Source organism: Bradyrhizobium sp. CCGB20 (assembly GCF_024199855.1).
GTDB lineage: Bacteria > Pseudomonadota > Alphaproteobacteria > Rhizobiales > Xanthobacteraceae > Bradyrhizobium.
Window position 1 is genome coordinate 5171540 of the sequence record NZ_JANADN010000001.1, and the last position, 223994, is coordinate 5395533.

224 protein-coding genes, 4 tRNA genes and 6 pseudogenes (1 of these 234 cut by a window edge) are annotated in these 223994 nt (G+C 63.0%); 75 read left to right on the forward strand and 159 right to left on the reverse strand.

Features of this window, described 5'->3' with window-relative positions:
- Positions 1-995: 995 nt before the first annotated feature.
- The 5 genes from NLM15_RS23910 to NLM15_RS23930 form a co-directional block, all read right to left on the reverse strand.
- Positions 996-1511 (reverse strand): copper uptake system-associated protein, encoded by a 516-nt coding sequence (locus NLM15_RS23910; RefSeq protein WP_254119910.1) that lies wholly within the window; start codon positions 1509-1511, stop codon positions 996-998.
- The gene (locus tag NLM15_RS23915) at positions 1505-3715 is read right to left on the reverse strand and encodes a TonB-dependent receptor domain-containing protein (RefSeq protein WP_254119911.1); all 2211 of its coding nucleotides are present in this window, start codon (positions 3713-3715) and stop codon (positions 1505-1507) included. The genes NLM15_RS23910 and NLM15_RS23915 overlap by 7 nt, the downstream gene beginning before the upstream one ends.
- A 54-nt stretch (positions 3716-3769) precedes the next feature.
- Entirely contained in the window at positions 3770-4153 is a 384-nt protein-coding gene (locus NLM15_RS23920) for a DUF2946 family protein (protein WP_254119912.1), read from the reverse strand.
- A gap of 298 nt (positions 4154-4451) precedes the next feature.
- Positions 4452-5240, reverse strand: coding sequence for a sulfite exporter TauE/SafE family protein (locus NLM15_RS23925; protein ID WP_254119913.1), 789 nt, complete (start codon positions 5238-5240; stop codon positions 4452-4454).
- 877 nt (positions 5241-6117) lie between these two features.
- The gene (locus NLM15_RS23930; RefSeq protein WP_254119914.1) at positions 6118-6336 is read right to left on the reverse strand and encodes a hypothetical protein; all 219 of its coding nucleotides are present in this window, start codon (positions 6334-6336) and stop codon (positions 6118-6120) included.
- 1261 nt (positions 6337-7597) lie between these two features.
- Here NLM15_RS23930 and NLM15_RS23935 point away from each other — a divergent pair.
- A complete protein-coding gene (locus NLM15_RS23935) occupies positions 7598-7801 on the forward strand; it encodes a hypothetical protein (protein ID WP_254119915.1) in 204 nt (67 codons plus the stop codon).
- 243 nt (positions 7802-8044) lie between these two features.
- On the opposite strand, the gene NLM15_RS23940 is transcribed toward NLM15_RS23935, so the two are convergent.
- Entirely contained in the window at positions 8045-8368 is a 324-nt protein-coding gene (locus tag NLM15_RS23940; protein WP_254117075.1) for a hypothetical protein, read from the reverse strand.
- 257 nt (positions 8369-8625) lie between these two features.
- Between NLM15_RS23940 and NLM15_RS23945 the strand changes: the two genes are divergently transcribed.
- On the forward strand, positions 8626-9273 hold the full coding sequence (locus NLM15_RS23945; RefSeq protein WP_254119916.1) for a hypothetical protein: 648 nt from the start codon (positions 8626-8628) through the stop codon (positions 9271-9273).
- A 146-nt stretch (positions 9274-9419) separates the two neighbouring features.
- Here the strand turns inward: NLM15_RS23945 and NLM15_RS23950 are convergent, their stop codons facing one another.
- Positions 9420-10013 (reverse strand): Fic family protein, encoded by a 594-nt coding sequence (locus NLM15_RS23950; protein WP_254119917.1) that lies wholly within the window; start codon positions 10011-10013, stop codon positions 9420-9422.
- A gap of 27 nt (positions 10014-10040) precedes the next feature.
- Positions 10041-10379 (reverse strand): annotated as a pseudogene (locus NLM15_RS44065) (DUF4172 domain-containing protein); the annotation flags it as partial.
- Positions 10380-10444: 65 nt separating this feature from the next.
- Between NLM15_RS44065 and NLM15_RS23955 the strand changes: the two are divergent.
- The 3 genes from NLM15_RS23955 to NLM15_RS23970 all read left to right on the forward strand — a co-directional run bounded on the left by NLM15_RS23955 (position 10445) and on the right by NLM15_RS23970 (position 14176).
- Positions 10445-12316, forward strand: coding sequence for a recombinase family protein (locus NLM15_RS23955; RefSeq protein WP_254119918.1), 1872 nt, complete (start codon positions 10445-10447; stop codon positions 12314-12316).
- Between the two features lie 462 nt (positions 12317-12778).
- A complete protein-coding gene (locus NLM15_RS23960) occupies positions 12779-13045 on the forward strand; it encodes a hypothetical protein (RefSeq protein WP_254119919.1) in 267 nt (88 codons plus the stop codon).
- A 927-nt stretch (positions 13046-13972) separates the two neighbouring features.
- On the forward strand, positions 13973-14176 hold the full coding sequence (locus tag NLM15_RS23970) for a hypothetical protein (RefSeq protein ID WP_254119920.1): 204 nt from the start codon (positions 13973-13975) through the stop codon (positions 14174-14176).
- Positions 14177-14985: 809 nt separating this feature from the next.
- Here NLM15_RS23970 and NLM15_RS23975 read toward each other — a convergent pair.
- Positions 14986-15171: a hypothetical protein gene (locus NLM15_RS23975; RefSeq protein ID WP_254119921.1), complete on the reverse strand. Its 186-nt coding sequence runs from the start codon at positions 15169-15171 to the stop codon at positions 14986-14988.
- A 265-nt stretch (positions 15172-15436) separates the two neighbouring features.
- Here NLM15_RS23975 and NLM15_RS23980 point away from each other — a divergent pair, with 265 nt between their 5' ends.
- The 5 genes and pseudogenes from NLM15_RS23980 (at position 15437) to NLM15_RS24000 (ending at position 19186) form a co-directional block, all read left to right on the forward strand.
- Positions 15437-15781 (forward strand): hypothetical protein, encoded by a 345-nt coding sequence (locus NLM15_RS23980; RefSeq protein WP_254117089.1) that lies wholly within the window; start codon positions 15437-15439, stop codon positions 15779-15781.
- Between the two features lie 2 nt (positions 15782-15783).
- Positions 15784-16704, forward strand: coding sequence for a non-homologous end-joining DNA ligase (ligD, locus tag NLM15_RS23985; RefSeq protein WP_254119922.1), 921 nt, complete (start codon positions 15784-15786; stop codon positions 16702-16704).
- 178 nt (positions 16705-16882) lie between these two features.
- A pseudogene (locus tag NLM15_RS23990) lies at positions 16883-17337 on the forward strand (Hsp20 family protein).
- A 70-nt stretch (positions 17338-17407) separates the two neighbouring features.
- Positions 17408-17725, forward strand: a pseudogene (locus tag NLM15_RS23995) (hypothetical protein); the annotation flags it as partial.
- A 291-nt stretch (positions 17726-18016) separates the two neighbouring features.
- On the forward strand, positions 18017-19186 hold the full coding sequence (locus NLM15_RS24000; RefSeq protein WP_254119923.1) for a sensor histidine kinase: 1170 nt from the start codon (positions 18017-18019) through the stop codon (positions 19184-19186).
- A gap of 67 nt (positions 19187-19253) precedes the next feature.
- Here NLM15_RS24000 and NLM15_RS44070 read toward each other — a convergent pair whose 3' ends face one another.
- The 3 genes from NLM15_RS44070 to NLM15_RS24010 all read right to left on the reverse strand — a co-directional run bounded on the left by NLM15_RS44070 (position 19254) and on the right by NLM15_RS24010 (position 20962).
- On the reverse strand, positions 19254-19355 hold the full coding sequence (locus NLM15_RS44070) for a hypothetical protein (RefSeq protein ID WP_375166858.1): 102 nt from the start codon (positions 19353-19355) through the stop codon (positions 19254-19256).
- Positions 19356-19659: 304 nt separating this feature from the next.
- A complete protein-coding gene (locus NLM15_RS24005) occupies positions 19660-20127 on the reverse strand; it encodes a ribonuclease HII (protein ID WP_254119924.1) in 468 nt (155 codons plus the stop codon).
- Positions 20128-20461: 334 nt separating this feature from the next.
- The gene (locus NLM15_RS24010; protein WP_254124383.1) at positions 20462-20962 is read right to left on the reverse strand and encodes a ferritin-like domain-containing protein; all 501 of its coding nucleotides are present in this window, start codon (positions 20960-20962) and stop codon (positions 20462-20464) included.
- Positions 20963-22018: 1056 nt separating this feature from the next.
- Between NLM15_RS24010 and NLM15_RS24015 the strand changes: the two genes are divergently transcribed.
- Positions 22019-22348: a PQ-loop repeat-containing protein gene (locus tag NLM15_RS24015; RefSeq protein ID WP_254119925.1), complete on the forward strand. Its 330-nt coding sequence runs from the start codon at positions 22019-22021 to the stop codon at positions 22346-22348.
- Positions 22349-22387: 39 nt separating this feature from the next.
- On the opposite strand, the gene NLM15_RS24020 is transcribed toward NLM15_RS24015, so the two are convergent.
- Complete coding sequence (locus tag NLM15_RS24020) at positions 22388-22597, reverse strand: PRC-barrel domain-containing protein (protein ID WP_254119926.1); 210 nt, start codon at positions 22595-22597, stop codon at positions 22388-22390.
- 193 nt (positions 22598-22790) lie between these two features.
- Here NLM15_RS24020 and NLM15_RS24025 point away from each other — a divergent pair, with 193 nt between their 5' ends.
- Positions 22791-22994, forward strand: coding sequence for a DUF6894 family protein (locus tag NLM15_RS24025; RefSeq protein ID WP_254119927.1), 204 nt, complete (start codon positions 22791-22793; stop codon positions 22992-22994).
- 834 nt (positions 22995-23828) lie between these two features.
- Here the strand turns inward: NLM15_RS24025 and NLM15_RS24030 are convergent.
- Both NLM15_RS24030 and NLM15_RS24035 read right to left on the reverse strand, forming a co-directional pair.
- A tRNA-Thr gene (locus NLM15_RS24030) sits at positions 23829-23900 on the reverse strand.
- A 25-nt stretch (positions 23901-23925) separates the two neighbouring features.
- Positions 23926-24234: a DUF3551 domain-containing protein gene (locus NLM15_RS24035; protein ID WP_309144936.1), complete on the reverse strand. Its 309-nt coding sequence runs from the start codon at positions 24232-24234 to the stop codon at positions 23926-23928.
- A 349-nt stretch (positions 24235-24583) separates the two neighbouring features.
- On the opposite strand from NLM15_RS24035, the gene NLM15_RS24040 reads away from it, so the two are divergent.
- Positions 24584-24997, forward strand: a complete 414-nt coding sequence (locus NLM15_RS24040) for a hypothetical protein (RefSeq protein ID WP_254119929.1) — start codon at positions 24584-24586, stop codon at positions 24995-24997.
- Between the two features lie 57 nt (positions 24998-25054).
- On the opposite strand, the gene NLM15_RS43540 is transcribed toward NLM15_RS24040, so the two are convergent.
- Positions 25055-25189, reverse strand: a complete 135-nt coding sequence (locus tag NLM15_RS43540) for a hypothetical protein (RefSeq protein ID WP_256565485.1) — start codon at positions 25187-25189, stop codon at positions 25055-25057.
- A 306-nt stretch (positions 25190-25495) separates the two neighbouring features.
- Here NLM15_RS43540 and NLM15_RS43765 point away from each other — a divergent pair, with 306 nt between their 5' ends.
- From NLM15_RS43765 to NLM15_RS24055, 5 genes are all read left to right on the forward strand, one after another.
- Positions 25496-25693, forward strand: a complete 198-nt coding sequence (locus NLM15_RS43765; protein WP_309144937.1) for a hypothetical protein — start codon at positions 25496-25498, stop codon at positions 25691-25693.
- Entirely contained in the window at positions 25690-25908 is a 219-nt protein-coding gene (locus tag NLM15_RS43770; RefSeq protein WP_309144967.1) for a recombinase family protein, read from the forward strand. The genes NLM15_RS43765 and NLM15_RS43770 overlap by 4 nt, the downstream gene beginning before the upstream one ends.
- Positions 25909-25929: 21 nt before the next feature.
- Complete coding sequence (locus NLM15_RS43775) at positions 25930-26160, forward strand: recombinase family protein (protein ID WP_309144938.1); 231 nt, start codon at positions 25930-25932, stop codon at positions 26158-26160.
- A complete protein-coding gene (locus NLM15_RS24050) occupies positions 26141-26380 on the forward strand; it encodes a hypothetical protein (protein WP_254119930.1) in 240 nt (79 codons plus the stop codon). Before NLM15_RS43775 ends, NLM15_RS24050 begins: the two co-directional genes overlap by 20 nt.
- A 508-nt stretch (positions 26381-26888) precedes the next feature.
- Positions 26889-27116 (forward strand): hypothetical protein, encoded by a 228-nt coding sequence (locus NLM15_RS24055; RefSeq protein ID WP_254119931.1) that lies wholly within the window; start codon positions 26889-26891, stop codon positions 27114-27116.
- 258 nt (positions 27117-27374) lie between these two features.
- Here NLM15_RS24055 and NLM15_RS24060 read toward each other — a convergent pair whose 3' ends face one another.
- On the reverse strand, positions 27375-27695 hold the full coding sequence (locus NLM15_RS24060) for a hypothetical protein (RefSeq protein WP_254119932.1): 321 nt from the start codon (positions 27693-27695) through the stop codon (positions 27375-27377).
- 164 nt (positions 27696-27859) lie between these two features.
- Entirely contained in the window at positions 27860-28834 is a 975-nt protein-coding gene (locus NLM15_RS24065) for a glycosyltransferase (RefSeq protein ID WP_254119933.1), read from the reverse strand.
- A gap of 446 nt (positions 28835-29280) precedes the next feature.
- Between NLM15_RS24065 and NLM15_RS24070 the strand changes: the two genes are divergently transcribed.
- Entirely contained in the window at positions 29281-29523 is a 243-nt protein-coding gene (locus NLM15_RS24070; protein ID WP_254119934.1) for a hypothetical protein, read from the forward strand.
- Between the two features lie 308 nt (positions 29524-29831).
- Here NLM15_RS24070 and NLM15_RS24075 read toward each other — a convergent pair whose 3' ends face one another.
- Positions 29832-30329: a YsnF/AvaK domain-containing protein gene (locus NLM15_RS24075; RefSeq protein WP_254119935.1), complete on the reverse strand. Its 498-nt coding sequence runs from the start codon at positions 30327-30329 to the stop codon at positions 29832-29834.
- Positions 30330-31159: 830 nt separating this feature from the next.
- Between NLM15_RS24075 and NLM15_RS24080 the strand changes: the two genes are divergently transcribed.
- Both NLM15_RS24080 and NLM15_RS24085 read left to right on the forward strand, forming a co-directional pair.
- Positions 31160-31573, forward strand: coding sequence for a hypothetical protein (locus tag NLM15_RS24080; protein ID WP_309144939.1), 414 nt, complete (start codon positions 31160-31162; stop codon positions 31571-31573).
- Between the two features lie 556 nt (positions 31574-32129).
- Positions 32130-32528, forward strand: a complete 399-nt coding sequence (locus NLM15_RS24085; RefSeq protein ID WP_254119936.1) for a hypothetical protein — start codon at positions 32130-32132, stop codon at positions 32526-32528.
- Between the two features lie 591 nt (positions 32529-33119).
- Here NLM15_RS24085 and NLM15_RS24090 read toward each other — a convergent pair.
- From NLM15_RS24090 to NLM15_RS24100, 3 genes are all read right to left on the reverse strand, one after another.
- On the reverse strand, positions 33120-33308 hold the full coding sequence (locus NLM15_RS24090) for a hypothetical protein (protein ID WP_254119937.1): 189 nt from the start codon (positions 33306-33308) through the stop codon (positions 33120-33122).
- A 456-nt stretch (positions 33309-33764) separates the two neighbouring features.
- Complete coding sequence (locus tag NLM15_RS24095) at positions 33765-34019, reverse strand: hypothetical protein (RefSeq protein ID WP_254119938.1); 255 nt, start codon at positions 34017-34019, stop codon at positions 33765-33767.
- Positions 34020-34058: 39 nt separating this feature from the next.
- Positions 34059-34181: an AlpA family phage regulatory protein gene (locus tag NLM15_RS24100; RefSeq protein WP_254119939.1), complete on the reverse strand. Its 123-nt coding sequence runs from the start codon at positions 34179-34181 to the stop codon at positions 34059-34061.
- Positions 34182-34872: 691 nt separating this feature from the next.
- Between NLM15_RS24100 and NLM15_RS24110 the strand changes: the two genes are divergently transcribed.
- Entirely contained in the window at positions 34873-35109 is a 237-nt protein-coding gene (locus tag NLM15_RS24110) for a hypothetical protein (protein ID WP_254124385.1), read from the forward strand.
- Here the strand turns inward: NLM15_RS24110 and NLM15_RS24115 are convergent.
- The 3 genes from NLM15_RS24115 to NLM15_RS24125 form a co-directional block, all read right to left on the reverse strand.
- Positions 35106-35354, reverse strand: a complete 249-nt coding sequence (locus tag NLM15_RS24115; protein WP_254119941.1) for a hypothetical protein — start codon at positions 35352-35354, stop codon at positions 35106-35108. The two genes, NLM15_RS24110 and NLM15_RS24115, sit on opposite strands and share 4 nt — an antisense overlap.
- A 107-nt stretch (positions 35355-35461) precedes the next feature.
- Entirely contained in the window at positions 35462-35719 is a 258-nt protein-coding gene (locus NLM15_RS24120) for a hypothetical protein (protein ID WP_254119942.1), read from the reverse strand.
- Positions 35720-36065: 346 nt separating this feature from the next.
- Positions 36066-36488, reverse strand: a complete 423-nt coding sequence (locus NLM15_RS24125; protein WP_254119943.1) for an excisionase — start codon at positions 36486-36488, stop codon at positions 36066-36068.
- A gap of 195 nt (positions 36489-36683) precedes the next feature.
- Between NLM15_RS24125 and NLM15_RS24130 the strand changes: the two genes are divergently transcribed.
- On the forward strand, positions 36684-36911 hold the full coding sequence (locus NLM15_RS24130) for a hypothetical protein (protein WP_254119944.1): 228 nt from the start codon (positions 36684-36686) through the stop codon (positions 36909-36911).
- A gap of 29 nt (positions 36912-36940) precedes the next feature.
- Positions 36941-37861 carry a three-Cys-motif partner protein TcmP gene (tcmP, locus tag NLM15_RS24135; protein ID WP_254119945.1) on the forward strand — a complete coding sequence of 307 codons (921 nt, stop codon included), beginning with the start codon at positions 36941-36943 and terminating at the stop codon, positions 37859-37861.
- On the opposite strand, the gene NLM15_RS24140 is transcribed toward tcmP, so the two are convergent.
- From NLM15_RS24140 to NLM15_RS24225, 18 genes and pseudogenes are all read right to left on the reverse strand, one after another.
- Positions 37831-38577 (reverse strand): DUF5131 family protein, encoded by a 747-nt coding sequence (locus NLM15_RS24140; RefSeq protein WP_254119946.1) that lies wholly within the window; start codon positions 38575-38577, stop codon positions 37831-37833. The genes tcmP and NLM15_RS24140 overlap by 31 nt on opposite strands.
- Before the next feature lie 159 nt (positions 38578-38736).
- Entirely contained in the window at positions 38737-38964 is a 228-nt protein-coding gene (locus NLM15_RS24145; RefSeq protein ID WP_254119947.1) for a DUF6894 family protein, read from the reverse strand.
- A 135-nt stretch (positions 38965-39099) separates the two neighbouring features.
- Positions 39100-39849 (reverse strand): hypothetical protein, encoded by a 750-nt coding sequence (locus NLM15_RS24150; protein WP_254119948.1) that lies wholly within the window; start codon positions 39847-39849, stop codon positions 39100-39102.
- The gene (locus NLM15_RS24155; RefSeq protein ID WP_254119949.1) at positions 39846-41120 is read right to left on the reverse strand and encodes a hypothetical protein; all 1275 of its coding nucleotides are present in this window, start codon (positions 41118-41120) and stop codon (positions 39846-39848) included. Before NLM15_RS24155 ends, NLM15_RS24150 begins: the two co-directional genes overlap by 4 nt.
- 829 nt (positions 41121-41949) lie before the next feature.
- Positions 41950-42105, reverse strand: coding sequence for a hypothetical protein (locus tag NLM15_RS24160; RefSeq protein ID WP_254119950.1), 156 nt, complete (start codon positions 42103-42105; stop codon positions 41950-41952).
- 111 nt (positions 42106-42216) lie between these two features.
- A pseudogene (locus tag NLM15_RS24165) lies at positions 42217-42324 on the reverse strand (cold-shock protein); the annotation flags it as partial.
- 10 nt (positions 42325-42334) lie between these two features.
- A complete protein-coding gene (locus tag NLM15_RS24170; protein WP_254119951.1) occupies positions 42335-44044 on the reverse strand; it encodes a hypothetical protein in 1710 nt (569 codons plus the stop codon).
- A gap of 447 nt (positions 44045-44491) precedes the next feature.
- The gene (locus NLM15_RS24175; RefSeq protein WP_254119952.1) at positions 44492-44755 is read right to left on the reverse strand and encodes a hypothetical protein; all 264 of its coding nucleotides are present in this window, start codon (positions 44753-44755) and stop codon (positions 44492-44494) included.
- Positions 44756-45085, reverse strand: a complete 330-nt coding sequence (locus NLM15_RS24180; RefSeq protein ID WP_254119953.1) for a P27 family phage terminase small subunit — start codon at positions 45083-45085, stop codon at positions 44756-44758.
- Positions 45086-45218: 133 nt separating this feature from the next.
- A complete protein-coding gene (locus NLM15_RS24185; RefSeq protein WP_254119954.1) occupies positions 45219-45524 on the reverse strand; it encodes an HNH endonuclease in 306 nt (101 codons plus the stop codon).
- Positions 45525-46215: 691 nt separating this feature from the next.
- Positions 46216-47169, reverse strand: coding sequence for a hypothetical protein (locus NLM15_RS24190; RefSeq protein ID WP_254119955.1), 954 nt, complete (start codon positions 47167-47169; stop codon positions 46216-46218).
- 104 nt (positions 47170-47273) lie between these two features.
- Entirely contained in the window at positions 47274-48803 is a 1530-nt protein-coding gene (locus NLM15_RS24195) for a hypothetical protein (RefSeq protein ID WP_254119956.1), read from the reverse strand.
- A complete protein-coding gene (locus NLM15_RS24200; protein WP_254119957.1) occupies positions 48790-49047 on the reverse strand; it encodes a hypothetical protein in 258 nt (85 codons plus the stop codon). Before NLM15_RS24200 ends, NLM15_RS24195 begins: the two co-directional genes overlap by 14 nt.
- Before the next feature lie 8 nt (positions 49048-49055).
- Positions 49056-49241 carry a hypothetical protein gene (locus NLM15_RS24205; protein ID WP_254119958.1) on the reverse strand — a complete coding sequence of 62 codons (186 nt, stop codon included), beginning with the start codon at positions 49239-49241 and terminating at the stop codon, positions 49056-49058.
- A gap of 469 nt (positions 49242-49710) precedes the next feature.
- Positions 49711-50931, reverse strand: a pseudogene (locus NLM15_RS24210) (ComEC/Rec2 family competence protein); the annotation flags it as partial.
- 94 nt (positions 50932-51025) lie between these two features.
- Positions 51026-51259: a DUF2171 domain-containing protein gene (locus NLM15_RS24215; RefSeq protein WP_254119959.1), complete on the reverse strand. Its 234-nt coding sequence runs from the start codon at positions 51257-51259 to the stop codon at positions 51026-51028.
- A gap of 84 nt (positions 51260-51343) precedes the next feature.
- Complete coding sequence (locus tag NLM15_RS24220; protein ID WP_254119960.1) at positions 51344-51730, reverse strand: nuclear transport factor 2 family protein; 387 nt, start codon at positions 51728-51730, stop codon at positions 51344-51346.
- A 15-nt stretch (positions 51731-51745) separates the two neighbouring features.
- On the reverse strand, positions 51746-53422 hold the full coding sequence (locus NLM15_RS24225; RefSeq protein WP_254119961.1) for a glutamine--tRNA ligase/YqeY domain fusion protein: 1677 nt from the start codon (positions 53420-53422) through the stop codon (positions 51746-51748).
- A 144-nt stretch (positions 53423-53566) separates the two neighbouring features.
- Between NLM15_RS24225 and gltX the strand changes: the two genes are divergently transcribed.
- The 9 genes from gltX to NLM15_RS24270 all read left to right on the forward strand — a co-directional run bounded on the left by gltX (position 53567) and on the right by NLM15_RS24270 (position 63320).
- Positions 53567-54994, forward strand: a complete 1428-nt coding sequence (gltX, locus tag NLM15_RS24230) for a glutamate--tRNA ligase (RefSeq protein WP_254119962.1) — start codon at positions 53567-53569, stop codon at positions 54992-54994.
- A 145-nt stretch (positions 54995-55139) separates the two neighbouring features.
- Entirely contained in the window at positions 55140-56444 is a 1305-nt protein-coding gene (gltA, locus tag NLM15_RS24235; protein WP_254119963.1) for a citrate synthase, read from the forward strand.
- 171 nt (positions 56445-56615) lie between these two features.
- Complete coding sequence (locus NLM15_RS24240) at positions 56616-57020, forward strand: GFA family protein (RefSeq protein ID WP_254119964.1); 405 nt, start codon at positions 56616-56618, stop codon at positions 57018-57020.
- A 122-nt stretch (positions 57021-57142) separates the two neighbouring features.
- On the forward strand, positions 57143-58321 hold the full coding sequence (locus NLM15_RS24245) for an ROK family transcriptional regulator (RefSeq protein ID WP_254119965.1): 1179 nt from the start codon (positions 57143-57145) through the stop codon (positions 58319-58321).
- Between the two features lie 58 nt (positions 58322-58379).
- Positions 58380-59663, forward strand: a complete 1284-nt coding sequence (locus NLM15_RS24250; protein WP_254119966.1) for an ABC transporter substrate-binding protein — start codon at positions 58380-58382, stop codon at positions 59661-59663.
- The gene (locus tag NLM15_RS24255; RefSeq protein WP_254119967.1) at positions 59660-60583 is read left to right on the forward strand and encodes a carbohydrate ABC transporter permease; all 924 of its coding nucleotides are present in this window, start codon (positions 59660-59662) and stop codon (positions 60581-60583) included. The genes NLM15_RS24250 and NLM15_RS24255 overlap by 4 nt, the downstream gene beginning before the upstream one ends.
- Positions 60576-61433, forward strand: a complete 858-nt coding sequence (locus tag NLM15_RS24260; RefSeq protein WP_254119968.1) for a carbohydrate ABC transporter permease — start codon at positions 60576-60578, stop codon at positions 61431-61433. Before NLM15_RS24255 ends, NLM15_RS24260 begins: the two co-directional genes overlap by 8 nt.
- 10 nt (positions 61434-61443) lie before the next feature.
- Positions 61444-62553, forward strand: a complete 1110-nt coding sequence (locus NLM15_RS24265; protein WP_254119969.1) for an ABC transporter ATP-binding protein — start codon at positions 61444-61446, stop codon at positions 62551-62553.
- Positions 62550-63320, forward strand: a complete 771-nt coding sequence (locus NLM15_RS24270; RefSeq protein ID WP_254119970.1) for an SDR family NAD(P)-dependent oxidoreductase — start codon at positions 62550-62552, stop codon at positions 63318-63320. Before NLM15_RS24265 ends, NLM15_RS24270 begins: the two co-directional genes overlap by 4 nt.
- Before the next feature lie 102 nt (positions 63321-63422).
- On the opposite strand, the gene lpxB is transcribed toward NLM15_RS24270, so the two are convergent.
- From lpxB to lpxA, 3 genes are read right to left on the reverse strand one after another with little or no spacing between them, the layout of a single operon-like run.
- A complete protein-coding gene (lpxB, locus tag NLM15_RS24275; protein ID WP_254119971.1) occupies positions 63423-64601 on the reverse strand; it encodes a lipid-A-disaccharide synthase in 1179 nt (392 codons plus the stop codon).
- On the reverse strand, positions 64598-65455 hold the full coding sequence (locus tag NLM15_RS24280; protein ID WP_254119972.1) for an LpxI family protein: 858 nt from the start codon (positions 65453-65455) through the stop codon (positions 64598-64600). The genes lpxB and NLM15_RS24280 overlap by 4 nt, the downstream gene beginning before the upstream one ends.
- Positions 65456-65474: 19 nt before the next feature.
- Entirely contained in the window at positions 65475-66269 is a 795-nt protein-coding gene (gene lpxA, locus NLM15_RS24285; RefSeq protein WP_254119973.1) for an acyl-ACP--UDP-N-acetylglucosamine O-acyltransferase, read from the reverse strand.
- Positions 66270-66445: 176 nt separating this feature from the next.
- Between lpxA and NLM15_RS24290 the strand changes: the two genes are divergently transcribed.
- Positions 66446-66790 (forward strand): KTSC domain-containing protein, encoded by a 345-nt coding sequence (locus tag NLM15_RS24290; RefSeq protein WP_254124387.1) that lies wholly within the window; start codon positions 66446-66448, stop codon positions 66788-66790.
- A gap of 6 nt (positions 66791-66796) precedes the next feature.
- Here NLM15_RS24290 and fabZ read toward each other — a convergent pair whose 3' ends face one another.
- The 16 genes from fabZ to NLM15_RS24370 all read right to left on the reverse strand — a co-directional run bounded on the left by fabZ (position 66797) and on the right by NLM15_RS24370 (position 87869).
- Entirely contained in the window at positions 66797-67258 is a 462-nt protein-coding gene (fabZ, locus tag NLM15_RS24295) for a 3-hydroxyacyl-ACP dehydratase FabZ (protein WP_254119974.1), read from the reverse strand.
- Positions 67255-68322: a UDP-3-O-(3-hydroxymyristoyl)glucosamine N-acyltransferase gene (gene lpxD / locus NLM15_RS24300; protein WP_254119975.1), complete on the reverse strand. Its 1068-nt coding sequence runs from the start codon at positions 68320-68322 to the stop codon at positions 67255-67257. The genes fabZ and lpxD overlap by 4 nt, the downstream gene beginning before the upstream one ends.
- Before the next feature lie 149 nt (positions 68323-68471).
- On the reverse strand, positions 68472-71009 hold the full coding sequence (bamA, locus tag NLM15_RS24305) for an outer membrane protein assembly factor BamA (RefSeq protein WP_254119976.1): 2538 nt from the start codon (positions 71007-71009) through the stop codon (positions 68472-68474).
- Positions 71010-71182: 173 nt separating this feature from the next.
- The gene (rseP, locus tag NLM15_RS24310) at positions 71183-72334 is read right to left on the reverse strand and encodes an RIP metalloprotease RseP (protein WP_254119977.1); all 1152 of its coding nucleotides are present in this window, start codon (positions 72332-72334) and stop codon (positions 71183-71185) included.
- A 44-nt stretch (positions 72335-72378) separates the two neighbouring features.
- Positions 72379-73602, reverse strand: coding sequence for a 1-deoxy-D-xylulose-5-phosphate reductoisomerase (gene dxr, locus NLM15_RS24315; RefSeq protein WP_254119978.1), 1224 nt, complete (start codon positions 73600-73602; stop codon positions 72379-72381).
- Positions 73603-73606: 4 nt separating this feature from the next.
- Positions 73607-74449: a phosphatidate cytidylyltransferase gene (locus NLM15_RS24320; RefSeq protein ID WP_254119979.1), complete on the reverse strand. Its 843-nt coding sequence runs from the start codon at positions 74447-74449 to the stop codon at positions 73607-73609.
- Complete coding sequence (locus NLM15_RS24325) at positions 74446-75204, reverse strand: isoprenyl transferase (protein ID WP_254119980.1); 759 nt, start codon at positions 75202-75204, stop codon at positions 74446-74448. Before NLM15_RS24325 ends, NLM15_RS24320 begins: the two co-directional genes overlap by 4 nt.
- Positions 75205-75306: 102 nt before the next feature.
- Positions 75307-75870, reverse strand: coding sequence for a ribosome recycling factor (gene frr, locus NLM15_RS24330; protein WP_254119981.1), 564 nt, complete (start codon positions 75868-75870; stop codon positions 75307-75309).
- 63 nt (positions 75871-75933) lie between these two features.
- Positions 75934-76650: a UMP kinase gene (gene pyrH / locus NLM15_RS24335; protein ID WP_254119982.1), complete on the reverse strand. Its 717-nt coding sequence runs from the start codon at positions 76648-76650 to the stop codon at positions 75934-75936.
- A 60-nt stretch (positions 76651-76710) separates the two neighbouring features.
- A complete protein-coding gene (gene tsf, locus NLM15_RS24340) occupies positions 76711-77634 on the reverse strand; it encodes a translation elongation factor Ts (protein WP_254119983.1) in 924 nt (307 codons plus the stop codon).
- Between the two features lie 134 nt (positions 77635-77768).
- Positions 77769-78764 carry a 30S ribosomal protein S2 gene (locus NLM15_RS24345; protein ID WP_254119984.1) on the reverse strand — a complete coding sequence of 332 codons (996 nt, stop codon included), beginning with the start codon at positions 78762-78764 and terminating at the stop codon, positions 77769-77771.
- Positions 78765-78975: 211 nt separating this feature from the next.
- Positions 78976-81519 carry a caspase family protein gene (locus tag NLM15_RS24350; RefSeq protein WP_254119985.1) on the reverse strand — a complete coding sequence of 848 codons (2544 nt, stop codon included), beginning with the start codon at positions 81517-81519 and terminating at the stop codon, positions 78976-78978.
- A 182-nt stretch (positions 81520-81701) separates the two neighbouring features.
- Positions 81702-82442, reverse strand: coding sequence for a carbonic anhydrase (locus tag NLM15_RS24355; protein WP_254119986.1), 741 nt, complete (start codon positions 82440-82442; stop codon positions 81702-81704).
- Between the two features lie 89 nt (positions 82443-82531).
- A complete protein-coding gene (locus tag NLM15_RS24360; protein WP_254119987.1) occupies positions 82532-83038 on the reverse strand; it encodes a DUF2846 domain-containing protein in 507 nt (168 codons plus the stop codon).
- A 131-nt stretch (positions 83039-83169) separates the two neighbouring features.
- Positions 83170-86673 carry a DNA polymerase III subunit alpha gene (gene dnaE, locus NLM15_RS24365; protein WP_254119988.1) on the reverse strand — a complete coding sequence of 1168 codons (3504 nt, stop codon included), beginning with the start codon at positions 86671-86673 and terminating at the stop codon, positions 83170-83172.
- Between the two features lie 476 nt (positions 86674-87149).
- Positions 87150-87869, reverse strand: coding sequence for an outer membrane protein (locus NLM15_RS24370; protein ID WP_254119989.1), 720 nt, complete (start codon positions 87867-87869; stop codon positions 87150-87152).
- Between the two features lie 254 nt (positions 87870-88123).
- On the opposite strand from NLM15_RS24370, the gene NLM15_RS24375 reads away from it, so the two are divergent.
- The 3 genes from NLM15_RS24375 (at position 88124) to NLM15_RS24385 (ending at position 90147) form a co-directional block, all read left to right on the forward strand.
- Positions 88124-88432: a DUF3551 domain-containing protein gene (locus NLM15_RS24375; protein ID WP_254124389.1), complete on the forward strand. Its 309-nt coding sequence runs from the start codon at positions 88124-88126 to the stop codon at positions 88430-88432.
- Between the two features lies 1 nt (position 88433).
- Positions 88434-88682 carry a DUF3551 domain-containing protein gene (locus tag NLM15_RS24380; protein WP_254119990.1) on the forward strand — a complete coding sequence of 83 codons (249 nt, stop codon included), beginning with the start codon at positions 88434-88436 and terminating at the stop codon, positions 88680-88682.
- A gap of 145 nt (positions 88683-88827) precedes the next feature.
- Positions 88828-90147, forward strand: coding sequence for an MFS transporter (locus NLM15_RS24385; RefSeq protein ID WP_254119991.1), 1320 nt, complete (start codon positions 88828-88830; stop codon positions 90145-90147).
- A gap of 7 nt (positions 90148-90154) precedes the next feature.
- On the opposite strand, the gene NLM15_RS24390 is transcribed toward NLM15_RS24385, so the two are convergent.
- Together NLM15_RS24390 and NLM15_RS24395 are read right to left on the reverse strand one after the other, a co-directional pair.
- On the reverse strand, positions 90155-90793 hold the full coding sequence (locus tag NLM15_RS24390; protein WP_254119992.1) for an HD domain-containing protein: 639 nt from the start codon (positions 90791-90793) through the stop codon (positions 90155-90157).
- A 50-nt stretch (positions 90794-90843) separates the two neighbouring features.
- Positions 90844-91305 carry a carboxymuconolactone decarboxylase family protein gene (locus tag NLM15_RS24395; protein ID WP_254124391.1) on the reverse strand — a complete coding sequence of 154 codons (462 nt, stop codon included), beginning with the start codon at positions 91303-91305 and terminating at the stop codon, positions 90844-90846.
- Between the two features lie 130 nt (positions 91306-91435).
- Here NLM15_RS24395 and NLM15_RS24400 point away from each other — a divergent pair, with 130 nt between their 5' ends.
- The 3 genes from NLM15_RS24400 to NLM15_RS24410 all read left to right on the forward strand — a co-directional run bounded on the left by NLM15_RS24400 (position 91436) and on the right by NLM15_RS24410 (position 94815).
- Positions 91436-92842: a PLP-dependent aminotransferase family protein gene (locus NLM15_RS24400; RefSeq protein WP_254119993.1), complete on the forward strand. Its 1407-nt coding sequence runs from the start codon at positions 91436-91438 to the stop codon at positions 92840-92842.
- Positions 92843-92966: 124 nt separating this feature from the next.
- Positions 92967-94229 (forward strand): hypothetical protein, encoded by a 1263-nt coding sequence (locus NLM15_RS24405; protein ID WP_254119994.1) that lies wholly within the window; start codon positions 92967-92969, stop codon positions 94227-94229.
- 181 nt (positions 94230-94410) lie between these two features.
- On the forward strand, positions 94411-94815 hold the full coding sequence (locus NLM15_RS24410; RefSeq protein ID WP_254119995.1) for a DUF2177 family protein: 405 nt from the start codon (positions 94411-94413) through the stop codon (positions 94813-94815).
- Between the two features lie 4 nt (positions 94816-94819).
- Here NLM15_RS24410 and NLM15_RS24415 read toward each other — a convergent pair whose 3' ends face one another.
- The 4 genes from NLM15_RS24415 to NLM15_RS24430 are packed head-to-tail and all read right to left on the reverse strand — an operon-like array spanning position 94820 to position 97865.
- Positions 94820-95854, reverse strand: a complete 1035-nt coding sequence (locus NLM15_RS24415) for a cyclopropane-fatty-acyl-phospholipid synthase family protein (RefSeq protein ID WP_254119996.1) — start codon at positions 95852-95854, stop codon at positions 94820-94822.
- A gap of 1 nt (position 95855) precedes the next feature.
- Entirely contained in the window at positions 95856-96662 is an 807-nt protein-coding gene (locus tag NLM15_RS24420) for a DUF1295 domain-containing protein (protein ID WP_254119997.1), read from the reverse strand.
- A gap of 4 nt (positions 96663-96666) precedes the next feature.
- Positions 96667-97299: a ChrR family anti-sigma-E factor gene (locus NLM15_RS24425; protein ID WP_254119998.1), complete on the reverse strand. Its 633-nt coding sequence runs from the start codon at positions 97297-97299 to the stop codon at positions 96667-96669.
- Complete coding sequence (locus NLM15_RS24430) at positions 97296-97865, reverse strand: sigma-70 family RNA polymerase sigma factor (RefSeq protein ID WP_254119999.1); 570 nt, start codon at positions 97863-97865, stop codon at positions 97296-97298. Before NLM15_RS24430 ends, NLM15_RS24425 begins: the two co-directional genes overlap by 4 nt.
- Before the next feature lie 225 nt (positions 97866-98090).
- Here NLM15_RS24430 and NLM15_RS24435 point away from each other — a divergent pair, with 225 nt between their 5' ends.
- A complete protein-coding gene (locus tag NLM15_RS24435) occupies positions 98091-99434 on the forward strand; it encodes an NAD(P)/FAD-dependent oxidoreductase (RefSeq protein WP_254120000.1) in 1344 nt (447 codons plus the stop codon).
- Positions 99431-100219 (forward strand): DUF1365 domain-containing protein, encoded by a 789-nt coding sequence (locus NLM15_RS24440; RefSeq protein WP_254120001.1) that lies wholly within the window; start codon positions 99431-99433, stop codon positions 100217-100219. The genes NLM15_RS24435 and NLM15_RS24440 overlap by 4 nt, the downstream gene beginning before the upstream one ends.
- A gap of 88 nt (positions 100220-100307) precedes the next feature.
- On the opposite strand, the gene NLM15_RS24445 is transcribed toward NLM15_RS24440, so the two are convergent.
- Positions 100308-101081, reverse strand: a complete 774-nt coding sequence (locus NLM15_RS24445; protein WP_254120002.1) for a helix-turn-helix transcriptional regulator — start codon at positions 101079-101081, stop codon at positions 100308-100310.
- A gap of 121 nt (positions 101082-101202) precedes the next feature.
- On the opposite strand from NLM15_RS24445, the gene NLM15_RS24450 reads away from it, so the two are divergent.
- Positions 101203-102282 (forward strand): zinc-binding alcohol dehydrogenase family protein, encoded by a 1080-nt coding sequence (locus tag NLM15_RS24450; RefSeq protein WP_254120003.1) that lies wholly within the window; start codon positions 101203-101205, stop codon positions 102280-102282.
- Positions 102283-102297: 15 nt separating this feature from the next.
- Here NLM15_RS24450 and NLM15_RS24455 read toward each other — a convergent pair whose 3' ends face one another.
- From NLM15_RS24455 to NLM15_RS24505, 11 genes and pseudogenes are all read right to left on the reverse strand, one after another.
- A complete protein-coding gene (locus NLM15_RS24455) occupies positions 102298-103002 on the reverse strand; it encodes an ABC transporter ATP-binding protein (RefSeq protein WP_254120004.1) in 705 nt (234 codons plus the stop codon).
- A 7-nt stretch (positions 103003-103009) separates the two neighbouring features.
- A complete protein-coding gene (locus tag NLM15_RS24460) occupies positions 103010-104290 on the reverse strand; it encodes a lipoprotein-releasing ABC transporter permease subunit (protein WP_254120005.1) in 1281 nt (426 codons plus the stop codon).
- Between the two features lie 73 nt (positions 104291-104363).
- Positions 104364-105683 carry a proline--tRNA ligase gene (proS, locus tag NLM15_RS24465; RefSeq protein ID WP_254120006.1) on the reverse strand — a complete coding sequence of 440 codons (1320 nt, stop codon included), beginning with the start codon at positions 105681-105683 and terminating at the stop codon, positions 104364-104366.
- Between the two features lie 151 nt (positions 105684-105834).
- Positions 105835-107397, reverse strand: coding sequence for a CopD family protein (locus NLM15_RS24470; protein ID WP_254120007.1), 1563 nt, complete (start codon positions 107395-107397; stop codon positions 105835-105837).
- Positions 107397-107915, reverse strand: a pseudogene (locus NLM15_RS24475) (YcnI family protein). The gene NLM15_RS24470 and the pseudogene NLM15_RS24475 overlap by 1 nt, the downstream one beginning before the upstream one ends.
- 20 nt (positions 107916-107935) lie before the next feature.
- Positions 107936-108370 (reverse strand): hypothetical protein, encoded by a 435-nt coding sequence (locus NLM15_RS24480; protein WP_254120008.1) that lies wholly within the window; start codon positions 108368-108370, stop codon positions 107936-107938.
- Positions 108370-108891 (reverse strand): copper chaperone PCu(A)C, encoded by a 522-nt coding sequence (locus NLM15_RS24485; RefSeq protein ID WP_254120009.1) that lies wholly within the window; start codon positions 108889-108891, stop codon positions 108370-108372. Before NLM15_RS24485 ends, NLM15_RS24480 begins: the two co-directional genes overlap by 1 nt.
- A 28-nt stretch (positions 108892-108919) precedes the next feature.
- On the reverse strand, positions 108920-109417 hold the full coding sequence (locus NLM15_RS24490) for a TlpA disulfide reductase family protein (RefSeq protein ID WP_254120010.1): 498 nt from the start codon (positions 109415-109417) through the stop codon (positions 108920-108922).
- Complete coding sequence (locus tag NLM15_RS24495; protein ID WP_254120011.1) at positions 109414-110625, reverse strand: sialidase family protein; 1212 nt, start codon at positions 110623-110625, stop codon at positions 109414-109416. Before NLM15_RS24495 ends, NLM15_RS24490 begins: the two co-directional genes overlap by 4 nt.
- Positions 110626-110651: 26 nt before the next feature.
- Entirely contained in the window at positions 110652-113060 is a 2409-nt protein-coding gene (locus tag NLM15_RS24500) for a TonB-dependent receptor (RefSeq protein ID WP_254120012.1), read from the reverse strand.
- An 84-nt stretch (positions 113061-113144) separates the two neighbouring features.
- Positions 113145-113519, reverse strand: a complete 375-nt coding sequence (locus NLM15_RS24505; RefSeq protein WP_254120013.1) for a DUF2946 family protein — start codon at positions 113517-113519, stop codon at positions 113145-113147.
- A 482-nt stretch (positions 113520-114001) separates the two neighbouring features.
- Between NLM15_RS24505 and NLM15_RS24510 the strand changes: the two genes are divergently transcribed.
- The 4 genes from NLM15_RS24510 to NLM15_RS24525 all read left to right on the forward strand — a co-directional run bounded on the left by NLM15_RS24510 (position 114002) and on the right by NLM15_RS24525 (position 118118).
- The gene (locus tag NLM15_RS24510) at positions 114002-114406 is read left to right on the forward strand and encodes a globin (RefSeq protein ID WP_254120014.1); all 405 of its coding nucleotides are present in this window, start codon (positions 114002-114004) and stop codon (positions 114404-114406) included.
- Between the two features lie 139 nt (positions 114407-114545).
- A complete protein-coding gene (locus tag NLM15_RS24515; RefSeq protein ID WP_254120015.1) occupies positions 114546-115568 on the forward strand; it encodes a sugar ABC transporter substrate-binding protein in 1023 nt (340 codons plus the stop codon).
- 6 nt (positions 115569-115574) lie between these two features.
- On the forward strand, positions 115575-117077 hold the full coding sequence (locus NLM15_RS24520) for a sugar ABC transporter ATP-binding protein (protein ID WP_254120016.1): 1503 nt from the start codon (positions 115575-115577) through the stop codon (positions 117075-117077).
- 12 nt (positions 117078-117089) lie between these two features.
- Entirely contained in the window at positions 117090-118118 is a 1029-nt protein-coding gene (locus tag NLM15_RS24525) for an ABC transporter permease (protein WP_254120017.1), read from the forward strand.
- 316 nt (positions 118119-118434) lie between these two features.
- Here the strand turns inward: NLM15_RS24525 and NLM15_RS24530 are convergent, their stop codons facing one another.
- Entirely contained in the window at positions 118435-119358 is a 924-nt protein-coding gene (locus NLM15_RS24530) for a LysR substrate-binding domain-containing protein (RefSeq protein ID WP_254120018.1), read from the reverse strand.
- 551 nt (positions 119359-119909) lie between these two features.
- Here NLM15_RS24530 and NLM15_RS24540 point away from each other — a divergent pair.
- Complete coding sequence (locus tag NLM15_RS24540) at positions 119910-120728, forward strand: alpha/beta fold hydrolase (RefSeq protein WP_247327519.1); 819 nt, start codon at positions 119910-119912, stop codon at positions 120726-120728.
- 329 nt (positions 120729-121057) lie between these two features.
- Here NLM15_RS24540 and NLM15_RS24545 read toward each other — a convergent pair whose 3' ends face one another.
- The 4 genes from NLM15_RS24545 to NLM15_RS24560 all read right to left on the reverse strand — a co-directional run bounded on the left by NLM15_RS24545 (position 121058) and on the right by NLM15_RS24560 (position 123963).
- Positions 121058-121471 (reverse strand): hypothetical protein, encoded by a 414-nt coding sequence (locus NLM15_RS24545; protein WP_254120019.1) that lies wholly within the window; start codon positions 121469-121471, stop codon positions 121058-121060.
- Positions 121472-121913: 442 nt separating this feature from the next.
- Entirely contained in the window at positions 121914-122603 is a 690-nt protein-coding gene (locus NLM15_RS24550) for an L-2-amino-thiazoline-4-carboxylic acid hydrolase (RefSeq protein WP_254120020.1), read from the reverse strand.
- 48 nt (positions 122604-122651) lie between these two features.
- The gene (locus NLM15_RS24555) at positions 122652-123038 is read right to left on the reverse strand and encodes a RidA family protein (protein ID WP_254120021.1); all 387 of its coding nucleotides are present in this window, start codon (positions 123036-123038) and stop codon (positions 122652-122654) included.
- Between the two features lies 1 nt (position 123039).
- Positions 123040-123963: a VOC family protein gene (locus tag NLM15_RS24560; protein WP_254120022.1), complete on the reverse strand. Its 924-nt coding sequence runs from the start codon at positions 123961-123963 to the stop codon at positions 123040-123042.
- 76 nt (positions 123964-124039) lie between these two features.
- Between NLM15_RS24560 and NLM15_RS24565 the strand changes: the two genes are divergently transcribed.
- Positions 124040-124663 carry a LysR family transcriptional regulator gene (locus NLM15_RS24565; RefSeq protein WP_254120023.1) on the forward strand — a complete coding sequence of 208 codons (624 nt, stop codon included), beginning with the start codon at positions 124040-124042 and terminating at the stop codon, positions 124661-124663.
- Between the two features lie 454 nt (positions 124664-125117).
- Here the strand turns inward: NLM15_RS24565 and NLM15_RS24570 are convergent, their stop codons facing one another.
- Complete coding sequence (locus NLM15_RS24570; RefSeq protein WP_254120024.1) at positions 125118-125336, reverse strand: antitoxin VapB family protein; 219 nt, start codon at positions 125334-125336, stop codon at positions 125118-125120.
- A 397-nt stretch (positions 125337-125733) separates the two neighbouring features.
- Between NLM15_RS24570 and NLM15_RS24575 the strand changes: the two genes are divergently transcribed.
- The 4 genes from NLM15_RS24575 (at position 125734) to NLM15_RS24590 (ending at position 128731) form a co-directional block, all read left to right on the forward strand.
- Positions 125734-125943, forward strand: coding sequence for a hypothetical protein (locus NLM15_RS24575; protein WP_254120025.1), 210 nt, complete (start codon positions 125734-125736; stop codon positions 125941-125943).
- A gap of 337 nt (positions 125944-126280) precedes the next feature.
- A complete protein-coding gene (locus tag NLM15_RS24580; protein WP_254120026.1) occupies positions 126281-126667 on the forward strand; it encodes a hypothetical protein in 387 nt (128 codons plus the stop codon).
- A gap of 105 nt (positions 126668-126772) precedes the next feature.
- The gene (locus NLM15_RS24585) at positions 126773-128029 is read left to right on the forward strand and encodes a transglycosylase SLT domain-containing protein (RefSeq protein WP_254120027.1); all 1257 of its coding nucleotides are present in this window, start codon (positions 126773-126775) and stop codon (positions 128027-128029) included.
- Between the two features lie 159 nt (positions 128030-128188).
- Positions 128189-128731 carry a 2'-5' RNA ligase family protein gene (locus tag NLM15_RS24590; protein ID WP_254120028.1) on the forward strand — a complete coding sequence of 181 codons (543 nt, stop codon included), beginning with the start codon at positions 128189-128191 and terminating at the stop codon, positions 128729-128731.
- A gap of 111 nt (positions 128732-128842) precedes the next feature.
- On the opposite strand, the gene NLM15_RS24595 is transcribed toward NLM15_RS24590, so the two are convergent.
- From NLM15_RS24595 to NLM15_RS24620, 6 genes are all read right to left on the reverse strand, one after another.
- Positions 128843-129061, reverse strand: a complete 219-nt coding sequence (locus NLM15_RS24595; protein WP_254120029.1) for a hypothetical protein — start codon at positions 129059-129061, stop codon at positions 128843-128845.
- 176 nt (positions 129062-129237) lie between these two features.
- On the reverse strand, positions 129238-130269 hold the full coding sequence (locus tag NLM15_RS24600; RefSeq protein WP_254120030.1) for an ABC transporter ATP-binding protein: 1032 nt from the start codon (positions 130267-130269) through the stop codon (positions 129238-129240).
- Positions 130262-131242: an ABC transporter ATP-binding protein gene (locus NLM15_RS24605; protein ID WP_254120031.1), complete on the reverse strand. Its 981-nt coding sequence runs from the start codon at positions 131240-131242 to the stop codon at positions 130262-130264. The genes NLM15_RS24600 and NLM15_RS24605 overlap by 8 nt, the downstream gene beginning before the upstream one ends.
- Entirely contained in the window at positions 131239-132060 is an 822-nt protein-coding gene (locus NLM15_RS24610; RefSeq protein WP_254120032.1) for an ABC transporter permease, read from the reverse strand. Before NLM15_RS24610 ends, NLM15_RS24605 begins: the two co-directional genes overlap by 4 nt.
- Entirely contained in the window at positions 132057-132980 is a 924-nt protein-coding gene (locus NLM15_RS24615; protein ID WP_254124393.1) for an ABC transporter permease, read from the reverse strand. Before NLM15_RS24615 ends, NLM15_RS24610 begins: the two co-directional genes overlap by 4 nt.
- Positions 132981-133040: 60 nt before the next feature.
- Entirely contained in the window at positions 133041-134630 is a 1590-nt protein-coding gene (locus tag NLM15_RS24620) for an ABC transporter substrate-binding protein (RefSeq protein ID WP_254120033.1), read from the reverse strand.
- A 327-nt stretch (positions 134631-134957) separates the two neighbouring features.
- On the opposite strand from NLM15_RS24620, the gene NLM15_RS24625 reads away from it, so the two are divergent.
- Entirely contained in the window at positions 134958-135779 is an 822-nt protein-coding gene (locus NLM15_RS24625; protein ID WP_254120034.1) for a hypothetical protein, read from the forward strand.
- Between the two features lie 148 nt (positions 135780-135927).
- Here the strand turns inward: NLM15_RS24625 and mtnK are convergent, their stop codons facing one another.
- The 26 genes from mtnK to NLM15_RS24755 form a co-directional block, all read right to left on the reverse strand.
- Positions 135928-137214, reverse strand: a complete 1287-nt coding sequence (gene mtnK, locus NLM15_RS24630; protein WP_254120035.1) for an S-methyl-5-thioribose kinase — start codon at positions 137212-137214, stop codon at positions 135928-135930.
- 35 nt (positions 137215-137249) lie between these two features.
- Positions 137250-137597, reverse strand: a complete 348-nt coding sequence (locus NLM15_RS24635; RefSeq protein WP_254120036.1) for a hypothetical protein — start codon at positions 137595-137597, stop codon at positions 137250-137252.
- A gap of 216 nt (positions 137598-137813) precedes the next feature.
- Positions 137814-138089, reverse strand: a complete 276-nt coding sequence (locus NLM15_RS24640; RefSeq protein WP_254120037.1) for a DUF1467 family protein — start codon at positions 138087-138089, stop codon at positions 137814-137816.
- Positions 138090-138098: 9 nt separating this feature from the next.
- A complete protein-coding gene (mce, locus tag NLM15_RS24645; RefSeq protein ID WP_254120038.1) occupies positions 138099-138503 on the reverse strand; it encodes a methylmalonyl-CoA epimerase in 405 nt (134 codons plus the stop codon).
- Between the two features lie 12 nt (positions 138504-138515).
- Positions 138516-140186: a ribonuclease J gene (locus NLM15_RS24650; protein WP_254120039.1), complete on the reverse strand. Its 1671-nt coding sequence runs from the start codon at positions 140184-140186 to the stop codon at positions 138516-138518.
- Positions 140186-140992: a biotin--[acetyl-CoA-carboxylase] ligase gene (locus NLM15_RS24655; RefSeq protein WP_254120040.1), complete on the reverse strand. Its 807-nt coding sequence runs from the start codon at positions 140990-140992 to the stop codon at positions 140186-140188. The genes NLM15_RS24650 and NLM15_RS24655 overlap by 1 nt, the downstream gene beginning before the upstream one ends.
- 1 nt (position 140993) lies before the next feature.
- The gene (gene nuoN, locus NLM15_RS24660) at positions 140994-142430 is read right to left on the reverse strand and encodes an NADH-quinone oxidoreductase subunit NuoN (protein WP_254120041.1); all 1437 of its coding nucleotides are present in this window, start codon (positions 142428-142430) and stop codon (positions 140994-140996) included.
- Positions 142431-142452: 22 nt separating this feature from the next.
- The gene (locus NLM15_RS24665) at positions 142453-143961 is read right to left on the reverse strand and encodes an NADH-quinone oxidoreductase subunit M (RefSeq protein ID WP_254120042.1); all 1509 of its coding nucleotides are present in this window, start codon (positions 143959-143961) and stop codon (positions 142453-142455) included.
- Complete coding sequence (gene nuoL / locus NLM15_RS24670) at positions 143962-146040, reverse strand: NADH-quinone oxidoreductase subunit L (RefSeq protein WP_254120043.1); 2079 nt, start codon at positions 146038-146040, stop codon at positions 143962-143964.
- Between the two features lie 8 nt (positions 146041-146048).
- Positions 146049-146357, reverse strand: a complete 309-nt coding sequence (gene nuoK, locus NLM15_RS24675) for an NADH-quinone oxidoreductase subunit NuoK (protein WP_008547737.1) — start codon at positions 146355-146357, stop codon at positions 146049-146051.
- The gene (locus NLM15_RS24680) at positions 146354-146992 is read right to left on the reverse strand and encodes an NADH-quinone oxidoreductase subunit J (RefSeq protein ID WP_254120044.1); all 639 of its coding nucleotides are present in this window, start codon (positions 146990-146992) and stop codon (positions 146354-146356) included. Before NLM15_RS24680 ends, nuoK begins: the two co-directional genes overlap by 4 nt.
- Before the next feature lie 9 nt (positions 146993-147001).
- A complete protein-coding gene (gene nuoI, locus NLM15_RS24685; RefSeq protein WP_014494864.1) occupies positions 147002-147496 on the reverse strand; it encodes an NADH-quinone oxidoreductase subunit NuoI in 495 nt (164 codons plus the stop codon).
- Between the two features lie 7 nt (positions 147497-147503).
- On the reverse strand, positions 147504-148571 hold the full coding sequence (nuoH, locus tag NLM15_RS24690) for an NADH-quinone oxidoreductase subunit NuoH (protein WP_254120045.1): 1068 nt from the start codon (positions 148569-148571) through the stop codon (positions 147504-147506).
- 4 nt (positions 148572-148575) lie between these two features.
- Positions 148576-150651, reverse strand: coding sequence for an NADH-quinone oxidoreductase subunit NuoG (gene nuoG / locus NLM15_RS24695; RefSeq protein WP_254120046.1), 2076 nt, complete (start codon positions 150649-150651; stop codon positions 148576-148578).
- A 5-nt stretch (positions 150652-150656) separates the two neighbouring features.
- Positions 150657-151982, reverse strand: a complete 1326-nt coding sequence (nuoF, locus tag NLM15_RS24700; protein ID WP_254120047.1) for an NADH-quinone oxidoreductase subunit NuoF — start codon at positions 151980-151982, stop codon at positions 150657-150659.
- Positions 151983-151997: 15 nt separating this feature from the next.
- A complete protein-coding gene (locus tag NLM15_RS24705) occupies positions 151998-152198 on the reverse strand; it encodes a hypothetical protein (protein ID WP_254120048.1) in 201 nt (66 codons plus the stop codon).
- Complete coding sequence (nuoE, locus tag NLM15_RS24710; protein ID WP_254120049.1) at positions 152198-152809, reverse strand: NADH-quinone oxidoreductase subunit NuoE; 612 nt, start codon at positions 152807-152809, stop codon at positions 152198-152200. Before nuoE ends, NLM15_RS24705 begins: the two co-directional genes overlap by 1 nt.
- 10 nt (positions 152810-152819) lie before the next feature.
- Positions 152820-153782: an FkbM family methyltransferase gene (locus NLM15_RS24715; RefSeq protein ID WP_254120050.1), complete on the reverse strand. Its 963-nt coding sequence runs from the start codon at positions 153780-153782 to the stop codon at positions 152820-152822.
- The gene (locus tag NLM15_RS24720; RefSeq protein WP_254120051.1) at positions 153782-154978 is read right to left on the reverse strand and encodes an NADH-quinone oxidoreductase subunit D; all 1197 of its coding nucleotides are present in this window, start codon (positions 154976-154978) and stop codon (positions 153782-153784) included. Before NLM15_RS24720 ends, NLM15_RS24715 begins: the two co-directional genes overlap by 1 nt.
- A gap of 2 nt (positions 154979-154980) precedes the next feature.
- A complete protein-coding gene (locus tag NLM15_RS24725; RefSeq protein WP_254120052.1) occupies positions 154981-155592 on the reverse strand; it encodes an NADH-quinone oxidoreductase subunit C in 612 nt (203 codons plus the stop codon).
- An 11-nt stretch (positions 155593-155603) separates the two neighbouring features.
- Positions 155604-156191, reverse strand: a complete 588-nt coding sequence (locus NLM15_RS24730) for an NADH-quinone oxidoreductase subunit B family protein (protein WP_254120053.1) — start codon at positions 156189-156191, stop codon at positions 155604-155606.
- Entirely contained in the window at positions 156182-156547 is a 366-nt protein-coding gene (locus NLM15_RS24735) for an NADH-quinone oxidoreductase subunit A (protein WP_008136158.1), read from the reverse strand. Before NLM15_RS24735 ends, NLM15_RS24730 begins: the two co-directional genes overlap by 10 nt.
- A gap of 248 nt (positions 156548-156795) precedes the next feature.
- The gene (locus NLM15_RS24740) at positions 156796-157029 is read right to left on the reverse strand and encodes a hypothetical protein (RefSeq protein ID WP_254120054.1); all 234 of its coding nucleotides are present in this window, start codon (positions 157027-157029) and stop codon (positions 156796-156798) included.
- The gene (locus tag NLM15_RS24745; RefSeq protein WP_254120055.1) at positions 157026-158162 is read right to left on the reverse strand and encodes a PepSY domain-containing protein; all 1137 of its coding nucleotides are present in this window, start codon (positions 158160-158162) and stop codon (positions 157026-157028) included. Before NLM15_RS24745 ends, NLM15_RS24740 begins: the two co-directional genes overlap by 4 nt.
- A gap of 22 nt (positions 158163-158184) precedes the next feature.
- The gene (locus tag NLM15_RS24750; RefSeq protein ID WP_254124400.1) at positions 158185-160437 is read right to left on the reverse strand and encodes a TonB-dependent siderophore receptor; all 2253 of its coding nucleotides are present in this window, start codon (positions 160435-160437) and stop codon (positions 158185-158187) included.
- Positions 160438-160609: 172 nt separating this feature from the next.
- Positions 160610-161125 (reverse strand): MarR family winged helix-turn-helix transcriptional regulator, encoded by a 516-nt coding sequence (locus NLM15_RS24755; protein WP_254120056.1) that lies wholly within the window; start codon positions 161123-161125, stop codon positions 160610-160612.
- Between the two features lie 184 nt (positions 161126-161309).
- On the opposite strand from NLM15_RS24755, the gene NLM15_RS24760 reads away from it, so the two are divergent.
- The 4 genes from NLM15_RS24760 to NLM15_RS24775 all read left to right on the forward strand — a co-directional run bounded on the left by NLM15_RS24760 (position 161310) and on the right by NLM15_RS24775 (position 164437).
- Positions 161310-162500: an aromatic ring-hydroxylating dioxygenase subunit alpha gene (locus tag NLM15_RS24760; RefSeq protein ID WP_254120057.1), complete on the forward strand. Its 1191-nt coding sequence runs from the start codon at positions 161310-161312 to the stop codon at positions 162498-162500.
- A gap of 61 nt (positions 162501-162561) precedes the next feature.
- On the forward strand, positions 162562-163854 hold the full coding sequence (locus NLM15_RS24765) for an MFS transporter (RefSeq protein WP_254120058.1): 1293 nt from the start codon (positions 162562-162564) through the stop codon (positions 163852-163854).
- 143 nt (positions 163855-163997) lie between these two features.
- The gene (locus tag NLM15_RS24770; RefSeq protein WP_254120059.1) at positions 163998-164201 is read left to right on the forward strand and encodes a hypothetical protein; all 204 of its coding nucleotides are present in this window, start codon (positions 163998-164000) and stop codon (positions 164199-164201) included.
- Between the two features lie 159 nt (positions 164202-164360).
- Positions 164361-164437: transfer RNA gene (locus NLM15_RS24775), tRNA-Asp, on the forward strand.
- A gap of 195 nt (positions 164438-164632) precedes the next feature.
- On the opposite strand, the gene NLM15_RS24780 is transcribed toward NLM15_RS24775, so the two are convergent.
- Positions 164633-166501, reverse strand: a complete 1869-nt coding sequence (locus tag NLM15_RS24780) for an acyltransferase family protein (RefSeq protein WP_254120060.1) — start codon at positions 166499-166501, stop codon at positions 164633-164635.
- A 159-nt stretch (positions 166502-166660) separates the two neighbouring features.
- A complete protein-coding gene (locus tag NLM15_RS24785) occupies positions 166661-166837 on the reverse strand; it encodes a hypothetical protein (protein WP_254120061.1) in 177 nt (58 codons plus the stop codon).
- A gap of 441 nt (positions 166838-167278) precedes the next feature.
- Between NLM15_RS24785 and NLM15_RS24790 the strand changes: the two genes are divergently transcribed.
- From NLM15_RS24790 to NLM15_RS24800, 3 genes are all read left to right on the forward strand, one after another.
- Complete coding sequence (locus NLM15_RS24790; protein ID WP_254120062.1) at positions 167279-167578, forward strand: HU family DNA-binding protein; 300 nt, start codon at positions 167279-167281, stop codon at positions 167576-167578.
- 138 nt (positions 167579-167716) lie between these two features.
- Positions 167717-168967, forward strand: a complete 1251-nt coding sequence (pepT, locus tag NLM15_RS24795) for a peptidase T (RefSeq protein ID WP_254120063.1) — start codon at positions 167717-167719, stop codon at positions 168965-168967.
- Positions 168968-168974: 7 nt separating this feature from the next.
- Positions 168975-169805, forward strand: a complete 831-nt coding sequence (locus NLM15_RS24800) for an alpha/beta fold hydrolase (protein WP_254120064.1) — start codon at positions 168975-168977, stop codon at positions 169803-169805.
- A gap of 2 nt (positions 169806-169807) precedes the next feature.
- Here the strand turns inward: NLM15_RS24800 and NLM15_RS24805 are convergent, their stop codons facing one another.
- Complete coding sequence (locus NLM15_RS24805) at positions 169808-170698, reverse strand: hypothetical protein (protein WP_254120065.1); 891 nt, start codon at positions 170696-170698, stop codon at positions 169808-169810.
- A 377-nt stretch (positions 170699-171075) separates the two neighbouring features.
- On the opposite strand from NLM15_RS24805, the gene NLM15_RS24810 reads away from it, so the two are divergent.
- From NLM15_RS24810 to NLM15_RS24830, 5 genes are all read left to right on the forward strand, one after another.
- Positions 171076-171288 carry a hypothetical protein gene (locus tag NLM15_RS24810; RefSeq protein WP_254120066.1) on the forward strand — a complete coding sequence of 71 codons (213 nt, stop codon included), beginning with the start codon at positions 171076-171078 and terminating at the stop codon, positions 171286-171288.
- 52 nt (positions 171289-171340) lie between these two features.
- Complete coding sequence (locus NLM15_RS24815; RefSeq protein WP_254120067.1) at positions 171341-171715, forward strand: hypothetical protein; 375 nt, start codon at positions 171341-171343, stop codon at positions 171713-171715.
- A gap of 132 nt (positions 171716-171847) precedes the next feature.
- Complete coding sequence (locus NLM15_RS24820) at positions 171848-172246, forward strand: FixH family protein (RefSeq protein WP_254120068.1); 399 nt, start codon at positions 171848-171850, stop codon at positions 172244-172246.
- Positions 172243-173685, forward strand: a complete 1443-nt coding sequence (locus tag NLM15_RS24825) for an efflux RND transporter periplasmic adaptor subunit (protein ID WP_254120069.1) — start codon at positions 172243-172245, stop codon at positions 173683-173685. The genes NLM15_RS24820 and NLM15_RS24825 overlap by 4 nt, the downstream gene beginning before the upstream one ends.
- Positions 173682-176873: an efflux RND transporter permease subunit gene (locus NLM15_RS24830; RefSeq protein ID WP_254120070.1), complete on the forward strand. Its 3192-nt coding sequence runs from the start codon at positions 173682-173684 to the stop codon at positions 176871-176873. Before NLM15_RS24825 ends, NLM15_RS24830 begins: the two co-directional genes overlap by 4 nt.
- A 28-nt stretch (positions 176874-176901) precedes the next feature.
- On the opposite strand, the gene NLM15_RS24835 is transcribed toward NLM15_RS24830, so the two are convergent.
- A complete protein-coding gene (locus tag NLM15_RS24835) occupies positions 176902-177531 on the reverse strand; it encodes a cation transporter (RefSeq protein WP_254120071.1) in 630 nt (209 codons plus the stop codon).
- A 150-nt stretch (positions 177532-177681) separates the two neighbouring features.
- Here NLM15_RS24835 and NLM15_RS24840 point away from each other — a divergent pair, with 150 nt between their 5' ends.
- From NLM15_RS24840 to NLM15_RS24860, 5 genes are read left to right on the forward strand one after another with little or no spacing between them, the layout of a single operon-like run.
- Positions 177682-178047 carry a hypothetical protein gene (locus NLM15_RS24840; protein ID WP_254120072.1) on the forward strand — a complete coding sequence of 122 codons (366 nt, stop codon included), beginning with the start codon at positions 177682-177684 and terminating at the stop codon, positions 178045-178047.
- A gap of 55 nt (positions 178048-178102) precedes the next feature.
- Positions 178103-179377, forward strand: coding sequence for a divalent metal ion exporter subunit IhpA (gene ihpA / locus NLM15_RS24845; RefSeq protein WP_254120073.1), 1275 nt, complete (start codon positions 178103-178105; stop codon positions 179375-179377).
- Positions 179374-180351: a divalent metal ion exporter adaptor subunit IhpB gene (ihpB, locus tag NLM15_RS24850; protein ID WP_254120074.1), complete on the forward strand. Its 978-nt coding sequence runs from the start codon at positions 179374-179376 to the stop codon at positions 180349-180351. Before ihpA ends, ihpB begins: the two co-directional genes overlap by 4 nt.
- Positions 180344-183562 carry an efflux RND transporter permease subunit gene (locus NLM15_RS24855; RefSeq protein WP_254120075.1) on the forward strand — a complete coding sequence of 1073 codons (3219 nt, stop codon included), beginning with the start codon at positions 180344-180346 and terminating at the stop codon, positions 183560-183562. The genes ihpB and NLM15_RS24855 overlap by 8 nt, the downstream gene beginning before the upstream one ends.
- 2 nt (positions 183563-183564) lie before the next feature.
- Positions 183565-184545: a cation diffusion facilitator family transporter gene (locus tag NLM15_RS24860; RefSeq protein ID WP_254120076.1), complete on the forward strand. Its 981-nt coding sequence runs from the start codon at positions 183565-183567 to the stop codon at positions 184543-184545.
- 124 nt (positions 184546-184669) lie between these two features.
- On the opposite strand, the gene NLM15_RS24865 is transcribed toward NLM15_RS24860, so the two are convergent.
- Together NLM15_RS24865 and NLM15_RS24870 are read right to left on the reverse strand one after the other, a co-directional pair.
- Positions 184670-185530 (reverse strand): class I SAM-dependent methyltransferase, encoded by an 861-nt coding sequence (locus NLM15_RS24865; protein WP_254120077.1) that lies wholly within the window; start codon positions 185528-185530, stop codon positions 184670-184672.
- Positions 185531-185703: 173 nt separating this feature from the next.
- Positions 185704-185895 carry a hypothetical protein gene (locus NLM15_RS24870; RefSeq protein ID WP_014494837.1) on the reverse strand — a complete coding sequence of 64 codons (192 nt, stop codon included), beginning with the start codon at positions 185893-185895 and terminating at the stop codon, positions 185704-185706.
- 280 nt (positions 185896-186175) lie between these two features.
- Between NLM15_RS24870 and NLM15_RS24875 the strand changes: the two genes are divergently transcribed.
- Positions 186176-186252 (forward strand) — tRNA-Val (locus tag NLM15_RS24875).
- A gap of 130 nt (positions 186253-186382) precedes the next feature.
- On the opposite strand, the gene NLM15_RS24880 is transcribed toward NLM15_RS24875, so the two are convergent.
- The 16 genes from NLM15_RS24880 to NLM15_RS24955 form a co-directional block, all read right to left on the reverse strand.
- The gene (locus NLM15_RS24880) at positions 186383-186787 is read right to left on the reverse strand and encodes a GFA family protein (RefSeq protein ID WP_254120078.1); all 405 of its coding nucleotides are present in this window, start codon (positions 186785-186787) and stop codon (positions 186383-186385) included.
- Positions 186788-186854: 67 nt separating this feature from the next.
- Positions 186855-189278, reverse strand: coding sequence for an endopeptidase La (gene lon, locus NLM15_RS24885; protein WP_254120079.1), 2424 nt, complete (start codon positions 189276-189278; stop codon positions 186855-186857).
- A 321-nt stretch (positions 189279-189599) separates the two neighbouring features.
- Positions 189600-190871: an ATP-dependent Clp protease ATP-binding subunit ClpX gene (gene clpX, locus NLM15_RS24890; RefSeq protein WP_014494834.1), complete on the reverse strand. Its 1272-nt coding sequence runs from the start codon at positions 190869-190871 to the stop codon at positions 189600-189602.
- A gap of 449 nt (positions 190872-191320) precedes the next feature.
- Positions 191321-191956 (reverse strand): ATP-dependent Clp protease proteolytic subunit, encoded by a 636-nt coding sequence (locus NLM15_RS24895; protein ID WP_254120080.1) that lies wholly within the window; start codon positions 191954-191956, stop codon positions 191321-191323.
- 303 nt (positions 191957-192259) lie between these two features.
- Positions 192260-193621, reverse strand: coding sequence for a trigger factor (gene tig, locus NLM15_RS24900; protein WP_254120081.1), 1362 nt, complete (start codon positions 193619-193621; stop codon positions 192260-192262).
- Between the two features lie 242 nt (positions 193622-193863).
- Positions 193864-193949: transfer RNA gene (locus NLM15_RS24905), tRNA-Leu, on the reverse strand.
- 80 nt (positions 193950-194029) lie between these two features.
- Positions 194030-195097: a site-specific integrase gene (locus tag NLM15_RS24910; protein WP_254120082.1), complete on the reverse strand. Its 1068-nt coding sequence runs from the start codon at positions 195095-195097 to the stop codon at positions 194030-194032.
- A gap of 35 nt (positions 195098-195132) precedes the next feature.
- On the reverse strand, positions 195133-195516 hold the full coding sequence (locus NLM15_RS24915; protein ID WP_254120083.1) for a helix-turn-helix domain-containing protein: 384 nt from the start codon (positions 195514-195516) through the stop codon (positions 195133-195135).
- A 165-nt stretch (positions 195517-195681) separates the two neighbouring features.
- Positions 195682-195996, reverse strand: a complete 315-nt coding sequence (locus tag NLM15_RS24920; protein WP_254120084.1) for a hypothetical protein — start codon at positions 195994-195996, stop codon at positions 195682-195684.
- Between the two features lie 389 nt (positions 195997-196385).
- Positions 196386-196577 carry a hypothetical protein gene (locus NLM15_RS24925; protein ID WP_254120085.1) on the reverse strand — a complete coding sequence of 64 codons (192 nt, stop codon included), beginning with the start codon at positions 196575-196577 and terminating at the stop codon, positions 196386-196388.
- A 28-nt stretch (positions 196578-196605) separates the two neighbouring features.
- Complete coding sequence (locus tag NLM15_RS24930; RefSeq protein WP_254120086.1) at positions 196606-197646, reverse strand: hypothetical protein; 1041 nt, start codon at positions 197644-197646, stop codon at positions 196606-196608.
- 82 nt (positions 197647-197728) lie between these two features.
- Entirely contained in the window at positions 197729-197923 is a 195-nt protein-coding gene (locus NLM15_RS24935) for a hypothetical protein (RefSeq protein ID WP_254120087.1), read from the reverse strand.
- On the reverse strand, positions 197923-198072 hold the full coding sequence (locus tag NLM15_RS24940; protein WP_254120088.1) for a hypothetical protein: 150 nt from the start codon (positions 198070-198072) through the stop codon (positions 197923-197925). Before NLM15_RS24940 ends, NLM15_RS24935 begins: the two co-directional genes overlap by 1 nt.
- A gap of 3 nt (positions 198073-198075) precedes the next feature.
- Positions 198076-198369 carry a DUF6525 family protein gene (locus NLM15_RS24945; RefSeq protein WP_254120089.1) on the reverse strand — a complete coding sequence of 98 codons (294 nt, stop codon included), beginning with the start codon at positions 198367-198369 and terminating at the stop codon, positions 198076-198078.
- 44 nt (positions 198370-198413) lie between these two features.
- A complete protein-coding gene (locus tag NLM15_RS24950; protein ID WP_254120090.1) occupies positions 198414-199199 on the reverse strand; it encodes a hypothetical protein in 786 nt (261 codons plus the stop codon).
- Between the two features lie 997 nt (positions 199200-200196).
- The gene (locus NLM15_RS24955) at positions 200197-200394 is read right to left on the reverse strand and encodes a hypothetical protein (protein ID WP_254120091.1); all 198 of its coding nucleotides are present in this window, start codon (positions 200392-200394) and stop codon (positions 200197-200199) included.
- A gap of 193 nt (positions 200395-200587) precedes the next feature.
- On the opposite strand from NLM15_RS24955, the gene NLM15_RS24960 reads away from it, so the two are divergent.
- A complete protein-coding gene (locus NLM15_RS24960; protein WP_254120092.1) occupies positions 200588-200812 on the forward strand; it encodes a hypothetical protein in 225 nt (74 codons plus the stop codon).
- A complete protein-coding gene (locus NLM15_RS24965; RefSeq protein ID WP_254120093.1) occupies positions 200809-201000 on the forward strand; it encodes a hypothetical protein in 192 nt (63 codons plus the stop codon). Before NLM15_RS24960 ends, NLM15_RS24965 begins: the two co-directional genes overlap by 4 nt.
- Positions 201001-201284: 284 nt before the next feature.
- Here NLM15_RS24965 and NLM15_RS24970 read toward each other — a convergent pair whose 3' ends face one another.
- A complete protein-coding gene (locus tag NLM15_RS24970) occupies positions 201285-201701 on the reverse strand; it encodes a very short patch repair endonuclease (RefSeq protein ID WP_254120094.1) in 417 nt (138 codons plus the stop codon).
- A 61-nt stretch (positions 201702-201762) separates the two neighbouring features.
- Between NLM15_RS24970 and NLM15_RS24975 the strand changes: the two genes are divergently transcribed.
- Positions 201763-202539, forward strand: a complete 777-nt coding sequence (locus NLM15_RS24975) for an HNH endonuclease (RefSeq protein WP_254120095.1) — start codon at positions 201763-201765, stop codon at positions 202537-202539.
- Here the strand turns inward: NLM15_RS24975 and NLM15_RS24980 are convergent.
- From NLM15_RS24980 to NLM15_RS25065, 18 genes are all read right to left on the reverse strand, one after another.
- On the reverse strand, positions 202536-203504 hold the full coding sequence (locus NLM15_RS24980) for a DNA cytosine methyltransferase (RefSeq protein ID WP_254120097.1): 969 nt from the start codon (positions 203502-203504) through the stop codon (positions 202536-202538). The two genes, NLM15_RS24975 and NLM15_RS24980, sit on opposite strands and share 4 nt — an antisense overlap.
- A 272-nt stretch (positions 203505-203776) precedes the next feature.
- Positions 203777-205528, reverse strand: a complete 1752-nt coding sequence (terL, locus tag NLM15_RS24985; protein ID WP_254120098.1) for a phage terminase large subunit — start codon at positions 205526-205528, stop codon at positions 203777-203779.
- A 12-nt stretch (positions 205529-205540) separates the two neighbouring features.
- The gene (locus tag NLM15_RS24990) at positions 205541-206848 is read right to left on the reverse strand and encodes an SGNH/GDSL hydrolase family protein (protein ID WP_254120100.1); all 1308 of its coding nucleotides are present in this window, start codon (positions 206846-206848) and stop codon (positions 205541-205543) included.
- On the reverse strand, positions 206845-207078 hold the full coding sequence (locus tag NLM15_RS24995; RefSeq protein ID WP_254120102.1) for a hypothetical protein: 234 nt from the start codon (positions 207076-207078) through the stop codon (positions 206845-206847). Before NLM15_RS24995 ends, NLM15_RS24990 begins: the two co-directional genes overlap by 4 nt.
- On the reverse strand, positions 207079-207504 hold the full coding sequence (locus NLM15_RS25000) for a GNAT family N-acetyltransferase (RefSeq protein WP_254120104.1): 426 nt from the start codon (positions 207502-207504) through the stop codon (positions 207079-207081). It abuts the gene before it with no gap.
- A 178-nt stretch (positions 207505-207682) separates the two neighbouring features.
- Positions 207683-208165, reverse strand: a complete 483-nt coding sequence (locus NLM15_RS25005; protein WP_254120105.1) for a hypothetical protein — start codon at positions 208163-208165, stop codon at positions 207683-207685.
- A gap of 20 nt (positions 208166-208185) precedes the next feature.
- On the reverse strand, positions 208186-208623 hold the full coding sequence (locus NLM15_RS25010) for a hypothetical protein (RefSeq protein ID WP_254120107.1): 438 nt from the start codon (positions 208621-208623) through the stop codon (positions 208186-208188).
- 158 nt (positions 208624-208781) lie between these two features.
- Positions 208782-210104 carry a phage tail fiber protein gene (locus NLM15_RS25015; RefSeq protein ID WP_254120108.1) on the reverse strand — a complete coding sequence of 441 codons (1323 nt, stop codon included), beginning with the start codon at positions 210102-210104 and terminating at the stop codon, positions 208782-208784.
- A gap of 46 nt (positions 210105-210150) precedes the next feature.
- Positions 210151-214611 (reverse strand): D-alanyl-D-alanine carboxypeptidase family protein, encoded by a 4461-nt coding sequence (locus tag NLM15_RS25020; RefSeq protein WP_254120109.1) that lies wholly within the window; start codon positions 214609-214611, stop codon positions 210151-210153.
- A 56-nt stretch (positions 214612-214667) separates the two neighbouring features.
- The gene (locus NLM15_RS25025) at positions 214668-216959 is read right to left on the reverse strand and encodes a hypothetical protein (RefSeq protein ID WP_254120110.1); all 2292 of its coding nucleotides are present in this window, start codon (positions 216957-216959) and stop codon (positions 214668-214670) included.
- The gene (locus NLM15_RS25030; RefSeq protein WP_254120111.1) at positions 216959-217483 is read right to left on the reverse strand and encodes a hypothetical protein; all 525 of its coding nucleotides are present in this window, start codon (positions 217481-217483) and stop codon (positions 216959-216961) included. Before NLM15_RS25030 ends, NLM15_RS25025 begins: the two co-directional genes overlap by 1 nt.
- A gap of 32 nt (positions 217484-217515) precedes the next feature.
- Positions 217516-217986: a hypothetical protein gene (locus tag NLM15_RS25035; protein WP_254120112.1), complete on the reverse strand. Its 471-nt coding sequence runs from the start codon at positions 217984-217986 to the stop codon at positions 217516-217518.
- Positions 217986-220370: a hypothetical protein gene (locus NLM15_RS25040; protein ID WP_254120113.1), complete on the reverse strand. Its 2385-nt coding sequence runs from the start codon at positions 220368-220370 to the stop codon at positions 217986-217988. The genes NLM15_RS25035 and NLM15_RS25040 overlap by 1 nt, the downstream gene beginning before the upstream one ends.
- Entirely contained in the window at positions 220371-220961 is a 591-nt protein-coding gene (locus tag NLM15_RS25045; protein ID WP_254120114.1) for a hypothetical protein, read from the reverse strand. It lies immediately after the preceding gene.
- Positions 220962-221022: 61 nt separating this feature from the next.
- Positions 221023-221961, reverse strand: a complete 939-nt coding sequence (locus tag NLM15_RS25050; protein ID WP_254120115.1) for a P22 phage major capsid protein family protein — start codon at positions 221959-221961, stop codon at positions 221023-221025.
- 244 nt (positions 221962-222205) lie between these two features.
- Positions 222206-222487 carry a hypothetical protein gene (locus tag NLM15_RS25055; RefSeq protein WP_254120116.1) on the reverse strand — a complete coding sequence of 94 codons (282 nt, stop codon included), beginning with the start codon at positions 222485-222487 and terminating at the stop codon, positions 222206-222208.
- A 334-nt stretch (positions 222488-222821) separates the two neighbouring features.
- The gene (locus tag NLM15_RS25060) at positions 222822-223550 is read right to left on the reverse strand and encodes a lysozyme (RefSeq protein ID WP_254120117.1); all 729 of its coding nucleotides are present in this window, start codon (positions 223548-223550) and stop codon (positions 222822-222824) included.
- Between the two features lie 6 nt (positions 223551-223556).
- Positions 223557-223994 carry the 3' portion of a hypothetical protein gene (locus NLM15_RS25065; protein ID WP_254120118.1) on the reverse strand. 417 nt of this gene lie beyond the right edge of the window, so the window shows 438 of its 855 coding nt (coding positions 418-855); the start codon falls outside the window, past its right edge; the stop codon is at positions 223557-223559.

A 223994-nucleotide genomic window follows, 5' to 3' on the forward strand; every position in this document is an offset into this window, starting at 1 on the left:
AGGCACGGCGCAGGCCAGCCTGCGCTCGGGGGCTCAATCCAGCTATCGACACGTCCTGTTGGGACGCATCCATCGCTAATCCCGGCGGAAAATCTGGCCACGCTCCGCCGCGAGCGCGAGTTCCGCCCATTCGCGTGCAAGCCTTTCCCAGCCCTCACGATCGACGGGGTTGAGGCTTCGAGCTGCCTCCTCGCGGCAGGCCGCCGCCTCTTTGTGGAATTGCTGAGCGGACGATGTCATCTGCGCATAGTGTAAGAACTCACCAGGTACTCGATCTTCATAGTTGCCTCGCGCGTTTTAGCGCTTGAGTGGGGCTGACCTTCGCGATCAGAACGCCAACCACGCCAGTACCGCGATGATCGGGACGATCGCGATGCCGAAAATAATCAACGGCGAAGGTTCATTTCCAGTACGGTCACTCATCGTAGGCTCCTTACAAGACAAGCCCCGCAGCGGCGGCGCCACGGGGCTCTCAGTACCGACACCTCAGGGGGCGGAGATGCCAGTACCTCAAGTCACCAACGGCTCGGTGTCAGCCTCGTTCCTACTCGAGGGTCAGTGCGGCTTTTGCGGCTGATCGCTTTGCGGCCTTACGGCCATATTGCTGTCCGGCATTTTGTCTCGCCCCTGATCGCCATTGTCATCCTTCCCGCCGGACGTAGACGTGCCGCTACCACTGCGCGAGCCAGGTGACATGCCAGTCGTGCTGCGCGGATCATTGCTCGGCGCCGTGGAGCTGGCCGCGGGATCACCGGTGACCGATCCTCGCCCACTCGGAGCGCCGCCTGTTTGCGCCGAGGCGCCGGCAGTCGAAAGGACGATCAAGCTTGCTGTCATCAACGGGACTATTTTCACGGCGAACCTCCAGAGTTGTTGCGCTCAACCGGCGCCTGTGTCGTCCGTTCCTATCGTCGCGCCTTCTTCTTTTATGGAATGCCCGCTTTGGGCCCATTAGCAAGGCGACTTGAGGCCGTTCATCACCGCCATTCGGCCGATCATTTCGGTGGATGCGAGTTGCCGTGTGGTTGATTGGAAGGACTGTCCATCGTCACCATTCCCTCGAACCGGGAAAACATGGCCACGCGTTGGGGATCGGCCTTGCTCTCCGCCGCCGCGAGATTGCGCTCCAGTGAAATCGCTTCCTGCTGCGGAACTCCCGCATGCCTTAGTGCTTCACGCGATCTGATGCCGTCACCGGCGCAGAGCGTGATCACCCAGGACGCTTGTTTGCGGTGAAGGAGAGCGCGGCCGCCCATTTCGCCTTGCGTCCAGTCGGCAATGGCGAAACCACCGGCAACCACGATTGGAGATACGTTGAGGACAGCGTCCGGCTTGTCGAACATGCCATGCAGTAGTCCTTCGATTTCGGCCTCGGCTCCCGCTTCCGTCGCTGGCACCGCAGCGCTGGCTAGCAGAACGAACACAAGCGAAAGCGCTCGAAGGCTCGCCGTGATCAATTCTCTGCCAGAAAAGAACACCGAAATGCGGCGCCGATCTCTTGTACTCACCATCGATACCTCACGCCGGCGTAGACCGCCCTGCCGTTGCCAGGTTCGAACAGAGGTGATGTCGGTGTTGCCCGGTCAATGATGCTTGCGCTCGCGATATAGGCCTTATTAGCGATGTTGCGCGCCTCGATGTAGCCCGTGACCGGACCGCCATTGTCGAAGCCGGCCTTGAGGCCCCAAATCGCGTAGGCCGAACTGATCAGCGTGTTGGCGCTGTCGACGAAGTAAGCCTGCGGCACCCATTCCAGATTGGGTCCGAAATAGAACCCAGTGGGATGCTTGTACAACAGCTCGGCCCGGATGAAGTGCCGTGGCGCCCCCGGCAAAACGTTGTTGCCAAAGGTCGGATCATTGTCGAAGTGAAAATCATTCAGCGTGTAAGCGAGATTCAACCAGATCTTGTCAGGCGCCGCTCCGCCGACGAAAATGTCGCGGAAAATTGCAGCACCGGCACCGGCTTCGATCCCCTGATGAATGGTTTGATCGGCGTTAGTAACATTGCAGTTGCCGAACGTGCTGAAGAGGCACTGCAGTTCGTTGCTGATGTTGGAACGATAGAGGGCAATCTCCCATGCGTAATCCGGCCGCTTCATGCGCGTTCCGACTTCGTAGGTTGTGGCGGTTTGCGGCTTGATCAGAAAGAACGGAATGGTAGGCAGTGTGGGACTTAGGAAGTTCGGGCTCACGCTCTCGCCAAAGCTAGGCACCTCAGCGCTACGCGAGATGTTGCCAAACACCTGCCAGGTTGGATCGACCTGCCATAGCAGGCCGACCTTGGGGCTCCACAGGCTAAAGGTGCTCCGACCGTTGACGTCGCCATTGGTCGAAAAGTTCACTTGCTGATCGCGTACCGCGAACAGGTATTGCGTGCCCGCCACGAATGCGACGTTCGGTACGAAGTAGAACGAATTCTCCGCATAGGCGGAGTAATTTTGCGGCTTCTGCAACAACGACGAGGTCGGCGTCCCCTTGAAGCCGCCCACATTGACGAATTGCTGCGCATCGATGGTGCCGTTCAGGATGTTGAAGCCGGCGACGAATCTGTTGCGGTATCCTCCGACGAAGCGATCATCCGTGACCTTTGCGAAGGCGCCATAGTCTTTGTATCGGTAGTCGAGCCATTGAAAGATCGGATGCATCAAGTGCCGATCGACCCCGAACGCCCCGAGCTCAACCTGGGTATCTTCCAAGCGAATAGTCGTCTTGTTTGCTAAACGCACGGTATCGATATTGCGCTGCCAGTCGTTGGCGACGTTGATCGGAGCCGCCGAGGTCGGCGAGGTCAGCGCGGTGGTTCTGTCCACGCTACCCGGAATGCGCTGGCGTACTTCGTTCGCGTTGAAATAGAACCGCGTTTCGACGTCTGGCGATATCTGATAACCGATATTGCCGTTGATCCGGTTGCTCGATCCGAAGCTGTGATCCCGAAAGCCGTCGGATGCCTGCGTCGAGGCAGTGACAAAGCCATCCCATGGGCCGTTCGCACCGCCGGCATTGGCTTGCAGCCGCTTGAAACCGAAGGCGCCAAGATCGAAGGACGCGCCGTTTGGAAGCGGATCGCGACCAGTTGGGATGACGAAATTGATGGCACCGCCCAGAGAGTTAGCCCCGTATTGCAGCGCGTTGCCGCCCTTGTAGACTGCTACGTATTTGTAGGCCGTCGGATCGATCTCTTGAAAATCACCGTAGCCATCTGCCGTGTTGATGGGAATGCCGTCCATGTAGAGCTGGACGCCGCGCAGATGGAAATTGCGCGACAGGCCGGAGCCGCGGATCGACAGGCGGGTGTCGTCACCCCATTTCGGCTGGGCGAATACGCCCGGGACGTAGTCGAGAATGTCCTTGATCGTGTTCGAGACTGTCGAGTTTCTGTAGGCCTCGGCGGGCACGATCGCCACACCGCCTGGTGTGTTGTTGATCTCTTTAAGGGCCTGCTGTGCAGAGAGAACGCCGAGCACTACGCGCGATGCGCCTATCTGATCGCCCGCCGATTGGACCGGTGCCTCCGGCGCTCGTCTGGCACGCGCAATGCGCGGTGAACGGGTCGCGTCCCGGGATGGACGGCTGGTCGCATCTCGCTTTTGCTGAGGTGCTTCAACGGTCACGGGCGGCAACTGCTTCTGCCCGCTTGTTTGCGCGTATACAGGTGAAGAAAGGATGGCGCTGGCGAGCGCACAGGCTCGTAGCCGCCTGACGGCGGATGACATGTGTCAAAACTCCCAATTGAACTGACGGTTATTGGCGCTGCTGTAGCGCTGCTGTCAGATCAGGAAAGGAGGTCCGCGAGATTGGTGATCGTGCGAGCGAAACGCCGCAACAAACCGTGCTTCAAACGCAACGGCGATGACCAACTCAACATATCGACGGTCAGCAAGGGCAGCTTGTGGTGACGGAAGCGCGGTCGGAGTGTGATGTCCGGCGCATGACGGACAGTGTATCGCGAGCTTCTTGCCGTTCTTATCTGTGCCAGTCCGGCCGGCATCTAAATTGCCACTGCTGCTACACAATTCGTGAGCCGCCGCGACAGCAGCGGGTGAAACGCCTGCAGCCAGGATACTGGAGAGGATGAGATTGAAAAGGAGTGCGTAGGCCGCAATGAATGCGGCCCCGCAGCCGATCCGCCGCTTGTAACCGAACCTCATCATCGCCTGATCCCCATAGCAGCGCTACCACAGGGCACGGGCGAGTCAAATGCGCGAGGAGTCGCATTCGGCTGATCGTGTGCTTAGTGTTGCACCACTACCACTAACCTAGGGCTTTGCGTTGCACACGCCACGCTGCCGGGGGGCCGGAAGGAACCGCGATTGTGTCCCAAGCAGTTCGCGTGACATTTGCGGGCACTAGCTTACCTCAGTGTAGCCCGTCCGGCACTTCCGCCCTGGGCCCAAGAGCAGAAGCCACCTCGCCTAACTGACGCGCCGGGAGCAAAACTACTGGGTGAATTTAGTGATGTTTCCAAACCTTCACGGCGGAAATTACCAAGAGGGCCGCCAACCCCGGCAGCAATATCGAGCTTGGCACCAGCCCTACCAATAGCCCGCCGATGAAGGTCCCGACGATTGATCCCAGCGCCATGACAAGCAGAAATCCCCGGTTAGCGCGCAGGACGCCAAAGCTCCGGTCCCGGCTATATCGCGCGAAGCCGACAAGCATGGTCGGTAGGCTCACCGCAAGCGACAGACTGCCAGCCAGCTTCACGTCCGCGCCAAACAGCAGCACCAGCGTCGGGATCAGAAATTCGCCGCCAGCCACCCCAAGCAGCGAAGCGATCACACCGATGACACCCCCGGCCACGACGCCAACCACGACCAGCGGCACGCCCGTGAACGCTGGCGCGTTCGCCGTGACGTCATGAGCAAAAAGCAGCACGCCTGAAATCACAACCAGCAGCGCCGCAATGATCTTATAGAGCGTTGCAGTCTTCAACCTAATTGCCCAGGCGGCACCAGCGTAAGCCCCGGCAAGGCTGCCCGCCAGCAGATTGATGATGACAGGCCAGTGCGCGGCGATCTCCGCAAGCGGCACGGTTCGCGCCCGGAACGGCAGCGCGCTTGCCACCACAATAAGACTAATGGCCTTATTCAGGATCACGGCTTCCAGCCCATGAAAGCGGAACAAGCTGATTAGCAGCGGTAGCCGAAACTCAGCTCCGCCAAGGCCAATAAGGCCGCCTAGCGCGCCAATGGTTGCGCCAGAACTAAAGGCGGCTACGCCGCAGCGATTTTCGGGCATGAGAGCACAACGGATATGCGTCTAAGCGCTCGTTCGACGTGCCCATGATCCGTCGTGGCGGGAAGCTTCACACCTGCTTACGGCAGGCCGTGGGGCATGCAGCGATCCTATTTCAGTTTTCCGGGGTCCACAACTGACATGAACGCGCGATCTAAGCCTTGAAGCGGCCTGCTCGGTCTCAGTCGACCTGTTGTTGCGCTTGAGACTGCCCAGAGGGTTTTCGGACGCTAATCAGCGCGATGTCTGAGATGGGGTCACAAGCAGCAATACTCTGGTTGACAAAAAATTTCTGCTTAGATCCCAAAACCCGACGTCGGCGCCCTTATAATCAGTCGCCCTGAGGCTCTGCCGAGCTCCGATTCGTCCATGCTTTTGGTGTCGGAGAACAGTCCATATATGCGGAACGAGCGCTAAGACGCGCTACCACTTAAGTCTACGCCGCCCATTGACTAAGCCGCCTAGGCCGCGCGCACGCCCCAGCGGCTGGCTCGGCAACCGAGTAGCGCCTATCTCCCCATGACTAATAACGTCCCCCTCGCCCGCCGCCGCGCCGAACGCTCATCGCGCGGCATGCGTCGTCACAATGTGGAGTAAGGGACGATCATCGCTCCCTACCCTCGTGTAATGTCAGGTAGCTGCACCCCTCCTCCAAGCCGGCCTTACTCGTTGGGGCTGCTCTTAATTCGCAGAACGTGCGCGGTGCAATTATTGGGTCTGACTTGGCGTGCCAGCCCTTCGACATTGCTACCTTGGCTATCAGAGCGATTTGTAGTTCCCAGCGCTCTTCCGCTGTGCGCACCATTCGGTCTATTACACCTAACCCGTAAAGTCCGCATTGGGAGATAGCCGTAGTACTACGCCGCCAACTGAGGCGGTCTTACTTTTCCAACTGCCGCAAGAGTCGATCCCGATGTTGAACGTGCTGCTGCTGAAGACCGTAAAAGTTTTCGAGCAGCTTCCGAGATTCCGTCGTGTCATGGCCATTTGCAGCCAGTTCCGTGATCCGATCTTCCTGCTCGGCAATGTGCCGCTCGCCTAGCGCAACGTGCCTCCTTGCTTCAGCCTGGCGATCCATCAGCATCTTGCGGTCGATCAAGAGGACCTCCGGTTACTTTCTGGCTCAGACTGTATGCTGGCAGAGTCCATTGGCTCTTGCTCGAAAGGGAACGGCTCTTGCGTTTTACGGTCGGCGAAGCCATCCGCAGATGAAGATGCTGCGAGCAGTTCCCGACTTCGCTGAATGAGATCGAGAGTTTGCCGCATGTGCAGCGCCTCGAACATAGAAGGAGCCCAATAAACGAGAAACTGAGCCATAGCTGTGCTCCTTGTTAGCAGGCGGGAGCACGACCGAACTCTCAGCCACCGACGCCTACGGACAGAGCCTTGGCCGGTGATGGAAAGACAATGCGCCGTCTAACCGTTGATTGCTAGTTGAATTCGGGGCATCGACCACCAAAAAGAGATCGCAGGGTAAAATGCCGGCGACACTGAAATTTGCGGGATGACGTGCCCAAAGGGAACGACAGCAGCATGCGGATCTTTGAGTCCTCGCCTGGCTCCCGAGTTGGCGGGAACAGTCCGGTCTATCCCCGCTCACTTCCCTTTTGGGCTGGTGCGGTCAGCGCGCATTGAACCTTAGCATGGCGCGTTCAGACACACCGGTATCGGGATTTTACGATCTCCCTCCCGGGGCTGGACGACCGCCGCCTGCGCTTCGTTTAAGCGGGCGGCGTTTTTGCTTTCTGAAGCCGCTTCGCTCATTTGTTAGACGCTGGCTTTCCGAGAGTGCCTATTCGAGCCGGTAGCTGCTCCTGCCCTATGAGGCAGCCTGTCCGAGGGACCAAGCATTATCAAGCCCTCGGCCGATGCTGGGGCCCAGCAGACGGTGTTCAGCCGGACCGACATCAATTCATTCTCGAAAATGTTTGAGCATCTGGAATCTAGGAACCCGCGGAAAACCATCGTGTTTCGCCAACGTCACGATTGGCAGCGTTGACTGGTCCCGGCGGAGACATTCTCACGTGATCCGCCGGGGCCACTTTTCTTCAGGGTACCTGATTAGGGGACAGGGCGAAGTTTCGGCGACGCGCGTCGTCGACTGACTTGTGTGTGCGGCGGGCTGCCTCAGTCCCACGAGGTAATGCTTGTCCGGAGGCCCCAGCATCATGAGGCCCCCGGCCGCCCAAGCAGGCGCTGGCCGCTTTCAGACCGAAATGCACTCAACCCTTAACATTTGGCAAGGAAATCGGGCTCTGCGCCTGTTAGTTGTAGAAGCATCACCGCGCGGCTCGTGGCATTTGTCGGTGATGAGAACGCCTTCACCGCGCTCCCGCCCAACGAAAACAGGGAGTAGCGCCATGACAAAGCAACGACGTCGGGTCAAGCAAACCCAGTCTTTGGAAGAACGTCTTGCCGGCGAAGCGATCCGCTTGCGCCAGAAGGCGAAGGATACCCCTCCGGGCATTGAACGCGATCAGCTACTGCGGCGGGCTCGCCAATGCGAGACCGGCTCGCACGTGAGCGACTGGCTGCGGTCTCCAGGATTGCAGCCACCGAAATAAGGCCATGATCCAAGAGCCTCAGGTCGATCCCTACTCAGTCCACGCGCGCGTTTGCCTTGGCATTGCCGCGGTCGGCTTCGTGATCTTCGTCGCCGGACTGCTTATGAGCGTTTTCTAGCAAGGCCGCCTCAGTTGGCGGCCTCTTTCTCATGGAGAGCACGATAAGAGTTGCTTCCAAGAAGCAGGGAGGCCCGCCAGCATCAGTTCTCCACTCCACGACCGGCAGTAGCTCGCGCGCTCGATTTATGTCTGGTCTTCGCCGTCATGGTTTCTTGTACCGGCCGCCTTCCGACGCTTCTTCGTCAGTCGCTTGATCTGATCAACGGCCTCGATCAGGGGCGGCGTCAATGAGAAGAATGCGCCTAGTGCAACGGCTATGATGGTGTGACGGATCGAAACTCGGTCATCGTCGGCGAAATGATGGCTGTTCTGATCAACTTGTACAGGAGAGAGACCTGCGGAGTTAGACCCCTCCGCTCTCCGCGGTTTCCGAGGCGGGGTCATCACAACGACAAACAGGACGTTGATCAGTAGCCAAATGCCGATGATGACAAAAAAAGCCTTCATATAACCGCGCGCAAAAATGCCAAAAGGTAAGCTAAGCCCGCTCTTTGAGGCCGCGCAAGCTTACTTCGCAGTCAACGCGCAATTCGGTTAAATCTTACCGACAGCCAGCATCCTACACGGAAGATAGACCGCAGAGTTGATTTCTGGCCTGAGGCTCGCACCTGTTACCGAGCATACGAAAACTGTAGTTCGCCGCCGCTCCAGTCGAACGCTACCCGCTAGCTCGCTCTACCAGCTATTCAGGAGGCACAACGCCGATGGTTTCGATTCCGCTAGGGAGCCACGGCGCCAAAGGCCAAAAAATATCAATGCAAGTTCAATTGGTTAAGAATGGCGAAGAATCGCTGTTACACAGTTTGTGTCACAGTCCGCCGCAATGTTTGTTCTCGCTGCGTTCACGTGCCATAAGCCGCCCCATGACAGAGCCCACCCTCACCCGCCGCCGCAGCGACAATCCACACCAGAAGGGGTGGCAGATCTACTTCGGTGACGTGCGTGTCGGCACGATCGGCACGCGCGCCGGCGTGCCTACAACCGTCAGTCAGTGGGCTTGGTCGTGCGGATTCTATCCTGGTCTGGAGCCCGGCCAGCACCGCAACGGAGCGGCCGAGAACTTCGAAGCCGCCCGGGAGGCCTTCGAGACGCATGGTCCGAGCTGTTGCCCACCATCCCCGACCGCGCCTTCGCCGAGTGGCGCCACGATCGTGATTGGCGGGCTTTCGTTGCGACCAAGCGCGCGCGGCGAGAAGCTCGACAGCGAGATCCCGAGCACGCTGATGCGCTGCGTCTGCGGTTCGGAGTTTGACAGCTGGAAGCCGCAAGAGAGCTACCCCTCACCGCCAGCACATCTTTGCTGCGCAAGCGGCCGAAAAAATCCCGAATCGTACAAGGGCGCATACTCATAAACGTCCGCCTACCAACACAAAGGGAAGTCTGCCACATTGAGCGTGATCGGCGGCTTGTGACCCATAGCGGGCTTTGTCTCAGCCACCTAACTTGGTTGGTCTGCTCAAGCAGACTTGCCTCACCAGTCACTGTCTTTCTACATTGGTTAGGCGATCGTCCGGTCAGCTCGCCTAATGGCCTGGCTTAGGCAGGCTAGAAACCACAGTATCCAAGCGGAGATATTGAGGTCTGACTTTTGCGCCTTTTCGAGCTCTTCGTAGTATCGTTGTCTCTGGGAGTAGATCTGAGCCGACATGGCATAGAATCGTAGCGACGTCCGATCGGATCGGGCTAGCAGCGTCTCGCTGATGGCGCGCCCAATGCGCCCATTCCCGTCCTCAAATGGGTGGACGGTCACGAACCAGAGGTGCGCCAGCGCCGCCCTGATAATCGGATCAAGCTCTGCGTCAGCACTACACCAATCGAGAAAGCGGCTCATTTCACCATCCAGCCTCTCAGCGGCCGGCGCTTCAAAGTGTACCCGCTCGCGTCCGTCAGCGTTTGAGACAATTAGCATCGTTCCTGCCGAGACGTCCCGCCAAGCTCCCACAATGATCTTCTTCCTGTTGTTGCGGCCGGTTGGAAAGAGTGATGCGTGCCAACTGAAGAGCCTCTCTGCGGTAAGTTCACCGTCGAACCTATGCGTGGCGTCCAGCATCATGTCGACCGCGCCTTCGACCTGACGGTCGGCCGGCGGCAAGGCATCCTCATATTTGCCAAGGCGCCAGGCCAGGAGGGAACGAACGTCATCTCGCCTAAGCGCTTCTCCTTCGATTGCGCTCGATGAGACAATTTCATCAGTCAGAGCCTGTAATAGGGTTTGTTCCCGTTGTGAGTTCGACAAGGCTTGCATTCGACTGTTCAGCTCGCTCCGCCGTGCTCGGACCTCCGTGAGCTGATCTGCAATGATATGTGGGTCCCACCGGAATCGGGGCCAATCAGGTCGCTGGTGTATGTAGAGCGGCATCACTGCCTCCCAGGTCAACGTCCGCGCGTTCAATCTCCGCAGATTGTGCGGCGAATGCAGTAATGAACGTCTGCTCGTGGGCGATTGGATTCTTGTCATTGGGGAGTATGATAGAAATGTAATAATCACATTTCTAAGGGATCGCTCTCGCTAGAGGAATGGCTGTGAATACGGTCAGCAACGGCGCCGCACTTATACGAGCAGTGCAGTACTTGCGCATGTCATCGGAAAATCAGCGATACTCCACAGAGAACCAGCAGAACGCGATTGCAGAGTATGCGACCCGGAACGGCTTCCATATCGTTGAGTCGTACATCGATGCTGCAAAGAGTGGGCTTTCTCTCAAAGGTAGGAAGGCGCTACAGAGGCTCCTCAGCGATACGCTCGCCCCGCAGCGCGACTTTGATGCCATTTTGGTTTTGGACGTCAGTCGTTGGGGACGATTCCAGAATCCAGATCAGGCCGGCTACTACGAGTTTCTGTGCAGGCAAGCCGGGGTGATGGTCGTCTATTGCGGTGAGCCATTTGGGGAAGAGATTGTTCCGATAAACACCATCGTGAAGCACCTCAAGCGCGTGATGGCGGGGGAATTCAGTCGCGAACTCTCGGAGAAGATGTCTCGCGCTCACCTCCAGCAAGCGCGGCTTGGTTTTCGCCAGGGCGGCTGCCTTCTTTACGGATTCAGACGCCTCCTCGTTGATGAGAATCGAAAGCCGCGACAGATCCTGAATCGAGGCGAACGGAAAGCAATCAGCAACGACAAGGTCCTTGTTGTCCCCGGTCCTCCCGAGGAGCTGGCTGTTATAAGGAGGATATTTCGTCTGTATGTGCGTGACGAGCTGTCCGCAGATAGGATTGCCGAGCGCTTAGCGAAAGAGGGCGTGAAGGGGTATGGTGACAAGCCTCTGAGCGGGCCAACCGTCTTGGAGATACTCCATAGCGGACTGTGCATCGGGCAGATGACGTACAATGTCACGACGAAAAAGATGCAAGCTTCGTCGCGTAGAAATCCTGAGCGTCTATGGACAAGATTTCGTGCCTTCGATCCCATAGTTCCGCCTGCTCTATTTTCTAAGGCGCAGGAACGATTGGCGCGCTTCCGAAGGCGCTGGACAACCGATGAAGTTAGAGCAGGTCTGGAGCGGCTGCTCATGAAAAAAGGACGCCTTTCGCAGGCGATCATCAATGAAGATAAGAATATTCCGTCTGCGAGCTTCATCGCCGAACGGTTCGGCTCGCTACGCGACGCTTATGCAGCGATTGGCTACGCGCCACCGAATGCGCTGCCATTCGGCATGAACGGAAAATGCTGGAGCAGCAAGGAAATTTTGATTGGACTTCAGAAGCTGCATCAATCCAAGGGTTACGTATCTCACCATCTCATCGATAAATGCCTGGACTTGCCAGCAAGCTATTCGATTCGAAAGCGCTTCGGCTCGATGCGCAACGCAATGGAGCGGGCCGGGCTGCCCGTGTTGTCCCGCAGCGAGGTGTCGCGGCGGATTTGGCAGCGCCGACGGGCAGCCGGCACCGATCAATGCTTCCTTGGTGTCCAATGGACGGACACTGCACTCTTGCGGGCTTTGCGCCAGCTCGAAAAGAAACACGGCTACGTGTCGCACAAACTGGTCGACCAAAATGGTGAAACGCCCAGCACATACTATTACACCAAACGGTTCGGTTCACTGACCAAGGCTAGAGAGCTCGCTGGTCTACCCAAGCGCACGCCTTCTGAGATTTTGCAGGCGGCTCTAAAGCGCAAAAGAGAAGGTAAGATGCTTACGCAAAGACGCCGCTTCCCAGAACAGCGCGCTCACCTGCGGTATCGTACAGATGACCTTTTGTTTGGATTGAAGAAGCTGGCGAGGCGCAAGGGAAGGATTTCGGCATTCTTGATCGATGAAGATCCTGGCCTGCCTTCGGCTTTGACGTTGATACGATATTTCGGATCACTCCATAAGGCTTACCAATTGGCCGGCCTTGTGCGGCTTGATGATAAATATCCCGTGCGGTTCGGTTGGCCGCCCGGAAAGTAGCAGTGGTCTGCTTGTGGCCCTTAGCGGACTAGCTGGTGCCAACTGGCGATGACCGGTTTTGAAGACTAAACGGACACGGGCCCTACCTCCGCGCCGGCTTATCGAATTTAAGAGTACACCCCATCGCACCCGCAAGGCTATCAAGACAGTCGATGCTGGCGGACTTCTCCTGGCTTCATTTGCAAGGCCGCCGCATCCTCGGCGCTCAACTCCCGCTGGACTAGGCTGGCCGTCCAGCCCTCGGGGATCGCATCGAGCACGTAGTCGACAGCGTTGTCGCGCTCCGTCGCTGCAAGCCAAATCTGGCGCTCGCCGCTGTCAGTTATCACCCGCACCAAATGAACCCTTTGCATGGGCCTATAAGCACAACAATGCGCGTTGGTTGCATGGCAACCCTAGCTGAATTAGGCAGAACTCCATATTTGGAGTTAGGAAGATTGGATCAGATATGGAAAGCCGCGCATGAAGCACGTTGAGGCCCTCCCCTACTCCGCCCCTGAAGCCGCGGCCCGAAAGCTCGTCGAACTCGCCGCCAGCATTGAGCCGGTGCAGGACGGTCGGATCTATATCGAGCGCATCAACGCGCCCTTCTTATTCACGCTGAAGGCCAGCGGCAGCGAGTTCGGCGCCGGGATTCGGTATGCCGTCGAACGCGGGTGGCTGATGCTTCACGAGAGCGGTACATATGTGAAGCTGCTCCCGTCTGGCGAGGAGCTCCTCGCCCGGTAGGAGGGCATCTCCGGCGGGAACGCGCTCCAACGGAGGCGGCGGGTGCCCCATTCGTCCCAAATTAGAACGCTGCCGGGCTCGAAATACGCGTCCCAGCAGCGTCTTATTCTCTAACTGAGCTCTGAAATCCCAGTTGGCTTCAACTTTGCAATGGGCGTGCCACAGGCTAGTGACCAAAGCAAAACGGCCTCAAGCAGGTCCGGGGCTGGCGCGGACGCTGAGGCCGTTCGGCGCAGCCCCCCACAAATAGGCGCGCGCTGCATATTTTCCCGTTCGCGGCCGGATTCGCAAGGAATACTTGGACTAATTGTACAATAATAGGCTCGAATGGAAGCGTCGCGAGCTGCTGCCCATCTAGGTTTGGACAACAGAGCGGTACTGTCCGTATTTGACCCCAAGTGTCCTAAGTTGATTTTGGCAGTGTCCTAATAGCCAAATCCGCCTTTTGAGCGGTTCCCGAAAAGTTCGAGCCGCGCGCAAAAATATAGTCCCCGGCTCGTTAACCTAAGTTGTCGTCGCGCGGTGCCGATATTGTACGGTTAGTCCATCACCGCACGGTCCGTGGCATTTATCGGTGATGAGAACGCCATCACGCGCTCCCGCCTTCCTCTCATGGAAAGGAGCGCGCCATGACCCCGCGTCGGCGTCGTTTCAAACAAATCGAAACATTGGAAACACGGCTAGCGGCAGAGGCCATGCGCTTGCGTGAGGAGGCAAGAAACGCCTCCCCAGGTATTGAGCGGGAGCGCCTTCTGAGGAAGGCCCGCCAGTGCGAGACCGGCTCGCATGTGAGCGAATGGCTCCGGTCGCCCGGACTGCAGCCACCGAAATAGCCAGCATTGTCTTGCTTCCGACCGCAGCGGTTTGAATTTGTAACTGGCCGTTTTTGACTTCTGGTCGCACGCTGGTTCCGGGTAGGAACTGGCAATGACGCTGGATCAAAGAATCGCTTTGGCGCAGCGCCACGTTGATCGTGGCAGGCTCATCATAGAGCGCCAACGAGCGCTTGTTGCCCAGGACGGGACACCAGCTTCAATCGGCCTTCTAAAACTGTTCGAGCAGACCCAGCACATGTTCGAGATGGACCTTGCCGACCTACTCAAGAGGAAAGCAGCCTGCGGACCTCCATAGGCACATTCTGTCTGCGTACGCATTGATCGCGATGAAGGAAGCTGATTTTGCGAGGTACGTGCAACAAGCGCAGAATTGCTTGGATGAAGCCGCGAGGGCCACAAACCAAGTCGACAAACAGGCTTGGTTAGAGCTTGCGGAAGAGTGGATGGCCACGGCGCGGAAGGCTCGTGGCGGCGGGCCATCGGAGCATTAAGCCAAGTTGCAACTTGGCGATCTTCGACCGTGAACTCAGAGGACGCGATTGATGGCGCCTATATCGGAAGGCCAACAGGCCTGATCGCCGAATCTTCCTAGACATCAGTAGGTCTTGGCGCCCCCTTAACCGCCAAGGCTCCCAACGGCCCCGGCATCTGGTTGTGCTGGGGCCGCTCTTTTCGCGCAGGTGAATGCAAAAAGGCCGCCCTGGGGCGGCCTCAGTTTTCAAGCGCTGATCTAAAGTTTGTCCTGAAATATGCCCGCCGCCAAGCTCAAGCTGCGAACTGTCCCGGGTACGCAATACATTCGAAATTTAAGAACCTGCCCGGCAAGGGAAGGCTATCGGGAGCCCTGCGACGCAGCACTAACTTATGCGAATCGGAACCGGGAAAACTTGGCAATTATTTTCCGAAACAGCATTCGCAATGTGCTCAAACGAACAGAAGCGCAGCTAGGACAGCGTAAGGTGAAACCGCTTGGCTTTTTGCCAAGGGCCAAGCATCCCCAAGGGCCCCGGCCTCACACCCTCAAAAGCCTCCGGCCGGGGCCGTCTTGCGGGCTAACGACCGACCGCCATCATCTTTTCGAAAACTGCCGCGGGTGTGTTATATTCACCCGTCGCTGCGCTTCATACCTTCCGCAATCGCATGCTCGACCTCGGCGGCGAGCACGCTCAGGTGATCTGCCAGTCGGGTAAATAGTTCTCGCTTCTTTGGGTCGGTCGCAGGATCTCGGATCAGCGCACACTCGGCTGCTTCCTCGCGGAGCTTTTCCAACTGAGCCCGCATATCTTTCATTGCAGCTACTCCAGTCCCGCCAACCGAACTCTATAGCCAATGTTCACGAGTGAACAGAACAGATTGCCAGTTTTTCCTAGGCTCGCGGCGCCTGACGATCCCCATACCGCCAAGGCCTCCCAGTCGCGCCAAAGGAACGACAGCGGCGCGCGGACAGTTGAATCGTCGCCAGCTCCCTGCAGAGCTGACGGAGCGGCCCCGGCCTTAACCCCAAGCCTCTGCGAGCCGGGGCCGTCTCTCCGCCGTTGCTGTATCGGAGTAGCCTATGCGTTCCTCGCCCTCAATCGTGCCGGCCGACCGCCTCGACCGCGACATCTATCTGGTGGCGGACGACTTCGGGCGCGCAGGGAGCGCTTGGCGCGAAACCGACATGGAATCGGCAGACCTCGAGACGGTCCTTCAAGATCTTCTCGCCGGCGAGTATCGACGGCCGAGCAGGGTTGCCTTCAACACGTCGGAGCGCTGGTCAGAAGACGTTTCCGAGGACGTTGCTCGCGAGATCCAGCATCAGTGCAATCTGCAGCTCACCGACATTCCTTCGAATCTCCAGGAATTCGTCGATCGCTACGCTGCCCAAGACACGCGGCAATACAGCTCGCGCTTGGTCTAGCCGTGGCATTTCAACGGAAAAAGCACGAAACGCTGGGCATCAAGGCGCCCTTTCCCGGCTTCATCGCGCCGGCCCTGGCAGCCTCGATCGATCGCGTGCCATCCGGCGAGCGCTGGTTTCATGAGATCAAGTTCGACGGGTATCGCGTCCAGGTGCATCTCGCTAACGAAGCCGTCACCGTATTCACCCGCCGGGGGCACGACTGGACCAAACGCTTCAAGAAGGTCGCCGACGACGCCTGGCACATTAAGGCGAGCTCGGCCATCATCGACGGCGAAGTCGTGGTACCGGCCGCCGATGGCAGCACCGATTTCTCCGTCCTGCAGAACGAGCTAAAGGGCCGCTCGACCAAGATCGTACTCGTCGCCTTCGACCTGCTCTACCTCAACGGCCGGGATCTACGGAAAGTCCCCCTGCTCCAGCGCAAGGCCGCGCTGAAGAAGATTATCGCCGGCAGCGACGTCCAATTTAGCGAGAGTTTTGAGATCGACGGGGGCGAGATGTTCGCCCATGCCTGCAAAGTCGGGCTGGAAGGCGTCGTCTCCAAGGTGCGCGACAGCGTCTACCCGGTCGGCCGCAGCAATAATTGGGTCAAGAAAACATGCTCCCAGCGCGAGACGCTCACCATCGCCGGCTTCGCCCTCGATGAGGGCAAATGGGACGGCATATATCTCGGTAGGCGCAAGGGCGAGGACCTAGTTTATGCCGGCAAGGTCGACCACGGCTTCGACAAGACGTCAGCCGCCGAGTTGCGTAAGAAGCTTCAACCGCTCGTCCGAAAGACACAGCCCTACGCCAAGCGGATCGCACACAAAGGCATATGGGTCGAGCCGAAGCTGCTTGCCGAGATAGAGTACCGCGCTAAGTCGGCCGAGGGGAAAGTACGGCATCCTTTCTTCAAGGGGTTGCGCGAGGACCTGTAACGGCGGTGATCGGTAGCAAGATTTTTTCAACCCCCTCTTGAAACCAAAACCGGCTTTGCTAATTTTTTTGTCGCCATCTGACGATGGCATCCGGGCGCCTGATGGGCCCGGGCCAAGAGACGGGCACCGATTGTGTCCGGTCGGCTCGTAGACATCTTGCTCTTAGGAGGATTTGGCTATGCGCACCTACGATTTCGCCCCTCTCTGGCGCTCGACCGTTGGTTTCGACCGCCTTTTCGACCTCGCAGAAACCGCTCAGCGGGCCAGCGAGGACAATTACCCGCCTTACAACATCGAACGGCTGGTGGATGATCGCTATCAGATCTCGCTCGCGGTGGCGGGTTTCTCGCCCGACGACATCGTCATCACCGCCGAGCAGAACGTGGTGACGGTCGAAGGCAGCAAATCCGACAAGGCTGAGCGTGATTTTATCGCGGTATCTCGACCCGCAGTTTCAAGCGGCAGTTCAACCTCGCCGAATATGTCCAGGTGAAAGGCGCCGCGTTCGACAACGGCTTGCTGACTATCGAACTCGTTCGCGAGATCCCGGAAGCCATGAAGCCGCGCCGAATTTCCATTGGCGATCTCTCGGCCGGCAACGGGCGGAAGCTGGAAGCCAAAACCGCCGCTTAACACGGCTTCTTTGGAGCCGCGCGACAAATCGTGCGGCTCCTATCTATTCGTCAATGAAAGGGAGAGTACCATGCGGCCGACGACCGCCGACGACAACCTTTTTGACTTCGACGCGCTGCTTCATCCCGGCTCAGTTTTCGAGACACCCAAAGACGTCGTGAATCACCCGGCCCTGACGTTGGCCGAGAAACGCGCAATTCTGGCATCATGGGCGTCCGATGCATCTGCGATAGCTTCTTGTCCGTCGTTACGCGCGCCTGCTGGGCTCAAGAAGCCGGTATCGATCGACGACATATTGGACGCCCTGTGCGCTCTGGACGGAGGTCCTCGAACGCCACCCGGTGGAAAACCTTACCGCCTTCGTTCGATCGAACGCTCGGCTGCGGCGGCGGAGGCCCAGATGATGATGGACGAGAACCCTGGCACGCCTTCGTGTCCATCACAACAACATCAGCCGCTCCCCCGGTCCCAGGATCAGAGCCTCAGACGACGGTCGCGTAGCGACACCTGCATCGGGTCACCGGCTTCCAACGGGCTTGGATCATTCGCTACCCGATATGCGCGGCGCGTACTCCTAACGTCAGCTTTAGAGGATCAAAGCGGAAGCCCCCGCTTGGTCGAATGCTCAACGGAATTAAGGCGCTTAGGCACCATCCGGCAGGCAAGAAGTTAGAGGCTAATGGAAGACCGCTCGACCGAAGCTACTAAAGGCGACGCCCTGGATAAACTCCGGCGCCACATCCGCATTTTGGTCGATATTGGTCGTCTTTCGATGGAAGACGCGGATGTCGATCGCTTTTTGGACCAAGCTGTGCTACAAATTGCCCGGGCCGTGGAAATCCATCACGTAAAGGTTCTTCAATATCGTCCAGACTCGTCCGACCTACAGTTGATTGCGGGTGTAGGCTGGAAGGAGGGTGTCGTCCGCACCGCCACGCTTTCGGCTGACCTTCGGTCGCCGCCTGGTCGCGCATTCCAAACGGCTGAACCTGTCAGCATCAGAGATTTCGGCGAGCAGGAGGAGTTCGTTCGCTCCGAGCTTTTGGCGGAGCACGGCATTGTCGCCGTCAGCAATGTCCCGGTGCTGATCGGCGGCGCGGCATGGGGCGTGTTGGAGGTCGATAGCACCAAACCGAGAGACTTCTCGCAGGATACGACCGAGTTTCTGACCGCCGCCGCCGCGCTGATCGGAGCGGCGCTGCGCCGCGACGCGCGGCCGGATAAACATGCGCGCCTTATGGCCGCGATCGCCGAAGCTCAAAAGGGGCAGATTCTGCTTCGGGAAATGCAACATCGGGTCAAAAACAACTTTCAGCTTGTTCTGTCGTCGATCTCCATTCAAAAGCGCCGCTATCCTGATCCAGAGTCCCATCGCGCTCTGGACCACGTGGCGAGCCGCATCAACGCCATCTCGTTGGCACATGATCAGCTTGCTCCTCGTCAAGAAGGACAGATTGTCAGACTCTCCCATTACATTCGGGCTCTGTGCAGCGCGATCCGCAATCAAGTTGAGGAAATCGAAATCGATGTTGAGTGCGATGAACTCGAATTAACCATCGACCGCGCCTTGCCGGTTGGCCTTATTTTGAATGAGACCGCGATGAACAGCATTAAGCATGCGTTCGGCGCAAAGGGCGGCAGGATTAAAGTGAACCTGGTAGGAGGCGTCGGCTTTGGGGAAGCCCGTTTGACAGTGTCCGACAACGGACGCGGCATTCAAAACCTTAACGAAAACGGGTCGGGCCTTAAGTTGATTGCCTCTCTTGCGAGACAGATTGGCGGGACCGTCGACCAGAACAGCGGCGACGCCGGCACAACAACAACGCTCACATTTCCGCTGATAACATGATAAAGGGGGACTGCTGAAGGAAGCCGGCTACCCGCGGCGCGGTTCTAGGGCGTCGTCTTTTTTGCAACTATCCTGAGCTGAAAGCCCATGGCGGGAGCACACTGAGAACAGTTGAAAACTTCGGAAGCTGTTCGTCGCCGAAAGCACGATAGATGCTCGTGCGTTGCAAGCCGGTTTGCCTTGCGATTTCCGAAATGTAGCCGACCCGTTCCCGATCGCCCTGAAACTGTCTGGGGTTCAGCGAAGTGAACGCGTCGTTTAGCTCGTCAGCGAACCGCGAAGAAATGACCGGGGAGTATTGTCATTCTCGGCCCTCCCAACGAAGCCGCCCCACGATAGTCCAAGAGCACGATGCCCACGTCGACGTCTTGGCGAATACGGTCGCTGCCCCCGAAGACATCAGGCGGTGCGGGGAAGTCGATCGGTGCTCCCCGCTCGCCGAACTGTTTGGCACCACTAGGACGGATGTACTCCTAGCGCCAGAGCGTTCGCATCAGCGCATCGCGCGAGACCTTAGCCAAAAAGGAGGCGGCAGCGATGCTCGCGGATTTGGTGTCGCCCCTGATAATCGCCTGCTGCGGGATCGCTATCTCTTTTAAGCGTTTCGCGTCGATCAGGAGATGCTGCGGTGTTACTCTCAGCCCTTCGACAGCCCGCATCGCGAGGATGCCCGCCCAGTAGATGTTGATGGTGTCGATTTCCTCAAGCTCCACAAACGCGACAGACCACGCCGCTGCCTTTTCCTTGATTTCTTTCGCAAGAGCCTCACGCGACTTCGCATCCAGCCTTTTCGAATCGTCAATGCCGGTTATGCGCGTGCCGGGCTTCAAGATAACTGCGGAGGCCGAGACCGACCCCGCACGCTGGCTCATTCCGGCCTCATCGACACCCGCAACGGCATCCTCCCCCTCGTCCCACAATGGCGTTTCAAAGCCCAGCATCTTGCGAAGCCGCTGTCCTTCGGACCGGTTTCGAAAGCGCCGCTTTTCAATAAAGGCGGAGATAGCCCGCGCTCCCGCGCGGCTGTCAGCGCTTAGGATTTCCTCAAGGCTCGCTTCAAGAGGCCTGCCTTGATGACATACCGCTGACGTAGATCTTCGAGTGAATAGCGGGTCACGGCAGCCTCGATGCGGGGACTGTCGGTGGTGTCGCCAAGCTTTGTGGGGAATGTCTGAAATTCACTGTCAAGGGAATGGAACGAGGCGCCCCGGTCTGGCGGGGACGGAATAGAAAAACGCCCCGTATTGCGGGGCAGTTTCCAATTCATCGTAAGCGTCAGGCTGCTTGAGCCTCCTGATTGATCGCTGTCTTTGCGATTTCAGTCAGAGCCTCGTCGGTCGCCTCTTCCTCTTCGAGGGTTTCCTCAAGGAGTGAGACGGCATCGTCGAGGCCAAGCTCTTCGGCCCAGGCAATCATCGTGCCGTATCGAGAAATCTCATAGTGCTCGACGGCCTGAGCGGCGGCAAGGAGGCCGGCGTCGAGAGCGTGCGAGCCCTTATATTCTTCCATGATCTCGGCGCCCTCTTCTGTGATACCGACGATCGCGGCACAGGTTTTACCCTGCGGTTTCTTCTCGATCACCGCGAACACCTTCTCCAGTCGCTCGATCTGGCCCTCCGTCTCGGTGCGGTGTTTTTCGAATGCTGCTTTCAGTTCTTCGTTCTGAGCAGCCTTTGCCATCTTCGGCAGGGTGGCCAGGATTTTCTTCTCAGCGAAGTAGATATCCCTGAGAGTATCGTGGAACAGGTCGTCGAGAGTCTTCGGCTCTTTCGCCATTTGCGCTTCTCCAATGTTTTTAGGTCGTCGCAACACGGCTGGTGAGGCTCGGCGGCTAACTGGGCTGCCTTTGAGTCGTTCCAATTCCGGTCGCCTTCCGTCGCTGAATACCTGCCCCCCGGGGGTCTCTTTCAGGATGCCAATCTGCGCCGAGGTCATCGTAGCGCACTCGGGATCGAGCAGCCGCGTGGTTCCGAAGACTAACGCGATGCCCGAAGCAATCTTCGCTACCTCCATGGCTGACTTTCCTGCCTATTGAAGTTCGCTTGCAACCCGCCTTAAGACCAACGTTCCTACGTCTGCAGGTGCGAACTGCATTAGGGTGACATAAAGAATCCCTTTAACTTCCAATGATTGTCCGAGCGAAGCAGACAGGCACAAGTTAAAAACGTAAGAAAGGCGAGCCGATAGCAACCGCAGGCACGGAAGTACTCGCCGATCAGCTCGCCGAGCGGCTGAACGACCCGGCTTCCGGGAAGGACAGGATCGCTGGTCGACGTAAGAGACATCGGTTACTGGGTTTGAGTGGTGCGCCCTGGTGGGCCACTGGCGATCACGTCGCTTCTCCTAGAGTGAGAGCCAGCGGCCCGATTCGAACACGGGCGGGAAGTTTAGTGCAAGTTGAGGACGTGGCTTGTCGGCCGCACGCCCGACTAAAGTAGGCGATCTGTCGGGATTCGAACAGACGCGCCAGCGCCATTTATTCAGCCTATGAGCCATTGGAATGGTGTTGATCGGCGGATCAGCCCGGTGGTTTTCCTCCAAGAGCCACCGGGTTTTTCCCGGTCTTCCAGTGGCGAGGGCTGACGGCGCTGTCGGATAATGATCTTCATTTCAAAATTGCTGTCATGGCCCTGGGCGCGTTTTCGACCGTCTTGGCGATCAGGCTGATATTTTTCTGAGGTGTTCCCTCGGTGGCGGTGGACCGCATCGATCACGGAACCGCGACTGCAGGCTGCATATCCCGCACTAAGGTCTTGCGAAAAGGGCATTCGCTCATGCTCTTCTCGGCCTGTATAAGTCGGTAGCTTCTTCCTCCTATTTGAAGAGGCTATCATGAACACATTGCATACGTGGTTTTCGCAACAGTCCCCTTTCCTCATCGGCTATTTTGGGACCGCGCTTGTCATCGGCGCCTACGTCCCTCAGATCTGGCGCCTCTTGAGTGAGCAATGCTCCGCCGGAATCAGCGTGCGCGCCTATGCACTATGGATGTTGTCGTCGGCGCTCTTTCTCGGTCATTCGATCACCATAGGCGATGTAGTGTTCATGGCTACACAGCTCGTGAACATATTCGCGCTCGCAATTATCCTGGTGCTTGCACGGCGGTTCCGTAACCAGCTCTGCGCCGCGCATGCGCGCAAGCTTCGCGTTGTACAAGCGTAAGGAAGCGCACAACGCCAAAACTCGCCGACATGGCGTTTGTCACTTCTGCGCCAGCATGATCGTTGAGACGGGCCATTTCCCGGGATGGCCAGCTACGGAAAGACGCAAACCGTGGGCTTCATCCAAGTGTAATCCTTCGACGGTCCCCGCCTTGCCATCCGTAAGCACGACTGCCTTGCCGATCAATTCTGACTCGGCTTGGTGATACTCCCGCAGGATAACGGCGGCATGCGTTTTAGCTCGAGGCATTGCCTTAAGGCATCTCGTTTTTGGTGCACACTGCAAACGAGGGGAATTGAGCCGCGTTCCTCATGAACGTCCCGGTCAGTACCACGCTTCCGCACCCTACCGTGCAGACAATCGCCGCCGGGAAAAATAGGAACCTCGCTCACTTTTGCCGGTTCTTCCCGGCGCATGCCCCTCATCTATTTCGACATTCTCAGTGACGCCGACACGATCATTCGACGACGAGGGCGTCGAATTGCCGAACACCGGCGAGGCCCCACAGCTGGCTTTGGAATTGCTAGGTCAGGCGATTTTGGATGGATCGCGCCGTGGCGCTCCGGGCGTGACCAGGGTCGAATTGCGAGATCAGAACGGGCCTTTTCTGCGCGTGTCAGCCGCTGTCGTGATCGAGAAACTGTAGCGAGATCTCGGTGATCGCACCCCTTAAACGGACATTCATCAATGAGCGATTTTCTACGTCATTCTTCAGCCGATATGTCCGTCTTTCCGAGACGGGACGACCTGCTTAGTAGGACTGAGCAAACTTCGCCGGTCAACGACCGTTTATGGACTGATGGCTATCTGTTGCCAGTCGTATTCTTATGCGTCGCCGGCGCGGTCTCGGTTGTGTGGATCGGCGCCATCGGATGGACCAGTTGGCGGCTGATCAACTGGGTGATTTCATAGCCGTCCCGCAACCATAAGCCACGCCGGCACCCGGCGGCGAGATCTCGAATTGCTAGCGGTTGCAGCCCGCCCGCGAACGACTCGTCTAGGAACGTTGGGCTTATTCCCCCATTGAAAACAGCAAAAGGAGGACATCATGGTCCGTGACCTTTTGCTCCTGCTCGCCGTTTCAATCGTGTTGAGCGCATTTATCTGGAGCGTCTTCGGCAATTCGAAAGCAAGGTCTCGGCATCCGCGAGGTGAAGCATCACTCTCATTGAATGCCGCTCCGGCTTTGCAGCCGACGCCCGAGTTCAGTCCGTACGTGCGGACAGAACGCTGAGATGTGAGGGATCATGAAAAGGGCCCCAGCCCACAGGGGCATGAGCCGGGGCCTTGAGGTTACCCTCGCCTCGACGAGGGCACCGGGAAAACCCGGCAATGGCCACGATGTTCCTGGCGCGAACGCGGGATGTTTGGGGATAGCGACACCGCGCTAGGACGGGTGGCGTCGTCGTGTTTGAATGGCGCGCGTTGGTGCGTTACTGGAACGCCTCCAGGCGATCAAGCCGCCCCTCCTAAGAACGAGAGCCCGCGGCCGGACTCGAACCGGCGACACACCGCTTACAAAGCACCGCTCTACCACCGAGCTACGACGGGCAAACATCCTGCGCCGCAACAGCTCGTCACTGATGATGCGTTCGCTTGTGACGCGCTGCGGGCTTTCCGCCTTTCCCGGCATAGTAGGGATTGATCACGCATGAGGCCGCGCGGCCCGATGCGGAGGCCTGACACTGGGCCCAATTTGTGTAGGCGCACTCGAAATAGTAATCCATGAAGCCGCCCGTATAAACTTGTAGGCAGACCGGGTAAGCAGGATCGTAGGTTTGCGCTTGCGCGGATGTGGCGGCGCAGAGTGCGCCGCTCACGAGAACTGCAAGGACTGGAACGCGCATCGGAACACTCCTCAACTGTACGGGTACGCGGACCGGCATACTAACAGCGATTTGCGTGAGAGGCGGAAGAAGGCGGTGGGCATCTACCGTAGATTCGTAGACAGGTTTTCCGCACAACGCACTATGGGGGACAGGGGGAAGCTCAGCAAAGGCTGCGAGCCTCTCCCTCCTCCCTGCGAACTTTTCGAGATGTGCGCCAACCAGGCGCGCCGACCCCGAGCCGAACTTTCTGAAGTTGGCGGTGACGTCGAGGGGGATGACCAAATAAGCATGCTTCAGCCGCTGAATTTTCCCACCCCCGGCACCCCTGCCAGAGGGGCACGCCCCCAGGCCGCCGGGACCAGGGCGCACCGGCTACTCCCTGGGCGTAACGGCCCATTGTCCCAGGTTGACGGTCGTCAGCCTGGGTCAGTTCGCCCACCCGAACGGCCTCAACGTCGATGGTCTGGCCATCTCCACCCGCTTTCTGGGCTGCAATCGCGTAGAGCTGGGCATCGGTGAGCTGCTCGTGCTCGTGCTGCACGTTGCGGACGTCGCGCCACGTCGCGGGCGCGATGTTCTTGAGTGCGAAGATCGAGGCCATCGTCTCAGCTCCCTTCCTCGACCGGATGAGCTTCTGCTCCCAGGCGAGCAGCTGCTTGCCGCGTGCGCGGCTCACCGCTTCGGAGAATTCGGGATGTCGCTTCATCCACTCGTAAACCGTGTCGACCGCTACCCCGACCACGCCTGCGAATGCGCCGACGCTGATGCCCGTTCCCATCGCCTCGATCACGAGCTGGCAGTATTCCGGCGGATACTCTGACGGTCGCCCAGGTCCACCCCTCGCCAGCTCATGCGTTCGCTTAAACGGTGCCACGTCTCACCTCTCGTCCGGTTTATTCCGCTTCTGCTCGCTCTCCATCCGCGCCAGCTTGCTCTTCCACTTGCCCCTCACCTTCAGCCCCTGCTTCGGGATCATCACCTTCGGCCTGCGCCGCATGGTCTGATGCCTCATGGCGACCTCCTCCTGGGCCCGTGCGAGGCCCGCTGAGCGGCCTGCCCGATGGGGGGCGCTGATGTCGCGGTCACCAGCGAACGCCCTCTGCACGCCCGCCGCTGCGTCACAGCGCTGCCTTGCGCGCTTCGACGTCCCCGAGGTCTTGCCCCAATAGCGATGCCGGTCCCGATGCCGCAGCGCTCGGCTCATCCTGGCTCTCCTATTGGGTCTGAGTTGAGAACGCCATTTCGCGCGGCGCGTATTTATACGGCTTGCCCCCGTGGCCTTAAAGGCCCACAAAAGATCGAAGCAGGGGAACACGTCATGAAGCCGATCATTTCTTACGTCCGCGTCTCGCGCGAGAGCCAGGGCCGCTCCGGTCTCGGCGTGGACGCCCAGCGCGCCGCCAATGAGCCGTTCGCTGCCGCGGAGGGCTACGAGATAATCCCGAATATGTCGAGGTCGAGACTGCAAAAGGGTTTGACGCCCTGGAGCGCCGCCCGCAGCTCCGCGCAGCGCTGAAGCAGGCCAAGAAGCTCAAATGCGCGGTGCTGGTCGCCAAGCTCGACCGCCTGTCGCGCGATGTCGCATTCATCGCAGCGCTGATGGCGCAGCGCGTGCCGTTCATCGTCGCCGCGCTGGGACCGAACGTCGACCCGTTCATGCTGCACATCTATGCCGCCATCGCCGAGAAGGAGCGCAACGACATCTCCGCGCGCACCTCAGCTGCGCTGTAGGCCGCCAAGGCCCGCGGTCAGGTGCTGGGCAACGCCGCCCTGGCGAAGGCCAATGCCGAAGAGGCGCGGGCCTTCGCCGAGACCCTGCGCGGCGTCGTCGCGCCGCTCCTGGGCCTGTCCTCGCGCAAGATCGCCGCCGAGCTGAACGCGCGCGGCATCAAATCCGTCACGGGCGGCGAGTGGCGCAGCTCCACCGTCGTCCGCCTCGTCAATTGCCTGCAGGGAGAAATCAATGTCGCCGAAGCCGCCTAAACCGATGGACGGGACGCAGCTCGATGCTGCGCTCAGCCAGCTCTACGACAACCCCGCCAGCGTGCGGGCCCGCTCGCTGCTTTTCTCACAAACCATAGGCTGCGGCGACCGACAGGTGCGCAAATGGATCAGTGGCGAGGCCGAGGTGCCGCGCCACATCGCCATGCTCGTTAACCTCTTACTTGACACCAAGACGAAGCCCCATCATCTGCGAGCTTAGCTGAGAGAGCCGTTGGTACGTTTGACGCCCAACTGGCAGGCGCAGCTAAGCCGTTTCGGCGCGGCTTTTTGTGCGTAGCCGCGCAAGCGAACTTCAACGAGAGACGCACTGTGGTGGAATAACGAGCTTGTCTCGCAAATCGCCCCGCCGGTCAACTGCTCTGATCGCTGCTTTTAATCGCCATTACTTCGGTAACTGCGTTTCTGCTTGCCTCTGGCTCGGCTCCCAAGGCGCGGGGAGGACAACACGGATCGGGCGAGCTTCGCCAGAGCTTTGAGCGGCAGGCTGCGGTTGATCCTTGACGGGCTCCGCCAACGCGACCGACATCACTGCGCCCCAAATCGCCAGTGAAGTTGCGGCCAATCGCACATCCAGCATCGAACCCTCCTGTTTGCCTGCCCAACAACGCGGCGCAGCATGAATGGTTCATGCCATTCGGGAACAAGCGGCAATATTTCGGGGTTGCAAAAGGCTGGCCCGGACGGCCGGGCCGATGGAGGAGAACAGAATGAATATCAAAACTATCATTGCAGCCGCCGCGCTGACCTCGTTCGCGGCTCCTGCGTTTGCTGACTCGTACTACGTGGTGCAGGACGTCAAGACCAAGAAGTGCACGATCACCGAATCGAAGCCGACGACCACGGAAACGACGGTCGTCAGCGGCGACACGGTCTACAAGACTCGCGCTGAAGCGGAAACCGGTATGAAGGCCGTCAAGGTCTGCACGTCGAACTAAGCTGAACTGAGCGCTGTGGGTGATTTCTGTCCCCACAGCGTTCCCCCGGCGAGGGCGCACCGCGATCAACCACCCCTCAACGTCTCGAAGAACCTAGCAAGCGCCGCCCCTGCGCCCGACAAATACTGCCCGGCCCGCTCCCGCGCCCGGTACGGGCTCTTGAACCCCATCGACAACCCGGGCACCTGCAGCCCGTGGCCGAAGCACGCGACCTGATCGGCGACGAAGGACGGATTGAAGCCGATAGCCTGCTTCGCTTTAGTAGGTCCGCTTGTGATCGAGCTGCGCCTCGCTGCGCGCTAGCCCTGACATGCTGCTCGGATCGAACGCGTAAATGCGATTGAGGTCGACGCTGCTGAGCGGCCCCTGGAGGCCGCCCGCAACCCAATGCAGCGCGTAGCGGCGCAGCGCAGAGTATTCCCGGGCCGAGATGATCTGGCGCATCCACGCCTTGCCCAGCGCGTCGTCGAGCATGGTGATCTTGCGGCTGGAGCGCGCGCGTCCGGCGACGGTGGAGAACTGTCCGGCTTTCGCGAGGCATTCCGGCGTCGGTCCTGCGTCGTCGAGCGGCGTGTCCATCAGCAAGCTCCGTCGCGAATGCGTGACACGCTATATCCACAGTTTCCCCACCGGCAAACCCCTTCGCGCGCGCAGCCACAGAGAAGGTAGTAGTTATTTATAAGGCTGGCGCGTAACGACTAGGTGCGCCATCAGATCAGAGCGTTTCCCCAAGAAAGCACCAATCAAATCGCACCCGGTGCACGCACCCAAGCTCGGATGACCTTGCTGGCAGCTTTCAGAACCGAGGGGCGCAGGATTTGAATTGCGTCGCGGATCGTTGCCCTAAGTTGCTGGCGGCCGATCCGCCCGCGCAGTCGAGCAACCCGCAACGCGCGCACGAGCGTTTCAGGATCAGGAAGTCCTCTTTTGTCTTCCAGAAGGCTCCAGGTGAGGCGCTTGAGATCGAATGTCTCTTGGTCAATTTGGGTGAACGACCCGTCTGCCGTGATGCAGGGGTGGTTGGTCATGTCGTAAAAGATAAGACCATCGTCTATCGCTACCATGTCACCATGGCAGGCCAGATCAATGAAGAACAGTTGGTCGACCCCCCAACTTATCGACTTGTAGTTTCGCATCAGGCAGCCGGCTTTGACGACATTGCTATTGACCAACAGCGTCGATGGGACAATTCCGAGCGACCGCGTTTTGCCCACCAAATAGAGATCAGTCAGGCACTGTTGGCCCGAATACACGTAAATCTCACCCCCTTGCCGGTACTTTATGCCTTTGTCTTGAACCAGATGGCTTGTGGAGGTGATGAATGCCGCGGCGGGGTAGGCCAACGCAAGTCTCGCGAAAGACGTAAGCGCCCCTGGCGCGAGCCAGTCGTCGTCATGCAACAATTTGATCCAGGGACCGCGACACGCAAGCATCGCATTGTTCGTGTTCTCGACCTGACCACGGCCTCTGCGGTTCTCGACGGCTCGGATACGCGGTTCTGTGCTGACATATTCGGACAAGAGGCGACAACTCTCGCCCACTAACCCTTCGTCATCGCTGATCACCATTTCCCAATCGGCGAAGTCCTGCTGCAGCACACTTTCAATCGCGCGGCGCAACATATCCGGACGGCGGAAGGTTGGTATCGCAACCGAAATGAATGGCCGAAGTTCACAACCATTGGAGCTGCCGCCCAGGATGGCCTGCAACGGGTCCATTGGATAGTCCCTCATTCATCGAAGCGGCTGTAGAAGTCGCATCCACGTCGGCCGCACAAGCCGTCCGGGTTGGCGAAACGCTGAGCAGAGAAGCGAGGACGGTCATCGTCCATTCGCATGACATCAGCGCCCCAGCCCCGCGATGTTTTGAAGCAGCGTCTCCCGTTACGAGGAAATTCTGGCAACACGCGCAATGATTGCAGAACTCCGAATCGCTTCGGCCTTCCCCGCAGCGCGGCAATTCGCCTGCGGGAAAGCGGAGACGAGCCGGGCATAAAAATGCTTTGCAGCCGCGAAGCGACTTCCACTGTGCATTTTCGGACCCGATTTGTCGGGAACACTCGGCAGTCCCTGAGGCCCGCTGTGAGATAGGCGGTCGTGCTGCAGAGATGAGGAACGGCGAATGGCGCAACCTGTTGTTCGGGAAGCAGCCAGGAGGGACTGACATGGACCCCCTCGAAAAGAGCGAAATCTATCTGCTCGCCGCTTCAGCACTGATCGTGATTTTGGCCTGCGTCGGGGCCTTTTCAATTTGGGACTCAATGGCGGTTGAGATCGGCAAGCACGGATGGATCGCGCTCGGCCTCGGCACATTTTTCTCGTTGCTCGTCGGGGGCTGCTTACTGGTGCCGATGTTTCTTAGCAGCTCCGGCAGTCACGATGACAGAGACGGCCCCTTCCGAAAGTAGTGGTGCCGCCGACTGGTCCAACGAAATGGCCCGAGCATGGTCCGGGGCCGGCTCGGGGTACTGGGGCGGCTCACGCAGCGAGTCATACCACGCTCGCCGGGGCAATTGCGCTCGCAAAAGATGCGAGCTTAAAATTCGCAGGGAGAAAGGGAACGACTCGCGAGCTTTGCGAGCTATCTCGGCCACGAGAACAAGCACACCGTCAATGACCCGCGGTTCAGAGATTTTTCGACGAAGTGAGGGCGGGATGCCGCCCCCACGCATTCTTGCCGAAAATCGACTTGTTGTGCTGCCAGGGGAGCCGGAACCTAACGTCCAGATTTGTCGATGTCGGCTTTGGTTTTCTTCACCGTGTCGTCGATCCTTTCGGTACGTTCGGTCGCTTCCTTGCGAACGACCAGTTCTTCCCGGGCTCGAACGTCTTTCTGGACTACGGGTTCCTCATGCAATTCTCGCACTTCGTATTCGCGTTCCATGGGCTGCCCTGTCGCAGCTCCCGTGGCGGGACGGCGCTCGATGATAGTCCGCTCATCGCGTAGGCGCACGTCCTTTTGCACGGGCTCCTCAACCACATAGGTCCGTATATGCTTGACCGTCTCCGCGGCCCGCTTGCCGACCTTCAGTTCTTCTTCGGGTAGAGGGATGACTTTCTCGCGTTCTACGTCTTGAGCCCCATATCCTGCTTGCCCCGCCGCGCTTCTTGATAGGCCGCTTCCGACTGCCGTGGAGCTATCGCTGTTTTCTTCCTGGATCTCTACAGGATTGTACTGCTGTAGCACCTCTTCGATACGGTCGAGGTCAGACATTGAAGGTGAGTCCACCAACACTGACAACGCGGCACCACCTTTTGCCATATGGCCCTCGTAAACTCGGCGGTCGTCCTCCGGCACATCACTTCCAAATAGCCAGTCCCAAATGCTCTCTCCACCAGAGCTGGCGCTTACTCGTTCAGAGCTTGTTACCTGCGAAGGCTGCTGATTGCTCAGCCTAACATGGTCTGCTGGAACTCCTGAACCGACAACAGCACGGTACGCTTGCTCCGCATCGTTGCGAGAATTGTATACTGCTACTACGCATTGTCCTTGCATGATTGCCTCCTCTATGGGACGCGCCTCAACGCGAGCTTCGACGCATCGTTCTTAAATTTTTCGCAAGCAGTAGTCGCGCGCGGAGCCTCACATTGCACTCGGGGAAAAGTGGCAGCACGCGGAACGTTGGGTTGGCGCTGAGGATTGGCGGAGCCATGCTGAGCACATCAATGAATAACGGCTCCGCATAAGGTGCGACCATAGGTGTTGTGAGGCGTTGGCCGGCATTCGTGTTGCTCGGGCCGTCGTGGGCTCCTTTGTCGCCTTCGTCGGCGCGTTTCAGAGCTACGCAGTCGAGGCATTCCTACTGGCAGGTCTTATGCCAACTGTAGTCACCGCGTCATTTGACTACCTCTTTTGAGGAGTAGGCCTTCGGCAGGTCCGCAGCACTATGCACGCCAGCAAGCAAACGGGTTGCATCGCTTACGCCAGAGACCAAGAGTTGGAGTGTGGTGCTCCGGGAAAATGTCACGGCTGAAATTAGGAACGTCATGATGAAACGCCGGGTTAGCGCATGAACCTCCTCCTTCATAGCAGGCATGAACACTATGGCTTACTCAACCGAAGCGCCGCGTCAAAATCATCGTTCCCCTCCCCGGCTCAGCGAAGTCGCCCCCGCCGACGACATACGCACGATTGCGTTGAATCAAGTGGCCTGGGGCGCTGTTTTCGCGGGCGCGGTGATTGGGCTTGTCATGCAGATCATCCTCGACATGGTGGGTCTTGGGGTGGGTCTATCGACGCTCGATATCGCCCAGGGCGATGCGCCTAGCGCCGGCTCGATGTCGGTAGGGGCCGGTATTTGGTTTGTGGTTTCGGGAATACTCGCCGCGGCGCTCGGCGGTTATATTGCCGGACGGCTTTCCGGAAAGGCGTCGCACTCAACCACCGCTTATCACGGACTAGGGCGTGTACTCATAAACGTCGGCTTAGCAACGCAAAGCGGAAGTCTGCCACCTTGATCGTGATCGTCCGCTTGTGACCCAATGCAGACGCAAACGGAGTTGTCTTAGGGACGCGTTCGTCAGGGCACAAAAAGCCATGACTTCGACGAAATAAGCCCAAAGAACATAACGATCAGAACGACAATGATTAGCCACTTTGGATGCATGAGCACTATTCCGTGCTTGATTTCCAACTTAGTCTTTCAGACCCTTACACTGCCTGCGATTGACAATAAATGAACACTCGCCTCAGAAGGGTGCTGATCGTTCTGTCCGTTGTTGGCCCTTAGCGGACTAGCTAGGGCGAACTGGCGATGTCCGGTCTTGAAGACTAAACGGATACCGGCCCTACCTCCGCGCGGGCTGATCGGGTTTATGAGTACACGCCCTAATATCCTGGGCGGTCTCGACACTCACTGTGGTCTATCTTCTCTCGTCAGCTGCCTCCGGCATGGTCGGTGGCGCCGTCAGCACGGCGTCCTCTGCTCTAGGGGGAGCAGGTAAAGCCTTGGGCGGCTCAATCCAAACGGCGGTTCAAACCGCAGCGCCGTCCCTGAATAATGTTAGCGATCCAATGGCCGTAATCGAAAGCAAAGTACGGAGCGCGTCTGGCGGCCAGGATCCCGCAGCACTGCGTGACGCCGCGACGACAGCTGTTCGGGCGGCTTTAACCGGGGACCCTGCGCAACAGGCTGCCGCTAACGAGAAGGCTGCAGAAGCATTGGCTAAGGCGCAGAATATCCCCCAAGACGAAGCAAAGAATCAGGTCTCTCAATACCAGCAGCAATACAAGGAGACGGTGCTTAAGACAAAAGAGCAAGCAAAGCGGGCGGCCGATACTGCGGCGAAGCGTGTTTCGCAGGGCGCCTTGTTTGGTGCTCTCGCCCTGCTCCTGGGCGCACTGACTGCGTTCTTCGCGGGACGCGTGAGCGCCGTCACTCCAACCGTTTCTGCCGGAGCAACTGGCGTCTGAAGCACATCAGATGGGCGGGAAGCGAAACACCTTGCTTTCGCTGTCTAGGCCTTGGCAGATCGATTTAAGAGGCGGCACAGATCGATATAGGAGGCGGCGCCGTAGGCGCGGCGGGTTGCCAAAAGGCACGCCGGCGCCACCTCCCAGCAACGCCGGTCGGTCAATCCGCGATCGCGATCAGGTAATCAAGGAGACGATGATCTGGCCGAACTTGTAGACGTTCGGATCGTCTGCCAGCCGAAGAAGCCGCGGCTCATCGGCCATGCGGCGGAATCCCTCGGCGCGCTCTGCGAGGCGCTTGATATGAGTAAAATGATCCAGCGTTCGTCCCGATCCGTGCGGCCTCGGCCGAGGATAGAATATCTCGGGAACACGGATCGTCGTTGAGCCAGCTCAAATTGAAGAAACAAACTCGGGTGCTTGAGCAGCACGCGACGCGCTCATTCAATGGGCAGCATAAGCTGGATGGCGGTCTCGCCCACGTGGCCTGAAAAAATTCCTTAAGGTAGCCCGGAACCTCGCCGCTACACGCGCAGCGCTGTTGCAGCTCCTCGGCGATCCGGGCCATTGATCGGTTCATCAGCCATCGCGCTACTCCATCCGTGCCTTGTCTTTGAGGTCGCGAATGCGCGTCTCGGCTTCTTCCTTTGACTGGACCACTTCGGACCAGTCATTCGTACGGAACTCCTTGCTGAGGCGCTTGAGCTCGTCAAGCTGTTCTCGGGTGGGCTTTTCCATGGCTGCTCCTTCCACGTTGTCGAGGAAGAACAGCGCGCGCAAATCCCCGTTCCAATTGACGCTATATGCCTGTGTATCGCTTCGACCTGGTTGGCGATTTCCCTGCTCACGACATCACGGGGCACGATTGCGCAAATGACCATGAAGCGCGCCACGACGGAGATTCGATCGCCCACCGTTTTGCTACTGAAAAGCCGAGCATGTCGCGAGACGGAAAACTTTATCTCAGTGAGAAATGAACGAGACGAAGAAATTCACCGAGCTCCCTGAGCCTTGATTGAGGAGCGGCTGTCAGCATAAAAGCTTACTCTCGTGGCGTTACGGTCGGAAACCGACCAACCAGAAGGAACGCAGACCACGACAGGATCGAGGCTGACTCTAGTTTTCGCGGGATGCGTTGGCGGCCGCGATTAGACGGCGCAAGTCAATGTTATACGGCGGCCGGTTGGGGTTCTTTACAGGCCGCTCCAGCAGGTACGCGGCCACATTCGGATCAAACTAAGCCATGTGCATGATCTTGTCCGCACTCTGCTTGTTCGAAGGAAGCTGCTCAAGAAGCAACTTAAACCGCTTGATCAGGCCGCCGCCGGCAAGATCGCCCTTGAAGTGGCGAACGACCAATTGAGCCCAGCCAGGAATGTTGAGCTTTTCGGCCGTATCGCTGCCGACCGTCGCGCGCTTTTCGGCTTCTTTGAAGTATGACAAGATTTTGTGCGCCTGGCGGAGGTGATATCCCAGTCGAAACCCGTACATCGAGAAAATATTCTAGACCTTCTCATCCAGCGCTAGTTGCTACGCCATGACGTCATCCTCGTACCAGGCCACCCGGCGTGGCACGATCTCGCGGGCCTTGGGGAAGCGGCCCTCATCCATTCTCGATAGAGCGAACGGCACGAGTGCAAGCATCTGGCTCATGCTAAGCATCTTGCGGGGGCGCGCCGTTGCGTCATCTGCCATCTGATACTCTGCCTGAATCGACCGTTAGAATCGGCCACGGAGAGCATAAGCAAAAAGTAAGGCCGCCCGTCGCGCGGTCGAACCCCTCGCCGGCAAGATTGCTACGCCATGAACGGTGGGAAGTAGAAAGCCCGTAAGAACAGGCCAGGGCGGCGTGGGCCGCAGTAATGTTGTGTCCCCAATAAATGAGCAATTCGCTCCATTTGAGTAATTCTCAACATGAATCAGTAGGTTAGCGCATGTTATAGAAACCACCCACGACCCTAGTTATTTTAGACAACATCACCGCCCGGCTCTCGGTATATTCGGTGATGAGAACGCCACTTGCGCTCCCGCCTCCCTCCAATGGAAAGGTGCAGCGCATGATCAAGCGTCGCAACCGAACTAAGCATACGAAAACTTTTGAAGAGAGATTGGCTGAGGAGGCTGCGCGCTTCAAGGAGGCCGCAGCACAGTTACCGCCAGGCCCCCAGCGGGAGCTCTACCTCAGGCGAGCTCGCCAGGCCGAAACGGGCTCGCACATCAATGACTGGCTGACATCGCCAGGGCTACAACCGCCTACGGCGCTGGATGCAGGTGGGGAGACGGGCAAAGCGAGATCAAGGCGCCTCGGATTAGAAACAACGCGCTAGTTGCCGCATTGAACGAAATGGCGGAATCTTTCGGCAACTCCTTCACCGTCGTTCAAGTGACAGGCGACGACACGAAAACCCAGATCTGGCTTGCGGTAGCTAAGCCCAGCCAAGCGCTGACATTGGTTCTTGCAGCCGTGCCGGAAGGTTGGACTGCGCAGGTCTTAAATGTGGCTCTGACGCCAAAGCAACAGCGGACCTTTGAGGAGCTTCACCTCGCGCCCGGGGATGTCTACAGGCTGGACAAAGCTTAAGTGGACTTCCGCCTTTCGCTCTCAGCCATGTTCGCGGCCCTCAGAAGCTCTTCGATGTAGGCGGCGATGTCGCCAATCTCAGCGCGCAAGTCGGCCTCAGAAATGCCCTGTCCCTTGGCAGCTTCGATGAGACGATGCGTGAGTTCCGCCACATCCTGGGACGCGCCCGCAGTCCGGTACTGCTCCACGGGGTGAATGCTAATCTCGACCCAGAAATCGATAAACTCGCGAGCTTTCTCTGACATGTGATTTCCCCGAGGCAGCTCAAGAGAAGCGTTAGCGCCAATGGGCAAACTGGGCAAGTAAACCGCCCCACCCTTGCGGGTGAGGCGCTACCGGCGGTGTGGGCCCCTTAGGTCGCCGCCCCCAGCCGCTCAACGTCGGCGCGGAGGCGCTCGCGGATAGCGTCCAGCCACCCGGTTGTTGGATCGGTGGTCAGCTCGTTGACCAGCAGGCAGGCCTTGGCGCCGAACTCCGACCAACTCGCCGCTGGCGTGCTGACGATTTCTTTCTGAATGTTGGCGGCCGCCTCAAGATCGGCGGCGGTGCGGTGCGACATAATGAGGTGAGAGAGGCATTCGCCTGCCTGGGAAGGGGTAACGGAGGTCATGTGTGATGCTCGTCCAGTTAGGTGGCTTTCCACAGCCGCGCCAGTTACAGACCGGCAGCCGGGGGGTGGAAACCAGCCTGGACGACTGGTCGGCAGCGCTTTTAAGCTTTCGCTCTGGACATGACGCACCGCCCCCGGCATAAAGGCCGAGTTGGTGCGCCGCCAAGCGCTACCGATGAGCGCCTGAGGAAACCCGCCAAGGCTTCCTACGCGCATATGGGGCCGCCCCGCCAAGGGCCGCCTTAGTCCAAGTCCGGGTTTCCACACCCGCGGACATGCGGCCTTGATTCGGTAAAAAATCCACCCCTACCTTGGGGGCGATTCGCCCCGTCCACAGGAATGCCGCTTACTTCAGGCGCGCCCTAAGCCGCTGCAGCTTTGCCAGTTCCGGCTCCTGCATCTCGGCCGCCTCCTTTGCGGATAGCTTGCCACGGCGGGCGTCCATTTGCGCCAAGAGGGCTTCGCGCCCTGACGATGGCATCCCCGCCCCATCGTCGACAACCCACGATGCCCCCGACCGTTTCACCGAGAACGCGACATGAGGAAAACTAGGCGTTTCCTTCCGCTCGACGCGACATAGCTTTCGCATCTCCGCGATTGCCTGGAACGACGTGAAGTCTTTGCCGGCAATACGCTCTACGGCCAGCCGCCCGCGCTCAGCCTCTCGCCTTAGGCTGCTCGCGGTCATCCCTCCATCTGGGAAAGCAAGCTTGGCAATCACCGATAGGCGGCGTGGGGTGTCGTCGGTCCAGTCGATCGAATCGGCCATAACCGAGCGTGGCCAACGAAGATGGCGTACGGATGGAGACCTCCATTCCAAAGGCTAGTTGCCCTCCCCGATTGGCTCGCCTTATGGTGGCGTCGGGTCTGGGGGATTCCAGTGGGACTGTTCAAACGCAAAGAGAATTGGGAGCGCACGTTCCGGCTCAGGAGCCATCACGGCGTCTCGAAGGGATTTCTTGCCGTGCTTTTTTGGCTCTGGGGCGTCGTCGGACTTCTGTTCAACGCCGGCACGCTGTTCGGGCTCACAGGCAACATCGGCGTCGGAACGTCGGCCTATTTGACCGCAACTTGTCTCGTTTGGATCGGCGGCATGGTGCTGTTCGGCATCGGCGCCCTACTCGCTCATACAGATTTCGATGGTGAGCGGCCGATTGAGGGGGAATACGGCGATGTGCGGGTGACGAGGTAGGCCCATGCTGGCCAGAGGGAAGCGGTGACGTGAAACGAAATCAGGTCGACCATACATTCGGCGGCTACCACACCGATCTTAAATTATCGATGGTCGAAAAGTATCTAATAGCCTTCACAAAGGCGCTTGGTAAGGCGACAAAGGCTACAGGCGTCAAGTTTGAGCTTTGGTACATCGATGCCTTCGCTGGTACCGGATATCGAACTGTAGACCATCCTGCGCGTCCGCCTGGCCTATTCGGCGTTGAGGCTCAACCAGCCACTAAGGAGTTGCGCAGAGGGTCTGCGCAAATCGCTCTGGAGGTTACACCTAAGTTTGATTTCCTCGTCTTCATTGAGAAGAAGGCCGAGTTCGCCCAAGAGTTAGAGGAATTGCGCGCGCGGCATCCTCAAAGACGAATTCAAGTTATTCATCGCGAAGCCAACGGCGCTCTGCTGGACTTGCTCAGGGCCGACAAGTGGAGATCCAGGCGCGCGGTTCTCTTCCTCGACCCCTACGGAATGCACGTAGACTGGTCAACGCTAAAGGAGGTTGCCGCTACGCAAGCTATCGACGTCTGGTATCTTTTTCCGCTTGCTGGATTCTACAGGCAGATGCCCAAGCTTCACTCCAAGCTTGACCAGCAGAAACGGCAAGCATTGATCCGGTTGTTCGGCACGACGTCGTGGGAAGACGTTTTCTACCCCAAACCAGTTAAAATGCGCACGTTGGATGGCGATGTAAGAGAAGTGCGGGTGCGACGCGCCGCGCGCATTTCTGCCTACGAGAAATACACAAAAGAGCGGCTTGAGACTATCTTTGGTACGGTCCTCGACCCACTTCGTCTTCCTCGGACAAAAGGTCCTGTGCGCTATCTTTTGTTCTTGTGCGTATCAAGCCGTAAGCCGCGGGCTCAAGAGATAGCCAGCAGAATCGGCAATCACATACTCAAGGCCGGCATCTCGTCGTAGGTTCGGCCGTTGAGTACGCGGCCGGCGGCCTTCTTGTTCTTGCCGCCCCACTGCTTGAAGAAAAATGCGGTGCCGTGGCGGCGACAGGCGGACTCGATTTCGCGAACCCACTCTGCATCCATCGGCCGAGCCTTCGGACCACTCTCGCCACCCACTATCGCCCAGTGAATCTTCTTGAGGTTGGCGTCGGCGACAGACCCCAGCAGTGGCTCAAACGAGATGAACCGCACCGCGGCGCGCACCGCACGCAGCTCATCGATTCTGCCGAGATAATCCGCGCTCTCCACGCTAGTGCCGAGCCAAACGTTGCGAAGCAACGGCAGACCTGAGGTGATCGCAGCCATGCGATCAGGTCGCTTCGTGAGGATCTGGTAGGTGTGCTGCGGCGTTGCTGACATCGTCGACCACACATCCGCGACGAACTCTGCTGGAACGTCGGTGTGGAAGAGGTCAGACATCGAGTTCACGAAAATCTGGCGCGGTTTGCTCCAACCTTTCGGGGCTTCGAGCGTCTTGCGGTCGAGATATAACCTACCTGTCCACTTGGCACGGCCGCCGCTTTTTCGCGTCAGCCCTCTATACTTCGCGACGCCCATGGCTTCGAGGCGAGCAGCCATCCGCATCGCGTAGCAATTGGTGCAGCCAGGCGAGAGGATGGTGCAACCGGCGACAGGATTCCACGTCGCGTCGGTCCATTCGATCGAGGTTTCAGCCATGGAAAATCCCCTTCAGGGTCCAGAGAATCACAAGAAAGTGGTGAGATTTCGTTAACTGCGCCACCACGCACCCCTCCTCGCGCCCTCGCCTCGCCCGCTCACGGCCGGACTTGCGGTTACGTCACACCCGTCGCTTTTAACAACGCGCGCGTAGGCGGTTCAGCGCTCCGCGCCACCGCGACCAACGCTGTGCCGCGCTATTTCAGCACCTCCGCCGTCAACCACGATTACGACTGTGCCCGCAGCACTGTCATGTTCGGGATCGTTGGCGATATCCCGAGCAACACGGGCGCCGTATTGGATCGCTAGTTCAGCAGAGTCGAATAGCTCGCCCACATCGTCCGCCTGTGTTTCGCGGTTGTGAATGATCGAGTAGTAACGCTGCATAGGAGGGCCCTCGTTATTGGGCGATATGCGCCTATCTCGGGACGGTCCACACCTGTCAAAAGCGACAGGGTCCGTGCGACGGCAGCGCTAGCAAACGGCGTTGCGGCTTTCACACGGCCTCACCGGCTGCCGGCCTTATCGGGGCAACGATGCGCCAGCGCGCGCCGCCCGCCACGCAGACCAATCAATCTGCGCCGGCTCAATCCTCCTGCGGGGTTGATCTTCAGGCCATACGTGCACGACGCGCTGCGTCACGTCGCTTGCCGTGATCGTTGTCAATATGGCGTGGCCGCCGACAACGTGGCGTCCATCGAAGCGTTTGCGACGCTGGATCTCCATGCAGTGCACCAGATACGATCCGGGATCGACCTTCTCTACGTCGGCAATAAGGTCAAAGCCCGCCTCTTGAAACTCCTCACGCGATGGCGGCGGCATCGCAATGATTGATAGTTCTGTCAAACTGGCCGCAACGTGCTTTTCCTCAAACTCACCCGCGTTCTGTTTGACCAATAATGCTTGCGGGCTGCCGACCGTCTCCAACTCAATAGAGTAAATCGCCGGCCGATCTTCCTTTTCGTGCCAACCAGCCAGTACGACGCAAGATACCGCATCTCCATTGCAAAACTCGCGCGCGTAGCGCTGGAAATGGAGAGTGATCTGCAATTCAGCGGTTTCGATCAAATCATCAAATGACTTGTAAGCGAGCCGCCCCGTCATCCATTCGCCGAACCGCGCCGGACCAGTCGCAGTCACCACGGCATTCAACCGGTGCAGGCGATGGACTTTATTGAGATTCACATCCGCTGGAATGCCTTCAAGATAGGAAAGGCCATCCGTCAGCAAGAATGCGGCGTTACTTCGAACGAATCCATTTATTGCACTCACTTGCGAACCTCCAAACTAGAGCGAGCTGCCGCAATGGCCGCCGCCCCCTTACCCTGCGACTCGGTAGCGGCGTTAGTAATCGCAACATATTTGGTTATGGACTCAGTGGCGCGATCGTAGGCGTCTGCCGCCTCTTCGCCGTCTTTTCGCTTTGGCAGGTGTGCAGCGTTGGGGTTGGTGTTGTTGGCCGCGGCGGGACGTGCAGCGGGCGTTGGTACGCCACCTGGAAAGTCAACTTTCGACTGCTGCTCTGCGGCTGACTTCAGCATATCTGCCGCAAGTTGCGCCTTGGCTCGGATAAGCTCAAGGCCGGCGGCAATTTGCAGATTCTCGGGCTTGCCTGAGGCATTCAGATGTTCGATTGCTCGCGTGACTTGGTCGACGTCCTGCGCGGCACCTGTCGCGTTCTTGGCAAAAATCGCAGCAGCGTCTGCGTACCTATCAAAGAGACTCTGACCGCTACCCGTCTGAATATTCTGTGACTCCAGCGCGGTTTTTACGAGATCGTTGGCCTTATCAATCAGGTCATCGAGCCATCCGCCAATGTCAGCAGACACGGACTTAAACTGGGCCGCGAGTTGCGCGCTGGATTGCTTCCACGCCCTGTCGAAAGCCGCGGCCTTCGCTACGGTAGCGCCATCTATAATTACACCGGCAGCATCGGCACTCTGTGCAACATCCTCGAATGACTTACTGCCGTTGCGAATAGCCTCAACCCAACTCTCAGACAGGCCGAGCATCTGCGCTGCTTTGGTTTTCTCTGGGATGGACCCGAACTTGTTAATCAGATCTATGCCAATCGTCAGCAACTGGTTTAGGCTGATAACTTGGCCGTTGCGGTCTTTGTACTTGATGTTGTTCGCATCAAGTAGCCGCGTGAGGGAATTCTCATTTTCCTTGGCGTCAGCCAGCAAGGACGCGACCTTGCGCAGGTCGGTAACGGAATCCTGGGAGGACACGCCCCCCTGCCCTGCTGCGAATTGAATCTGCTGAAAGCGCTCCGCCGTTAGGCCTGTAAACTCTGCGTTCTTCTGCAGATCAGCAAGCTCGCTGTTGACCTTAGTAAGCGCTGCAAGAAGCCCGCCAATCAGACCAGTTACGCCAGCCGCCGCAGTGCCAAGCGACGCGAAGCCGCCGAGACCTGGGTTGAGGCTAGCGAAAGACTGTTCAATCCTGCTCACCGCGCTATCTGCGATGTCGCCCGCCTGATTCATATCGCTCTGAAATTGGTCCAGCTTCGCGCCGAGTTGCACGACGAGATCGTTTGACAATTTGGCTCCTTAAATGGATGCGTGGCCAGGGAATTTGATGATGGGTCTGGCCGTCTGTGCCTAGCCTGCCAGTTGAAACCTAGCGTCGGCATTTACCCTACCGCTAAAGCTTAATTTCGGGCTTCGATTGCGCCGATCGGCTTCCCAGTTACGCTGTTATCACCGGACGAGTTGCCCCTGTCCGGGTTCAGCATGGCGGAGTTGGCGCGCCATCATACTCGGCGCGTCGGCTTCGTTTTCCCAGAGGAGATCAGCCGGTGTGGCCCTACGGAATCGCGGCGCTAAGCGTTGCGTTCGTTATCGTCGGAGCTTTCGCCCTCATTTTTCTCAGCTTCGATTTTCCGGACGAGCCTAAGGCCTAAGTTTAGCGGTGAGGCGCGCTGAAATCGTCGTTGGGCAATGACTCTCCTAAGCGTTTGCAAGCCAGCCGCGAAGATTGCGAGGGAAGTGAAGCGCGCTGTTGGTGCGCTACATGAGAAGCACTGGAAAAGCCGCCGAATTCCGATATTGTTTTAACGTTCGCATCTGCGCCGATCGGTGCAGACTGCTGCATCCGTCAAGGCAGCCGGAGCTTTCGCAGCCTTGGGGTTAGGGCTCGCCTTCGCCAGCCCCGGCGAGCCCCGCCTCATCGGACAGCCAAACTGACGTTTAAGTTTTCCCCAAATGTGACTTGGATGACATTGCGCTCCAGCGCGGTCGCGGTAGCCTTTGTTCGCCGGGGCTGGACCACATATTTCACGTCTTCATTTTAACCCGGCCGGCCGCAGTGGTCCGCCGCTGCGGCCTTTTCGCGTCGACGAATGCTAGGCGAACAGACCAACCAACAAGCTCATCCCTTACGCACGCTGGCACCCTCGGCCAACTTCAGCCAGTCCGCCGCCAACCTCAACCAGGCTTCCCTGTCCGGCTGTTTAATCGCCCTTTCGGCCAAACGGCGGCATTTCTCAGCTTCGGTTCGATAGCGATCAGCCTGTTCCTCGCTCATCATTCGACTCCCCAGCGAACCGAAGCTGAGGATGGTCGACGAGGAAACTGAATGGAATTCGACGATAGACCCAAGCGGCGAATTGGAACCGTTGAGTCGCGGTGAAGGGGCTCACCCGATGCGTAGATTTTCCGCCGAATCTTTGCCGCGATTGTTCACGACGTCGAAGCTAACCTTGGCTCCCTCCGCGAGAGAGCTGAAACCGGCTTTCTCAACGGCGCACGCCAAGCTAGCCAAAGAAGCTGGTGGCGTCGGTGGTACCTCCCACCGTACCTGGGAAAAACGTGGACACTCCGGCACCGGCAGTGCCGGAACATTGCGCAATAGCGTGCCGCTGGCCAGTGACAGTAAACCCACCTAACGTGAAGGTCATGCTGGGGCACTCGCAGTATCCGAAGCGGCGCGCTGTGAACGTTGCTCCGCTGTACGTGACGTTCGCACCAAAGGTGAAGGTCGAACTGCTTGTGGTGAGCTTTGCCGCGCCATCGCCGACGAGAAAAAGGCCGATCCCGCCCGTCAGCACCTTGTGATTTGCGCCGGCACAAGTCAGCTGTCCGCCGCTGTTCGCATAGATCCGGAAGTTCGCGCTCGATCCGTTGTATTCCATGTTCTGCAGGGTGACGCTCGTTGTCGACGAGACGGCAACATCCTGCGCCGTCGACGACTGTACACGAGCGCCGGATATCGTGAACCGTCCGCCGACAGCGGTGGTGGAGATCGCGGCGCCGGATGAGTTGCTGATAACGACGCTCGAAGGCGTCGCGTTGTTGCCTTGGAACGTCACCGCGCCAGAGCCGAGATAACTCTTGAGAACGAGCGCACCATATGTGCCATTCGCAACATTGACGGTCGCGTCGAAGGTCGAGCAGTCCAGCGCCGCGATGACGTCCATCGCCTTCTGAGGCGTCGCGAATGCCGTGCCCGTCGTCAGCCCGTCATTGGCATCATTGCCGGTCGTCCCGTTGACCTCATAGGTCGCGTTCGCGGCCAGCACCTTGCGGACGCCGGCATTCTGCTGGAATTGCTGCTTTTGCGCGGTCGACAGCGACTGCGCAACGTAACGAACCACGCCGAGGTTTGTTGCGGCTGTCGCCGCGTTTGCCACGTCCGACAGGTTGTTCGTGCTTGTAAGGTCGCCGGTGCCTTTCTGCGCAACGAGACCCCACTTTCCTGCCGCCAGATCGGTGGCAAATGTGCCCGCCGTGTGAGGCACGAGACACATGTAGGACGACCCACCGCTTGACACGAAACTGGCCGGAGGCCCGACAACATAGGCGGTCGCCGTCGTCCAGGCTGCTATGGGTAGCAGCGGGGATGGCCCGGCGCTGCCCGTGTCGCCCTTAGCAGCCAGCAACTGCCAATAGGTCACATTAGGGGCGGCATGACCGCTGCTCGGCGTGGCGTTGATGTAGATGTACGACGATCCCGACGTCGTCTGCACATCGCCGTAGGAATACGATGCGGCGTTGTCGTAAGCGCCTCTGAATTGGAGCCCTTTATAAATCCCGAGAAACGTCCAAACGCCGGCAGCCTTCACCCACGTTTTACCGGTGGTCGGCTGGAACGCATACTGGCCATCATCGCCGAGGGACGGATCCGGGTCGGTCTCGTCAATGTCCACGAACACGAAATAGCCGGACGTGTTGAAAGCCGCCACCAGCTTGTTGACGGTCGCCATTGCCTCCGCGCCGGCAAAGCGCTGCGGCGAGACCTGCCAAATTTTGTACGCGACGCCGGTCTGCGCGCCGCCGCCCCACGGCGGAATGACTAGGTGCGTGGCATCGGTGACGTCGGAAATAATCGTCTGGAAATTACCGATCTGGAGAATGTCGCCCGGCTTTGCGCTGCCGTCATACCAAATGGTGCCTGCGCCGGTGACGGTCGTGCCGCCGGCAGCAACCGAAACGGTGCCGGTTGAGTATGAAGAGAGTGCGGTCAATGTGAGTTTTTCCCTTCAATGCGTGCAGTCGCGTCATTGATGAGCACGTGCCGACCGTCGATCCGTTGCCAGACCTGAGCGACGTCACTTCCGGCTGGTTTGAAAACGAAACCGTCGACCGCACTCGGTGATGGCTCGGTTGGACCTGATGGGGTGTTGTTGCAATCAGTCATTTGAAAACCTCTGCTCTATTCTTCTTCAGCAGCTGCGCCCGCAGCTCGCTCACAACCTCGACAGGTTCGCGGTCGCAGCCGATCAACGACCGCGGCCTGCTATCCAGCGGACACGCGGCGAACTTTGATCGGCCGAGTTCTGCAGCCAACGCGATTTTAAGGTCCCGTAGCTCCGGGCCTGGCCGCATCGAGAGGCCCCGCCGAAATAGCGCAACGGCCTCAGGAGTAATGTGCGAAGAACGGCGGCGCCTATCTCGCTTCAACCGCGCGGGCATCAGCGCGGTTTTCCGAACTGCTCGAGTCCCCAGCAGGCGTACCTCGATCCATTCGGATGTTCCGCGCGCCACCTGGTCATGATTTGCGCCCCGAACCGCTGCCAAGCGTCGCGCGCCGCCTTTCGGTCAGGATGGCCGTACTCGTCGAGTTCGCAGATGCCGTCTAGATCCCCGGTGCACGGCCACCCCATTTCGAGCGCCCACTCCCAGTTATCGAGAGTGCCGGCGTTGCGTCGCTTGTTGTTGCGCTTGCGAACCGGCATTTATCTCCGGCTCCCATAGTCCGCGGTGCGCGGCGGCCGGCTGTCGGGTGCAGCTGCGTCCAACGCAAGCTCACGTAACAGCCGCGCGAAGGCCAGCCGAGAATCCCGCTCGATTGCAACGGCCGGATGGGCCTTCAAGACACCATACCTATCCGGCACGGTGATGCCATCAGCGGCGATCTGCTCGCGCGCCTGCTCACTGCGATCCCAAGCCTCAGCGGCCTTCACAAGAAGGCGAAAATGGAAGCTTTCAAGGTCAAAATCGGCCAGAATCTGCTTGATCCAACGCCTGGTTGGCGCGGATAGGTGCGTCGGCGTGACATGTTTCAAATCAAAATATCCGTTGAATTGTGGGGTGCGCTGGCCGGGGCGCAACTAGTTGAACCGGGGCAGCAATCGCGCGCGTTGTTGGATTGGGCCGCTGTAAGATGGCGGATTGATTTAGGGATGTCTGGCACCCCCCCTACCGGGGCCACCCGTCCGCCCCGAAGGTCACGACCCGCTGCCCAAGCTCGATGCGTTGCTTCGCACTATCGTGACACGGCTTACAAAGGCTCTGGAGGTTGTCCGCGTCGAAGAACAACGCTTCATCGCCCTTATGAGGCTGGACGTGATCGGCGACTGTTGCTGCCTCAACTACATCGCTAGCGAGACAGAAGCGACACAAGGGCTCATTGAGCAACTGGTACTCGCGCAAGGCCTTCCATCGGCGGGTGGAATACAGATGCTGCCACGCTAGCGCGGCTTTGGAGCGACCGGCTGACGACACCGGCTAGCCCGCGCTCACCGTTATCACGCCGCTGTTGGCCCAAAGCTGTCCAACAACGTGCGGATCAGCAGTCCCCCCGCGTCTTGTAGCCCTGCGGGCGACGCCTACGCTTCGAGAGCGAGGAAATTCGAGGTGATGCTCGATTGCAGCAAATCCTTTATTCAAGCTGGCCATGGTGGCCGCCATCCTTTGCAGTTAGAGAGGGGTGCGGATATGCCGCTTGGCGGCTCACGGCTCTTAGGCCGGAAAAGAGATGGCGACGCCAGGTGGTGACCGGCGCGCCAGAGTTTGCACGTCACGTTTGGATTAGCATCCCTACAATTGAATACGGTCCCACTTGAAGGTAGGGACGCGCGTCTACAACGACATTGGAGGTCAGTTCAGAAACTTTACAGCGAGACGGCGCTGATCACGCCATACAACCGAGCAATCGATATCCAAGCCAGCACTTGGAACACGCAGGCCGAAAGCCGGGGGCACTAAGGGCGCGTTATCGATTTGGACGATCGCAGAGGAATCCGTGAGATGCCGGACCTTGCACCGCACGGGACTGCCGTCGACCAATATCTGCGCCGCATAGACATTGCGTCGCCGCTCGTTCGCCACGTGTCGCAGTCCCCCCTGCTCTAGCGCGCGGCATATATTGATCGGCGATTCCAGTCTCAAATGGGGCTAGACGATGGTTTCATTGCTAGCCTGCTAGCTTTTTCTCCATCGCGGCCAGGGCTTCCAAGGCGAGGTCCTGTGCCGCCACAGCCTTGCGCTCGCCGACCTTGCCCAAACCCCACCCTTTCGTGTCGGCTATCTGGCGTGCGGTCAGGCCGTCCAAGCTCGCCTCCAGCACCGCGAAGTGCTCCCCAAGTCCAGTCTTCACATGCGGCGCGTCTAGTGCGGCGATCAGGGCATCCTCGGGTCCGCTAGCAGGGCCAACGAAGCTCCCCGGCGTCGCGGTGACGCTGCGGTGCTGACGATAGCCCATGAACTCGGCGCCCATGGCAATCCCCGTGGGGTACCGTTCGGCAGGCGCCAAGCCGGCATTGCTCCGAGCTGCGGCGAAAGCATGTCGTCCACCAAGCCCAGCGCGATCTAACTCGACCCGGCGATTATCGTTGCAGGCACATAAGGTCTGCGCCCAACGGGCCGCGCGCATCCGCCGATAGTCTTCGCCCTCGTTGCCCAGTTCACAATACGCCGACGCCGCTGGAAACTCACCGCTGGCGCGTATGGAAAGGTGCCGCTGGTTGTCCGCCTGCCGCTCCTCATCGGTCTTTCGGCGTCCGCCCTTCGGCTGCCTGAATAGCTCAGCAGCGTCGTGCCAACGGTTATCGGATCCGCGCCATTCGGCAATCTGACCAGTGGCGTCGAGGCGCAGCCGTGCACGCATCGGTGCATCCATCTCCCGAGCCGTAATAGGCCCATATCCAACGCGCGCGGCGATGGCGTCCTGCACTGCCAGCCGCACCATCTCATCGGGGCTTGGCCGAATTTCGACGATCCGGTCAACCTGGGTGCTGCCAACTTCGTTCTCGTTGGCGGCGAACCAGGCGGAGGCCGCATGCGGAGCCCCGTAATCTTGTAGCCGACGAAGGTCTGAGCGGCGGACTGCGCGGGCAAGGCGGGTTTCGAGAGGGGTGTGCTTTTTCATGATTGCCTCTGTACGTGACGTTCTGGCCGCTTTGGCGGCTCTTCGTGTGGCCGTTCCGGCTGCACACAATTGAAAAATTTGCCCGATTTATCGTGCGATTGCAGTCACGCCGCTTCGTCATCCTCCTCATATTCAGCGTCCATCCACGCGGGCCAATCGCTTGGCTGCGGTGGCAAGGCGTCATCGGCGTGGCCGGTCATCTTGATGGCCTGCGCCCATGTCATCTCTTCTTCACCGGCCGAAGTGTCAAAGAATTCAGGATGCGCCTTGTCCCACTCGCGCCGCCCGGCTTCACGTCGCCATTGCGCTGCCTTCTTGCGCTCCCATTCGGTTGGACCGCGTCGCGGTGCAATGGCTTCAATGCGCGCTTTGAGTGCAGCCTCATCAGCCTCAGTCCAAGGCTTTGACTCTGGCACGGGCAGCGGCTCGGGCTCTGGCTTCACCGGCAGCGGCGTGTCATTATCCGGCCGGGTGATTGGCGCGGTGAAACCAGTCTCAGTCATCACGATGGTGCGGCCATGCAATTCACCACTATCGTTGATTTGCTCAAGGCCAGCCGCATGTACCAACTTGGCAAGTTGCCGCTGTCCCTCGAATTGCGTTTCCATGTCGGTATGCTCCAGCACGATGACGCGCTCGTGCTCCACACCAGCCTCGTTGGTGGCCGTGAAGCGTAGCTCGGTGGTGCTGCCTTCAGTCACCACCTCGGCGGTGCTAATCCGGGCGACGATGGGCGGCTCGGGGGACTTGGCGGCCGGGGTTGGCTTGCCGGCTGGTTGGGGCTTGGGCTTGCTCGCCTTCTCTGTCTTCACGTAGCCTGTGGGCGCATCCTCATCGTAGCGCTCGTCCTTGAGCCACCGTGCCAAAGCGAAGCGAGGTGCGTCAGGCTTACCTTGTGCCGCCCATGAGGCTTGCCATGCCTTGGCCGCTTCAATCACGGCAGCGCGGTCCACCTCGGCTGGGAGCGCGTCCCATGCCGCACGCGCCTCCTTCTTGCCCTTGGCGTGGGCGTAGGCGCGCCAGAGCGCTTCGAAGGTTGGCCAGGTATCGGCGGGGGTATCGGGGCGCACTTCCACCGCCGTCCCGCCCGCAGCGGTGGCCCCAAGGCCATCCGCAAGCGGCGGCGCCAAAGGCGCGGCGGGGTCAATCATCCTATCAAGTAGGTCGGCCTGTAGGCCGTCTACTTGTAGGACGGATTTGGTATTGCCCACGATACCACTAGCTTCATCTAGAGGTATTGCCCGCGATACCACTGTGGTATTGCCTGCGTTACCACTAGGAACAGCATCGCTAGTAGTATTGCCTGCGTTACCACTAGGTTTTTCGGCTACTTTGTCGAAGTGCAGCGCGTAAGCGGTTGGTCTTGTGCCGCCACCCTGGAGGGCGACGCTAAAAGGCCCGTTTTCACAGAGCCTCCGCACGGATGCGATGACATTTGGCCGCGCGGCTCCGGTGGCCTTCTCCAGGTAACGAAGGCTGGCTCGGCTATCCCCGCGCTCTTTCCGGTAATTGTCGATGATCTCAAAGGCAATCGACTTATCGAGGCTCGTCGCCCAGCCGGATCGCGTGACACTACCCAGAAGTCTCCACTGATACTTCAGGGAATCCGGTGCGTGTTTTTTATCGCTTGTCATTGGCGACACGGCCCCCATTCTCCCAAGCGGCATCGGCGAGAAGACGGGCGTAGTCGCCTTTGAACGTACAGAACCGCTCACCCTCACGGCCAGGCGAGAACACGAAGCGCTTGCCGTCCGGCGCTAGCGCCAGCTTCAGGCCATTAATTCGAAGTCCGTCCACCACTTCAGCATCAAATATCGCGACGTCGCGGAACCGGCCGCCGCCACGGTTGGCGACCGGCCGCAGGTTTAGAATATTCATGATTGCTCTCAGGTAAGGCTGGCCGCGTATTGCGGTTTGGGCTGAAAGAAGAACTCACCATCCATCTGGCAGAACGTGAAGCCGCGTCGATCCATGTCTGCGATCGACAGGGCGAGCTTTTTGTCTAGATCCGTCAAATGAGCGTCCGACAGCACGCGAGATGCCCAGGCGCGACGCTTGGCGCGATTACCCATGTGAGCCTCCGAATGGAGGGAAAGATCGCGCCCCGGCTAGAGCCAGTCAGCGCTATTGTTGTCGGCGTGTGCCGCGCCGACCGTGCTGGTTGGTAGTACAGAACCAAATACGGTTGGCGGCGCCTAGACACAGGGCGCCTCCCCAGAAAATGAGCGTCGCGATAAGACAGTTGGCGGCGCCAAGAAGGGGCGCCGATTAAGGCGACCCTCTTCTGTTCTATCAACAATCTAAAAGCGAATTACCTGCTTGTTCGGTTGTGTCGGTGGAGGCGACTGAACGCGCGCTTCCAATCCGAACGCATATGGAACGTCCGGGACTTTTTCCGGGACTCTTGGTCGCCAATGCGGGGTTTTTGCCCAGTTTTGAGCGGCTTCTGTTCTGGGTAGGAGGCCGCCGCGATATCATCAGCTCATTGATTTCGTTGAACATTCAAACCGCGCTGCCCGTACAGAGACCCTCAACATTGAAGATCTGGAAGCTCGGATGGACCAGCGCTTCCGGCGCGACCACGAGCACGATCAGCGCGGCCACCGCCAGCGTACGGAACGTGATGGCGCGGCGATCGACCATCACCGCGATCAGCACCACCGCAGTCATGAAGAACGATCGCTGCGTCGCGACCTCCGCGCCCGACAGCAGCAGGTAGAACGCAGCCGCGACCAGCGCGGCAGTTGCCGACCATTTCTTGATGGCGAAGCCGACCGCCAGCCCCGGGATCAACGCAAGCAGTGCGCGCACCGCGAAGAAGACCACGCCGGCGACGACCGCCATGTGGTAGCCGGAAATCGAGAGTACATGACCGAGGCCCGAAATAAACATGGCGTCGTTGACGGGCGTGGTGATCGCGTCACGCCGGCCGGTCAGCAGCGCGGTTGCGATCGCACGGTTATCGCCTTCGAGCGTGGCGCGGATGCGCGCGTCGATCGCATCGCGCAGGCCCTGCATGAAGGCGGCATAGCGCAGCCGCAGGCCGCCGGTCTCGGGCGGGGCCGCCACCGCAATCGCGCCCATTGCAAAACCGGAGGCGCCGATGCCCTGGAAGAACATATCGCGCGAAAAGTCGTAGCTGCCGGGACGCACCGGCGACAGCGGCGGCAACAGCCGCGCCTTCAACTGCACGAAGCTGCCGACCTCGGGCGCTGTCCCCTTGCGCACCGAGAGGCGCACGCGCTCGAGCTTGACGTCGCTGCGCTGTGCCTCCATCGCGGTGACGCGCAGCACGAAACGGTCGGTGCGCTCACGGATGTCGCGGGTCTCGACGAAGCCCGACAGCGCCACCGAATAGAGCGGTTTTGCCAGCACGGTGTGGACGATGCGCGCGGTCTTCCAGGTTGCCACGGCAAAGCCGGCCGCGACCGCCGCGATCATGATCGCGGGTGCAAACAGCCGGCTCCGCCGCAGCAGCACGGCGCCAAGCATGAGCGCGATGGCCGTCGCGGCAACGACCCACAGCACCGGCTCGTGATCGGCGGCAAAGTAAAGCGCGATGCCGCAGCCGAACGCGACCGGCACCCACGGCAACAGCCGCCCGGCGCCGGCCTCCGCGCGAACCCAGGCGCGCAGTGTCTCGGCCTGCGATGACCAGAGGTCGAAGCCTGCAGGCGCAAGGCCGCCCGCGGACGCGGCGCGGCCCACGGGCCAGGTGCCCGCTATCCCCTGGGACCGTACTGGCCGGCCCGGCTCCGCCATTCCCTGCACCTGATGATACGCAACGGATGCCGAAGCTACCGGAACGTGCAGGTGGGCGAATAGCGGTACGGATCAGGAACGGGGAGCGCGGCCCCTACTTTTCCTCTTCCATCGTCACGGCGACATCCGCCTTGGCCGAGAGCCGGACCTTGTTGCCCTCGACACCGGCGACGAGGCCCTTGTCGATGAAGTGATGGTGGCCCTTGTGGCTGCCCTCGCCGCTGTCCTTCTTGGTCAGCTTGATGCGGTTGCCCTCGACACGATCGACCGTGCCGATGTGGACGCCGTCGGCGCCGATGACTTCCATATGCTCTGCGATGTTCTGCATGGTGGGTTCCTTGTTGGACCCACCCCAACGCGCGGGCCGCGCGTTCGTTCTCTCACGGGAATGACGAAGCCGTGTGCCGCCACGTCAGATCAACGGCGCCTTCGCCGAGGCATGGTGATTAACGATCTTCCAATCGCCATCCTCGCGGATGATGACCCAGCTCATCTTGACGACGAGATCGGGGCGTTCGCCGGCGAGGTCGAACGAGATGGTTGCGCCCATGTTGATCAGGTCGGGGCTTGCCTGCGCCGCATTCACCTCGGAAAACACCGCGCTCGGCTTGCGCCAGCGCGGCAGGCCATTGAAGTAGTCGGCAACACCGTCCCTGCCCCGATAGAGCTTTGGGTTGGAGCCGAAGAAGAACGCGTTCTTCGCATACAGCGACGACAGCGCGGCCGCGTCGAGCGTCGCGAAGCCGGCGCACCATTTCGCGATGATGGCGGAAACGATGGCGTCGGCTTCGTTGCTCATATGCGCTATCCCCCGTCAGCCCTTGGCGACTTCCTTCGCGAACGTATCGCGCAGGCCGATGGTCCGGGAGAACACCGGCTTGCCGGGCGTCGAGTCCTTGTCGCGGACGAAATAGCCCTGGCGCTCGAACTGCATCGGCTCGGTCGAATTGCTCTCGGCCACCGATGCCTCGATCCGCGCATCGGACAGGATCTCCAGCGATTGCGGATTGAGATCGGCCGCGAAGTTCGAGGCGTCCGGGCTCGGGTTGGCGAAGAGCTGGTTGTAGATGCGGATTTCCGCAGGCTTCGACGTCGCCGCCGGCAGCCAGTGCATGGTCGCCTTGACCTTGCGGCCGTCGGGCGCGTTGCCGCCCTTGGTCGCGGGATCATAGGTGCAGCGCAGCTCGATCACCTCGCCCGCGTCGTTCTTGATCACGCCGGTGCACTTGACGAAATAGGCGTAGCGCAGCCGCACCTCGTTGCCCGGCGACAGGCGGAAGAACTTCTTGGGCGGGTTCTCCATGAAGTCGTCCTGCTCGATATAGAGCTCGCGGCCGAACGCGATCTTGCGCGTGCCGGCCGAGGGATCGTCGGGATGGTTGATCGCCTCGAGCTCCTCGACCTGCCCTTCCGGATAGTTCTCGATCACGACCTTCAGCGGCCGCAGCACGCCCATGCGCCGCTGCGACGTGCGGTTCAGCTCCTCGCGGATGCAGAATTCCAGCATACCGACATCGACCACGCTGTTGGCCTTGGCAACGCCGATGCGCTTGACGAATTCGCGGAGCGCTGCCGGCGGCACGCCGCGGCGGCGCATCCCCGCTATGGTCGGCATGCGCGGATCGTCCCAGCCGGCGACATGGCCGTCGCGGACGAGCTGGGTCAGCACGCGCTTCGACAGCACCGTGTAGGTCAGGTTCAGCCGCGCCATTTCGTACTGGTGAGGCTTCGACGGTACCGGCAATCTCTCGATAAACCAATCGTAGAGCGGTCGGTGGTCCTCGAACTCCAGCGTGCAGATCGAGTGCGTGATGCCCTCGATCGCATCCGACTGGCCGTGCGCATAATCGTAGCTCGGATAGATGCTCCACTTCGTGCCGGTGCGCGGATGGTGCGCGTGCAGGATGCGGTACAGCACGGGGTCGCGCAGGTTGATGTTGCCCGAGGACATGTCGATCTTGGCCCGCAGCACACGCGCGCCGTTCGGGAATTCGCCGGCCTTCATGCGACAGAACAGGTCGAGATTCTCATCCACGCTGCGGTCGCGGAACGGCGAGTTCTTGCCGGGCTCGGTCAGCGTGCCGCGCGAAGTGCGGATCTCCTCCTGGGTCTGGTCGTCGACATAGGCGAGCCCGTCGCGGATCAGTTGCTCCGCCCATTCGTACAGGCGGTCGAAATAGTCCGAGGCGAAGAACAGGTTCTTGCCCCAGTCGAAGCCGAGCCAGCGCACGTCGGCCTGGATGGAATCGATGTATTCCTGCTCTTCCTTGACCGGATTGGTGTCGTCGAAGCGCAGATGGCAGCGGCCCGGAAACTCCTGGGCGATGCCGAAATTGAGCGCGATCGACTTGGCGTGGCCGATATGCAGATAGCCGTTCGGCTCCGGCGGGAACCGGGTCACGATCTCCTTGTACCTGGCCTGATCGAGGTCGGCCTGGATGATGTCACGAATGAAATCGCGCCCAACCTCAGTCGCCACCGGTTCTGTCATTACGAAAATCCTGTAGGGAAATCAGCGGCCCTTCTGCCAAATTCGGGACGCCGAGCCAAGGCCTTAGCGGGTCCGCTACCGGGCTTTAGTTATGCAGCGGTCCTGCTATATACCACCGCCTCCAATGCATAGGCCCTGCCAAGAATGACCGATTCCGTCGTCACCCGCTTTGCCCCCTCGCCGACCGGCTTCCTCCATATCGGGGGCGCCCGCACCGCGCTGTTCAACTGGCTCTATGCAAAGAAGCACGGCGGCAAGATGCTGCTCCGGATCGAGGACACCGACCGGGAGCGCTCCACCGAGGCCGCGATCGGCGCCATCCTCGACGGCCTCAAATGGCTGGAGCTCGGCTGGGATGGCGACGTCATCTACCAGTTCAGCCGCGCCGCTCGCCATCGCGAGGTCGCCGAGCAATTGCTCGCCGACGGCAAGGCCTATCGCTGCTACGCCACGGCGGATGAGCTCGCCGCCATGCGCGAGAAGGCGCGCGCCGAGGGCCGCACCCGCCTCTACGACGGCCTGTGGCGCGACCGCGATCCGGCAACGGCCCCGGCCGATGTGAAGCCCACCATCCGCCTGCGCGCGCCGCAGACCGGCGAGACCGTGATCGAGGACCAGGTCCAGGGCCGCGTGGTCTGGCAGAACGAGAACCTCGACGACCTCGTCCTGCTGCGCGGCGATGGCAATCCCACCTACATGCTCGCGGTGGTCGTGGACGACCACGACATGGGCGTCACCCACGTCATCCGCGGCGACGACCATCTGATCAATGCCGCCCGCCAGAAGCAGATCTACGATGCGATGGGCTGGGCGCTGCCGAGCATGTCCCACATCCCCCTGATCCACGGCCCGGACGGCTCAAAACTTTCCAAGCGGCATGGCGCGCTCGGCGTCGATGCCTACCGCGCCATGGGATACCTCCCGGCCGCGCTCCGCAATTACCTCGTCCGGCTCGGCTGGAGCCACGGCGACCAGGAGATCTTCTCGACCGAGGAGATGATCGCCGCGTTCGACCTCGCGAGCGTCGGCCGCGCCGCCGCCCGCTTCGATTTCGCCAAGCTGGAAAACCTCAACGGCCACTACATCCGCAATGCGGACGATCAATCACTCGTGAAGCTGTTCGAGGACGTGCTCGACCACGTCGTGCCCAGCCGCGACGAGCTTAAGGCCAAGTTAAACGACACCACGCGTGCGCAGCTTCTCAAGGCCATGCCGGCCCTGAAGGAGCGCGCCAAGACGCTGATCGAGCTGATCGACGGGGCCTATTTCATCTTCGCCGACCGGCCGCTGGAGCTCGATCCCAAGGCGCAGGCGCTGCTGACGCCGGAGAACCGCAAGCTGATCGGCCAGCTTCATTCCGCGCTGGAGAAAGTCGAGACGTGGAGCGGTGCCGCCACGGAAGCCGCGCTGCGCGCCTTTGCCGAGGAAAATAGTCTCAAGCTCGGTGCGGTCGCCCAGCCGCTGCGCGCAGCCCTCACCGGACGGACCACATCGCCTGGTATATTTGAGGTTTTGGACGTGCTGGGACGCCAGGAGAGCCTCGCCCGGCTCAAGGACCAGTCTACGACGTAAGTAGGCCATGCGTGCGGTGATCTTGCAGCGCACACAGCAATAATATACCCATCTGCCCCGTACCTTCTGGAACATCCGGCATGCCCCATTATCTCATCGGGGCCTTCCGGGTCCGGCCCGTTTCACCATACATCGGGGACCTCTGATGGACGCAAAACCAAGCAATAAGACCGCCACGCTGACGGTCGGAAACAAGAACTACGATCTCCCGATCCACAGCGGCAGCGTCGGGCCTGATGTCGTCGATATCGGCAAGCTCTACGGCCAGTCCGGCTTGTTCACCTACGACCCGGGCTTCACCTCCACCGCGAGCTGCCAGTCCAAGATCACCTATATCGACGGTGACGCGGGCGTGCTGGAGTACCGCGGCTACCCGATCGAGCAACTCGCCGAGAACGGCGACTTCCTCGAGACCTGCTATCTCCTGCTCTACGGAAACCTGCCGACCGCGGCGCAGAAAAAGGATTTCGACGACCGCGTGATCCATCACACGATGGTGCACGAGCAGATGGCCCGCTTCTTCCAGGGCTTCCGCCGCGACGCCCATCCGATGGCGGTGATGGTGGCTTCCGTCGGCGCGCTCGCCGCGTTCTACCACGACTCCACGGACATCAACGATCCGAAGCAGCGCATGATCGCTTCCATGCGCATGATCGCGAAGATCCCGACGCTGGCGGCGATGGCCTACAAGTACACGGTCGGCCAGCCCTTCGTGTATCCGAAGAACTCGCTCACGTTCGCCGAGAACTTCCTGAACATGTGCTTCGCGGTGCCGTGCGAGGAGTACAAGATCAACCCGGTGCTGGCTGACGCGCTGGACAAGATCTTCATCCTGCACGCCGACCACGAGCAGAACGCCTCGACCTCGACGGTGCGTATCGCCGGCTCTTCCGGCGCCAACCCGTTCGCCTGCATCGCCGCCGGCATCGCCTGCCTGTGGGGCCCGGCGCACGGCGGCGCCAACGAAGCCGCGCTCGCGATGCTCGCCGAGATCGGCTCGGTCGACAAGATTCCGGAATTCATCGCCAAGGTGAAGGACAAGAACTCTGAAGTCCGCCTGATGGGCTTCGGTCACCGCGTCTACAAGAACTACGATCCGCGCGCCAAGATCATGCAGAAGATGTGTCACGCCGTTCTCAAGGAGACCGGCCATGGCGACGATCCGATGCTGAAGGTGGCGCTCGAGCTCGAGAAGATCGCGCTCAGCGACCAGTACTTCATCGACCGCAAGCTCTACCCGAACGTCGACTTCTATTCGGGCATCACGCTGAAGGCGATGGGCTTCCCCGTCTCGATGTTCACCGTGCTGTTCGCGGTCGCCCGCACCGTCGGCTGGATCAGCCAGTGGAGCGAGATGATCGAGGACCCGCAGCAGAAGATCGGCCGTCCGCGCCAGCTCTACACCGGCGTCACCCGCCGCGACTACGTCGCGATCAAGGATCGCAAGTAAGATCGGGCCTCAGGGCCTCCACGGAAGCGGCGCCATCTTCGGATGGCGCCGTTTTTGTTTTGGGGATGACCTTGTAGGGTAGGCAAAGCGTAGCGTGCCCACCACGTATCCGTGAACAAGCGAGACTGGTGGCACGCTGCGCTTTGCCTGCCCTACGATATGGAGAACCCGATGCTCACCGGAAGCTGCCTCTGCGGACACGTCGCCTACGAGGTCGACGCATCTCCGAGCATGATCGTGCATTGCCATTGCCAGACCTGCCGCAAGACGCACGGCTCGGCGTTCTCCACCGTCACCAACGTTCCGCGCGATCGCTTCCGCTGGACCAGGGGCGAAGAGCTGCTGCGCGGTTTCGAATCCTCGCCCGGCAAGACGCGTTACTTCTGCTCGCAATGCGGATCGCACATCGTCGCCGCGCGCGCCGGGAAGGACACGGTGCTGCTGCGGATGGGATGCCTGGATACGCCGATCACGGAGCGCCCCGAGGTGCACATCTGGCGATCGGATGCCGCCGACTGGTACGACCCGAAGGTCGAATTGGCGGAATGGGCGGAAGGCCGGCCGCCGAAATCCTGATCCGACCGCGTCCCGTTCTTGCTGCCCCGCACAACAACAAGTCCACGCGTCGCGCCGCCGAGCGCTTGACAGCCGAAATGCTCCGCGCGCATTCTTACACTAAGTAAGAATGACGACTAGGGATGGAAATGCCGGAGCAGCCGAGAAGTCGGCGGCAGACGCGCGCTGCCATTTTGACTCATTTGCTTCAATCCGGCGGCTCGTTCCGGCCGCCGCTGGCGAAGGCCGTTCGGCTGTCCGAAGCGAGCCTGTCGCGAATCCTGTTTGACCTGAAAGCCGAAGGCCTGATCGAGGAAGTCAGGCGCCCTGCCCCTTATGTCGGCGGCCCGACGGGCCTCGTGTCGCTCGACCGCACGGTGGCCCTTGCGGCCCTCGAGCTGACCGGTCAGTGGCTTGGCATCGGCGTCGGAGGCCTGTCGGGCGAGCTGCATTACACCGAGCGCCTGCCACTGCCGAAGACGGTGACGGTCGAGAGCGTCGGCAAGGTCTTCCGCGAAGCGCTGACCTTGCTGCGCGACTGGACGCGCCGCCGCCGCATCACGCTGGCGCAGATCGGCATCACCATTCCCGGCCTCGGCCGGCTGAGCGAGTTCGGCAACCCGATCATTCCCTGCGACGTCGGACGCGTCAGTGACATGTTCGGCGAGCTGTTTGCAGGCGTGCCGGTCGCCTTCACCAATTCGGTGGTGGCGCATGCCACCTTTCACCGGTGCCGCACGGAAAGCTACCCGTTCAGCGATGCGCATCTGTTCGTCTTTGTCGGCCAGGGCGTCGCGGCAACGTGGATGGACGATCCGATCGAGGAGGATACGCTCCAGCCCGTCGAACTCGGCCATATGGTGTTCGGCGCCGACGGACCGCGTTGCCGCTGCGGCCATCACGGCTGCGTCGAGGCCTATACATCGCTGCCGGCGCTGGCCGAGCTTCTGCGTACCACCGAAGCGGAATTGCTCCGGCTCGGCAGCGAATGGGTAAGCACGATCCCTCTGACATCGCGGGTGCGCCAGGAGCTGCGGCAGCGGCTGTTCAGGCTTGGCCTTGCCATCGGCAACACGCTGAACGTCAAGCCATGTCGCGGCGTTGTCATCAGCGGGTGGCCATCGGCTCTGTCTGAAGAGGATCGCAAGGCAGTCGTCGACGGAATCGACGCCTGTCTGCTGGGCGGACGAAAGCTGGCGCAGGTGTCGCTCGCCTTCGTGCCGCCCTCGAACGGCAACGATCCGCAGGCCGCGCTGGCCTTCGCCGCCTTTCGCCTCGCCAGCCGCGGCGGCATGCCGGCCGCTTCGACGGAGGCCGCCTGACATGCTCTGAGTCGCGCGGCCTCAACACGCCAGAAAGTTCACACCGGGAGGAACTGCCATGCCGATCACCACAACAAGGCGCCGTCTGCTCGCTGGATCTATTGCCACGCTCGCAATGCCGGGGCTCGTTCGTGCCCAAGGCGCCAAGCCGCGCCTGACCGCGATCTCGCAATGGTCCGCAGGCAGCGACGGAGCGGCCATCACCGCGCTCGGCAAGAAGTTCGAGGAGAAAGGCGGCGTCTGGCAACATTCGCCGGTCCCCGGCTTCACCACCGAGATGATGAACAAGCTGCGTGCCCAGATCATCGCCGGCGATCCGCCGGCCTGCTCGCAGCTCAAGGGCCCCGAGATTGCGGCCTGGTCGAAGATTGCCCCGACCGTCGACCTCGACGCCGTCGTCGCTGCCGCCGGCTATGAAAAGGTCGTCGCGCCGGACCTTGCGAAACTGCACAAGCCGGCCGGCAAGTGGATCGCGCTGCCGCTGCAGATCTACAGCACCAACATGCTGTTCCTTTCCAAGCGCGCGATGGACAAGGCCAAGGCCGACAAGGTCCCCGTCACCTGGGCCGAGTTCAACGATCTCGCCGACAAGATGAAATCGGGTGGCGTCGCATTTCCCGTCGCCAATGGCGGCACCCGCCCCGATGACGGGCAGAAGTTCGAGGCCGCCCTGGCGGGCATCAGTCCCGCCGTATACCGCACGGCCATCATGAATCTCGACGAGAAGGCTCTGAAGGCCCCCGAGATCAAGGCTGCGTTCGCGCAGGTCCGCAAGATCGCCGACTGGATGGACCCCAACGTCGGCGCCCAGCACTTCTCGACCAACCTGAAGCGCTTCGTCGACGGCGACATGGGCATGATGATCATGGGCGGCTGGGCGCAGGGCGTGTTGCGCAACGCCGGCTTCAAGTTCGAGGACTTCATGATCGCCCCGGGCCCGAGCGACAATGGCAAGCCGGTCTTCCTGCTGAATGCCGATGCCTTCATCTTCTGGCAGCGCAAGGAGCCCGACCTGCAAGCCGGCCAGACGCTGATGGCCCAGCTCGTCATGGATCCGGCGATCCAGACCATGTATTCGCAGATCACGGGATCGATCCCCGTGCGTACCGATGTCGATCTGTCCGGCGAAGGCTGGTCGGACGGTCAACGGCGGACCGCGGCGGCATTGAAAGAGGCGATCGCCAGCAATCAGGCCGTCCTCAGTCTTGCGCACAACATGGCGCAGGAAAACGGCATGACCGCGGCGATGATCGACGTGATCACGGAGTACGTGAAGAACAAGACGATCAAGCCGGAGCAAGCAGCCACACGCCTCGCCGAGGCCGTCGAGAGCTCACGTTGACCATCGCCGTCTCGACAAGACCGGGCCGGCCGGCGGCTTCCGACATGGTACGCCGGCTGCCCGAAGTTCTGACGATCTGGGTGCCGCTGCTGTTGTCCGCCACGCACCTCATTGCGTTTTCGCTGTGGACGATCTGGATATCGTTCACACCATCCACCCTGGTCCCGGTCTCGGGCTGGGTGGGTTTGCGCAACTATTCGGCGGTTGCGGCCTCGCGCAACTGGCAGATCGCCCTCGACAATCTGTTGCTGTTCGGCAGCGCTTTCGTGCTGCTGAGTCTGGCGACCGGCCTGATCCTCGCCATCCTGCTCGATCAGCGCATTCGCGGCGAGAACGTGCTGCGCTCCATCTTCCTCTATCCCCTGGCTGTGTCGTTCGTGGTCACCGGCACGGTCTGGAGCTGGCTGCTCAATCCCGGCCTTGGAATCCAGAAGCTGGTCCACGACCTCGGCTGGACCTCCTTCCGGTTCGACTGGCTGATCGACCGCGACATGGCGATCTGGACCATTGTCATCGCTGCGATCTGGCAATCCTCCGGCTTCGCCATGGCGCTCTTCCTCGCCGGCCTCCGCTCGGTCGATGCCGACCTGATCAAGGCCGCGCAGATTGACGGCGCCGGACCTGTCAGGATGTACCGGCGCGTCATCCTGCCGACGCTTTGGCCGATCACTATCACGGTCATCGTCATCCAGCTGCAATTCGCGATTTCGACCTTCGACCTCGTCCGCGCGCTCACCAATGGCGGACCTGGCATCGCGACCCAGCTGCCGGCACTCGTCGTCTATGACCTGATGTTCCAGCGCAGCCTGCTCGGACGGGGAGCCGCGGCGGCAGTCCTCATGTTGCTCCTTCTTCTCGCGGTCTTGCTGCCCTATGCAGCGTGGCGCTATGTCCAGCGGCGGCGGGCGATCCATGCGTAACGGAACCTTCGTCCCAGGCCGGATCCTGATCTATCTCATCGTGTCGTTGATCGCCGCAGCGTGGCTCGCGCCGCTGGCCGTCGTCGTGCTGAATTCGCTCCGAACCAACGAGGAGATCGCGCAGGGCTCGATGATCGGCTGGCCGCAACATTTGGCCTGGAGCAATTACGCCGCAGCCTGGAGCGGTTTCTGCGTCGCCGAGACCTGCGCCGGCATCCGGCCCTACATGCTGAACTCCGCGCTCGTGACCATTCCGGCGACGATCTTCTCCACCCTGCTCGGTGCGGTCGCCGGTTACGCGGTGTCGCTCTGGCGCTTTCGCGGCGACAGCTGGATCTACGGCATCGTCACGCTCGGCATCTTCCTGCCGCAGCAGATGCGCCTGCTGCCGTGGACCATCGTGCTGCGCGATACCGGCCTGATGAACACGCTGACGGGCCTGGTCGTGATCCACACGATCCAGGGGCTCTCCTTCACCACGCTGTTCTGCCGGAACTACTACGTTGCCATCCCGCAGGAGCTGATCAGAGCCGCGCGCATCGATGGCGCCGGCTTCTTCCGTATTTTCTGGCGCATCATCCTGCCGCTCTCGCCGCCGATCCTGGTCGTCACCGTGATCTGGCAGTTCACGCATATCTGGAACGAGTTTCTCTATGGCGTGACATTCACGACCGGTCAGCAGCAGCCGGTCACCGCCGCGCTGATCGCGCTGTCCGCCGCGGTCGCCGATATCCCGCAGCATGGCGTGCAAAGCGCCGCGGTGATGATCGCCGCCCTGCCGACGCTGCTGATCTATCTGATCGGCGGCAAATACTTCGTACGCGGCCTGACCGCGGGAGCCGTGAAATGATGGAGTGGTCATGGCGGCACTAAGCATTCGCACCTTGTCGAAGCGCTACGCCAATCTGGAGGTGCTGAAGGGAATCGATCTCGACATCGAGAGCGGCGAGTTCACCGTGCTGGTCGGGCCGTCCGGCTGCGGCAAGTCCACGCTGCTCAACATCGTCGCGGGGCTCGACCGGCCGAGCGCGGGCACTGTGGAAATCGGCGGGCGTGTCGTCAACGACGTCCCGCCGAAAGACCGCGACATCGCGATGGTGTTCCAGTCCTACGCACTCTATCCGTCGATGACGGTGCGCCAGAACATCACCTTCGGCATGGAGTGCCGTCACGTGCCGAAGGCCGAGCAGGAGAAGGCGGTGGCGAATGTCGCAAAACTGCTCCAGATCGAGCCGCTGCTCGGCCGCAAGCCGTCGCAGCTCTCCGGCGGCCAGCGCCAGCGCGTGGCGATGGGCAGGGCGCTGGTGCGCGATCCCCTGCTCTTTTTGTTCGACGAGCCGCTCTCCAATCTCGACGCCAAGCTGCGCGTCGAGATGCGGATGGAGATCAAGCGGCTGCATCAGCGCATCGGCGCCACCATCATCTATGTCACCCACGACCAGATCGAGGCGATGACGATGGCGACGCGCATCGCCGTGATGCATCGCGGCGTGGTGCAGCAGTTTGCCGATCCCGACACCGTGTACCGCTATCCGGCCAATCTATTCGTCGCCCGTTTCATGGGCTCGCCGCCGATGAACACGATGCCGGCGCGGCTCGAGGCCGATAGCGGCGGACTGGTCGCCGCTATCGGCGCAGGGCGGCCGGACGAGGTTCGCCTGCGCCTGAATGGGCACGACGAAGCAACGTCCTATGTCGGCCGCGACGTCGTCGTCGGGATCAGGCCGGAATGCATCGCCGAGGCCAGCCGCGTCTTTTCCAGCGAGCCCCCCGTTCTCGTCGACGCCCCCGTGGAGATGGTCGAGCCGACCGGTGCCGAGACGATCGTGCTGCTGCGGCTCGCCGGCGAGGCTGCGCTGGCGCGCATCACACCGGATATCCGCCCCGCGCCCGGGGCGACCGCCTCCTTCGCGCTCGACACGCGGCGCATTTGCCTGTTCGACCCCGAGACGGAGCGGCTGATCGCATGACCCGGACCACCTATTCCAGCCTTGCCGGCCGCGTGGTGTTGATCACCGGCGGCGCCAGCGGCATCGGCGCCGCCTTCGTGCGCGCGTTCGCGGCCCAGGGCGCCCGTGTCGCCTTCCTCGACATCGATGCGAGCGCTGGTGAAGCGCTGGTGCGGGACGTCGCGAGCACGTCCGGCTCCACGCCGCTGTTCGTGCCATGCGACCTCCTCGACATCGACGCCTTGCGCGGGGCGATGGCAGAGGTGCACGGATCGCTCGGCGATGCCGCCGTCCTCGTCAACAACGCCGCCAACGACCACCGCCAGGTGCTGGCCGAGGTGACTTCAGCCGAGTTCGACTGGATGATCGGCGTCAACTTCAAGCACGTCTTCTTTGCTGCGCAAGCGATCGTGCCGCAGATGCAGGCCCGCGGCGGCGGTTCGATCATCAACATGTCGTCGGTGGCGTGGATGCGCGGCGCGCCGGCGCTGCCGGTTTACGCCGGAGCGAAGGCGGCGATCGTCGGCTTCACCAATTCACTGGCGCGGTCGGTCGGTCCCGACCGCATTCGCGTCAATGCCATTGCGCCGGGCATGGTGATCACCGAGCGCCAGCGCCGGCTGTGGTATCCCGACGAGCAGGTCATCGCCGAGATTCGCCGCGCGCGACAGGCCGTTCCCGACGCGGTGACGCCGGAGGACATCGCCGGTATGGCGCTGTTTCTCGCCTCCGACGAGAGCCAGCGCATCACCAGCCAGTGCTTCCGGGTCGACGGCGGCCTCGGCTAGTCTTGTAGGGTGGGCAAAGCGAAAGCGTGCCCACCGTCTTTCCCCAATTGAGAAATGAAGTGGTGGGCATGCTTCGCTTTGCCCACCCTACGAAATCGTTGCCTACCGCTTGCCCTTCCGCATCGTCGCGAGCACGATGTCGGCCGCCAGCACGCTCGGCGATTTGTTGCCGGTGGACATGATGGTGTCGAGCCGTGCGAACGCCTCGACCTGGCGCTTGCGCAGCGGCGTGTCCGTGAGCAGCTCCGTCAGCGCCGGCGCCAGCTTCTCGGGCGTGCAGTCCTCCTGCAAATACTCCGGAATGACATCTTCACCGATCACGAGATTGGCGAGGATCACCGAGGAGACGCGGATCGCGCGGCGCAGGATGAAGGCTTCCATCGCGCCGACGCGATAGGCCGTCACCATCGGAATGCCCGACAGCGCGAGTTCCAGCGTCACGGTGCCGGATTTGGCCAGCGCGGCATGCGCGAGGCGGAACACGGCGCGCTTCTCGTTCTCGCCGACCACAATCCGCGGCTTGATCGGCCAGGTCGCGGTGCCCTCGCGCACGGTGGCTTCGAGATGCGGCATGGTCGGCAGGATCAGCTCGAACGCGCGGCCTTCGGCCTGAAGTCGTGCGAGCGTCGCGCCGAACACATCGAGATGGTGCCTGATCTCGCTGCGACGACTGCCGGGCAGCACCAGCAGAACCGGCGGTTCGCCGTCGCGGCGTGCCTGTTCCTCCGCATTTGGCCGCAGCGAGCCCAATTGCTCGATCAGGGGATGGCCGACATAGCTGCACGGCGGCCCGCCGAGCTTGCGGTATTCCTCCGGCTCGAACGGCAACAGGCCGAGCACATGATCGACATAGCCGAGCATGGTCCGCGCCCGCCCCGGCCGCCAGGCCCAGAGCTGCGGCGAGACATAGTCGACGACCGGGATCGCAGGATTCTTCGCGCGCACGCGGCGAGCAACGCGGTGCGTGAAGTCAGGACTGTCGATGATCACGAGCGCGTCGGGCGCGGCCTCCAGCACGGCATCCACGGTCTGCCGGATCAGCCGCAGGATCTTTGGCAGCTGCTGCACCACCGCCGCAAAGCCGACGATCGACAGCTCCTCGATCGGAAACAGCGTCTCGAGCCCTTCGCGCGCCATGGTTCGGCCGCCGACGCCGACGAACTGCACGCCGTCGCCGAGGCGCTGGCGCAGCACCTTCATCAAGGCGCTGCCGAGCCGGTCGCCGGATTCCTCCGTGGCGATCAGGAATATCTTTCGCTTGGGATCGCGGCCCTGCATCACGCGGTCAGGCCGATGACGAAGAGATATTTGGCGTCTGCGAGCGAGATCATCGCCTGCGGCTCGGCGGCGATGGTGTTGCCGGCGACGACGGCGATGCCGGCCAGCCCGGCCCGCGCGACGCCCTCGAGGGTGCGCGGACCGATCGTCGGCAGGTCGAAGCGCAAATCCTGCCCGCTCTTCGGGACCTTCACCAGCACGCCACGACCCGTCGCGGCGCGGATGCGGCCTTCCTCGCGCAGGCGCGCCACGCGCGCGAGCAGCGCGTCGGTGCCCTCGATATCCTCGACCGCCACCACATGGCCGTCGATCACGACCGCAGCCTGGCCGATATCGAACGGACCGAGCGCCGCCAGCACCGCACGTCCGCGCTCGATGTCCACCTTGCTGTTGTCGCTCGGCCAGGCGCGGCTGATGCAGCCCTCGGGCATTAGGAGATCAGGCGCGACATCCTTGATGCCGACCATGCGGAAGCCGTCCTGCTCGAGGATGCGGCCGACGCCGGACAAAAGATGATCGTCGCCGCCGCGGAAGGCACGGATGACGTTGCCGAGCAGGCGCAGCGTCTTCACGTCGAACCGGATCTCGGAGAGCGAGGGCCGCACCAGGGTGCCGATGAAGATCAGGTCGCGGCAGCCCTCCTCGCGGAACAGGCGCATCGCGCGGCCGAGCTGGCCGACCGAGATCCAGCGATGACGGAACTTTTCCACCCGCGCCGGATCGCAGGCGCCGCGCAGCGGGAACAGCACCGGCGTGATGCCGCGCGCGGCAAGCGAATCGGCGACAGCGAACGGCATGGCGCCGCCGCCGGCGACCACGCCGACCGGTGACGAAATCTCCGGAGCCGCCGATGTCATGCCCGCGGCCATCCCGAAATCACTTCTCGATGACGGGAAGACAGATCGGGCGATGCTTGCGCTTGCCGATGAAATCGAGGATCTCGGCGATCGCGGGATCTTCGCTCGCGAGCGGCTGGGCCGCCGCGAGCCGCTCGGCGAACGTGCCGGGGCCGTGGAAGAGCTTCTGATAGAACGATTGCACGGTTGCGCGCCGCTGCTTGGTGAACTGCCGCCGCTTCATGCCGATGAGGTTGAGGCCTTCCAGCGCCGCATACTGACCGTTGGCCAGCCCGAACGGAATGATGTCGTCGCGCACGCCGGAGAGGCCGCCGACCATCACCTGCGGGCCGATACGCGTCAGCTGATGCACCGCGGACAGGCCGCCGATATAGACGAAGTCGCCGATCTCGCAGTGGCCGCCGAGCGTCGCGGAGGTCGCGAAGATCACGTTGTTGCCGACCATGCAGTCATGCCCGACATGGCTGTTGTTCATGAAGTAGCCGCTATTGCCGACGCGCGTCAGCCCACCGCCCTTGATGGTGCCGACATTCATCGTCGCGCCTTCGCGGATGATGCAGCCAGAACCGATCTCGAGCTTCGTGGGCTCGCCCTTGTAGCTGAGATCCTGGGGCGCACCACCCAGCACCGCGAACGGCGAGATCACGCAGCCGTCCCCGATCGAGGTATGGCCGATGACCGTGACTTGTCCGATCAGCTTGCAGTTCGCGCCGATCACGGCATTCCGGCCAATGATGCAAAAGGGCCCGATCTCGGTACCCTCGCCGATGACGGCGCCGTCTTCGACCCGCGCGGTGGGATCAATCTTACTCATCAAGCAATCTGACTCATCAAGAAGGTCTGATTATGTGTTGAAGTCGCTCGGTTTTCCGGTGGTTAGCGCGACTATGCCCGATCTGTCCAGTGACGTATCATCTCGGCCTGTTTCAGGTGCCGGTTGAGCCGGCCGTCCCAACGCGTCAACGCGTTCATGTGGAGCTTGAAGTCATCGTGGTCAGGGCCCTGGCAATCCTGCTCGCACAGCTCGCGACGGCACCGATCGTGTCCGAGACGGTCGAGACCGGCGAACGCCGCCTCGTCGATCTCAAGACATTCGAATGCCGCGACATCACCCGCAGCACGGTGCTTCAGCGGGTTTGTTACGATCGCACGCGGCAGGACCTCATCGTCGCGGCTCACGGCACCTATGACCGCTATTGCGGCGTGACGGCGGATACGGTCGAGCGCCTCTTGGGCGCACCGTCCATGGGCCAGTTCTTCAACCAGAATATCAAGCGCGAGGTCACAGCCGGCCGCTACGCCTGCGAGACACACGAGCGCGTGCAGAGGAGCTGATCCCGCTCAGTCGGTCAGCATGGCGCCGACGTCGGCTTCCGCAACGATCTGGCCGTTGACCTTGGCGTCGCCGTGAAACCACCACATCGCCTTGCGGCGCCCGATCGAACGCATGTGATACTCGATGGTGTCGCCGGGCAGCACGGGCTTGCGGAACTTGCACTTGTCGATGGTGAGGAAATACACCGCGCGCGGCTTCTCCGTGCCCTCGACCGACGTGATGCCGATGACGCCGGCGGTCTGTGCCATCGCTTCGATCATCATCACGCCGGGATAGACCGGGCGCTCCGGAAAATGCCCCTGGAAGGCCGGCTCGTTGAAGGTGACGTTCTTGATGCCGATGCCGCTGTAGTCGGCGCGGATGTTAATCACGCGGTCGATCAGCAGCATCGGAAAACGGTGCGGCAGCGTCCGGAGGATCGCATTGATATCCACCAGCTCGAATTTGATCGGTGATTCCGCCGTCATTCCCGTCCCTCGTTCTTCGGATCGGCCTTGCTGTCGCGTACCAGGCGCTCCACCGCGATAATTTCCTTGAACCACTGCTTGGTCGGCTTGGCAAAGAAGCCGCCCCAGCGTCCGTTCGGCGGGATGTCGTCCTTGACGCCGCTCATCGCGGTGACCTGGGCTCCATCGCCGATCTTGAGGTGATTGTTGATGCCAACCTTTGCTCCCAGCGCCACGTTGTCGCCGATCGTCAGGCTGCCGGCGAGCCCGATCTGGGCCGCCAGCAGGCAATTCCGGCCGATGGTCACATTGTGGCCGATCTGGACCTGATTGTCGATTTTGGTGCCCTCCCCGATCACGGTGTCGCGCAGGGATCCGCGATCGATGGTGGTGCCGGCGCCGACTTCCACATTGTTCTGAATCAGGACGCGGCCTGTCTGGGGCACCTTCAGATGGCCCTCGGGGCCGAAGAAGATGAAGCCGTAGCCGTCCTGGCCGATCGAGCAGCCGGGATGGATCAGCACGTTGTTGCCGATCAGCGCGCACTGGATGGCCGTGCGGGCGCCGACATTGCAGTCCCGGCCGATCTTGACGCCGGGACCGATGACCGCGCCGGAGCCGATCACGGTGCCGCTGCCGATCTCGACCTCCGGGCCGATGACGGCCAGGGGATCGACGATGACGTCGTCCTCCAGCCGCGCCGAGGGGTCGATGATGGCCGACGGCGCAATGCCGTCATTGCCGATCCAGGACTGCGGGCGCAGCGCATCGCCGTGCCACTCCCGGGCGAGCCCGACGAAGGCACGAAACGGCTGCGCCACCCGCAGCACGGCCACATGCGAAGGCACCTGGGTCTCGAAACGCGGACTCACCAGGCAGGCGCCGGCCTGGGTCGCCTTGAGCTCATCGGCATATTTGAGGTTATCGAAGAACGTCAGATGCATCGGGCCGGCTTCGTCAAGCGAAGCCAGACCCGTGATGACGTGATCGCCCCTGGCGGGGTCGACGAGCTGCGCCTTGGTCTGCGCGGCGATATCGGCCAGCGCTGAAGCCGGCGGCTTTTTGAAGAAGGTCGGCTGCGCCATTCCACCCCATCGCGGTCCGGCTTCGGCATGAAGCGGTCAGGCCGCATCATGCCTTATCTCACGGATTGAGCACGATCTTTTTGGAAACCGGCCCCAAGGGAAATCCAAAGCGAAATCCCAAGGGGCCGGCTCATGCCCTGCTGATCGAATTAGAACGAGGTGCCGCCGCCGAACCGGAACTCCTGCGTACGGTCGTACTTGCCCTTGGTGAGCGGCACGGCGTAGTCGAAGCGCAGCGGTCCGAATGGCGACTGCCAGATCAGGCCGACACCGATCGACGAACGGACCACGTTGCCGTTGTCATACACCAGGCCGGTACAGGTTCCAGCCGTGGGCGGGTTGATGGTCGACGGCGTACAGTTCGAATTCTTGGTCGTGGTCAATTCGTTGGTCACCGACCAGGTCGTCGGGCCCTGATAGTCGAAGAGGCCGCCAGCGTCGGCATAGACCGCGCCCTTCAGACCCACTTCCTTCGGCAGGAACCAGAACGGCATCTGCAATTCGAACGAAGCGCCCCAATATTTGGTGCCGCCGAGCGCGTCTTGCGTGCCAAAGGGATTCAAATCGCGCGGACCGATGCCGTTCGGAGCAAAGCCGCGGACCAGGTTCGGGCCCATCTGGAACTGATCGAGCATGCGGATCTCGTTGTTGCCGATCTTGTTCAGCATGCCGCCCTGGACGCGGACCAGGCCGACGATGTCGGACACCAGCGGAGCGTAGTACTTCGCGTCGACAACGGACTTCAGGTAGGAGACGTCGCCGCCGACGCCAGCGAAATCCTGGCGGAAGTCGACGAGCAGACCGTCGGTGGGGTTCTTGTTGTTGTCCAGCGTGTTGTAGGTCAGCGTGTAGCCGAGCGCCGAGGTCAGGGTCTTGCCGTTGGAAAGCTCCTTGCGGACCGGCAACGAGGCTTCGCCGTCGCTGTAGCAGCCAAGACCATTGGTCGAGCTCAGGTCGATCGGCGGCGTTTGCGAAGCGGCAAAGGCGGGGCTCGGGTTGAACGCCGGGCCGGCAGTGTTGTTACAGTTCGCCAGGTAGTACGGCAGCGTGATTTCCTGCTGGTAGATCGAGTAGCGCAGCTGGAGCGCCAGATCTTCACGCAGGGAGAAGCCGAGGCGCGGCGAGAAGCCGAGCGTCTTGGTGCCGTAGGAGATGTAGCTGTTGGACAGCTGCTGGCGCTGATAGAGGTCGAGGCCGAGCGCGACGCGGTAGTCGAGCAGATACGGCTCGACGAACGACAGCGAATAGCCGCGCGCATACTGGCCGTAGGTCACCGACGCCTTGGCGAACAGGCCGCGGCCGAGCAAATTGCGCTCGGAGATCGACACTTCGGCGAGCGCGCCGTCGGTCGTGGAGTAACCGCCCGAGACCGAGAAGTCGCCGGTCGACTTCTCCTCGAGATCGACGATCAGGACCACGCGGTCGCTGGAGGAGCCCGGCTCCGTCGTGATCTTCACGGTCTTGAAGTAGTCGAGGTTCTTGAGGCGGCGCTCGGCACGATCGACCAGCGCGCGGTTGTAGGCGTCGCCCTCGGAGATGTCGAACTCGCGCCGGATCACGTAGTCGCGCGTACGGGTGTTGCCGCGGACGTTGATGCGCTCGATATAGGTGCGCGGGCCCTCGTCGATGTTGAACACGACGGAGACGGTGTGCGCTTCGAAATTGCGGTCGCCGCCGGGGCGGACCACGGCGAAGGCATAGCCGCGGCGCGACGCCTCGATCTGCATTTCCTCGACCGATTTCTCGACCGCTTCGACGTTGTAGAGCGCGCCGACATTGACGCGCGAATAGGCGCGCAGCGTGGTCGGATCGAAGTTCGCGATGCTGGAGCGGAAGTCGACGGTGCCGACTCGGTACTGCGAGCCTTCCTCGATCTTGAAGGTGACGTTGAAGCCCTTCTTTTCCGGATCGTATTCGGTGAGCGCGGCCACGACCTGGACGTCGGCGAAACCGTTCTTGAGATAGAAGCGGCGGATCAGGTCGCGGTCGGCTTCGACGCGATCGGGATCATAGATGTCGTTGCTGGCGAGGAAGCTCAGCAGGTTCGATTCGTGCGTCTTGATGACGTCGCGCAGGCGGTAGGACGAGAACGCGTTGTTGCCGACGAACTCGATCGACTTGACGCCGGTCTTGGCGCCCTCCTCGACCGTGAAGATCAGGTCGACGCGGTTGTTCGGCTGCTCGATGATTTCAGGCGTGACACGCACGTCGTAGCGGCCGGAACGGCGATAGATTTCGGCGATTCGCAGCGTGTCGGACTGCACCATGGCGCGGGAGAAGGTGCCGCGCGCCTTGGACTGGACTTCAGCGGTGAGCTGCTCGTCCTTGATCTTCTTGTTGCCCTCGAACGCGATGCGGCCGATCACCGGGTTTTCCACCACAGAGACGACGATCTGGCCACCGGAACCGCGGTTGATTCGCACGTCCTGGAACAGGCCGGTCTCGATCAGGGCCTTCAGGCCGTCATCGATGGAGGCCTGATCCAGGCGGCCACCTGGGCCCGGCTTGAAATAGGAGCGGATCGTCTCCACCTCGACACGGCGATTTCCTTCGACGGAAATCGACTGGACGGTCTGGGCAAGCGCAGACGAAGAGACAAAAACAGCCCCAACCGGGGCAACCACCGGCGCGCCGAACATGATCAGGGTTGCGAGCAAGCCCCCCCGGAGTCGCAGTCCAAACTTCATTGCGCAACGCGCCCTTATCAGTACCAGACCCAACCCCAACGCCGGTCTGGGAGATTCCCCAAGTCGAAGCCGCTTGTAGCCAATTTCCCCGGTGTCGCAAACGGCAGCTGACACCGTGATTTCAATTTCATTCCAAGACGTTGCTCAACAGCAACGCCACAAAAAAGCCCTGATCAGGACGCTGCCATCCGCAGAATGTCATTGTAGGTGGCAAACACCATCAACATCAGCACCAAACCGAGCCCGATTCGGAACCCCATCTCCTGAGTCCGCTCGGACAGCGGCCGACCCCGGACCACTTCCGCCGCATAGAACATCAGGTGACCGCCATCGAGCAGCGGAATCGGGAACAGGTTCAGCAGCCCGATCGACACCGACAGCACCGCGCACAGATTGATCACGAACTGGAACCCGGCGCTGGCCGCCTGCCCCGACATCTTCGCGATGCCGAGAACGCCGCTGACCTCGTTGGGATTGCCGTTTCCGACGAACAACGAGCCCAGGAACTTGAAGGTGCTGGTGATGATGAACCAGACCTGCTCGACCCCGATCTTGAGCGCTTCGCCGACTCCGACCGGCGTGGTCGAGGCCTCACCGGCCTGCGACTTGTGCTCGACGCCGAGCACGCCGAGGCGGTGACTGTTGCCGAAGGGATCCTTGCGCTCGAGCAGCGCCGGCGTCGCGGTCAGGGAGACGATGGCGCCATCCCGCTTGACCTGGAAGGCAAGCGCCGAACCGGCATTCATCGCAACGATTCGCTGCATGTCGGCAAAGCTCTCGATCGGCTTGCCGTCGATCTGCACCACGACGTCGCCGATCTTGAAGCCGGCCGCAGCCGCAGCGCCATCGGCGACAACGCCATCGACGCGCGCGATCGTGCTCGGCTTGCCGTAATAGAGTGCCATGCCGGCGAAGATCAGCGCGCCCAGGATGAAATTGGCGATCGGTCCGGCGGCGACGATGGCGGCGCGCGGGCCGACCTTCTTATGGTGGAAGCTACCGGCGCGCTCCTCGGCGGTCATGGCCGCGAGCGTCTCGGCCGACGGCGTCGAGGCTTCGCTCTCGTCGCCGAAGAATTTGACGTAGCCGCCGAGCGGGATCGCCGAGATTTTCCAGCGGGTGCCGTGGCGGTCGTTGAAACCGACCAGCTCGGGTCCGAAACCAAGCGAGAAGGTCAACACCCGAACGCCGGCCCAGCGCGCGACCAGAAAATGGCCGAGCTCGTGGAAGAACACGACGATCGTCAGGACGAACAGGAAGGGAACCGCGTAGCCGAGGAGCCCATGGCTCAACGTATTGAAACTATGGACAAAAAAGTCAATCATCGAATTCCCTCATCCAGCGCCGCAAGGCCCTGGCCCGGAGCCATCTAGGATGCCTTTAAGGCAATTTGAGGCAATAGGGCGGCAGCTCTATTTCGAGCAACATGGTCAACGGAGATTGCATCGTCGGCGGACGTCAGCGGAGCCTGGTTCCCGCCACGGACCCAGTCGTCCAGCGTCGCCTCGACCAGCCGCGCAATCGCGCCAAACCGGATCTTGCCGGCGATGAAGGCGGCGACCGCCACCTCGTTGGCGGCGTTGTAGACGGTGGTCGCCCCCTTCCCGGTCCGGAGCGAATCGAAGGCGAGCCGAAGCCCGGGGAAGCGCTCGAAGTCCGGCGCCTCGAAGGTCAGCTGGCCGATCTTGGCCAGATCGAGCTTGGCCGCCGGCCCCTTGATGCGATCGGGCCAGCCGAGGCAGTGCGCGATCGGCGTGCGCATGTCGGGGGCGCCGAGCTGGGCCATCACCGAGCGGTCGGAGAACTCGACCATGCCGTGGATGATCGACTGCGGATGCACGAGAACATCGATCTCGTCGGGCGAGAGCGCGAACAGATAGGACGCCTCGATCACCTCGAGCCCCTTGTTCATCATCGAGGCGGAATCGATCGTGATCTTCTGACCCATGCTCCAGTTCGGATGCTTCAGGGCCTGCTCGAGCGTTGCCTGCTCGATGTCGGCGGGCTTCCAGGTCCGGAACGGGCCGCCCGAGGCCGTGATGATGACGCGGACCAGTTCGTCGCGATTGCCCGATGCCAAGGCCTGGAACAGCGCGTTGTGCTCCGAGTCAGCCGGCAGGATGCAGGCGCCCGCTTTCGCGGCGCGCTGCATGAAGAAATCGCCGGCGCAGACGAGACATTCCTTATTGGCCAGCGCGACATGCGCGCCGCGATCGACCGCGGCCAGGGCCGGTTTCAGTCCGGCGGCGCCACTTACGGCGGCCATCACCCAATCGGCCGGGCGCGCGCCGGCTTCGATCACCGCGCTTTCGCCCGCGCCGCATTCCGTGCTCGTTCCCGCGAGCGCAGCCTTGAGATCGGCGAGCTTGGACGTGTCGGCGATCGCGACGTAGCGCGCGGAAAACTCCCTGGCGAGCTTTGCCAGCGCTTCGACATTGCCGTTCGCCGTCAAGGCTTCGACGCGATAGCGCTCGGGAGAGGCGCGCAGCAGATCCATCGTGCTGTCGCCAATCGAGCCGGTGGCGCCGAGAACCGTGACACTGCGGACGCTCGACGCCGCAGCCTTGTTGTTACGCAATGGGACCGCGCTCATATCCTCACCAAACCATAAGACCGCTTCCGGCGCTATGCACACCATGGCGGAGAAAACCGATAATCCATGCCATCAGGATGGCCGCGACAAAACCGTCCAGACGGTCCAGTAGCCCGCCATGGCCGGGAATCAAGTGACTGGAATCCTTGACACCGAAGCGCCGCTTCACCGCGGATTCGAACAGATCCCCGAGTTGTGACACCACCGACAGGATGGCGCTCACGAGCAGAAGTGGAACCGCCTTTCCGATCCCGCAAGCGGCAAACCCCGCCGCGACCGCAAGGCTCGCGGCAAAACCGCCGAATGCCCCGGCCCAGGTCTTCTTCGGGCTCACCCGCGGCCAGAGCTTCGGTCCGCCAATGCTGCGTCCGGCAAAATAGCCGCCGATATCGGTCGCCCATACCACCAGCAGCACGAACATCAGTGCGGAGAAACCGTTGACGAGATCCTTCCGCAACAGGATCGAGGCCAGCAGCGCCGCCGACGCATAGGCAAAGCCGGTGGCGGCCCAGACGAACTTGCCGCGTGCGATCAGGGTCACGATCGCGCCGCCGATGAGGCCGGTGACGACCGAGGTCTTGAGCGCGCCGAAAGCGACGGAGGCCCCCATCATGGCGATGACGACCGTCCCTGCCCCGGTCAGCGCGGCCGAGCCCGCGCCCACCACCATCAGCCATTCCGCGAACAGGCCGATCGAAACCAGGGTGACGAGAAGCGCCCACAGCCAGCCGCCGGCGTAGGCGATCGCAATGGTCAGCGGCGCCAGCACCAGCGCTGCGAGGACTCGCATCACGAGATTGCTCGGGGCAGGCTTGGCGCCCGCCGATACGGCGTCGGGTTCGCTCACGAGGCGGTTTTCGCGACCAGGCCGCCGAAACGGCGCTCGCGCCTGGCAAATTCGGCGATTGCGCCTTCCAGCGCCGCCTTGTCGAAATCGGGCCAGTGGATCGGCACGAAGACCAGCTCGCTATAGGCGGCCTGCCACATCAGGAAATTGGACAGGCGCTGCTCGCCGCTGGTGCGGATGATGAGATCGGGATCGGGAATGTCGGGCGCATCGAGATGCGCGCCAAGCGTCTCGGCGTCGATCGTATCGGGATCGCGCTTGCCGTCTGCGACCTCCCGCGCGAGCTTCTGCGCGGCTTTCGCGATTTCGTGCCGCGAACCGTAATTGAAGGCGACGACCAGCGTCAGGCGCGTGTTGTCGCGCGTCAGCTCCTCGGCCTCGTTGAGGAGCGCGCAGATGTCGCCCTCTAGGCCGTCACGTTCGCCGATGATGCGGACCTTGACGCCGTCGCGATGCAGGCTCGCGAGATCGTTGCGGATGAAACGGCGGAGCAGACCGAAGAGGTCGCCGATCTCGCTCGCCGGGCGCGACCAGTTCTCCGAAGAGAACGAGAAGATGGTGAGATAGCGGATGCCGAGCTCGTGCGAGGCACGCACCACGCGGCGCAGCGCCTCGACACCGCGGCGATGCCCTTCGGCCCGCGGCAGGCCGCGCGCGGCCGCCCAACGCCCGTTGCCATCCATGATGATGGCGACATGCGCAGGCGCGTCGGACCGGTCGGGTCCTTCCGTTGCTGGCGCGGCGGCGTTGGACATGAGAGCGGCCTTAAAGCACGATCCGGAAAAGTGCGAAGCGGTTTTCCGACAAGATCATGCGCGAACAATACTCCAAAGCGCGATGATGATCCTCATCGCGCTTTAGACGGTGAGGATTTCTTTTTCCTTGGCGGCCAGCAACTGGTCGATCTCGGTGATCGTGCCGTCGGTCGCCTTCTGCACCTCGTCGGCGTGGCGCTTCTGGTCGTCTTCCGACATCTCGTGATTCTTCTCGAGCTTCTTGAGCACGTCGAGGCCGTCGCGGCGGACGTGACGCGCGGCGACTTTGGCCGCTTCCGCGTATTTGTGCGCGACCTTGACGAGTTCCTTGCGACGCTCCTCGTTGAGCTCGGGGATGCGCAGGCGCAGCACCTGGCCTTCGGTCGCGGGCGACAGCCCGAGATTGGAATCGACGATCGCCTTCTCGACCGGCTTGACCATCGACTTGTCCCAGACCTGCACCGAGATCAGCCGCGGCTCCGGCACGCTGACGGTGGCAAGCTGGTTGAGCGGCATGTGGCTGCCATAAGCCTCGACCTGGACCGGATCGAGCATCGAGGCCGACGCGCGTCCCGTGCGCAGGCCGCCAAGCTCGTGCTTGAGCGACTGGACGGCGCCTTGCATGCGACGCTTCACTTCGTTGAGGTCGAAACTACCCGTGGCCATCATGCTTCTCCTTCAAAATCCCGGCGACCTCTCCGCGCCCCTGCGGGCGCGACCGATGAGCCGTCAGCCGGCGACGATGGTTCCGTGGCCGCCGCCACGCAGTACAGCGCCGATCGAACCCGGCTCTGCGATCGAGAACACGATGATAGGCAGCGCCGTCTCGCGGGCAAGCGCGAAGGCGGTCGCGTCCATCACCTTGTAGCCGCCCTCGATGGCCTGCGAATGCGTCAGCCGGTCGAACCGCGTCGCGGTCGGGTCCTTTTTCGGGTCGGCTGAGTAGACGCCGTCGACATTGGTTGCCTTCAGCACCGCCTCGGCTCCGATCTCGGCGGCGCGCAGCACCGCGGTCGTATCGGTGGTGAAGAACGGATTGCCGGTTCCGCCGCCGAGCAGCACGATCCGGCCCTCGGCGAGGTATTTGTGCGCCGCAGTACGGGTGAACAGCTCGGAAATCTCGGGCATCACGAAGGCGGACAGCGTGCGCGCCGGCGTGCCCTTGCGCTCGATCGTCGCCTCCAGCGCGAGGCAGTTCATCATGGTGGCGAGCATGCCCATGGTGTCGCCGGTCGTGCGAGAGACGCCGCGCGAAGACACCTCGACGCCGCGCACGATGTTGCCGCCGCCGATCACCACCGCAACCTCGGTGCCGAGCTGGCGGGCGGCGATCAGATCGTCCGCAACCCGGTCGAGGGTCGGCTGATCGATGCCAAAACCCTGCTGTCCCGCGAGGTATTCGCCGGACAGCTTGATCACGACGCGACGATAGACCGGATCAGTCATGAGCACTTTCCTCGTCCGGGCGCCGCTTCCGGCGGCACGCCGGAAGGAACGTTCCGGCGCTTACTTCTTGCCGCTGGCCGCCGCGACCTCGGCCGCGAAGTCGCTTTCCTGCTTCTCGATTCCCTCGCCGAGAGCATAGCGCACAAAGCCCGCGATCTTCACAGCGCCGCCGACCTTGCCTTCGGCTTCCTTCACCGCCTGCGCCACCGACTTGCCGGTGTCGTGGATGAAGGCCTGCTCGAGCAGGCAGACTTCCTTGTAGTAGGTCTTGAGGCCGGACTCGACGATCTTCTCGATCACGTTCTCGGGCTTGCCCTGCTGGCGATATTTGTCGGCGAGCACGTCCTTCTCGCGCTTGACGACCACCGGATCGAGGCCGGACGGATCGAGCGCGAGCGGGTTGGCGGCCGCGACATGCATCGCGATCTGGCGGCCGAGCGCTGCAAGCTCGTCGGCCTTGCCGGGCGATTCCAGCGCGACGATCACGCCCATCTTGCCGGCGCCTTCGACCACGGCACCGTGGACGTAGCTCGACACGACGCCCTGCGTCACTTCGAGCGAAGCGGCGCGGCGCAGCGTCATGTTCTCGCCGATGGTGGCGATCGCGTCATTGATTGCGGCTTCGACCGTGACGTCGCCGACCTTGGCGGCCTTGATCTTCTCGACATCGGCGCCGGCGTCGAATGCGACCTGGGCGACCATCTTGACGAGGCCCTGGAACTGGCCGTTGCGCGCGACGAAGTCGGTCTCGGAGTTGACCTCGACCACGACGCCCTTGGTGCCCTTGGTGAGCGCGCCGATCAGGCCTTCCGCGGCGACGCGGCCGGACTTCTTGGCGGCCTTCGACAGGCCCTTCTTGCGCAGCCAGTCCTGCGCCGCTTCCATGTCGCCGCTGGTCTCGGTGAGCGCGGCCTTGCAGTCCATCATGCCTGCGCCGGTGGACTCGCGCAGGTCCTTGACCATCGCCGCTGTGATCGTTGCCATCGTTGAAAATCCTTCTTGCCTGCCGGTTTGCCGCGGCGTGGCATCACATAGCCCCGCCGCGGTCCATCTCAGGAATTCGCGTCAACTGAAATGGTGGCCGGACTTATATCCGGCCAACCCATCGCTCTTTTTGACTATTCCGCTTCCGCGGTCAGCGCCTTGGCCTTGGCCACCCAGGCATCCGCGCGGCTCGGCAGACCGACTTCTTCGCCGATCTTGTGCGCGGTGTCGTGGTCGAGCTCGGCGAGCTGCCAGTAATGGAAGATGCCGAGGTCGTTGAACTTCTTCTCGATTGCGCCCGAAACGCCCGGGAGCTTCTTGAGATCGTCGGCGGTGCCGCGCGGACCGGCAAGGCCCTGGAAGCCGCTCGCCGACGCAGCCGGCAGCTCTTCGGCGGCCGGACGAACCGAGGCGCCGATGTCGATGCCCGAATCGCCCTGGGCGCGCGAGATTCCGTCGATCGCCGCACGCGCGATCAGGTCGCAGTACAGCGCGATCGCGCGGCCGGCGTCGTCGTTGCCCGGGACCACATAGGTGATGCCCTTGGGATCCGAATTGGTGTCGACGATCGCGGCGACCGGGATGTTGAGCCGCTGGGCTTCCTGGATCGCGATGTCTTCCTTGTTGGTGTCGATCACGAAGATCAGGTCGGGCAGACCGCCCATGTCCTTGATGCCGCCGAGCGAACGGTCGAGCTTGTCGCGCTCGCGCTGCAGCGTCAGACGCTCCTTCTTGGTGTAGGAGCTGGCGTCGCCGCCGGAGAGCACGTCATCGAGATGACGCAGGCGCTTGATCGAGGCCGAGATCGTCTTCCAGTTGGTCAGCGTGCCGCCGAGCCAGCGCGAATTGACGAAATACTGCGCGCAGCGCTTCGCAGCGTCGGCGACGCCGTCCTGCGCCTGGCGCTTGGTGCCGACGAACAGGATGCGGCCGCCCTTGGCGACGGTGTCGCTGACCGCCTGCAAGGCGGTGTGCAGCATCGGCACGGTCTGCGCGAGGTCGACAATGTGGATGTTGTTGCGGGCGCCGAAAATGAACGGTGCCATTTTCGGATTCCAGCGGTGAGACTGGTGACCGAAGTGCACGCCAGCTTCGAGGAGCTGACGCATAGTGAAATCGGGTAGTGCCATCGTTCTAATTCTCCGGTTGGTTCCTCCGGAAACGTGTGAGCAAAACGGAGCGTTCTCGCCCCGGCTGCCACCGGACGGCCTTGTGAGCCATGTTTCCGTGTGAGATGGCGCGCTGTATAGCGCCATTTCGGCCAGAAGCAAGGAAATAAGGGCCTTTCGGGGGCAGTTTTCGCCCGCGAGAGGCCCTGTTCCGTAAAGACCGCGCTGCGCCCTAGCACTTCGGCTGGTTCGGCGGGCACTTCTTCGCCGCCGGCGGCGGGGCCGCTGGGCGCGGCGGAGGGGCCGCCGGACGCGGCGGGGGCGGTGGCGCAACCGCCATCCTGGGCGGCGGCGGTGGCGCCGGCCGGGCTACCGGAGGTGGCGGCGCGGGCCGCGCCATGGGTGGAGGTGCAGGCCGGGCCATGGGCGGCGGCGCCGGCCGTGCCACTGCCACAGGCGGAGCGACCCGGGCCGGCGGAGGCGATGCGACACGCGGCGGCGGTGCCGGGCGTGCGACGGCTGCCGGTGGCGGAGGCATCGGCCTCGCCACGGCCTGCGGTCGCGACGGTGGTGGTGCCGACGGCCGGCCAGCGTGAGCGGGAGCAGCCGAGGGCTGATTCTGCGGCCTGACAGGCTCGCGCGCGGCCGAGGGGGGCGGCGTGACTGGCCTTCCCGCGGCGCCTGGCGGCGTGCCGGGCCCGCCCGCAGCCGGCGGTGAGCCGGCCGGCTCACGGGTTGCGGACCTGCCATGATCCCTAGGCCCGGCTCCGGGCGGAGTCTGTGCCACCGGCGGCTTCGGCGGTTGGCCGGGCGCAGCCCCCGGATTTGTCGCGGTGGGCGCGGCCGTCGCAGGCGCGGCGGCCGTTGGCGCACCGGGACGACCGGGCAGCGTTGTGCCGGGAGCAGCAGTGGTCGGCGCCCCCGGCTGCGTCGGCGGGGTCGTGCCGGGTGCGGTTGCTGTCGGCGACAACGGCCTGCCGCCCGGAGTCCCCGCCCCGGCCGGCGGTGCCGGCGGGCCGCCCTGGGCACCGGGAACCGGCAGCGTGTTGGCCTGGGGCAGCCTGGCTGGCGGCGTGGCCGTCGGCGCAGCGGATGGTGCGGCAGTCGGCGCAACATTGACCGGCGTCGCCGGAGATATCCCGGGCCTCGCCATCGGCCGGATCGCCGCGCTCGGCGGCATCGGCGCCTTGCCTTCCTGAATCAGGGCGGCGCGCTGCGTGGCGGCCTGCGGCAGGGTTGGGCCCGCGGGATTGCCACGGCCGGCAATCGCCGGCGCCAGATTGCCCTGTCCTACGGCCCCTCCGCCTGCTCCGGCGGGCGGCGCCGGCGGCCGGTTGATCACCGTGTTGATGACCGTGGTGTTGTGGATGTTCTGGTAGATGATGTTGTTCGGCGGCGGCGCGACATAGACCGGCGGCCTGACGAACACCGGGATCGGCACGAACACCGGCTGCGGCAGCACGAACAGGCCGACCACCGGCAGCGGCGGAGGCAGCACGACGAAATCGGGCGGCGGCGGCGGCAGGTAGTAGACCGGCGGTGGCGGCGGCGGCGCAAAACCAAAATCGGGATCGCTGAAGTACAGCACGGGACGATCGACATAGACCACCTCCTCCGGCGGCGGTGGCGGCACGTCATAGTCGATCATCGCAAAGCTCGGCGGCGGCTCGACCGGCGCGGTGAGGATCGCGAGACGACGGCGCGCATCGGCCGCGTGCGGCCCGCGCGGATAGCGGCGCAGATACGACCAGTACGCTTCCGGCGTGTCGTTGCGATAGGTCCGCCGCCAGGTGATCGCCTCGCGGCGCGCCGCGACGATCGCCATCACGCGCTTCGACATCGGATCGCCGGGATAGGCCGTGAGAAACTCCTCATAGGCCGGCAGCGTGTCGCGCTCGAGCGCGGCGGCATAGGCGTCCTGCACGCCGAGATCGCGGATCGGCTTGTTGCGGATCGCGGCAACCTGGTCGGGCGCGGCCTCCGGCGGCGGCGCATCGGGCCCGCGCTCGAAGAACGAGAAGGGCGCCGAGATCTTCGCCTCGTTCCAGGGCACCTGCGCGCCCTTGCTGGCCTCGTTGACGCGCAGACGGACGCGGTCGAACACCTCAGGCAGCGGCAGGCCGCCGGTACGGATCATCTCGGCCAGCGACTGCGCGTAGATGCCGTACGGGCCGGGCTCTTCCGGCGCCACCGTGCCGGGCGCGGCGTTGAAGGCGATCAGCATGTTCGGATCGGGCTCGACCAGCGCGAGCCCGCTCGCGATCGGCTGGCCACCCTCGATGAAGGGCTGCGCGCGCGCCGCATCGAGCACGACGATGTTGGCCTTGAGCTGAAGGGCCGCGAGCTGGCGCGCATAGTCGCTGATGCGCAGGCCTTCGGTCGGGATGTCGGTGTCGCGGGTGATGTTGGAATCGACCGGGATGAAGTAGTTTTCGCCGGCAAGCTGCACGCCGTAGCCGGCAAGATAGATCATCGCGACGGTGCCGGGCCCGGAGGCCTGCGCCTTCTGGATGAAATCGCGCAAGCTCTTGCGCAGCGTGTCGCCGTCGAGATCACGCGCGCCGACCACGTCGAAGCCGGCCGCTTGCAGCGTCTGCGCGATCAGGCCGGCGTCGTTCGCGGTCGTCGCCAGCGGCGACTTGGCGTAGGCGCCGTTGCCGACCACGAGCGCGACGCGCTTTTCCTGCTGCTGCGCGCGGGCTGGCGCCGGCGCAGCCGCAGCGACGACCAGGATCGGCAAGCAAAAACAGATGAAGGCCTTGAGCGTCCCACGCATGGCTTGTGCCCGCTTTTGTTGTTGAGCTGCCACCACGCATCAAACGCGCGGCCAGCTGAATGGCTCTTGAACGAAAAGCGCGGATTGAGGCGGCGGCATGGCGCCCCCGCCCCCTATCCCCCTGCGTCAGGCCCTCGTAAGCCTCACGACCGCATTGCCGCGCGAGCCCCCGCCAGACACGTTCAGCCCTGTGCGATCAGATCGACCGTTCCGGTCGTGAGCCGGTAGATGCCGCCGACGACCTTCAGCTTGCCCTGATCCACGGCCGCATTGAGGATCGGCGCGGCCGTCTTCAGCTTGGCGATGTTGTCGATCACGTTCTGCCGGATCGCCTTGTTGAGGACGTCCCCGCCCTGCTGCATCGCAGCCTTGGCGGCGGGTGCGATCGCGTCGACCAGCGAGGGAATGTGGCCCGGCGGCGGCTTGTCGTCCTTGATCGCCTTCAGCGTCGCATCGACCGCGCCGCAGGCGTCATGACCGAGGACAAGGATCAGCGGCGCATTCAGCACGGCGACCGCATATTCCATGCTGGCGATAGTCTCAACGCCGGCAAAATTTCCGGCAACGCGGCAAACGAAGAGATCGCCGCGGCCGGTGTCGAAGGCGTATTCCGGCGCGATGCGTGAATCGGCGCAGCTAAGTACGGCCGCGAACGGATTTTGTCCGCCGGCCAGCGCCTCGCGCTCGTGCTTGAAATCGTGCCGCCGCGACACGCCCGAGACGTAACGCGCGTTGCCCTCCATCAGTCGCTTCAACGACGCGTCGGGCGAGATCACGTTCTGCGGCTTCGGCGGCGGCTTGGTCTCCTTGGCGAGGGCCCTGCCGGACAAGGCGAGACTGACGGCGGAGGCGGCGAGAACCAAGGCCGACCGCCGCGTCGGGACGCGACATTCGAACGGACTGTCAGAGCAGTTGGCGCACATGGTTCGCTCCTCGCCTCACATGGTTGGACGATCAGTACAGACCTGCAGACTGCAACGGCGGTACGAAACCCCGGTGCCTTGATGCGCCTTTATTGGGCCAGCCGCAACTCGGCGATCGTCGTCCGCGCCGCCGTTTCGTCCAGCGCCAGGAAATCCACCGGCCCCTGGTTCTTGTAGCCGGCGGTCATCGCCAGCGTGAGACCGTAGCCCAGCAAACCCGTGCTCGCATTTGCGATCACGGCGCTCTTGCGCTCACTCATGCGCGCCGTGAAAAACAGTGTCTCGCCCGAACGCGCGGAGAAATCGATGCGCGTAACGCCGGGAAAACCCGCCTCCTCCGCGACGAACTGATGCGGACCGGCCGGACGGTCCATGTAAACATAAGTTCCGGTTTTCAGACCCGTCAGCGGTGCACCGTCGAGACGGAAATCCCAGCCGGCGTCGGCAAGGCCGCCATAGCCTTTTTCGCGGAGAACGACGATGCGCGCCTGGCCCGCCTTTGGCGGCCCGATCTTCCGCAGCGTCTCCGAATAATCCAGCCCGCTCCTCGCGGTCGTCTCACAGCCGCACAGCAACGCTGCGGCCAACAGCAGCACCAGCCCACGCACCAGCATCACGCCCCCAAAACTTCCCCGGAGACATGCTAGCCGAAATCATCGTCTGGTTGCAACGAGGCGATCGCACTCATCCTGCATATCGCGCCGGCGCGTGCGGTCGCGACCGGCGGTCAGAGCTGCTGCACGTCCACGACGCCCGCGACCGCCTTGATGGCGCCGGCGATCTGCGGCGAGACCTTGAAGCGGCCGGGCAACTTCATCTCGACCTCGGTCTCGAGGTCGAGCATCATCACCAGCGAGACCTCGCCGTCGCCGTTCGAGCGCGGCGCGATGCCGGGACTGCCGACTTTTGGCGCCGCGCCGTTCGAGGCCGCCATGTCGGGTCCGGCGAGACGCTTGGCGATCGAGTCCAGCGGCTTGGTATCGCGCACGAAGATGCGCAGGCCCTTCTGCGTCTTGGCGGCGGCGTCATCGAGCGGCTCGGCATGCAGCACGCGGGCGCGGACGTCCTCGCCCTGCAATTCCGCACCGAGCTGGAGCAGCACGGCGGCGCCCGGCTCGAGCACATCGCGATATTGCGCGAGACCTTCGGAGAACAGCACCGCCTCGAAGTGGCCCGTGGGATCGGAAAGTCCCATAATGCCCATCTTGTTGCCGGTCTTGGTGCGCCGCTCCATGCGCGAGACCACGGTGGCCGCGACCTTGCCGGCGGTGGCGCCGGTCTTCACCGCGCGCGAGAACTCGGCCCATGACTGCACGCGCAGGCGCTTCAGCACGGTGGCGTAATCGTCGAGCGGATGGCCCGACAGGAAGAAGCCGATCGCGTCGTATTCGCGGCGCAGCCGCTCGGCCGGCAGCCACGGCTCGATCTGCGGCAGCATGATGCTGGGCGCATCCGCAGAGCCGCCGAACATGTCGTTCTGGCCGATGGTCTCGGCCTGATGGGCGCGCTGGCAGGAGGCGAGGATCGCATCCGCACCGGCGAAGACGCGGGCGCGATTCGGCTCCAGCGTGTCGAAGGCCCCGGCCGCGGCAAGGCTTTCGATGATGCGCTTGTTGATCGCACGCGGATTGACCCGCGCGGCGAAGTCGGCGAGCGAGGTGAACAGCCCCCGCTTCGTGCGCTCCTCGATGATCTGGTCGATCGCCTGGATGCCGACGCCCTTGAGCGCGGCGAGCGCGTAGTAGATCGTCTTCTCGCCGACCTCGAAGGTCGCGCCGGACCGGTTGATGTTCGGCGGCTCGACCTTGATGCCGAGGCGCTGCGCCTCGGAGCGGAATTCGGAGAGCTTGTCGGTATTGTTGAGGTCGAGCGTCATCGACGCCGCGATGAACTCCACCGGATAATGCGCCTTCATGTAGGCGGTGTGGTAGGACACCAGCGCGTAGGCCGCCGCGTGGCTCTTGTTGAAGCCGTAGTCGGCGAACTTCGCCAGGAGCTCGAAGATGGTCTCGGCCTGCCCCTTCGGCACGCCGTTCTTCACCGCGCCCGCGACGAAGATGTCGCGCTGCTTGTCCATCTCGGCGCGGATCTTCTTGCCCATGGCGCGGCGGAGCAGGTCGGCGTCGCCGAGCGAATAGCCCGACATCACCTGCGCGATCTGCATCACCTGTTCCTGGTAGATGATGACGCCGAAGGTCTCCTTCAGGATCGGCTCCAGCACGGGATGCAGGTATTCCGGCTCCTCGTCGCCGTGCTTGCGCGAGCAATAGGTCGGGATGTTCGCCATCGGGCCCGGGCGATAGAGCGCGACCAGCGCGATGATGTCCTCGAAACGGTCGGGGCGCATGTCGACCAGCGCCCGCCGCATGCCCTGGCTTTCAACCTGGAACACGCCGACCACCTCGCCGCGCGCCAGCATCTGGTAGCTCTCGGCATCATCGATCGGCAGCGTCGCGAGATCGACATGGATGTCGCGCGGCTTGAGCAGCTTGCACGCGACGTCGAGCACGGTCAGCGTCTTCAGGCCGAGGAAGTCGAACTTCACGAGGCCCGCCGGCTCGACCCATTTCATGTTGAACTGGGTCACCGGCATGTCCGACTTCGGATCGCGGTACATCGGCACGAGTTCGCTCAAGGGGCGATCGCCGATCACGATGCCGGCCGCGTGCGTCGAGGCGTGGCGGGTCAGGCCTTCGAGGCGCTGCGCGATGTCGAAGGCGCGCGCCACCACCGGGTCTTCATCGCGGAAGGCCTGAAGCTTCGGCTCGCTCTCGATCGCGGCGGCCAGCGTCACCGGCGCGGCCGGATTCTGCGGCACCAGCTTTGTCAGCTTGTCGACCTGGCCATAGGGCATCTGCAGCACGCGGCCGACGTCGCGCAGCACGCCGCGCGCCTGCAGCGTACCGAAGGTGATGATCTGCGCGACCTGGTCGCGGCCGTAGCGCTCCTGGACGTACTTGATCACCTCGCCGCGGCGGTCCTGGCAGAAGTCGATGTCGAAGTCCGGCATCGAGACGCGTTCCGGATTGAGGAAGCGCTCGAACAGCAGGCCGAACTTGATCGGATCGAGATCGGTGATGGTCAGCGCCCACGCGACCAGCGAGCCGGCGCCCGAACCGCGGCCCGGCCCGACCGGAATCCCTTGCGACTTCGCCCATTTGATGAAGTCCGACACGATCAGGAAGTAGCCTGCGTACTTCATGCGCATGATGACGTCGAGCTCGAACGCCAGGCGCTTGTTGTAATCCTCTTCCGTGGTGCCCTGCGACAGGCCGTGGACCCGCAGGCGATTGGCGAGCCCCTCCTCCGCCTGCCGCTTCAGCTCGGCCGCCTCGACCGCGGCGGCATCGGAGCTTGCAGCGGCGCCGACCGTGAAGAACGGCAGGATCGGCTTGCGCGTCATCGGACGGAACGAGCAGCGCTCGGCGATCTCCACCGTCGAGGCGAGCGCCTCCGGAATGTCGGCGAACAGCACCGCCATCTCGGCGCGGGTCTTGAAGCGGTGATCGGGCGTAAGCTGGACGCGATCGGTTTCGGCGATCAGCCGCCCGCCCGCGATGCAGAGCAGCGCATCGTGCGCCTCGTAATCGTCGGTCGAGGCGAAATACGGCTCGTTGGTCGCGACCAGCGGCAGGCCCTTGGCGTAGGCGATGTCGATCAACCCGCTCTCGACGCGCCGCTCCTTGTCGATGCCGTGGCGCTGCAATTCGACATAGAGGCGATCGCCGAACAGACTCGCGAGCCGTTCGCAGCGCAGGGCCGCAATTTCAGCCTGGCCTGCGGCGAGCGCCAGCGAGATCGGCCCGTCCGGCCCACCCGTCAGCGCGATCAGGCCTTCGGTCTCGCCTTCGAGCCAGTCGAACTTGATGTGGGAGGCGTGGGTGTCGGGCGTCTCCAGGAACGCGCGCGAGTTCAGCCGCATCAGGCTGCGATAGCCGCGCTCCTGCGCCGCCAGCAGCACCACGCGCGAAGGCGGAAGTGCGTTGCGCGCATTCGGATCCTGGTCGCCGAAATCGATCGCGATCTCGCAGCCGACGATCGGCTGGATGCCGGAGCCCGCCATCTTGTCGGAGAACTCCAGCGCACCGAACATGTTGTCGGTGTCGGTCAGCGCCAGCGCGGGCTGGTGGTCTTTCTTGGCAAGCTCGGCGAGCTTGGCGATCTTGATCGAGCCCTTGAGCAGCGAATAGGCCGAGTGAACGTGAAGGTGGACAAATCCGGCGCTCGGCATGGTCGCGTGACGGCCTCTTGCAGATGAGATGGAGCGGTCACCGGCCTTGAGGGGATCGTGAGGGTATCCTCTGCCCGCCCAGCCGACTCGCCTCCCAATGGTGGGGTCTCACCGCTTCAGAGTCCACGGCGGAGCGGCCGCTTCGCCGCGTCGTCCCGCTTTTCAACAAGGGGGCCATTGAGGCGGATCTTGCGACTCACGGCCCTAGAGCTGCGGAATCACCTGCGCCCAGATTGCGATCATCCCGACGAACAGCGAGATCGAGGCGAGTGCGGCGGCTTCTTCCACGAAAATCCTGAACATGGCTTGCTCCATCACCAGAACGTATGAAGAACATTGTTCTCATTTCGTTCTTTGGAGTCAAGCCGTATGAGGGCTCTCGAAATCGGATGGTTAACTCGCTGAATTCACGCAACAAAAAAGCCCCGGCGCAAGGCCGGGGCTTTTCGACGATCGCTCGAAATGAGCGATCAGTCTCAGTAGCGCGCGATCATCGGGCCGCCGAACTTGTAGTTCAGGCGGACGAGACCCATGTCGACGTCCTGACGGATCCGCTCCGAGCCGGCGAAGCCAGCGAAGGTCACGTCCTTGTCGGACAGGAAGATGTGGTTGTACTCGACGCCAACCGACCAGTTCGGAGCGAAGCCGTACTCGAGGCCGGCACCGACCGTGCCACCCCAACGGGTGTCGCTGGTCGAGGCGAGCAGCGCGCCCGCCGTGCTGGAGATCTCGTACTTGTCGCTGACCACAGCCGCACCGCCCTTGACGTAGATCAGGACGTTGTTCCAGGCGTAGCCAACCTGACCGGTGATCAGACCGAACGCATCGATCTTGGTGCGGTTGCGAGTCGCGAACAGCGCGCTGGTGTTGTCGCCGGAGAAGTCGGCCCAGTTGCCCTGGCCTTCCACGCCGAACACCCACTGGCCGGACTGCCAGCGATAGCCGATCTGACCACCGACCGTGCCGCCGGTGGCATCGTGCGAGCCTTCACGACCAACGCCAACGAAGTCCCAGGTCGCGTGCGACGAACCGCCGCCGCCGTTGATGCCGATGTAGAAGCCGCTCCAGTCATAGACGGTAGCGATCATCGCAGGCGCCTTGGTGTAAGGCCGCGCAGCGAGGTCAGCAGCCAGCGCCGGCGCAGTCGCACTGAGCGCGACAAGGCTCACAGCAGCAAGCAACAGATTCTTGTTCATTTGATTCCCGTTCCAGTTTCGTCGTTAGGCCCCCGGGCCGTAGCGTCGTCATAACAGCGCTCGACGGAATTGCTGTAACCTCGACGCAACAGTCACAGTCAAAGGACCCCGTTGCGTTAATGGATATTTAGCAGCGCGCGCGGGAAACCCTTTGAAACAAGAGTTTTCATGAGTTCCACTGTCGACTACACAACATATGTTGCAGCTGTGCGAAGAACACTGATGCCCGCACGATTGCGTGATTGGAGAATGAGATGCGTGGACAAATTGCCCTCCCCATTGTTGCCACATTTTCGCTCGCTGTCGCCACAATCGCGTTCACGTTGAGCACGAGCACGCCCGCCCGCGCATTCGGCACGCATCACGCGTTCTGCTTGACCGGTGACGAATGGCCGGGCCTCAGCAATTGCACGTTCGACTCTTATGCACAGTGTCAGGCGAGCTCGTCGGGACGCGCGCTCAGCTGCATCGCGAATCCGTATTTCGCAGGCCAGAGCGACGATCCCTACGCCTATCAGAATCGTCCGCGCGCGCAGACGCCGGGCTATTATCTGCCGCGCTGAGATGCGCGGAGCACGCCTCGCTCTGGTCGCCATCGGCCGGCTCATCGCGGGCGCGTCTGCGCACGCGCAGACTTACGATCCCAGCTATCCCGTCTGCATGCAGATCTACGGCCCGGTCGGCTATTTCGACTGCCGCTACGCCTCGCTCGAGCAGTGCAGATTCCTCGCCGTCGGCCGCTCTGCGGCGTGTGTCGTGAATCCGTATTTTACAAAGCAACCGTCCCCGCGCCGCTCGAGGCGCGTTGACTAGATCGGGACGCTGATATGCAGCCTGCCTTGCATTGCAGCTGCGGTGTTGACGCCGACTGATGCCGGTTTAAGTACGACAGACAAATCTTGCAGGGATGGCGACGCTCGCTGGGCTGGTTCCCGTTGACGCCACCAATGCAGGACACATGACGACCTCGCCTCAAGCGACCTCGCCCCGCGCGAACGCGGCCTCCGCGCCCCCTCACCTCGCCGTCGTCCTGTTCTCGCTCGCGATGGGCGGGTTTGCGATCGGAACCACCGAATTCGCGTCGATGAGCCTGCTGCCGTTCTTCGCCGCCGACCTCAAGGTCGACGAGCCGACCGCGGGGCATGCGATCAGCGCCTACGCGCTCGGCGTGGTGCTCGGCGCGCCGCTGATCGCCGTGCTCGGCGCGCGATTCGCGCGGCGCACGCAACTGCTGGCGCTGATGGCCGTGTTCGCGATCGGCAACGCACTCACCGCGCTGGCGCCGGGCTTTGGCTGGATGATCGCGGCGCGCTTCCTCTCGGGATTGCCGCATGGCGCCTATTTCGGCATCGCCGCGCTGGTCGCAGCCTCGCTCGTTCCGCAACATCGCCGCTCGCAGGTGATCGGCCAGGTGATGCTCGGCCTGACCTCTGCCACCATCATCGGCGTGCCCCTGGCCAATCTGATCGGCCAGGCGGTCGGCTGGCGTGCGAGCTTTGGTCTCGTATCGGTGCTGGCGCTGCTCACGGTGCTGCTGTGCGCCCTGTTCGCGCCGCGCGACCAGGCAGGCCGGTCGGATCCGCTGCGGGAGCTCGGTGCGCTCCGAAGCGGCCGCGTCTGGATCACGCTGGCGATCGGCGCCATCGGCTTCGGCGGCATGTTCGCCGTCTACACGTATCTGGCGACGACCTTGATCGAGGTCACAAGGGTCAGCCCCGCGGTCATCCCGTTCTTTCTCGCCGTGTTCGGCGTCGGCGCCACGCTCGGCAATCTGTTCGTGCCGCGCTTTGCCGACCGTGCCCTGATGCCGACGGCGGGGGTCATCCTGCTGTTTGCTGCGGTCGCGCTGCTGCTGTTCCCCCTTGCCGCCGGCAATCCCTGGCTCCTGGCGGCGGACGTCTTAGCCATCGGTGCCAGCGTCTCGCTCGGCGCCATCCTCCAGACCCGGCTGATGGACGTCGCGGGAGACGCGCAGGCGCTCGCTGCCGCGCTCAATCATTCGGCGTTCAACACCGCCAACGCCCTCGGCCCGTTCCTGGGCGGCATCGCCATTCGCGAGGGGCTGGGCTGGACCTCCACCGGTCCCGTCGGCGCCGCGCTCGCGCTTCTCGGCTTCCTGATCTGGATCGTCGCCTGGCGCGACGCCAGCACCGCGCAACTCGACATCGCTTCAGCAAGCGAGCGAGCTTCGCTGAAGAACGCTCCGGCGAAACCGGCGCCACCGCTGGCCCCGGACGACCGGAGCCGCTCGGATGCGGTCGGGGATCCCGTGGCCTAGCGACGGCTCAGCTTTGCCAGGGCGTGTTGCGGATGCGCGTACACGCGTTCGGCCTGCGGAAGCTGGGATCGTGATCCTCGATGTAGTCGAAATTGACCGTCCCGAACGTCGTCTGCGGCTTCTTCAGGGCCGAGCAGGTCTGCACTTTCAGGAACTCGTTCTTGAAATCACCGCGCGGAAACGCTGATATCACCTGCTCGCGTTGCTCGGCCGTGTAGTCGTCAAATCCAACTCCCACGACATCCACGAGAACGCCCGCATTGGTGAGGGCGATTTCCGGCCGCATATATTGCGGAATGCCGGGCGTGGTATGCAGCGCAATTGCCTCCCAAACCAGATCGGCTTGCGGTTCGGCGATGCCGTGCCCGCGGAGAAAGTCGCGCGCGGCGTCGGCGCCGTCGACCTCAAATCGCTTTGTCTCCGTATGGTAGTGATCGACAAGGCCGAGGTCGTGAAACAGCGCCGCGACATAGAGCAGCTCTGAATCGAATTTCAGATTCTGCCGCAGCCCCTTGATCGCGCCGAACACATAGACGCGGACGGAATGGTTGAACAGCATCTCGTCTTCGTAACTGCGCACCAGCTCGGCCGCCTCGCGCGCCAGCTTGCTGTCGGGAATTTTCACGCCGGAGATCACGCTCGTCATTGTCAGGCTCCTGCCTTGCATCCATTACGGTTGACGCCGTCCGCGACCCGTCAGGCGGCCTTCTCGATGGCGGCCTGCGGCGTATTCCGGAAGCTGATCGCCATGCGATTGTACGCATTCATCAGGCTGATTGCGATCGTGAGATCGACGAGCTCGCGCTCACTGAAGACCTTGCGGGCGGCTTGATAGGCTTCATCCGGCACATTGGTGTCGGCGACGCGGGTCACCGTCTCGGCCCAGGCGAGGGCAGCGCGTTCCCGCGCGTCGAAGAGATGGCCGGCTTCCGCCCACGCCTGCAGCAGCGCAAGCTTTTCGGTCTTCTGCCCGCTCTTGAGCAGATCGCGCGTGTGCATGTCGAGGCAATAGGCGCAGTTGTTGATCTGCGACACGCGCAGATAGACGAGGTTGACGAGCGTCGCGGGAAGCCCGCTCTGCACGACGTAGCCGTAGACGCCGCCCAATGCTTTCGCGCCTGCCGGCGCGACGTGGTTGTAGTTGAGGCGTTCACTCATGTCCTTGCCCTTGATGATCGGTCCCGTTCGCCAGGTGTGGCTGCCGGAGCCCTTCTCTGCCCCCATAATTGCTATCGCAGTGGTCCACAAAAAAGCACCAAGAACGCACGAAAATCGTGTACCATGGGCCATGACCAAACCGCTGCGGCTGGAGCTGGACCGATCCGCGAAAACCCCGCTGGCGGATCAGATCGGCAAGGGGATCAGGGCCGCCATCGAGAGCGGCGTGCTCGCCCCGGGAGCGCGCCTGCCCTCCTGGCAGGATCTGGCAGCCCAACTTGGCGTCGCACGCGGCACCGTGCGATCGGCGTATGAGAAGTTGTCGTCTGCCCAACTGATCGTCGCGTCACGCGCAACCGGAACGCATATCGCGGACCGGCCGTCCTTTCCCGTTCGCAAGGACAAGGCCCCGGCCCCCGGCTCGTTCATGGAGATGTATCAGGAGCTCACGGCGGGGCCGGCGATCTTCCAGATGGGCGTGCCCGCGCAGGAGACTTTTCCTGCCACGCTGTTCGCAAGGATGCGCGCGCAGGCGGTCCGCATCGAGGCGAGCGCCCCGGCGATCTATCCGGATCCGCGCGGCGAGCTCGACTTGCGACGCGAGATCGCGGCCTACCTTGCGCTGGCGCGCGGGATCGAATGCGCGCCGTCGCAGATCATCATCACCAGCGGTTTCAGTGGCGGGCTCGGATTGGCGCTCCGCGTCCTCGGCCTCGAGCAGAAGAAGGTCTGGATGGAGAATCCGGGCTTTCCCTTCACCCGGCACGGTCTCGCGCTTGCAAGATTGTCGATCGCACCGATCCCGGTCGACGCTGACGGCATCGATGTCGATTACGGCCTGAAACATGCTCCCGACGCAGCGCTTGTTGTCGTGACGCCCGGACAGCAGGCGCCGCTCGGATCGACATTGTCGCTGGCGAGACGTTCGCGCCTGCTCGACTGGGCCACCCGGACCAAGGCGTGGGTGATAGAGGATGACTATCTCAGCGAGCTTCAGCTCAAGGGCCGGGCCACGCCGGCACTCGCCTCGCTCGATCGCGCCGGCCGCGTCATCCACATCGGTTCTTTCAGCAAGACCGTGACCCCGTCCTTGCGGCTCGGCTTTGTCGTTGCACCGGCCGCTCTGGCGTCGCGGTTTGCCGAGGCTGCGGCTTGCCTCGCACCAGCGCCCGGGCCCGCGGTGCAGCTCGCCACGGCCGATTTCATGCGCGAGGGCCATTATCTGCGGCATCTCAGACGCACCAAGCGGGTCTACGCCGCGCAAGGCGATGCATTGCTGAAACAGCTTCGCTCGCGCAGCGCGAACGTCGCGATTGCCGGACTGGCCGCGGTCCTGCGATTGCCGGACGGCGCACCTGATCTTGCCATCGCGCGAGAGGCGGCATCGTTCGGACTGGCCCCTACGCCGCTATCGCTCTGGTGCGCGTCGAAGGCCTCGGCGCGGCCGGGACTGTTGCTGGGCGTCGCCACATCCCCGCAGAAGAGGATCGAGGCGTCGTGCGAGAGGCTGTTTCAGATCATCGGCCGCCACGCATGAAAAACAAGGCTCGAGCCCGCGCGTCCTGAACAATCGGCGCCCCGACGCGCTACCAAAAGTTGTGATCGCACCGATCATCATGTAACCTCGATATCAGTCGTCCCCTCGCGTGCCCCATCATTTCATGCTCGTCCGTATCCTGTTTCTGGCGGCCTCGCTGTTGCTTCCCGGCGCATTGCATGCCGAAGAAACGCCGGCCGAAAAAGCCGGGTTCGCCCGCAGGCTGACGATCTATCTTGCGAAGGGGCCACCCGACGCATGCGGGCCGGGTTGCGACCGCTGGATCGCCATCGAGGGCGAGATCGATCCGGACGCCAGCCAGCGCATTCGGCGCTTCCTCGCCGGCGTCAAGGACACGCAACGTCCGATCTACCTTCATTCACCCGGCGGAAACGTAGAGCAGTCCTACGTCATCGGCCGGCTGTTGCGTAGCCGCAAGGCGGTCGCGCGGGTCGGCCGGACGATCGCGACGGCGTGCGCCGCCGGCACGCAGGTGGACGCCGCCTGCCTGAAGATCAAGAATGCAGGTGGCGAGGTCGAGGCCGAGCTCACGACCTATCATGCGATGTGCAATTCGGCCTGCGGTTACCTGTTTATCGGGGCGACATCGCGCGAGGTCGCCCCCGACGCCGCACTGGCGGTCCATAACTCCAGGCTGGTCCTCGTCTTTCACGGGCATCCGGCCCCGGGGGCGGTCGCGGAATACAGACAGCGCCGGATCGCGAACGCCGAACGCGATCGCACTGCGTTCATCGCGGCGATGGGGATCAGCCGCGAGCTCGACGATCTCATCCGGACGGTGAAGTTCGAGAACCTGCATGTGCTCACGCGGGCCGAGCTCTATCGTTTTGGTGTCGACACCCGACCGTTTGCCGAAGGGATGTGGAGGCTGGAGACGGGAACGCGGCCGTTCATCAGCAAGATCGCGGTGATGAAGAAGCAGAACGGCGCCTCGTTCCGGACGATGGAGTGGCGCATGTTCTGCGAAATCAGGAATCGCGTGCCGCTGCTGTTCGCGGGCGAGATCGACGAGGCGAGCGTCGGAAAAAGTACGATCATGATGACGGCGGACGCCGACACCGACCGGGAGGCCGGAGGGTTTCCGGTGCGAGCCGCGAAATACGAGATGTGGAGCGGCAGCATCGACCCCGACATGGTCAAGGCGATCATGGCGTCCCGCTCCCTGCACATCCGGCAGACCACCCCGATGCCGGACGAAAAGGTGGACGTCACGAAATTCGACATCGACCTGGCGGGACTGCCGTCGATGCGGGCGCAGCTTGCGACGGCGTGCGCGTCGGTGGCGGCCAAGCCGAAGAGCCCCTTGCCGGCAGTCCCCTTCCCGAACGTCAGCTCGGGGCCGCCTCCGGCGGCGCCCTCGCCGTAGTGCTGGCGCTTGGCGATCCCTGGCGCGGCACGGCCCTGCGGGCAACCGCGCGCGGTTTCGGCTTACGGTGTCTGGGGATTTCGCTCGGTGCTTCGACCGTGAGGGGACGGGCGGGCGTTGGGGACTGATCCACGGGGCCTTCGCGAGCGTATACGGTAAGACATGAATTCCGGAGAGCTCGATGGCCTATGTGACCGGCTATATCACCGCGCTGATAGCCTTTGGCGCAATTGACGTCGTTTGGCTTCGTTTCATGGGACCTGCGCTCTATCGCCCAACGCTCGGAGACATTTTGCTGACCGATCTCCGTGTCGCGCCCGCGCTCGCGTTCTATGTGATCTATCCCGTGGGACTGCTCGTCTTCGCCGTCCTGCCCGGACTGAAGTCTGGTTCCGCAGCCAATGTTATCGGATCGGCCGCGCTGTTCGGAGCCATCGCCTACGCGACCTACGACCTCACCAATTTCGCGACGTTGCGCAACTGGACGCTCCAGCTGACCGTGCTCGACATCGTCTATGGCGCGGCAGCCTCGGCCTTTGCGGCCTTCGTCAGCTTTCTGGCCGTTCGCGCCGTTTCGAACGCCTGACAGCTCAAGCCGAACGTGATGGCGACAGCAGATAATGGCTGACGCCCCACTCGTCGCCGCCGGCATGGCCGAACAGGCCCATCGTGGCGAGAAAGAACAGCCGCCACCGCCGCTGCCAAAGACGCGCATCCTTGCCGTAGATCTGTCTCAGCACCTCGAAAATCTCAGTCCGATGTCGGTCGTAGTTGGCCAGCCAATCCCGGGCTGTTTTCTCGTAATGACGGCCGTTCCATTGCCACTCGGCATCGAGGCTGAAGATATCCTGATACTGCCGGATCAGCCCATGGCTCGGCATGATGCCGCCGGTGAAGAAATGCTGCGAGATCCAGTCCGCGCGATTCTCAGGCGAGAACCGGTATGAGCCGGACTTGTGCGTGAAGACGTGCAGAAACAGCAGGCCATCGGGACGCAGCGCGGCGCGCATGCGATTCAGCAGTGGCCGCCAATTGACCATATGCTCGAACATCTCCACGGAGACGATACGGTCGAAATCTCCCTGCGGCACGAACGCGTTCATGTCGGCGGTGACGACTGCGAGGTTGGGGATGTCAGCCGCAGCGGCCTGACGAAGGATGAACTCCCGCTGCGACGCCGAATTGGAAACCGAGATGATGCGCGAATTGGGGTAGCGCCGGGCCATCCACAGCGACAATGAACCCCAGCCGCAACCCAGTTCGAGAACTTGCTGCCCATCCGCCAGTCTTGCATGCTCGGCAGTCATTTCCAGCGCGCGTTCTTCCGCCTGCACCAGCGTATCGCGAGCGTCGCCGTAGTAGCAGCAGGAGTATTTGCGCTGCGGGCCGAGGATCATCTCGAAGAACCGCGCCGGGATCTCGTAATGCTGGTTGTTGGCCTCAGTGGTGTTGATCGCGACCGGCAGCGCCGCAATCGCGCGCGAGAAGGTTGCGTCCGAACGATTTGATGACTGCGCCAGACTGCGCCGGGTGCGTTCGACCAAATGGCTGATGACCGCCGCGCTGACGCTGTCGGGCCACGGCAACGCTTCGCCAAGCCGGATGGCCGCCTCCGTGAATGTCACGCTAGCCTCCCGCGGACGTCTTCGGCGGACCGGGAAAGAAGACGTTCGTCTTCATCTGATATCTGCGAAACGCGTCGCCGCGATCAGCCAGCATGTGCTCCTCCAGCGGCGGAACGCCGGAGACATGGACGAGCAGCCAGTACATGCAGAGCGGCGCAAGGAGCGCGAACCACCCCCAGAGGTCGTGCTCTCCGAGGTCGATGGCCAGGACGGGATAGGCGAGCCAGCCGAGCCACTCGAAGAAATAATTGGGATGACGCGACACCCTCCACAGCCCGACGTCGCAGATCTTGCCCTTGTTGGCCGGATCATGACGAAACCGCCGGAGCTGCTCGTCTGCGATCCCCTCACCAACAACAGCCACGCCAAAGATCAGGATTGCGGTCACGGTTTGCACTGGCGGTGCCGAACCGTTCGCCGCCAGCCACATCGAAAGGGCCAGCGGAATACTCACGATGGCCTGCTTCTGCAACAACCAGAACATCTGGCGTGTTGCATCCGCTCCCCAGTCCCAGACCAACCTGGCATAGCGCGGATCATCGGTGATGCCGCGGGTGCGGCTCGCAATGTGCAGCCCCAGCCGAAGCGACCAGATCGCTGCCATCGCCGCAACGAGGGCACCTTGGAAATCCATCGGCCTTGTCGTCACCGCACCAGCGAGGCCGACGAAGCCAAGCCCGAATGTCCATATCGTATCGACCCACCCCGAATTCCTCGAGGCGCGCCACACCAGCCAGGCGATGGCCATGATGACGGAGAGCGCCGCCGAAAGGCATGCGAGGCCGAGAATGAATGCCGAAACAGTCATTGCGTCACAACCGAACGAAAGGCTGCAGCAGCTTTCCGAGCCAGCCGCGCAGCTCGAGATTGCCCTGCATGGCCACCAGGCAGATGCAAACATCTCCTTCTTCCACAGACGGCGTGTGATCGACGGTGCTGTCGGCCTCGTCGAAATCGCCGGGGCCATAGCGTCCGAGATCGTGGCGGAACGCGCCCTGGAGCACGCAGGTCCACTCGACCCCGGAATGGCCGTGGTGGGGCAGTGAGGATCCGGGCGCGGCTTTCAACATGAAGACGCGCGTGCCCTCGCTCTCGGGAACCTCGACCTTTCTCCAGTGGACACCTGGGCCGATCCATCGCCAGCGCCCGACCTCGTAAGGAGCAAGCACGTCCGGACAATCCGGTGCCGCATCGCGGAGGACCGGCGCCGGCGGCGTGCCCTCGTCCAGCCGCGCAAGAGCCTCGTCCAGCGCGCCGACGCGCGAGGCCGCCGGCGCCGCTCGCTCGACCAACGAGCCACCGAACTGCTCGAACGCTGCGACTGTCGCCCGGCAACGGGGGCACAGCGCGACATGGGCGGCCACCACAACGCTGCGCGGCTCGTCAAGGGTGCCCGCCGCGAAGGCAGCCAGCGTCTCCTCTCCGGGGTGATGCGTGATCGTCATGAGTTCTCACCTAGGAAGTCGCGCAAGCGCGCCATGGCCAGCCGCAGCCGGGATTTCACCGTGCCAAGAGGAATGCCGAGCTTGCTGGCGATATCGCCATGAGCGACGCCTTCAAAAAAGGACAGCTCCACCACCCGGACCTGCTCTTCCGGCAGGCCCTCCAGCGCCGCCCGCACCCGGCTTTCGCGTTCGACGGTCTCAAGTGGCATGTCGGGCGGATCAGCCTCGGCCGGGAGCATCAGCTCGTACACCTGATGCAGCCGCGCGCGTCGATCCTTCCGAAACCGGTCGATGCGAAGGTTTCGGGCGATGGTGAATATCCAGGCGGACACGGTCGCCCGGCCCGGGTCGTAGCTGTCTGCCTTCCGCCAGACAGCGATCAGCGTCTCCTGCGCCAGATCCTCGGCGATCTCGTCCGCCGCCCCGCCCCTCATCAGCATAGACTTGATACGGGGCGCGTAGAAGCTGAACAGGTCCTTGAATGCCTCGCGGTCACGGCGCGTCGCAATTGCGCGAACGAGGTTGGCGGCTTTTTGCGGCGTAATGGACTCAGCCTCGTGACGCATGATGACTTCCGGCCGACTGTCCCATCGTCGCCGTCTCTCTCCTGGTCCCGGCCGACACCTGCCGTACCCTAGCCTAGCTGCTGTACCGGTGATTTGCATACACAACGATACGCTCCCGCCTCGGCTTTGGATCACCGCGCCCCGGACGTGATCCAAATCCATTTCTCGTCCGTATCTGCCCTGGAACGCAAAGTGGATCGACCATAGCCACGAGGACGGGGACGGATGCAGCGCGAGAACGGGCCACGGAAGCGGATTGCCGTCATTGGAACCGGTATCTCCGGGATGTCTGCGGCATGGCTCCTGAGCCAGCGACACGACGTAACGGTCTATGAACGCCACCGGCGGCTCGGCGGCCATTCCAATACCGTCGAGGTCAGGACCCCCGATGGGGTCGTTCCGGTCGACACCGGGTTCATCGTCTACAACGAGAAAACCTATCCCAATCTCACCGCGCTGTTCGCCCGTCTCGGTATCCCGACGCACGCCTCCGACATGTCGTTCGCGGTTTCCCTCGAAGAAGGCGAGCTGGAATATTCAGGGAGCAGCCTGAACGGGTTGTTTGCCCAGCGCAGCAATGTTTTCCGCCCACGCTTCTGGTCGATGCTCGGCGATCTCTGGCGTTTCTATCGCGAAGCGCCGCGGGACCTGTCGTCCCTCGACGATCTCTCCTCCCTCGAGCAATATCTCGACGCCGGCTATTACGGCGAGGTCTTTCGCAGTGACCATCTGCTGCCGATGGCCGCAGCGATCTGGTCGGCCTCGCCCAGCCTGATGCTGCAATATCCGGCAGCCTCGTTCATTCGCTTTCACGACAATCACGGGCTGCTGCGCTTGCGCAACCGACCGCAATGGCGGACGGTCATCGGCGGCAGCCGGACTTATGTCGAAGCACTGACTCATCGTTTCAGGGACACCGTCCGTGTTGCCTGCGGTGTCACGGCCATCCGGCGCGTGCAGGATGGCGTCGAGGTCAGGTATTGCGGCGGCCATTCGGACCATTTCGACGACGTGGTGATCGCGGCGCATGCCGACCAGGCGCTTGCGTTGCTGGAAGCCCCCACCGCACACGAGCGAAGTCTGCTTGGGGCATTCCGCTACAGCCAAAACCGCGCCGTTCTCCACAGCGACCCCACGCTGATGCCGCAGCGCAAGGCGGCATGGGCGAGCTGGAACTACATCGGAGGCAGAGGCGCCGCTGAAAACCCGACCGTGAGCTACTGGATGAATGCCCTTCAGCACCTCCCGACGACGCAGAATTTGTTCGTGACGCTCAATCCCTCGGCCGAGCCGAAACAGGTCTTGCACGAGGAATATTACGACCACCCGATCTTCGACGCCGCGGCCATGAGCGCACAGCGCCGCTTGTGGTCGCTGCAAGGCCAGGATCGCACGTGGTTCTGCGGCTCGTATTTCGGAGCCGGCTTTCATGAAGACGGCCTGCAGTCGGGGCTCGCCGTCGCCGAGACGCTCGGAGGTCTCAGGCGGCCATGGCAGGTGGAAAACGAGTCCGGCCGCATCTACATCGACGATACGATCCGTCATCAGACCGGACGACTTGCCGCATGACGCTCTCTTCGTGCCTCTACACTGGCCGGGTGGTTCACCGCCGCTTCGCGCCCCGGACGCATCAACTGCGCTACCGGGTATTCTGGATGTTACTCGATCTGAACGACGTCGACGACCTCTCGAAACGCGTCAAGTTCTTTTCACGCAACCGATTCAACCTCGCCAGCTTCTTCGACGCTGACCATGGCGACGGCAGCGGCGTTCCGCTTCTGACTCAGGCTCAGACTCTGCTGCGGCGAGCCGGATGCCAAACAGATCGGATCGCGATCAAGCTGCTCTGCATGCCACGCATCCTCGGCTACGGCTTCAATCCATTGAGCGTCTATTTTTGCTTGAGGATCGACGGCTCGCTGGAAGCGATCATCTATGAGGTTCACAACACCTTCGGCGAGCGACACAGCTATGTGATGCCGGTCCATGGCGCTGCGACAGAGTTCATCGAGCAACATTGCCCCAAGGAGTTTTACGTCTCGCCGTTTCTCGGCATGGACATGTCATATGCATTTCGCGTCCGGCCCCCGGGCCTACAGGTCGAGGTTTCCATTCACGGCAAACAGAACGACAGAACCGTCATTGCAGCATCGCTGTCGGGAACGCGTCACGAATTAACCGATAGAGCCTTGATCAAGGCTTTCGCGGGCCACCCGTTGCTGACGTTGAAAGTCATCGCGGGCATCCATTGGCACGCGTTGCGGATGGTGTTGAAGGGTTTCCGCATTTGCCCGCGCGAGCGGACGACGCAGGGCGCGGTGAAGGCCGCCAACGGCCAGGGAATGCAGCCTTGAGGACGGGTTCTTCGCTGCAGTCCCTTGAGGTCGCGGCGTAGGGAGAGCCTGCTGAAAGGCAAGCGATCACTCTGTGAGCTTGGTCACCCTAGACCGGCGTATAAATCACCAGCTTCAGCGCGGGGTCGTCATTGGCCTGGAAGCTCGTGTGCTCGAAATGCAGCACGCCGAGAGTCGGATGCGACATGGTCTTCAGGCCTGACCAAGTGCCGCGGATCTCGTGGGCCTCCCACCATTTGACGAATTCCGGACTGCCCTGCCGCAGCCGCGCCAGCAACTCCGCGAACGCGGGGTCGCCGGCCCAGACGTCGTGGGTGGCGCGGAACATCGCGACCATGCGCTTGGCGACCTCCGCCCAGCCTGCGCCGTAGGCCTTGCGCGTCTGCTTGTTGGTCATCATCAGCAGCATCGTGTTGCGATCCGCCTCCGGCAGCCGCCCGAACGCAAAAACCTGCTCGGCGGCTTCGTTCCAGGCCAGCACGTCCCAGCGCCGCCCCGTGATGTAGGCCGGATGCGGCAGGCTCTCGATCAGCCGCAGGATCGCCGGCGGCACGATCTCGCGCACGAACGTGCGCTTGTCGCCGTCGCGCGCCAGCGCCTTGAGATGCGCGTGCTCGGTCTTGCTGAGCCGCAGCGCGCGAGCCAGCGCATCGACGGTGGTGACCGACGGGCTGACGGTGCGGCCCTGCTCGAGGCGGATGTACCAGTCGACGCCGATGCCGGCGAGCTGCGCGACCTCCTCGCGGCGGAGCCCTGCGGTGCGGCGCCGGCTCCCTGCAGGAAGCCCGACCGTCTTGGGCGTCAGCTTTTCGCGGCGGGAACGGAGGAAATCGCCGAATTCGACGCGGCGTGGGTCGGCCATGATGTCGCTCCCGCATGGAGGGCTTCCGGAATACTAGGATAATACCAGGCCTTCCCGGCCCTTCCAAGGCGGCGCATATGCCCTTCACCCGACTTTGAGGTGCAAGAAGAAAGACGAAGCCATGAAAGCTGCCGTACTCAAATCCTTTGGATCCCCGCTTGTGATCGAGAATGCCCCGGACCCGGTGCTCGGCACCGGCGAGGTCGTCGTCGACGTCGTCGCCACGCGCGTCCTCTCCTACATGAACGAGGTCTTCAGCGGGTTGCGCAATTATGCGCTCGACCTTCCGATCATCCCGGGCCCGGGCGGCATCGGCCGGGTGCGCGCCATCGGCCCGGACGCAACCAAGCTCGCGGTCGGGGAGTGGGTGTTCTGCGATCCGACGGTGCGTTCCCGCGACGACGCGGTTGCGCCCGACATCGCCCTGCAAGGCCTGACCGCCGCCGGTCCCGGCGGCATGCGCCTGCAAAAGCATTTTCGCGGCGGCTCGTTCGCCGAGCAGATGCGGGTGCCGACGGAGAACGTCAAGCGGCTCGGCGCGATCACGTCCGAGGAAGCGACGCAATGGTGCGCGCTGGGGACGCTGCTGGTGCCCTATGGCGGCTTCCTCGCCGCCAACCTGCAACCGGGTGAGACCGTGCTGGTGAGCGGAGCCACCGGCAATTTTGGCAGCGCAGCCGTGTCAGTGGCGCTCGCGATGGGCGCGGCCTGCGTGGTCGCGCCCGGCCGCAACGAGAAAATCCTGGCCGACCTCGTCCGCCGCTTCGGCAATCGGGTGAAGCCCGTAAAACTCACCGGCAACGAGAGCGACGACTGCGAGGCCATGAAGCGCGCTGCACCGGGGCCGATCGATTGCGTGTTCGACATCATGCCGCCCTCGGTAAGCACGAACGTGGTGCGCGCGGCGATCATGACGGTGCGCGCCTACGGCCGCGTCGTGCTGATGGGTGGCGTCGGCATGGCGGGCGGCGCGGGCCTCGAATTGTCCTACCCCTGGATCATGCGCAACTGCATCAGCATCCACGGCGTCTGGATGTATCCGCCGGATGCGGCGAGCCGCCTGATCGCGCTGGTGCGATCCGGGCTGTTGCGGCTCGACGAGTACGAGACGACGGCCTTCGACCTCGACCACGCCAACGAGGCGGTGGACCACGCCGCGGCCAATGGCGGACCGTTCAAATTGACGGTGATCAGGCCGTAACCGGTCGCAGTTTTGTTATTCGAGCTCGACGACCTGGCCGTTCGACAGCGACACGCGCCGGTCCATGCGGCCGGCGAGCTCCATGTTGTGGGTCGCGATCAGCATGGAGACCTTGGTCGCCTTGACCAGCTGCATCAGGGCCTGGAACACGTGATCGGCGGTGTGCGGATCGAGGTTGCCGGTCGGCTCGTCCGCAAACAGCACGCGCGGCGCGTTGGCCACCGCCCGGGCGATGGCAACGCGCTGCTGCTCGCCGCCCGACAGCTCGGCCGGGCGATGGGTGATGCGGTCGCCGAGGCCGAGATAGCCAAGGATCTCCTTGGCGCGTTTGACGCTCTCGGACTTCTTCAGGCCGCGGATCATCTGCGGCATCATGACGTTTTCGAGCGCCGTGAACTCCGGCAGCAGCCGGTGCGACTGGTAGACGAAGCCGATATCGGTGCGGCGGAGCTGGGTGCGCTCGATGTCGGGCAGCTGCGAGGTCGGCGCGCCATTGACGTAGACCTCGCCGGAATCGGGCGCTTCCAGAAGCCCCGCGATGTGCAGCAACGTCGACTTGCCCGAGCCCGACGGCGCCACCAGCGCGACCGACTGGCCCGCCCACAGCGCGAGCTTGGCGTTATCGAGGATCGTCAGCGGCACCTCGCCCTGCAAGTACTGCCGCTTTATCTCGTGGAGATAAATGACCGGTACATCTTCCGCCCCCTGCTGCTGCTCCATCAGCCCCTCACTCGTACCGCAGCGCTTCGACGGGATCGAGCCGCGCGGCGCGCCACGACGGGTACAGCGTCGCAAGGAACGACAGCGTCAGCGCCATGATGACGACCGCCGTGGTCTCGCCGACGTCGATCTCGGCGGGCAGTTTCGACAGGAAGTAGAGCTCCGGCGAGAACAGCTCGGTGCTGGTCAGCCACGACAGGAATTGCCGGATGGACTCGATGTTGAGGCAGATCACGAGGCCGACGAAGAAGCCGACCAGCGTGCCGACCACGCCGATCGAGGCGCCCGTGATCAGGAAGACGCGCATGATCGAACCCTGCGAGGCGCCCATCGTGCGCAGGATCGCGATGTCGCTGCCCTTGTCCTTCACCAGCATGATCAGGCCGGAGACGATGTTCAGCGCGGCGACCAGCACGATCATGGTCAGGATCAGGAACATCACGTTGCGCTCGACCTGGAGCGCGTTGAAGAAGGTCGAGTTGCGCTGCCGCCAGTCGACCAGGAACACCGGCCGGCCCGCCGCCTCCGTCACCGCCTTGCGGAAGGCGTCGATCTTGTCGGGATTGGTGGTGAACACCTCGATCGAGGTGACGTCGTTGCTGCGGTTGAAATAGGCCTGCGCCTCCGCCAGCGGCATGAACACGAAACCGAGATCGTATTCGGACATGCCGATCTCGAACACCGCCACGATCTTGTAAGGCTTGATGCGCGGCGTGGTGCCCATCGGCGTGACCGCGCCCTTCGGCGCCACCAGCGTCACGCTGTCGCCGGCATGCAGCGAGAGCTGGTCGGCGAGACGCCGGCCGATCGCGACGCCCTGCCCGTCGTCAAAGCCCTCCAGCGAGCCCTGCTTGATGTTCTTGGCGATCGAGGTGAGGTTGTTGAGGTCGTCGGAGCGGATGCCGCGGACCAGCACGCCCGAGGCGTTCCACGGCGAGGACGCCAGCGCCTGGCCATCCACGACGGGCGCGGCGAGCCGGATGCCCTGGACCTGGCTGAGACGGTCAGCGACGTCTTTCCAGTCGGTCAGCGGCGATTCCAGCGGCTGCACCAGGATGTGGCCGTTGAGGCCCAAAATCTTGTCGAGCAGCTCTTTCCGGAAGCCGTTCATCACGGCCATGACGATGATCAGCGTCGCCACGCCCAGCATGATGCCGAGAAAGGAGAACCCGGCGATGACCGAGATGAATCCTTCCTTGCGGCGCGCCCGCAGGTAGCGCGCCGACAACATCCATTCGAATGGTGCAAAAGGCCGGGTTGGAACGGTTTCGGTCATGGTTTCATCCATCGCTCGATAATCCCATGATTCGGGGTCAATTGTGGCCGGATTGGCGGCCGCGATATCGGGCGATGAACAATATTCAGCCGACCAGCCGGGCGACCGCGTCGGCAGGCGACATGGTCTCGCGGGAGCCGTCACTTCGCCGCTTGATCTCGACCTTGCCGTCGGCGAGCCCCTTCGGCCCGATCATGATCTGCCAGGGGATGCCGATCAGGTCGGCGGCGGCGAACTTGGCGCCGGCGCGCTGGTCGGTGTCGTCGTAGAGCACGTCGACGCCCTTGGCCGTGAGCTCGGCATAGAGCTTCTCGCAGGCTGCATCGACCGCGGCATCGCCCTGCTTCAGGTTGAGGATCGACACGCGGAACGGGGCAACCGCTTCCGGCCATTTGATGCCGGCATCGTCATGGCAGGCCTCGATGATCGCACCCAGCAGGCGCGAAACACCGACGCCGTAGGAGCCGCCGTGGATCGGCACGTCGACGCCGTCGGGACCGGCCACGAGGGCCTTCATCGCGTCGGAATATTTCGTGCCGAAATAGAAGATCTGCCCGACCTCGATGCCGCGGGTATTCACCCGCTTCTCCGCCGGCACTTCCTGCTCGAAGCGCGCGGCATCGTGCACGTCTTCCGTCGCCGCATAGACCGAGGTCCACTGCTTGATGATCGGGGTCAGGTCGCTGTCATAGTCGACGTCCTCACCCGGCACCGGCAGGTCGAGCACGTCGCGATTGATGAACACGCCGGATTCGCCGGTCTCGGCGAGAACGATGAACTCGTGGCTGAGATCGCCGCCGATCGGGCCGGTCTCGGCGCGCATCGGGATCGCCTTCAGCCCCATCCGCGCGAAGGTGCGCAAATACGCCACGAACATCTTGTTGTAGGCAACGCGCGCGGCGGCCTCGTTGAGATCGAAGGAATAGGCATCCTTCATCAGGAACTCGCGGCCGCGCATCACGCCGAAGCGCGGACGCTGCTCGTCGCGGAATTTCCATTGGATATGATAGAGATTGAGCGGCAGGTTCTTGTAGGACTTGACGTAGGCGCGGAAGATCTCGGTGATCATTTCCTCGTTGGTCGGCCCGTACAAAAGCTCGCGCTTGTGACGGTCGGCGATGCGCAGCATCTCCGGACCGTAGGCGTCGTAGCGGCCGCTTTCGCGCCAGAGATCGGCGAGCTGGAGCGTCGGCATCAGGAGTTCCAGCGCGCCGGAGCGGTCCTGCTCCTCGCGCACGATCTGCTCGATCTTCTTCAGCACGCGGAAGCCGAGCGGCAGCCAGGCATAGATGCCGGCCGCCTCCTGCCGGATCATGCCGGCGCGCAGCATCAGCCGATGCGAGACGATCTCCGCCTCTTTCGGATTTTCCTTCAGGATGGGCAGAAAGAACCGTGACAACCGCATGGCGATACTCTGGGAATCAGTGATCGCCTGCAGTGAAAGCGGATTGAGAGCGAAAACACAAGACCGGGAATGAGGAAAAGCCGCTAACGCAGCGGAATTCCTGTCATTTTTCCGTCGACTTCAGGTTCAGCTTAGCGGCAAGCGGCGCGTATTAAGGCGGCGCCACTTCGAGCTCGTCCTCCAGCGTCACCTTCTCGAAATCGGTCACCAGCGCCTCGATCCGCACATGCCACCGTCCCGCAAACGGAAGCTCGACCTTGCGCACATGCCAGTAACCGTCCGGCCCGAGCGAGGCGCCCCGCTCCATCGGCTCGATGCCGCGCTCGGGCAGGCTCAGGGTCAGCGTCACCTCCTTGGCTGTCAGCGGAGTCGCATCGCCGGTCATGAGCTGGAGCACGAAATCGTCGACGCCGGCCTTCCCGGGGGACACCAGAACCTGGAACATCGCCTTGTCGGAGTGGATGTGGATCGCCAAGGGCGTCTCCGGAACGATGGTCCGCGGTGGCGGCGTGAAGCGCCAGCCGGCCACGACGGCGAAAATGGCGATCGCGATTGCGCATTCGAACAGGATCGAGGGCTTGAGCGCGGTCGCTGCGTTCTTGTCCCGCGCCAAGCCTGGCGTCAGCCGGAACCGATTGAGCGCGGCAAGCGCCAGCAGCACAGTCACCAATCCAAGCTTGACCGAGAGGATGAGGCCGTAACGCGTCTCGACCAGCGCGGACGGCTTTTCGAGTTGGACGATCGCGAGGCCAAGACCCGTCAAGGCCAGCACACCGACCGCCAGCGCGGCAATACGGGAAAAGCGGTTCACGACCGGTAGTGTCGCAGCCGTCGGGTTCGACACCAGCGCCACGAGCGGCGCCAGGGCTCCGATCCAGAAGGCGACGCCGAGACCATGGAGAAAGATCGCCGGCCGCGTCAGCGCCTCGGGCGGTGCGGTGGCAGCGTGCCCGGTCATGGCGAGCGACAGGCCGACGCCGACGAAGGCCAAGATCGCAAGAGCGCGCGCATACCATGCGCTGTGCAGCGCCATCACCGCGAGCAGCATCGCAGCGATGGCAACCAGGAGCGCAGGACCGGCACTGGTCGCGAATGCGACCTTCCAGGGAGCGGCCGTCATGAGGGCCGCCATTGGCAATCCGAGAAGGTCGAGGCCCAGCGCACCAAGCGACGCAACCGCGCTCGGAAGGCCGATCGCGAGCGCCACGCGTGACACAGTCATGCCGGCCATCGACCACGCAACCCATCGCGCGAAGAACACGCCGCCGACGCCGACAAATAGCCCGAGATAGAGGCCGACCCGAGCCAGCCAGATCAGCGCATTCAATCCGCCGTTCACATTGGCAGGAGGTTGCGTTCCCGTCGGCATGCCGATCGAGAAGATCACCGATCCCGCGACCGGATGGCCGTCCTGCGAGATCACGCGATAGCTGACGACCGCAGTGCCTTGCGGCAGGTCCGCAGGCATCGCGACCGAAATGGTCTCACCGGATGCGCTGACGCGCGCATCGTCCCGCGCCCTGCCCGTGCCGTCGATCAGCCGGATCGCGCCCGGCGTCACCGCCTCGTTGAAGCGCAGCTCCACCGCCTTCGGCACCGCCGCAAGCATGCTGCCGCTCGCCGGCTCGACCGCGACGAGCGCCGCGTGCGCCGAGGCGCCGGTCGCGAAGCCGACCACGAGAAGCAGCGTCGCGAGCGCGGCAAGCAGGCGCATCAGGGCTTTGGCAGCAGCTTCACGCCCGGCGCCGGCGAGTTGCCTTCGTGCGAATGCCCTGCCCCCTCCGCCGGAATCTCGATCCAGCGGCTGACGCCGGTCTCGCATTCCTAGACGACCGGGAAATACAGGGTCGTGTTCGGCTTCAGGCCGCCCGTGAGAAAGCTGCTGATGACGAACTCGTCGTAATTGTGATCCGGCAGCTTGCCGCCGGACCAGGCCACCTCCTTGATGCCGGAGGTGAGCTTGTTGCCGTGGTAATCATACTCATTGGCATATTTGCCTTCGACGACGTCGACGCTCCAGCCCGCCTTCGGCATCGGCTTCACCGCAATCACGCCTTCCGGAATTTGCACGCGGATCTTCACCGTGGGCGAGCCCTTGCAGCCATGCGGCACGGCAAAGACGGCCTTGTAGGAGGAACCGACCGCCGCCTGCTTGGTCTCGAGCGTGATATGCGCCGCCGCGGGCGATGCGGCGAGTGCGGCCGTCAGGATCAGGCAGGATCGCGTCAGCATGTTCGGCCCCTTCGACATCGTCATTTGATCAGGATCGGCGATTCAATGCTGACATGATCGGCCTCGGAGATCGAAATTCCGAGACCCAGCATCCAGCGGCCCGGCGTCAATTGTGCGACCTTAACGTGCCAGCCGTCCTCGCCGTCGCGCGAAGCCTCGACCGGCGCGAGCTTCCTGCCGGACTGCGTGTCCACGAGCGTCACCGATACGGCTTTGGCCGTCAGCGGCGTCTCGTCCGTCGTTTCGAGCTGGATGGCAATCTCGACCGGGCCGGCGCGCCCCGGCGAGACCGTGACATTGGCCATCGCCTTCTCGGTGTGCAGGTGGGTGAAGAAGCTGTCGTCGTCCGTCGCCGCCGCAAGCGGTGTGGCGGCAACCGACAGCAACGCGGCCGTGGCGAGCGCAAGGCTCGCAAAATTTCGACGCGAGGTCATGGCAGACTTGATCTGTTTCATCACATCTTCATTCCCGAATGATCAGGCATTTTCTTCATCATGTGTCCGCCGTCGCCGGGCGCCTGCGCGCCGACGCCCTGCACGTCGAGGGAGACCGCGACCTTGCCGGCTTTCTCGAACTGAAGCGTCACCGGCACCTTGTCGCCCTGCTTGAACGGGCCCTTCAGCTCCTGCAGCATCAGGTGATTGCCGCCAGGTGCGAGCTTCACCGTCTTGCCGGGATCGATGACGAGACCCTTGTCCAACTGGCGCATCTTCATCACGCCGTTGTCCATCGCCATCTCGTGCACCTCGGCCTTCCCCGCGATATCGGCGGAAACGCTGACCAGCCTGTCGGCCGTCGTCCCCTTGTTCTCGATGGTGAGATAGCCGCCCGCGACCTTGGCGCCGCCCGGCGTTGCCCGGCTCCACGCCTGCGAGATGACGAGATCGCCGGCCTTGACATCGTCGGCCACCGCTGGCGCTGCGCAAAGCGCCAGAGCGAACGCCGCGAACATCACATCTTTCAACATCGTCTTCATATCGGTCTTCCCGTTTGCAGATTGAATTTTAGTGTGTGGCGAGCTGTTGGCCCGACCACTTTTCAAGGTCAGCCATTTCGGCCGAACCTTCGATCGTGGTGATGGTCCCGTCCCGGGAGATGAGCATGGTCCGGGGAATGTCGCCCTGCCAGGCAGGATCGATCTCGAACCGCAGACGCTCGACAAAGCCGTCGCTGAAGATGAAGTTCTCGGTCGACGATAGTCCCGCCTTGTCGAGCATCGATTGTGTCGCGGCCGGCAGGTTCGGCACGAGATCGGCGCTGATCGTGACGACGTCGATCCCGGGATGATCCTTTGCAAACTGCCCGAGCTCCGGCAGCTCGACCTTGCACGGCCCGCAGGTCACGCCCCAGAAGTGCACGAGCGTCGGGCGACCGGCGTGCCCCTTAAGCACGCTCTGCCAGGTGCCGCGCTCGAATGGCTTCAGCGTCGGCCCCGCCTCAAGCACAGATGCCGACGCGATCAGGATGGTCAGGCCCAGAATGCCTGCAAATCGACGTTTCATGGCTGGTCCTCGATTGCTGTGAGCCGATAGCCATCCGCTTTCGTCATCCATGACAGATAGGTCTTCTGCCCGTTGGAAACGAGCAAGGGGTGGTCGGAGGTGTCGGTCGTGCTCGAGATCGTCTTCGGCGGCGACCAGGTCTCGCCGTCGTCGCGGGAGATTGTCATCTCAACCGAAGTCTTCTCACCGTCGAACTCCTTCCAGACCATCACCGTTCCGGAAAGGCCTGCAAGCACGTAAGGACGCGTCGGGTTGCGCCCCGGCGCTCCAAGCGGCATGGGCGCGGAGAACGTTCGGCCTTCGTCGCGCGAGTGGGCATAGAACAATCCCTTCCGCGCCTTCCCGTTCGTATACCAGGCGACGTGATAGGTCCCGTTCGGCGCAACGGTGAGGCTCGGCCCGTGATGCGGGCAGGCATTGATCTGCCAGTCGTCGTTGCTGACCCGATGGAGCTCACCGGGCGTCGCGACGTCGGTAAACGTCATCACCGCATGATCGCGCACGCCGCCGTCAAAAATGTTCCTGAAGATCACGGCCGGCCGCCCGGGTGCCGCGAAGGTCAACCCCAGCCGGCAGCATTCGCAGGTATTGTCGCGCGCGAGACCGGCCTCGGCGTAGGTGGCACCGCCATCGCGTGACGAGGCAAAGAATAGCCCTGCCCCTTCGTACTTCCGCCCCGCCTCCTTCGCGGGGACGCGATTGCGCTTGTCCAGCCAGGCCGCGAAGACCGTTCCGTCCTGATCGAGCGCCAGCGCCTCGAAACGCTGGCTCTCGTTGTTTGCGGTCATCGGTTTCAGCTCCGCAAAACTCTTTCCGCCGTCGTCGGATCGCGTGTACAGCACCTGGCCGTTGAAGGCCTCGTCCCTGAAGATCGAGAATGCGAGCGCGATGTCTCCTTTGCGATCGACCACGATCTTCGGCCGGGCATCCGGCCCCCAATCAAGGTTCAGCCGCTTCGTCGTAACCTGGGTGGGGGCCGAGAAACTACGCCCTGCATCTGGCGAACTCGCAACGGAGACCTGCCCTCCCGCCATCCAGACCAGCCACAGCGTTCCGTCCGGGCCGAATGCGGGCGTCACCTTGGTCGCGCAGCGCAGCTTCGGCTCGTCACAGGCCGCCTCCGACGCATGCTGACCGTGCATCTGCGCAAGCGCCGCACCCTGCAAAAACGCAAGAGCGACGATCCCGAGCAAGCCGCTTCGGACCATAGCCCTGTTCCCTTCGCGAGCCCGGATCATCTGAACGCCACCTTCATACCCGCAACGAACAAGCGCGGCGAGCCCGCATAGATCGAGCCGGTCGTGTTTGCGAGGACGCTCGCAGGATTTTGAAGGCCTGCCGCCGTCACTGTGTTGGCGATGTTGTTGGCTGACGCAACGTAGGTACGATCGAACACGTTCCTGACTTCGAGGAACAGATTCAGGGATCTGAACGTGTCGGACACCAGATCGGTCGCGTAGTGGACGTTCACATTGACCAGCTCATAGCCCGGCGCTTTCAGCAGGTTTGCGTTGTCCATGTAGAAGGAGTCCTTCCACTGAACCTCGACAAAGCCTCCGAGGCCCGCCAGCGGCCCGGCGAACTCGTCGTAGCCGATGCGGGCCGTCAGCTCGTTGGGTGAGATGCCGGGAATCTTGTTGCCGGCCCGGTTGAAGCTGAACACCGCGCCATTGGTGATGTTCTCGACATATTCGGTGTAGACCTCGTCGAGATAGGTGTACGCCGCCATGAACCGCCAGCCCGGATAGAACTTCCAGTCGGCCGCAAGCTCGACACCTCGGTGCTCCGAGCGCGGCGCATTGAACGTATAGCTCGTGTTGGGTGAATTGGCAGGCGTTGCCTGCGATACGAGTTCGTCGCGGAAGAACTCGTAGAAGCCGGTCGCGCTGACCTTGAGCGTGTTGTTTGGTGACCAGTCGAAGCCGAGATCGTAGCCCAGATTTTTCTGCGCCTGGAGCTGTGTATTGTTGCCCGACTGCCCGTTCGCCAACACGAATAGATTTGAAACCTGCGGCGTACCGTACCCCGTGGCAACCCTGCCCCGGAGCAACCATTCGCTGTTGATCGTATAAAGCAAGGCCAGCTCGGGCGCCGTATTCTGGAATTGCCTGTCCGCGGCCGTGATCTTCAAAGGATCCAGGACGCCCGTCGGACCGGAGTAGCTGTAGGCCGTGTTAATGCCCTTCAGGACGGTCTGCTCCCAGCCGATGCCGACAACGCCGAGCAACGATGGTGTCAGCCTCAGTTCCTCCCGCGCGCGGACGCCGTAGTTGGACGTCTCGCTATAGAGATTGTTCGTGAGCCTGCCGAGCGTCGCGTTGCCTCCCGGCATCACGTTCCGCGTATCGCTCGAGGCCGTCAGGGTATTGTAGAACGCGCCGAAGAACGTCGTCGACTCCAGCCCGAGAATCTCGCCGCGCCTGGTGACGTCGCTCATGAAATTGTACGAAGGAAAATCTCCGAACGCGCTGGTCGTGCCGGTCGGCTGGCTGATATTCCGGTCGTCGAACACGAACTGGTTGCGCCAGGTGGTGGTGTTGTCGAAATCGTGCTCCCACCGGCCGCCGACGATGGTGCGGCGGTCGTTGCGACCAAGCCCGGCCTGCACGGCCGTCTCCTTGTCGGTTCCGGCGGTTGCATTGAAGCCGTTGTTGAACAGCGTGACCGTGCCGCATCCGGCCGCGGCCGAGACGCCGGTCGCACAGCCCTGCTGGAACGGGTTCTGATAGTACTGGTTCAGCGACTGCCGGATCGGCAACCGCGTGCTGAGATCGTTGTTGATGATCTTGACCGTGAAGCGGTCGTCCGGCGTCGCCTTGAGCGTGCCGAGGAAGTTGACGGTCTGCGTATTGAACCAGCTATTGCCGATATAGCCGTCGCCCCGCGCATCGCTTGCAAACAACGAGCCTTCGAAATTGCCGACCTTCTTGCCGGCGGCGAGGTAGTTGTTGAGGTAGCCGTAGCTGCCACCGTCGACGCCATATTCGACGCCATCGATCGTGCCGCCCGGCCGTGTCCGGAAATTGAGCGCGCCGCCGGTCGCGTAGTTGCCGTAGAGCGCCGACGACGGTCCTCGGACCACGTCGATGGCGCCGTAAGCGCGGGGATCGATCAGGTCGCTCCGCGACAGGCCGTCCGGCTGCGTCACCGGAAAACCGTCGTCGAAGATCACGAGGTTGCGGATGCCGAAGCCGTTCCTCGCGTTGGATCCGCGAATCGAGATGCCGAAATCGCGCGGGCCGTTCCCCTGCTTGATCGAAATGCCCGGACTGTCCCGCAGGACATCGTTGACCGAAAACGCGGGGCGGTTGACGAACTGGCTGCGATCGATCGTCGTCGCGGTCTGGCCGGCAGGCGCCTGATTCAAGCCGGCTCGCGCTGCACTCGCCGTCTCGGTCGTGTTCTGGGTCGGCGCGCCGACACTTGTGCCCGGCGTAACGGGCCTCGCCGCGCGGCCCGCCGAAGCGGATCGCTGGCGCAGAGACCGGGTCACAGGTTTGGCACGGGCGGCCTGCGGCGCCTCGACGGTCACCGCGGGAAGCTCGGTATTGCTGGCTTGGGCAAAGGCTCCGCTCGACGACGCAAGCAGCGCGGCCTGAACGGCAACGACGCTCACGCCACGGCGGGCATGACAACGTAACATGAGGCATTCCTGACGCCGGCTTTCTCTCCGGCCATTCGACATCATCAATCGCCAGCGGGCGGACCGCGGCGACACTGAGGGTCGTCAGGAAATTTGAGGCGGTGCGCGTGCCTGGGCGCTTGTGCCCTTATGGATCGCGACGGCGGATACGTCCGCCGCGTGCCACACCACGCGCTCGGCGTGGCGGAAGGGAACGGCGAGCGCAACGTGCGGCGGCGAATCGAGCGATGTCCCCGCCTGCGCCAGACAGCAGAGTGCGCAGGCGCCACCATGCGCGGTCGGCGTGCCGGTCCGGTCGTTCAGGCCGCCCTGCTCGCTCGCGCTGTGGCAGATGACGCTGGCCGACAACGGATCGGCCACGGCCTGGCCGGCCGCCAGACAGGCGGCGATCGGCGCCAGCACCTGCATCGCCAGGGCGAGCAGGACCAGAGGTAGGAATTTTTGCAGCCGTGCGCGCATCCACCGAACCGTTCGTTCGTGCGCCAACTAAACACCTCGCCGGGACCTGAGTCGAGGTCAGTTCCGCCGCCTTCTTGGTCCAGCGCAAATTTCTTGAAATCTGTGGTCCGGCCGCCGCGCCGGGGGTGAAGTCCGGCATTTGAGGCAGCTTGGCAACCCTGCCCCATCCACAGATTTCTTATATTTGTCATATGCTTACAAGGTCGAGAGCCCGAACATTTCGTCAATTGCTCGAATTTTGAACATTCGTTGCCGAAAATGATGACAAGTGAGAAAAGTTGATCTAGCATCCCTCTTGCTCAGGCCTGACCGCGAGGTCGAAGTCTGGTGGTCCAAGTCTCGGGAGGAGCCCCTGGCGCGCAAAACGCAGCGTCGCCCCGTCAATCAAGAGCAAATCTTAGAATCGGGGATAATAGGGTCGACACAATTTTCGAGCGGGGCCAGGGCCCCGCTCTTTTTTTGCCCGCATGGCTGAAGCGCCGATGAATGCTTCCTCCAGTCCGATCGAAAACAGCTTCGAACTTGCGGCCGCGCGCTGCGCTGATCTCACGCCGCTCGTCTATCGACGCCTGTTCGAGCAGCATCCGGAAGCGCAGACGATGTTCCGGTCGCAGGGCAGCGAGCTCGTGAAGGGATCGATGCTTGCGCTGACGATCGAGGCAATCCTCGACTTCGCCGGGGAGCGTCGTGGGCATTTCAGGCTGATCGCCTGCGAGGTCGCCTCGCACGATGGCTACGGCACGCCGCGCGAGCTGTTCATCGCCTTCTTCTCCGTGATCCGGGATACGCTGCGCGACCTGCTCGGCGATGACTGGTCGCCGGACATCGCCCAAGCCTGGGATCAACTGCTGGTCGAGATCGGCGCCTTCGCCGCCATCCCGGCCTGACGCTTTGCGCTGCACCAACGCGGGCTGCGGCGATCCCGCGACTGATTGCAGATTGAGTGGCAACAACTCTTGTGAGAGACTTTCGGACATCGGTTGCGCAAGCAATGACGCGCCGACGAAAAATATATGGGAGCGAGCGATGTCCGGGACGAAAGATTTCTCGACGACGAGGCGCGATCTTCTTCAGGCGGCAGCGACCGCCGGCGCCGCGACTGCCCTCTTCGGCAGCATGGGCATAAACCCCGCATTGGCAGCCGAAGTCGGACGATCCGAGAAGCCGCTGAAGGCGGCATTCTCCAACGCGGGCCTCCAGGCCACCTGGTGCGCGCAGGGCAAGCAGGCCGCGGAATTCTGGGGCAAGCTGTTCAACGTCGAAGTCACCTGGTTCGACGGCCAGCTCGACGCGGTGAAGCAGCGCGCCGCGATCGACAACATGGCCTCGCAAAAGTGGGACTTCGTCGCGATCCAGGCTTTCGGCATCGGCACCCTCACCCAGCCCGTGCAGAAGATGATCGACGCCGGCACGCCCGTGATCGACATGGACACGCTGATTGCGCCGCTCGACCAGATCAACGTCCACTCATTCCTCGCGCCCGACAACGAGTTCATGGGCGCCTCGGTGACGCAGGCGCTGTGCAACGCCATGGGCGGCAAGGGCAAGATCATCATGACGCAAGGCGCGCTCGGCCATACCGGGGCGCAAGGTCGGGCGAAAGGCTTCAACACGGTCGTCAAGCAATTCCCCAACATCGAGGTGCTCGACACCCAGCCGGCCGACTGGGACGTCTCCAAGACCGCGCGGCTCTGGGAAACCTATCTGACGAAGTATCCGCAGATCGATGCGGCGTTCTTCCACAATGACGACATGGCGCTCGCCGCCGCCAACATCATGAAGGCCCGCAATCGCACCAACATCCTGATCGGCGGCGTCGACGCCATGCCGCCGGCGATCCAGGCGGTGAGCGAGGGCCGCATGTACGCGACCGTCCGCAATCCCTCCTGCCGCATCCATGGCGGCGCGATCATCGCGGGTGTGTCCGCCGTGGTCGGCGGCGAGAAGAGCGGACAGGGAATTCCCAAGAACGTCGTCACCGACGGCCCGGTCGTCACCAAGGCCAATGCCGCCGGAATGCAGTGGATGCAGGATCACTTCCTGATCTGAGCCTCCATGCGAGAGGATCGTTCGCCCATCCTGGAACTGCAAGGCATCACGAAGAGCTTCGGCGGCGTCGAAGCACTTCGTGGTGTCGATTTCGCGCTCTCACCCGGCGAGATCCACGGTCTCGTCGGCGAGAACGGCGCCGGAAAAAGCACGCTGATGAAGATCATCGCCGGCGTGCACAGCGAATTCTCCGGCCGCTTCCTGATCGACGGGAAGGAGACGCATTTCCGCTCGGCCCGCGATGCGCACGCAGCCGGCATCGCCATGGTGCATCAGGAGCTCAGCGTCGCGCCCGACCTCACGGTCGCCGAGAACGTGTTCCTGGGCAACCAGCCGACCAACGCCCTCGGCCTCGTGCAATGGCGGCGGATGGCGCGCGAGGCCGGCGAGCAGCTCGCCCGCTTCGGCATCGACGTCGACCCGATGTCGCGGCTGGGTGACTTACCCATCGGGCTGCAGCAGCTGATCGAGATCGCGCGCGTGCTGTTCTCCGGCGCCCGCATCGTCATCCTGGACGAGCCGACCTCCGCCCTCTCCCCGCCCGAGGTCGAGCGCCTGTTCGCGACGCTGCGGCGCTTACGCGAGGAAGGCACAGCCATCGTCTTCATCTCGCATTTCATCGAGGACATTCTTCGCGTGTCCGACACGGTGACGGTGTTCCGCAACGGACGGAAGGTCGCCGAGACAGCAAGCGCCGCGACCAGCAAGGGCGCGCTGATCGAGGCCATGATCGGCCGCGGCGGCGAAGCGCTCGAGCACAGCTACACCGATGACCTCATGCTGCCACGGCCGAGCGACAGCTCCGTGGTCCTGAAGGTCGACCAGCTCTCGCTCGCCCGCAGCCTGAAGGACATCTCCTTCGAGGCCCGCGCCGGCGAGGTGCTCGGCATCTACGGGTTCATGGGCTGCGGCCAGCAGGAGCTGTCGCGCATCCTGTTTGGCAAGCTGAAGCCTGATAGCGGCACGCTCGCCGTCGAGGGCAGGCCCCAAACCTTCGCCAGCACGGCGGCGGCGCGGCGTGCCGGCGTGGCGCTGGTGCCGGAGAGTCGGCGCGACATGCTGTTTCACCAGGAGCCGGTCTACAAGAATATCTCGATCAGCATCCTCGACCGCATCTCGTCCCTGCTGCTCAAGCCGGCGCAGGAGCGCGACATCGCCAAGCGCCAGGTCGAGCAGTTGCAGATCAGGCCGCCGGTGGTCGGCCTCGACCTCGGCATGCTCTCCGGCGGCAACCAGCAGAAGGTGGCGCTGGCAAAATGGCTGACCTATCCGCCGAAGCTGCTGGTGCTGTGCGAGCCGACTCGCGGCATGGATGTCGGCGCCAAGAACGACGTCATCAACATCGTCCGCGACCTCCGCGCCAGGGGGCTCGCGATCATCGTGCTGTCGACCGAACCGGAAACGGTGCTGTCGCTGGCCGACCGCATCCTCGTGCTCAAGCGCGGCGCGTTGGTCCGGGAATTCAGGAACGAGCCGGTCAGCAAGGACCGCCTGCTGGAAGCGGCGTGACGGAGAAGCACCATGGCGAGCAGTGAGACAGTTCCAGCGGCGGGTGCGCGGGCGCGGGGCCTTGCGCCCTTCCTGCGCTCGCAGATGCGCAACATCGCACCGTTCCTGACGCTGATCTTCCTGTCCGCCTTTTTCGCGTTTGCCAGCCCCTCCTTCGCGACGCTGGACAATCTCGGCAACATCCTGACCCAGGTGTCGGTGACGGGCATCATCGCCGTCGGCCTCACCTTCGTGATCCTCTGTGCCGAGATCGACCTGTCGATCGCCAGCATCGCCAACGTCACCGGCATCGCAGTCGCCTACTTCACGCTGCAGGAATCCTACGTCAACATCGCCAACATCCCGCTGCCCGGCGCAGTCGCGATCATCCTGTCGATCCTGCTCTGCGCCCTGCTCGGCATGGTCAATGCACTGGGGCTGACCGTGATCGGCATCCCCTCCTTCATCATGACGCTGGCGATGATGCAGATCGCGGCCGGCATCTCGGCGCTGCTGGTGCGCGGCCAGATCGCCTACAAGGTGCCCAGCCTGATCACGACGCTGGGCTCCGGCTCGATCGGCGGCATCCCATGGATCGTCATCGTCGCCGCCATCATGCTGCTCGGCGGCCATCTGGTGCTGACCTACACGCGCTTCGGCCGCTACGTCTACATGGTCGGCGGCAACCGCGAGGCGGCCGAATATTCCGGCCTCAACGTCAAGCTCATCCTCGGCGCGGTGATGGTGATCTCGGCGGTGTGCTCGGGCATCGGCGGCATGCTCGGCGTCGCCCATTTCGGCAGTGCGCAGCAGAACGAGTTCGACACCTACCTGCTCGACTCCATCGCCGCCGTCGTCGTCGGCGGCACCAGCCTGTTCGGCGGCCGCGGCGGCATCGGTAACACCATCGTCGGCCTGTTCGTGCTCGGTGTCCTTAACAACGGCCTCGACCACGTCAACATCGACAGCTTCCTGAAGATCCTGATCCGCGGCCTGATCCTGCTGGCGGCGCTGGTGATCAACGTTTACGCGCAGCGGCTAAGGGAAAAAGCGGCGGAGTAAATCGCCCTCAAAACAAAAAGATGCGAAAACAACCCCATACACAGTAGAAACTGCAAGGAAGTTCAGCCGCTTACCAAGCCGGCAATTGCGTGAGTCCGACCGCGCCGGCGCTTTGACTCGTCGGGCAAAACAGGAGCATGATGTCATCATGCCGCCGTGCCCTTAAGGCCGATGGGCTCCGGACCGCGCGATCCAAACTCCGTCATTGCGACCCCTGAATTTGCTTCCGCTTTCGGCGGCATAGCGGACTTGGCCGGGCTTGCTGTTGGCTAGACCCGGTCGCGAATGACCCGAAGCGGACGTTTGACGCTGCCGGCTATTGAGCTTCAACGTAGCGTATAATGCTCTGGTTCTGAACGCTTGCGACCAATTCATCCGCGCGGGACAAAAGCCGACGAAGCAAGGGCGACGGATTTGCTCGATTGTACCCCAGTGCCAGATCGACCGTTGGAGTGTCGCCCTCGAGCGCTCTGGCAACGACGTTCGGTGCCAGCATGTTCTGCGCATAGAGGGGTACGAGACTAATTCCGCCCGTGGAAGTCACCAGTGACATGGCCGATGAGATGTTTTCGCCTTCGTACTTCGCCTTCAGAGTAATACCGACCCTAGATGCGTAGTTTTGTATGACCTCTTGCAAGACCGGAGACGTTCTTGCCGAGCTAACGTAGATCTCGCGGGCGAGATCTTGAGGACGAATCTTCTTGCGGGATGCCAGATGATGTTCGGCCGGCAGCACGGCGATCAAGGGCTCCTTCGCCAACATCTTGAAGACGACGCCCTCGTTGTCTTTCTCGGGGCGAAGGAAAGCTATGTCCAACTTTCCCCGCACCAATGCGAGCGCGAGTTCTGGTGAAGACTGTGTGCTGAGCGTGACTTCAACATCGGGCGCTTCCTCGCGGAGGATGCGCAGAAGCTGGGGGAGCCACATCACCTCCAACCCGACGAGAAAACCCATCGAGAGGACGGGCCTTTGCGGTAGCGCCGTCTGCCGGGCCCCCTCCGTTGCCGCCTCAACCTGCAGCAGCGCCAGCCGCGCGTGATCAAGAAACACTCTTCCGGCGGCGGTCAGCGTCACGCCGCGCGCCTGGCGATCCAATAACTGAACGCCGACCTCGTCTTCCAGATCGCGGATCTGCCGGCTCAGCGATGGCTGAGAAGTGTTCAGTCGCCGTTGGGCGGCCGTCAGCAGGCTGCCTTCTTCAGCGACGGCAACGAAATAGCGCAGGTGCCGGAGCTCCATGACCCCCTCGTATATCTTCCAGGCATAGCTCGAAGCCTACAAGGTCTTGGTCATCGGCTAAAGAGAGATTTACCGTCGCGCAGTCTGCAACCAGAAAGGGACAAAGAACAATGTCGACGCCGAAGCCCAGCATCGTCTTCTGCCATGGCCTTTGGGCCGATGGCTCCTGCTTCAGCAAGGTGAGGCAAACCTGACAGTGAGAGACCCGACCGGTAAAGCTTCTACTTCGGGTTTTTTCGAAAGACGTAGCTGTGTCCTTCCATCACCATGATGAGGTTTGTAGTCGCGACCGTGCTTCGGCAAGGTGATCCCGACCTTGCAAGCCGATGGCCACGAAGTGATCGCCGTTCAATACGGACTCAACTGCTACGCGGACGACATCGAGACCGTGAAGCGCACGTTGGGTCGGCGGTCGGGTGTTGCCAAGGCAATGACTCTACGGGGCCGCAATTCTAAAACTCTGCCCGCGAAATTGAGTAACGCGTGGCTCAATAGATCAATTAATCGCTGTCCTTTCAATAAATGTCTGACAGCGCAGATGGAGCGACTCGATGTCCACGATCACTACTAACGACGGTGTAAACATCTTCTACAAGGATTGGGGATCAGGTCAGCCGATCGTCTTCAGCCACGGTTGGCCGCTGACAGCGGACGACTGGGATGCCCAGATGACGTTCTTCCTTCATCACGGGTATCGGGTGATCGCCCACGACCGGCGCGGCCACGGCCGGTCCGACCAGCCCAGCACCGGCAACGACATGGACCATTGGGTTGACGACCTCGCGGCCCTGACTGAACACCTCAACCTGCGCGACGCGATCCACATCGGGCACTCGACAGGTGGCGGTGAGGTGGCTCGCTATGTCGCTCGCCACCAGGAGCGCGTCGCGAAGGCGGTTCTGGTCGCTTCACTGACGCCGAACATGTACCGGAGCGAGAACAACGCGTCCGGTCAACCGCCGGAGTGGTTCGAAGCGATCCGGGCAGGCGTGCTGGGCAACCGGTCGGAATTTTACCGTTTCGTCCCTGAGAATCCGTTCTACGGGTACAACCTCGATGGGGCCAAGCCTTCGGAGGCAATCATTGCGAACTGGTGGCGTCAAGGCATGGCCGGCGGTGCTCTCGCTCACTACGCGACTGTCGACTCTTGGCTCGAAGATTATACTGAAGACCTCAAGAAGATCACCGTGCCGGTGCTGGTGATGCATGGCGAGGCTGATCAAGTCGTCCCGTTCGCAAGTTCCGTGCCGCGTGCGGTCGACTTGCTCAGGAACGGGTCGCTGAAGACCTATCCCGGCTACCCCCATGGCATGCTAACCACGCATGCGGATGTCCTCAACCCCGACCTGCTCTCGTTCATCAGATCTTGACGACATCTATCATCCATCATCCCTTCCCGCACGAAGGAGATGCCGTTTGCAAGGCGGCCTCTCCTTCCAGTTCAAGAGACAGTATGCGACAGCCGCTTTTGGCCTTCGCTGACCTTGTTGGCCGTCCGCCGACCGTCAGCATTTGACCCGAAGGCGAAGTCGCCGCTGTCCGTATGCATGTCCGTTAATCGGGGGCTGAGCCGAACCGTTACGCTCGCGGCGAGTCTTTCGGTTGACGAGTGCGGCCCATCGCCTGGATATATCCAATACGTCGCTGAGCGAGGCGACCGATCATACGTCAGGCGGCAGTGGATGGCATTGTGGCCAGATCAGTCATTCACGCCGATGTCCGTAAAGAGGAACCCCGTTGGCGTCTTGGTAAAGACGTAAATGGTCTCGCCGCAGAAAATGGAGTAATAGTCATTTTTGTCTTGATCGCGATCGTAGACGGCCTTGCCGCGCTGGATACACGCGCGATCTTTCGCCTTGAACGAAGTCCGATAGGTCTTGGCGCGAAATTGCGCGGCGTCGCGAATTGCGCTGTCGTTCATGAACGGCAATCGTGTCATACCGGCGACGGCGGCGGGGTCGTTTGCTTTCAGCGCCGCGCGAAACTTCTCGATGAAGCCATCGAATTCCTTCTGCAAGGCAGGAGAAGCGACGGCGTTCTTCGGCGCCGCGGCGACGGCTGGAGCAAGGTTCACGAGGGCGGTTGCAAGCATAATTCTCAGCAAAAATTTCACGGGTTGGCTCCGTCCATCTACCAATCAAAAGTCTTCCAAATCCATGATGTTCTGTCGCGTCAAGGACTTTCTGGTTCACCGGCGCAGCGTTGACCCCGCCCAGGCGTGGACCGACAGCATTCGCCGGAGCATGCGCTGGCATGTTTTGCCGCACCTGTTTAATGCAGAAATTGGCCCGAAGCCGTCCGCGAGGGCAGAGCAGATCGTGTCCGCTTTGCCCCGAAGCGGAGGGCATTATGGCCAGCGGTCAGGTGAACCGCGCAAACAGGCCGAACACATGGCCGCTCCGACCAACGCCGCAAAGTGAAGATTCTCCTTGCCAACCGGGAGCCGTCCACACATGGCCCATCGCGTCATTTCACTGCGATGCGCAATTTGATCGCTACCGGGGCATAGCGGACTTTCGCGAGCCGTCAGCGCGGCCGGTCTATGGGTTCACGGCCTATTCCGAAGGAAGCCGCGAGAACCGGAAATTGCAGTGGCTCGCGCCGCCGGCCAGCGTCTGTGTCCTTTCCAGGCGGATGCCTCGCGTTGCATAGGCATCGAAATCCAGCCCGCAAATGTTCGGCAGGATGTCCTTGTCTCCATGGCGAGCCGCGAATTTGCAGAAGCCGCAAGCCTTGTAGTTGATGCCGAACTCAAAACTGTCACCGGGACCAGGCTCGACGAAGTCGTAGACGAAATCCTCCGGAAACTGCTGCTGATGGCTTTCTGTCACGCTTTTCGCAGCCTGCTCGCGCAGCAAGGCCTGGTTCTCAAGCGACATGAACTGACGCCCCGCGGCCAGACGTTCCGCCTCTCGCACCGTGAGCAATTGCGCCTTGTAGGTTTCCCGCTCGATCTCGCCGATGACGGACAGCGGCACGCCGTGTCGGTGGAGCACACGGCTGATCGCCATGAAGCCCATGAGACGCATGAAGAAATCGCTCATGCGGCTCGCCGCGCCTCCGACATAGGGCATCTGGGTGAGCACGAACTCGAATTCGTCCATCACCTCCCCCCTGATCCCGTCAATGTCGGAGAGATGCGCACGCTCGCGGAGCATCGCCGCGGCAAGGTCGAGCCGATGGCACATGGCGGCCTCCATTGCGCCGCGGTGCTGCTCGTAGAAGGGATGGACGGTCTCAGCCATTGGACACCCGCATCATCCGGCTTTTTGAAAGGTCGACGAAGCCTGGTTTCATTCCGCGGCGATCGCCTCGATCTCCAGCAGCCATTTGCTGTCAACGGTCTCGGCGACCACGACCGTCAGCGCGGGCTGATGCTCGCCGAGCTTCGCACAACGAATGGTACGGTTCGTCACGAGTTGACTGCGGTCGGTCAGGAACGTGGTGACCTTGACCAGATGCTCGACGCCGAGGCCGGCGGCGGCGAGCACCTCGATGACGTTGCGCCAGGCCTGCTCGCATTGCGCCTCAAAACCTTCGGGCACGGTGCCGTCGGGTCTCTCAGGCACCTGGCCGCTGATGAACAACAGGCGGCGATGCTGCGTCAATTCAAGTCCCATGCAGTAGCCGGCGGCGGGAGCGTGGACCGTTGCGGGATTGTGGCTGGCGATGTGAGCCATGTCAGTTTGCCTCCTGTTCGACGAATTCGAGCGCCAGACCATGCGCGGTGGCGGGTGGCACCAACAGCACGGCACCGGTCATCGCGAAGCCGACGCCATTGTGTTTCAGCGTTCGCCTTGTCGCATCCAGATCAGCGACCGCCAGACGCGCCGCGCAAAAGCGCGGCGAAGCGCTGTTCGCGAGGCCCGGTAACCGGCGCGCCAACTCGGACGGGCCAAGCAAGGTGATATGATTGCCGGGCTCGCCAATCGTCAGCCGCCCGGGCGCAAGCTCGGCCGTGCCTTCCGTGAGGCGCTCGAGGAAATCGCGATGCGCCGCTGGCTCCGCCGCCGACATCACCACCTCGACCACCCGGACGGCGCCGTTGGGATGACGCTGATACTGCGCCTTCCAGAACAGTTCCGGCGGGTGACGCTGCTGGCAGGTGAAGAACGCGATCCCGGGCATGGCCGGATCGGTGGCAAAGGCCAGCGAAAACGCGACGCGCGCCGTGCCTCCGCCCGGGAGCACCGCGTCGCGGCCGAAATCGAACGGAGCATAATCGCCGATGCGGGCGGCCCTGAAACGCGCGGCATCGGCATGGGCGTCGGTGCTGTGCAAGACCAGCATCGACATCCCTTCGGCGGTCTCAAGAAAATCGCGGTTGTGGGCCGCGAAGCTGAAATGACCCGGCGTGGCTGGCGGCACCAACGCATTGTCGGTGACGGCCAGCAACTCCACAAAATTGTCGGCGAACTGCGCAAGGCGGTTGCTCGTTCCGAACGGGTGCACGCCGGTCGGCGTGAGGTTGAAGCCCAACGTCTGCCAATCCAGCGCAGCCTGTTCCAGATCGTGGACGCAAATGACGAGATGATCTAAGCGACGGGGCATTGGGGGTCTCCGGATTGCGGGCCGACCGTATCCCGCGATGACGGCGTCGATCAAAGCATTGTTGCTGCGGTTCAGCCCAAGAAAATCTATTGCAAGGCCGCGGCCTATCAGTGTCAAACTGCGAGCCGCGATGACCTACACCCTTCCGCCACTCAACGCGCTCCGCGCATTCGAGGCCGCCGCGCGGCATCTCAGCTTCAAGCTGGCCGCGCACGAGCTGCACGTGACGCCCGCCGCCGTGGGGCAGCAGGTGAAAGCGCTGGAGGCGCGCCTCGGCGTGCAGCTGTTCGAGCGGCTGCATAAGCAGCTCATCCTCACCGCGGCCGGTCAGGCCTATCTGCCCGGGGTCTCCGAAGGCTTTCGCCAGATTGCGGACGCGACCTCGCAATTGAAGCCGGAAGGTGCGGTGCTGTTGCAATTGGGAGTCCATGGCGGCATCGACCTGCGCCGCCTCGAGTTGGCGGAGTTTCGCGGCGCACACGCGGACATCGGTTTACGGGTGCTGCAGCCCGCCGGCCTGCACGAGCTGGTCGAGGGCAAGGTCGACCTGCTGATCGCCCGCGGCGTTGGCCACCATCCGGGTTATCGCTGCGACCGGGTCGATGAGGGATCAGGTCCGGGTGATTGGCTGATTGCGCCTGAAGGCACCGCGGATTGCCCCGAAATCGTCAGCTTCCGCAAATGGCTGCGCACCCTGCCGGCCGAGAACGCGAGTGCAAACCGCCGCCCTCGTCTGGTCGGCATCAGACGATAGGCTCGACCGGCAATCCATAGCCTCACCGCTGCGACGTTGGACACGTCGGGCAAAACTGGATCAAGAGCATCATCAGCCGCCGCCAAACTTGGATGGATCATCGTAGGCAGGAGGATCGTCGTGATCGGTCCGCAGCCCTCCCGGAACGGAATCGTCGCGATAGATGCGCACGCCGCCCGGAGTGACATAGCTCGGGGTGACAGCCTGGCCAGGACGCGTGATGGCTTGTCGCGAGTTGTGATGCCACCTGGGGGCGGCGTTCGCAGAACAACACGACGCGATCACAAGGCATAATCCCAAGACAAAACGCATTGCATTTTCTCCAGGCAGCTAGCCCTGTTCTATGTAGTGCGCGCGCCGCTCCCTGCTTTCACGTTTGAACGACGCTTTTGGCCCAAAGCTGCCCTCCAGGGGCGCTCGGGCCAACGTCTGCAAGCAGTCCTCCCGTCGGCAGCTACAGCAAGCCGCGCTTGTGCTGGGTGATGATGATAACGCGGATGATGCAGTCCGATATTGACTCGCCGGGCCGCCGCACCTTGTGCAGCCGTCGCCACGTTTCCTCATCGATCGGTATCTGCCATTTGCCGCTTGCTAGGCGCTGTCCGGTATTGTCGGACGGGAACTCGGCCGCAATCAGAGCGCGGCACTCGTCGGTGATTTCAATATCCGGCATTCTTGGTGGCTCTCGCGGACGGTGTGGTCGCGCGCAGCCCTCGCCCGATCCGGAGAGATCAGCCAGTTAAATCGCGGTAACAACCGATCCATCCGAAGCCAATGCCGGTCATCCTGAGCATGGACGAGGAGCGCGACATCTGGACGCGGCCCGCGTAGGGTGTGGCGGCGCACGGATGGACGACCTGCTGAATATTGGGAGGCGCGGCGCGGACAAAGAAGATCATTCAATGACTTGGGTTCTCATGCCCGTAAACATGACGCTGAGTGTGCGGGGCGCTCGTCGTTGCCCGACGTTACCGTTATTTCATAACCTTGACGCGATTTAACAAGGCTTTTGAGCGCGGCGCGAATAAACCGCGCGTGCCGGGGGTGTCCTCCAGAAACGAGATGACGCCGTGAAGTTTGACGAGCACGAACGCACAGCGCTGATGGATGCAGGTTTTACCGTCGCCGACAACCGCAAGGCGGCTTACGTCGAAGCCGTCGTAGTGATCGCCGCACACGATGACGAAACCTATTCGCTGACATTCTCCCTGCCGAATGATGCCCGGATCGTGTGCGTTGTCCCACGCGACCAGATCACCGCCGCGATCACGAATAGCTAGGCAGCTCCGCGGAGCCAACTTCAATGAAGCCGACTTTTCCCATGCAAGACCGTGGCTAGCCTTCGCTTTGAGGTCAGCCTAATGGGTCGGAGCGGACTAGATTTGTTCACGCCGAGCTTTTCGGGCCTTGACCCAACGCGGACGTAACCGCTGTGCGCAGGCGGGAACCGAGACCTCCTTCAATGCGACGAAACAAAATCTGCCGGGATGAAACCATTTTCCGGCATTCACGAAGGCATGGTGAAACCGCCGGCCATTAGAAAGCGCCCATAGGAAGCGATGGGCCGGGGGGCGCTGCACAAGTAACGACAATCGCCATGGGGCGAGGGGCGACGCCATGTCACAGATTCGCAAAGCTCTTTTAGGTGCCATCGCGACCGCATTGACGCTCGGTGCCGTGCAGTACGCTTCAGGTCACGACCTCGTAAGCCGCTGGCAGGCGGTCTCCGAACAGGAGAGCCACATCGTCAATCGCGCCGGCAAGGCAGATCATCTCGCCGACCGCAAGCCTTTCGCAGTTCCGACGAAAACGGTTTCTCTGCGCTTGAACGATCTCGCCGATACCTCGATCTTGCTGCGTATTCCGTCTGCGCCGGCCCGCACCACGAAGCCGCCGACGCTGCTGCGGAATCAGAGCCGTAAGCCGACACTTGCCTGCGAGCCTGTGGTCAGCGCGCTCACGGAAGTCGCAAGGCTTCTGCAGCCCGGCCGTTGCGTGACCTGATCGGCTCAATCCTCACCGTTCATACGCAAACGCTAGCCAGCCGGCGAAATTCCTGATGTCCTGATCCCGGTACACGGGCGCCTCGTTTAGCGAGAGTTGCGCGATATGGCGCGCGTCCTGTTCCTCGGCAGGAGGCGCATCACAACCGCAACTTCCAATTTAGGCGATCTTGGCGACGCGGCCGAGACTGGCCGCATCTGCGCCACAAGTGCGCCCCATTGTCATCCCCTCGCCTCCTTAATCTTCGTGCCAAGTCGGGGACATGAATTGGGGGGGACCGCGGCCGCGCGGCTGGCGACCTTGAAGATTTGGCGAGCAAGCTGTATTGTCGGCGCGCTGACAGCGGCTTCGCTTGCCGCGATTGGTCAGATCGCGGTACTGCGCCCAAGCATCGCAACGCCGAATGCAAGAGTGGCTGATGCATTCAGCGGCATTCCGCTGAATGTGACGACGGTCCTGACAAATGCCGGCGCCGCGTTTCCGGCCCCGGCCATCGAGACGAGATTCGACGCAGGATTATCGGCTAATGCGGTCGTTGCGGCGGGATTCAGCGCCGCGGCGCCGGACTCGGTGCCGCCGTCCGATGCAACGACTTCGCAAGGGCCAATGTTGCAGGTCGCCAGCCTTGAGGCAGCGTTGCCCGAGAACTCGGCAACGCTACAGCAGGACCGTCCGCCCGTTGCTTCGCCCAATCCGGGCGAAGGCAAACCGTCGTATCTCAAATACTACGTCTACTCGGAAATTCCGCCACCGGAGAAACCCGCGAAGATCGCCTTGTCGGCGTTGAGGGACGTTCCGCTCGGAACGCCCGTCCAGGAGATCGAACGTGCAGCCGAAGCGTTCGGTGTCGATGTCAATTTCATGAAGGCGGTCGCCAAAATCGAATCCGATTTCAATCCCAAGCAACGCACCGGCTCCTATATCGGCCTGTTCCAGCTGAGCAAGTTTGAGTTCAGCAAATACGGATCGGGCGACATCCTCAATCCTCGCGACAACGCTATGGGGGCCGCCTACAAGTTTCTCAGCGAGGCTGCGCTATTCGAAACAATGGCGCAGAAGAAGCCGACCTTTTCCGACCTCTACCTGATCCACCAGCAGGGCTGGGAAGGAGCCGCCCAACACCTCAGCCGTCCGCAGCGGATTGCCTGGAGGTCGATGTGCGCAACTCGGGAAGGCACGGCGAAGGGCGAGCGATGGTGCAAGCGTGCTATCTGGGGCAACACGCTGCCTGCGGTCAAACGCGAATGGAAGTCGGTCGATAGTCTCACCTCGGGTGCGTTCGTGGCGATGTGGCGGGACCGCGTCGACACGCTCTATGCCCGCTATCCTGTACTAACTGCGGCGGCCGAACGCTCAAGATAGAGCAGCTTGCGACTGCCCACACGCACACCTCTTGGCCCACATTCGTTTCGTCGGCGGTCAGGCTCAACCCAGCCTGCCACCGAGCGGATTGGTCATGACCCATTGCGGACTTCAGAAGCGCAGCTAAAATTCCAAGAACTCCCACAGTCAGGGCGATCGATGGCCATAGCGATCAACGTACGAGCCGATGGAGACTCCTCAAGTGAGGTCGAACGGCTATGGGATCAGGTTGCGGCATTCGAGGACGCCCCCTCGATGCGCACTCTCGGCTACCGGCCACATTTTACGTTCGCAATCTATGACTCGCCTGCAATTGGGGAGGAGACTGCACGGCAAGCGATGTTGCAGGCAGCAACGGGCGAAGCGCAACTCCGCATCGAGTTTAGGCGCGTTCGATGGTTTGAAGGGCCGCCCCTTGTCCTTTGGATGGAGCCTATGGACGATGCAGTCCTCAGGAGGTGGCACGCTTCGGTCAGCGCAGCGATCGACCCGGCCTATTGCCGGCTCCATTATCGGCCGAGGCAATGGACACCTCATTGTACGCTTGGCACTCGCATCATTGATGCAAGGCGCGATGACGCCATCGCCTTCGCGGGCTCGTTCAACCGGAGCATCTCGGTGTTGTTCGACGTTGCGGACTGCGTCGTTTTTCCACCCGTGCGGGTCATTGCAGAACAGAAACTGCCGGCGGGCGAGCCCTAGGCACGAGGGCCGCTCCTGGCCCTTAACGGGACCTATGGACGCTGTAGTAGACTTGTCGGCTGTTGACCCAACAGAGACATTGGCGCGAGGCTTGTGCCCCGCGTTTTGCGTTTACGACCACGGCGGCTCTTCGCTCGTCCCGGCTGCCTCGTGGTTGATCGTGACATGCGCCGAACGCAAGCCGGTCAGCAATACTGTTCTTACAGAGACCGGATCGAAGCCAATATCCTTGGCGTTTGGGGGATGTGCCTCGCTGCCCTTCAATCGGAACGCCAAGTGCAATTGCTCGCAAAGGTGCCGAACGACGAGATTGACCTGATCGTCAGTCATGATCTGCCTTTCCTGCTACCGTTTCGCTACCCAACTAGGTAGCACATATGAAAATGGGGCGGTACGCGATTGGGCCGCCCCTGGGATCAAGCCCACGCGATTGTTCCATGGGCGGGCTCCAGAATCGTTCGCCTGGGCAGACCAGAGGTGACTAGCGGGCACGGTTGCCCTCGTAACTAGGAATGCCCTCCAGTCGAGGCCAACGCCCTCCGACCGGCAATCTCGTCAGCCCGCCAACACCGCACGGCGTGCCCATCGGGTCGCGTTTCAAGCGACGGACCGGGCTCGTGGCGGCACACCGCTTCCGCATAACGACAGCGCGGGCTGAAGGCGCATCCGTTCGGCGGATTGAGCGGGTTGGGAAGATCCCCGCCTGTCGTCGCCAGCGGTGCATGGCGGAGCGGATCGGGGATCGCGGCGATCAGGGCCTGCGTATAGGGGTGCGCCGGCCGTTCGAAGATTTCGCGCCAGTCGCCGTTCTCCACGATGCGGCCGAGATACATGACGGCGACGCGGTCGCTCATGTGCTCGACGACGCCGAGGTCGTGGCTGATCATGATGTAGGAGAGACCGAGCGTGTCCTTCAATTCCAGCAGCAGATTGATGATCTGGGCGCGGATCGAGACGTCGAGCGCCGAGACGGGCTCGTCGCAGATGACGATCTTTGGATTGAGGATCAGCGCGCGTGCAATACCGATGCGCTGGCGCTGGCCGCCGGAGAATTCATGCGGGTAACGGCCCGACTGCTCGGGCCGCAGGCCGACATGCCGCAGCATCGTGGCGACGCGGTCCTCGATCTCGCTCGTGGCGGTGACGCCATGCACACGCAGCGGATCTTCCAGCGTGCGGCGTACGGTCTGGCGCGGATTGAGCGAGGCGTAGGGATCCTGGAACACGATCTGCACCGTGCGGGCCAACGACTTCCGGTCGCCGGATTGCCGGTTGGTCACGACCTGCCCGTCCAGCACGATGCGGCCGCGCGTCGGCGTCAGCAGGCCAAGGATCGACAAGGCGACCGTCGACTTGCCCGAGCCGGACTCGCCGACGAGGCCGAGGCACTCGCCGCGCTTCAGCTTGAGATCGACACCATCGACGGCACGGAGCACCCGCCGGCCGCGGCCCAGCAGGCCGCCGCCCATCGGAAAATGAACCGCCAGATCCTCGACGCTGAGGATGAGATCGTCCGCTCCCCCCAGTGGCTCATGCATGGTGATGACACCTCACCAGGCCGCCTGCCCCCAGCAAATCCGTCTCCGGCACGACTGTCCGGCAGATCTCGGTCGCCTGCGCGCAGCGCGGATTGAACCGGCAGCCATCAGGGAAATGCGTGATCGCCGGGACGACGCCCGCGATCTCCTTGAGCCTGACGCGGCCCAGCGCGGCGCGGCTGCCGAGCCGCGGCAGCGAGGCGACCAGCCCTTGCGTATAGGGGTGCGAGGGGGTGCGGAAAATATCGGCCGAGCCGCGCTCCTCGACGATGCGGCCGGCATACATGACGGCCACGCGGCGGCAGACATTGGCGACGAGGCCAAGATCGTGGGAGATCATCAGGATCGCCGTCCCCCGCTCGGCACACAAATTCCGCATCAGCTCGATGATCTCGGCCTGCACCGTGACGTCGAGCGCCGTGGTCGGCTCGTCCGCGATCAGGAGGTCCGGACCGCAGGCCAGCGCAATGGCGATCATGACGCGCTGGCGCATGCCGCCGGACAGCTGGTGCGGATAATCGTTCACGCGCCGCTCCGGCGCAGGGACACGAACGCTCGCCAAGGCCTCGACCGCCAGCCGGTTGGCCTCCCGCCAGCTCTTGCCCTTGTGCAGCACGAACATCTCGGCGATCTGACGGCCCACGGGCGAGACCGGGTTCAGCGCCGTCATCGGCTCCTGGAAGATCATGGCGATGCGGTTGCCGCGCAGCTCACGCTGCCGGGCAGCGGAAAGATGCTGAATCTCCCGCCCCTCGAACCGGATGACGCCGCCGCCGATCGACAAGGGCGGCCGCAACAGGCCGATCAGGGCCAGCGCCGTGATGCTCTTGCCGCAGCCGGATTCGCCGACAAGGCCGAAGGTCTCGCCGCGATCGATGCGGAACGAAATGCCCTCGGCCGCCGCAACGCGTCTCGTCCCGTCATCGAGATCGATGCGCAAATCCTCGACTTCGATCAGCGGCGTGCCGGTCATGTCCGCCGACTCCGCGATTGCGGATCGAGAATGTCGCGCAGGCCGTCGCCGAGCAGATTGAGGCCGAGCACCGTCAGGAAGATGGCAAGGCCCGGAAACACCGAGAGCCACGGCGCCGTCGTGATCTGCTCGCGGGCGTCCGACAGCATGCTGCCCCAGCTCGGAAAGGGCGGGCGGACGCCGAGGCCGAGGAACGACAATGCGGCTTCGGACAGGACCGCGCTGCCCATGCCGAGCGTGCCGATGACGACGATGGGACCGAGCATGTTCGGCAGCAGCTGCGTGATCATGATCCTGAGATCGCCGTAGCCGAGCACGGTCGCCGCCTGCACATAGCCCTGGCTCCTGAGCGACAGCGCCGAGGCCCGCGCGATCCGGCACGTGAAGGACCAGTTGGTCAGGCCGAGCGCGATCAGCAGGCTCGTCAGACCCGGTCCAAGCACCGCCATGATGGCGAGCGCGAAGATCAGCGAGGGGATCGCGAGCATCAGATTGGTCAGGCCGTTGACGACATCGTCCCACCAGCCGCCCCAATAGCCGGCGCTCAGGCCCAGCGCCACGCCGATGACGCTGTTGATGAGCTGCGAGACGATGCCGACGGTCAGCGAGACGCGCGCGCCATAGACGACGCGGGAATAGATGTCGCGTCCCTGGTCGTCGGTGCCGAACCACCAGGTCCAGCTCGGCGGCTCTTCCGCGTTCATGAGGTTGGCATCGAGGACGGGATCGGTATGCGCCAGCCAGGGCGCGAGCAGGCCGACCAGGATCGCGAGCGCGAACAGCGCGCCACCGATGATGAGATTGGCGCGAAGCTTCATGCGTATCTGATCCTGGGATCGATCACGCCGTAGAGCACGTCGATCAGCAGATTGATCGCGAGAAACGCCAGCACCACCACGAGAATGGAGCCCTGGACGGCGGGAATGTCGCGCTGCAGGACGCTGTCGACGAGCAGCGAGCCGATCCCCGGCCAGGAGAACAGTTTCTCGACCACGACCGCCTGCCCCATCAGCCCGCCGAACTGCAGGCCGACGGTGGTGAGAATGATGACGAGCGCGTTGCGCATCACGTGCCACTTCACGACACGGGTTTCGCTCATGCCCTTGGAGCGCGCAGTGCGGACGAAATCAGCCGTCATGATCTCGAGCACGGCGGCGCGCGTCGTGCGGGCAAACAGCGCCATCGGCGAGACGCCGAGCGTCGCGGCGGGCAGGAGCAGATATTTCAGTCCGCCATCGCCATAGCCGAAGCTCGGCAGCCAGCCGAGCTTCAAGGCAAACAGATACATCAGCACGAGGCCAAGCCAGAATTTGGCAATCGAAAGGCCCGACACCGCCACCACCATTGCGAGCGTGTCGACGATGCCGCCGGGCCTAAGCGCCGCGATGAAGCCAAGCGGCACGCCGATCAGAATCGCAAATGCCATGGCTGCGAAGATGAGCTGCAGCGTCGGCCAAGCCCGTTTCGCGATCATGGTCGTGACGGGTTCGCGGGTCCGGAACGACGTCCCGAAATCACCGGTGACGAGCTTGGCGATGTAGGCTCCGAAACGCACATAGACGGGATCGTCGAGGCCGAGCTGCTTCTTCATGCGCAGCTCGACCTGCGGATCGCTGTCGTCGCTCATGGACGAGACGATGCTGCCGGGAACGACGCTGAACAGCACGAACACCAGCAGCACGACGGCGAGCACGGTCGGAATGGTCTGCAGCAGGCGACGGAACAGGAACGAGAGCATCGGCACTTTTCCTCTCCCCCTCCATCGCAGGTCGCGATGGAGGGAGCGCGAGAGCGCATGTCACTTCGCGGGCGAGGTCTCGTCGACCCAGAGGTCTTCCACGTTCTGATGGGTCAGCTCGGTCGCGTTCAGCTGAACGCCCTTGAGCCACGGCTGCACGGCCATGACCGCCTTGTTGTAGTTGAAGAACCAGACCGGCGCCTCCTCGTAGAGCAGCGCATTGGCCTTTTGCAGCAGTTCGGTGCGCTTGGCGGCGTCGTCGGCCTGCCCTGCCGCATCGATCAGCTTGTCGAAGTCGGGATTCTTGTAGTTCATGTAGTTGCAGGCCGGCTGCGGCGTCGACGAGTGGAAGCATTTGAGCGCGGCCTGGGGATCAGGGCCGGTCGCCTGGGAATAGATGAAGGCCTGGTAGTCGCCGCTGCGCACCACCTCCGCCAGCACCGCGGTTTCGACCTGCTTGACCTTGGCCTTGATGCCGACCTTGTCCAGCATCGGGATGACGGCCGAGACGATCGGCAGGCCCCAGCTTTCATTCTGGCTGGTGGTCCATTCGAACTCGAAGCCCTGGGGATAGCCGGCCTCGCTAAGCAGCTGCTTGGCCTTGGCCGGATCGTAAGGGTACGGCTTCATGGCCTTGTCGTAGGCCGGCGAGGTCAGCGGCAGCCAGCTGGTGGCGCGATAGGCCTTGCCCTTGACCAGCTTGCTGATGATCAGGTCGGTATCGATCGCGTAGTTGATCGCCTGCCGGACGCGCTTGTCGGTGAACGGCTTGAACGAGGGATTCATCCCCATGTAGCGCGTGAAGACCTCGGCGACTTCGACGATGGTGCCCTTGAGGGCGGCGTCGGACTGATAGGCGACGTATTGCGCTGGCCCGAGCACCGAGGTGTCGATTTCCTTGTTGCGGAAGGCAACATCGCGTGCCGCAGCCTCGGCCATGATCGACACGATGACCTTGTCGGCGTAGGGCTTGCCCGGCTTGTAGAACCGGTCCCAGCGCTCCAGCACGATGCGCGATCCCGGCACGTGCTCGACGAACTTGAACGGCCCGAGGCCGATCGGCTTCTGGATGAAGCTATCCTTGGCGGCCTCGTCGGCGGGATAGATCGAGGTCAGCGCGGTGAAGAAGTAGAAGCCGGGGTCGACCTTCTCGGTCAGCTTCATCTCAACGGTGAAATCGTCGATCTTCTTCAGCCCGGAGATCTCCTTGGCCTGCCCCTTCTCGACCGCGGCCGCGCCCTCGATCACGCGGACAAAGCGCGCGCCGGGATAGGCCTTGGTGCCGTCCATGATGCGGTTGTAGGACCAGATGACGTCGTCGGCCGTCATCTTGCGGCCGTTGTGGAAATAGGCATCGTCGCGCAGCTTGAAGGTGTGAACGAGGCCTCCGCCCGAAACGACGTCCTCCTTGGCAAGCTCCAGGACCGGCTTACCCTCCGCCGAATTCCAGATGTAGAGCGAGCGATGCAGGGCCTTGGCGTAGATCTCGTCCTGGGCGCGCTGCGTGGTGTGAATGTCCAGGCTGGTGAAACTCGACCCATAGGGCGCGGTCATGCGGATGGTTCCGCCCTTGCGCGGCGTCTGGGCCTCCGCCGTGGCGGCGAGCGCCAGTGCCATCCCCGCAACGATCGCAATCATCCTGAACATCATGTGTCCCCCAACAACGCAGGTGTATTCCGACAAGAGATTTGATCATTCGTCGCCTGTCGAAAGCAAGCTTCGTTTTTGATGGCGACCAATGTCGGTTCCGGAAGCCGGCCCTTCGACGAGAGGACCTCGGGCCAGGTTGCATCCCCCGGCGATGCAAGCCGCCTGATGACGCGGTGCGTCATCGAGGGACCAGAGCAGTGAACATTTTTCGCGATCGTCGCGACCAAGCTCAGGATCGCTATCTGAGCGCCAAGGATCGCGTAAAAAATGCAACGCCGAACGCTATGTGCCCTGCTCGTCGGCAGTCTGCTCGTCGCGACGGCTGCGATGGCGATCCCCGTGACGCCGGACCCTGCCCGGATCAGCTCCGCGGACAGCATCCGTCTCGGCTGGCAACGCACTTCAGGAACGACCTATGTCGACCAAACCTGGTGGGCGGTCAGAGACCGTTGCTCCGCGGACACTCTCGGCGAGCGCCTGCTGTGCGATGCCGTTGCGGTGCTGGCACGGGCAACAAGCCGGACCTTCGAAGGCAAAATGTCCGACGACGAGGGTTTGCCGCTCCCCGACGGGTGGAGCCTGATGACCGCCAAGAACTCGCCCTTCATCCGGTCCGCCCACGTCGAGACGCCGCGCGATCTCAGGGACGTGCTCGGCTTCTATCGCGCCGCACTCGACGACCGTGGCTGGACCGAGATTGACGGCGCGGCAGTCGAGCCCGATCGGGCCGTGATCGGCTTCACCACGGCCGACGGACCAGCGTCGCTCCGGCTCACCCGTCAGGACAACAAGACAATCGCCGACCTTTCGCTGCGCAAGCGGATGGTGGCGACGGCCGGCCTTCTGCCGAAGCCGGGGCAATCGCGACTGTTGCTCGGCAATCAGACGGATGATGCGGCCGATATCACCGTCGACGAACTGACGATCAACCTGCCGGCGCACGCCGGCGAAAAGCTGGCCTACTCGGACCACGTCGCAGGCGAGTTACCTGATAGGCAGAAGATCGACTTGCCGCCGGGCAAGTACAGGGTCACCCTCAAGGTCGGGGGCGGCGCGGCCGAGAGGCGGGAGCTCGAGATCGCGGCCAACGAGACCTGGGGTCTGCTGGTCGGCCCGGATGGCGCGCCGCTTCCGATGCGGTTGTATTGATGAAGCCTCACGACGATCTCTCTCCTCGTCATTGCGAGCGCAGCGAAGCAATCCAGACTGTCGCCGCAGAGACAGACTGGATTGCTTCGTCGCAAGAGCTCCTCGCAATGACGGAGCGCGGAGGCGCGCTCCTCATCATGAGGCTCTGTTAGCCTGACAATTCCGGCATCCAGTCCCGCAGTTTTCGCGCGGCGCCTATGACGTCGGCGATCGTCCGAAACGCCGCCGCCTCCACCATCATCGCCCGCGCGAGCCGTACGGCGCGGGCTTCGCTGATCGCGCGCTTCTTCGGGTCCTCGATCAGCTCGAAGTCGATATTGTGGGCGAGACCGAAGATGCGGCGGATGGTCTTGGCGGAGGCGAAGCCGACGGTGTCGGTGAACAAGCGCTGCATATAGGCTTGCCGCTCTGCCTCGAGGCGCAGGGCGCCCTTGTCGCCGGCGAAGAGCGAGACCGGATAGGCATCCCCCGCCGCGCCGGCGCGCCAGAGGTCGAGGAATTTTCGGGCGAACTCGCTCCAGACCTTGTCAACCGCCTCCAGCACCCAGCCCTCGAACGCCTGCCGCCCGCCCGGCGTGCGCTCGTGGCCGGCGGAGGCGAAATAGGCCATCAGCAGGTTGGCGAGCACGGCGCCGACGTCGAACCCCATCGGGCCGTAGAACGCGAATTCGGGGTCGATCACCCGCGTCTGGCTGTCGGTGACCATGATCGAGCCGGTGTGGAGATCGCCGTGGAGCAGCGCCTCCGGGCTTGCCATGAATTTCAGCTTCAGCCGGGAGATGGCGACGTGCAGCTCCATGTCCTCGCGCAAGGCGGCGGCCAAACCGTCGAGATACGGCGCGGTCCAGCGGTTCTGTTCGGCGATGCGGTAGGGATCGGTGAAGATCAGATCCTCGGTGATCTTGCAGAGCGCATGGTTGCCGGCGAAGGCGGCGATGCCCCCCTTTTTCTCGGCGGCGGAGAGCGCGAGGTCGGAGGTGAAGAACAGGGTCCGCGCCATGAAGGTCGTGATGTCGTCCACAAAGCGCGGATATTGCGTTGCGGCGACCATCCCCTTGCGCATGATGATGTGGGGCTCGAGCAGCTCCATCACCGTCAGCGCCAATGTCTCGTTGTGGTGCAGCAGGGCCGGCACGAGGCCGGGCGCGAGCTGGGCCTGCCGGGATAATGCCAGATACTCGTAATGCGCCCGCGAGAGCGGCAGCGGCCAGCTCTCGCCGACGAGGCGAACGTAAGGCAGCGCCTGCTTCACGGCGACGCCGCCGCGCGCGCCCCTGACGATGAAGACGAGGTTGAGATTGCCGTCGCCGACCTCGGTGATCTCCCAGGCGGCCGGCTCGCCGCCGAGCAGCGCCAGAAGGTCAGGAATACCTGCGAGATAATCCCGCAAGTCGGCCTCATGCAGAATCCGGTAGTCCCCCGCCTGCTGCGACATGACGATCCCATCCCATGCTTGGCATGGCCGGATCGTTACTCCCGCTCCAGGAAGCTCGAGCCGATCTCGGCCTTTCTTTTGATTGGATCGTAATCACAATAAACGAGATCCGCCACCAGCGTGTAGCTGGCGCTGACGGTGTATTTGTCCAGCTTGACCGAGTTGAGCCCGATCACCGAAGTGCTCTTGCCGCCGTTCCATTTGAACGGCGTCGAGCTCTTGGCCTGCTCGCAGGCCGCGACGGCCTCGTTGAAGACATAGCCCTCGACGAACGCCTTCAGCGTTCGCACCTGCACCGCCATCTTCCACTCGAAATAGCCGATGGCGCCGAGACCGGCGACGATCAGCACCAGAAGCGCGATCACGATCCTCTGAAAAGTCATTCGTCCCCCCAAAAACAATGAAGCAAGCGCAAAACCCTAAGCACGTGATGAGATGAAGCAAGCGCCTCGTCCTTCGAGACGACCGCTTCGCGGTCTCCTCAGGATGAGGCTAACGGACAACGGTGCCCGTTAAAACTGCTGCCGCGCGCTCTGTCCTCATCCTGAGGAGCCCGCCGAAGGCGGGCGTCTCGAAGGATGGGCCCCACGACGATCGACCTAAAAAGGCATTCCCATCATCTTCGACAGGCGCTCGATCGAGAGATAGCCGGCGTGGTAGGCGGCGAGGCCGAGGCCGTAGATGATCGCCGAGATGATCGTGGTCCAGATCAGCTTGCGTCCCATCCGCGTCAGGATCGGCGCGCCGGGGTCGGTGCCGGGCGCGCCCACGCCGTCCTCGTGCTGGCTGCGCACGCCGAACGGCAGCGTCAGGAACAGCGCGATCCACCAGATGACGAAGTAGATCGCGATCGCGGTCGAAATCTGGATCGCCATGGCCGGGCCTTACGCCTGCTCGATTTCGACCAGCGCGCCGGAAAAATCCTTCGGATGCAGGAACAGCACCGGCTTGCCGTGGGCGCCGATCTTCGGCACGCCGTCGCCGAGCACCCGGGCGCCCTCCTTCACCAGCGTGTCGCGCGAAGCGATGATGTCGACGACCTCGTAGCAGACATGGTGGATGCCGCCGTCGGCATTGCGCTCGAGGAACTTCGCGATCGGCGAGGCCTCGCCGAGCGGCTCGATGAACTCGATCTTGGTGTTGGGCAGCGTCGCGAACACGGTGGTGACGCCATGCTCGGGCAGCGCCACCGCCTCCGAGATCTTAGCCCCGAACGCCGCACCGTAGATCTTGGCGGCCTTGATCGCGTCCTTGGTCGCGATCGCGACATGGTTGAGCCGGCCCAGCATGTTTCTCTCCCCTTACACTGTCAGCACATGTACCAGACAGGGGGGCTTTTTACCCCAATGTTCGTTGATCACCGCGCGGACAGCGCGTCGCACCGACTCGCCCAGTGCATCCGGATCGCGGCGGCGCGCTTTCGGCAGGCCCTCGATGGTGGAGACCACGGCGTCGAAGACGAGGTCGTCGAAGGGCTCGCCGGCCCTGTTCTTCTCGGGGATGCCGACCAGATCGACCTCGGGATCGTCGGCAAGCTCGCCCTGCTCCGTCATCGCGACCGCGACGAAGGCGCAGCCGGAGTAGGCCATGCGGCGGCGCTCGACCACGGCGCGGGATTTGGAGTCCTCCAAAATCGTGCCGTCCTTGTAGAGACGGCCGGAGGGCACTTCGCCGATGATGCCGGGATCGCCCGGGCCGAGCTTGATCAGGTCGCCATTGCGAACGACCAGGACGCGCGGCACGCCGGCGGCGCGGGCGAGCTTGGCGTGCTCGTTGAGGTGCAGGGCCTCGCCATGAACGGGGATCAGGAGTTGCGGCTTCACCCAGGAGATCAGGTCGCGCAGCTCGTCGCGGCGGGGATGACCGGAGACGTGGACCAGATGGTCGCGGTCGGTGATGATTTCGACGCCCTGAAGCACCAGATTGTTGATGATCGAGCCGACGGCCTTCTCGTTGCCCGGGATGGTGCGCGAGGAGAAGATGACGCTGTCGCCGCGGTTGAGCGTGATCTCGGGATGGTCGTCATTGGCGATCCGCGCCAGCGCCGCGCGCGGCTCGCCCTGGCTGCCGGTGCACAGCGCCAGCACCTTGTCCTGCGGAAGATGGCCGTAGACCTCGGGCGAGCGGAAATTCTGCACGCCGTCGAGATAACCGGTCTCGCGTGCGACCTGCACGACGCGCTCCATGGCGCGGCCGACCACGACGACCTCGCGGTCGGCGGCTTTCGCGGCGTCGGCGACGGCCTTGATGCGGGCGACGTTGGAAGCGAAGGTCGTCACCGCGACGCGGCCCTTGGCGGCCTTCACCAGATCGATGATGGTCCGCGCGACCTCGGCCTCGGACGGCGAGCGGCCGTCACGCACGGCGTTGGTGGAATCGCCGATCAGGGCGAGCACGCCCTCCTCGCCGAGTTCGCGCAGCCGCTTCTCGTCGGTCGGCTGCCCCAGCGTCGGGGTCGGGTCGATCTTCCAGTCGCCGGTGTGCAGCACGATGCCGGCCGCGGTGTGGATCGCCAGCGCGTGCGCTTCCGGAATCGAATGCGCGACGGGAATGAACTCGACGTTGAACGGGCCGATATCGACGCGCCCGCCTGACGGCACCACCGTCACCGGGATCTTCGGCGCATTGCGCTCGGCGGCGCATTTGGCCTCGAACAGCGCCGCGCTGAACTGCGTGGCATAGATCGGGCATTTCAGCGTCGGCCAGAGGTCGATGATGGCGCCGAAATGGTCCTCATGGGCGTGGGTGAGCACCAGGCCCATCAGGTTCTTGCGTTCCTTTTCCAGGAAGCTGATGTCGGGCATGATCAGGTCGATGCCCGGCAGATGCTCCTCGTCGCCGAAGGAGACGCCGAGATCGACCGCCAGCCAGGCGCGCTGCTGGCGGTTGCCGAGGCCGTAGATCGACAAGTTCATGCCGATCTCGCCGACGCCGCCGAGCGGCGCAAAGACCAGTTCGTCAGGCTTCGCCATCACGCAGCTCCCACGGAGGCGACAGGGCCAAAGAACACCTCGCCGGCCGCAACCGGCACGCGCCGGCCCTCCGCGGTGCGGACGATCAGGCAGCCGGTGTCGTCGATAGTGTCGAAAATGCCTTCCAGCGTCATCGTTCCCGTGTTGATCGCGACCCGCTCGCCGAGGCCGGCGGCGCGCTCCAGCCACAGCTTGCGGATCTCGGCGAAGCCGCGGCCATTGTCCCAGATGCCGCGGAATTCCACCCAGGCATCTGACAACGCCGAGAACAGCTCCTCCGCGCTGATCTGGACGCCGAGCGCGGCCAGCGACACCGCGGGCGTCGGCGTGCCCTCGGGCGCCGCTACGACGTTGGTGCCCATGCCGACGACCACGGCCAGGCGGTCGCCGATGGCTTCGGCCTCGAGGCCGATGCCGACCAGCTTCTTGCCGCCGGCGAGCACGTCGTTCGGCCATTTCAGGGCATAGCGGGGCCGGCCCTCGCCGAGGCGCAGCGCGGCCTCCAGGCTGACCTTCTCCAGGGCGGCCTCCTCGGCCAGCCCCGCCGCAAAACCGATTGTGGCGGCGACCGCAGGCGCTATGTCCAGGATCTCGAGAACGCTGGCTGCGAGATTGCCCTTTGGCGCGATCCAGGCACGCTGACGCCGGCCGCGGCCGGCGGTCTGCTCTGTCGTGACGAACCACATCGGGCCGCGTTCGCCGCGCCTCGCGTGCTCGATCGCCTCGGTATTGGTCGAGCCGGTCCGTTCGAAGGCGGCGAGCTTGTAGCCCGCCGACTGTGCGCGAGGACCGAGCGCGAATCCCATCCTAGAACAGCGACTTGGCCGCCGCGGAGGCGACGCTCACCACGGGACCTGCGAACAGCGCGAACAGGATGGTGAACAGGCCCGCAACCGCCAGCACCGTCTTCACTTCGACGCGCATCGGATCGACCTGGCCGGCCGGCTCGTCGAAATACATCGTCTTGACGATGGCGAGGTAGTAGTAGGCGCCCACGACGCTGGAGAGCACGCCGACCACGGCGAGCGTGAACAGGTTCGCCTTGATGGCGGCGACGAAGACGTACCATTTGGCGAAGAAGCCGGCGAGCGGCGGGATGCCCGCGAGCGAGAACAGCAGCATCGCGAACATGAAGGCGAGCAGCGGGTTGGTCCGCGAGAGACCCGCGAAATCCCTGATCTGCTCGACCGGCTGGCCGTTGCGCTTCATGGCGAGGATGACCGAGAACGAGCCAAGCGTCATCGCGACATAGATCACGATGTACATCAGGACGCCCTGCGCGCCCTCGACCGTGCCGGAGGCAAGGCCGACCAGCGCAAAGCCCATGTGGCCGATCGAGGAATACGCCATCAGGCGCTTGATGTTGCTCTGGCCGATCGCGGCGAAGGAGCCCAGCGCCATCGAGGCGATCGCCACGAACACCAGGATCTGCTGCCACTGCGAGACGATGCCCGGGAATGCGGTCAGCGTGACGCGGGTGAAGACGGCGAGCGCGGCCACTTTCGGCGCCGAGGCGAAGAAGGCGGTCACCGGCGTCGGCGCGCCCTCGTAGACGTCGGGCGTCCACATGTGGAACGGCACGGCCGAGACCTTGAAGCAGAGGCCGGCGAGCAGGAAGACCAGGCCGAACACCAGGCCGACATTCGACACCGTCGCGGCTGCCGCAATGCCGGCGAAGCTGACCGTGCCGGTGAAACCGTAGACCAGCGAAGAGCCGTACAGCAGCATGCCCGAGGACAGCGCGCCGAGCACGAAGTACTTGAGGCCGGCCTCGGTCGACTTGGCGTTGTCGCGGTTCGAGGCCGCCACGACGTAGAGCGCGAGCGACATCAGCTCGAGGCCGAGATAGAGCGAGATCAGGTCGCCGGCCGAGATCAGCACCATCATGCCGAGCGTCGAGAGCAGCACCAGGATCGCATACTCGAAGATCCGGCGCGACGGGTCGGAGAGGAACTCGGTCGACAGCACCAGCGTCACCGCCGAGCCTATCAGGGCCAGGATCTTCATGAAGCGGGCGAAATCGTCGACGATGAAGCTGCCGCCGAAGGTCACCTGCTTACCCGCAGGCACCATGTATTCGAGCACGCCGACCACGACCAGAAGCAGGACCGCCAGCGAGGTCACCGCCTTGGTCGTCTCCTGCCCGCGATAGGCTCCCAGCATCAGAAGCGCCATCGCGCCGACCGCGAGCACGATCTCGGGCAGCACCGGCGCCAGTTGATAACCTGCAGTCTCAAAGCTCATGGCGATATCCTGACCTGCCCGATCACTGGAGCAGTGCGGCGGCCTTCACGGCCGTCACAGCGGTGTTGTAATTGTTGACGAGTTGCTGGACCGAGGCGGCCGACATGTCGAGCACCGGCTTCGGATAGACGCCGAACAGGATCGTCAGCGCGATCAGCGGGAACAGCGTCACGCACTCGCGCAAGGTCAGATCCTTCATGCTCATCAGCGACGGCTTGACCAGCGCACCGAACACGACCTTGCGGTAGAGCCACAGCGCATAGCCCGCCGAAAGGATCACGCCGAAGGTGGCGAAGAACGCGGTCGGGATCGAGACCTTGAAGGTGCCGAGCAGCGTCATGAACTCGCCGACGAAGCCGCTCGTTCCGGGCAGACCGACATTGGCCATGGTGAAGACCATGAAGGTCAGCGCGTAGAGCGGCATCCGGTTGACGAGGCCGCCATAGGCAGCGATCTCGCGGGTGTGCATGCGGTCGTAGACGATGCCGACGCAGAGGAACAGCGCGCCGGAGACGATACCGTGCGAGATCATCTGGAACACGCCGCCGGCGACGCCCTGCATGGTGCCGGCGAAGATGCCCATGGTGACGAAGCCCATATGCGCCACTGACGAATACGCAATCAGCTTCTTCATGTCCTCCTGCATCAGGGCGACCAGCGAGGTATAGATGATGGCGATGGCCGAGAGCGTGAAGACCAGCGGCGCGAAGTCGTGCGAGGCGAGCGGGAACATCGGCAGCGAGAAGCGCAGGAAGCCGTAGCCGCCCATCTTCAGGAGGATCGCGGCGAGAACCACCGAGCCCGCGGTCGGCGCCTCGACGTGCGCGTCGGGCAGCCAGGTGTGCACCGGCCACATCGGCATCTTCACCGCGAACGAGGCGAAGAAGGCGAGCCACGCCCAGGTCTGCAACGACCGCGGCACGGCGGTGTGCATCAGGGTCGGGATGTCGGTGGTGCCGCCGTTCCAGTACAGCGCCATGATGGCGAGCAGCATCAGCACCGAGCCGAGCAGCGTGTAGAGGAAGAACTTGAACGACGCATAGACCCGGCGCGGACCGCCCCAGACGCCGATGATCAGGAACATCGGGATCAGGCCGCCTTCGAAGAACAGGTAGAACAGCACGAGATCGAGCGCCGAGAAGGTGCCGATCATCAGCGTTTCCAGGATCAGGAACGCCATCATGTATTCGCGGACGCGGCTCGTGATCGCCTTCCAGCTCGCGATGATGCAGAACGGCATGATCGCGGTGGTCAGGATCACCAGCGGCAGCGAGATGCCGTCGACGCCCATGTGGTAGGTGATGCCGGTGGCGAGCCAGTTCGCCTTCTCGACGAACTGGAAGTCGGCGCTCGACGGGTCGAAGCGCATCACCAGGATCACCGACACCGCGAAGGTGATCAGCGTGGTCCACAGCGCGATCCAGCGCGCGTTGCGCCGGGCCGCCTCGTCATCGCCGCGGCTGAGATAGACGATCAGCGCGCCGACCAGCGGCAGGAAGGTCGTGACCGATAGGATGGGCCAGGTTGTCATTTACTGGCCTCCAAAGCCGAACATGAACCAGGTGATCAGGCCGGCGGCGCCGATCAGCATGGCGAATGCGTAGTGATAGAGATAGCCGGTCTGGATCTTCACGACGTTGCGGGTGACGTCCAGCACGCGGGCCGAGACACCGTCGGGGCCGAAGCCGTCGATGATGAAGCCGTCGCCCTTCTTCCAGAGCTGATAGCCGATCCACTTCGCCGGACGGACGAAGATGAGGTCGTAGAGCTCGTCGAAGTACCATTTGTTGAGCAGGAACTGGTACAGCATCGGATGCTCTGCGGCGAGCCGAACGGGGATGTAGGGCCGGCGGATGTAGAACAGGTACGAGACGAGGAAGCCCAGCACCATCATCACCGTCGGCAGGAAGGCGATGGTCTCGGGGATGTGGTGCATCTCCTCGATGATGTGCGGGTTCATCTTCACGGACTCGCGGAAGAACTCCTCGACGCCGTGACCGGCGAACAGCTCCTTGAACGGCAGACCCGCGACGAAGGAGCCGACCGCGAGCACGCCGATCGGGATCAGGATCCAGAGCGGAGCCTCGTGCGCGGCTTCGTAATGATGCTCGTCGTGCGGCTCACCGTGGAAGGTCTTGAAGATCAGGCGCCAGGAGTAGAACGAGGTCAGGCCGGCGGCGACGACCGTCATCAGGAAGCCGTACATCGCGAACGGATTGTGCGAGGCATAGGCGGACTCGATGATCGCGTCCTTGGAGAAGTAGCCGGCGGTAAGCGGGAATCCGGTGAGCGCGAGCGTGCCGACCACCATCACCGCGTAGGTGTAGGGGATCTTGCGCCAGAGGCCGCCCATGTTGCGGATATCCTGCTCGTGGTGCATCGCGTAGATCACCGAGCCGGAACCCAAGAACAGCAGCGCCTTGAAGAAGGCGTGCGTGAACAGGTGGAACATGCCGACCGAATAGGCCCCTGCTCCCATCGCCACGAACATGTAGCCGAGCTGCGAACAGGTCGAGTAGGCGACGATGCGCTTGATGTCGTTCTGGACGAGGCCGATGGTCGCCGCGAAGAACGCGGTGGTGGCGCCGAAGAACATCACGACGGCCTGCGCGGTCGGCGCGAGCTCGAACAGCGGCGACAGGCGCGCCACCATGAACACGCCGGCGGTGACCATGGTCGCGGCATGGATCAGCGCCGACACCGGGGTCGGGCCTTCCATCGCATCCGGCAACCAGGTGTGCAGCAGGAACTGCGCCGACTTGCCCATCGCGCCCATGAACAGCAGGAGGCAGGTCAGGGTCAGCGCATCGGCGTGCCAGCCGAGGAAGTTGATGGTCTTGCCGGTGAGACCGGGCGCGGCATGGAAGATGGTCTCGAAATCGGTCGAGCCGGCCAGCATGAAGATCGCGAAGATGCCGAGCGCGAAGCCGAAATCGCCGACGCGATTGACCACGAAGGCCTTGATCGCCGCCGCATTCGCCGACGGCTTCTGGTACCAGAAGCCGATCAGCAGGTAGCTCGCCAGACCCACGCCTTCCCAGCCGAAGAACAGCTGGACGAGGTTGTCCGCGGTCACCAGCATCAGCATGGCGAAGGTGAACAGCGAGAGATAGCCGAAGAAGCGCGGCCGGTACGGATCCTCGTCCATATAGCCGATGGAATAGAGGTGCACGAGCGAGGACACGGTCGTGACCACCACCAGCATGACGGCGGTGAGCGTGTCGACCCGCAGCGTCCACCAGACCTGGAGGTCGCCGGAGAAGATAAAGGGCAGCAGCTGGATGCGAGCGTCGTGATGCATGAAGCCGACATCGACCAGCGTCATCCAGGACAGCGCCGCCGCCACGAACAGCAGCCCGGTCGTGATCAGCTCGGCGCCGCGCGAGCCGGCCGCTGCCGGCTCGACCGGACCGTGGCCGTGATCGTCATGCGCGTGATCGTCGTGGCCATGGTCGTCATGGGCCGCCAACGCGTGAGCGTCGCCGTGGCCGTGATCGCCGTGATGCTCGACCTCGTCGCCCGAAGGGTTGCGGCCATGTGCGCCCACGAGCGCGATCAGGCCGGCCAGAATGGCGCCCAGCAGAGGCAGAAAGACAATTGCCTGAACCATGACCGAGCTCAGCCCTTCATCAGATTGACGTCCTCAACCGCGATCGAGCCGCGGTTGCGGAAATAGACCACCAGGATGGCGAGACCGATCGCGGCTTCCGCAGCCGCAACCGTCAGCACCAGCAACGCGAAGACCTGGCCGACGATGTCGCCGAGGAAGGTCGAGAACGCCACGAGGTTGATGTTGACCGAGAGCAGGATCAGCTCGATCGACATCAGGATGACGATGATGTTCTTGCGGTTCAGGAAGATGCCGAGGATCCCGAGCGTGAACAGGATCGCGCCGACCGCCAGATAATGTCCGAGCCCGATCGTCATTTCACCCACTCCGCCGCGTCGGCATCCGAGAGCCCCTGCCCCGGCGCCACCTTGCGCATCGCCATCGCCATCTCAGGCGTGCGTGCGTTCTGAACGTTGATGTCCTGCCGCTTCACGCTCGCCTTGTGGCGCAGCGTCAGCACGATGGCGCCGATCATGGCGACCAGCAGCACCATGCCCGAGAGCTGGAAGTAGTGGATGTACTTCGTATAGAGCACGAGCCCGAGCGCCTCGGTGTTCGAGACGTTGGTCGGGATCGGCGCCGTGATCGTCTTGCTCACGGTCGGGTTGATGATCCAGGCGCCGACGGTCAGCAGCAGCTCGAACAGGAAGATGCCGCCAATCACGAGACCAACCGGCAGATACTGAATGAAGCCCTCGCGCAGCTCGACGAAGTCGACATCGAGCATCATGATCACGAACAGGAACAGCACCGCGACCGCGCCGACATAGACGACGATCAGGATCATCGCCAGGAATTCGGCGCCCATCAGCACGAACAGGCCGGAGGCGTTGACGAAGGCCAGGATCAGGTACAGCACGGAATGCACGGGATTGCGCGAGACAATCACCATCACCGCCGAGGCGACGCAGATGCCGGCGAAGAGATAGAAGAACAGCGCGGGAAGGATCATGCTCTCATCTCACCGGTACGGCGCGTCGAGCTCGATCGCTTTCGCGATCTCGCGTTCCCAGCGGTCGCCATTGGCGAGCAGCTTGGCCTTGTCATAGAACAGTTCCTCGCGGGTCTCGGTCGCGAACTCGAAGTTCGGACCTTCGACGATGGCGTCGACCGGGCAGGCCTCCTGGCAGAGGCCGCAATAGATGCACTTCACCATGTCGATGTCGTAGCGCACGGTGCGGCGGGTGCCGTCGTTGCGGCGCGGGCCGGCCTCGATGGTGATGGCCTGCGCCGGGCAAATGGCTTCGCACAGCTTGCAGGCGATGCAGCGCTCTTCGCCGTTCGGATAGCGGCGCAGCGCATGCTCGCCGCGGAAGCGCGGCGAGATCGGGCCCTTCTCGAAGGGATAGTTCAGCGTGGGCTTCGGCTGGAAGAAATAGCGCATGGCGAGGAAGAACGCCGAGACGAATTCCGACAGCAGGAGCGAGCGTGCAGTGGCGTTGACATTGATACCCATGACGGCCTCACTTCGGCGCGATGCCGGCGAAATGCAGCACGCCGGCCACCACGATCACCATCGCCAGCGACAGCGGCAGGAACACCTTCCAGCCGAGGCGCATCAATTGGTCGTAGCGGTAGCGCGGCACGATCGCCTTTGCCATCGCGAACAGGAAGAACATGAAGAACACTTTGAGCGAGAACCAGATGATCCCCGGCACCCAGTTGAAGGGCGGCAGGTCCACCGGCGGCAGCCAGCCTCCGAGGAACAGGATCGTGGCCATCGCGCACATCGTGACGATCGCGACGTACTCGCCGAGCATGAACAGCAGATACGGCGTCGAGCCGTATTCGACCATGAAGCCGGCGACGAGCTCGGATTCCGCTTCGACGAGGTCGAACGGCGGACGGTTGGTTTCCGCCAGCGCCGAGACGTAGAAGATCACGAACATCGGGAACAGCGGCCATACATACCAGTTCAGGATGGTGAGCTGCGGCAGCCCGATCAGGCTGGCAAGGCCGCGCGCGTGCTGGGCCTCGACCACCGCCGACAGGTTCAGCGTGCCGGCGCAGAGCAGCACCGTGATGATGACGAAGCCGATCGAGACTTCATACGACACCATCTGCGCCGCCGAGCGTAGCGCCGCCAGGAACGGGTACTTCGAGTTCGACGACCAGCCGGCCATGATGATGCCATAGATCGACAGCGACGAGATCGCGAAGATGAAGAGGATGCCGACATTGATGTCGGAGATCACCCAGCCGAGATTGGTCGGGATCACCGCCCAGGCCGCGAGCGCGAGCACGCACGAGACCAAGGGGGCAAGGAGGAACACACCCTTGTTGGCGCCGGCCGGGATGATCGGCTCCTTGAGCACGAACTTGAGCAGGTCCGCGAAGGACTGCAGCAGGCCCCAGGGGCCGACCACGTTCGGGCCACGGCGGATCTGCACCGCCGCCCAGATCTTGCGGTCGGCGAGCAGGATGTAGGCGATCGCGACCAGCAGGACGACGAGCACCAGGACGCTCTGCGCGACCATGATGATCAGCGGCCAGAGGAAACCGGTCCAGAATGCGCTTTCGAAGAATTCCATCGGCTCACTCCGCTGCGGTCAGCATCTGCCCGGAGGCAAGCCGCGAGCATTCCGCCATCACGGCGGACGCACGCGCGATTGGGTTGGTCAAATAGAAGTCCTCGACGAGGGCCCTGAACGGCGCCTTTTCGGGCGAGCCGCCCTTCCCCGCCAGCTTCTTGATCTGGTCGGCCGAGCCGCCCTCGATCTGGTCGAGACGGATCAGATGCGGCACGGCCTTGAAGATCGCCTGGCGCAGCGCGGCAAGCGAGTCATAGCCGAGCTTCTTGCCGAGCGCTTCCGAGAGCGCGCGGACGATCGCCCAGTCCTCGCGGGCTTCACCCGGCGGGAACGCGGCACGGCCGGTCATCTGCACGCGGCCTTCGGTGTTGACGTAGATCGCGGACTTCTCGGTGTAGGCCGCGGCCGGCAGGATCACGTCGGCGCGATGCGCGCCGCGGTCACCATGGGTGCCGATATAGACGACGAAGGTGCCGTCCGACGGCTTGATCTCGTCGGCGCCGAGCAGGAACAGCAGGTCCAGCGTGCCGAACGTCGTCATCTGCGCGGCGTTCAGGCCTCCGCTCGTGGCGGAGAAGCCGATATCGAGCGCACCGACGCGCGAGGCGGTCTCGTGCAGCACGCCAAAGCCGTTCCAGCCGTCCTTCACCGCGCCGACATCGAGCGCGAGCTTGGCGGCGGCGGCGAGGATGGCGGCGCCGTCGTGACGCGAGGCCGCGCCCGCGCCGACCAGGATGATCGGGTTCTTGGCGTTCTTCAGCACGTCCATGAAGGAGTGCTTGCCGGCCGCGAGCTCGCCGAGCGTCTCGGTGCCAGCGCCGAGATGGTCGTAGTCGTAGGTCAAATCGGCCTTGGCGCCGATCACGCCGACCTTGAAGCCGCCGGCGCGCCAGCGCTTGCGGATGCGGGCGTTGAACACGGCCGCTTCCTTGCGCGGATTGGCGCCAATGATGAGCAGCGCATCGGCCTGCTCGACACCCACCAGCGTCGGATTGAAGATGTAGGAGCCGCGGCCGAGCGCGGGATCGAAGGCGTCGCCGCCCTGCACCGCCAGATTGCCCGAGCCGTACTTGGCCAGCAGGTCCTTCAGCGCGAACATCTCCTCGACACCGGCGAGGTCGCCGGCGATCGCGCCGATGCGCTTGCCGTCGGTCCGACCCGCCTTGGCGGCGATCGCGGCGAAGGCCTCGGGCCAGCTCGCGGCACGCAGCTTGCCGGCCTCGCGGATATAGGGCCGGTCGAGGCGCTGGGTGCGCAGGCCGTCGACGATGTGGCGGGTCTTGTCGGAGATCCACTCCTCGTTCACGGCCTCGTTGATGCGCGGCAGCACGCGCATCACCTCGCGGCCGCGGGTGTCGACGCGGATGGCCGAGCCGAGGCCGTCCATGACGTCGATCGACTGGGTCTTGCCGAGCTCCCACGGGCGCGCGGCGAAGGCATAGGGCTTCGAGGTCAGCGCGCCGACCGGGCAGATGTCGACGAGATTGCCCTGCAATTCCGACGTCAATGCGTGCTCGAGATAGGTCGTGATCTCCATGTCCTCGCCGCGGCCGGTGGCGCCCATCTCGGGGGCGCCGGCGACTTCCGCCGAGAAGCGGACGCAGCGCGTGCACTGGATGCAGCGGTTCATCGAGGTCTTGACCAGCGCGCCGAGATATTTGTCCTCGACCGCGCGCTTGTTCTCGGCGAAGCGGCTGGTGTCGACACCGTAGCCCATCGCCTGGTCCTGCAGGTCGCACTCGCCGCCCTGGTCGCAGATCGGGCAGTCCAGCGGATGGTTGATGAGAAGGAATTCCATCACGCCTTCGCGTGCCTTCTTCACCATCGGCGAACGCGTCGAGATTTCCGGCGGCTCGCCCTTGGGGCCCGGACGGCAGTCGCGCACGCCCCAGGCGCAGCTCGCGACCGGCTTCGGGCCGCCCTTCACTTCAACGAGGCACATCCGGCAATTGCCGGCGATCGACAGCCGCTCGTGATAGCAGAAGCGCGGAATCTCGGCGCCGGCCGCCTCGCACGCCTGAAGCAGCGTGTATTCGGCGGGGACATCGATCTCTTTGCCGTCGATGATGAGCTTGGTCATTCTTCCTACTCCGCCGCGACCATGTTCACGGGATCGCGGACGCCGATATCGTCGATGTCGGCCTTGTGCGAATACTGGTCGATGCGCGCTTCGATCTCGTGACGGAAATGCGCGATCAGGCCCTGGATCGGCCACGCGGCTGCGTCGCCGAGCGCGCAGATGGTGTGGCCCTCGACCTGCTTGGTGACCTCGAGCAGCATGTCGATTTCGCGCTTGTGGGCGCGGCCCTCGGCCATGCGGGTCAGGACGCGCCACATCCAGCCGGTGCCCTCGCGGCACGGCGTGCACTGGCCGCAGCTCTCATGCTTGTAGAAATAGGAGATGCGGGCGATGGAGCGGATCAGATCGGTCGACTTGTCCATCACGATCACGGCCGCGGTGCCGAGGCCCGAGCGCAGCTTGCTCAGGCTGTCGAAATCCATCGGCGTGTCGATGATCTGCTCGGCCGGCACCATGCGCACCGACGAGCCGCCGGGAATCACGGCCTTGAGATTGTCCCAGCCGCCGCGGATGCCGCCGCAATGCTTGTCGATCAGCTCACGGAACGGAATGCCCATGGCTTCTTCGACGTTGCAGGGCCGCTCGACATGGCCGGAGATGCAGAACAGCTTGGTGCCGACATTGTTCGGACGGCCGATGCCGGCGAACCACGCCGCGCCCCGGCGCAGGATGTCCGGCGCAACCGCGATCGACTCGACGTTGTTGACGGTGGTCGGGCAGCCGAACAGGCCGACATTGGCCGGGAACGGCGGCTTCAGCCGCGGCTGGCCCTTCTTGCCTTCGAGGCTTTCGAGCAGCGCGGTTTCCTCGCCGCAGATGTAGGCGCCGGCGCCGTGCGCGACGTAGATGTCGAACGGCCAGCCGTTGACGTTGTCCTTGCCGACCAGCTTGGCCTCATAGGCCTGGTCGATCGCGGCCTGGAGGTGCTCGCGCTCGCGGATGAACTCGCCGCGGACATAGATGTAGCAGGCATGCGCGTTCATCGCGCAGCTCGCGATCAGGCAGCCCTCGATCAATAGATGCGGATCATGTCGCATGATCTCGCGGTCCTTGCAGGTGCCGGGCTCGGACTCGTCGGCGTTGACCACGAGATAGCTCGGCCGGCCGTCGGTCGATTCCTTCGGCATGAAGGACCACTTCAGGCCGGTCGGGAAGCCGGCGCCGCCGCGGCCGCGCAGGCCCGACGCCTTCATCTCGTTGATGATCCAGTCGCGGCCCTTGTCGATGATGTTCTTCGTACCATCCCAGGCGCCGCGGCGCCGCGCACCCTCGAGCCCCCAATCGTGGAGGCCGTACAGGTTCTTGAAGATGCGGTCCTTGTCCTCGAGCATATCAGTGCTTTCCGATCAACGAATGGACTGCTTGTAGGCAAGTCCGGCGGCGCAGACGGCGAAGGTCAGCGCCCAGAGCAGACTGGTCTCCAGCGACGCGTTCATCATGAAACGCTGCAGCAGGAACATGAAGGCGGCCGCGACCGCGGCGTGCATGGCGACGAAGCCCCATTTCTTCACGGCCTCGTTCCCTCCAATTGCGGGGAGATCACGCATCAGGTGATCTCCTTCAGCGTGGTCGGCCCGCCCGTCGGCGCCGAGAACTGGCGGCCGTTCTGCGGACCGGGCTTGGGCGGATTGCCCGAAGCAAAGCCGTCGAGCACCTTGCCGAAGCTTTCCTTGGTCAGATCCTCATAGGTGTCCTTGCCGATCAGCACCATCGGCGCGTTCACGCAGGCACCGAGGCACTCCACCTCTTCCCAGCTGAAATTGCCGTCCTTGGAGAGATGGAAGGGCTCGTGATGAATGCGGTGCTCGCAGACGTGGATGAGATCCTCGGCGCCGCGCAGGCGGCACGGCGTGGTGCCGCAGACCTGGACGTGGGCCTTCTTGCCGACGGGTGCGAGCTGGAACATCGTGTAGAAGGTCGCGACCTCGAGCACGCGGATATAGGGCATGTCGAGCATGTCGGCGACGACGCGGATCGCGGCTTCCGACACCCAGCCGTCGTGCTGTTCCTGGACGCGCCAGAGGATGGCGATGACGGCGGAGGCTTGCCGGCCGGCCGGATATTTCGCGATCTGCTGCTTGGCGAACGCGAGGTTCTCCTCCGTGAACGCAAAGCTCGCGGGCTGGACTTCCTTCGGTGCTAATCGGCGAACGGACATCTCTTATCTCTCACTGCATACGGCGCGCGGTTTTCGCATTCAGGGCTTCGATCCTGTCCTGCCAGAACGCGCTTGCGGTGCCGAAAACGTTGTAGCCGACGTGGGTCGAGACCTTGATGCGGTCGAGGATCGACAGCTCGGTCACGGTCTCCATCCGGTTGCTGCGCGGATCGAACACGATCAGCTTCAGCGGGGTCTGTTCGAGGATGTAGCGCGACACGGCGTGGCTGCGGTCGCTGCCGTGCTCCTCGCACATGATGACGCTGTCGGCCTGGAGCAGCCGGGCGCCGCCCTTGATCGCCTCGATCTCGACGCCCTCGACGTCGAGCTTGATCAGGTATTTGCCGCTGGCAGCGACCTTGCCGTCGTCGATGAGGTTGTCGAGCGCAATCACCGGCACCTCCTCGCCGCCCGCCGACGCATCGCCGGCAATGCTGAAGGCCTCGTGCTTGGTGCCGGACAGCCGCGCGGTGCCACGGCTGGCGCCGATGGCGCATTTCATGGTCTCGAAGCGATTGCCGTTGACGCGCGCATTGTTGGCAAGCTTCGGGTAGTTCTGTCCCGACGGCTCGATCGCGATCGCCTTGTGCGAACCGAACGGCTTGCTCGACACCAGCACCGACCAGTAGCCGTAATTGGCGCCGCAATCGAGCAGCGTGTAATCGACGTCGATGGAGTCGGCGAACAGCAGTTCCAGCTCGTCTTCATAATTGTAGGAGCGGTTGAGCAGCTTGCTCCAGTAGCCGTCGCCGTAAGGAAACTCGAACACGGCGTCGGGGTTGAGCTTGATCGCGATGTTGCGCTTGGGCAGCGTCTTCGCCAGCAGATTGGCGCAGGCGATGTAGCCCATGTGCGAAAAGTGCGACGAGATCTTCGATCCCGTCACCAGCGCCAAGGCAGCCGTCCGCTCCCACAGGTTGGCCCCTTCAAGGGCCCCCGAGGCACGGTCAAACTGGATTGGCGCCTGCGCCATCACCGATCGACCTCTCCGAACACGATGTCGAGCGAGCCGAGGATCGCCGAGACGTCGGCGAGCAGATGGCCCTTGCAGATGTGATCCATCGCCTGAAGATGCGCAAAGCCCGGCGCGCGGATCTTGCACTTGTACGGCTTGTTGGTGCCGTCCGAGATCAGATAGACGCCGAACTCGCCCTTCGGCGCCTCGACCGCGGCGTAGACTTCGCCGGCCGGCACGTGGACGCCTTCGGTGTAGAGCTTGAAGTGGTGGATCAGCGCTTCCATCGAGCGCTTCATCTCGCCGCGACGCGGCGGCGCGACCTTGTTGTCCTCAACGACGACGGGGCCCTTGCCGTCAGGCGCGTTCAGCTTCTGGATGCACTGCTTCATGATGCGCACGGACTGGCGCATCTCTTCCATGCGGATCAGGTAGCGGTCGTAGCAGTCGCCGTTCTTGCCGATCGGAATGTCGAAATCCATCTCGGCGTAGCATTCATAGGGCTGCGACTTGCGCAGGTCCCAGGCCGCGCCCGAGCCGCGCACCATCACGCCCGAAAAGCCCCACTCCCAGGCTTCCTTCAGCGGCACCACGCCGATGTCGACGTTGCGCTGCTTGAAGATGCGGTTGGCGGTGAGGAGGCGGTCGAGATCGTCCACGACCTTGAGGAACGGATCGCACCAGGCCTCGATGTCGTCGACCAGCTTCTGCGGCAGGTCCTGATGCACGCCGCCGACGCGGAAGAAGGCTGCGTGCATGCGGCTGCCCGAAGCGCGCTCGTAGAACACCATCAGCTTCTCGCGCTCTTCGAAACCCCACAGCGGCGGGGTCAGCGCGCCGACGTCCATCGCCTGCGTGGTGACGTTCAGAAGGTGAGAGAGAATGCGGCCGATCTCGCAATAGAGGATGCGGATCAGCTGGCCGCGGCGCGGCACCTCGATGCCCAGCAGCTTTTCGGCCGCAAGACAGAAGGCGTGCTCCTGGTTCATCGGCGCGACGTAGTCGAGGCGGTCGAAATAAGGGATCGCCTGGAGATAGGTCTTCTGCTCGATCAGTTTTTCGGTGCCGCGGTGAAGCAGGCCGATATGGGGATCGACGCGCGCGACGACTTCGCCGTCCAATTCGAGCACGAGGCGCAAAACGCCGTGGGCCGCAGGATGCTGCGGTCCAAAGTTGATGGTGAAATTGCGAAGCTGTTCAGGTTGCTCGTTCATGATCAGGCCTTCGGTCCCGCCTTCTCGTCACCGGGAAGCGGATAGTCCGCCCCTTCCCATGGCGAGAGGAAATCGAACTTGCGGAATTCCTGGTTGAGCCGGACCGGCTCGTACACCACCCGCTTCTCCTGGTCGTCGTAGCGGACTTCGACGAAACCGGTGGTCGGGAAATCCTTGCGCAGCGGATGGCCCTCGAAACCGTAATCGGTGAGGATGCGGCGCATGTCGGGGTGGCCGACGAAGAACACGCCGTAGAGATCGTAGGCCTCGCGCTCGAACCAGTCCGCGCCCGGAAACACGTCGATCAGCGACGGAACCTGCGTGGTCTCGTCGGCCTGGGCCTTGAGCCGGATCCGCGTGTTCAGGGTCGGTGACAGGAAGTGATAGATCACGTCGAAGCGCTTCTCGCGCGACGGATAGTCCGCGGCCGTGATGTCCGTGAAGTTGATGAAGCGGCACTTCGGATCGTCGCGGAGGTACTTGACCACCTCGACGATCTTGCTGACCTCGACGTCGATCGTGAGCTGGTTGAAGGCAACCGTGTGACCGGTGGCGGCGCCCGGAAGCGCGCTAACGATCGTCTGCCCCAGGGCGTCGAGCTTGGCGTCGTCCATGACGTAAAACCTTAGCGTTCGATGGTGCCGGTGCGGCGGATCTTCTTCTGCAGCAGCAGCACGCCGTACAGCAGCGCTTCCGCCGTGGGCGGGCAGCCCGGCACGTAGATGTCGATCGGCACGATACGGTCGCAGCCGCGCACGACCGAGTAGGAATAGTGATAGTAGCCGCCGCCATTGGCGCAGGAACCCATCGAGATGACGTAGCGCGGCTCGGGCATCTGGTCGTAGACCTTGCGCAGCGCCGGCGCCATCTTGTTGGTCAGCGTGCCCGCGACGATCATCACGTCCGACTGGCGCGGCGAGGCACGCGGGGCGAAGCCGAAGCGCTCGACGTCGTAGCGCGGCATCGACACCTGCATCATCTCGACCGCGCAGCAGGCGAGGCCGAAGGTCATCCACATCAGCGAGCCGGTGCGGGCCCAGGTGATGAGGTCGTCGGTCGCGGCCACGAAGAAGCCCTTGTCGGACAGCTCGGAGTTGACCTCGAGGAAGAACGGATCATTGGCGCCGACCGGCCTGCCGGTCGACGGATCGAGGATGCCCTTGGCGGCCGGCGCAACAACCGGACCGGTGGACGTTGCAGGGTTCAATCCCATTCCAGTGCCCCTTTCTTCCATTCATAGGCGAACCCGACCGTCAGCACGGCGAGGAACACCACCATGGACCAGAAGCCGGTCGCGCCAAGCTTGCCGAACGCCACCGCCCAGGGAAACAGGAACGCCACCTCGAGGTCGAAGATGATGAAGAGGATGGCGACCAGATAGAAGCGGACGTCGAACTTCATGCGGGCGTCGTCGAAGGCGTTGAAACCGCACTCATACGCCGACAGTTTTTCCGGGTCCGGCTGCTGGAACGCCACGATGAAGGGCGCGATCAGCAGCACGAGGCCGATGAGGCCCGCTACCCCTATAAAGACGACGAGTGGAAGATAGTTCTGCAGAATGCCGCTCATTGACGAGCCCTTTTTCCCGCAGCCTCGGGACAGCCACGGATTCGTCCAGTTTGGAATTGTTCTGAGCCTTAGCGCAGTGCACCAATGGGCGCAAGACACGCTCTTTTTAGGCCCTTTGCCGCCCCCACAGCGGTGAAAATCCCGGAATCACCCCGCGGCTGGTATGGAGCAGATCGCAGAATCCGACAAGGGCGGCCACAGTTTTGCAGGGCAGCCGCCCGCAGATTGCGGCGCAAGGGCCGAGGCCGCTATTTGCCGCGTATCGTCCGCGAAAATTGCCCGGTTTTTTGGGTCCGGCAGCGCACCCAAACCCAGACAATGACCAGCACCGGGGCGCCGACCGTCACCCAGGCGACATACTGGCCAACCGTTCCCCAGAGCAGCGCGGCCAGCAGGCCGGTGGTGGTCGCGGCCGCGAGCAGGATGGGTGCCGCAAAGACACGTATCCACAGGCGCGAACGGTCAGAGGAGCCATGCATCACGACGGGACCGGGGTCCGTCTGGCGAATGCGTTGGCTCTGGCGGGCGCACGCTTGCGCCGGCGTGCCAGCCAGAGGTAGAGGCCGCTGCCGATCACAATGATCGTGAGAATGTCGAGCATGGCCCAGATCACCTTGAGCGGGATCCCGCCATAGTCGCCGAAATGCAGCGGCTGCGAGATCAGGAGCGCCTGCAGATAGACCGGCAGCGCCCGGCTGTCGGCGACCTCCCCTGTTTCGCCGTCGAGCAGGACCGGCTTGAGGAGCCGCGCCGTCAGCGCCGTGTCGCCGCGCATGAAGGCGGCAAAGTGGTGCGAGGAGGTGAAGGGCGTGCCCGGGAACGCGATGAAGGCGACCTCCATGCCGGGAGCCGTCTGTCTGGCCCGCGCGACGACGTCATCGAGCGAAGCCAGGTGCGCGGGCGGCGGCTTGCCGGCATAGGGCGCGACCATGCTGGCGAGCTCGGTCGCCTTCCACTGGTTGAGCATCAGCTCGGCCCAGGTGTTGACGACGCCGGTCAGCCCAACCACCAGCGCCCAGGCCACCGTCACGACACCGATCAGATTGTGCCAGTCGAGCCAGCGCACGCGCCGCGAGGCGCGATCGCGAATGGTGGCAAAGCGCAGACGGCGGGTGAACGGCCAATACAGCACCACGCCGGAGATGATGGCGATTGCGAACAGCAGGCCCATTCCGCCCAGGAACAATTTCCCGGGCTGACCGGCAAACATGTCGGTATGCAGCTTGAGCATGATCAGCATCGGCCCGATGCCGACCGGTCCGAGCAGCTTGGTCGACACCGCGTCGAAGGCACGCACGGTCGTGTTGTCAGGCAGCCCGTCGACGGCGCTGTTGGTGAACGCGGTGACGATCCCGGGCTCGTCCTTGTCCCAGGAGATATATTGCAGCACGCGGCCGGGATCGGCGGCGAGCGCGGCGTCGGCGACCGCCTGGGTCGTCGCACGCGCCGCGCCCGCATGAGCTTCGGGCTGGGGGGCATAGCCCAGGAGCTCATCGATCTCGTGATGGAAGATCAGCGGCAGGCCGGTCAGGCAGAGCAGGAGCAGGAAAACGGTCGAGATCAGGCTGGTCCAGGTGTGGACCACGGACCAGAGCCTGACCGTGCGCGCCTTCACGAAGCCCTCCCCTCGCCCATGCTCACCATTTGTAGGAGACGCTGGCGGTGACGCGCCGGCGGTCGCCGTAGAAGCAGGACGTGGTCCCCGCGCAGCTCGCGACGTAGATCTTGTCGGTCAAATTGATCACGTTGATGGCCGTGCGCCAGTTCTGCCATTCGTAGTGGACCGCGAGGTCGCCGAGCACCACCGCGGGAACCTCGAGGGTGTTGGCGGGGTCGGCCCAGGAGGAGCCGACATAGCGCACGCCGCCGCCGAAACCAAATCCTTCGAGCGGCCCGTCCTTGAAGGTGTAGTCCGCCCAGCCAGAGACCAGCATCTCGGGCGTGTTGGTCGGCGTCTTGCCGACCAGTGCCGGATTGAGGTCCCTGCTGGTGAAGAGATGGTACGCCGTGAAGGCGCCGATGAACTTCAGCTCCTTCGTGGCATTGGCCACCGCTTCGAGTTCGATGCCGCGCGAGGTCACTTCGCCGGTCTGGTTCTGCAGCGTGGTGATGACCGGATCGGTGGTCGGCACGTTCTGGCGCTTCAGATCGAACACCGAGGCGGTGAAGTAGCCGTCGAATCCCCTGGGTGCGACCTTCACGCCAATCTCGGCCTGCTTGCCGGTCTCCGGCACGAACAGCTGGTTCTGCGCGTTGAGACCGATGATCGGATTGTAGCTCGTCGCGTAGGAGATGTAGGGCGCGATGCCGTTGTCGAAATTGTAGATCAGGCCTGCGCGGCCGCTGAACTGGCTGTCGTTATTGCTGGCGATCGTCGCGCCCGTGTCGCGAGCGGCCTGCGTCGTCTCGACCCAATCATTACGCCCGCTCAGCACCAGCGTGAAATTACCGAGCTTCATCTGGTCCTGGAGATAGGTGCCAGCCTGCTTCTGCGTGATCAGGAAGTTGCGGAACGGGGGGCCCGTGAGCGGGACATTGATGCCGTAAACGGGATTGAAGACGTTGATCGGCGGAACGGTGCCGAAGTTGAAGGCCTGATAGTCGTCGATCTGGTAGCCCTTCAGGTCGACGCCGAACAGCATCGTATGCCTGACGGGACCGGTGTTGAAGCGGTACTCGAGCTGGTTGTCGAGATTGGCCTGGTTGGCGGTGTCCTTCGCATACCAATTGTAGCGGCCCATGGTGGCCGTATTGATGTTGTCCCAGCCGTTGCCGATGTAGCCCCGGTAAGTCAGATCGATATGGGCGAAGCGGGCATTTTGCCGGAACGTCAGATCGTCGGTGAGATTGCGTTCGAACAGGTAGCCGAGCATCTCCTGCTCGCGCGTGAACTTGTCGACACTGGGATCGCCGACGAAGAAGCTGGTCGGGATCTTGCCGAACGGCGCGTTGGTCACCGTGCCCTGGTACGGCAGGAAGTTGATGCCGCGGGTGTCTGTCTTCGACGCCGAGGCGAGCACCGTGAAGGAGGTGTCGGCATCCGGCTTCCAGGTGAAGGACGGCGCGATGAAGTAGTTGTTGTCCGGCGTGAAGTCGACCTGCGTGCCGCCGTTCCTGACCTCGCCGACCACGCGATAGAACAGCTTGCCATCCTGCGGCTGCGTCGCGATGGGACCACCGACATCGAAGCCGACATAGGCGTTGCCGAAATTGTTGACGCCGGTCTCGATGTAGCGGATCGGCTCGGTCGGCGGCATCTTGCTGATGACGTTGACGATGCCGCTCGGGCTCGATCCGCCATAGAGCACAGCGGACGGACCGCGCAGCACCTCGACCCGCTCCATGTTGAACGGCGGAATCCGCCAGCTCGCATAGGCCGTGTAGAACAGCTGCATGCCGTCGAGGAACAGACCAATGTCGTCGGACTTGAAGCCGCGGATCAGCCACCAGTCATTGCGCGTATCGGCGCCGAAAGTGCCGGCACGCACGCCTGCGGTATAGCGCAAGGTTTCGTCGAGCTTCATCGCCTTCTGGTCGCGGATCTGCTCGGCGCCGATCACCGACACCGACTGCGGCGTCTCCATGATCGGCGTGTTGGTCTTGGTGCCGGACGAGCTGCGGCCCGCGACATATCCGTTCACCGGACCGCGCGGCGTCTCGACGAAGCCGACATTGCGCTGCGGCTGCGGCCTGTTTCGATTGGCGGTCTGCACAGACCGCCGCGGCGCGGTGCGCACGGCGGCGGTGGGCGCACGGCGGCGTGCTTCCGGCGCGTTCACGGTCACCGCCGGCAGATTTTGCGCGCCGCTTTGCGTCGACGATTGCGCAAGCGATGCCTGCGGCACCAATACGAAAGCGGACGCGGTCGCCAGGACGGCTGACCGCAGCATACGAAGACTGTTCACCGCGCACCCCAAGATGTCTGTTTTGCAGCGTCATGCCGTCGTTCCCCCAACGGCAAGCGCTTGCAACGCTTAGGTGAGCGCGCGCGAATTCCCTAATTGAAAGGTTCTTAGAAAGACTCTTAGAATCGATCCAGTATTTCCGGAGATTTCCAAGAGATCAGCGCGGAACTTTCTCGGCCTCGAGCATCTTTTCGGCTGTCGCCGTGAGACGGTCGATCTGCGCCAGCAGCGTCTCGAACTCGTCCTTGCTCAACTGTTCCAGCAATTGCCGATTGCGCTCCTGCGCGCCTTCGACGATCGCATCATGCGCGGCGAGCCCTGCCGCGGTCAGTGAGACCAGCACCTCGCGACTGTCCTTCGGGTTCGCCGATTTCGCGATCAGCTTGCGCGAGACGAGTTCCGCGAGGGCGCGGCTGATCTGGCCCTTGTCCTGGCCGACGGCTTCGGCGAGCCGCGCCACGCTCATCGGGGGACGGCGGCCGAGCGAGGCGACAAGACCGAACTCGACAGAGGACAGTCCGGCGAGGCGCTTGTAGCGCAGGATCGCGCCGCGCTTGAGCAGGTTGGCAAGCACCATCAGCCGCGACGACAGCATCACGGTGATCGGCGCCGGCGAGTGACTTTCGTCCGCATCGGGCGACGCGTGCCCGTCCCTGCTCGATGTCTGGCTCATGATCCACCTCTGCCAAGAAAGCCAGGGCGTGCCAAGTCTTGGTAGCGCAACCTCCCCAACCACTTCCGAATGCGATTAAGAGGCATTTTGAAATATCGTTGACATTGTCATCGATCTGCCCTTGACTGTGCCAACACGCGAAGATGACCGGGTCACCAAGGCCCGACGGCGCGGGAGGAACCGTATGACCATGACCCAGCGGGATCGCGATCTCGGCACCGGCTATGCAATGAAGCCGGCGCACACGCGCACCGAGCTCACCTCGGTGACGCGCGGCACACCGATGGGTGAGCTGCTGCGCCGCTACTGGCATCCGGTCGGCCTCGTCAGCGACGCCACCGACACGCCGAAAAAGCTGCGCGCACTCGGTGAGGATTTGATCCTGTTCCGCGACAAGCACGGCCGCGTCGGCCTCTTGCACGCCCGCTGCTGCCATCGCGGCACCACGCTCTATTACGGCAAGGTCGAGGAAGACGGCATCCGCTGCTGCTATCATGGCTGGAAGTTCGACACCGAAGGCCATTGCCTGGAGCAGCCCTGCGAGCCCGATGGGGGACAGTTCAAGGACAAGGTGCGCCAGCCCTGGTACCCGGTCGAAGAGCGCTACGGGCTGATTTTCGCCTATATGGGCCCGGCCGAGAAACGCCCGGTGCTGCCGGCTTACGAGTGCCTCGAAAACATGGACGACGGCGAGTTCGTCGAGGCCGACGATTCCTCGATCGGCGGTGGCGGGCCTGCGGTCATCCCCTGCAACTGGCTCCAGCATTTCGAGAACGTGGTCGATCCCTATCACGTGCCGGTGCTGCACGGCTCGTTCTCGGGTCCGCAATTCACCAACATGATGGCCTCGATGCCGGAGGTGAAGTTCGACAAGACACCGCGCGGCATCGCCGTGCGCTCGATCCGCAAGCAGGACGACGGCAAGGTGTTCTATCGCGTCACCGAGGCCGCCCTCCCCACCTTGCGCGTCGTGCCGAACCCGCGCGTGGCGCAATTTGCGCGCGTCGAGTCGATCGGCTGGACGCTGCCGATCGACGACACGTCCTTCCGCATCTACGTCGCCGGCCGCGTCAAGACCTCCGGCGACATCGGCCGCATGCGTTCGAAATTCAACGGCAAATTCTGGTGGGACATGACGGAGCAAGAGCACCAGCAATTCCCGGGCGATTACGAGGCCCAGGTCGGCCAGGGTCCGCAGACCATCCACTCCGAGGAGCATTTCGGCCAGAGCGACCGCGGCATCCTGATGATCCGCCGCATGCTGGGCGAGCAGCTGGAAGCGATGGAAGCAGAGCGCGATCCGATCGGCGTCTCGTTCGACACGAATGCCGCACCGGTCGAATTCGAAGCGGGGAATTACATCCGCGACGCGTGACGCAGCCAGCTTCAAAAAAGCTGGACCGACCAAGATAACAAAGACAAATTGGGGGGATGCGATGGTCGATGTGACGTCACAAGTGTCGGTGCAGACAACCGCCGCGGCAAAGCCCCCGGCGCGGCGCTATTACGTGCTGGGCCTGCTCACCATCATCTATGCGCTGAACTTCCTCGACCGCACGATCTTCAACGTCCTGATCGAGCCGATCAAGAAGGAGTTTCAGCTCAGCGACACCATGATGGGCCTGCTCGCAGGCTTCGGCTTCGCGCTGTTCTACTCCCTGCTCGGCATTCCCATCGCGCGGGTCGCCGACCGGCTCAACCGGCGCAACATCGTCGCGGTCGCCTTCGCGTTCTGGAGCGCGATGACGGCGCTGTGCGGGGCGGCTTCGAGCGTAACCTCCTTGGCACTTGCCAGAATCGGCGTCGGCATCGGCGAATCCGCGGGCTCGCCGGCCTCGCAATCCATCGTCGCCGACCTCTTTGCCAAGAACGAGCGCCCGCGCGCGCTCGGCATCTACGCCATCGGCACCTATCTCGGCGTCTTCCTCGGCTATTTCGTCGGCGGCTACGTCAACCAGCACTATGGCTGGCGGATGGCGTTCTATGTCGCCGGTCTGCCCGGCATCCTGCTCGCTGTCATCCTGTGGCTGACGATCTCCGAGCCGAAGCGCGGCGCGATGCAGGAGAGCTTTGTGCCCGAGCCGCTGGGGCCGACGCTGGGCTTCCTGGCCTCACAGCGGAGCTTCATCATCGTCCTGATCGGCTTTTGCCTCACCACCTACACGAACTACGCCACAGCAGCCTGGATCCCGCCGTTCCTGGCACGCGTGCACCATCTGTCGAGCGCCGAGATCGGCACCTATGCCGGCACCTTCAAGGGGCTCGCCGGCATGGCGGGCACCCTGCTCGGCGGCTTCGTGGTGGCGCAAGTGAGCCGCCGCGACGACCGCTGGAAGCTGTGGGCGCCCGCGATCACCTCCGGGCTCGCCGGCCCGGTGTTCGCGCTGTGCATGCTGACGCAGGATTTCGCGATGATGGTCGCCATGCTGGCGCTGACCTCGTTCCTGGTCGGCTTTCATCTCGGGCCGATCTTCGCGATCGCGCAGACGGTGGCCAAGCCGAGCATGCGGGCGCTGGCCTCCGCGCTCATCGCGCTCACCGCCACCTGCTTCGGCCAGGGCGTCGGCCCGCTTGCCGTGGGCATGGTCAACGACGCCCTGAAGGGCACCTATGGCGCGGACGCCGTGCGCTATTCCCTGCTCTCGGCGGCGATCACGACCACGCTCGGCGCTCTCCTGTTCGTCCTGGCTGCCCGCACGATCCGGAACGACATCGGCCGGGCTGCTTGAGCCCCTCGTCGCGGGGCAAGCCCCGCGAAACCAGCCAAGCGTAGAAATGAAACCATTTTGCGGAACCCGCGAAACCATCCGGAAACAGATGGTCCCTAGAAGATGAGCCCATAGACGACGGCAAAGCCCGTCGGGAGGCTCAGATGAACCACTCAATTCACTCTGCTGATCGTGCGACCCACCTGAAGATCGTGGTGGTGGCGCTGGTCGCTGGTATCCTGGTCGCCGGCTTCGGGATCGCAGCCCGCACCAATGCCGATTACAGCCAGACCGCTCAATCGACCCATGTGATCAAGGCCGGCAAGCCGGTGGTTGTGACCAGCGCGGGTACGTCCGAGATCCGCTGACCGGCGATGTTCCGGGCAGACCAGTGGCCGCCTCGGGGCGGCCTTTTCGTTTTCCAGCGCTATACTTAGCTGAGGCGCCTCGGCGTAGCGCAACGTCCTTGACTTCACCAAGCCCCGCCTTTAAGTCCCCCCTCGTTCCGCGCGCTTCGAGCGAACCACGCGGGAGTAGCTCAGTTGGTTAGAGCGCCGGCCTGTCACGCCGGAGGTCGCGGGTTCGAGCCCCGTCTCTCGCGCCATTTATGGCGGAATATCAATGTCTTACATTCAGACCGAAACGGACCTTTAGCCGTCCTGTCCAAGGTAGGCCGGGGACCTTGGGCTTTTAGCCGGCGCGCAGGCAGGGCAAGCAGAAGAAAAGTTAGACCTGTTTAGCCAGTGAACTGAATTTGAGCCCCACCGAGCCCGCGCCGGCGGGGCTCTTTTCTGCGTTTCTACCTCTCGTAGATGCCAGCAGTTCGACCGAGGACCTTGTCTATTACCGCAGCCACAAGCAGGATGGACGTTGGCTCTCGGAGGTGAACGCCGTCGCTATAGGCCAGATCGCTCGCTCCTGGTCCGCTGCGCGTCAGACATCCGCTCGCATCGCACAGGGCGTCCCACGCTGAGATGAACTCCGCGCCGAGCGGCTCGAGCTGCCGCCGCATGGCGGCGTCCTGCCAGTTCCGAAGCAGACCATCAGCAGACCTTTCTGGGATCAATTCCTGATGCCGCAGATAGTACCAAAGTACCTCAGTCGGCAGACCGCGCCGCCAAACAGGAACCCGCCCTAGGACTACTATGCGCGCGTGAGTACGTCGTTTTAGCGCCGCGACAAGATCAGCGACGCCGTCGAAATTGATCCCCCAATTTGCGTGCAGCAGCACGATCGCTGGATCGAGCCCTGCCGCCATCTCCAGCACTCTCACATTGTTGTCGCGACACGCTGGCGGACCATCGAGTGCAGGCAGACATGAGTTTGCGGTGAACTGTGCAAGACCGAATTTACGCGTCTCCTGGGATTTTCGCAGTCCGGGCACCAGCGCGCCGGCGGTCGAGTCCCCCCACAACAAGATCATCGGGTGCTTGCCGCGGTCGACGCATGTCGCGGCGAAGGTGGTTTCGCGTCCGAGATCCAGAAGGCATTCACCGATGCGCCACGTAGTCGCGTCGGTGGTGACGGAAGCGATCGCCCGCACCTGTGACGGCAGTCGGGCGTCGAATCCGTTCCACCGAACCACGACAATGCCCGCGGCCGCAATCACGACCATACCAGTAGCCAAGCCACCGATTTTGAGCGTAGGAGAGCGACCAAAGCGGATCGGAATCTCGATCACCCGATAAGTGGCCCAACCCAGAAACACGCTCAGACAGACGATTAGCCCGCGCTCGATGTCCGTCACCGGACTCGTCTTGACCATCGCGGCGAAGACGAGAAGGGGCCAGTGCCAGAGGTAGTGCGGATAGCTGATCAAGCCGAGCCACACCATCGGCCTGCTCGAAAGGATGACGCGGCACCCCCACGCACCGGGCGCAGAGAGCAGCAGCATGGTGCCGGCAACCGGTAGTGCGGCCCGCCAACCTGGGAAAGGAACGGAGCTATCGAAGAGCCATGCCGCCACGCCGATCAACAAGATGCCGGCTAGCGCGCGACTATCGTGCCCCCTGCCCTCGCCTGTTTCAGGCCAACCCAGCGCCAGCGCCGCGCCCGCCAGCAGCTCGAAGGCCCGGGTGAAGGGAAGATAGAAGGTCGCAACTGGATGGGTCCCGACCATCGCCAGGTTCAGCGCGAATGAAGCTGCAGCGATAACGAGCGTGGTTCGGAATATGCTCGTGCCCAGTCGTGCAGCGATTATCAGGACCAGCGGCCAAACGAGATAAAACTGCTCCTCAATACCGAGCGACCACAAATGCAGAAGCGGCTTCTTCGCAGACTCGACGTCGAAGTAGCCCGATTGCACCATCAGAGCGATGTTCGCTGAGAACGCCGCGCTCGCAAAGGTGTCGATGCCGAGCTGCCGATAGGCGTCGGGGAGCATGAACCTGTAGCCAAGGATCAGTGTGACGACGAGCACCACCAGAAGAGCCGGAAAAATTCGCCGCACGCGCCGCGCGTAGAAGCCGGCGAGGCCGAAGCTGCCGCTGCCGATGTCTCGAGCGATGATGCCGGTGATCAGGTATCCGGAGATTACAAAGAAGATATCGACGCCAACGAACCCGCCGGGAAGTTCCGAGGGAAAGGCGTGATACAACACGACCAGAGAGACTGCGATCGCTCGAAGGCCATCAACGTGTGGCCGGTAGACGCCTTCTTGATTGCCCATGCCCCAGCGCAGCGACGGCGCCCCTAGAAACATCTGGCAATAAAGCGCACCCGATGCGTGTCTGCAACCTTTCGGCAAGGCGTTTAGCTGATGATATTGCAGCTCGGACCAGGCCGCCTCGAAAGCCTCGCGCGCGGCTTCGAAGTTCCCGGCGACTCCCTAATGATGCATTCCCCGCGCCATGCCGGGATACAAGCCGACAGACCATACCCATTGATCGGCATGCACAGGTACGCCAGCGCGTTCGCCGATGGTGCCGACGCGGACATCGCCGAAATAGACGTGCCAAGTCTCTTGGTGCGGATTGTCGGAACGGCGGCGGGTCAGCTCGGTCACGGCGGCTAGATTAGAAGCCTATCGAGAGGTCTTGGTTCGTCGGCGTGGAAAGGGGCGCGCGCCAATCCTGCGGCCGCATATGGGGCGGGATGGCGGCCGTGGAAGCACCTTGGACTTTGGTATTTCTTAGGGCCGATTCCGCCTGCTGCAAGTCCAAGGTGGCCCTGATCGGACTGGTCCGGAACTCGGGCCTGTCACGCCGGAGGTCGCCGGTTCGAGCCCCGTCTCTCGCGCCATTTTGGCAATCCCTTCATAGCCTTAGCCGAGCTTCTCAAGGTCCTGCGTGTCTGCGCCGGCCATTATCGACATTTGTCGGCGGACCCGCGGCATAGTCAGCCGGCGCCCGAATCGTCTAGGCCTGCCAGCACCAAGAGGATCCCCTCACTTTTCTCGCCTTTTTCGGGGTTTCCCCTGCCGTTGCACAATCGAGGAAGGCCAGACATGGCAAAAAAGGCCGCCGCCCCCGCCACCATCACGCTCAAGCACCTCGCCGCCGGCATCGCGGAGAGCCAGGACCTTTCGAAGAAGCACGCCGAGGCCGTCCTGACCGATATGGTCGATTTGATCACCAGGCACCTCAAGAAGGGCGACCGCGTCCGCATCGTGGGCCTGGGCATCCTCCAGGTCCGCAAGCGGGCCGCCCGCACCGGCCGCAATCCCGCGACCGGTGAGGCGATCCACATCAAGGCCAGCAAGAAGGTCGCGTTCCGCCCGGTCAAGGAGCTGAAAGAGGCGATCTAGCAGCTTACCTTTCGTTAAGCCCGATTCAGCGTCGTCCGGCCGCAACGCGGCCCGCTTTTCTGGTATACCGCCAGCTTCCCCAAGCCTTGCTTCCTCACAAGCCTTGCTTCCTCAAAAGACCCGGTGGTTTGACCAGAAATGTCCTCCCTCACCTTCACGCATACTGTGACCGAGCGCTTCCTGCGCTACGTCACCATCGACACCCAGTCCGATCCGGAATCCCCCAGCTCGCCCTCGACCGAGAAGCAGAAGGATCTCGGCCGCGTGCTCGCCGCCGAGCTGAAGGCCATGGGCGTCGCGGATGCGCATCTCGACGATTACGGTTACGTCTACGGAACGATCCCGGCCAACACCGACAAGAAGGTGCCGGTGATCTGCTTCTGCTCGCACATGGACACCTCGCCCGACGTGACCGGCAAGGACGTCAAGCCGCAGGTGGTGAAGAACTATCGCGGCGGCGATATCACGCTGCCCCGCGACACCAGCCAGGTGATCCGCTTCACCGAGCATCCCGCGCTGAAGAACCAGATCGGCAACGACATCATCACCACCGACGGCACCACGCTGCTCGGGGCCGACAACAAGGCCGGCGTCGCCGAGATCATGGATGCCGCGTACTTCTTCATCAACAACCCCGATGTGAAGCACGGCACCATCAAGATCCTGTTCACGCCGGACGAGGAGATCGGCCGCGGCGTCGACAATGTCGACCTCAAGAAGCTTGGGGCCGATTTCGCTTACACCATGGACGGCGAGAGCGCCGGCAGCGTCGAGGACGAGACCTTCTCGGCTGACGGCGCCACCATCACCATCAACGGCGTCAGCGCCCATCCCGGCTATGCCAGGGGCAAGATGGAGCACGCGATCAAGATCGCGGCCGCCATCGTCGAGCGCCTGCCGAAGGAAGGCTGCTCGCCCGAGACGACCTCGGGCAAGCAGGGCTTCCTGCATCCGATCGGCATCGACGGCGCGCTGGAGCAGGCGACGCTTTCCTTCATCGTGCGCGACTTCACCGAGGAAGGGCTGAAGGAGAAAGAGCTGCTGCTCGAGAACATCGTCAAGGACGTGATGAAGGACTATCCGCGCTCGACCTACAATTTCGAGGTCAGGGAGCAGTACCGCAACATGAAGCAGGTGATCGACCGTCACCCGCACATCCTCGAATACGCCATCGAGGCGATCCGCCGTGCCGGCCTGCGCCCGATGCGCACCGCGATCCGCGGCGGCACCGACGGCTCGCGCCTCTCCTTCATGGGCCTGCCCTGCCCCAACATCTTCGCCGGCGAGCACGCGTTTCATTCACGGCTCGAATGGGTCAGCCGGCAGGACATGGAAAAGGCGGTGCAGACCATCGTCCACCTCGCGATGATCTGGGAGGAGAAGGCGTAGCGCGATCATGCGACACATTGCATCTGGTCGCGCCGGGCTTGCGGCCGAAATCGCTGGCGACGGCACCGCTGTCGTCTTTCTTCATGCCAACGTGTGCGACCGTCGCATGTGGCGCGCCCAATTCGATGGGATGAGTGCCACCCACAAGGTGGTCGCTTATGACCGGCGCGGATTTGGCGAAACGCGCGCCGAGGCTGAAGACTTTTCTGCCCTCGCAGATCTCGTGGCGGTGCTGGAGACGACCGCAGGCGGCAAGCCTGCTATCCTCGTTGGCTGCTCCGTCGGCGGCCGGATCGCGCTTGATGCCGCCGTGCGGCATCCATCGCGTGTTGGCGCTCTCGTTCTGATTGCCCCCAATGCCGCGGGTGCGCCCGATCCGGTCTATACCCCCGACATCGAGACGCTGATGATGCAATCGAAGGCGATCGAGGCATCTGGCGATCTCGATCGGTGGAACGCAATGAAGGCGCGCCTCTGGCTCGACGGACCGCTGGCTCCCGAAGGCCGCGTCGCCGGGCCCGCGCGCGATCTGCTGCTTGATATGAACGGCATCGCGCTCCGGTCCCCGCCATTCGGATCGGACGTTGATATTCGCCCCTTCTTCCATCGGCTCGGTGAGGTCGCGGTGCCAACCCTCGTCATCTGGGGCGACCTCGATTTCCCCTACGTACAGGAACGCTGTCGCCACATCGTCGCGACAATCCCGGGCGCAGAAGGCCATGAAATGTCGGGCGTGGCCCATCTTCCCAGCCTGGAGCGCCCGGCTGATATCACCGCTCTCATCGCCGACTTCGCCAGCCGGCGTGCTGGGGTGCAGGTCGCGCCCGCACCCCGATAAGCTTACGGCACCGGCATCGCGCGTGGCGTGCGATGGAAGCGGTTCGAGCTCACGATCCAGTTCGGCAGCGGCTCGCCATCGCGATGCCGTCCGCCGGCAACAGCAGCCGCCCAAGCTACCACGGCCCCGATCAGAGTTGCGGCTGCAACCGAGAATGCGAGGATGATCGAGCTATGCCGCGCGCGGTTGATCGCCGTCCTGGAGTCCGCAATCGCAGCATCGACCCGGCGCTCGGAGTCTGGGCCAGTCAATCCCGTCAACGCCGTAACCTGCTGTACGAGATAAGTTCGATCGTCGCTGCTGACGCCGCCATGGCTCGACGACGTCATGAGGATGCGTCCGGCTTCCGCGCGGGTTTCCCTGAGATCGGCGGGAGGCCGCCTTGGCGCGCGGAACAGCTTGTCCAGTTCGTAGCTCAAAAGCGGCTCGGCTGCGGTCGCGTTGCCTGTCGAAGTCCGTGCGGGAGAGCGGTCAATGGCAGCCGTGCCGAGAAACGCGAGGAAAACGCCACCGATCAACACGGCAAGCGCCCATGACATCAGGCCATGGAGCCCATCCCATCGCTCGCCATCGTCATCGATGGCCGAAACTGCGTTCGCCTGACGCGTGGTACGGCCGGCGATATAGCCGCCAAAGCCGAAACTGGCGACTGCTTGAAGGATCAAATACAACCCCGAAAGAAGCGCCAGCGCGGCTGATGCATCGCGCCATGTGGGCGACGTCGAGCTGATGCCGAGCCCGACAGCGACGCCAAAGCTCACCAGGATGAAGGACAACGCGGCGGCCGCGAATGCGCCTGCAACGATAGAACTCCAATGGATGCGCCAGCGGTCTGCGGCGACCGGCAGACGATTTTCGATGACTTCGTCCTGCACGAAAGCTTCGATGGCCATATCAGCTCTCTCAACGCAGGCCGAACAATGACAAGATCGCCATGATCACCACGATCAGGCCGACGAGATAGATCAGTCCGTTCATAGTCCGTCCTCCTCAGATGTTCCTGCTAATGAGGAGCGATGAGGAACGTTCCTAATTTCGCCGATCGCGCGGAACGAACCCGGGGGACGCGACTTGTACATTCAAGTCCCAAGGATGAAGACGTGAGCACAAAAGGCCTCAGCCGGTCAGCCCCGGCTGGGGCCTTTCCTCATCTGTGGCAGCCCTGATCTGCGGCAGCCCTGGCTGCCCCTTTCCTGTCGTATGTTAACGACACGGGCGCCGCGATCATCAAAGATGCGATCGGGCAGAACCTCCAGATCGGGAGCGCCGTGTGGATCGCAGAACCGCGTGCCTGCATCAGGCGGATGCATTCCGGGAGAAGGCCATCGCCGATCCCGAGCACCACGACGAGTGGATCGACGAAGCCATCAAATGGCTGGAGCAGGCGATGGAAGCGAGCTTCCATGCCGCCATTACCGTGGAGGCCGACGAGACCCTCCAAGTTCGGGAGTTCGTCTTCCGCCCCACTCGCCTGCATGGCTAAATCGTGAAGCGGACCGGTTTGCGGGTTCCGCGATGCCGTGCGACAATGGCGTATGCTGCTGAGACGGTTCGCCAACGCTGTGGTGATGCTGCTGGTTGCGGCCGGGCTCCTGCTCGCGCCGCTGGCCACGGCGGCGTCTGCCATGCCGGTAGCGAGTGCCGGCAGCGTCGTGCCGGCCATGTCAGACGACATGCAGGCGATGTCCGAAGACATGCCCTGCTGTCCGGACCAGACCAAGAGCAAGACCTGCGATTCCTGTCCGTTCATCGCGCTGTGCATGCTGAGCCTGTCGCTCCCTGCTCCGTCCGGGGCGAACTCGGTGATCGAGCGGCAGCCGCAGCGAAGCGCGCTCGCGCCGAACAATGACCGCCTGCGCGACGGGCTCGCGGCCAAGCCTCCCGACCATCCCCCTCGAAGCCAGGTCTGATCGGCGCTGACGCGCCTGATGATCGTGCGCGCCGCATCGGCGTGCGCGCCATTGCCTGCCGCCTCGCTGCACCCCGGCTTGCCGGGAGCGACGCGGGCGATTCCATCAGACCTTATCGAGGAACTAAAAATCATGACGACTACCAACCTCACGCGCGCCGCCATGGCCGCGTTGATCGGTGCTGCGCTCACGGGTGCCGCCCATGCCGAGATCAGAAACTACGAGTTCCAGCTCGTTCAGCCGACCGTCAAGGCCGGCGCCGATCGCATCGTGACCGTACGGCTGGTCGACAAGACCAGCGGCAAGGCGATACCCAACGCGGTGATCTTTGCCAGCCGGCTCGACATGGCCCCTGACGGCATGCAGGAGATGGTCACCAAGGTCACGCCGATGCCGGGCACCGAGCCCGGGACCTACCGCTTCAAGGCCAATTTCAGCATGGCCGGGCGCTGGCAGCTCTCGCTCGGCGCCAAGGTGCAGGGCGAGACCGGCACGGTCGAGAACAAGCTCGTCGTCACGGCCGACAAATGACCCGCCTCGCCCCCATCGGCACTGCCGCTGCGATCCTTGCAGCGGCAGGAGCCGCGCTGTTCGCTGGCCACGACCTACGACCGCAGTCAGCCTCGAGCTTCCTCGCATCCGCCGCACCTGCGGCGGATGCAGGCTCGGCGATCTATTTCAGGGATCCCGATGGCAAGCCCCTCTACTCGCTGATGCCGAAGAAAACTTCCGACGGTCGCGACTATCGCCCCGTGCGGGCGAGCGAGGATGTCAGCTTCGACGACCCCGACCCGTCACCCGAACCGATGACGGCCGACACGAAGGGTGATCGCAAGGTCAAGTATTACCGCAACCCGATGGGCCTGCCTGACACCTCGCCGGTGCCGAAGAAGGACTCGATGGGGATGGATTACATCGCCGTCTACGAGGGCGAGGACAGCGACGACGGTTCGATAAAGCTGTCGCCCGGCAAGATCCAGCGCAGCGGCGTCAAATCCGAGCCGGTCGAGCTGCGCCGGATCAGGACGCTGGTGCGCGCGCCCGGCACGATACAGCTCGACGAACGCCGCGTTTCGGTGGTTGCGATGCGCGCCGAGAGCTTTGTGCAGAAGGTCGCCGACGTCACCACCGGCAGCCGCGTGACCAAAGGGCAGCCCCTGATGGAGATCTACAGCTCCGCGGTCTCGTCCGCGGCGGCCGAATATCTCGCGACGATCACGTCGAGGACGACGGCAGGCATCGAGCCCTATGGCCGCGGCTCCCGGCAGCGCCTCGTCAATCTCGACGTCCCCGAAACGGTCATCTCCGAGATGGAAAAGAGCCACTCGGCGCCGACCACCATCCAATGGTCGTCGCCGCGCGACGGCATCGTCCTCCAGCGCAACGCGATCGAGGGCATGCGCGCGCAGCCCGGCGACGTGCTGTTCCGCATCGCCGACATCTCGCAAGTGTGGGCGACCGTCGATGTCGCCGAGCGCGATCTCGGCACTGTCGCTGTCGGCCAGCCCGTGACGGTGCGGGCCCGCAGCTATCCCGGCCGGGACTTCAAGGGCCGGATCAGCGTGATCTATCCGCAGGTGAACAAGGAGACACGCACGGCGCGGATGCGGGTCGAGCTGGAAAATGCCGATCTCGCGCTGCTTCCCGATATGTATGTCGATGCCGGGATCGACACCGGCACGCCGTCGCCGGTGCTCAGTGTCGCCGAGAGCGCGGTGCTCGACACCGGCAGCCGGCAGGCCGTGCTGGTCGACAGGGGCCAGGGCCGCTTCGAGCCGCGCGAGGTCAAGCTCGGGCGACACGGCGACGGCTATGTCGAGATCCGCGACGGCCTCGCCGAGGGCGACACGGTCGTCACGTCGGCCAACTTCCTGATCGACGCCGAGAGCAATCTGAAAGCGGCGCTCAAGGGCTTTGCCGAGGGCGGCAACGCTACCGACGGCGACAAGGCGATGGGAGCCAGGCCATGATCGCACGCCTCATCGCATGGTCGGCACGCAACCTGCTGCTGGTGCTGTTCGGCACCGGCTTTGCGGCGGCCGCGGGCTTCTATGCGCTGCTCCATCTGCCGCTGGACGCCATCCCCGATCTCTCCGACACCCAGGTCATCGTCTACACCGAATATCCCGGACAGGCGCCGCAGGTGATCGAGGATCAGGTCACCTATCCCCTCACCACCGCGATGCTGACGGTGCCGAAATCGAAGGTGGTGCGCGGCTTCTCCTTTTTCGGCGTCTCCTTCGTCTACGTCATATTCGAGGACGGCACCGACATCTACTGGGCCCGCTCGCGGGTGCTGGAATTCCTCAACGGCGCGGCCTCGCGGCTGCCCGCGGGCGTCTCGCCGACGATCGGCCCCGACGCCACCGGCGTCGGCTGGGTCTACCAATATGCCGTGATGTCGAAGGCGCTGAATCTCGCGGAGACCCGGACGATCCAGGACTGGAACCTGAAATTCGCGCTGGCCAAGGCGGAAGGCGTGGCCGAAGTCGCCGGCGTCGGCGGCTTCGTCAAGCAGTACAACGTCATCCTCGACCCGCAGCGCATGCGCGACCTCGGCATCACCATGCAGAAGATGCGCGAGGCGATCCGCGCCAGCAATGCCGATGTCGGCGGCCGCACCGTCGAGCTCTCCGAGTTCGAATATGTCATCCGCGGCAAAGGTTATCTCAAGAGCATCGACGATATCGGCAACATCGTGCTGAAGACCGACAGCGGCACGCCGGTCAAGCTGCGCGACGTCGCCCGCGTCGAGCTCGGCCCCGACGAGCGGCGCGGCATCGCCGAGCTCAACGGCGAGGGCGAGGTGGCGAGCGGCATCGTGCTCCAGCGCTTCGGCATGAACGCGCTCGACGTGATCGAGAACGTCAAGAAGCGGTTCAGGGAGATCGCGACCAGCCTGCCGAAATCGGTCGAGATCGTCCCGGTCTACGACCGCTCGAACCTGATCTACGCGGCGATCGACACGCTGAAGCACACGCTGGTCGAGGAGAGCATCGTCGTCGCCCTCGTCTGTATCGTGTTCCTGCTGCATGTCCGCAGCGCGCTGGTCGCGATCCTGATGCTTCCCGTCGGCGTGCTGATGGCCTTCGGCGCCATGAAGCTGCTCGGGATCGGCTCCAACATCATGAGTCTCGGCGGCATCGCGATCGCGATCGGCGCCATGATCGACGCCGCGATCGTCATGATCGAGAACGCGCACAAGCATCTCGAACGTGCCCAGCCCGGCCGTTCGCGGGTGGAAATCCTGATCGACGCCGCGGCCGAGGTCGGCCCTGCCCTGTTCTTCAGCCTCCTCATCATCACCGTGTCGTTCATGCCGATCTTCACGCTGGAATCGCAGGAGGGACGGCTGTTCAGCCCGCTCGCCTTCACCAAGACCTTTGCGATGGCGGCGGCAGCGCTGTTGTCGGTCACGCTGGTGCCCGCGCTGATGGTGATCTTTGTGCGCGGCAAGATCATCCCGGAGCACAAGAATCCGATCAACCGCTTCCTGATCTGGATCTATCGCCCGGTGATCTCAGGCGTTCTGCGCGCCAAAGTCCCGGTGATCCTCCTCGCGCTTGGCGTGCTCGCCGTCTCGATCTGGCCGGCGCGGCAGCTCGGCACCGAGTTCATGCCAAACCTCAACGAAGGCACCCTGCTCTACATGCCGACGACGCTGCCCGGCATTTCCGTGACCAGGGCCGCCGAGCTGATGCAGACCCAGGACCGCATCATCCGTTCGTTCCCGGAGGTCGCCTCGGTCTACGGCAAGGCCGGCCGCGCGGCGACCGCAACCGACCCGGCGCCATCGGAGATGTTCGAGACCATCGTCAACCTGAAGCCCAAGGCCGAGTGGCGCGCAGGCGTGACCGTCGACAGCCTGATCGCCGAGATGGACAAGGCGCTGCAGTTTCCCGGCGTCTCCAACGCCTGGACCATGCCGATCAAGGCGCGCATCGACATGCTCTCGACCGGCATTCGGACCCCCGTCGGCGTCAAGGTCATCGGCACCGATCTCGCCGGCATCGACAAGCTGGCAAGGCAGGTCGAGCAGGTGCTCAAGGCGGTCCCCGGCACCTCCTCGGCCTATGCCGAGCGCAGCCTCGGCGGCTACTACCTCGAGATCACACCGAACCGCGAGGCGTTGGCGCGCTATGGCATCATGGTGCAGGACGTGCAGGACACGATCGCGACCGCGCTCGGCGGCCAGACCGTGACGACGACGGTGGAGGGACGCCAGCGCTTCACCGTCAACATGCGCTATCCGCGCGACTTGCGCGACAATCCGAAGGCGATCAGCAGCGACATCCTGGTGCCGATGCCGTCGGGCGGCGCCGTTCCCCTCGGCGAGGTCGCCAGCGTGACGCCAGCGCGCGGGCCGACCTCGATCCGGACCGAGAACGGGCAGCTCGCGACCTACATCTATGTCGACATCCGCGACCGCGATCTCGGCGGCTACGTTTCAGAAGCGCAGCGCGCGGTGCAGGCGAGCGTCCAGTTTCCATCAGGCTATTACGTGGTCTGGAGCGGGCAGTACGAATATCTCGAACGCGCCACCGCGCGGCTCAAGATCGTGGTGCCGGTGACGCTGCTGATCATCTTCCTGCTGCTCTACCTCAACTTCCGCTCGGTCACCGAGACCATGATCGTCATGCTCTCGTTGCCCTTCGCTTTGGTCGGCGGCCTCTGGCTGATGTGGTGGCTCGGCTTCAACCTGTCGGTCGCCGTCGCCGTCGGCTTCATTGCGCTGGCGGGCGTGGCGGCCGAGACCGGCGTGGTGATGCTGATCTATCTCAACCATGCACTGGCGGAGACCAGAGCGCGCTGCGAGCTGGCGGGCCGCCCGCTGACACGCGAGGACCTCTATGCGGCCATCATGGAAGGCGCCGTCGAGCGCGTCCGCCCGAAGATGATGACGGTGGTCGCGATCATGGCCGGCCTGCTCCCGATCATGTGGAGCACCGGCACGGGCGCGGAGATCATGCAGCGTATCGCGGTGCCCATGATCGGCGGCATGATCTCCTCGACCCTGCTGACGCTGATCGTGATCCCCGCGATCTTCGGGATCGCGAAGGGGATTGGGCTGGCCTCGGGTCACGACAACGAACGAACGTCGCCGGTACGGGACGAGCGGATCGCGGAGCCCAAGCGCATTGCGGAGACCGCGGCATGAGGAGGCATGGCAAGCCCGCGCTCTCGCGTCAGGCAGGACGGGCCTTCAGTTCGATCGTCGATTGTTGCACCACCACGGAGGCGCCTTGGAGCGCGAGCCCGGCCATGATGGCAGCCACGATCACGTCGGGCCATCCCGTGCCGGTGCCGAACACGCCGAGGGCGGCCAGCAGCACGGCAATGTTGCCGAGCACGTCGTTACGGGTGCAGATCCAGGCGGAGCGCATGTTGGCGTCGCCCTTGCGATGGGCCCACAACAACCCGAACGAGGCCGCGTTGGCGGCAAGGGCTGCCACGCCGACCGCCCCCATCGTGAATGCGCTCGGCAGTGTGCCGTGCGCAGCGTGCCAGACCACCGTGCCGACGACCCATAGGCCGAAGGCGCCCATCGTCAGCCCCTTTGCGAGCGCCGCAGAGGCGCGATAGCGTAGTGCCATCCCGACCACGAGGAGGCTGATGGCATAATTCGCGGCGTCGCCGAGGAAATCGAGCGCGTCCGCCTGGAGCGACGCTGATCCGGCCGCGAGGCCCGCGCCAATTTCAGCGAGGAACATGACGGCGTTGATGGCGAGCACAGCCCATAGCACGCGGCGATACGCCTTGTTGTCACGATGGCGATCGAGATTGAGCGGCGGAGGTGAGCAGCATGCGTCGGCCATGCCATCAAAGATAGGGCGATTGCGCGTCCAGGACAATCGCGGGGGCCGACTTGCCCGCGACATCAAGTTCCCCACACGTAACATTGTAGCGGGTCGACACTGTTCCCGTTGCCGTGCTAGGCCAGCGCGACCGACAACGAGAGCGAATTCGTGTTCCTGAGCTGCCAGCCTGCCCTGCTTCGCCGCCTGCGCCATTGGCGCGGACTGCTGGCTGTGCTCGTTGCAGTGACCTACCTGTTCGCGGGCGCCGCACACGGTTTGTGCGACATCGATGTCACCAGCCCCTCCGGCGGTTCGGAGATCGCCGCGATTGTCGACGAGGGCTCGGCTGGCCATGGCGATCATAAGGCCCTCGCCGGCCATCACTGTCATGGCTGCTTCTCGGTCGCGATCGCGCAGCCACAGCACTCCGCAGCCGCGGTCGGCGTCATTGCCGCACCGGTCCAGCAGCGGCAGCCGACGCTGGTCGGCATCGCACCCGACACGACGTCCCCGCCTCCCAAACCTGTTGCCTGAACGGATTGGTCGGGCGCCCCGCGCCCATTAGGTTCATCCTTCACAGGTCGGTTTCATGTTTCGCAGGGGAATGGCCGCGCGCCTGGCGTGCGCGGCAGCGTGTCTCATTGCCGGATTGGCGGCTGCGCCGTCTCACGCCCAGACTTTGACGATGCGGAGCGCGCTGTCGCGCGCGCTGGCCGCCAGCCCGCGGCTCACCGCAGCGGAGCGCGACGTCGGCATCGCCACGGGCCAGCGCATCCAGGCGGGCTCGCTGCTCAATCCGGAACTGTCCTATGAGCAGGACAATTCGTTCGGGTCGGGCATCTACCGCGGCACCAGATCGGCCGAGACCACGCTCCAGATCAGCCAGGCCTTCGAGCTGTTCGGCAAGCGCGATGCGCGGATCGCCGCAGGCGCCGCCGGCATCGAGGTGGCCGCGATTCAGCGCAAGGCCGTCAGGCTGGAAGTGCTGTCGGAGACCGCGATCGCCTTCCTCAGCGTGCTCGGCGCGCAGCGGCGCATCCAGATCCTCGACGAGCAGATCGCCGCGATCGACCGGCTGACGCCTCTCCTGCGCCGCCGCGTCGAGGCCGGCGCCTCCTCGCCGGCCGAAACCGGCCGCGCCGAGGTCGCCTCGGCGCTGGTGAAGGCCGACCGCGAACGCTTCAAGGCGACGCTGGCGAGCGCTCGCCGCGAGCTTGCGGTGCTGATGGGGGATCCCACGGCCAAATTCGGAGAGGTCTCCGGCCGGCTCGACACGACGGGACGGACGCCCACGTTCCAGTCGGTCGTTGCCGCCATCGATGCCAATCTGCAGCTGGTGCGCTGGACCGCCGTCTACGCCCAGCGCAATGCCGAGCTGCTGATCGCACGGCTGAGGCCCTACCCCGACGTGCGGATCGCCGCCGGCTGGCGCCATTTCAACGAAACCAATGACGACGCGGTGCGCCTCACCGTCTCGGTGCCGATCCCCGTGTTCGACCAGAACCAGGGCAACATCCTCTCGGCCCAGGAGGGCCTCGCCAAGACCAGGGCCGAGCGCGAGGCCAACCGCAACACGCTGATCGTGGTCGCCGGCCGCGCCTACGACTCGCTCCAGGGCTCGCTGCGCGAGCTCGCGGTGCTGCGCGAGACCGCGATCCCGAAAGCCACGGAAGCGTCGGAAGCGATCGCGCAGGGCTACGGCCAGGGCCGCTTCACTTTGCTGGAAGTGCTCGATGCCCAGGCAAGCGTCACCCAGGCGCGGCTCCGCGAGCAGGAAGCGCTGCAAAACTTCCATGTCGGCGTCGCGACCATCGAAGGCCTCGTCGGCAATCCCTTTGCGCTGGCCCGGGAGAGCGCCCGATGAAGACATCCTCCACCATTCTCATCGCGATCGTTGCCGCCGCGCTCGGCGCTTACGGCTATTCCCTGCTCGCGCCGGCCAGGGTCGCGCCCGCCGACCATGCCGAGCACTCCGAACAGAAGAAGCCGAACGACCATGTCGAGCAGGACGAGCACGGCGCCGACCGCATCCGCATCTCCGACGTCAAGCTGGCGGCTGCCGGCGTGGTGCTGGCGGAGGCCGGAAGCGCGACGCTGACCGATACGCTGTCTTTCAACGGCATCCTGCGCGCCAATCAGGAAGCCGTCGTGCAGGTGACGCCGCGCTTTCCGGGGCTCGCCAAATCGATCCAGAAGCGCATCGGCGACAAGGTCGGCAAGGACGATCTGCTCGCCGCGATCGAGAGTAACCAGAGCCTCACCGTCTACGAGCTCAAGGCGCCGATTGCCGGCACCATCATCGAACGGCAGATCTCGCTCGGCGAATACGCCTCCGAGCAGAAGCCGGCCTTCGTGGTCGCCGACCTCTCCACCATCTGGGTCGACCTCTCGATCTACCGGCAGGATCTGCGGCGCGTTCGCCTCAACGACGAGGTGCTGATCGACCCCGACGACGGCCGCGGCGAGATCAAGGGCACGATCTCCTACATGGCGCCGATCGGCAGCAGCGAGACCCAGACCGCGCTGGCGCGCGTGGTGCTGCCCAATCCGGACGGGCGTCTGCGTCCCGGCCTGTTCGTCACGGCGCGCCTGATCCTCGCCGCGCGCAACGTCGCGGTCGCCGTGCGCCGCAGCGCGATCCAGACGCTGGAGAACAGGACCATCGTGTTCGTCCGCGAGGACGGCGACAAGATCGAGGCGCGTCCCGTGGAAACAGGCGATTCCGATCCGCGCCATGTCGAGATCAAGGCGGGCCTTTCGGCCGGTGAGCATTACGTCGCGGAGAACAGCTTCGTCGTGAAGGCGGAGATGGGCAAGGGCGAGGCCGAGCATGATTGAGCGCATCATCGCCGTCTCGCTGCAACAGCGCTGGCTGGTTCTCCTGCTCGCGCTCGGCGCCATCGCGTTCGGCGCCTGGAATTTCCAGCGGCTTCCGATCGACGCCGTCCCTGATATCACCAACGTCCAGGTCCAGATCAACACCCGCGCGCCCGGCTACTCGCCGCTCGAAACCGAGCAGCGCATCACCTTCCCCGTCGAGACCGCGATGGGCGGCCTGCCGAAGCTCGACTACACCCGCTCGCTGTCACGCTACGGCCTCAGCCAGGTGACGGTCGTGTTCAAGGACGGCACCGACATCTATTTTGCCCGCCAGCTCGTGGGCGAGCGCATCCAGCAGGTGAAGGACCAGCTCCCGGCGGGCGTCGAGGTCGCGATGGGGCCGGTCTCGACCGGGCTCGGCGAAATCTTCATGTACACCGTCGAGGCGAAAGCCGGCGCCAAGACGCAAGGCGGCCACGACTATTCGCTGACCGATTTGCGCACCGTGCAGGACTGGATCATCAAGCCGCAGCTTCGCAACGTGCCCGGCGTGGTTGAGATCAACACCATCGGCGGCTTCGAGCGGCAGTTCCACGTGCTGCCGGACCCCGGCAAGCTGATGGCCTACCGGCTCGGCTTTCGCGACGTCATGACGGCTCTCGCCGCCAACAACGCCAATGTCGGCGCCGGCTATATCGAGCGCAACGGCGAGCAATATCTGGTCCGCTCCCCGGGGCAGGTCGGCAGCACCAGCGAAATCCAGGACATCGTCATCGGCTCGCGCGGCGGCAATCCCGTCAGGATCAGGGATGTCGCCACCGTCACCGAAGGCCGCGACCTGCGCACGGGAGCGGCGACCCGCGACGGCGAGGAAACCGTGCTCGGCACCGCGATGCTGCTGATCGGCGAGAACAGCCGCACGGTGGCGCGCCGCGTCGCAGCCCGTCTCGAGGACATCGCCAAATCGCTGCCCGAGGGCGTCGTGACGCGAACCGTCTACGACCGCACCCATCTGGTCGAAGCGACCATCCGCACGGTCCAGAACAACCTCATTGAAGGCGCGGCGCTGGTCGTCGCCGTACTGTTCCTGATCCTCGGAAACATCCGCGCCGCGCTGGTGGTGGCCTGCGTCATTCCCCTGTCCATGGCCATGACGATCACCGGCATGGTCGAGACCAGGGTCAGCGCGAACCTGATGAGCCTGGGCGCGATCGACTTCGGCATCATCGTCGACGGCGCCGTGATCATCGTCGAGAACTGCCTGCGCATGCTGGCCGAGGCCCAGCGCCGGAAGGGCGGCCTGCTCTCCACCCCCGAACGGCTGCGCGCGATCCTGCGCGGGTCGCGCGAGGTCATCAAGCCGAGCCTGTTCGGAACGCTGATCATCGCGGTGGTCTATTTGCCCGTGCTGACGCTGACCGGCGTCGAGGGCAAGATGTTCACGCCGATGGCATTGACCGTGCTGATGGCGCTGGGCGCCGCGGTGCTGTTCTCCATCACCTTCGTGCCGGCGGCGGTCGCCATCTTCGTCACCGGCAAGGTGTCCGAGCACGAAAACCTGTTCATGCGGTTGGCAAAGCGCATCTATCTTCCCCTGCTCCGCCTTGCGATCGACAACCGCGTCGCGGTCACCATCATGGCCGCCGTCATCGTGGTCGCAAGCGGCCTTGCCGCCGCGCGCATGGGGGGCGAGTTCATTCCGAGCCTGGACGAAGGCGACGTCGCGCTGGCCTCGATCCGGATTCCCGGCACCAGCCTCACGCAGTCCCTGGATCTTCAAAAGGCGCTGGAACACCGCATCAAGCAGATTCCAGAGGTGAAGGAATTCTTCACCCGCATCGGCACCGCCGAGATCGCGACCGACCCGATGTCGCCGGCGCAGACCGACGGCTACATCATGCTGAAGCCGCGCGCCGAATGGCCCGACCCCGACAAGCCGAAATCGGAGGTGATCGAGGCCATCGACAAGGCCGCCGACGACATTCCCGGCAGCGCCTATGAAATCTCCCAGCCGATCCAGTTCCGTGTCAACGAGCTGATCTCCGGCGTGCGCAGCGACGTCGGCATCAAGGTCTTCGGCGACGACCTCGACATCCTCCAGGGTGCCGCCAAGCAGGTCGAAGCTGCGATCCGCGGCATCCGCGGCGCCAGCGACGTCAAGATCGAGCAGGTCTCGGGCCTGCCGATCCTCACCGTCCGCCTCGATCGCCAGGCGCTCGCCCGCTACGGCCTCAGCATCAGTGAGGTGCAGGGCATCGTCGAGATCGCGGTCGGCGGTAAGTCAGCCGGCAAGCTGTTCGAGGGCGACCGCCGGTTCGATATCGTCGTGCGCCTGCCGGAACATCTGCGCGGCAATCTCGAGGCCATCCGGGCCATCCCGATCCCGCTGCCGCCGAGCGAGGAAGCAGCATCCGGCGCCGCCATTCGAACGGCGCTGGCCGCCTCGCCCCTCGCCCAGATGCGCTACGTGCCGCTGTCGTCGGTCGCAACCGTCGATGCGACGCCCGGCCCGAACCAGATCAGCCGCGAGAACGGCAAGCGGCGCATCGTCGTCACCGCCAACGTCCGAGCGCGCGACCTCGGCTCCTTCGTCACCGAGGCCGAGGCGGCCGTCGCCGAGAAGGTCAAGCTGCCGCCGGGCTACTGGATCGGCTGGGGCGGGCAGTTCGAGCAGCTGGTCTCCGCGACCAAGCGGCTGACGATCGTGGTGCCGGTGGCGTTGCTGCTGGTGTTCCTGCTGCTGTTCATGGGCATGGGATCGGCGGCGGATGCGGCGCTGGTGTTCTCCGGCGTGCCGCTGGCATTGACCGGCGGTGTCGCGGCACTGCTGCTGCGCGGTATTCCATTATCCATCAGCGCCGGGGTTGGCTTCATCGCGCTGTCGGGCGTGGCCGTGCTCAACGGGCTCGTCATCATCGCCTTCATCGAACGGCTGCGCAGCGAGGGGCACCCCGTTGCCGACGCGGTGCGCGAGGGCGCGCTGACCCGGCTGCGGCCGGTGCTGATGACCGCGCTGGTGGCGTCCCTCGGCTTCGTGCCGATGGCGCTCGCCACCGGCGCCGGCGCCGACGTGCAGCGGCCGCTGGCGACCGTGGTGATCGGCGGCATCATCTCCTCGACCGTGCTGACGCTGCTGGTGCTGCCGGCGCTCTATGCGCTGTTCCGTCGTGACGCGGCAAGCGAAACGCCTACAATGGCGCCTGATTTGGCGGCGTCCGGGGAGCGCTAGAGTTGGGCAGCCACGACCATCACGGTCATCACCACCATGATCATGGCGACCACGCGCATGATCATGGTCACAGCCACGCTCATGGTCATGGCCACGCACATGTCCATGCGCCCGCCAGTTTCGGCAAGGCGTTCGCGATCGGCATTTCGCTCAACACCGCGCTGGTCGTGGCCGAGGCGGTCTACGGCTATATCGGCAACTCCACCGCCCTGCTCGCGGATGCCGGCCATAATCTGTCCGACGTGCTCGGCCTCGTCGTGGCCTGGGGCGCATCGATCGCGGCGCGGCGCGCGCCGAGCGGCCGCTTCACCTATGGCTTTCGCGCCTCCACCATCCTGGCGGCGCTGGCGAACGCAGTGTTCCTGCTGGTCGCGACCGGCGCGATCGGATGGGAAGCGATCCTGCGCCTGCGCGAGCCGGAGCCGGTCGCGGGCGTCACCGTGATGGTGGTCGCCGGCATCGGCATCCTCATCAACGGTTTCACCGCCATGCTGTTCGCAAGCGGGCGCAAGGACGACATCAACATCGAAGGCGCCTACCTGCACATGGCGGCCGACGCCGCGGTCTCGCTCGGCGTCGTGGTCTCGGCGGCCCTGATCATCTGGACCGGCTGGCTCTGGCTCGACCCCGTCACCAGCCTCGTCATCTGTGCCACCATCCTCTGGAGCACCACCAGCCTGCTGCGCGGCTCCGTCGACATGTCGATGGCGGCCGCGCCCAAGGGCACCGACCTCGCCGCGATCAAGGCATTTTTGCTGGCGCGTCCCGGCGTGTCAGGGATCCACGATCTCCACGTCTGGCCGATCTCGACCACCGAGACGGCGCTGACCTGCCACCTCGTGATGCCCGCGGGCACCGCCGACGCATTCCTGATGGAGACGGCGGAGCTGCTGAAGATCTCCTTCCGCATCGGCCACACCACGCTTCAGGTCGAGACGCATCCCGACAATGGCTGCGCGCTGGCGCCGGACGATGTGGTTTAGGATTCACAGGCCCACCCACAGCGTCATTGCGAGCGCAGCGAAGCAATCCAGACTGCCTCCGCGGAGATAGTCTGGATTGCTTCGTCGCTTCGCTCCTCGCAATGACGGCGTGGATAGAGCCGCGTTACGCCGCCTTCGCCGTCACGATCCAGATCGCGCCCTGGAGCGCCACGCTCTGTCCCTTCAGGAACGGCGTGAGCATCTCGCGGATCGAGGCCTTTGCGGCGGCGTACGTCTCCGGCGGATGGCCTTGCAGCGCGCGGCTGGCGGGGCCGATCTGGAGCGCGCCGTCGACGGCGGCATCGAGCCCTCCTCCAATGGCGACATCCATCGCGAGATTATGCGGCTCCATCGCCACATCGACGAAGCCAGCGCCTTTCAGGATGCGCATCACGCGCTCCTCTGAAGCAAACGCGAACGGGCCCGGCTCTTCCGGCCCGACCGGCGGCATTTTTGGCACGTGTTTGTAGACCGCCATCAGCGGCGCCATCATCCATGGATTTTCCTTCGGCTCACGCCAGCAGGCGAAGGCGAGCCGCCCGGTCGGCTTCAACGCGCGGCGGAGGTTGGAGAAGGACGCGATCGGGTCGGCGAAGAACATCACGCCAAAGCGCGAGGCCAGCAGGTCAAAGCTCGCCGGCTCGAACGGATGTACGGTTGCATCCGCCAGCACGAAATCGAGCGGCAGGCCTTTTGGCGCAAACGCGCGCGCCTGCGACAGCATCGGGTCGGAGACATCGAGGCCGAGCGCGAACCCGTTTGGCGCCACCGCCTTCGCGAATGCAAAGGCCGTCGCACCGGAGCCGCAGCCGACATCGATAACTCGCTCGCCCGGCTTCGGCCTGGCGCGGTCGATCAGGACATCGGCGATCGGCCCGAGCAAATTCTCCTGCGCCGCATGGCGATCGGCCCAGCGCTGCCCGCTCGGGCCGTTCCAATAGGCGATCTGGTCGGCATTCTCGGCGTGTCCGCTGGGCTGTTCCATGGATCCCCTCCGGCAGCTTGGTCGAAGGACCCGATGCCGAAAAGCAAGGACGCCGTCAACTGCGGCGGCCCGTTCGGTCCACCTGTCAGCGAGACGTTCTTGCGTTCACGCCGCATGACACGGCGTCGGAGGTTGACGGACGCAGAGGTTTCAACGACCTGCTCTACGCCGGATCATTCGGCCGCGAGCGAAACTCCGGTTCGCTTGGCGAGGACGCGCCGAAAGTCGGCTGCCAGCTCATCGTAATAGTTGGCAAGCTCCTCGTAGAAAGCCCGACCGGCCTCGTCAGGAGCCTCTTGAGCCGCTTTCATGCAGTGGGCGGCTTTCGACTCGTACCTTTCCAGCTTGATGCGAAGATCACTCATCACGGCGATACTCCACGCTGCCACAGGGAGCCCCAACGGTGGTTCGGATGGCGATCAAAAAGATGACCGAAAAAGGGCAATTTTGGACCCTTGGAGGGTGACTCTTGGGCGTCGGATGCCAAGCGCACGAGCCAGGACGGCCGCCAACGGCCGGTGGACCTTGGCCGACGCGCGGGTGGAGGCCTGTGACAATCATCACAAGGGCGGTCTTGCTCGAGCCCTGTTTGCGAGCGTTCGGGCCTTGCTCGAACACCCGCGGGAGGGCTAAAGAGGCGCCTTGGGGCGGTTAGCTCAGCTGGTTAGAGCATCTCGTTTACACCGAGAGGGTCCGCGGTTCGAATCCGTGACCGCCCACCAGCCTTCGCCTGCTTCGCAGGCTACGGCTTGGCAAGCCAGCCTCAGTGCTCATTGATGCGAAGCTGGCGAACGCTGCCACGCCGGAGCCCAACGGGCGAAGGTGGGCCTTTGGCAGCGAGCTCCGGCCCCCTCAATCCCCCGGCCTGCCCGGCAGCAGTGGCACCGCGTCGATCCACACCGCCGCCGACTGGCACCAGATCTGCCTGACGGGCCGCAATTTGTCGCGCTGGCGGATGCTGCCCCAGCGGATTCCCCAATCGCCGGCCTGATCGCCCTCGCCGTTCGTGAACAGCGGGGAGCCGCAGTCGGCGCAAAAGTGCTGGAAGCGCATCTGGCCGTTGTCGCCGCGCTTGCCGTAGACCTTGGGAGTGCCGCCGGTCAGCTTGACGTCGGCGCCGGAACACAGCGCGGTCACCCGGAACGGCGACCCCGTCAGTGCCTGGCAGTCGCGGCAATGGCAGACCGAGACCGCCTCCGGGTCGATCTCGGCTTCAAACGTGATCTTCCCGCAATGGCATTGCCCGTCGATCTGCATCGCCTTCGTCCCCACCCCAAACAAAAACGGCGCCCGAAGGCGCCGTTTTATCATGTTTCGCTGAACCTTAGTGAGCGGTCAGGCCGCCGGCGGCTTCGTCACCGTCCGGCTTCACCGTCACTTTGGTGTCCTCTTCCCAGACGATCGGCACCGGCTTCTTCACCAGCGCCTTGGCGACGACGTCGTCCAGACGCGACACCGGGATGATCTCCATGCCGCCCTTGATCGCATCGGAAATCTCCGTGAGATCCTTGGCGTTGTCCTCGGGGATCAGCACCGTCTTGATGCCGCCGCGGGCAGCAGCCAGCAGCTTCTCCTTCAGGCCGCCGATCGGCAGCACGCGGCCACGCAGCGTGATCTCGCCGGTCATCGCGACATCGTGGCGGACCGGGATGCCGGTCATCACCGAGATGATCGCGGTGGCCATCGCCACGCCCGCCGACGGACCGTCCTTCGGCGTCGCGCCTTCCGGCACGTGCACGTGGATGTCGCGCCGGTCGAACAGCGGCGGCTCGATGCCGTAGACGATCGCGCGCGAGCGGACGTAGGACGCCGCCGCCGAGATCGATTCCTTCATCACGTCGCGCAAATTGCCCGTGACCGTCATCTTGCCCTTGCCGGGCATCATGACGCCTTCGATGGTCAGGAGCTCGCCGCCGACATCGGTCCAGGCAAGGCCGGTGACGATGCCGACCTGCGGCTCGCTCTCGATCTCGCCGAAGCGGTATTTCGGCACGCCCAGAAGCTCTTCCAGAGTCTTCTCGGTGACCTTGACCGACTTCTTCTTGGAGATCATCAGCTCCTTCACCGCCTTGCGGGCGAGTGTGGAGAGCTCACGCTCCAGATTACGCACGCCCGCTTCGCGGGTGTAGCGGCGGATCAGAAGCAGCAACGCATCGTCGTCGATCGAGAACTCCTTGGAGTCCAGGCCGTGCTTGGACACCGCGGTCGGAATCAGATGCTTGCGCGCGATCTCGACCTTCTCGTTCTCGGTGTAGCCCGCGATCCGGATGATCTCCATGCGGTCCATCAACGGCCCCGGAATATTGAGCGTATTCGCGGTCGTGATGAACATCACGTTGGACAGATCGTAGTCGACCTCGAGATAGTGGTCGTTGAAGGTCCCGTTCTGCTCGGGGTCGAGGACCTCGAGCAAGGCCGAGGACGGATCGCCGCGGAAATCGGCACCCATCTTGTCGATCTCGTCCAGCAGGAACAGCGGATTGGACGACTTCGCCTTCCGCATCGACTGGATGATCTTGCCGGGCATCGAGCCGATATAGGTGCGGCGATGACCGCGGATCTCGGCCTCGTCGCGCACGCCGCCGAGCGAGACGCGCACGAACTCGCGCCCCGTCGCCTTCGCGATCGACTTGCCGAGCGAGGTCTTGCCGACGCCGGGAGGCCCGACGAGGCACAGGATCGGGCCCGTCAGCTTGTTGGCGCGCGACTGCACCGCGAGATACTCGACGATACGTTCCTTGACCTTCTCGAGGCCGTAGTGATCGGAGTCCAGGATGGCTTGCGCCGATTCCAGATCCTTCTTCACCTTGGACTTCTTGTTCCACGGGATCGACAGCAACCAATCCAGATAGTTGCGCACGACGGTCGCTTCCGCGGACATCGGCGACATCTGGCGCAGCTTCTTCAATTCATGCTGCGCCTTTTCGCGCGCTTCCTTGGAGAGCTTGGTCTTGGAGATCTTCTCTTCGAGATCGGCGAGCTCGTCGCGACCGTCGTCGTCGCCGAGCTCCTTCTGGATCGCCTTCATCTGCTCGTTGAGATAGTACTCGCGCTGGGTCTTCTCCATCTGGCGCTTGACGCGCGAGCGGATGCGCTTCTCGACCTGGAGCACCGAGATCTCGCTCTCCATCAGGCCCAGCACCTTCTCGAGGCGCGTGGTGACGGACAGCGTCTCCAGGATACCCTGGCGATCCGCGATCTTGACGGCGAGATGCGAGGCAACGGTGTCGGCGAGCTTGGCGAAATCGGTGATCGCCTGCACGACGCCGACGACCTCGGCCGAGATCTTCTTGTTGAGCTTCACATAGCTCTCGAAATCGGACACGACCGAGCGCGACAGCGCTTCGGCCTCGACCGATTTCGCATCGGTGTCGGCGAGCGCAACCGCGGTTGCTTCATAGTACTCGCTGCGATCGGTGTATTTCTGCACACGTGCCCGCTCGAGCCCTTCGACCAGCACCTTCACGGTGCCGTCGGGAAGCTTCAAGAGCTGGAGCACGCTGGCAAGCGTACCGGTCTCGTAAATGGCATCGGGCGCCGGATCATCGTCGGACGCGTTCTTCTGCGTTGCGAGCATGATCAGCGCGTCGTTCTTCATCACCTCTTCGAGCGCGCGGATCGACTTCTCGCGGCCGACGAAGAGCGGAACGATCATGTGCGGGAAGACGACGATGTCGCGCAGCGGCAGCACGGGATAGGCGTGCGTTTCGCCATGAACGATGGTTGGCCGGGGTTTTGGATTAGTCATGGCCTTTTCCTTTTGCTTTGCCCCCCTGCACGCAGCCCGCCATGCTCATGCGCAACCGCCACAAGGTGCCGAGGTGATCCGCAGACCGGTCGGCCCAGGATAGACCTTGACCGGCTTGTGGATCGGAACTGAGGCGAATCTTGAACAGAATTCTCGCTCGCCGCCGACATTAGGTGGCTATCGACCCGGGGGGTGTCAAGTCATTGAAAGACGCGCGCCATCAGGCGCTTACGCACGCGTATAAGCGACGCAACACCGGCTGCGGAGGTACTTTCCGCAGCCCAAACTAATGGGACGATTGGAGCGTTCCAGCGCCGCAAATCAGGCGCTGGCGTTCTCGACGGCGCGATCGGACCGATCGGCGTAGATGTAGAGCGGACGCGCCGTACCTTCTACGACTTCGCGTGAAATCACGACTTCTTCCACACCTTCGAGACCCGGCAGATCGAACATGGTCTCGAGCAGGATCGCCTCGAGGATCGAACGCAGACCACGCGCGCCGGTCTTGCGCTCGATCGCCTTGCGGGCAACCGCGCCAAGCGCCTCGTCGGCGAAGGTCAGCTCGATGTTCTCCATCTCGAACAGCCGCTGGTACTGTTTCACCAGCGCGTTCTTCGGCTCGGTGAGGATCTTCTTCAGCGAGGTCTCGTCCAGATCCTCGAGCGTCGCCACGACCGGCAGACGGCCGACGAATTCGGGGATGAGACCGTACTTCAGCAGGTCCTCAGGCTCGACGTGACGGAAGATCTCGCCGGTACGGCGATCCTCCGGCGCGAGCACCTGGGCGGCGAAGCCGATCGAGGTCGACCGGCCGCGCGCCGAGATGATCTTCTCGAGGCCGGCGAACGCACCGCCGCAGATGAACAGGATGTTGGTGGTATCCACCTGCAGGAATTCCTGCTGCGGATGCTTGCGGCCGCCCTGCGGCGGGACCGAAGCCACCGTGCCTTCCATGATCTTCAGCAGCGCCTGCTGCACGCCCTCACCCGACACGTCGCGCGTGATCGAGGGATTATCGGACTTGCGGCTGATCTTGTCGATTTCGTCGATGTAGACGATGCCGCGCTGGGCGCGCTCGACATTGTAGTCGGCGGCCTGGAGCAGCTTCAGGATGATGTTCTCGACGTCCTCGCCGACATAGCCGGCTTCGGTCAGCGTCGTCGCATCGGCCATCGTGAACGGAACGTCCAGGATGCGGGCGAGCGTCTGCGCGAGCAGCGTCTTGCCCGAACCGGTCGGACCGATCAGCAGGATGTTCGACTTCGCGAGCTCGACGTCGTTGTGCTTGGTCTGGTGGTTGAGGCGCTTGTAGTGGTTGTGCACCGCGACCGACAGGACCTTCTTCGCATGGCTCTGGCCGATGACGTAATCGTCCAGGACCTTGCAGATTTCCTTCGGCGTCGGAATGCCGTCGCGCGACTTCACGAGCGAGGATTTGTTCTCCTCGCGGATGATGTCCATGCAGAGCTCAACGCACTCGTCGCAAATGAAGACCGTGGGACCCGCGATCAGTTTGCGGACTTCGTGCTGGCTCTTGCCGCAGAACGAGCAATACAGCGTGTTCTTGGAGTCGCTCGTGCCGACCTTACTCATTCATGTCTCCGTCCGCGGTTCGATCCCGCTCCGCTCGATCGCTCCATTCCGACACGAGGGCCGGTATGAAGTTCAAATAGAGCAAATTCCGTACCAAAAAAGACCCTACGCGCTACATACCCGTGCGAATCACGGTCACTCGATTCTCCGCGATCATAGCCGATCATGCGTAGCCAACCATGCTGTCACCCGACTATCAAGAATTCGCTAATCGAGGCGGCGCCGGCTACCCGTGACAATACCGTGATTTCACGTCTTGGCACGGGAGAAGTGATCGAAATCGCGATTGCGTGGCTGGATTGCCACGAAAAACAGGCACGAAAGCGGAACTTTCTGCCTGTCGCAGGGCGCAAAACAGTTTTTTGCGCCGCACGAATGCGTCCTTAACGTGAACGCTGCCCTGACGATCCCCTGCAATGCCGGGGATCGCTGTTGCGATCCCGGTAATGCTACGGGGTCTTCGCCGCTGCCGCCTCTTCGGCGCGCTTGTCGATGACCTTGTCGACCAGGCCAAACTCCTTGGCGTCGTTCGCGGTCAGGAACTTGTCGCGTTCCAGCGCGTCCTCGATCGTCTTGTAGGTCTGGCCGGTGTGCTTCACGTAGATCTCGTTGAGCCGCTTCTTCAGGTTCAGGATTTCCTGGGCGTGCAGCATGATGTCGGTGGCCTGGCCCTGGAAGCCGCCGGAGGGCTGATGCACCATGATGCGCGCGTTCGGCAGCGAGAAGCGCATGTCCTTCTCACCGGCGCAAAGCAGCAGCGAGCCCATCGAGGCGGCCTGCCCCGTGCACAGCGTCGAGACCGGCGGACGGATGAACTGCATGGTGTCGTAGATCGCGAGGCCCGACGTCACCACGCCGCCCGGCGAGTTGATGTACATCGAGATTTCCTTCTTCGGATTTTCCGCCTCAAGGAACAACAGCTGCGCGACGATCAGCGTCGACATGCCGTCTTCGACCGGGCCGGTCACGAAGATGATGCGCTCTTTCAACAGGCGCGAGAAGATGTCGTAGGCGCGCTCGCCACGGTTGGTCTGCTCGACCACCATGGGCACGAGGTTCATGTAGGTTTCAACCGGATCGCGCATGAGTCACCTAAGGTTTTAGGAGGCGGACATCGCCAGTCCTGGCTGCCAGTTTGGCTGGATTTGCCGGAAGGCCGATGGACGCCCGTGATGCAGGAAGTTGGTAGAGGTAGAACGCTCGGTAGACGACTTGGGTACAGGGCGTACCGACAGATATAGCCCAAATCGCGCCAGACAAGTGCGGAGCGAATTAAGGCTTAATCCACGGGGCACTTGAAGCTGATTCTCGCAAAGAGGCCCAGCCAACCACATGGCTAGCCGGGCCCCTTCGCTGATCATCCTTAATAGAAGGCTTTCTCAAAGCTCTCAGGCGGCGGTCTTGTCCGCCTCGTCGTCCTTGTAGAGATCCTCGCGCGAGACCTTCTTCTCGGTCACGTTGGCGAGCTCGAGGATGAAGTCGACGACCTTGTCCTCATAGATCGGTGCACGAAGCTGGGCCAGCGCGTTGGCGTTGTTGCGATAATAGTCCCACACTTCCTTCTCGCGGCCGGGCATCGAGCGCGCGCGCTCGATCACGGCGCGGCCGACCTCGTCGTCGGTCACGGTGATCTTGTTCTTCTCGCCGATCTCGGAGAGCACGAGACCGAGCCGCACGCGGCGGTCGGCGATCTTGCGGTACTCTTCCTTGGCGGCGTCTTCAGTGGTGTCCTCGTCGGCAAAGGTCTTGCCGGCGGAGTCCATCTCGGCCTTGACCGAGTTCCACATCAGATTGAACTCCTCGTCGACGAGCGACGGCGGCGCTTCGAAGCGATGCGCCTCGTCGAGGCGGTCGAGCAGCGCGCGCTTGACGCGCTGGCGCGTCGCGCCGGCAAACTCGGCAGCCAGACGCTCGCGCGCGGCTTCCTTCAGCTTGTCCAGCGATTCGAGGCCGAGCGTCTTGGCGAACTCGTCGTCGATCGCGACGTCCTGCGGCGCCTCGATCGAGGTCGCGGTGGTCTCGAACTCGGCCGGCTGGCCGGCGAGCTTGTCGTTCATGTAGTTCTTGGGGAACGCCGCCTTGAGCGTGCGCGTCTCGCCCGCGCCGATGCCGGTGAGCTGCTCCTCGAAGCCGGGGATGAAGGTGTTGGAGCCGATCACGACCTGGATCCCTTCGCCGGTGCCGCCCTCGAAGACTTCGCCGTTGATGGTGCCCTTGAAGTTGATGGTGACGCGGTCGCCGGATTCGGCCTTGGCGCCCTCGGCCTTCGCGGCGTAGCCGCGGTTGGTGTCGGCGATGCGCTTGATGGCCTCGTCGACGTCGGTGTCGGACACGTCGGCAACGGGCTTCTCGACCTGGAAGCTCTTGAAGTCGGCGAGCGCGATCGCGGGCACCACCTCGATCGCGACCGTGTAGGTCAGATCGGTCTTGCCGTTGAGCAGCTCCTCGACCTCGGCCTGCTCGCTCGGCATGGTGATCTTCGGCTCGGTCGCGAGCTTGAAACCGCGCTCGGTGAACAGCTGCGTGTTGGTGTCGCGAATGGTCTGGTCGATGGTCTCGGCCATCACCGAGCGGCCGTAGACCTTCTTCAGATGAGCGACCGGCACCTTGCCGGGGCGAAAGCCGTTGATGCGGACCTTGTCCTTGAGGTCGACGAGCTTGGCGCCGGCCTTGGAGTCGAGATCAGACGCGGGAACGCTGATCTTGAACTCGTGCTTCAAACCTTCCGAGAGGGTTTCTGTGACCTGCATGGCGTCCAATCTTCTTCTCGTTCGGTCCCGGCACATTGCGCGTCGGGACGCTGTCATTAATCGATCCGGCGCGAGGCAAACGCCTCAACGCCGGCGGTTCATCGAGCCCGGCTCCGGACGGAAAAACATCCGCGCGGAGCGAAGCCCCAAAGTAATCCGTGCAAACGCTGAAAGCGCTTGGTGCGGGCGGAGGGACTCGAACCCCCACAACTTTCGTCACCGGAACCTAAATCTACCGGGCATGGTGCGGGCGGAGGGACTTGAACCCCCATTTCCGTAAGGAAAACAGGACCTAAACCTGCCGCGTCTGCCATTTCGCCACGCCCGCGATTGTCACCTCCAGTGCCAAATTGACACCTGTTTGGCACCCGTTTTGTCACCCGGTTAGGCGACAGTGGATGCCCTCTACTATCCCTCGGCCGCGTTGTCTACGACAAGCCCGATTTGGGGCTTTTTGGCCGGGGCGAAGCCGCCCCCGTTGAGGGCCTTGAAGGCGACCTCGAAGGCGGCGCTGTCCTCGAACACGGCGTAGCGCTCGGTCATCTTGATGTCGCTGTGGCCCATCAGCTTCTTCAGGACCGACAGGGGCACCCCGTTCATGACCATGCGGGAGCCGTAGGTGTGCCGGGTGCAATAGACCACGGCGTCCTCGACCTGCGGGAGCTGGGCGCGGGTGCGCTCCCAGAGCCAGCGCATGTGGGGCTTCGTCAGGTCCGTGAACGGGCCCGGCTGGTTGCCCTTGCGCTTCCTGAGGGACGCGATGATGTCCTGCGCCCGGTTGGACAGCGGCACCGCCCGGAACGAGCCGTTCTTGGTGTCCCAGAAGATGGCACGGTCCTTGTGGATGTCCTCCCACTTCAATACCTGGCCCTCGGTGTAGGTGCGGGCCCCGGTGTCGATCAGGAACTGGAAGAAGTCGCTCTCGTGATACCTCTCCCAGATAGTCCAGAGGGACAGGATCGCAAGCTCCTCCTCGTGCGAGAAGAAACGGAAGCGGCCCTTGTTCTCCTTGAACTTCGGGAAGGTCGGGACCGCTGGCAGCTTGTGCTTCACCCGCTCCATCATGACCCGGATCGCGGACTTGTAGCGGTTGACCGTCGAGCCCTCGACCTCGCGCTCGTTGATCAGGTACTGGAGGAACTCGTCGATGTTGTCCTGCGAGAACGCCTCGACGATGCCCATGTCCTTGCCGCACCAGTTGACGAAGGTCGAGGCGTTCAGCTCGCACTTCGAGCTGTCCTTGCCCTTCGACCAGTGGAGCGTCGCAGTCTCACGCAGCAGGTTGCCGAGCGAGCCAGCGTCCGAGCCGCCGATCTTCTTCTCGGCCTCGGGGATGGCCTTGCCCAGCTTCAGAGCGGCGCGGGCTTGCAATTCCCACGCTTCGCCCTCGGCCTGCGTATCGTGCATTTTGGTGTGACGCTTGCCGTCCACCATGAACTTCGTAATGAACTTGTTGCCCTTGGGGTAGGTCGCCATGGCACTAGCCTCTAATTGAACGGGTAGTCAGTAGCTCAGCGATTGGTCATCAGGTTGCGGACGCTGGCGTACATCTTCTTGCCCGCGCCGATCAGCTTCTGACCCTTCGAGCGGAAGTCGCCGGGGATCGGATCGATGCTTATAACGTTGAGCCCCTCGCGACCCTGATGCCCACGGTCGGACATTAGAGCGCAGATGCGCGAGACGGTGCCGTCAGCCAGATCGGTGGCCTTCGACAGTTCCTTCTGAGTGATGCCCGGCTTCGCGCCAGCGTGCAGCAGGACCAGCATCTGGTTGGCGGTGATGTCTGGGCTGATCTTTCTGAACTCGTTGATGATCAGCGTCAGCGTCTCCACCCACTTCGCATCTTCGATGCTGCTGTTATCGTTGGTCACGGCCGAAGCCCCCTTCGCGGTCATTTCTTAGGTCTCCTCTGCTTCGTTGATAGTCGCTTACGTTAGACACTCTACGATAAGCGACAGTCTCGGTCAAGCGGGAGTTCCTAGCCTTGGTTAAAAGAAAGGGGACCAACCGGGTCCCCCTCTCTTCAATCATATTCCATCTAGGGATCGAACGTTCCCCTCTTATGGGTTCAGCGGATAGAATTGCTGCATCAATTCCACAGGAAACGACTTCGACACCGTGAAGCCCATCCGCTGAAACGCTGCCGGTGCCGTGCACCACTTCCACAAGATGCCGCGCGTGTCGGCGATGGTGATGATCTGCTCCTCGTCGGCGAAGAGGGTGGCGATGGGATCGCTCAACATCTCCAGCGCTGCCTCCTCCCTCGTCGCCCACCACCCGGCGACCGTCTCGTATCCGGCCGGGACATCCGGCGAGATCAGTTCATCCGGCTCAACCTCAGTCGGAAGCGCAACAACCCCAAACAACTCTCTCATAGCCCAGTTACCGCCATTCTCAGGGGTGAAGCCGCCAAGCCCCCCTTTATTCTTGATCGTGGCTGGGCAGTGTTTCTGACCAGCAACACAGTGGATAGTCCTACGATTGGAAGGTGACAACACCGTGGATATACGGATGTGACCGCATGCCGCTTGGGTGTTGCCTGTAAGCCTCACGTAAGGTTCTCCCCGACTTCTGGATGAGAACCTAACGTGAACAAGATTTCGGGTCAAGCGAAGATTCGCAAAACCAGAAGATTAGCTGTGGGCCATCCTGAGGAGCACCATAGCCGCCCGCACGTAGCGAGACCCGCGAGGCTGGCGCTCGATGATGGCCTGTAACTCCCATGCAGGTGCCCGGCCGAGCAAGGTCAGTGCCTGTTCATAGCTCATTGGCGCACGAAGCCCTTGTGGAGGATGCCGATGTGCGACCAGAGCGAAACCACGAAGCCCTGATCGACCGAGCCGTCCCTGTTGAAGACGAAGTGGGGCTCGACCTTGAACCGCAGTGCCCTGCCCTCGCACGCCTTGCGACCCGCTCTGCGGGCCGACTTGGGGCTGATGAAAACGCGACGTGTCATACGTAGACTTTCTATGTTCTGAAGGTGATCAGACAGCAAGACGCGCGGACGAATGGCGCCAGCGAGACGGTGCAGTGCCGGAGGCATCGCCGCACAGCGGATCGGTGCACGCCACGGTGCCGTCATCGCGCACCATGAAGTTGCCCGCGTGGAGATCGAGGTCGGAGCGGAAGGCGAGCTTGAACTGGATCGCGAAACGCAGCGAGCCAGGCTGCATGTCGTCGGCCGCGAGAGCGTCGTGCTCGCTTCCAACCCTGCCGTACATGCCTGCCGTGAGGTGGCCGAACAGCCGGGAGGCGCGCTGCTCGCCATAGGGCAGCTCGCTGACGGTGGACTTCATGCGCTCGACCACAGCCACGTAGAACTCGTCCGAGGTGCCCTCGTTGAAGCGGCGGAAGCTGTAGACCATGGGCGCGTTCTTCCCCATGTGGTTGTTCTTCGCTGCCCAGATCACGTAGTCGAGCCAGCTATCGGGCTTGCGGTTGACCTTGATCACGCGCTTGCTGTTGCCCTTGGCGAGCACCGTGGAGTAGGCCCCTGCCCCGAGCACGCGATAGCCGCGCTTGATCAGACGGCCGACGAACTCCTCGCCCGTCTCCCACGTGACACTTTTCGCCCTGGCCCTCGGTGTGGGCTTCGGTGCATCGAGCGGCGGCATGCGAACCGGGTTGCGAATGATCACATCGGGATTGATCCCGGCCATCTTCGCCATGTTGCCCATCGCCAGACGCACGTCGCCGACGTTGTAGGCCATCATCATCCGCATAGCCTTCTCCTCGGCCCTGCGGCGGTCACTGAAGCGCGGGAAGCGTTCGGCGCGAGGCATGCGGACCAGCTCGACCTCGCACGTGCGATGGCGAAACATCGACGGCATGCGGTTCGGGTTGAAGTGTTGGGCCACGCGCATCTCATCGGGCATGCGCAGCACGTAGCGGCGCTGGTGATCCCAAGCGCGGCAGATGGAGCGCATGCGACGGCGGATGAAGTCGAGATCGCGCTGCGCGACATCGTGAATGCTGGTAGCGCCAGACATGACGGTCTCGGCGAGCGGATCATAGCGAAGATGCATTTCGATAGCCTCAGGTGGAGATGACAGGGAGCACGCAGAACACACTGGAGGGGCAGCGCTGTGCCCCTCGGATGTGGTCTCGCTACTCGCCACGCAGGCGGCAGAGGTTCGCAGCAGCGCGCCACGCAGCGCGCTCCTCGGTGTAGTGTCCCAGCTCTTCAGAGGGACGGCGGAACGCCTTAGGCGTGATGATCACGTAGCCCTCGACGGCTTCGCGCCATGCGACCTTCCAGCCCTTGCCGGTGGCGTAGTCGATCCATTCTTGCCAGCTCTGCATCAGTGCCCCCGAGCCATGAGGGCGACGGCAGCGCCTGCGACCATGAACGCGACAGCGAGCGCGACACTGACGATGCTTTCGAGGTTGGCGACGCGGCGCGGCTTGGGTGCACGCTTGGTGCTGATGCGCTCGAATGACATTGCGACCATTGCTCAGACCCCCAGCCCGCGCTGGCCCGGCATGATGCCGCTGGTCTCGGTGGCAGTCTTGAAGTGCACCTTGGCGTCGTTCTCGCGAATGGCGCGGATCATGTCCTCGCTGTTGCGCAGGCCGGGCAGCTTGCGACGCTTCCACGCGGTGTAGAGTTGTTCGCCCGACCAGTTGTGATCGGCCTCAGCGAGGGCCCTGCGGACAGCCTTCGGAAGCTTGTCGAAGGTGTGCATGCAGCCGCTGGTCAGGCCGACGCCTGCCGTGTTGGTGTTTGCGTTGTTCTTACGGAATGCCATTAGTGCCTCTCTACGATTGGTTTCTGTCTACGTTTGGAAGGTGATCAGTCACGAATAAAGCCGGAGGTGTCCCGCTTCGCGTTGCCCTTGGCGTAGAGGGCAATCACGTGGTTGCGCGGATCGAGGAAGCGAAGGTCGCTTTCGTCGCCATTGAAGACGGGGAAGCCCATGAAGCCCTCAGCCTCAACGCGGGCGACGGTGGCTTGCGAGCGGAAGACAGCAGCGACGTTCAAGCCATTCGCGAGGGCGGCAGCAGCGGCCTTGTCATTGCCATCGGCGAGCGAGAAGGTCAGCGCGTAGTTCGCAGGCACGTTCTTGCGGTTGGCGATCTTCGTGTAGTCATAGAACTGCACGTCAGGGAACATCGCCATCAGGTTGGCATGGTCGCCAGCAGGCACGCTTTCCCAGCGAATGTCAGACGTTCCGTTGAGGCGGAAGACAGGCACGTAGCCCTTGGCCTTGGCGACGCGGATCGCCTTGGCAATGTCAGCCGCCAGCACGGACATGAAGTTTGCCCGGTCAGTGAAGAACAGCTTGGTTTTGCGGATGCGAGCGGACTGGATCGCGTTGCGCTTGCCAGCAGCAACGTCTTCAGCGGTCAGGATACCGAGACCAGCAGCGATGCCGCCGCGACCAGCAGTGTTGAGGCATGCGGCCTTGCAGCCAGCAGTGGCCATCGGACAGGTGTTGAAGCCCGACAGCGCGGCCGGTGACAGGTGCAGAATGAACGTCCAATAACCCGCGCCCCTGCCCTTATTGATCTTGGGGTTGCTCGGCGACAACAGACGGAAGTTGTTCGAGACGGGATAGCTGGCAGCAAGCTTGGACATTGTAGAGCCTCTACGTTTGGCAGGTGATAGGGCGACAACAGCGCCGCCCCGGTGCCAACAGACATAGTCAATCTATGATCATAGATCAACTATTATTTTCTAGGTTCTACGATTATTTTGTAAACCGCTGTGATCGCACGACTATTTGCGCCCCCGCTCGAGAGTTGATAGGCGTGCAGCCATGTCAGACAGGGCAAAACAACTGATTGGAGTGGTCGCGGTGGCGCTATGCGTCGCGGCGCTGATAGCGTGGAATGATGCGAAGGTGCGAGCGGACGGCGGACGCTATGACGCTGGCGGGATATGGCGCGGCCGGTGAGACTGCACACGCGCGGCCGGATCACAGCATGGTGCATGCTCGCAATCGCGTTAGGTGCGCTCGCGTGGCACCTCATGCGCCCCTAGCGTGCCCTATGGTGCACCGTTGGCGCGGCGCTACTGTTGCCCGTGACGTGCAGCCAATGCAGCCCCTCGCGTGCCCTGCCGTGCCCTGATGGTGCGCTGAAGGTGCGGGCTAGGCTGGCGAGGCAAAGACACTGATAGGAAGATAGAGAAGCGAACGCCGCGACGTTGTGGCACCTCGCGTGCACCTAACCCGCCCCCTATGTGCACCTAGCGGATACCGTATCCCGCGCGACCCCAATGATATCAATGGCTTAGCCCATGGTGGTGACAGGGTCGGGTGACAATGGGCCAGCGGTCGGGCCTGATCGCGATCGGATCGAGGGGGCCACGGGGGATCGCGCGACCGATAGGGTTCGAGCCTGCCCTTCAGAGATTTCCGCCAACTATCCGGGGAACTCTACGGTTCTCGCCAGTCTACCTTCAGAGACCCTCTAGGCGCCTCGATAGTCTACGAGCGGGAGCCAGCCATGCGTTATTCCGGGTGCCCCGCTAGGTCAGGTAGGGTTACCTGTAGGGCCTCCCAGAGAGCCTCTAATGGGCTCGGGGAGTTGACATGCCCCGAGACGAGCGACAGCGAGTTCTCGGGGCCTCTTCAGATGACATTGGAGGTCTGGGAATGCCTAAGCGTCGGCAGTTGCACGGTCGTGTCCTGACCAAACTGGACGAACAGGGGTTGGGATACATCGAGAGCGGTGACGGTGGGTTCCTGGTTGTAAGCGGTGACGGAACTTCTCTCGCGCAGCTCACGCCGGTCGAGCTTGTCGGGCTGGGGACCGAGCTGATCATGCACGGCACCGAGATGCTGGCTAAACAGGCAAAGAGAGCTAGGTCATCTTCTGGGGGTCGATGATCACCGGGGCACCCACAGTCATAGGGAACTAATCTTACCCAATGCTCAGGTGCACTTCAGTGTACCTATATAGGAACCGGGAGGGGGGCTTAGGGCTGTAGTGCAACCTAATTCAGTAACCAGCAGTAACCGCATGGAACAGGAGATCAGGATCGACATCGGCCCCTTCTTCAGGCGGCACGGCAGGAAGCCGAGCGGCCGGGGCTATTGGGTGTTCCAGATCGTGTCCCCGCTGGCGACCGCCAAGGACCACATCCTCGCCCCGCAGGAGGAGATGGCCTTCAAGGCGGCCTGCGAGCGGGCGCTGGAGGTGGCTGCGCTGAGGCGAGCCACACGGGTCCTGCTGCTCCCCGAATGATCTACCGGGCCTACAGGCTGAACTTCTGGGGCCACGTTCTGGACCTTCAGGAGCTGGACTGTGAGACCGACGAGGAGGCCGTCGAGCTGGCGGCCGAGCTGTTTGGCGAGGACCCGGTAGAGATCTCCGTTGAGGTCTGGCTGGGTCCCCGTAGGATCGCCCGCCTCACCTCCTCCGACCGCCCATGATCGAGCTGGTCTACGATCTGCGGCGTGGTGCAGATTGAGGCCAGCGACGCGCACGAAACTCGTGAATAGCGGCTCTGAATTGGGACCGTCCCGGCAGAGGTGTCGCTGTCTCCCGATCTCGGATGATTTTCTCGAGTTCTGTGACGCGCATCTGAGAGAAGCGGTCTTCGCCAAGCCATTCGAGCGTGCGCTGAAGAATGTTGGTGATCTGAGTGTAATCGTATTTCATCCCATGCCTGCTTCAAAGAGACCGCGGAAACTGTTCGGTGGAGGTGACGGAGTTGTCAAGTTCGCCGCAGGAATGCGTTCAGGCGAATTCGCAAGCTAGTCTCGTCCTTCGTCTCACATTCCCAGATAACCAGAACCTCCCAGCCTAACGCCTCCAACTGCTTGATCCGCTCAGCGTCTCTCTCCTTGTTTCGGGTGAGCTTGGGATTCCAATAGCCGGTGTTCGATTTCGGACGGCGTGCGTCCAAGCATCCCTCGCGCTCATGTCCGTGCCAGAAGCAGCCATGGACGAAGATAACTTTCCGCTTGGGTCCGAACACTAGGTCTGGGCGACCCGGTAAGTCTTTTCGATGAAGTCGATAGCGGTAGCCTAAGCTATGCACGATGCGGCGGACGGCCATTTCCGGCTTCATGCCTTGGCTCTTAATTCGCCGCATGTTCTCTGATCGCCGCTCAGGAGACAGCTTGTCCATGGACTCGACTCTTGGTTGCGGACCTCTAACCTATGCATCGAAAACGTGATTCGGCGCGGGAATGGCAGAGAAGCGGCCAGAACTTGGGACCATCCATAAGAAGATCGTCGAGCTTCTAAAGGAGCACGCTGACGGTCTGACGATCTACGAACTGCGCAAGCACCTCCCCGAGGACATAGGGGTGCAGCAACATCTCGACAAGCGCGTCCGCGAACTCCGCTATCGGTATGACATACCCCTCGTGAAAGATAAGTATGTCTTCAAAGGTGAGCGCACCGCGCCTGTAGACGATGCGGGAATCAGCGCGAAATTGCGAGCGGCTGTACTCGATGCAGCTCATGGCCGGTGCCAGATGTGCGGCCGAACGATCGCCGACGATGGCATCAAGCTCCAAGCGGATCACAAGATACCGAGGAACTGGGGCGGCAAAACTGAGATGGATAATCTCTGGGCCATTTGTCAGTTATGTAACGGCGGCAAGCGGGACTACTTCGCCAGCTTTGACCAATCCGAAATGCAGAAGATCGTGTCGCTCGAAAGCGTGTATGAGCGCATCTCGGAAATGCTCCGGCTTCACAAGGGAAAGCCAGTACCATCGTGGATGCTTCAGTTCGTAGCGAACATCAATGACTTCCAAGAGGATTGGCAAAAGCGACTGCGAGAGCTCCGGTATCCCGGCATAGACCTGAAGATAAGAGCGACGCGCACCAAAACATCCGCTGGTAAGGTCGAGTCGGCGTACATTCTGGATGACTGGAAGCCGCTCCCAGCCAACCACAAGTTCATCATCAAAGAGTACGAGCGCACAAATAAGAAGGCGCGTTCGGGTGACGGCTAGGCTGCGGCCATCCTGAAGACGTGGCGCTTCGTTGTGAGGGCTTCCTTGATCTTCACTGCTACAGCTTCAGCCACTGGAGGCGGGAAAGCGTTGCCGATCTGCCGGTAAGCCGCAGTCTTTCTTCCCGTGATCTTCCAGTCATCCGGGAAGCCCTGTAGCCGGGCCACCATCGGAACCGTGAGACGTGGAAGATGGTCAACCGGCGTATCCCGACCGGGCGCCTGATCCGCGATGCCCATACCATCGACGCCCAATGACTTCCAGGCACGTTTCGCCCTTGTTGGGCCTAGGTCAGGTCCGCCATGCTTTTTCGAGCCACCCACCAGCGTCGGCGCAACATCGTCGGCAAGCCCTCTCCAACGCGATGCTCCCCGCCAGCCATTTGCAGACATCAGGTCGTAGAGCGTTTCACCAACCGTAATCGGGTTCTGCGGGGCGACCTGCGGCCAGTCGAACCGGTCCCAAATGTCCCGCTTAAGACCAACGATGACGACCCGTGGCCGAAGCTGGGGCACACCGAAATCAGACGCATTCAGAATGCGCCACGCCGTGATGTAGCCCATGCTGTAGAGGCTATCTCTCAGCTTCTCCCGGTAATCTTGGAAGGCGGCCTCAAGGAAGCCTCGCACATTCTCGATCATCACTGCTCGCGGCCGGGTCTCGTCAATCAGGCGAAGCGCGGCTGGAAACAGGTCCCGTTCGTCTTTAGGACCGAGTTGCTTCCCAGCGATGGAGAAGGGCGGGCACGGAAGTCCCGCTGCGAGCAGGTCAATTCCCTTATAGGGCCTTCCGTCGAACTTCTTGATGTCTTGCTCGAACACGCTCCAATTTGGCCGGTTAGCCCGGAGAGTGTCACAGCAGGCTTTGTCGATCTCAACGACTGCCGAATGGCTGTAGCCAGCCTTCTCAAGACCAATCGCCTGCCCCCCGGCTCCGGCACAAAGTTCAAGCGATGTCAGGGGCATGATCCGGTCCAAGTCCAGCGATGTGATTCGCGCTTCGCAATGAGACAAAATTTCGAGTGTGGCGTCGAGAGGCGATATACAGCATTAATCAACAGCCTTCCCAATCGGTAAATGCGCGATATTCACACAATCAACTTGCCCTCCGAATTGCCGAGTTGGGGCGAGAGATCACTCCCCCGCCCCTCCAGCGGCACACCGGAACTCCCTATCGGGGTATCAAGGGGCGCGGTCGAGGAGTCCTTTTGTCACAGCGACAAGTTGACTCCCCATCCCTACCGCCGCCTGCCGCTCATGATCGAGCTGGCGAACCGCTCACCGCCGCCACCGAACCGGTCGGGGCCGCCGATCACCTGAGACATGAACTTCTCCAGCTCAGCGTCGATCAGGGCCTCCTTGTGCTGGAGGTGGGCCTGCTCGATGTCCCGGTTCATGTATTCGGCCCAGTGCGCCACAGCGCCCGCCACGGCGTCCAGACGGTCGTCGTGCTTCAGGGCACCACGGTCCCGCGTGATGCGGGTCATCTGGTAGAACAGCCGGTAGCCCTGCTGGTTCTCGGCCGTGTAGCTCTCGGTTGACCTGTAGTCCTTCTCGATCACTGAGGGGCACACCACGAGCCTGTGCTGGTTCATGATGGGCTCCAGCGTGTCGATGATCCTCATCTCCTTCTGGACCTTGGCCCACTCAGCGTCCTTCACTTCGACGGGATAGGTCTTCATAGCGACCGCGCCGAGGAGCTGGGTGAACATGCCGCCGCCGTAGTTGGGCTCGCAGAGGATCAGGTTCACGTGCTGCCGCCGCGCCGCCATGCAGATGCTGGTCAGGGTCTTCTCGTCGTAGCCGCCGAGGAACGCGCCGATGTCCGTGAGGAACAGGCGACCGTGCAGCATCTTGACGACCGCGTAGGTGGTCTCGTCCTTGCCGCGACCCGAGGGGTCAACGAACATGACCGAGCCCTCGTATTCGAGGTACTCCTTCGAGACGAAGATCGGCCGGTGATAGTGGTCGCCGTTCAGGCCGACCGCTGGGACCTCGTCGAAGATTTGGTCCGGTCCCGCCGCCCAAGCCAGATCGCTCGGAGCACGTAGGGGATCAAGGGGAAGCACGACAAGATCGCGCAGCCTAAGAGGGTATCTGTCCGCATCGGAGAGGCTCGTGTCGAGTTGGAATTGAAGGGCGAAGCCCGAGCGCCCGTAGGACATCTCGCGCTCCATCAGGTCCTCGTCAGAGAACCGATCAGGGTCCGTCGAGTGGCCTTCGAGGTGCGGGTGCTTGTCGAGGATGTTGGCGATGAACGGTGCCAGCTTGGCTCCGTACTTCTCGCGCTTGTCGGCGGTCGGATACCTGGCTGGCCAGATGCGGACCACGTAGCCACGCTCCGGGAGGCTGTTGTACAGCGACTGCTCGCACTGAGGAGTGCCGAGGTAGATCACGCGACCACCCGGCTTGAGCACCGCGTCGAACTCCTTCACGAGCTCTCCCAGCTTGTCGCGGAGCGCCTGCGTTGCGGAGTTGCCCACGACCTCGATGTCGTCGGCGATGATGTAGTCGGCGCGGGAGCCCGTGAGCTGGCCGGTGATGCCGACCGACTTCACCGATGGCGAATGGTCAGGCTTGGCCGGGCCAACGTCGAACGCGATCTTCGAGGAGCGCTGATCGTCGCGGGGCCGCAGGAAGTTGAGCAGCTCGATGTCGTTGATGAGCCGCAGGGTGAAGGTGCTGAAGTCGTCGGCGCGGTTCTTCGACGCCGAGACCACCATGATCTTCAGTTGGGGATTGCAGTAGAGCAGCCAACAGACGAAGGCCGAGGTGACCCAGCTCTTGCCGACGCCACGGAACGCTTCGATGACGGAGCGGCGTGGGCCCTTCTGTAGAAACTGCGCGATGTCGTACTGGACTGGCGTGGGCTTCGGAAGCCCGAGGTGTTGCCACACCATCCAGAGGAAGTTGCGGAAGTCCGCCTTCAGAGGATCAGCAGCCGTGTGACTGCTGGTCCCCATCAGGTGGGCCTTAGTGGCCTTGGTCATTGATCCTTTCAGTTATGCGTAGCGCTTGCGAGCGCCGAAGCGGCGGATGCGAACGGTCGCAGAGCCTGCGCCCGCGCCGACGACCTTCAGGTGACAGGTCACCCAGCTCTTCGTCGTGTACATGGGCACCGGCAGCTTCTCGGTCTGGAGGTTGACCTTGTAGCCTTCGGTGGTGACAGCGCCCCACCCAGCGGTGGCGCAGTAGCCGTCCATCGCGGTGACGGCGGTCTTGCCATCAGGGGAGCCCGTGCCGTTGGCCTGCACGTAGCAAGTCACACCAGCGAGGTTGCTCGAACCGGCGTCCACCACGACTTCAGCCGAAGCCTGCAAGATGTCACCGGGAGACCAGTTGGCCATGGCCACGTCCTGCACGAGGCGGACTTCTTCACCCTGCGCAGTGAACGTGCACTGGATGATCTGCTCCTTGAGGCCCGAGCCATCACTGGCCGTGCCGACAGAGAACGCGCCGCTCGCGTTGCCCGAGCGCTGGCCATTCCACGAGCCGCAGACGGTGCCGGTGCTCCCGGTGCCCGGCGCACCACCAGCTTGGTTGGTGAACATCGGGTTGTTCAGCAGGTTCACCAGCGAGATGCTGGGCACCTCCATGGAGCTTTGGACACCGTGCGGGCGCGGAGGCATGATCGCGGTGAGTAGCGTGGCGAACGCCTTGCCGCCCAAGTACGCGCTCGGGAGGTTCTCGTGCGTGCCATCGAGCGAGGTGATCATCGTCACGGCGGAAGACGAGGCATTGCCCCGGTCCCAGATCGCAGCCGGGAGATCGAACAGGACGAGGCCGGGGCACGTCTCCGCGTACTCGCGAGCCTTCTCGTTCAGGATCGCCAACTGCACGATCATCGCCGTGCTGAAGTTGGTAGCGCCGGGTTCGAGCACGTAGATCACGTGCATGCCGCGAGCGACGGCGGCGTCGATCATCGTCTTGATGTTCGTCCACGCAGTGATGCCCGAGGTCGTGGCCGAGGGATACTGCTGGCCGATGTCGTTGCAGCCCGCGTGGATGTAGAGCCACTTCGCACCTGTCGCGAGCGCCGCGTTGAGGCGGGCCAGGATTTGGTCGGTGCGGTCGCCGGAGACGCCAAGGTTCTTCACGAGCACGGCGCGGTTGCCCGCGAGCGCGTTGCCCATGGTGAAGTGGTTCTGAGCGTTCTTGTTCTGGTACGCGCTGTCGGCGTGGATTTGCGCTACGCGACTGTCACCGAGAGCAACCACGGTGTTCAGGTTGAAGCGGAGTGCGGTGCTGTTGAGCAGGCCCGCCTTGTAGAGCGCGAGTGCGCTATCGACAGCAATCGTGTCGGGGTTCATTCGTGTTCTTCTTCTTCGTCAGTGTCGGTGAAGGGGAGTTGGGCAGCGAGCTGACCGAGCGGGTTCGCCTCAGTGGCGATGCCGTCGATGCCGTTGTCCTTGAGAAACTGTCGGGCCACGGAGAGGTCTGCGGCAGTGGCCGTGCCGTCTTTGATCTTGTCAGCGAGAGCCGATGCGAGGATGCCGTGAAGCATCTCCATCAGCGACGCCGACGCTTTGCCTTGTGCCAATTACAAGTCCTTGACCCAGTACAGGCCGGTCGTCAGACCCCAGCGCCAGCCGGGCTCAAACAAGCGGTAGCCTGCACGGATGAGATTGTTGGAAGACTGCACGTTGTGGAATGCAGTGTCGGTGATCATCTGCGTCCATCCGTTGCGCCGAGCCTGCGCTTCACGGACAGCGATCAGCTTCCTCTGGAGCCCCTGCCCGCGATACTTGGCGAGAACGCCGGCACGCTTCAGGTAGCCCACGTCGGGAGCGAGTGTGGATTGGACGAGACAGGCGAAGCCCACAGGATCTGTTTTGTCGAAGACCACCCAGTGGTGGCCGTAGTTCGTTTCGATCTTGGGAGCGCTATCGCCGAAGCATTCGTCGTGGAGGCGGTTGAGAAGGTCTGCCTTCTTGTCGCCGTCCACTTGCCGAATACGCAGCTTCACTCTTGGTGCCCGCGATAGCGGTCCCAGAACTTGAAGCCGACTTGGATCACGATCCACCCGATACCGAAGGCCGGAGCCCATTCAGCACAGGTGGCGGAGACTGAGTGCAACGAAGGTAGCCAGAACGGCAGTGAGATTGCTCCCACCGCCGTGGCATTCGTTGCTTGCTCAACCGGGTTCACAGCGTCCGCGCGAGACCGAAGAGCACGTCGAGGTCCCCATCGGTCTTGCCCAGCGCACCCGCGCAGGCGACGATCAGTTCGTTGTCGCGCAGAAACTCAGTGGCGTAATTCCAACTGTCCTGCACGCTGATGTCCTGCGTCTTGACGTAGTCCTCGACTGCCTGCCGCAGGCCCATCTGTGTGAGCGCGAGGCGGATTTGTCGGGGTGTGACCGGCGCGGGCGGCGCGTCAACAAGGTTGAGCACCTGTTGAACATCGCCGTTCGCATCGCGAATGAACGTCGATCCGGTCACCAGCTTATCGGCCGGGACCACTGCGCAAGGCACGCGGTAGACGTTGATCAACTCCAGCTCCTCATCGGACCAGAGTTCAGTGATCTGCCACGGGTGGAGGACATCGTTGAAGAGGAACGATGCCCCCTCCGCGATCTCCTCGAACACGTTGACAGAGGTTTCTTTGACGACCACGTAGGCGGTCATTGTTGCTCCATTGATTTCGTTTAGGACCACGACAAGGTGGCCGACGCGGCAGCGCCGTCAGTGGCCCGAGGGTTGTAGACGTAGAAGGGGCTCTGGGCGCCGCCGCTGCCGCACACGAGCGTGTAGCTGGAGCCGGGCACGGGGGCGCCGGGGTCGTACCAATTCCACGTGCGTGCGACGTAGCCGCCGCGACCACCATTGCCGCCGTATGCGGGTGGGGTGCCTATTGGTCCGGCACCAGTGCCGCCAGCATTGCCGCCGCCAGTGGTGTTAGTTGTGCCGCCGCTTGCAGTCCCCGGCGAGCCGTTGGCGCCGTTCTGTTGAACATTGAAGTTACCGTTGCCGCCGCCAGTGCCACCGTTGGCAATGAGGGTGACGCTGGGCGCGGCGAAGTAGCTCTGCCCGCCCGTGCCGCCCCACTGTTCGTTTGCGCCTGAGGAAGTGTCGGTATCGAGCATGTTGCCGCCACCGCCACCGGGCCCCCAAATCTGCATGGTGAGCGTGTTGTACTGTGGGATGAGAACGCTGCGACTTCCCACGCCCCAGCTTTGATTGCCGGGAGTGACGGGAGGTCGAGGGGCCCCGATCAGGCCCCTCACGAGAAACGGGAGGAACATTAGCTGACCTTCCAGCCGCTACCCTGCCACTGCGAATAGCTCGACACGTACACGCCAGAGAACACGACGGCCCATCCGTTCGCTGCCGTGGCGACAACCGGAGCGGTCGCATTCGGGAAGCGGATGTTGCTGTTCCAGCTCACCGTTCGTCCGCCCGTGGCGTCTTGCACGAGCGCGATCTCGACCGCCTGACCGTCCTTCGGGTTGAGGAGGTTGACCGTGACGTTGCCGGTGAGCGTGGCGGTGAAGCGCGAGCCGAGGTTGCAGTCGATGTTCAGGTTGCCGCTGCCGCTGTTTCCGAGGGCGACCCAGCCAGCAGCCGACCACGCCTTATCGGTCGTGATGACACCCTGCCCCGTGTTGGTGCGGAGGTCGGCCAGCACCACGCCATTGGCGGTCGCGATGTTGCCGAGGCCCAGGTTGACGCGAGCAGCCGCCGAGTCGGCGAGGCCACTGAGGTTGCCGCTCTTGGTGAGGATGTTGGTGCCATCGACCGAAGCCGCCGAGGCAGCAGCCGCAGCAGCCGAGGTCGCAGCGTTCGAGGCGCTGGTGGCAGCGTCGGACTTGTAGCCCGCAACGATGCCCTTGTCGGTAGCGACGCTGCCCTTGTCCGCAGCAACGGTGGCCTTGTCGGCCGCGACCGTAGCCTTGTCGGTGGCGACGGTGCTCTTGTCAGCGGAGACCTGAGCCTGCCACGTGTTCACCGAATTGTACCAAGCCTGAATGGCCGTGTACCAACCGTTGATCGTGTCCTTCCAGCCGCTGATGGTGTCCTTCCAGCCGCTGATGGTGAGCCGCTCGGCCGCAGCGTAGCCAGCGTCGGTGTCAGCCTGCGCAGCCGAAGCCGCCGCGTTCTGCGCCTGCACGATGGTCTGCGCGAGCACCGAGGTGTTGGCGGTGGTGGCCCACTTCATCGTGACCGCGTCCTGATCGTTCACCGGGTCGGCGACGTTCGTGGCGCGGCGATTGCCGAAGTCGTACTGGCCGGTTGCCTCGCTCACGATGATCGATTGCTCGGCGCGGTCGCTCGCCTCCTCGGCGATGAACAGGGCCTGCGTCTCCGCGAGCGTCAGGTTCTCGGCCGTGAGGTTGTTGGTGTTCTCAAAGACCGTCATCGGGGTCTTCACGGTCTCGCGGGCAATGAGCAGCACGGAGCCAGACGCGACGGCGGGAGCCACTCGGATGAGTGCGCTGTTGAGCCAAGCCGGTGTCACTGCGACGCCGCTGGCGTAGACCTTTACGTGGTCAGTCGAGAGGTAGGGAAAGGGCACAGCGAAGTCGGTCTGTGCACCGTCACCCGGATAGATAACGTAGCTTGCCATTGTCCTTTTCTGAGGTGCGAGGGAGGTTGCCCTCCCCCGCGTGTTGTTACTTGGCCGGACGCTCGGGCTGCGACGAGATCATCGTCGAGAGGAGCGCCGATGCTGGCATCCAGTTCTGGAACGGAGCGACGCGGGCGATCTGCCTGCTCTCCATCTGCGAACGCTGGCGGCCATCCTTGATCGGCTGCACGACGCCCTTGGCGGCCTTCGCGAAGTCATCCATCAGGCCGATAGTCGGCGACCCGAAGATCACGTCCGAAGCGTTGCCGGAGGTTCGTGCGTCGAACACGGGGCTGTTGCCAGTGAGGTAGGCTGCGGTGTCCGTCGCCATCGGGAGCAGCGAGGACCAGCCGGTGTTCTGGAATGCACCCAGCGCCATCTTTTCGGGCGATAGGCGCTTCGCGAGGAAGTCTTCCTTGTCCGAGCGACCAATCGCCTGAAGCTGCATGCGAGCCGCGTAGGCGGCAGCGCCAGCGAGCAGCGAGTAGGTCATGACGTGGAACGAGGTCATGTCGCGCATGTGCATGTTCAACATGAACTGCTTGTTCCAAGCGTTGATCGAGAAGGTGCGGAACTGGAACAGCATCTGCCACAGCGGGCCCGAGGACCAGCGGTGCATGTTGCCGATGTCGTTCTCTTGGATGATCCGGCGCGACCAGCGGAACAGCGCGTTCTCGAATGCCGCGCGGGCTTCGAGGTCCGTCCACTTGTCGAGGTTCATGCGGGTGACCTTCCCGCTAAACAGCAACCCATCTTCCTTAGTGAAGTGGGTGTTCACCTCCTGCGTGATGCGCTTCAGCATCTTGTCGGAGAGACCGATGGATGCCATCCGCTTCAGGTTGACCGAAGTCGGATCGAGCGCCATGTCCGCGAACTTCTGCGCGATCACCTTCGCAGTGGTGCGCTGGAGCATCGTGTTGATGGTTGTCATGCCCGACGCCTCAGCCACCGCCATCTGTGCGAAGTCGAGGCCGTTGTCGAGCTTGCCCAGCTTGCCAGTCTCGTGGAAGCCGAACTCGTCGCTCTTGAAGAACTGCATCCCACGGAGCCGGTCAGTGCCGACGCCGAACGCAGCCTCCAACTCGGCCGCGAGGCCGTCGTTGAGGATCGAGCGCCCATCCGCAGTGACGATGCGCTTGAACGCAGGCACGTGCTGAAGGAACGCCTTCATGCCGAGCTGCGCCGGGATCATCGCCATTTCGGGTATCTGCGCCATACCGAAGGAGCCGCCCTGCCGGAGGAAGTTGAACTTGCGCACCCGTCGCAGCCACGACGCCCACTCGCCCTGCTGCGCCGGATCGGGGCGGCCAAGCGTGCGGTCGTAGAGGAAGTCGAGGTTGGCAGTCGCCTTCTTGATCTCGGCTGGCGTCATCTTGCTGTCGGCCATCGACTTGACGAGCTGGTTCTTCACGGTCGCCCACTCGTTGTCCGAGGTGATGCCGTTGATCAGCATCTCGCCAGTCGTCGGGTTCTGCACACGCACACGAGCCAGCGCGATGCGCCCGTTCATGTGACGGAAGTACATGTCCGAGAGCAGCTTCGCATCGGTGACGGTGAAGTCACTGAGTGCCAGGTCTCGGGTGGAGCCGTCGAAGGTCCGGTAGCCGCGCAGCGTGAACGTCTCGTCGAGCAACAGACGATGCTTCGCGCGAGCGTCAGCGCCCGTCTCTGCGTTGAGGCGGACGGTGCCGAGCAGCTTGTCGATGCGCTCCTCAGGCACATCCACGTCACGGAGGATGTCCTTCAGGTGCTCGACATCGAAGCCGGAGTGCATGAGGTTCATCGCCTCGTCGATACCGTTCGCCTTGTTGCGCAACCGCTTCACGGTGCCCTCGGCGATCTTGTCCAGTATCTCGTCGTCCATCCACGTCTGGGCCGACTTCATCGCGCCCTTGAACCAAGCCTCCAGTCCGCGCTGGCCGACGCCATGGGCCACAGCCTCGTCGAGGAGCTGGTTGATCTTGTGTGCGTCGTAGATACGCATCATGTAGTTCTTGTTGGTGGGCGTCTCCTCGAAGCCCTTCACAGGCCGACCGACGAGACCTTCACGACGCAGCGGGTTCTGCGCGTCGAGGAGCTTCTCTTCGTTCATGCGAGCGATGTGGTCACCGAGCCGCTTCACAGCGGGGTGCCAGTCGAGCGTCGGGTCCGTGTTGCGGATGAAGGAGGTAACGAGGTCGTTGAACTCTGCGCCGCCCGTGAGGCGACCGAGCTTGTAGCCGTTGTCCTTCGCCCACTCCGATGCAGCCGGAGCCCACATCTGGTTGAGCTGCGCGATGTCCTTGCGGTGGAACAGCTCCATCTCCTCGGAGGCCGAGAAGGTGTTGATGCGTCCATCCGCGTTGGCCACGCCGTCTTCGCCGAGCGCGCCGCCGATCAGGCGGGTGTTGGCATCCTTCGTGGTCTTGAGCTGGCCCACCGCATCACTGCGGCCGACCTTCACGCCAGCGATCTTGTCCACGGTGTAGGGCGCGTCAGCGTCCTGCGTGGCGATGAAAGCCTTGTCGTTGAGGAACGGCATGTTGGCGTTGGGGTTGCCCGCAGCGCCCATCGAGTTGGGGCTGGTGTGCGAGCTGGTGCCTTCGAGCTGCTGCTTCATGGACTGGCCGAGGTTGGCCATCTTCTGCGCCTCGGCGAGCGTCGCCGGGTTGCGCGAGATGAGACCATAGGAGCCGCCGAACATCGCGCCGACCGCCGCCGTCATGAGGAGGCTGCTGTCTTCGCCGCTCATGTTGAGCCGACGTTCGCCGAGTTCGAGCCCGACGTTCGCAGCAGCGCCCGCGCCTGCCTGCATGGCAACGCGGCCTACGCGGCCTGCGCCGATTGTCACAGCGGCCAAGTCACCCAGACCGCCGGACGCGACGCCCACACCCAGAGAGACCGGGTCGAGCAACGTCGTGGCGAGCTGGAGGGCCGTGCCGGTCCACCCTGCGTCCGACAGGTGCTGCTGCGCGACTTGGTCACGCTGCGCCTGCTCGGCGATGTAGGTGGCATGGTTGGCGGACACCGCGCTCTCGAAGCGGGGCATCATCTCGGGGGCGAGCCCGTACTGCTTCTGGAGCGTGGTCTGCAACTCCGGTGTCATCACGAAGGATGCGTCGGGAGTGAAGTGCGGGTTGTTCTGCAACAGCCGAGCCGTGATCGACGACTGGCTGATCGCGTCGGCCGTGGTCTGATACCAAGGCATCTCGCGTTCGCGCTTCGCCATCTGCTCGTTGGCACTCATGATCTCGCCCTGCGTGGCAGCGGCGGGAGCAGGCTTGAAGTCCTGCGGGGTGCGCTGTGCGCCGAAGTCGATGCCGGGCGCGTCGGCATACTTGGTGTTGCCCTCGCCCATGGCCGACAGCCTCGAGTAGACCTGAGCGACGCTGAGAGGCGTGCCGTTCTTCTCATAGAAGATGTTGCGGTTGTAGCTCGCTTCCTTGGGGAAGAGCGAGGCTGCGTTGGCAGTCGGCTGGCTCTCGTAAGCCTTGACGAAGTTGACGCCGCCCTGCCCGCCCATGAAGTGCGAGATGTACATCTCACCGTCCTTCGGGGCGCGGCCCATCTGCTTCGTGAACAGCGCGTTGTTCTGGCGCATGTACTCGGCCGCCATGAAGGCGTTGGCGCGATTATCGGTGACAGGCGTCGTGGTGGCGAGACCGTAGATCGGGCCTGACTTCGTGATCATGTCCGACCACGTGCCATCGACGAACTGGAAGAGGCCCTTCGCGGAGCCCTTCGGGTTGGCAGTGTTGCGGCCAAAGTCGCTCTCCTGCTTCGCCACGTTCATGAGCACGTTCGCCGGGACGCCAGCGCGCTGCGCAGCGTCTTCGATGTAGCCCTTGATGTCCGAGGGGACCGTGACCGGCTTCACGCCAGAGCGAGCCTCAGCGGTCTCGATGTGCCACGGCTCGTGCGCCATGGGGAACGCCAGCCCGTAGCGGGCCGCGTTGTCGTGCACATACTTGGAGACGGCGGGATTGCCGTAGCCGAGGTCGGCAGCGTAGCCGTGATTGTGGTTGGAGCGGCCGGGAGGCGCAGCCCACTTGCGGGCCTCTGCCTCGGAGCCGTACTTGGCCACGGCTTCCTTATAGATTTGGGCCTGACGCCCGACGGAGCGGAAGCCAGAATTGATCTTGAGCCCGTCGCGAATTTCCTGCGGGGCTTCGGAGATGAGCCGCGTCAGCCGTTCGGCCAACGTGTCCTGCATTCCGTTAATGTGAGAGATGTCCTTGCCGGGGGCCAGGTATGGCGTGAGGGCCTGCACGGAGGTCGTCACAACAGGCATCGCCTGCTGCTCGTTCGCTGCCTTCGGAGCATCGGGCTGCGCCACGACGGGCTGCTGTTCGAGACCCTTGGCGAGCGCCGGGTCAACCTCAGGTGCCGTCACGACAGCGTCGGGCTGCGGCGCGGGCGACGGCGCGGGTTGCACCTCGGGCTGCGGCAGATCGGGCTGCACAACGGGAGTTGCGGGAGGAACGGCGACACCCTCGGGTGCCCAGCCGTCCATCATCAGTTCATCCATGAATGGTTCCTAATGGGCGCAGGAGGAGCCTCAGCTCCCCCTCGCCTGTTGAATGGTTACTTCTTGCGTCCGCCCGTGCGTGGGTTGCCGGGGTTCAGCAAGTTCTGGAAGAAGTCCTCGAATGCCTTCGGCGGGACTGCTTCGGTGATCGAGCGCGGCATCACCACTTGCGGTGAGAGCGCCGGTCCCGTCGTCATGCCCGGATCGCCGGGGCCGAGGGCCGCCTTCTCTGCTCGCTTGGCGGGCGAGAGTAAGCGGTCGGGTGTGGACCGCAGCGTGTCCTGCTCAGCCTTGATGGCCGACTGCTGGTTCTGCTGCTGGCCCTGCTGTATCTCTTCAGCCTTCGCTGCGTCCTTCTGCTTCTGCAAGCCGAGGAGCATGGGCATCGAGATCGTCGCAGGCACCGTGCGACCACTGGCGTCGCGGGCGTAGAGCGGCTTGCCGCCCTCCTGCGTCGCGTCGATGATCCTGAAGACACCACCGCCCATCGGTTCGATGGACAGGTCGGTCGCCTTCGAGACGTGGTTGGCGTCACCGTACTGCTTCGTGAAGTGCTCCAGAGCGCTCTCGATGTTGCCCTTGAACTGCGGCGGCGGGAGCCAGCCGGTGTCCGCAACAACGTGACCGTTGATGTAGACCGAGCGCTTCTGCACAGTATCGACAGCGGCCTTCACCGCGTCGTCCAGCGACATGCCGGGGATGCGGGTGTAGAGCGTCGCCACGTCGAGGACGCGCTTCTGCAACGCGCCGGAGTTCTTCGCGTCGCTGTTGACGAACGGCATGTAGCTCATGAAGCCACTGCCGAAGTCCATCGACTTCACCTTCGCCTCAACGTCCTTGGCCCGCTGTGCGCGGACGGCCAGATCGTTCTCGTTGTCCGGTGTGCGGATCGCCGAGGCCGCCATGTCGAGGGCCTCATCGGTGCTCTTGCCGAGCTGCGAGCGTGCAGCCGAGTAGACCTGATAGAAGTCCATCGTGTTGCCGTCCAAGCCCAGCGTGTTCTTCACGTAGGGATGGTTGGCGGTGTCCATCTCCATGAACTTCTCGCCAGCCGCCATCGCGGACTGCCGGGTGGCCGGGTTGGTCAGAGCCTGCGGGTTGGCGAATGCCTTGGGCGGGCCCGTGAGCATTTCCTTCCACGCCGGGTTGGCGATGTTGTTCGCGGTCAGGACAGACCACTCGCGCTGATACTGGAGGTCGGGGGTCTCTTGGCGCGAGGCCGCGAGCTGCTTGCTCCACGTCAGCCAGTCATTGACGGCCGACTGCTTGACCTTGTCCACGTTGATGGTGCGATCGCCGTTCGCGCGGTCGTAGGGGTTCTTGTAGGTGGCGTTGTTCATCGTCCACAGCGAACCGTCCTGTCGCTCCATGGCCGACTTCACATTGGCGACGGCCTGCGTCTCCATCGTGTCGTCGTACTTCTTCGTCAGCGTGGCGCGAGCCGTGTCCCTGATCTGCTGGATGTCCTGCGCGTAGCGCGGGTTCGCACCAAGGGCCGGTATCTTCTCGCCATCCTTGCCGACGCGATCAACGCCCAGCGCGTGCACCACCGCCTCAACCGAGTTGGGATCGGAGGCGCGATTGCGGAGCACGTTGATGAGCTGCTGGTCGAGCTGGTCGTTCTTCAGGAACTTGGCGTTGCCGAGATCGAGATAGACGCCACGGACCTTCTGCTGTGTGACCTCAGGGCTGTCGCCAGCCGTCGTGCCGAACATCTTGCTGAACTGGTCGTAGGCGACGCCTTCCTGCTTGCGCGTGAACGCGGCCGAGCGCTGCTCGAGCTGGGCCTTCATGAGCGCGTCACGTGCGCTCTCGATGCGCTGCTGGTAGCCCGCCATGCCAGCCTTGGACTGCTGGAAGGTCTGCGGCATGCCCTGCATGTCATCCTGCACGGCCTTCGTGATGAAGTCCTCGATGTTCGTTCCTGGCCCCTCAGCCGACAGGTCGATCTGACCCGTCTTGATCTGCTGCTGGATGCCGGAGACGAGGCGCTCGCCGTATGCCTGACCGGCGTTCTTCTCGACCATGGCGCGGGCGAACGGGTCGGCGAAGTTGGGCATGGTGCCGTTCTGCACCCGCTCGATTGCGTCGTCACGGGTCATGCCCATGATCATCTTGTTCGCGCGAGCGCCGTCGATCTCGGCCTGCTGCTTCTTCTGCGCCATAGCGGCGGCGGTGCCGAAGCTGGAGAGTGAGGTGTTGAAGGAGCTGAGCGCGTCAGCGAGGCGCGTCAGGTCGGTGTTGATCGGGGCCTGAGCGGCACCCGTGAAGGTGTCGCCCGGAAGTCCCGGAGGTTGGAGCGCAACCGGCCCCTCGATCTCGGGAGCCTGTACTCGTCCACGTGCCATTAGAATGCCATCTCCTGAGCTAGGCCGGTGCTGCCGACCTTGGCCATCTGGCCCATGCCGCTGGCGATGCCACCGACGATGCGAATAGCGGCGTCAGCGAACGAAGGCTCACTGGCCTGCCGCACGCTGTTGATCCGCTGCTCGGCCTGAGCGCGGGTGCTTTCCATCTGGGCCCGCATGTAGTCGCGGTCCATCTCGTAGTTCTGGTCGATGCTGTCCACGCGGCGACCCTCGCGACCGTAGTAGTCGTCGATGAGCGCATCCACGGACAGGCCGGTGACGCCGCTCTCGCCTGCCGCAGTCCATGCGGTGCCTCGCGCCTTCAGCGCTGAGATGTGGGTCTCCTCGACCTGTTGTGAGGCCGCGTTGCGCTTCTGGATGATCGCGTTCTGCTCGTTGGCATACTGGTTGACAGCAGCCATCTGCGCCGCGCGAGCATTCGCAGCGTAGTAGGCGTTCTGATCGTCAGCGGCCTTCTGCTGCGCGGCGTAGCCGACAACCGCAGAGCCGATGCTGCTGATCATGCCCAAGATCGGAGCGAGCGCTCCAAGGGCCATTACGCACATGTTTGTTTCATCCTTGCGAATTCGTAGAAGGGGACGCTGCGCGCACCCCATTGCTCGATCCTGCGAAGGAAGGAGAAGCCGAGCCACTTGAGCCAGCGATGATGTAGGGTGTTGCGAGCATCCACCATGTTGGTGATGATCGGGTATTGATCGTTGAGCGCCCAGACGAAGGGGCGGCTCTCGGTGAGGAACTCACGCTTGTGGTCGTTCACCACCCCGGTGGACATCATCCATACGATGCCGACTTCGGGGATTGGGGTTGGGTCCGCTCCGAACACGCCGACCGGGAGGCCGTCGTTGCGGTGGAATGTCCACACGTCTCGACGAGCCCCCACGGACTGAGGCAGGATCAACTCCGGCGGCATTGCCGTCGTAGCGTCGCACTCCATGCGATCAGCCTGCCTCAGGTTCGCGGCGATGAACGTCACGTCCTCAACGGTCGCGCGTTGCACATAGCCCACTAAAAGTCTCTTGCCTTCTCGTTGTGAACCCCGACCCATTCCGCGTTGATGAATGCCGAAGGCATCCAACTGTCCGACGTGAGTTCGATGTTCACCCTGTCGTTACGCGACATGAGAGGGATGTTCATCTTGCCCGTTCGGAGCGGGATGTGACCGAGGATGTTGTTGGCGTCGCCGAGGGTGCGTCCAGTGAAGTCGTAGGTGTACATGGAGCGACCTTCGGGGGTGACTTCGACACGGAAGTATGCCGAGTTGTTGTAGGCCAGTGTCATCTGCTTGAGCTGCAAGCGGCCGGACTGAACTGCGGTGGTGCCGCCGTTCGCCGACTGCTGCCGGAGGAAGAACCGCGAGAAGCGGTAGCGCCGCTCGTAAGGCTCGCCGAACCACACCTCCGCTTCCCTCGTGTCGCCCCTCAGTGCCACCTGAAGTCCATCCGTGCTGATCACAGCGACGGGCAGCTCGATGGCAGGAAGCGTGTTGCCTCCGGGGGACGTGACCGCCGTGATGTTCGCGGACGGCATGTAGGGCAGCGTGTAGACGGTGTAGTTGAACGCCGAGCTGTAGACCGGAGCCGGGAGCTTCTCGGTGTGGATGCGGCGGTCGAGGTGCACGAGGAAGCCGAGGCCCTCGTCGAACGCATTCGGCTGCATCCTGATCTTCTCAAGGTAGACACCGTCCTCGCGCTTGCAGACCACGTAGAGGTCGCTCTCGATGAACTCGATGTTGAGCAGCTCGGGGTTACCGGGGAGCGACCAGCGCTGCCACGCCGCCTGCAATCGCTGCCCGTCAGTGGAGACATAGTAGCGATAGAGGTACAGGCGGGTCGGGTCGCTGGAGCACAGCAGCGCGAGCAGGCTCTCGTTCGAGGTGCCAGCCATCTTGAACGCGCCCTTCGGCACATAGGCCGGGACGTGCGCCGTGATCTCCGAGGCCGCTGCGGTCTGCGAGGTCTTGTCGATGGTGTATTCCCAGAGGGACATGTAGTCCCCTCGCCGTGCAGCGAAGAAGATCGACTGGCCGATGCCCACGGGGCGCACCCTGCCGTCACAGACATACTCAGTCTGCGGCTTGATCGAGACCGTCTTCGGCGTGAGCAGATCGTTGCCACCGACCGAGAACTGCGTCTGCTCCGAGAAGAGCACGAGCTGGTCCTGATAGGGCACCGCATGCTTCAGCAGCGAGACCTTGACGTGCGATGCGCCAACGTCGATTGGATCGTCGTCGAGGATCGCGGTCGCGGTCGTGCGGTAGAAGTCGAAGAATGACCCGTTGCGCGACATGATCGAGTTCTCGCCCGACAGGAAGCCCAGCCGGTTGCGATGGAAGAACACGTCTTCGATGTAGTCGCCGATGAACGACGGGTCGGGATGCTCGATGCTGTCGCCCGCCTTGCGCGGGTCCCACTCGATCTCGTCGAAGGTGAACGTACCGTCCGCCTCAGAGATCAGAGCGTGCGGCATCGTGGCCGCCTTGATGTACAGCTTCTCGCCGGGCTTTGGGCATTCCTTCCAGACGCCGGGCCCGTCCGATCCCTTCTGGAACTGGACGTAGTAGTTGTCGCCCGCCGTGCCCTTGTCGCCCACGACCTCGACGACAAAGCCGTCAGGGCCGAACGACGGCAGATCGGAGAAGCGCTGCACGCGCCCCTTCGCTGCCTTCATGGCATTTCCGTTGTAGCCGTCCTGCACTTCGATGTTGAAGGCGGTGCCCAGCTCATGGAAGATGTGGATGGCGTTCTGGTAGCGGTTGGAGTGCCAGCCATTGGCGTTGAAGCCGTTGGCCGTCAGCGCAGCGTCGAGCTGACTGGCGATGTAGACCGTGTCGATGTACGCCGCCTCGGACGCTTGGTCGCCGTCCGGCGTCTCGTACTTGGCCGCGACGACACCGTTGATGTAGATCGCGTAGGTCTTGCCGTAGTTGCCCGCGAGCACGTTGACGAGCGCCTCAGGCTTCCTCAGTGGGAAGACCTCGGTGTCCATCGCGGTGGCCACGGTGGTGTTGGTGATGAAGGTGTAGTCCGCGACCGTGATGCCACGGAGCGTCGAGGCGTCTGCGCCGTCGATGTAGCCGAAGCCACGCGGATAGAAGACCTCACGCTCGACACCCTCGAAGTCGAACACACGCAGGATGCCATCTTCCGGGTCGAACACGACGAGATACTTCTCGTTGATGTCGCGGTTGATGATGTGCGTGAAGACCTTGGGCGGGAGCGTTTCGAGTATCTTCGCAATGTGCTCAGTCGGCGGGCGATCCTTCAGGCCCTCGACGATGGTCGAGTAGTAGTTGTCCTGGCTGTCGGCCTGCGTGGGCAGACGAAGCGCTGGGGCCTGCTGGGATACGCCGTTGACGAGGTTGGGGATAGAACCTGTAACGGGCTTGGTCATTTACCTGAAGCGTCCGTGGGCGATGCGCCGCACGGTCGTGGATTGGAGGACATTGCTCTCGGTGTTGTCGCACTCCTCTTGCAGGAGGATCGACCACGCCTTCAGCACGTCCATCTCGTTGATCTGGTGTGAGCCGCCATCGCCGATGGTGCGGTTCTCGAACTTGCGACCGGCCGCCTGCGAAATGTAGCGACGCGCGGTCTCCGGCAAATCCTCGAAGGGGTACAGGAAGACGATCTTCACAGCCACCTTCGTGCCGATCTTGTAGGTCTTGTTCGCGCGATCCCAGAGCTTGCCGCCGCGCGACACGTAATCGAGCTGCGGGTCCATCGGATCGACAGAGACGGTGTTCCGAGGGAGGATGATGTTGCCGTCGATGTCGGGCGACAGCATCAGGTCCTCTTCGGTGTTCCAGTCCCAGCCACGGGTCTGCACATCCCGGCTCTCGCGCCGGAGCATCTGCATGGCGATCTGTGCGTCAGCAACGCGCGATGCCTCGTCAAGGGAGGCCACCGGGCTCTCCGAGATCAGTGAGAGCATGTCGTTGATGGCCTCAAGCTCCGTCATAGGAGCGAGCGCAGTGGTATCCATTGTTGTCCTTCATGAAAAAAACCGAGGGCCCGATTGGGCCCCCGGCTGGAGTTGAAGGGGATTAGCCCTTGTAGAGTTCGACCGCGCACTCGGGGCGCAGCCAGTCGTGGCCGACCGCGTACTTGGCGACCATGAAGGTGCCCTGACGGCGGGGCTCGTACTGAGCGTCCATCGCGAGGTCCATCAGCTTGACCGTGCCAGCCGCCATCTTGTGGGAGATGAGGCCAACGGTCGTGCTGAAGTCAGCGCGATACTTGGTGTGGACGGCGGTGTTCGCGGTGTCGTTCGCGGACGGAACGTTGTTCGACTTCACGATCGGGAAGCCAGCGACAGTCTCCAGCGAACCCTTGCCGAGGTCGGCGCCGGTATCACCATAGAACTTGTTCACCAGCGTGGTGTCCTGAGCCATGATGTAGAACTGGGCCGGGCGGAAGAACGCGGTGCGGTCAGCAGCCGGGACGTTCTTTTCGTCCAGCTTCTGGGCAGCGGAGAAGATCGACGTGCGGAGCACATCCTTGTCCGTGTCCATGTTCACGTTCGAGATACGGGTGCCACCGGCGCGGCCAGCGAGCGGGTTGGAGGCGCGAGCCGCCAGAGCCATCACGCGGGCGACGTTCGTGTCGAACGCCTGCGCCAGCTCACGACCCAGCTCCTGCGAGTAGGGACCGCGAACGTCGTAGTGGTTCATCGCTTCGTCGATGTTGGCGATGAAGGTGTCGGCGATCAGAAGATCGTCGATTGCGATCACCTTCTCAGCGTGGTCGATGACGGTGCCATCGATCCACTGACCCGGCGTATGGTAACGGCTCGACGCCTTACCGATCAGCGGGAACTGAGCGGACTTGCCGCTGGTGATCGCACGGATGAAGTGCTTATCCGTGAAAAGCGTGGTGCGCTCGAACTCGGTGAGAACTTCACCCGAGAACACCTTGAGGAAGAGGGCCAGAGCGTCGCCCGTGTGGTTGACTTGGCCAGTGCGTGACACAACAGTGTCGGTCATTGTAGTCTCCAGTGTGGATTGAGGAATGGCCTCGAACCCGACAGCAGAGGACGCACAAGGTTATTCGCCTCGGTGCACCCGCAGGTGCTCCCAGAGGACGAGCCAAATGGTCTCGTGATGTACGATGGTCTTGGACCTGAACGCCGCCTAGATAGGACAGCACGTTCTTCTCACACTGGTAGGAGGACCCGCGCGTACCTTTCACCGGAATGGGACCGGGAGGGAGGCAGAGGCGCGAGCCATGTCAATTCTCGAACACCGCGCGTTGGGTGTCGTAGTAATTGATCAGTCGTTTGCCGCAGCCTTGCTTGGAGGCTTCGGACTTCTTCAGGTCACCGATCAGGCGGACGATGTCGCGCTTGGTCAGGGTGTCCTGCTTCGGCGCGGGGACGATGCTGTTGAAGCACGCCGCGATGTCGCCGGGGATGGGAGCAAGGCTGACGCCGTTACTTCCAGAGGTTACGCAGCCGCCGAGTGTCATTGCGATCAAGACAAACGGCAGCAGGAGTTTTGCTTTCAGCTTCACGAATTGCTTCTTCGAGTTGGGCGATCTTCGCAGCGTCAACCTGGGCCTTGCCTATGTCTGCCTTGGCGGCAGCGTCACGGGCTTCGATCTGGCGATGCAGACCGGCGACCTCAAGCTTTAGCGCCCTCGCCTCGCTGAACTCGCTGGACACTCTCCAACCGACACCGAAGCCGATGGTGAGCGCAACGAGGACAGCGATGATGGTGCTGCGAAGACCGAGGAGTTTCTGGAGCACGTCACTCGATCTCGTAATTGTCGGCGATCCCCTCCAAGACGCCTGCACAGGCGATGGCGAAGATGACGAGTGCCCATGCGACGAACAGGTGTTCGTACATCAGGCGTGGTTGTTGTGGCGATACCAGAGCCAGAGCGCGAGGCCAGCGACGGCAGAGGCCGCCACGATGGCGACGATCTTCCAGTCGATGCCTGCCATGAAGGACAGGACGGGCGCGGCAGAGGTAACGGTGGCGATTGTCTTCTCGACGGAGCCAGTCGGCGGGGCAGCGACATCCTGAGCCATCGGCTCTTCGTCGCTCTCATCACCGGCTTCCACAGGCTCACCCGTGGTGGCACCCTTGAGCATGCCGAGGTGCTTCGTGAGGGCCCACATGGCACCCTCGGCTTTGCGTCGGCGCACCAGACCGGCCAGCGTGACGCGGCCCTTCTTGGTCTTGGCGGTGACGTACTTCATCAGCTCGGTGGGGACGCAATCGTAGTCGCCCTTGTTGAGCTTGCGCAGCAGCGTACTCTTTTCGAGATTGTAGATGCCGCAGTTGTATGCGAAAGAAACGAGAGCGTCGAACTCGCTCTGTGTCAGCGGGACCTTGACGAGGCGCTTCACAGCGTTCTCGTATGGCACGATGGCGCGACGGAGGATGTCCTCTGCCTGCTCCTGCGTGATCTTCATCCCCTTCACGACACGGGGTTCGACACCATCCATGTTCGTGTGGCCGTAGCCAATCGTGAGGACCCCTGCCGGACAGTAATAGGCTGTCAGGAAGAGGCCCTCGAACGACCGGATGAGATTGAGGCCCGCCTTCGATGTGCGAAGGTGGTCGTTCATCTGTCCTTAGAAGTTGGAGCGCATCGCTCGCTGTTCGACGGACTTGCGGTAGACCGGGTCCTTCGCGTAGCGCGGGTCGCGCATGGCAGCAGTCATCTCGGCCGTGGAGCCGAAGCCTGCGCTGCTGTTGCTGACGGCGTTGTCGCCGTTGATCAGCTTGGGCTGTGAGCCGTTCGCCTTGACGAAGCGGGCCTTGAGACCATCGACTGCCAACGACATTGAGTTGAAGTCGCCGGAGCCCATCGCCTTGTTGTAGGCGCTGATCTCCTGATCGTTCAGGTTGGAGCCAGCCCACTGCATCATCGCAGCGTACTGGTCCTTGCCGCCAGCCACGTTGTGGACCTGCGTCTCGACGTTCTGGAGGCGGACCTTCTGGCCTTCGATGAAGTCATCGACCAGCGTCCGAGCGTCCTTGCCGAACTGCCCTTCGAGTGCCTTGGCGAT

What these genes read in the sequence shown, in the direction of transcription:
- NLM15_RS23910 (WP_254119910.1), bottom strand. Translation starts at nt 1,511, where the DNA reads ATGGTGAGTACAAGAGATCGGCGCCGCATTTCGGTGTTCTTTTCTGGC.
- NLM15_RS23915 (WP_254119911.1), bottom strand. Translation starts at nt 3,715, where the DNA reads ATGTCATCCGCCGTCAGGCGGCTACGAGCCTGTGCGCTCGCCAGCGCC.
- NLM15_RS23920 (WP_254119912.1), bottom strand. Translation starts at nt 4,153, where the DNA reads ATGATGAGGTTCGGTTACAAGCGGCGGATCGGCTGCGGGGCCGCATTC.
- NLM15_RS23925 (WP_254119913.1), bottom strand. Translation starts at nt 5,240, where the DNA reads ATGCCCGAAAATCGCTGCGGCGTAGCCGCCTTTAGTTCTGGCGCAACC.
- NLM15_RS23935 (WP_254119915.1), top strand. Translation starts at nt 7,598, where the DNA reads ATGACAAAGCAACGACGTCGGGTCAAGCAAACCCAGTCTTTGGAAGAA.
- NLM15_RS23940 (WP_254117075.1), bottom strand. Translation starts at nt 8,368, where the DNA reads ATGAAGGCTTTTTTTGTCATCATCGGCATTTGGCTACTGATCAACGTC.
- NLM15_RS23945 (WP_254119916.1), top strand. Translation starts at nt 8,626, where the DNA reads ATGGTTTCGATTCCGCTAGGGAGCCACGGCGCCAAAGGCCAAAAAATA.
- NLM15_RS23960 (WP_254119919.1), top strand. Translation starts at nt 12,779, where the DNA reads ATGAAGCACGTTGAGGCCCTCCCCTACTCCGCCCCTGAAGCCGCGGCC.
- NLM15_RS23970 (WP_254119920.1), top strand. Translation starts at nt 13,973, where the DNA reads ATGACGCTGGATCAAAGAATCGCTTTGGCGCAGCGCCACGTTGATCGT.
- NLM15_RS23975 (WP_254119921.1), bottom strand. Translation starts at nt 15,171, where the DNA reads ATGAAAGATATGCGGGCTCAGTTGGAAAAGCTCCGCGAGGAAGCAGCC.
- NLM15_RS23980 (WP_254117089.1), top strand. Translation starts at nt 15,437, where the DNA reads ATGCGTTCCTCGCCCTCAATCGTGCCGGCCGACCGCCTCGACCGCGAC.
- NLM15_RS24000 (WP_254119923.1), top strand. Translation starts at nt 18,017, where the DNA reads ATGGAAGACCGCTCGACCGAAGCTACTAAAGGCGACGCCCTGGATAAA.
- NLM15_RS24005 (WP_254119924.1), bottom strand. Translation starts at nt 20,127, where the DNA reads ATGCTGGGCTTTGAAACGCCATTGTGGGACGAGGGGGAGGATGCCGTT.
- NLM15_RS24010 (WP_254124383.1), bottom strand. Translation starts at nt 20,962, where the DNA reads ATGGCGAAAGAGCCGAAGACTCTCGACGACCTGTTCCACGATACTCTC.
- NLM15_RS24015 (WP_254119925.1), top strand. Translation starts at nt 22,019, where the DNA reads ATGAACACATTGCATACGTGGTTTTCGCAACAGTCCCCTTTCCTCATC.
- NLM15_RS24020 (WP_254119926.1), bottom strand. Translation starts at nt 22,597, where the DNA reads ATGCCTCGAGCTAAAACGCATGCCGCCGTTATCCTGCGGGAGTATCAC.
- NLM15_RS24035 (WP_309144936.1), bottom strand. Translation starts at nt 24,234, where the DNA reads ATGCCGGTCCGCGTACCCGTACAGTTGAGGAGTGTTCCGATGCGCGTT.
- NLM15_RS43540 (WP_256565485.1), bottom strand. Translation starts at nt 25,189, where the DNA reads ATGAGGCATCAGACCATGCGGCGCAGGCCGAAGGTGATGATCCCGAAG.
- NLM15_RS43765 (WP_309144937.1), top strand. Translation starts at nt 25,496, where the DNA reads ATGAAGCCGATCATTTCTTACGTCCGCGTCTCGCGCGAGAGCCAGGGC.
- NLM15_RS24050 (WP_254119930.1), top strand. Translation starts at nt 26,141, where the DNA reads ATGTCGCCGAAGCCGCCTAAACCGATGGACGGGACGCAGCTCGATGCT.
- NLM15_RS24055 (WP_254119931.1), top strand. Translation starts at nt 26,889, where the DNA reads ATGAATATCAAAACTATCATTGCAGCCGCCGCGCTGACCTCGTTCGCG.
- NLM15_RS24060 (WP_254119932.1), bottom strand. Translation starts at nt 27,695, where the DNA reads ATGGACACGCCGCTCGACGACGCAGGACCGACGCCGGAATGCCTCGCG.
- NLM15_RS24065 (WP_254119933.1), bottom strand. Translation starts at nt 28,834, where the DNA reads ATGGACCCGTTGCAGGCCATCCTGGGCGGCAGCTCCAATGGTTGTGAA.
- NLM15_RS24070 (WP_254119934.1), top strand. Translation starts at nt 29,281, where the DNA reads ATGGACCCCCTCGAAAAGAGCGAAATCTATCTGCTCGCCGCTTCAGCA.
- NLM15_RS24075 (WP_254119935.1), bottom strand. Translation starts at nt 30,329, where the DNA reads ATGTCTGACCTCGACCGTATCGAAGAGGTGCTACAGCAGTACAATCCT.
- NLM15_RS24080 (WP_309144939.1), top strand. Translation starts at nt 31,160, where the DNA reads ATGGCTTACTCAACCGAAGCGCCGCGTCAAAATCATCGTTCCCCTCCC.
- NLM15_RS24085 (WP_254119936.1), top strand. Translation starts at nt 32,130, where the DNA reads ATGGCCGTAATCGAAAGCAAAGTACGGAGCGCGTCTGGCGGCCAGGAT.
- NLM15_RS24095 (WP_254119938.1), bottom strand. Translation starts at nt 34,019, where the DNA reads ATGTACGGGTTTCGACTGGGATATCACCTCCGCCAGGCGCACAAAATC.
- NLM15_RS24100 (WP_254119939.1), bottom strand. Translation starts at nt 34,181, where the DNA reads ATGAGCCAGATGCTTGCACTCGTGCCGTTCGCTCTATCGAGAATGGAT.
- NLM15_RS24110 (WP_254124385.1), top strand. Translation starts at nt 34,873, where the DNA reads ATGGCGGAATCTTTCGGCAACTCCTTCACCGTCGTTCAAGTGACAGGC.
- NLM15_RS24115 (WP_254119941.1), bottom strand. Translation starts at nt 35,354, where the DNA reads ATGTCAGAGAAAGCTCGCGAGTTTATCGATTTCTGGGTCGAGATTAGC.
- NLM15_RS24120 (WP_254119942.1), bottom strand. Translation starts at nt 35,719, where the DNA reads ATGACCTCCGTTACCCCTTCCCAGGCAGGCGAATGCCTCTCTCACCTC.
- NLM15_RS24125 (WP_254119943.1), bottom strand. Translation starts at nt 36,488, where the DNA reads ATGGCCGATTCGATCGACTGGACCGACGACACCCCACGCCGCCTATCG.
- NLM15_RS24140 (WP_254119946.1), bottom strand. Translation starts at nt 38,577, where the DNA reads ATGGCTGAAACCTCGATCGAATGGACCGACGCGACGTGGAATCCTGTC.
- NLM15_RS24145 (WP_254119947.1), bottom strand. Translation starts at nt 38,964, where the DNA reads ATGCAGCGTTACTACTCGATCATTCACAACCGCGAAACACAGGCGGAC.
- NLM15_RS24160 (WP_254119950.1), bottom strand. Translation starts at nt 42,105, where the DNA reads ATGAGCGAGGAACAGGCTGATCGCTATCGAACCGAAGCTGAGAAATGC.
- NLM15_RS24175 (WP_254119952.1), bottom strand. Translation starts at nt 44,755, where the DNA reads ATGCCGGTTCGCAAGCGCAACAACAAGCGACGCAACGCCGGCACTCTC.
- NLM15_RS24190 (WP_254119955.1), bottom strand. Translation starts at nt 47,169, where the DNA reads ATGAAAAAGCACACCCCTCTCGAAACCCGCCTTGCCCGCGCAGTCCGC.
- NLM15_RS24195 (WP_254119956.1), bottom strand. Translation starts at nt 48,803, where the DNA reads ATGACAAGCGATAAAAAACACGCACCGGATTCCCTGAAGTATCAGTGG.
- NLM15_RS24200 (WP_254119957.1), bottom strand. Translation starts at nt 49,047, where the DNA reads ATGAATATTCTAAACCTGCGGCCGGTCGCCAACCGTGGCGGCGGCCGG.
- NLM15_RS24205 (WP_254119958.1), bottom strand. Translation starts at nt 49,241, where the DNA reads ATGGGTAATCGCGCCAAGCGTCGCGCCTGGGCATCTCGCGTGCTGTCG.
- NLM15_RS24215 (WP_254119959.1), bottom strand. Translation starts at nt 51,259, where the DNA reads ATGCAGAACATCGCAGAGCATATGGAAGTCATCGGCGCCGACGGCGTC.
- NLM15_RS24220 (WP_254119960.1), bottom strand. Translation starts at nt 51,730, where the DNA reads ATGAGCAACGAAGCCGACGCCATCGTTTCCGCCATCATCGCGAAATGG.
- NLM15_RS24225 (WP_254119961.1), bottom strand. Translation starts at nt 53,422, where the DNA reads ATGACAGAACCGGTGGCGACTGAGGTTGGGCGCGATTTCATTCGTGAC.
- gltX (WP_254119962.1), top strand. Translation starts at nt 53,567, where the DNA reads ATGACCGATTCCGTCGTCACCCGCTTTGCCCCCTCGCCGACCGGCTTC.
- gltA (WP_254119963.1), top strand. Translation starts at nt 55,140, where the DNA reads ATGGACGCAAAACCAAGCAATAAGACCGCCACGCTGACGGTCGGAAAC.
- NLM15_RS24240 (WP_254119964.1), top strand. Translation starts at nt 56,616, where the DNA reads ATGCTCACCGGAAGCTGCCTCTGCGGACACGTCGCCTACGAGGTCGAC.
- NLM15_RS24245 (WP_254119965.1), top strand. Translation starts at nt 57,143, where the DNA reads ATGGAAATGCCGGAGCAGCCGAGAAGTCGGCGGCAGACGCGCGCTGCC.
- NLM15_RS24250 (WP_254119966.1), top strand. Translation starts at nt 58,380, where the DNA reads ATGCCGATCACCACAACAAGGCGCCGTCTGCTCGCTGGATCTATTGCC.
- NLM15_RS24260 (WP_254119968.1), top strand. Translation starts at nt 60,576, where the DNA reads ATGCGTAACGGAACCTTCGTCCCAGGCCGGATCCTGATCTATCTCATC.
- NLM15_RS24265 (WP_254119969.1), top strand. Translation starts at nt 61,444, where the DNA reads ATGGCGGCACTAAGCATTCGCACCTTGTCGAAGCGCTACGCCAATCTG.
- NLM15_RS24270 (WP_254119970.1), top strand. Translation starts at nt 62,550, where the DNA reads ATGACCCGGACCACCTATTCCAGCCTTGCCGGCCGCGTGGTGTTGATC.
- NLM15_RS24280 (WP_254119972.1), bottom strand. Translation starts at nt 65,455, where the DNA reads ATGACATCGGCGGCTCCGGAGATTTCGTCACCGGTCGGCGTGGTCGCC.
- lpxA (WP_254119973.1), bottom strand. Translation starts at nt 66,269, where the DNA reads ATGAGTAAGATTGATCCCACCGCGCGGGTCGAAGACGGCGCCGTCATC.
- fabZ (WP_254119974.1), bottom strand. Translation starts at nt 67,258, where the DNA reads ATGACGGCGGAATCACCGATCAAATTCGAGCTGGTGGATATCAATGCG.
- lpxD (WP_254119975.1), bottom strand. Translation starts at nt 68,322, where the DNA reads ATGGCGCAGCCGACCTTCTTCAAAAAGCCGCCGGCTTCAGCGCTGGCC.
- bamA (WP_254119976.1), bottom strand. Translation starts at nt 71,009, where the DNA reads ATGAAGTTTGGACTGCGACTCCGGGGGGGCTTGCTCGCAACCCTGATC.
- rseP (WP_254119977.1), bottom strand. Translation starts at nt 72,334, where the DNA reads ATGATTGACTTTTTTGTCCATAGTTTCAATACGTTGAGCCATGGGCTC.
- dxr (WP_254119978.1), bottom strand. Translation starts at nt 73,602, where the DNA reads ATGAGCGCGGTCCCATTGCGTAACAACAAGGCTGCGGCGTCGAGCGTC.
- NLM15_RS24325 (WP_254119980.1), bottom strand. Translation starts at nt 75,204, where the DNA reads ATGTCCAACGCCGCCGCGCCAGCAACGGAAGGACCCGACCGGTCCGAC.
- frr (WP_254119981.1), bottom strand. Translation starts at nt 75,870, where the DNA reads ATGGCCACGGGTAGTTTCGACCTCAACGAAGTGAAGCGTCGCATGCAA.
- pyrH (WP_254119982.1), bottom strand. Translation starts at nt 76,650, where the DNA reads ATGACTGATCCGGTCTATCGTCGCGTCGTGATCAAGCTGTCCGGCGAA.
- tsf (WP_254119983.1), bottom strand. Translation starts at nt 77,634, where the DNA reads ATGGCAACGATCACAGCGGCGATGGTCAAGGACCTGCGCGAGTCCACC.
- NLM15_RS24345 (WP_254119984.1), bottom strand. Translation starts at nt 78,764, where the DNA reads ATGGCACTACCCGATTTCACTATGCGTCAGCTCCTCGAAGCTGGCGTG.
- NLM15_RS24350 (WP_254119985.1), bottom strand. Translation starts at nt 81,519, where the DNA reads ATGCGTGGGACGCTCAAGGCCTTCATCTGTTTTTGCTTGCCGATCCTG.
- NLM15_RS24355 (WP_254119986.1), bottom strand. Translation starts at nt 82,442, where the DNA reads ATGTGCGCCAACTGCTCTGACAGTCCGTTCGAATGTCGCGTCCCGACG.
- dnaE (WP_254119988.1), bottom strand. Translation starts at nt 86,673, where the DNA reads ATGCCGAGCGCCGGATTTGTCCACCTTCACGTTCACTCGGCCTATTCG.
- NLM15_RS24370 (WP_254119989.1), bottom strand. Translation starts at nt 87,869, where the DNA reads ATGAACAAGAATCTGTTGCTTGCTGCTGTGAGCCTTGTCGCGCTCAGT.
- NLM15_RS24375 (WP_254124389.1), top strand. Translation starts at nt 88,124, where the DNA reads ATGCGTGGACAAATTGCCCTCCCCATTGTTGCCACATTTTCGCTCGCT.
- NLM15_RS24380 (WP_254119990.1), top strand. Translation starts at nt 88,434, where the DNA reads ATGCGCGGAGCACGCCTCGCTCTGGTCGCCATCGGCCGGCTCATCGCG.
- NLM15_RS24385 (WP_254119991.1), top strand. Translation starts at nt 88,828, where the DNA reads ATGACGACCTCGCCTCAAGCGACCTCGCCCCGCGCGAACGCGGCCTCC.
- NLM15_RS24390 (WP_254119992.1), bottom strand. Translation starts at nt 90,793, where the DNA reads ATGACGAGCGTGATCTCCGGCGTGAAAATTCCCGACAGCAAGCTGGCG.
- NLM15_RS24395 (WP_254124391.1), bottom strand. Translation starts at nt 91,305, where the DNA reads ATGAGTGAACGCCTCAACTACAACCACGTCGCGCCGGCAGGCGCGAAA.
- NLM15_RS24400 (WP_254119993.1), top strand. Translation starts at nt 91,436, where the DNA reads ATGACCAAACCGCTGCGGCTGGAGCTGGACCGATCCGCGAAAACCCCG.
- NLM15_RS24405 (WP_254119994.1), top strand. Translation starts at nt 92,967, where the DNA reads ATGCTCGTCCGTATCCTGTTTCTGGCGGCCTCGCTGTTGCTTCCCGGC.
- NLM15_RS24410 (WP_254119995.1), top strand. Translation starts at nt 94,411, where the DNA reads ATGGCCTATGTGACCGGCTATATCACCGCGCTGATAGCCTTTGGCGCA.
- NLM15_RS24420 (WP_254119997.1), bottom strand. Translation starts at nt 96,662, where the DNA reads ATGACTGTTTCGGCATTCATTCTCGGCCTCGCATGCCTTTCGGCGGCG.
- NLM15_RS24425 (WP_254119998.1), bottom strand. Translation starts at nt 97,299, where the DNA reads ATGACGATCACGCATCACCCCGGAGAGGAGACGCTGGCTGCCTTCGCG.
- NLM15_RS24430 (WP_254119999.1), bottom strand. Translation starts at nt 97,865, where the DNA reads ATGCGTCACGAGGCTGAGTCCATTACGCCGCAAAAAGCCGCCAACCTC.
- NLM15_RS24435 (WP_254120000.1), top strand. Translation starts at nt 98,091, where the DNA reads ATGCAGCGCGAGAACGGGCCACGGAAGCGGATTGCCGTCATTGGAACC.
- NLM15_RS24440 (WP_254120001.1), top strand. Translation starts at nt 99,431, where the DNA reads ATGACGCTCTCTTCGTGCCTCTACACTGGCCGGGTGGTTCACCGCCGC.
- NLM15_RS24445 (WP_254120002.1), bottom strand. Translation starts at nt 101,081, where the DNA reads ATGGCCGACCCACGCCGCGTCGAATTCGGCGATTTCCTCCGTTCCCGC.
- NLM15_RS24450 (WP_254120003.1), top strand. Translation starts at nt 101,203, where the DNA reads ATGAAAGCTGCCGTACTCAAATCCTTTGGATCCCCGCTTGTGATCGAG.
- NLM15_RS24455 (WP_254120004.1), bottom strand. Translation starts at nt 103,002, where the DNA reads ATGGAGCAGCAGCAGGGGGCGGAAGATGTACCGGTCATTTATCTCCAC.
- NLM15_RS24460 (WP_254120005.1), bottom strand. Translation starts at nt 104,290, where the DNA reads ATGGATGAAACCATGACCGAAACCGTTCCAACCCGGCCTTTTGCACCA.
- proS (WP_254120006.1), bottom strand. Translation starts at nt 105,683, where the DNA reads ATGCGGTTGTCACGGTTCTTTCTGCCCATCCTGAAGGAAAATCCGAAA.
- NLM15_RS24470 (WP_254120007.1), bottom strand. Translation starts at nt 107,397, where the DNA reads ATGCGCCTGCTTGCCGCGCTCGCGACGCTGCTTCTCGTGGTCGGCTTC.
- NLM15_RS24480 (WP_254120008.1), bottom strand. Translation starts at nt 108,370, where the DNA reads ATGAAACAGATCAAGTCTGCCATGACCTCGCGTCGAAATTTTGCGAGC.
- NLM15_RS24485 (WP_254120009.1), bottom strand. Translation starts at nt 108,891, where the DNA reads ATGAAGACGATGTTGAAAGATGTGATGTTCGCGGCGTTCGCTCTGGCG.
- NLM15_RS24490 (WP_254120010.1), bottom strand. Translation starts at nt 109,417, where the DNA reads ATGAAACGTCGATTTGCAGGCATTCTGGGCCTGACCATCCTGATCGCG.
- NLM15_RS24495 (WP_254120011.1), bottom strand. Translation starts at nt 110,625, where the DNA reads ATGGTCCGAAGCGGCTTGCTCGGGATCGTCGCTCTTGCGTTTTTGCAG.
- NLM15_RS24500 (WP_254120012.1), bottom strand. Translation starts at nt 113,060, where the DNA reads ATGTTACGTTGTCATGCCCGCCGTGGCGTGAGCGTCGTTGCCGTTCAG.
- NLM15_RS24505 (WP_254120013.1), bottom strand. Translation starts at nt 113,519, where the DNA reads ATGCGCGCACGGCTGCAAAAATTCCTACCTCTGGTCCTGCTCGCCCTG.
- NLM15_RS24510 (WP_254120014.1), top strand. Translation starts at nt 114,002, where the DNA reads ATGAATGCTTCCTCCAGTCCGATCGAAAACAGCTTCGAACTTGCGGCC.
- NLM15_RS24515 (WP_254120015.1), top strand. Translation starts at nt 114,546, where the DNA reads ATGTCCGGGACGAAAGATTTCTCGACGACGAGGCGCGATCTTCTTCAG.
- NLM15_RS24520 (WP_254120016.1), top strand. Translation starts at nt 115,575, where the DNA reads ATGCGAGAGGATCGTTCGCCCATCCTGGAACTGCAAGGCATCACGAAG.
- NLM15_RS24525 (WP_254120017.1), top strand. Translation starts at nt 117,090, where the DNA reads ATGGCGAGCAGTGAGACAGTTCCAGCGGCGGGTGCGCGGGCGCGGGGC.
- NLM15_RS24530 (WP_254120018.1), bottom strand. Translation starts at nt 119,358, where the DNA reads ATGGAGCTCCGGCACCTGCGCTATTTCGTTGCCGTCGCTGAAGAAGGC.
- NLM15_RS24540 (WP_247327519.1), top strand. Translation starts at nt 119,910, where the DNA reads ATGTCCACGATCACTACTAACGACGGTGTAAACATCTTCTACAAGGAT.
- NLM15_RS24550 (WP_254120020.1), bottom strand. Translation starts at nt 122,603, where the DNA reads ATGGCTGAGACCGTCCATCCCTTCTACGAGCAGCACCGCGGCGCAATG.
- NLM15_RS24555 (WP_254120021.1), bottom strand. Translation starts at nt 123,038, where the DNA reads ATGGCTCACATCGCCAGCCACAATCCCGCAACGGTCCACGCTCCCGCC.
- NLM15_RS24565 (WP_254120023.1), top strand. Translation starts at nt 124,040, where the DNA reads ATGACCTACACCCTTCCGCCACTCAACGCGCTCCGCGCATTCGAGGCC.
- NLM15_RS24570 (WP_254120024.1), bottom strand. Translation starts at nt 125,336, where the DNA reads ATGCCGGATATTGAAATCACCGACGAGTGCCGCGCTCTGATTGCGGCC.
- NLM15_RS24580 (WP_254120026.1), top strand. Translation starts at nt 126,281, where the DNA reads ATGTCACAGATTCGCAAAGCTCTTTTAGGTGCCATCGCGACCGCATTG.
- NLM15_RS24585 (WP_254120027.1), top strand. Translation starts at nt 126,773, where the DNA reads ATGGCGCGCGTCCTGTTCCTCGGCAGGAGGCGCATCACAACCGCAACT.
- NLM15_RS24590 (WP_254120028.1), top strand. Translation starts at nt 128,189, where the DNA reads ATGGCCATAGCGATCAACGTACGAGCCGATGGAGACTCCTCAAGTGAG.
- NLM15_RS24595 (WP_254120029.1), bottom strand. Translation starts at nt 129,061, where the DNA reads ATGACTGACGATCAGGTCAATCTCGTCGTTCGGCACCTTTGCGAGCAA.
- NLM15_RS24600 (WP_254120030.1), bottom strand. Translation starts at nt 130,269, where the DNA reads ATGCATGAGCCACTGGGGGGAGCGGACGATCTCATCCTCAGCGTCGAG.
- NLM15_RS24605 (WP_254120031.1), bottom strand. Translation starts at nt 131,242, where the DNA reads ATGACCGGCACGCCGCTGATCGAAGTCGAGGATTTGCGCATCGATCTC.
- NLM15_RS24610 (WP_254120032.1), bottom strand. Translation starts at nt 132,060, where the DNA reads ATGAAGCTTCGCGCCAATCTCATCATCGGTGGCGCGCTGTTCGCGCTC.
- NLM15_RS24615 (WP_254124393.1), bottom strand. Translation starts at nt 132,980, where the DNA reads ATGCTCTCGTTCCTGTTCCGTCGCCTGCTGCAGACCATTCCGACCGTG.
- NLM15_RS24620 (WP_254120033.1), bottom strand. Translation starts at nt 134,630, where the DNA reads ATGATGTTCAGGATGATTGCGATCGTTGCGGGGATGGCACTGGCGCTC.
- NLM15_RS24625 (WP_254120034.1), top strand. Translation starts at nt 134,958, where the DNA reads ATGGCGATCCCCGTGACGCCGGACCCTGCCCGGATCAGCTCCGCGGAC.
- mtnK (WP_254120035.1), bottom strand. Translation starts at nt 137,214, where the DNA reads ATGTCGCAGCAGGCGGGGGACTACCGGATTCTGCATGAGGCCGACTTG.
- NLM15_RS24635 (WP_254120036.1), bottom strand. Translation starts at nt 137,597, where the DNA reads ATGACTTTTCAGAGGATCGTGATCGCGCTTCTGGTGCTGATCGTCGCC.
- NLM15_RS24640 (WP_254120037.1), bottom strand. Translation starts at nt 138,089, where the DNA reads ATGGCGATCCAGATTTCGACCGCGATCGCGATCTACTTCGTCATCTGG.
- mce (WP_254120038.1), bottom strand. Translation starts at nt 138,503, where the DNA reads ATGCTGGGCCGGCTCAACCATGTCGCGATCGCGACCAAGGACGCGATC.
- NLM15_RS24650 (WP_254120039.1), bottom strand. Translation starts at nt 140,186, where the DNA reads ATGGCGAAGCCTGACGAACTGGTCTTTGCGCCGCTCGGCGGCGTCGGC.
- NLM15_RS24655 (WP_254120040.1), bottom strand. Translation starts at nt 140,992, where the DNA reads ATGGGATTCGCGCTCGGTCCTCGCGCACAGTCGGCGGGCTACAAGCTC.
- nuoN (WP_254120041.1), bottom strand. Translation starts at nt 142,430, where the DNA reads ATGAGCTTTGAGACTGCAGGTTATCAACTGGCGCCGGTGCTGCCCGAG.
- NLM15_RS24665 (WP_254120042.1), bottom strand. Translation starts at nt 143,961, where the DNA reads ATGACAACCTGGCCCATCCTATCGGTCACGACCTTCCTGCCGCTGGTC.
- nuoL (WP_254120043.1), bottom strand. Translation starts at nt 146,040, where the DNA reads ATGGTTCAGGCAATTGTCTTTCTGCCTCTGCTGGGCGCCATTCTGGCC.
- nuoK (WP_008547737.1), bottom strand. Translation starts at nt 146,357, where the DNA reads ATGACGATCGGGCTCGGACATTATCTGGCGGTCGGCGCGATCCTGTTC.
- NLM15_RS24680 (WP_254120044.1), bottom strand. Translation starts at nt 146,992, where the DNA reads ATGATCCTTCCCGCGCTGTTCTTCTATCTCTTCGCCGGCATCTGCGTC.
- nuoI (WP_014494864.1), bottom strand. Translation starts at nt 147,496, where the DNA reads ATGGGTATCAATGTCAACGCCACTGCACGCTCGCTCCTGCTGTCGGAA.
- nuoH (WP_254120045.1), bottom strand. Translation starts at nt 148,571, where the DNA reads ATGGAATTCTTCGAAAGCGCATTCTGGACCGGTTTCCTCTGGCCGCTG.
- nuoG (WP_254120046.1), bottom strand. Translation starts at nt 150,651, where the DNA reads ATGACCAAGCTCATCATCGACGGCAAAGAGATCGATGTCCCCGCCGAA.
- nuoF (WP_254120047.1), bottom strand. Translation starts at nt 151,982, where the DNA reads ATGCTCGAGGACAAGGACCGCATCTTCAAGAACCTGTACGGCCTCCAC.
- NLM15_RS24705 (WP_254120048.1), bottom strand. Translation starts at nt 152,198, where the DNA reads ATGCGTGATCTCCCCGCAATTGGAGGGAACGAGGCCGTGAAGAAATGG.
- nuoE (WP_254120049.1), bottom strand. Translation starts at nt 152,809, where the DNA reads ATGTCCGTTCGCCGATTAGCACCGAAGGAAGTCCAGCCCGCGAGCTTT.
- NLM15_RS24715 (WP_254120050.1), bottom strand. Translation starts at nt 153,782, where the DNA reads ATGGCGCAGGCGCCAATCCAGTTTGACCGTGCCTCGGGGGCCCTTGAA.
- NLM15_RS24720 (WP_254120051.1), bottom strand. Translation starts at nt 154,978, where the DNA reads ATGAACGAGCAACCTGAACAGCTTCGCAATTTCACCATCAACTTTGGA.
- NLM15_RS24725 (WP_254120052.1), bottom strand. Translation starts at nt 155,592, where the DNA reads ATGGACGACGCCAAGCTCGACGCCCTGGGGCAGACGATCGTTAGCGCG.
- NLM15_RS24730 (WP_254120053.1), bottom strand. Translation starts at nt 156,191, where the DNA reads ATGGGATTGAACCCTGCAACGTCCACCGGTCCGGTTGTTGCGCCGGCC.
- NLM15_RS24735 (WP_008136158.1), bottom strand. Translation starts at nt 156,547, where the DNA reads ATGAGCGGCATTCTGCAGAACTATCTTCCACTCGTCGTCTTTATAGGG.
- NLM15_RS24750 (WP_254124400.1), bottom strand. Translation starts at nt 160,437, where the DNA reads ATGCTGCGGTCAGCCGTCCTGGCGACCGCGTCCGCTTTCGTATTGGTG.
- NLM15_RS24755 (WP_254120056.1), bottom strand. Translation starts at nt 161,125, where the DNA reads ATGAGCCAGACATCGAGCAGGGACGGGCACGCGTCGCCCGATGCGGAC.
- NLM15_RS24760 (WP_254120057.1), top strand. Translation starts at nt 161,310, where the DNA reads ATGACCATGACCCAGCGGGATCGCGATCTCGGCACCGGCTATGCAATG.
- NLM15_RS24765 (WP_254120058.1), top strand. Translation starts at nt 162,562, where the DNA reads ATGGTCGATGTGACGTCACAAGTGTCGGTGCAGACAACCGCCGCGGCA.
- NLM15_RS24770 (WP_254120059.1), top strand. Translation starts at nt 163,998, where the DNA reads ATGAACCACTCAATTCACTCTGCTGATCGTGCGACCCACCTGAAGATC.
- NLM15_RS24780 (WP_254120060.1), bottom strand. Translation starts at nt 166,501, where the DNA reads ATGGGCAATCAAGAAGGCGTCTACCGGCCACACGTTGATGGCCTTCGA.
- NLM15_RS24790 (WP_254120062.1), top strand. Translation starts at nt 167,279, where the DNA reads ATGGCAAAAAAGGCCGCCGCCCCCGCCACCATCACGCTCAAGCACCTC.
- pepT (WP_254120063.1), top strand. Translation starts at nt 167,717, where the DNA reads ATGTCCTCCCTCACCTTCACGCATACTGTGACCGAGCGCTTCCTGCGC.
- NLM15_RS24800 (WP_254120064.1), top strand. Translation starts at nt 168,975, where the DNA reads ATGCGACACATTGCATCTGGTCGCGCCGGGCTTGCGGCCGAAATCGCT.
- NLM15_RS24805 (WP_254120065.1), bottom strand. Translation starts at nt 170,698, where the DNA reads ATGGCCATCGAAGCTTTCGTGCAGGACGAAGTCATCGAAAATCGTCTG.
- NLM15_RS24815 (WP_254120067.1), top strand. Translation starts at nt 171,341, where the DNA reads ATGCTGCTGAGACGGTTCGCCAACGCTGTGGTGATGCTGCTGGTTGCG.
- NLM15_RS24820 (WP_254120068.1), top strand. Translation starts at nt 171,848, where the DNA reads ATGACGACTACCAACCTCACGCGCGCCGCCATGGCCGCGTTGATCGGT.
- NLM15_RS24825 (WP_254120069.1), top strand. Translation starts at nt 172,243, where the DNA reads ATGACCCGCCTCGCCCCCATCGGCACTGCCGCTGCGATCCTTGCAGCG.
- NLM15_RS24830 (WP_254120070.1), top strand. Translation starts at nt 173,682, where the DNA reads ATGATCGCACGCCTCATCGCATGGTCGGCACGCAACCTGCTGCTGGTG.
- NLM15_RS24835 (WP_254120071.1), bottom strand. Translation starts at nt 177,531, where the DNA reads ATGGCCGACGCATGCTGCTCACCTCCGCCGCTCAATCTCGATCGCCAT.
- ihpA (WP_254120073.1), top strand. Translation starts at nt 178,103, where the DNA reads ATGTTTCGCAGGGGAATGGCCGCGCGCCTGGCGTGCGCGGCAGCGTGT.
- ihpB (WP_254120074.1), top strand. Translation starts at nt 179,374, where the DNA reads ATGAAGACATCCTCCACCATTCTCATCGCGATCGTTGCCGCCGCGCTC.
- NLM15_RS24855 (WP_254120075.1), top strand. Translation starts at nt 180,344, where the DNA reads ATGATTGAGCGCATCATCGCCGTCTCGCTGCAACAGCGCTGGCTGGTT.
- NLM15_RS24865 (WP_254120077.1), bottom strand. Translation starts at nt 185,530, where the DNA reads ATGGAACAGCCCAGCGGACACGCCGAGAATGCCGACCAGATCGCCTAT.
- NLM15_RS24870 (WP_014494837.1), bottom strand. Translation starts at nt 185,895, where the DNA reads ATGAGTGATCTTCGCATCAAGCTGGAAAGGTACGAGTCGAAAGCCGCC.
- NLM15_RS24880 (WP_254120078.1), bottom strand. Translation starts at nt 186,787, where the DNA reads ATGCAGATCGACGGGCAATGCCATTGCGGGAAGATCACGTTTGAAGCC.
- lon (WP_254120079.1), bottom strand. Translation starts at nt 189,278, where the DNA reads ATGACTAATCCAAAACCCCGGCCAACCATCGTTCATGGCGAAACGCAC.
- clpX (WP_014494834.1), bottom strand. Translation starts at nt 190,871, where the DNA reads ATGAGTAAGGTCGGCACGAGCGACTCCAAGAACACGCTGTATTGCTCG.
- NLM15_RS24895 (WP_254120080.1), bottom strand. Translation starts at nt 191,956, where the DNA reads ATGCGCGATCCGGTTGAAACCTACATGAACCTCGTGCCCATGGTGGTC.
- tig (WP_254120081.1), bottom strand. Translation starts at nt 193,621, where the DNA reads ATGCAGGTCACAGAAACCCTCTCGGAAGGTTTGAAGCACGAGTTCAAG.
- NLM15_RS24910 (WP_254120082.1), bottom strand. Translation starts at nt 195,097, where the DNA reads ATGGCGACCTACCCCAAGGGCAACAAGTTCATTACGAAGTTCATGGTG.
- NLM15_RS24915 (WP_254120083.1), bottom strand. Translation starts at nt 195,516, where the DNA reads ATGACCGCGAAGGGGGCTTCGGCCGTGACCAACGATAACAGCAGCATC.
- NLM15_RS24920 (WP_254120084.1), bottom strand. Translation starts at nt 195,996, where the DNA reads ATGAGAGAGTTGTTTGGGGTTGTTGCGCTTCCGACTGAGGTTGAGCCG.
- NLM15_RS24925 (WP_254120085.1), bottom strand. Translation starts at nt 196,577, where the DNA reads ATGACACGTCGCGTTTTCATCAGCCCCAAGTCGGCCCGCAGAGCGGGT.
- NLM15_RS24930 (WP_254120086.1), bottom strand. Translation starts at nt 197,646, where the DNA reads ATGCATCTTCGCTATGATCCGCTCGCCGAGACCGTCATGTCTGGCGCT.
- NLM15_RS24935 (WP_254120087.1), bottom strand. Translation starts at nt 197,923, where the DNA reads ATGCAGAGCTGGCAAGAATGGATCGACTACGCCACCGGCAAGGGCTGG.
- NLM15_RS24940 (WP_254120088.1), bottom strand. Translation starts at nt 198,072, where the DNA reads ATGGTCGCAATGTCATTCGAGCGCATCAGCACCAAGCGTGCACCCAAG.
- NLM15_RS24945 (WP_254120089.1), bottom strand. Translation starts at nt 198,369, where the DNA reads ATGGCATTCCGTAAGAACAACGCAAACACCAACACGGCAGGCGTCGGC.
- NLM15_RS24950 (WP_254120090.1), bottom strand. Translation starts at nt 199,199, where the DNA reads ATGTCCAAGCTTGCTGCCAGCTATCCCGTCTCGAACAACTTCCGTCTG.
- NLM15_RS24960 (WP_254120092.1), top strand. Translation starts at nt 200,588, where the DNA reads ATGGAACAGGAGATCAGGATCGACATCGGCCCCTTCTTCAGGCGGCAC.
- NLM15_RS24965 (WP_254120093.1), top strand. Translation starts at nt 200,809, where the DNA reads ATGATCTACCGGGCCTACAGGCTGAACTTCTGGGGCCACGTTCTGGAC.
- NLM15_RS24970 (WP_254120094.1), bottom strand. Translation starts at nt 201,701, where the DNA reads ATGGACAAGCTGTCTCCTGAGCGGCGATCAGAGAACATGCGGCGAATT.
- NLM15_RS24975 (WP_254120095.1), top strand. Translation starts at nt 201,763, where the DNA reads ATGGCAGAGAAGCGGCCAGAACTTGGGACCATCCATAAGAAGATCGTC.
- NLM15_RS24980 (WP_254120097.1), bottom strand. Translation starts at nt 203,504, where the DNA reads ATGCCCCTGACATCGCTTGAACTTTGTGCCGGAGCCGGGGGGCAGGCG.
- terL (WP_254120098.1), bottom strand. Translation starts at nt 205,528, where the DNA reads ATGACCAAGGCCACTAAGGCCCACCTGATGGGGACCAGCAGTCACACG.
- NLM15_RS24990 (WP_254120100.1), bottom strand. Translation starts at nt 206,848, where the DNA reads ATGAACCCCGACACGATTGCTGTCGATAGCGCACTCGCGCTCTACAAG.
- NLM15_RS25005 (WP_254120105.1), bottom strand. Translation starts at nt 208,165, where the DNA reads ATGACCGCCTACGTGGTCGTCAAAGAAACCTCTGTCAACGTGTTCGAG.
- NLM15_RS25010 (WP_254120107.1), bottom strand. Translation starts at nt 208,623, where the DNA reads ATGCTCGATACCGACACTTCCTCAGGCGCAAACGAACAGTGGGGCGGC.
- NLM15_RS25015 (WP_254120108.1), bottom strand. Translation starts at nt 210,104, where the DNA reads ATGGCAAGCTACGTTATCTATCCGGGTGACGGTGCACAGACCGACTTC.
- NLM15_RS25020 (WP_254120109.1), bottom strand. Translation starts at nt 214,611, where the DNA reads ATGGATGAACTGATGATGGACGGCTGGGCACCCGAGGGTGTCGCCGTT.
- NLM15_RS25025 (WP_254120110.1), bottom strand. Translation starts at nt 216,959, where the DNA reads ATGGCACGTGGACGAGTACAGGCTCCCGAGATCGAGGGGCCGGTTGCG.
- NLM15_RS25030 (WP_254120111.1), bottom strand. Translation starts at nt 217,483, where the DNA reads ATGATCAGCAGCATCGGCTCTGCGGTTGTCGGCTACGCCGCGCAGCAG.
- NLM15_RS25040 (WP_254120113.1), bottom strand. Translation starts at nt 220,370, where the DNA reads ATGACCAAGCCCGTTACAGGTTCTATCCCCAACCTCGTCAACGGCGTA.
- NLM15_RS25045 (WP_254120114.1), bottom strand. Translation starts at nt 220,961, where the DNA reads ATGGATACCACTGCGCTCGCTCCTATGACGGAGCTTGAGGCCATCAAC.
- NLM15_RS25050 (WP_254120115.1), bottom strand. Translation starts at nt 221,961, where the DNA reads ATGACCGACACTGTTGTGTCACGCACTGGCCAAGTCAACCACACGGGC.
- NLM15_RS25060 (WP_254120117.1), bottom strand. Translation starts at nt 223,550, where the DNA reads ATGAACGACCACCTTCGCACATCGAAGGCGGGCCTCAATCTCATCCGG.